General features: G+C 74.3%; 201 protein-coding genes and 5 tRNA genes (1 of these 206 running past the window's edge). 120 read left to right on the top strand and 86 right to left on the bottom strand.

All coding sequences use genetic code 11. The features are described 5' to 3' along the window. The 6 genes from rimO to pspM all read left to right on the top strand — a co-directional run. Positions 1-1,222: the 3' portion of a 30S ribosomal protein S12 methylthiotransferase RimO gene (rimO, locus tag VKK44_RS20820; RefSeq protein WP_343442847.1), read on the top strand. Its footprint begins 281 nt before the window's first position; only the last 1,222 of its 1,503 coding nucleotides appear in the window; the start codon falls outside the window, past its left edge; the stop codon is at positions 1,220-1,222. Between the two features lie 47 nt (positions 1,223-1,269). Beyond that, complete coding sequence (pgsA, locus tag VKK44_RS20815; protein ID WP_343447838.1) at positions 1,270-1,851, top strand: CDP-diacylglycerol--glycerol-3-phosphate 3-phosphatidyltransferase; 582 nt, start codon at positions 1,270-1,272, stop codon at positions 1,849-1,851. A 50-nt stretch (positions 1,852-1,901) separates the two neighbouring features. Then, complete coding sequence (locus tag VKK44_RS20810; RefSeq protein ID WP_343442846.1) at positions 1,902-2,450, top strand: CinA family protein; 549 nt, start codon at positions 1,902-1,904, stop codon at positions 2,448-2,450. Between the two features lie 205 nt (positions 2,451-2,655). Next, positions 2,656-3,096: a helix-turn-helix domain-containing protein gene (locus tag VKK44_RS20805; RefSeq protein ID WP_343442845.1), complete on the top strand. Its 441-nt coding sequence runs from the start codon at positions 2,656-2,658 to the stop codon at positions 3,094-3,096. Between the two features lie 126 nt (positions 3,097-3,222). Next, complete coding sequence (locus VKK44_RS20800) at positions 3,223-4,074, top strand: PspA/IM30 family protein (protein ID WP_343442844.1); 852 nt, start codon at positions 3,223-3,225, stop codon at positions 4,072-4,074. A 16-nt stretch (positions 4,075-4,090) separates the two neighbouring features. Next, on the top strand, positions 4,091-4,852 hold the full coding sequence (pspM, locus tag VKK44_RS20795) for a phage shock envelope stress response protein PspM (protein ID WP_343442843.1): 762 nt from the start codon (positions 4,091-4,093) through the stop codon (positions 4,850-4,852). 191 nt (positions 4,853-5,043) lie between these two features. Here pspM and VKK44_RS20790 read toward each other — a convergent pair whose 3' ends face one another. Together VKK44_RS20790 and VKK44_RS20785 are read right to left on the bottom strand one after the other, a co-directional pair. Next, entirely contained in the window at positions 5,044-8,676 is a 3,633-nt protein-coding gene (locus tag VKK44_RS20790) for a fibronectin type III domain-containing protein (protein WP_343442842.1), read from the bottom strand. A gap of 170 nt (positions 8,677-8,846) precedes the next feature. Further along, complete coding sequence (locus VKK44_RS20785) at positions 8,847-9,638, bottom strand: DNA-formamidopyrimidine glycosylase family protein (protein WP_343442841.1); 792 nt, start codon at positions 9,636-9,638, stop codon at positions 8,847-8,849. 107 nt (positions 9,639-9,745) lie between these two features. Between VKK44_RS20785 and VKK44_RS20780 the strand changes: the two genes are divergently transcribed. Beyond that, positions 9,746-10,966 (top strand): hypothetical protein, encoded by a 1,221-nt coding sequence (locus VKK44_RS20780; RefSeq protein ID WP_343442840.1) that lies wholly within the window; start codon positions 9,746-9,748, stop codon positions 10,964-10,966. Between the two features lie 90 nt (positions 10,967-11,056). Here the strand turns inward: VKK44_RS20780 and VKK44_RS20775 are convergent, their stop codons facing one another. Further along, positions 11,057-11,869 (bottom strand): SAM hydrolase/SAM-dependent halogenase family protein, encoded by an 813-nt coding sequence (locus tag VKK44_RS20775; protein ID WP_458351549.1) that lies wholly within the window; start codon positions 11,867-11,869, stop codon positions 11,057-11,059. A 158-nt stretch (positions 11,870-12,027) separates the two neighbouring features. Further along, positions 12,028-16,740, bottom strand: a complete 4,713-nt coding sequence (locus VKK44_RS20770; RefSeq protein WP_343442839.1) for an Lhr family helicase — start codon at positions 16,738-16,740, stop codon at positions 12,028-12,030. A gap of 177 nt (positions 16,741-16,917) precedes the next feature. Between VKK44_RS20770 and VKK44_RS20765 the strand changes: the two genes are divergently transcribed. From VKK44_RS20765 to VKK44_RS20720, 10 genes are all read left to right on the top strand, one after another. Then, entirely contained in the window at positions 16,918-17,271 is a 354-nt protein-coding gene (locus tag VKK44_RS20765) for a hypothetical protein (RefSeq protein WP_343442838.1), read from the top strand. Between the two features lie 213 nt (positions 17,272-17,484). After that, positions 17,485-20,316, top strand: coding sequence for a Na+/H+ antiporter subunit A (locus VKK44_RS20760; RefSeq protein ID WP_343442837.1), 2,832 nt, complete (start codon positions 17,485-17,487; stop codon positions 20,314-20,316). Continuing rightward, complete coding sequence (locus VKK44_RS20755; RefSeq protein WP_343442836.1) at positions 20,313-20,795, top strand: Na(+)/H(+) antiporter subunit C; 483 nt, start codon at positions 20,313-20,315, stop codon at positions 20,793-20,795. Before VKK44_RS20760 ends, VKK44_RS20755 begins: the two co-directional genes overlap by 4 nt. Before the next feature lie 42 nt (positions 20,796-20,837). Then, positions 20,838-22,343, top strand: coding sequence for a Na+/H+ antiporter subunit D (locus VKK44_RS20750; RefSeq protein WP_343442835.1), 1,506 nt, complete (start codon positions 20,838-20,840; stop codon positions 22,341-22,343). Continuing rightward, a complete protein-coding gene (locus tag VKK44_RS20745; protein ID WP_343442834.1) occupies positions 22,340-22,957 on the top strand; it encodes a Na+/H+ antiporter subunit E in 618 nt (205 codons plus the stop codon). Before VKK44_RS20750 ends, VKK44_RS20745 begins: the two co-directional genes overlap by 4 nt. Further along, on the top strand, positions 22,954-23,217 hold the full coding sequence (locus VKK44_RS20740) for a monovalent cation/H+ antiporter complex subunit F (RefSeq protein WP_343442832.1): 264 nt from the start codon (positions 22,954-22,956) through the stop codon (positions 23,215-23,217). The genes VKK44_RS20745 and VKK44_RS20740 overlap by 4 nt, the downstream gene beginning before the upstream one ends. A gap of 120 nt (positions 23,218-23,337) precedes the next feature. Next, positions 23,338-23,667: a monovalent cation/H(+) antiporter subunit G gene (gene mnhG / locus VKK44_RS20735; RefSeq protein ID WP_343442831.1), complete on the top strand. Its 330-nt coding sequence runs from the start codon at positions 23,338-23,340 to the stop codon at positions 23,665-23,667. A gap of 165 nt (positions 23,668-23,832) precedes the next feature. Further along, the gene (locus tag VKK44_RS20730) at positions 23,833-25,188 is read left to right on the top strand and encodes a hemolysin family protein (protein ID WP_343442830.1); all 1,356 of its coding nucleotides are present in this window, start codon (positions 23,833-23,835) and stop codon (positions 25,186-25,188) included. After that, positions 25,185-26,249: a hemolysin family protein gene (locus VKK44_RS20725; RefSeq protein ID WP_343442829.1), complete on the top strand. Its 1,065-nt coding sequence runs from the start codon at positions 25,185-25,187 to the stop codon at positions 26,247-26,249. Before VKK44_RS20730 ends, VKK44_RS20725 begins: the two co-directional genes overlap by 4 nt. A gap of 165 nt (positions 26,250-26,414) precedes the next feature. Beyond that, positions 26,415-27,344 (top strand): sporulation protein, encoded by a 930-nt coding sequence (locus tag VKK44_RS20720; protein WP_343447836.1) that lies wholly within the window; start codon positions 26,415-26,417, stop codon positions 27,342-27,344. A 14-nt stretch (positions 27,345-27,358) separates the two neighbouring features. On the opposite strand, the gene leuE is transcribed toward VKK44_RS20720, so the two are convergent. Then, positions 27,359-28,015: a leucine efflux protein LeuE gene (leuE, locus tag VKK44_RS20715; RefSeq protein WP_343442828.1), complete on the bottom strand. Its 657-nt coding sequence runs from the start codon at positions 28,013-28,015 to the stop codon at positions 27,359-27,361. Then, on the bottom strand, positions 28,012-29,259 hold the full coding sequence (locus VKK44_RS20710) for a bifunctional pyridoxamine 5'-phosphate oxidase family protein/GNAT family N-acetyltransferase (protein WP_343442827.1): 1,248 nt from the start codon (positions 29,257-29,259) through the stop codon (positions 28,012-28,014). The genes leuE and VKK44_RS20710 overlap by 4 nt, the downstream gene beginning before the upstream one ends. 37 nt (positions 29,260-29,296) lie before the next feature. Between VKK44_RS20710 and VKK44_RS20705 the strand changes: the two genes are divergently transcribed. Beyond that, the gene (locus VKK44_RS20705) at positions 29,297-30,634 is read left to right on the top strand and encodes an aminotransferase class I/II-fold pyridoxal phosphate-dependent enzyme (protein WP_343442826.1); all 1,338 of its coding nucleotides are present in this window, start codon (positions 29,297-29,299) and stop codon (positions 30,632-30,634) included. A gap of 84 nt (positions 30,635-30,718) precedes the next feature. Next, positions 30,719-31,417 carry a UdgX family uracil-DNA binding protein gene (locus tag VKK44_RS20700; RefSeq protein ID WP_343442825.1) on the top strand — a complete coding sequence of 233 codons (699 nt, stop codon included), beginning with the start codon at positions 30,719-30,721 and terminating at the stop codon, positions 31,415-31,417. A gap of 299 nt (positions 31,418-31,716) precedes the next feature. On the opposite strand, the gene VKK44_RS20695 is transcribed toward VKK44_RS20700, so the two are convergent. Next, positions 31,717-32,370: a 4a-hydroxytetrahydrobiopterin dehydratase gene (locus VKK44_RS20695; RefSeq protein ID WP_343442824.1), complete on the bottom strand. Its 654-nt coding sequence runs from the start codon at positions 32,368-32,370 to the stop codon at positions 31,717-31,719. A 140-nt stretch (positions 32,371-32,510) separates the two neighbouring features. Here VKK44_RS20695 and VKK44_RS20690 point away from each other — a divergent pair, with 140 nt between their 5' ends. The 7 genes from VKK44_RS20690 to rny all read left to right on the top strand — a co-directional run bounded on the left by VKK44_RS20690 (position 32,511) and on the right by rny (position 40,308). Beyond that, entirely contained in the window at positions 32,511-33,653 is a 1,143-nt protein-coding gene (locus tag VKK44_RS20690) for an acyl-CoA dehydrogenase family protein (RefSeq protein WP_343442823.1), read from the top strand. 5 nt (positions 33,654-33,658) lie between these two features. Next, a complete protein-coding gene (locus tag VKK44_RS20685; protein WP_343447835.1) occupies positions 33,659-34,981 on the top strand; it encodes an MFS transporter in 1,323 nt (440 codons plus the stop codon). 4 nt (positions 34,982-34,985) lie between these two features. Then, positions 34,986-35,186: a DUF3046 domain-containing protein gene (locus VKK44_RS20680; RefSeq protein ID WP_018785963.1), complete on the top strand. Its 201-nt coding sequence runs from the start codon at positions 34,986-34,988 to the stop codon at positions 35,184-35,186. Positions 35,187-35,371: 185 nt separating this feature from the next. Continuing rightward, on the top strand, positions 35,372-36,421 hold the full coding sequence (gene recA / locus VKK44_RS20675; RefSeq protein WP_107159085.1) for a recombinase RecA: 1,050 nt from the start codon (positions 35,372-35,374) through the stop codon (positions 36,419-36,421). Positions 36,422-36,431: 10 nt separating this feature from the next. After that, positions 36,432-37,124, top strand: a complete 693-nt coding sequence (locus VKK44_RS20670) for a regulatory protein RecX (RefSeq protein WP_343442822.1) — start codon at positions 36,432-36,434, stop codon at positions 37,122-37,124. A 71-nt stretch (positions 37,125-37,195) separates the two neighbouring features. Continuing rightward, on the top strand, positions 37,196-37,909 hold the full coding sequence (locus tag VKK44_RS20665) for a 3-keto-5-aminohexanoate cleavage protein (protein ID WP_343442820.1): 714 nt from the start codon (positions 37,196-37,198) through the stop codon (positions 37,907-37,909). Positions 37,910-38,541: 632 nt separating this feature from the next. Continuing rightward, positions 38,542-40,308, top strand: a complete 1,767-nt coding sequence (gene rny, locus VKK44_RS20660) for a ribonuclease Y (RefSeq protein ID WP_343442818.1) — start codon at positions 38,542-38,544, stop codon at positions 40,306-40,308. A gap of 75 nt (positions 40,309-40,383) precedes the next feature. Here the strand turns inward: rny and VKK44_RS20655 are convergent, their stop codons facing one another. From VKK44_RS20655 to VKK44_RS20640, 4 genes are all read right to left on the bottom strand, one after another. After that, positions 40,384-41,259, bottom strand: coding sequence for an amino acid ABC transporter permease (locus VKK44_RS20655; RefSeq protein ID WP_343442817.1), 876 nt, complete (start codon positions 41,257-41,259; stop codon positions 40,384-40,386). Further along, positions 41,259-41,933 (bottom strand): amino acid ABC transporter permease, encoded by a 675-nt coding sequence (locus tag VKK44_RS20650; protein ID WP_343442816.1) that lies wholly within the window; start codon positions 41,931-41,933, stop codon positions 41,259-41,261. Before VKK44_RS20650 ends, VKK44_RS20655 begins: the two co-directional genes overlap by 1 nt. 79 nt (positions 41,934-42,012) lie before the next feature. Beyond that, on the bottom strand, positions 42,013-42,879 hold the full coding sequence (locus VKK44_RS20645; RefSeq protein WP_343442815.1) for a glutamate ABC transporter substrate-binding protein: 867 nt from the start codon (positions 42,877-42,879) through the stop codon (positions 42,013-42,015). Positions 42,880-42,931: 52 nt separating this feature from the next. Beyond that, positions 42,932-43,678, bottom strand: a complete 747-nt coding sequence (locus tag VKK44_RS20640) for an amino acid ABC transporter ATP-binding protein (protein ID WP_343442814.1) — start codon at positions 43,676-43,678, stop codon at positions 42,932-42,934. 208 nt (positions 43,679-43,886) lie between these two features. On the opposite strand from VKK44_RS20640, the gene selD reads away from it, so the two are divergent. From selD to miaB, 3 genes are all read left to right on the top strand, one after another. Then, positions 43,887-44,876 carry a selenide, water dikinase SelD gene (selD, locus tag VKK44_RS20635; protein ID WP_343442813.1) on the top strand — a complete coding sequence of 330 codons (990 nt, stop codon included), beginning with the start codon at positions 43,887-43,889 and terminating at the stop codon, positions 44,874-44,876. A gap of 203 nt (positions 44,877-45,079) precedes the next feature. Continuing rightward, on the top strand, positions 45,080-45,559 hold the full coding sequence (locus VKK44_RS20630) for a hypothetical protein (protein WP_343442812.1): 480 nt from the start codon (positions 45,080-45,082) through the stop codon (positions 45,557-45,559). 140 nt (positions 45,560-45,699) lie between these two features. Next, entirely contained in the window at positions 45,700-47,199 is a 1,500-nt protein-coding gene (gene miaB / locus VKK44_RS20625; RefSeq protein WP_343442811.1) for a tRNA (N6-isopentenyl adenosine(37)-C2)-methylthiotransferase MiaB, read from the top strand. A 69-nt stretch (positions 47,200-47,268) separates the two neighbouring features. Here miaB and VKK44_RS20620 read toward each other — a convergent pair whose 3' ends face one another. Both VKK44_RS20620 and VKK44_RS20615 read right to left on the bottom strand, forming a co-directional pair. After that, positions 47,269-48,882 carry a cellulase family glycosylhydrolase gene (locus VKK44_RS20620; RefSeq protein WP_343442810.1) on the bottom strand — a complete coding sequence of 538 codons (1,614 nt, stop codon included), beginning with the start codon at positions 48,880-48,882 and terminating at the stop codon, positions 47,269-47,271. 341 nt (positions 48,883-49,223) lie between these two features. Next, complete coding sequence (locus VKK44_RS20615) at positions 49,224-50,432, bottom strand: DUF349 domain-containing protein (RefSeq protein WP_343442808.1); 1,209 nt, start codon at positions 50,430-50,432, stop codon at positions 49,224-49,226. A 201-nt stretch (positions 50,433-50,633) separates the two neighbouring features. Here VKK44_RS20615 and VKK44_RS20610 point away from each other — a divergent pair, with 201 nt between their 5' ends. From VKK44_RS20610 to dapF, 3 genes are read left to right on the top strand one after another with little or no spacing between them, the layout of a single operon-like run. Further along, positions 50,634-51,353, top strand: a complete 720-nt coding sequence (locus VKK44_RS20610) for a class III extradiol ring-cleavage dioxygenase family protein (protein WP_343442807.1) — start codon at positions 50,634-50,636, stop codon at positions 51,351-51,353. Continuing rightward, positions 51,350-52,255 (top strand): tRNA (adenosine(37)-N6)-dimethylallyltransferase MiaA, encoded by a 906-nt coding sequence (miaA, locus tag VKK44_RS20605; protein ID WP_343442805.1) that lies wholly within the window; start codon positions 51,350-51,352, stop codon positions 52,253-52,255. Before VKK44_RS20610 ends, miaA begins: the two co-directional genes overlap by 4 nt. 7 nt (positions 52,256-52,262) lie before the next feature. Further along, complete coding sequence (gene dapF / locus VKK44_RS20600; protein ID WP_343442804.1) at positions 52,263-53,108, top strand: diaminopimelate epimerase; 846 nt, start codon at positions 52,263-52,265, stop codon at positions 53,106-53,108. Between the two features lie 687 nt (positions 53,109-53,795). Here the strand turns inward: dapF and VKK44_RS20595 are convergent. Beyond that, complete coding sequence (locus VKK44_RS20595) at positions 53,796-55,268, bottom strand: NAD-dependent malic enzyme (protein ID WP_343442803.1); 1,473 nt, start codon at positions 55,266-55,268, stop codon at positions 53,796-53,798. Positions 55,269-55,468: 200 nt separating this feature from the next. Here VKK44_RS20595 and hflX point away from each other — a divergent pair, with 200 nt between their 5' ends. Both hflX and VKK44_RS20585 read left to right on the top strand, forming a co-directional pair. Continuing rightward, positions 55,469-56,932 carry a GTPase HflX gene (gene hflX / locus VKK44_RS20590; protein ID WP_343442802.1) on the top strand — a complete coding sequence of 488 codons (1,464 nt, stop codon included), beginning with the start codon at positions 55,469-55,471 and terminating at the stop codon, positions 56,930-56,932. Between the two features lie 49 nt (positions 56,933-56,981). Further along, positions 56,982-58,757 carry a hypothetical protein gene (locus VKK44_RS20585; protein ID WP_343442801.1) on the top strand — a complete coding sequence of 592 codons (1,776 nt, stop codon included), beginning with the start codon at positions 56,982-56,984 and terminating at the stop codon, positions 58,755-58,757. A gap of 57 nt (positions 58,758-58,814) precedes the next feature. Here VKK44_RS20585 and lexA read toward each other — a convergent pair whose 3' ends face one another. Further along, positions 58,815-59,597, bottom strand: a complete 783-nt coding sequence (lexA, locus tag VKK44_RS20580; RefSeq protein WP_343442800.1) for a transcriptional repressor LexA — start codon at positions 59,595-59,597, stop codon at positions 58,815-58,817. A 465-nt stretch (positions 59,598-60,062) separates the two neighbouring features. Here lexA and nrdR point away from each other — a divergent pair, with 465 nt between their 5' ends. From nrdR to VKK44_RS20565, 3 genes are all read left to right on the top strand, one after another. Continuing rightward, positions 60,063-60,563, top strand: coding sequence for a transcriptional regulator NrdR (gene nrdR / locus VKK44_RS20575; RefSeq protein WP_343442799.1), 501 nt, complete (start codon positions 60,063-60,065; stop codon positions 60,561-60,563). 34 nt (positions 60,564-60,597) lie between these two features. After that, positions 60,598-63,495, top strand: coding sequence for a vitamin B12-dependent ribonucleotide reductase (locus VKK44_RS20570; protein ID WP_343442798.1), 2,898 nt, complete (start codon positions 60,598-60,600; stop codon positions 63,493-63,495). Positions 63,496-63,696: 201 nt separating this feature from the next. Beyond that, positions 63,697-64,632 (top strand): DUF2332 domain-containing protein, encoded by a 936-nt coding sequence (locus VKK44_RS20565; protein WP_343442797.1) that lies wholly within the window; start codon positions 63,697-63,699, stop codon positions 64,630-64,632. Between the two features lie 15 nt (positions 64,633-64,647). Here VKK44_RS20565 and VKK44_RS20560 read toward each other — a convergent pair whose 3' ends face one another. After that, on the bottom strand, positions 64,648-65,181 hold the full coding sequence (locus tag VKK44_RS20560) for a hypothetical protein (protein ID WP_343442796.1): 534 nt from the start codon (positions 65,179-65,181) through the stop codon (positions 64,648-64,650). A gap of 167 nt (positions 65,182-65,348) precedes the next feature. Here VKK44_RS20560 and VKK44_RS20555 point away from each other — a divergent pair, with 167 nt between their 5' ends. From VKK44_RS20555 to VKK44_RS20535, 5 genes are all read left to right on the top strand, one after another. After that, a complete protein-coding gene (locus VKK44_RS20555; protein WP_343442795.1) occupies positions 65,349-66,791 on the top strand; it encodes an alpha/beta hydrolase in 1,443 nt (480 codons plus the stop codon). 132 nt (positions 66,792-66,923) lie between these two features. Next, positions 66,924-67,565: a class I SAM-dependent DNA methyltransferase gene (locus tag VKK44_RS20550; RefSeq protein WP_343442794.1), complete on the top strand. Its 642-nt coding sequence runs from the start codon at positions 66,924-66,926 to the stop codon at positions 67,563-67,565. A 35-nt stretch (positions 67,566-67,600) separates the two neighbouring features. Continuing rightward, complete coding sequence (locus tag VKK44_RS20545; RefSeq protein WP_343447834.1) at positions 67,601-68,539, top strand: asparaginase; 939 nt, start codon at positions 67,601-67,603, stop codon at positions 68,537-68,539. A 71-nt stretch (positions 68,540-68,610) separates the two neighbouring features. Further along, positions 68,611-68,844, top strand: a complete 234-nt coding sequence (locus VKK44_RS20540; RefSeq protein ID WP_343442793.1) for a DUF5522 domain-containing protein — start codon at positions 68,611-68,613, stop codon at positions 68,842-68,844. Positions 68,845-68,930: 86 nt separating this feature from the next. Beyond that, a complete protein-coding gene (locus VKK44_RS20535; RefSeq protein ID WP_343442792.1) occupies positions 68,931-69,482 on the top strand; it encodes a hypothetical protein in 552 nt (183 codons plus the stop codon). 13 nt (positions 69,483-69,495) lie between these two features. On the opposite strand, the gene VKK44_RS20530 is transcribed toward VKK44_RS20535, so the two are convergent. Continuing rightward, on the bottom strand, positions 69,496-70,152 hold the full coding sequence (locus tag VKK44_RS20530) for a metal-dependent transcriptional regulator (protein WP_343447833.1): 657 nt from the start codon (positions 70,150-70,152) through the stop codon (positions 69,496-69,498). 128 nt (positions 70,153-70,280) lie between these two features. Between VKK44_RS20530 and VKK44_RS20525 the strand changes: the two genes are divergently transcribed. Genes VKK44_RS20525 through VKK44_RS20515 form a run of 3 tightly spaced genes read left to right on the top strand, consistent with a single transcriptional unit; the run spans position 70,281 to position 74,948 of the window. Further along, the gene (locus VKK44_RS20525; protein ID WP_343442791.1) at positions 70,281-71,138 is read left to right on the top strand and encodes a sulfurtransferase; all 858 of its coding nucleotides are present in this window, start codon (positions 70,281-70,283) and stop codon (positions 71,136-71,138) included. Between the two features lie 47 nt (positions 71,139-71,185). After that, positions 71,186-72,367: an acetoin utilization protein AcuC gene (locus VKK44_RS20520; RefSeq protein ID WP_343442790.1), complete on the top strand. Its 1,182-nt coding sequence runs from the start codon at positions 71,186-71,188 to the stop codon at positions 72,365-72,367. A gap of 25 nt (positions 72,368-72,392) precedes the next feature. Continuing rightward, positions 72,393-74,948, top strand: coding sequence for a bifunctional acetate--CoA ligase family protein/GNAT family N-acetyltransferase (locus VKK44_RS20515; protein ID WP_343442789.1), 2,556 nt, complete (start codon positions 72,393-72,395; stop codon positions 74,946-74,948). Between the two features lie 61 nt (positions 74,949-75,009). Here the strand turns inward: VKK44_RS20515 and sigB are convergent, their stop codons facing one another. Continuing rightward, on the bottom strand, positions 75,010-75,996 hold the full coding sequence (gene sigB, locus VKK44_RS20510) for an RNA polymerase sigma factor SigB (protein WP_343442788.1): 987 nt from the start codon (positions 75,994-75,996) through the stop codon (positions 75,010-75,012). A gap of 221 nt (positions 75,997-76,217) precedes the next feature. Here sigB and VKK44_RS20505 point away from each other — a divergent pair, with 221 nt between their 5' ends. Continuing rightward, positions 76,218-77,006: a sporulation protein gene (locus tag VKK44_RS20505; RefSeq protein ID WP_343442787.1), complete on the top strand. Its 789-nt coding sequence runs from the start codon at positions 76,218-76,220 to the stop codon at positions 77,004-77,006. Here VKK44_RS20505 and dtd read toward each other — a convergent pair. Both dtd and VKK44_RS20495 read right to left on the bottom strand, forming a co-directional pair. Beyond that, positions 77,003-77,425 (bottom strand): D-aminoacyl-tRNA deacylase, encoded by a 423-nt coding sequence (gene dtd / locus VKK44_RS20500; RefSeq protein ID WP_343442786.1) that lies wholly within the window; start codon positions 77,423-77,425, stop codon positions 77,003-77,005. The genes VKK44_RS20505 and dtd overlap by 4 nt on opposite strands. Continuing rightward, positions 77,425-78,909, bottom strand: a complete 1,485-nt coding sequence (locus tag VKK44_RS20495) for a DUF7782 domain-containing protein (RefSeq protein ID WP_343442785.1) — start codon at positions 78,907-78,909, stop codon at positions 77,425-77,427. The genes dtd and VKK44_RS20495 overlap by 1 nt, the downstream gene beginning before the upstream one ends. Before the next feature lie 183 nt (positions 78,910-79,092). Between VKK44_RS20495 and VKK44_RS20490 the strand changes: the two genes are divergently transcribed. Together VKK44_RS20490 and VKK44_RS20485 are read left to right on the top strand one after the other, a co-directional pair. Next, complete coding sequence (locus VKK44_RS20490; RefSeq protein ID WP_343442784.1) at positions 79,093-80,313, top strand: S8 family peptidase; 1,221 nt, start codon at positions 79,093-79,095, stop codon at positions 80,311-80,313. A 110-nt stretch (positions 80,314-80,423) separates the two neighbouring features. Then, positions 80,424-80,999, top strand: coding sequence for an HhH-GPD-type base excision DNA repair protein (locus tag VKK44_RS20485; RefSeq protein WP_343442783.1), 576 nt, complete (start codon positions 80,424-80,426; stop codon positions 80,997-80,999). 14 nt (positions 81,000-81,013) lie between these two features. Here the strand turns inward: VKK44_RS20485 and VKK44_RS20480 are convergent, their stop codons facing one another. Continuing rightward, positions 81,014-81,325, bottom strand: a complete 312-nt coding sequence (locus VKK44_RS20480) for a hypothetical protein (RefSeq protein WP_343442782.1) — start codon at positions 81,323-81,325, stop codon at positions 81,014-81,016. Continuing rightward, positions 81,315-81,629, bottom strand: a complete 315-nt coding sequence (locus VKK44_RS20475; RefSeq protein ID WP_343442781.1) for a hypothetical protein — start codon at positions 81,627-81,629, stop codon at positions 81,315-81,317. The genes VKK44_RS20480 and VKK44_RS20475 overlap by 11 nt, the downstream gene beginning before the upstream one ends. A 95-nt stretch (positions 81,630-81,724) precedes the next feature. On the opposite strand from VKK44_RS20475, the gene VKK44_RS20470 reads away from it, so the two are divergent. Further along, complete coding sequence (locus tag VKK44_RS20470; RefSeq protein ID WP_343442780.1) at positions 81,725-82,084, top strand: DUF3099 domain-containing protein; 360 nt, start codon at positions 81,725-81,727, stop codon at positions 82,082-82,084. 98 nt (positions 82,085-82,182) lie between these two features. On the opposite strand, the gene VKK44_RS20465 is transcribed toward VKK44_RS20470, so the two are convergent. The 3 genes from VKK44_RS20465 to VKK44_RS20455 all read right to left on the bottom strand — a co-directional run bounded on the left by VKK44_RS20465 (position 82,183) and on the right by VKK44_RS20455 (position 85,746). Further along, positions 82,183-83,445: an ISL3 family transposase gene (locus VKK44_RS20465; protein ID WP_343442779.1), complete on the bottom strand. Its 1,263-nt coding sequence runs from the start codon at positions 83,443-83,445 to the stop codon at positions 82,183-82,185. Between the two features lie 244 nt (positions 83,446-83,689). Continuing rightward, complete coding sequence (locus VKK44_RS20460; protein WP_343447832.1) at positions 83,690-84,586, bottom strand: carbohydrate kinase family protein; 897 nt, start codon at positions 84,584-84,586, stop codon at positions 83,690-83,692. Between the two features lie 224 nt (positions 84,587-84,810). Beyond that, a complete protein-coding gene (locus VKK44_RS20455; RefSeq protein ID WP_343442778.1) occupies positions 84,811-85,746 on the bottom strand; it encodes a pseudouridine-5'-phosphate glycosidase in 936 nt (311 codons plus the stop codon). An 88-nt stretch (positions 85,747-85,834) separates the two neighbouring features. Between VKK44_RS20455 and VKK44_RS20450 the strand changes: the two genes are divergently transcribed. The 3 genes from VKK44_RS20450 (at position 85,835) to VKK44_RS20440 (ending at position 88,654) form a co-directional block, all read left to right on the top strand. Then, positions 85,835-86,053 carry a DUF3039 domain-containing protein gene (locus tag VKK44_RS20450; protein ID WP_107159174.1) on the top strand — a complete coding sequence of 73 codons (219 nt, stop codon included), beginning with the start codon at positions 85,835-85,837 and terminating at the stop codon, positions 86,051-86,053. Positions 86,054-86,093: 40 nt separating this feature from the next. After that, a complete protein-coding gene (locus tag VKK44_RS20445; protein ID WP_343442777.1) occupies positions 86,094-86,744 on the top strand; it encodes a trimeric intracellular cation channel family protein in 651 nt (216 codons plus the stop codon). 239 nt (positions 86,745-86,983) lie between these two features. Next, positions 86,984-88,654, top strand: a complete 1,671-nt coding sequence (locus tag VKK44_RS20440) for a DEAD/DEAH box helicase (protein WP_343447831.1) — start codon at positions 86,984-86,986, stop codon at positions 88,652-88,654. 90 nt (positions 88,655-88,744) lie between these two features. Here VKK44_RS20440 and VKK44_RS20435 read toward each other — a convergent pair whose 3' ends face one another. After that, positions 88,745-88,978 (bottom strand): DUF7455 domain-containing protein, encoded by a 234-nt coding sequence (locus tag VKK44_RS20435; RefSeq protein ID WP_091070720.1) that lies wholly within the window; start codon positions 88,976-88,978, stop codon positions 88,745-88,747. 247 nt (positions 88,979-89,225) lie between these two features. Beyond that, positions 89,226-90,827 carry an RNA polymerase sigma factor gene (locus tag VKK44_RS20430; protein ID WP_343442776.1) on the bottom strand — a complete coding sequence of 534 codons (1,602 nt, stop codon included), beginning with the start codon at positions 90,825-90,827 and terminating at the stop codon, positions 89,226-89,228. A 283-nt stretch (positions 90,828-91,110) separates the two neighbouring features. On the opposite strand from VKK44_RS20430, the gene VKK44_RS20425 reads away from it, so the two are divergent. Continuing rightward, the gene (locus VKK44_RS20425; RefSeq protein WP_343442775.1) at positions 91,111-91,932 is read left to right on the top strand and encodes an inositol monophosphatase family protein; all 822 of its coding nucleotides are present in this window, start codon (positions 91,111-91,113) and stop codon (positions 91,930-91,932) included. Positions 91,933-92,026: 94 nt separating this feature from the next. On the opposite strand, the gene VKK44_RS20420 is transcribed toward VKK44_RS20425, so the two are convergent. Continuing rightward, a complete protein-coding gene (locus VKK44_RS20420) occupies positions 92,027-92,542 on the bottom strand; it encodes a LytR C-terminal domain-containing protein (protein ID WP_343447830.1) in 516 nt (171 codons plus the stop codon). Between the two features lie 438 nt (positions 92,543-92,980). Here VKK44_RS20420 and VKK44_RS20415 point away from each other — a divergent pair, with 438 nt between their 5' ends. Both VKK44_RS20415 and VKK44_RS20410 read left to right on the top strand, forming a co-directional pair. Next, positions 92,981-93,277: a DUF4193 domain-containing protein gene (locus tag VKK44_RS20415; protein WP_013284790.1), complete on the top strand. Its 297-nt coding sequence runs from the start codon at positions 92,981-92,983 to the stop codon at positions 93,275-93,277. Between the two features lie 237 nt (positions 93,278-93,514). Next, positions 93,515-94,243 (top strand): hypothetical protein, encoded by a 729-nt coding sequence (locus VKK44_RS20410; protein WP_343447829.1) that lies wholly within the window; start codon positions 93,515-93,517, stop codon positions 94,241-94,243. An 18-nt stretch (positions 94,244-94,261) separates the two neighbouring features. Here VKK44_RS20410 and VKK44_RS20405 read toward each other — a convergent pair whose 3' ends face one another. Then, a complete protein-coding gene (locus VKK44_RS20405) occupies positions 94,262-94,753 on the bottom strand; it encodes a DUF3093 domain-containing protein (RefSeq protein ID WP_343442774.1) in 492 nt (163 codons plus the stop codon). A gap of 82 nt (positions 94,754-94,835) precedes the next feature. Between VKK44_RS20405 and dut the strand changes: the two genes are divergently transcribed. From dut to VKK44_RS20385, 4 genes are all read left to right on the top strand, one after another. Further along, positions 94,836-95,333, top strand: a complete 498-nt coding sequence (gene dut / locus VKK44_RS20400) for a dUTP diphosphatase (RefSeq protein WP_343442773.1) — start codon at positions 94,836-94,838, stop codon at positions 95,331-95,333. Positions 95,334-95,358: 25 nt separating this feature from the next. Further along, positions 95,359-96,003, top strand: a complete 645-nt coding sequence (locus tag VKK44_RS20395; protein WP_343442772.1) for a DUF3710 domain-containing protein — start codon at positions 95,359-95,361, stop codon at positions 96,001-96,003. 171 nt (positions 96,004-96,174) lie between these two features. Further along, positions 96,175-96,555 carry an OB-fold nucleic acid binding domain-containing protein gene (locus VKK44_RS20390; protein WP_343442771.1) on the top strand — a complete coding sequence of 127 codons (381 nt, stop codon included), beginning with the start codon at positions 96,175-96,177 and terminating at the stop codon, positions 96,553-96,555. After that, entirely contained in the window at positions 96,552-97,232 is a 681-nt protein-coding gene (locus tag VKK44_RS20385) for a DUF3159 domain-containing protein (RefSeq protein ID WP_343442770.1), read from the top strand. Before VKK44_RS20390 ends, VKK44_RS20385 begins: the two co-directional genes overlap by 4 nt. Before the next feature lie 6 nt (positions 97,233-97,238). Here the strand turns inward: VKK44_RS20385 and VKK44_RS20380 are convergent, their stop codons facing one another. Next, the gene (locus VKK44_RS20380) at positions 97,239-97,928 is read right to left on the bottom strand and encodes a potassium channel family protein (RefSeq protein ID WP_343442769.1); all 690 of its coding nucleotides are present in this window, start codon (positions 97,926-97,928) and stop codon (positions 97,239-97,241) included. 3 nt (positions 97,929-97,931) lie between these two features. Continuing rightward, entirely contained in the window at positions 97,932-98,597 is a 666-nt protein-coding gene (locus VKK44_RS20375; RefSeq protein WP_343442768.1) for a potassium channel family protein, read from the bottom strand. A gap of 157 nt (positions 98,598-98,754) precedes the next feature. Between VKK44_RS20375 and VKK44_RS20370 the strand changes: the two genes are divergently transcribed. The 4 genes from VKK44_RS20370 to dxs are packed head-to-tail and all read left to right on the top strand — an operon-like array spanning position 98,755 to position 105,269. Further along, on the top strand, positions 98,755-100,812 hold the full coding sequence (locus tag VKK44_RS20370; RefSeq protein WP_343442766.1) for an APC family permease: 2,058 nt from the start codon (positions 98,755-98,757) through the stop codon (positions 100,810-100,812). Positions 100,813-100,868: 56 nt separating this feature from the next. Next, positions 100,869-102,101: a class I SAM-dependent RNA methyltransferase gene (locus tag VKK44_RS20365; protein WP_343442765.1), complete on the top strand. Its 1,233-nt coding sequence runs from the start codon at positions 100,869-100,871 to the stop codon at positions 102,099-102,101. Positions 102,102-102,110: 9 nt separating this feature from the next. Then, positions 102,111-103,277: an anhydro-N-acetylmuramic acid kinase gene (locus tag VKK44_RS20360; RefSeq protein ID WP_343442763.1), complete on the top strand. Its 1,167-nt coding sequence runs from the start codon at positions 102,111-102,113 to the stop codon at positions 103,275-103,277. A 48-nt stretch (positions 103,278-103,325) separates the two neighbouring features. Further along, on the top strand, positions 103,326-105,269 hold the full coding sequence (dxs, locus tag VKK44_RS20355) for a 1-deoxy-D-xylulose-5-phosphate synthase (RefSeq protein ID WP_343442762.1): 1,944 nt from the start codon (positions 103,326-103,328) through the stop codon (positions 105,267-105,269). 301 nt (positions 105,270-105,570) lie between these two features. Here dxs and VKK44_RS20350 read toward each other — a convergent pair whose 3' ends face one another. Then, positions 105,571-106,764 carry a hypothetical protein gene (locus VKK44_RS20350; RefSeq protein ID WP_343442761.1) on the bottom strand — a complete coding sequence of 398 codons (1,194 nt, stop codon included), beginning with the start codon at positions 106,762-106,764 and terminating at the stop codon, positions 105,571-105,573. 156 nt (positions 106,765-106,920) lie between these two features. Between VKK44_RS20350 and VKK44_RS20345 the strand changes: the two genes are divergently transcribed. Together VKK44_RS20345 and VKK44_RS20340 are read left to right on the top strand one after the other, a co-directional pair. Then, complete coding sequence (locus VKK44_RS20345) at positions 106,921-108,825, top strand: hypothetical protein (protein WP_343442760.1); 1,905 nt, start codon at positions 106,921-106,923, stop codon at positions 108,823-108,825. Continuing rightward, positions 108,783-110,573 (top strand): hypothetical protein, encoded by a 1,791-nt coding sequence (locus VKK44_RS20340; RefSeq protein ID WP_343442759.1) that lies wholly within the window; start codon positions 108,783-108,785, stop codon positions 110,571-110,573. Before VKK44_RS20345 ends, VKK44_RS20340 begins: the two co-directional genes overlap by 43 nt. Positions 110,574-110,576: 3 nt before the next feature. Here VKK44_RS20340 and VKK44_RS20335 read toward each other — a convergent pair whose 3' ends face one another. Further along, complete coding sequence (locus tag VKK44_RS20335) at positions 110,577-112,478, bottom strand: hypothetical protein (RefSeq protein WP_458351681.1); 1,902 nt, start codon at positions 112,476-112,478, stop codon at positions 110,577-110,579. A gap of 91 nt (positions 112,479-112,569) precedes the next feature. Between VKK44_RS20335 and VKK44_RS20330 the strand changes: the two genes are divergently transcribed. Continuing rightward, complete coding sequence (locus tag VKK44_RS20330; protein ID WP_343442757.1) at positions 112,570-113,820, top strand: outer membrane protein assembly factor BamB family protein; 1,251 nt, start codon at positions 112,570-112,572, stop codon at positions 113,818-113,820. After that, positions 113,817-115,118, top strand: a complete 1,302-nt coding sequence (locus VKK44_RS20325; protein WP_343442756.1) for an outer membrane protein assembly factor BamB family protein — start codon at positions 113,817-113,819, stop codon at positions 115,116-115,118. The genes VKK44_RS20330 and VKK44_RS20325 overlap by 4 nt, the downstream gene beginning before the upstream one ends. On the opposite strand, the gene VKK44_RS20320 is transcribed toward VKK44_RS20325, so the two are convergent. After that, a complete protein-coding gene (locus VKK44_RS20320) occupies positions 115,119-116,315 on the bottom strand; it encodes a peptidase C39 family protein (RefSeq protein WP_343442755.1) in 1,197 nt (398 codons plus the stop codon). A 159-nt stretch (positions 116,316-116,474) separates the two neighbouring features. On the opposite strand from VKK44_RS20320, the gene VKK44_RS20315 reads away from it, so the two are divergent. The 4 genes from VKK44_RS20315 to VKK44_RS20300 all read left to right on the top strand — a co-directional run bounded on the left by VKK44_RS20315 (position 116,475) and on the right by VKK44_RS20300 (position 121,660). Next, the gene (locus VKK44_RS20315) at positions 116,475-117,140 is read left to right on the top strand and encodes a response regulator transcription factor (protein ID WP_343442754.1); all 666 of its coding nucleotides are present in this window, start codon (positions 116,475-116,477) and stop codon (positions 117,138-117,140) included. Then, entirely contained in the window at positions 117,137-118,294 is a 1,158-nt protein-coding gene (locus VKK44_RS20310; RefSeq protein ID WP_343442753.1) for a sensor histidine kinase, read from the top strand. Before VKK44_RS20315 ends, VKK44_RS20310 begins: the two co-directional genes overlap by 4 nt. Positions 118,295-118,498: 204 nt before the next feature. Beyond that, a complete protein-coding gene (locus VKK44_RS20305) occupies positions 118,499-121,039 on the top strand; it encodes a malectin domain-containing carbohydrate-binding protein (RefSeq protein WP_343442752.1) in 2,541 nt (846 codons plus the stop codon). A gap of 234 nt (positions 121,040-121,273) precedes the next feature. After that, entirely contained in the window at positions 121,274-121,660 is a 387-nt protein-coding gene (locus VKK44_RS20300; protein WP_343442751.1) for a VOC family protein, read from the top strand. A 56-nt stretch (positions 121,661-121,716) separates the two neighbouring features. On the opposite strand, the gene VKK44_RS20295 is transcribed toward VKK44_RS20300, so the two are convergent. From VKK44_RS20295 to VKK44_RS20280, 4 genes are all read right to left on the bottom strand, one after another. Then, complete coding sequence (locus VKK44_RS20295) at positions 121,717-122,463, bottom strand: hypothetical protein (RefSeq protein ID WP_343442750.1); 747 nt, start codon at positions 122,461-122,463, stop codon at positions 121,717-121,719. 185 nt (positions 122,464-122,648) lie between these two features. After that, positions 122,649-124,712 carry a 3-hydroxyacyl-CoA dehydrogenase NAD-binding domain-containing protein gene (locus VKK44_RS20290; protein WP_343442749.1) on the bottom strand — a complete coding sequence of 688 codons (2,064 nt, stop codon included), beginning with the start codon at positions 124,710-124,712 and terminating at the stop codon, positions 122,649-122,651. Then, positions 124,709-125,905 (bottom strand): thiolase family protein, encoded by a 1,197-nt coding sequence (locus VKK44_RS20285; protein WP_343442748.1) that lies wholly within the window; start codon positions 125,903-125,905, stop codon positions 124,709-124,711. The genes VKK44_RS20290 and VKK44_RS20285 overlap by 4 nt, the downstream gene beginning before the upstream one ends. Before the next feature lie 106 nt (positions 125,906-126,011). After that, positions 126,012-127,334: a ribonuclease D gene (locus VKK44_RS20280; protein WP_343442747.1), complete on the bottom strand. Its 1,323-nt coding sequence runs from the start codon at positions 127,332-127,334 to the stop codon at positions 126,012-126,014. Between the two features lie 719 nt (positions 127,335-128,053). Here VKK44_RS20280 and VKK44_RS20275 point away from each other — a divergent pair. Continuing rightward, positions 128,054-129,208, top strand: a complete 1,155-nt coding sequence (locus VKK44_RS20275) for a trypsin-like peptidase domain-containing protein (RefSeq protein WP_458351548.1) — start codon at positions 128,054-128,056, stop codon at positions 129,206-129,208. 100 nt (positions 129,209-129,308) lie between these two features. Next, positions 129,309-130,094: a hypothetical protein gene (locus VKK44_RS20270; RefSeq protein WP_343442746.1), complete on the top strand. Its 786-nt coding sequence runs from the start codon at positions 129,309-129,311 to the stop codon at positions 130,092-130,094. 97 nt (positions 130,095-130,191) lie between these two features. Here the strand turns inward: VKK44_RS20270 and VKK44_RS20265 are convergent, their stop codons facing one another. Beyond that, complete coding sequence (locus tag VKK44_RS20265; RefSeq protein ID WP_343442745.1) at positions 130,192-130,764, bottom strand: DUF3000 domain-containing protein; 573 nt, start codon at positions 130,762-130,764, stop codon at positions 130,192-130,194. Between the two features lie 160 nt (positions 130,765-130,924). On the opposite strand from VKK44_RS20265, the gene hemE reads away from it, so the two are divergent. The 3 genes from hemE to hemQ are packed head-to-tail and all read left to right on the top strand — an operon-like array spanning position 130,925 to position 134,132. Next, positions 130,925-132,016 carry a uroporphyrinogen decarboxylase gene (gene hemE / locus VKK44_RS20260; protein ID WP_343442744.1) on the top strand — a complete coding sequence of 364 codons (1,092 nt, stop codon included), beginning with the start codon at positions 130,925-130,927 and terminating at the stop codon, positions 132,014-132,016. 8 nt (positions 132,017-132,024) lie between these two features. After that, positions 132,025-133,434, top strand: a complete 1,410-nt coding sequence (gene hemG, locus VKK44_RS20255) for a protoporphyrinogen oxidase (protein WP_343442743.1) — start codon at positions 132,025-132,027, stop codon at positions 133,432-133,434. Then, entirely contained in the window at positions 133,431-134,132 is a 702-nt protein-coding gene (gene hemQ / locus VKK44_RS20250) for a hydrogen peroxide-dependent heme synthase (protein WP_343442742.1), read from the top strand. The genes hemG and hemQ overlap by 4 nt, the downstream gene beginning before the upstream one ends. A 69-nt stretch (positions 134,133-134,201) precedes the next feature. On the opposite strand, the gene VKK44_RS20245 is transcribed toward hemQ, so the two are convergent. The 4 genes from VKK44_RS20245 to VKK44_RS20230 form a co-directional block, all read right to left on the bottom strand. Then, positions 134,202-135,317 (bottom strand): lytic polysaccharide monooxygenase auxiliary activity family 9 protein, encoded by a 1,116-nt coding sequence (locus tag VKK44_RS20245; RefSeq protein ID WP_343442741.1) that lies wholly within the window; start codon positions 135,315-135,317, stop codon positions 134,202-134,204. 111 nt (positions 135,318-135,428) lie between these two features. Further along, positions 135,429-135,869, bottom strand: a complete 441-nt coding sequence (locus tag VKK44_RS20240) for a GNAT family N-acetyltransferase (protein ID WP_343442740.1) — start codon at positions 135,867-135,869, stop codon at positions 135,429-135,431. A gap of 174 nt (positions 135,870-136,043) precedes the next feature. Then, positions 136,044-136,277, bottom strand: a complete 234-nt coding sequence (locus VKK44_RS20235) for a hypothetical protein (protein WP_343442739.1) — start codon at positions 136,275-136,277, stop codon at positions 136,044-136,046. Positions 136,278-136,372: 95 nt separating this feature from the next. Then, positions 136,373-136,633 carry a Prokaryotic metallothionein gene (locus VKK44_RS20230; RefSeq protein WP_107159255.1) on the bottom strand — a complete coding sequence of 87 codons (261 nt, stop codon included), beginning with the start codon at positions 136,631-136,633 and terminating at the stop codon, positions 136,373-136,375. Positions 136,634-136,784: 151 nt separating this feature from the next. Here VKK44_RS20230 and VKK44_RS20225 point away from each other — a divergent pair, with 151 nt between their 5' ends. Continuing rightward, entirely contained in the window at positions 136,785-137,060 is a 276-nt protein-coding gene (locus VKK44_RS20225) for an isoamylase early set domain-containing protein (protein ID WP_343442738.1), read from the top strand. Between the two features lie 9 nt (positions 137,061-137,069). Here VKK44_RS20225 and msrB read toward each other — a convergent pair whose 3' ends face one another. After that, positions 137,070-137,480 (bottom strand): peptide-methionine (R)-S-oxide reductase MsrB, encoded by a 411-nt coding sequence (msrB, locus tag VKK44_RS20220; RefSeq protein WP_343442737.1) that lies wholly within the window; start codon positions 137,478-137,480, stop codon positions 137,070-137,072. A 47-nt stretch (positions 137,481-137,527) separates the two neighbouring features. On the opposite strand from msrB, the gene ligD reads away from it, so the two are divergent. The 5 genes from ligD (at position 137,528) to VKK44_RS20195 (ending at position 146,457) form a co-directional block, all read left to right on the top strand. Further along, the gene (gene ligD / locus VKK44_RS20215; protein ID WP_343442736.1) at positions 137,528-138,559 is read left to right on the top strand and encodes a non-homologous end-joining DNA ligase; all 1,032 of its coding nucleotides are present in this window, start codon (positions 137,528-137,530) and stop codon (positions 138,557-138,559) included. 242 nt (positions 138,560-138,801) lie between these two features. Then, positions 138,802-141,987: an FtsX-like permease family protein gene (locus VKK44_RS20210; RefSeq protein WP_343442735.1), complete on the top strand. Its 3,186-nt coding sequence runs from the start codon at positions 138,802-138,804 to the stop codon at positions 141,985-141,987. Beyond that, on the top strand, positions 141,984-144,710 hold the full coding sequence (locus tag VKK44_RS20205; protein WP_343442734.1) for an FtsX-like permease family protein: 2,727 nt from the start codon (positions 141,984-141,986) through the stop codon (positions 144,708-144,710). Before VKK44_RS20210 ends, VKK44_RS20205 begins: the two co-directional genes overlap by 4 nt. Next, on the top strand, positions 144,710-145,744 hold the full coding sequence (locus VKK44_RS20200; protein ID WP_343442733.1) for an ABC transporter ATP-binding protein: 1,035 nt from the start codon (positions 144,710-144,712) through the stop codon (positions 145,742-145,744). The genes VKK44_RS20205 and VKK44_RS20200 overlap by 1 nt, the downstream gene beginning before the upstream one ends. Further along, positions 145,744-146,457, top strand: a complete 714-nt coding sequence (locus tag VKK44_RS20195; RefSeq protein ID WP_343442732.1) for an ABC transporter ATP-binding protein — start codon at positions 145,744-145,746, stop codon at positions 146,455-146,457. The genes VKK44_RS20200 and VKK44_RS20195 overlap by 1 nt, the downstream gene beginning before the upstream one ends. 146 nt (positions 146,458-146,603) lie before the next feature. Here the strand turns inward: VKK44_RS20195 and VKK44_RS20190 are convergent, their stop codons facing one another. Continuing rightward, positions 146,604-147,056 (bottom strand): GNAT family N-acetyltransferase, encoded by a 453-nt coding sequence (locus tag VKK44_RS20190; RefSeq protein ID WP_343442731.1) that lies wholly within the window; start codon positions 147,054-147,056, stop codon positions 146,604-146,606. A 50-nt stretch (positions 147,057-147,106) separates the two neighbouring features. On the opposite strand from VKK44_RS20190, the gene VKK44_RS20185 reads away from it, so the two are divergent. Next, positions 147,107-147,589 (top strand): potassium channel family protein, encoded by a 483-nt coding sequence (locus tag VKK44_RS20185; protein ID WP_343442730.1) that lies wholly within the window; start codon positions 147,107-147,109, stop codon positions 147,587-147,589. 10 nt (positions 147,590-147,599) lie between these two features. Here VKK44_RS20185 and VKK44_RS20180 read toward each other — a convergent pair whose 3' ends face one another. Continuing rightward, complete coding sequence (locus VKK44_RS20180; RefSeq protein WP_343442729.1) at positions 147,600-148,748, bottom strand: helix-turn-helix domain-containing protein; 1,149 nt, start codon at positions 148,746-148,748, stop codon at positions 147,600-147,602. A 168-nt stretch (positions 148,749-148,916) separates the two neighbouring features. On the opposite strand from VKK44_RS20180, the gene VKK44_RS20175 reads away from it, so the two are divergent. Continuing rightward, positions 148,917-150,188 carry a YncE family protein gene (locus VKK44_RS20175; RefSeq protein WP_343442728.1) on the top strand — a complete coding sequence of 424 codons (1,272 nt, stop codon included), beginning with the start codon at positions 148,917-148,919 and terminating at the stop codon, positions 150,186-150,188. A gap of 15 nt (positions 150,189-150,203) precedes the next feature. Here the strand turns inward: VKK44_RS20175 and VKK44_RS20170 are convergent, their stop codons facing one another. Further along, complete coding sequence (locus VKK44_RS20170; protein WP_343442727.1) at positions 150,204-151,814, bottom strand: alpha/beta hydrolase; 1,611 nt, start codon at positions 151,812-151,814, stop codon at positions 150,204-150,206. A gap of 19 nt (positions 151,815-151,833) precedes the next feature. Beyond that, positions 151,834-152,946 carry an ATP-dependent DNA ligase gene (locus tag VKK44_RS20165; RefSeq protein ID WP_343442726.1) on the bottom strand — a complete coding sequence of 371 codons (1,113 nt, stop codon included), beginning with the start codon at positions 152,944-152,946 and terminating at the stop codon, positions 151,834-151,836. Positions 152,947-153,080: 134 nt separating this feature from the next. Between VKK44_RS20165 and VKK44_RS20160 the strand changes: the two genes are divergently transcribed. Next, entirely contained in the window at positions 153,081-153,293 is a 213-nt protein-coding gene (locus tag VKK44_RS20160) for a hypothetical protein (RefSeq protein WP_343442725.1), read from the top strand. A gap of 11 nt (positions 153,294-153,304) precedes the next feature. Here VKK44_RS20160 and VKK44_RS20155 read toward each other — a convergent pair whose 3' ends face one another. Continuing rightward, entirely contained in the window at positions 153,305-153,793 is a 489-nt protein-coding gene (locus tag VKK44_RS20155; protein WP_343442724.1) for a GNAT family N-acetyltransferase, read from the bottom strand. Between the two features lie 45 nt (positions 153,794-153,838). Between VKK44_RS20155 and VKK44_RS20150 the strand changes: the two genes are divergently transcribed. Continuing rightward, on the top strand, positions 153,839-154,363 hold the full coding sequence (locus VKK44_RS20150; protein WP_343442723.1) for a DUF1990 family protein: 525 nt from the start codon (positions 153,839-153,841) through the stop codon (positions 154,361-154,363). Here VKK44_RS20150 and VKK44_RS20145 read toward each other — a convergent pair. The 9 genes from VKK44_RS20145 to VKK44_RS20105 form a co-directional block, all read right to left on the bottom strand. Continuing rightward, complete coding sequence (locus VKK44_RS20145) at positions 154,357-155,271, bottom strand: DNA-3-methyladenine glycosylase family protein (RefSeq protein WP_343442722.1); 915 nt, start codon at positions 155,269-155,271, stop codon at positions 154,357-154,359. The two genes, VKK44_RS20150 and VKK44_RS20145, sit on opposite strands and share 7 nt — an antisense overlap. A 176-nt stretch (positions 155,272-155,447) precedes the next feature. Continuing rightward, positions 155,448-156,101 carry a COG4315 family predicted lipoprotein gene (locus VKK44_RS20140; protein WP_343442721.1) on the bottom strand — a complete coding sequence of 218 codons (654 nt, stop codon included), beginning with the start codon at positions 156,099-156,101 and terminating at the stop codon, positions 155,448-155,450. A 199-nt stretch (positions 156,102-156,300) separates the two neighbouring features. Then, positions 156,301-157,080 carry an anti-sigma factor family protein gene (locus VKK44_RS20135; protein ID WP_343442720.1) on the bottom strand — a complete coding sequence of 260 codons (780 nt, stop codon included), beginning with the start codon at positions 157,078-157,080 and terminating at the stop codon, positions 156,301-156,303. Then, positions 157,077-157,775, bottom strand: a complete 699-nt coding sequence (locus tag VKK44_RS20130; protein ID WP_343442719.1) for a sigma-70 family RNA polymerase sigma factor — start codon at positions 157,773-157,775, stop codon at positions 157,077-157,079. The genes VKK44_RS20135 and VKK44_RS20130 overlap by 4 nt, the downstream gene beginning before the upstream one ends. Before the next feature lie 82 nt (positions 157,776-157,857). Next, positions 157,858-158,715 carry a spermidine synthase gene (locus VKK44_RS20125; RefSeq protein ID WP_343442718.1) on the bottom strand — a complete coding sequence of 286 codons (858 nt, stop codon included), beginning with the start codon at positions 158,713-158,715 and terminating at the stop codon, positions 157,858-157,860. Then, complete coding sequence (locus tag VKK44_RS20120) at positions 158,715-159,689, bottom strand: hypothetical protein (protein WP_343442717.1); 975 nt, start codon at positions 159,687-159,689, stop codon at positions 158,715-158,717. Before VKK44_RS20120 ends, VKK44_RS20125 begins: the two co-directional genes overlap by 1 nt. A 134-nt stretch (positions 159,690-159,823) precedes the next feature. Next, a complete protein-coding gene (locus VKK44_RS20115; protein ID WP_343442716.1) occupies positions 159,824-162,298 on the bottom strand; it encodes an SMC family ATPase in 2,475 nt (824 codons plus the stop codon). Further along, positions 162,298-163,446 (bottom strand): exonuclease SbcCD subunit D, encoded by a 1,149-nt coding sequence (locus tag VKK44_RS20110; protein WP_343442715.1) that lies wholly within the window; start codon positions 163,444-163,446, stop codon positions 162,298-162,300. The genes VKK44_RS20115 and VKK44_RS20110 overlap by 1 nt, the downstream gene beginning before the upstream one ends. Before the next feature lie 13 nt (positions 163,447-163,459). Then, on the bottom strand, positions 163,460-165,208 hold the full coding sequence (locus tag VKK44_RS20105; protein ID WP_343442713.1) for an ATP-binding protein: 1,749 nt from the start codon (positions 165,206-165,208) through the stop codon (positions 163,460-163,462). A 209-nt stretch (positions 165,209-165,417) separates the two neighbouring features. Here VKK44_RS20105 and VKK44_RS20100 point away from each other — a divergent pair, with 209 nt between their 5' ends. Then, positions 165,418-167,049: a hypothetical protein gene (locus tag VKK44_RS20100; protein ID WP_343442711.1), complete on the top strand. Its 1,632-nt coding sequence runs from the start codon at positions 165,418-165,420 to the stop codon at positions 167,047-167,049. Here VKK44_RS20100 and VKK44_RS20095 read toward each other — a convergent pair whose 3' ends face one another. Beyond that, positions 167,050-167,451 carry a DUF7144 family membrane protein gene (locus tag VKK44_RS20095; RefSeq protein WP_343442709.1) on the bottom strand — a complete coding sequence of 134 codons (402 nt, stop codon included), beginning with the start codon at positions 167,449-167,451 and terminating at the stop codon, positions 167,050-167,052. A gap of 165 nt (positions 167,452-167,616) precedes the next feature. Further along, complete coding sequence (locus VKK44_RS20090) at positions 167,617-168,402, bottom strand: pyrimidine reductase family protein (RefSeq protein WP_343442708.1); 786 nt, start codon at positions 168,400-168,402, stop codon at positions 167,617-167,619. Positions 168,403-168,734: 332 nt separating this feature from the next. On the opposite strand from VKK44_RS20090, the gene VKK44_RS20085 reads away from it, so the two are divergent. The 5 genes from VKK44_RS20085 (at position 168,735) to VKK44_RS20065 (ending at position 174,618) form a co-directional block, all read left to right on the top strand. Further along, on the top strand, positions 168,735-170,051 hold the full coding sequence (locus VKK44_RS20085) for an ABC transporter substrate-binding protein (RefSeq protein ID WP_343442707.1): 1,317 nt from the start codon (positions 168,735-168,737) through the stop codon (positions 170,049-170,051). A 121-nt stretch (positions 170,052-170,172) separates the two neighbouring features. Continuing rightward, positions 170,173-171,150, top strand: a complete 978-nt coding sequence (locus VKK44_RS20080) for a carbohydrate ABC transporter permease (protein ID WP_343442706.1) — start codon at positions 170,173-170,175, stop codon at positions 171,148-171,150. A 10-nt stretch (positions 171,151-171,160) separates the two neighbouring features. Next, positions 171,161-172,057 carry a carbohydrate ABC transporter permease gene (locus VKK44_RS20075; RefSeq protein ID WP_343442705.1) on the top strand — a complete coding sequence of 299 codons (897 nt, stop codon included), beginning with the start codon at positions 171,161-171,163 and terminating at the stop codon, positions 172,055-172,057. Continuing rightward, positions 172,054-173,487, top strand: a complete 1,434-nt coding sequence (locus VKK44_RS20070; RefSeq protein WP_343442704.1) for a GH1 family beta-glucosidase — start codon at positions 172,054-172,056, stop codon at positions 173,485-173,487. Before VKK44_RS20075 ends, VKK44_RS20070 begins: the two co-directional genes overlap by 4 nt. An 84-nt stretch (positions 173,488-173,571) precedes the next feature. Continuing rightward, the gene (locus VKK44_RS20065) at positions 173,572-174,618 is read left to right on the top strand and encodes a LacI family DNA-binding transcriptional regulator (RefSeq protein ID WP_343442703.1); all 1,047 of its coding nucleotides are present in this window, start codon (positions 173,572-173,574) and stop codon (positions 174,616-174,618) included. Positions 174,619-174,759: 141 nt separating this feature from the next. Here the strand turns inward: VKK44_RS20065 and VKK44_RS20060 are convergent, their stop codons facing one another. Further along, entirely contained in the window at positions 174,760-175,971 is a 1,212-nt protein-coding gene (locus tag VKK44_RS20060; protein WP_343442702.1) for an acyl-CoA dehydrogenase family protein, read from the bottom strand. Beyond that, on the bottom strand, positions 175,971-177,044 hold the full coding sequence (locus tag VKK44_RS20055) for a phosphotransferase family protein (RefSeq protein ID WP_343442700.1): 1,074 nt from the start codon (positions 177,042-177,044) through the stop codon (positions 175,971-175,973). The genes VKK44_RS20060 and VKK44_RS20055 overlap by 1 nt, the downstream gene beginning before the upstream one ends. Before the next feature lie 148 nt (positions 177,045-177,192). Here VKK44_RS20055 and VKK44_RS20050 point away from each other — a divergent pair, with 148 nt between their 5' ends. After that, on the top strand, positions 177,193-177,897 hold the full coding sequence (locus tag VKK44_RS20050) for an ACT domain-containing protein (RefSeq protein ID WP_343442699.1): 705 nt from the start codon (positions 177,193-177,195) through the stop codon (positions 177,895-177,897). An 81-nt stretch (positions 177,898-177,978) separates the two neighbouring features. Next, on the top strand, positions 177,979-179,133 hold the full coding sequence (locus VKK44_RS20045) for a GNAT family N-acetyltransferase (RefSeq protein WP_343442698.1): 1,155 nt from the start codon (positions 177,979-177,981) through the stop codon (positions 179,131-179,133). 318 nt (positions 179,134-179,451) lie between these two features. Here VKK44_RS20045 and VKK44_RS20040 read toward each other — a convergent pair whose 3' ends face one another. Then, a complete protein-coding gene (locus VKK44_RS20040; protein WP_343442697.1) occupies positions 179,452-179,643 on the bottom strand; it encodes a DUF397 domain-containing protein in 192 nt (63 codons plus the stop codon). Then, the gene (locus VKK44_RS20035; RefSeq protein WP_343442696.1) at positions 179,634-180,401 is read right to left on the bottom strand and encodes a helix-turn-helix transcriptional regulator; all 768 of its coding nucleotides are present in this window, start codon (positions 180,399-180,401) and stop codon (positions 179,634-179,636) included. Before VKK44_RS20035 ends, VKK44_RS20040 begins: the two co-directional genes overlap by 10 nt. Before the next feature lie 342 nt (positions 180,402-180,743). Between VKK44_RS20035 and VKK44_RS20030 the strand changes: the two genes are divergently transcribed. Further along, positions 180,744-181,037 (top strand): hypothetical protein, encoded by a 294-nt coding sequence (locus VKK44_RS20030; RefSeq protein ID WP_343442695.1) that lies wholly within the window; start codon positions 180,744-180,746, stop codon positions 181,035-181,037. A gap of 390 nt (positions 181,038-181,427) precedes the next feature. Here the strand turns inward: VKK44_RS20030 and VKK44_RS20025 are convergent, their stop codons facing one another. Then, positions 181,428-182,993: an aldehyde dehydrogenase family protein gene (locus tag VKK44_RS20025; protein WP_343442694.1), complete on the bottom strand. Its 1,566-nt coding sequence runs from the start codon at positions 182,991-182,993 to the stop codon at positions 181,428-181,430. A 426-nt stretch (positions 182,994-183,419) separates the two neighbouring features. On the opposite strand from VKK44_RS20025, the gene VKK44_RS20020 reads away from it, so the two are divergent. Together VKK44_RS20020 and VKK44_RS20015 are read left to right on the top strand one after the other, a co-directional pair. Then, on the top strand, positions 183,420-186,305 hold the full coding sequence (locus VKK44_RS20020) for a glycoside hydrolase family 9 protein (protein ID WP_343442693.1): 2,886 nt from the start codon (positions 183,420-183,422) through the stop codon (positions 186,303-186,305). 210 nt (positions 186,306-186,515) lie between these two features. After that, positions 186,516-188,960, top strand: a complete 2,445-nt coding sequence (locus VKK44_RS20015; RefSeq protein ID WP_343442692.1) for a non-reducing end alpha-L-arabinofuranosidase family hydrolase — start codon at positions 186,516-186,518, stop codon at positions 188,958-188,960. Between the two features lie 74 nt (positions 188,961-189,034). Here VKK44_RS20015 and VKK44_RS20010 read toward each other — a convergent pair whose 3' ends face one another. From VKK44_RS20010 to bioB, 3 genes are all read right to left on the bottom strand, one after another. After that, complete coding sequence (locus VKK44_RS20010; protein WP_343442691.1) at positions 189,035-189,541, bottom strand: GNAT family N-acetyltransferase; 507 nt, start codon at positions 189,539-189,541, stop codon at positions 189,035-189,037. Between the two features lie 4 nt (positions 189,542-189,545). Continuing rightward, a complete protein-coding gene (gene bsaP / locus VKK44_RS31035) occupies positions 189,546-189,695 on the bottom strand; it encodes a biotin synthase auxiliary protein BsaP (protein ID WP_458351680.1) in 150 nt (49 codons plus the stop codon). 118 nt (positions 189,696-189,813) lie between these two features. Beyond that, positions 189,814-190,809, bottom strand: a complete 996-nt coding sequence (bioB, locus tag VKK44_RS20000) for a biotin synthase BioB (protein ID WP_343442690.1) — start codon at positions 190,807-190,809, stop codon at positions 189,814-189,816. Positions 190,810-190,965: 156 nt separating this feature from the next. On the opposite strand from bioB, the gene VKK44_RS19995 reads away from it, so the two are divergent. Genes VKK44_RS19995 through VKK44_RS19980 form a run of 4 tightly spaced genes read left to right on the top strand, consistent with a single transcriptional unit; the run spans position 190,966 to position 195,163 of the window. After that, a complete protein-coding gene (locus VKK44_RS19995) occupies positions 190,966-192,126 on the top strand; it encodes an 8-amino-7-oxononanoate synthase (protein WP_343442689.1) in 1,161 nt (386 codons plus the stop codon). After that, positions 192,123-192,851, top strand: a complete 729-nt coding sequence (gene bioD / locus VKK44_RS19990; RefSeq protein WP_343442688.1) for a dethiobiotin synthase — start codon at positions 192,123-192,125, stop codon at positions 192,849-192,851. The genes VKK44_RS19995 and bioD overlap by 4 nt, the downstream gene beginning before the upstream one ends. A gap of 45 nt (positions 192,852-192,896) precedes the next feature. After that, positions 192,897-194,489 (top strand): sensor histidine kinase, encoded by a 1,593-nt coding sequence (locus VKK44_RS19985; RefSeq protein ID WP_343442687.1) that lies wholly within the window; start codon positions 192,897-192,899, stop codon positions 194,487-194,489. Next, positions 194,486-195,163, top strand: a complete 678-nt coding sequence (locus VKK44_RS19980) for a response regulator transcription factor (protein WP_343442686.1) — start codon at positions 194,486-194,488, stop codon at positions 195,161-195,163. The genes VKK44_RS19985 and VKK44_RS19980 overlap by 4 nt, the downstream gene beginning before the upstream one ends. 25 nt (positions 195,164-195,188) lie before the next feature. Here the strand turns inward: VKK44_RS19980 and VKK44_RS19975 are convergent, their stop codons facing one another. From VKK44_RS19975 to VKK44_RS19965, 3 genes are all read right to left on the bottom strand, one after another. Further along, entirely contained in the window at positions 195,189-196,010 is an 822-nt protein-coding gene (locus VKK44_RS19975) for an ABC transporter permease (protein ID WP_343442685.1), read from the bottom strand. Continuing rightward, entirely contained in the window at positions 196,007-196,939 is a 933-nt protein-coding gene (locus VKK44_RS19970) for an ABC transporter ATP-binding protein (RefSeq protein ID WP_343442684.1), read from the bottom strand. Before VKK44_RS19970 ends, VKK44_RS19975 begins: the two co-directional genes overlap by 4 nt. Positions 196,940-197,067: 128 nt before the next feature. Beyond that, positions 197,068-197,739: a class I SAM-dependent methyltransferase gene (locus VKK44_RS19965; protein ID WP_343442683.1), complete on the bottom strand. Its 672-nt coding sequence runs from the start codon at positions 197,737-197,739 to the stop codon at positions 197,068-197,070. 177 nt (positions 197,740-197,916) lie between these two features. Between VKK44_RS19965 and VKK44_RS19960 the strand changes: the two genes are divergently transcribed. Then, positions 197,917-198,771, top strand: a complete 855-nt coding sequence (locus VKK44_RS19960; RefSeq protein WP_343442682.1) for a hypothetical protein — start codon at positions 197,917-197,919, stop codon at positions 198,769-198,771. Positions 198,772-198,777: 6 nt separating this feature from the next. On the opposite strand, the gene VKK44_RS19955 is transcribed toward VKK44_RS19960, so the two are convergent. Next, positions 198,778-200,139 carry a glycosyltransferase family 2 protein gene (locus tag VKK44_RS19955; RefSeq protein WP_343442681.1) on the bottom strand — a complete coding sequence of 454 codons (1,362 nt, stop codon included), beginning with the start codon at positions 200,137-200,139 and terminating at the stop codon, positions 198,778-198,780. A 282-nt stretch (positions 200,140-200,421) separates the two neighbouring features. Between VKK44_RS19955 and VKK44_RS19950 the strand changes: the two genes are divergently transcribed. Beyond that, on the top strand, positions 200,422-201,651 hold the full coding sequence (locus VKK44_RS19950) for an alkane 1-monooxygenase (protein WP_343442680.1): 1,230 nt from the start codon (positions 200,422-200,424) through the stop codon (positions 201,649-201,651). Here VKK44_RS19950 and VKK44_RS19945 read toward each other — a convergent pair. Further along, positions 201,572-202,174 (bottom strand): TetR/AcrR family transcriptional regulator, encoded by a 603-nt coding sequence (locus VKK44_RS19945; RefSeq protein WP_343442679.1) that lies wholly within the window; start codon positions 202,172-202,174, stop codon positions 201,572-201,574. The two genes, VKK44_RS19950 and VKK44_RS19945, sit on opposite strands and share 80 nt — an antisense overlap. Positions 202,175-202,447: 273 nt before the next feature. Here VKK44_RS19945 and VKK44_RS19940 point away from each other — a divergent pair. From VKK44_RS19940 to VKK44_RS19925, 4 genes are all read left to right on the top strand, one after another. Next, positions 202,448-202,520, top strand: a tRNA-Gly gene (locus VKK44_RS19940). A gap of 35 nt (positions 202,521-202,555) precedes the next feature. Further along, positions 202,556-202,626, top strand: a tRNA-Cys gene (locus VKK44_RS19935). Positions 202,627-202,639: 13 nt separating this feature from the next. Further along, a tRNA-Val gene (locus VKK44_RS19930) sits at positions 202,640-202,714 on the top strand. 86 nt (positions 202,715-202,800) lie between these two features. Next, complete coding sequence (locus VKK44_RS19925) at positions 202,801-203,619, top strand: isocitrate lyase/PEP mutase family protein (RefSeq protein ID WP_343442678.1); 819 nt, start codon at positions 202,801-202,803, stop codon at positions 203,617-203,619. Between the two features lie 93 nt (positions 203,620-203,712). On the opposite strand, the gene VKK44_RS19920 is transcribed toward VKK44_RS19925, so the two are convergent. Further along, the gene (locus VKK44_RS19920) at positions 203,713-203,955 is read right to left on the bottom strand and encodes a DUF6458 family protein (RefSeq protein WP_343442677.1); all 243 of its coding nucleotides are present in this window, start codon (positions 203,953-203,955) and stop codon (positions 203,713-203,715) included. A gap of 150 nt (positions 203,956-204,105) precedes the next feature. On the opposite strand from VKK44_RS19920, the gene VKK44_RS19915 reads away from it, so the two are divergent. From VKK44_RS19915 to VKK44_RS19905, 3 genes are all read left to right on the top strand, one after another. Then, positions 204,106-204,178: transfer RNA gene (locus tag VKK44_RS19915), tRNA-Gly, on the top strand. 14 nt (positions 204,179-204,192) lie between these two features. After that, positions 204,193-204,264: transfer RNA gene (locus tag VKK44_RS19910), tRNA-Val, on the top strand. 173 nt (positions 204,265-204,437) lie between these two features. Continuing rightward, on the top strand, positions 204,438-206,084 hold the full coding sequence (locus tag VKK44_RS19905; RefSeq protein WP_343442676.1) for a PKD domain-containing protein: 1,647 nt from the start codon (positions 204,438-204,440) through the stop codon (positions 206,082-206,084). A 60-nt stretch (positions 206,085-206,144) separates the two neighbouring features. Here VKK44_RS19905 and VKK44_RS19900 read toward each other — a convergent pair whose 3' ends face one another. Beyond that, positions 206,145-206,699, bottom strand: coding sequence for a hypothetical protein (locus VKK44_RS19900; RefSeq protein WP_343442675.1), 555 nt, complete (start codon positions 206,697-206,699; stop codon positions 206,145-206,147). A 423-nt stretch (positions 206,700-207,122) separates the two neighbouring features. Here VKK44_RS19900 and VKK44_RS19895 point away from each other — a divergent pair, with 423 nt between their 5' ends. Further along, positions 207,123-208,124 carry an NAD-dependent epimerase/dehydratase family protein gene (locus tag VKK44_RS19895; RefSeq protein ID WP_343442674.1) on the top strand — a complete coding sequence of 334 codons (1,002 nt, stop codon included), beginning with the start codon at positions 207,123-207,125 and terminating at the stop codon, positions 208,122-208,124. An 18-nt stretch (positions 208,125-208,142) separates the two neighbouring features. On the opposite strand, the gene VKK44_RS19890 is transcribed toward VKK44_RS19895, so the two are convergent. Next, on the bottom strand, positions 208,143-209,117 hold the full coding sequence (locus tag VKK44_RS19890; protein ID WP_343442673.1) for an Acg family FMN-binding oxidoreductase: 975 nt from the start codon (positions 209,115-209,117) through the stop codon (positions 208,143-208,145). A 176-nt stretch (positions 209,118-209,293) separates the two neighbouring features. On the opposite strand from VKK44_RS19890, the gene VKK44_RS19885 reads away from it, so the two are divergent. Next, positions 209,294-209,932 (top strand): response regulator, encoded by a 639-nt coding sequence (locus VKK44_RS19885; protein WP_181572435.1) that lies wholly within the window; start codon positions 209,294-209,296, stop codon positions 209,930-209,932. A gap of 12 nt (positions 209,933-209,944) precedes the next feature. Here VKK44_RS19885 and VKK44_RS19880 read toward each other — a convergent pair whose 3' ends face one another. Together VKK44_RS19880 and VKK44_RS19875 are read right to left on the bottom strand one after the other, a co-directional pair. Next, entirely contained in the window at positions 209,945-211,612 is a 1,668-nt protein-coding gene (locus VKK44_RS19880; protein WP_343447827.1) for a sensor histidine kinase, read from the bottom strand. A gap of 93 nt (positions 211,613-211,705) precedes the next feature. Beyond that, complete coding sequence (locus VKK44_RS19875) at positions 211,706-212,716, bottom strand: Acg family FMN-binding oxidoreductase (protein WP_343442672.1); 1,011 nt, start codon at positions 212,714-212,716, stop codon at positions 211,706-211,708. 170 nt (positions 212,717-212,886) lie between these two features. Between VKK44_RS19875 and VKK44_RS19870 the strand changes: the two genes are divergently transcribed. Next, positions 212,887-215,226, top strand: a complete 2,340-nt coding sequence (locus VKK44_RS19870) for a heavy metal translocating P-type ATPase (RefSeq protein WP_343442671.1) — start codon at positions 212,887-212,889, stop codon at positions 215,224-215,226. Positions 215,227-215,274: 48 nt separating this feature from the next. On the opposite strand, the gene VKK44_RS19865 is transcribed toward VKK44_RS19870, so the two are convergent. The 6 genes from VKK44_RS19865 to VKK44_RS19840 form a co-directional block, all read right to left on the bottom strand. Continuing rightward, positions 215,275-216,138, bottom strand: a complete 864-nt coding sequence (locus VKK44_RS19865; protein ID WP_343442670.1) for a universal stress protein — start codon at positions 216,136-216,138, stop codon at positions 215,275-215,277. Further along, entirely contained in the window at positions 216,135-218,537 is a 2,403-nt protein-coding gene (locus VKK44_RS19860) for a phosphoketolase family protein (RefSeq protein ID WP_343442668.1), read from the bottom strand. Before VKK44_RS19860 ends, VKK44_RS19865 begins: the two co-directional genes overlap by 4 nt. Before the next feature lie 128 nt (positions 218,538-218,665). Beyond that, positions 218,666-219,496 carry a universal stress protein gene (locus VKK44_RS19855; RefSeq protein WP_343442666.1) on the bottom strand — a complete coding sequence of 277 codons (831 nt, stop codon included), beginning with the start codon at positions 219,494-219,496 and terminating at the stop codon, positions 218,666-218,668. A gap of 66 nt (positions 219,497-219,562) precedes the next feature. Then, positions 219,563-220,387: an oxidoreductase gene (locus tag VKK44_RS19850; RefSeq protein WP_343442665.1), complete on the bottom strand. Its 825-nt coding sequence runs from the start codon at positions 220,385-220,387 to the stop codon at positions 219,563-219,565. Further along, positions 220,384-220,944, bottom strand: coding sequence for a TetR/AcrR family transcriptional regulator (locus tag VKK44_RS19845; RefSeq protein WP_343442663.1), 561 nt, complete (start codon positions 220,942-220,944; stop codon positions 220,384-220,386). Before VKK44_RS19845 ends, VKK44_RS19850 begins: the two co-directional genes overlap by 4 nt. A gap of 23 nt (positions 220,945-220,967) precedes the next feature. Beyond that, the gene (locus VKK44_RS19840) at positions 220,968-221,813 is read right to left on the bottom strand and encodes a PP2C family protein-serine/threonine phosphatase (RefSeq protein ID WP_343442661.1); all 846 of its coding nucleotides are present in this window, start codon (positions 221,811-221,813) and stop codon (positions 220,968-220,970) included. 102 nt (positions 221,814-221,915) lie between these two features. Between VKK44_RS19840 and VKK44_RS19835 the strand changes: the two genes are divergently transcribed. The 6 genes from VKK44_RS19835 (at position 221,916) to VKK44_RS19810 (ending at position 227,196) form a co-directional block, all read left to right on the top strand. Continuing rightward, a complete protein-coding gene (locus VKK44_RS19835; protein ID WP_030275209.1) occupies positions 221,916-222,152 on the top strand; it encodes an HTH domain-containing protein in 237 nt (78 codons plus the stop codon). Then, entirely contained in the window at positions 222,152-222,727 is a 576-nt protein-coding gene (locus tag VKK44_RS19830) for a Clp protease N-terminal domain-containing protein (protein WP_343442659.1), read from the top strand. The genes VKK44_RS19835 and VKK44_RS19830 overlap by 1 nt, the downstream gene beginning before the upstream one ends. Before the next feature lie 92 nt (positions 222,728-222,819). After that, positions 222,820-223,827, top strand: coding sequence for a diacylglycerol/lipid kinase family protein (locus VKK44_RS19825; RefSeq protein WP_343442657.1), 1,008 nt, complete (start codon positions 222,820-222,822; stop codon positions 223,825-223,827). Beyond that, entirely contained in the window at positions 223,820-224,821 is a 1,002-nt protein-coding gene (locus VKK44_RS19820; protein ID WP_343442655.1) for a YihY/virulence factor BrkB family protein, read from the top strand. Before VKK44_RS19825 ends, VKK44_RS19820 begins: the two co-directional genes overlap by 8 nt. A 76-nt stretch (positions 224,822-224,897) precedes the next feature. Beyond that, a complete protein-coding gene (locus tag VKK44_RS19815; RefSeq protein WP_343442653.1) occupies positions 224,898-226,388 on the top strand; it encodes a phosphatase PAP2 family protein in 1,491 nt (496 codons plus the stop codon). A gap of 4 nt (positions 226,389-226,392) precedes the next feature. After that, a complete protein-coding gene (locus VKK44_RS19810; RefSeq protein ID WP_343442651.1) occupies positions 226,393-227,196 on the top strand; it encodes an endonuclease/exonuclease/phosphatase family protein in 804 nt (267 codons plus the stop codon). Positions 227,197-227,305: 109 nt separating this feature from the next. Here VKK44_RS19810 and VKK44_RS19805 read toward each other — a convergent pair whose 3' ends face one another. Beyond that, positions 227,306-227,593, bottom strand: coding sequence for an alpha/beta fold hydrolase (locus tag VKK44_RS19805; protein ID WP_343442650.1), 288 nt, complete (start codon positions 227,591-227,593; stop codon positions 227,306-227,308). A 103-nt stretch (positions 227,594-227,696) separates the two neighbouring features. Then, the gene (locus VKK44_RS19800) at positions 227,697-228,659 is read right to left on the bottom strand and encodes a TIGR03557 family F420-dependent LLM class oxidoreductase (protein ID WP_281935123.1); all 963 of its coding nucleotides are present in this window, start codon (positions 228,657-228,659) and stop codon (positions 227,697-227,699) included. Between the two features lie 326 nt (positions 228,660-228,985). Between VKK44_RS19800 and VKK44_RS19795 the strand changes: the two genes are divergently transcribed. After that, on the top strand, positions 228,986-230,368 hold the full coding sequence (locus VKK44_RS19795) for a cellulase family glycosylhydrolase (protein ID WP_343442648.1): 1,383 nt from the start codon (positions 228,986-228,988) through the stop codon (positions 230,366-230,368). Positions 230,369-230,686: the final 318 nt, after the last annotated feature.

Raw genomic sequence — 230,686 nt, 5'->3', positions numbered from 1 at the left:
ACGTGAGCTGGCCGACAGTCTGCCCGAGGCGCAGGCGGTGCTCAGTTTCGACGACTACCCGGACATCGCCGCCCGGCTCGACGCCGTGGTGGCCGGCGAGGCGATCTCCGCGCACACCCCGCGCGACCGGCGCGAGCTGCTGCCGCTGACGCCGGTGAAGCGCCGCGAGGCGGCGGTGTCGCTGCCCGGGCACGGCACGCCGACCCGGGTCGCGCCGGAGACCGACGCGCACACCCCGGCGCACCTGCGGCAGGTGCTGCGGCACCGGCTCGACACCGGCCCGGTGGCCTCGCTGAAGCTGGCCAGCGGCTGCGACCGGCGCTGCGCGTTCTGTGCCATCCCGGCGTTCCGTGGGGCGTTCGTCTCGCGTACCCCGGACGAGCTGCTCGCCGAGGCCGAGTGGCTGGCCAAGACCGGCGTCCGGGAGCTGGTGCTGGTCAGCGAGAACTCGACGTCCTACGGCAAGGACCTGGGCGACCCGCGCGCGCTGGAGAAGCTGCTGCCGCAGCTCGCCGCGATCGACGGGATCGTGCGGGTGCGGGCCAGCTACCTCCAGCCGGCCGAGACCCGGCCCGGCCTGGTCGAGGTGATCGCCACCACGCCCGGCGTGGCGGCGTACTTCGACCTGTCGTTCCAGCACTCCAGCGAGCCGGTGCTGCGCCGGATGCGCCGGTTCGGCTCCACCGACCGGTTCCTGGAGCTGCTCGCCTCCGCCCGGGCGCTGGCGCCGGAGGCCGGTGCGCGGAGCAACTTCATCGTCGGCTTCCCCGGCGAGACGAAGCAGGACGTGGCCGAGCTGGTCCGGTTCCTGACCGAGGCGCGGCTGGACGCGATCGGCATGTTCGACTACAGCGACGAGGACGGCACCGAGGCCGCCGGGCTGCCCGGCAAGGTCTCCGCCGCCACCGTCAAGCGCCGGTACGACAAGCTCAGCGCGCTCGCCGACGAGCTGTGCTCCCAGCGGGCCGAGGAGCGGCTCGGCTCGACGCTGGAGGTGCTGGTGGACTCGATCGCCGACGGCGTGGTCGAGGGCCGGGCCGCCCACCAGGCGCCCGAGGTCGACGGGTCGACCACGCTCGTCGCGCCGGACGGCGGCGGGGTGGACCTGGCCGCGCTGCGCCCGGGTGACCTGGTGCGGGCCCGGGTGACGGCGACCGAGGGCGTCGACCTGATCGCCGTGCCGGATGAGATGATCTCGGCGGCGCCCGGCGCGGCACGGTGACGGCGGGCCCGGACGGAGCGGGGAAGCCACGTGGGGCGATGCCGGACATGACCGGGGCGGAGTCGACGGTGGCTGCCCCCGTGCCGCTGCTCAACGCGGCCAACCTGCTGACCGCGGCGCGGCTGGTGCTGGTGCCGGTCTTCGCGGTCACCGTGGTCGCGTCCGGGATGAGCCACGCCGGCTGGCGGACGGCGGCCTGTCTGATCTTCGTGGTGGCCTCGGCGACGGACCTGGTGGACGGCTGGATCGCCAGGCGGTTCGGGCTGGTCACGTCGCTGGGCAAGGTCGCCGACCCGATCGCCGACAAGGCGCTCACCGGCGCGGCGCTGGTGCTGCTCTCCTGGTACGACCGGCTGCCCTGGTGGGTGACCGTGGTGATCCTGGTCCGGGAGCTGGGCATCACCGCGCTGCGCTTCTGGGTGATCCGGCACGGGGTGATCGCGGCCAGCCGGGGCGGCAAGATCAAGACTGCGTTGCAGATCCTGGCCATCACCTGGTACCTCTGGCCGATGCCGGCGGCGCTGGCCCCGGTCGGCCCCTGGATCATGGGCGCCGCCGTGGTGGTCACCGTCGCCACCGGCTTCGACTACGTCGCCCAGGCGCTGCGGCTGCGTCGCCCCGGGCGTTGATCCGGGCAGCCGGCGAGTAAGCCGGCACGACGCGGGAAGAAGGGGCGGTCATGGGAGACACCGACGCGCGACACCAGCGGCCCGCCGGCAGTCCGGCGGCCTCCGTGGTGCACCGCCTGCACGAGTGCGGCCAGACGCTGGCCACTGTCGAGTCGCTGACCGGCGGGCTGCTCGCCGCCGCGATCGTGGAGATCGCCGGCGTCAGCTCGATCTACCGGGGCGGTCTCGTGGTCTACGCCACCGAGCTGAAGGCGGTGCTGGCCGGCGTGCCGGAGAACCTGCTGGCGGCGCGCGGGCCGGTCGACCCGGACGTGGCCGTCGCGCTCGCCGAGGGCGGGCGGCAGCGCTGCGGCGCGGACTGGGGGCTGGCCGCCACCGGTGTGGCCGGGCCGGAGCCGCAGGACGGCAAGCCGGTCGGCCTGGTCTACGTGGCGGTCGCCGGCCCGACCGGCAGCGACGTACGCCGGCTCGACCTCGACGGCGGCCGGGACCACATCCGCTCGGCCGCGGTGATCGAGGCGCTGCGCCTGCTCGCCGAGCACATTCCGGTCACCGACGACGCCGGGGTCGCCGACCCGGCGGGCGCCGGCCGGCGGTGAGCCGTCCCACCGTCGACGCGCCCGGCCGCGGGGTCGCCGGAACGGCGTTCTGCACAGGATTGGAGAGGCGGGGTGGGATGTCGTCGTGGCGGTCAACGGGTACGGTTGCGGGAAGGCTCCGGCGGGCGACGCCGGCGCCGGGGCGGCCCGCCGTCACCGGCGCGGCGCGGTCCGGCCGGACAGGTGTCCCGTCAGGGGAGGTGCGATGGTCCTGCTACGCCGGGTGATCGGTGACGCACTGCGGGCGCGCCGGCAGGGGCAGCACCGCACCCTCCGCGAGGTCTCGTCCGCTGCCAACGTCAGCCTCGGTTACCTCTCCGAGATCGAGCGCGGCCAGAAGGAGCCCTCCAGCGAGCTGCTGGCTGCCATCTGCGACGCGCTCGGCGCGCGCCTGTCCGAGCTGCTGCGCGAGGTGAGCGACACGGTCGCCCTGGCCGAGCAGATGCCCGGCGTGCTGGTGCCGGTGGGTGGCGAGTCGACGCCGGTGGCCCCGCCCGCCGTGCGCAAGGCCACCAACCGGGGTGTCCGGCAGGTCACCACCGACGGTGCGGTGGCTGTCCAGGTCCGGCAGGATTCGCCGCTCAAGGCGACGCTGCGCAGCACCCGCGTGCGCCCCGCCGAGCGGGACGTGGTCTGCGCCGCCTGACCGGCCGGTCCGCGCGATGGTCGCCGGTGGCGCGTGCGTCGTAGTGTTGATCAGGTCGTACGGGTGCCGGAGTGGTGTCCGACTGGAACGATGTAGGCGCGACACTACTGAGGGGACGAGGCGGAGATGGCGAACCCGTTCGTCAAGGGTTGGAAATACCTGATGGCGCTCTTCGGCGCGAAGATCGACGAGCACGCCGATCCGAAGGTGCAGATCCAGCAGGCGGTCGAGGAGGCCCAGCGGCAGCACCAGGCGCTGGTCCAGCAGGCGGCGGCGGTGATCGGCAACCAGCGCCAACTGGAGATGAAGCTGTCCCGGCAGATGACCGAGGTGGAGCAGCTCCAGGGCAACGCGCGGCAGGCGCTCGCGCTGGCCGACCAGGCCCGGGGCCGGGGCGACGAGGCCGAGGCCGGGCGCTACGAGCAGTCCGCCCAGTTGCTCGCCACCCAGCTCGTCTCCGGTGAGCAGGCGCTGGAGGACCTCAAGACGCTGCACGACCAGGCGCTCGGCGCGGCGGCACAGGCCCGCAAGGCGGTCGAGAACAACTCGATGATCCTCCAGCAGAAGCTCGCCGAGCGCACCAAGCTGCTCAGCCAGCTGGAGCAGGCCAAGATGCAGGAGAGCGTGGCCCGCTCGCTGGAGTCGATGTCGTCGCTCACTGCGCCGGCCAGCACCCCGTCCCTGGACGAGGTGCGGGACCGGATCGAGCGCCGCTACGCCACCGCCATGGGCCGGGCCGAGCTGGCCGGCAACTCGGTCGAGGGCCGGATGCTGGAGATCCAGAAGGCGACGCTCGACTCGGCCGGGTCGGCCAGACTGGAACAGATCCGGTCGAGCATGGCCGGCGAGCAGCTCGGCGGCCAGCAGCAGCGTCCCGCCGTGGGGCAGCCGGCCGACCCGGCCGCCGCCGCCCGGCTGGACGAGATCCGGGCCAGCATGAGCCGGGATCGCGGCGCCGGGGAGAGCACCACCGGCTGACGGACGAGGGAGAGCGATGGCGGACGAGCGGACGCGACACTTCCGGCAACTGGCCAAGCTGCGTCGTTCGGCGCGGCGGTGGAGCGTGCTGGCCGGTGGGCTCGGCGGCGCCGCCGCGGTGCTCACCCCGTACGCCGGCCTGGGCCTGCCGGACGCGGCCTGGGTCGGCGCCGCGGGCAGCGCGGTCGCGGTGGCCGCCTGGCGCTGGATCGACCACCGGGCGCTCGCGGCGGTGCCGGCCCCGCCGGCGCTCGACCCGGCCGAGGCCGCCGCCCGCTCCCGGGCCCGGCTGGTCGCCGCCGTCGAGCGGCTGCCCGTGGGTCCCGGCGTCCTCGCCGAGGTACGCCGGGTCCGGTCCCGGCTCGCGCTGCGCGGCACCTCCGCGGCCGAGCCGTGGGCCCGCCTGGACCGGGCCGCGCTCACCCTGGGCGGGCTGGCCGGCCGGCTGACCGGGCTGGCCGAGCCGGCGGTCCGGGAGGCCGCCGAGGCGGACCACTCCCTGCGTGAGCTGGCCGGGCGGGTGGCCGGCGTGGAACGCGCGCTGAAGCTCGCCCCGCGCGGGCCGCTCGCCGACGTGCACGCCACGCTCGTCGCCCAACTGGAGGACGGGGTGGCGGCCTACGAGCGGCTGGTGGTGGCCGCCGCCGGCTATGTCGCCGAGGACGCCCGCCCCGACACCCACCACCCGGCCGCCGCCCGCCTCACCGAGGCCACCGACCTCCTGCACGGCGTCGCCTCCGCCCTGGCCGAACTCCGCACCCCCCTCAGAACCCCCTAACCCCCCGCCCCCGCCCCCGCCCCTGCCGGATGATCAAGGAGTTCGCGTCCGCGAGAGGCGGAGTCGGCGACTCCAACTCCTTGATCACCGACCCGGGCCATGTGGCCCGCGCCCGGCGATCATGAGGTTGGCGGCGGTGTTGATCTCGGGTCGTGCCGTCAACTTCATGATCACGGGGCGGGGGTGGGGGGTCAGGTGGGGGTGGTGATCTGGATCGGGGGGGTCCAGGGGGAGACGCCGACGATGTTCGTCGCGCGGACCCGGTAGTAGTAGGTGACGCCGGGCGGCAGGGCGGTGTTGGTGAAGCCGCGGCCGGTGACGCGGAACGTCGCCGGTTCCCGGGTGAAGCCGGCGTCGGCGGCGCGTTCGACGACGAAGCCGGCGCCCGGCCCGACCGGCGTCGCCGCCGACCAGCTCAGCGTCACCGTGGTGGTGTCCGGGGCCGGCGCGCCGGCGGTGGCGGAGACCCCGGTGGGCGCGGCCGGCCGGGGCGGCGTGGTCACCGTCGCCACCGTCGACCAGGGTGACGCCGCGCCGAGGTACGTGGTGCGTACCCGGTAGTAGTACGTGGTGTCCGGGGCGACGGCCGGGTCCAGGTGGGCCTCACCCACGGTGATCGCCGTGGTGCCCGGCCCGCTGGTGAATGTCGGGTTGGTGGCCCGCTGCACGTCCACCCCGGTGGCGAAGGAGTGGTTCGCCCAGCGCAACGCCACCCGCAGCGGGGCGGCCGGCGGCACCGCAGCGGTCAGCCGGGACGGCGCGGTCAGCCGCACCGCGGCCGGCGCGTCGTTCGACCAGGTGGAGCAGCTCGCCGCGTTCTCGGCGCGGATCCGGTAGTGGTACGTGACGCCGGGGGTGACGGTCGCGTCCGTGTACCGGGTCGCGGTGGCGGCCACGGTGATCTCGGTGCGGCCGGTGGTGAAGGCGCTGTCGGTGGCGCGTTGCAGCCGATGACTGGTGGCCGGCGGGCGGCTGCCGTTGCCGGTCCAGGTGAGCGCGATGGCGGGCAGCGCGGTGGCCGAGCCGGGCACCGGCGTGGCGGTCAGGCCGGTGGGTGCCCGGGGCGTCACCCGCAGCACCAACGGCCGGCTCATGCCCTGGTCACGCAGGCCCGCCGAGCGCGTGTGCCAGCGGTACTCCCAACCCAGGTTGACCACCTGGTTGACCACCGTCGCGGGCCGGCCGTCGACCGGACTGACCGGGCCCGTGTCCAGCCGCGCGCCGGCCGGCCGGCTCGGATCGAGCAGCCGGACGCTGTCGCCGATCGTGAACGGCAGGCCGGGCGCGACCGGGCGCAACGCCACCACCACGTCCTCCCGCGGGTTGACCCGGACGGTGTCCTTCCAGCCCAGCTCGCCCTCCTCCGGCGGGCGGAGCGCGCCGTCCCAGCCGACCCGGTTGACCAACTGCACGTCGACGCCCTCGACGTGCACCGGATGGGTCCGGTCGGCGTCGCCGACGATCCGCCAGAGCTGGGTGCCGTCCGCCGGCGCGCCCACCGGCACGGTCGGGTCGGTCACGAACAGCTCCTCGGTGACCGGGTCGGCCGGGCCGAGCGGCAGCACGGTCGGGGCGAGCGGCCCGGCGAGCGGGTGGCCGACCCCGAGCCGTCCCACCGCCCGGCCGTGCCGGGGCTCGAACACCTGCCCGACCGACTTCACCGCCAGCGGCAGCGTGACCGGGCCGGACCCGCCGGCCGGGACGAACGTGACCGAGGAGGCGTGCGCCGGAACCAGCGTCGGGCCGGCGGTACGGGTGCCGAACGCCGGGTCGTACGCCGGCTGCGGCACGATCGGCGGCGACTGGCTCTGCGCGTACGCGCCGGGCAGCCGGGCGGCGAGCCGCCGCCTGTCGTAGCGGGGCGCCGGGCTGCCGACCACCCGGATCTGGAGCAGCGTGCGCGTGTTCGGGCCGTAGCCGGGGTGGGCCGGTGGCAGGCCGCCCACGCCGGTGCGGTCGGTGGCGCCGGTGTGGTGGTCGTAGCGCGGATCGAAGCGGGGCAGCGGGGCCGGGCAGTCGTTGTAGAGGATCAGCGTGCGGCCCGGCGGCACGGTGGAGAAGTCCACCACCACGTCGGCGCGTTCGCCGGGCGCGAGCAGCAGCGTGTGGCCGTCCACGTTGAGCACGGTCGGGTCCTGCCGGTCGTAGCGGTAGCCGACCGGCCGGTTCGCCAGCACCACCGGCGCCGGGAGCAGGCCGCCCTCGTTGCCGATCTGGATCAGCTCCGGCCCGGCCGCGGCCGGGTCGGGCACGCCGCCGTCGCGCCCGTCCACCGGCCAGTACGCCGGCCGCCCCGGCACGCGTACCGCCTCGACCATCGGCACCTCGCCGGCGCGCGGGTCGGCCGCGTCGCCGTCCGGCGTCCACATCGGCCCGTCCGAGGCGGCCCGGTAGAGCTGGAGGTTGAGCGCCCGGTCCGCGCAGGCGTTCAGGATCCGGAACCGGTACGCCCGCGGCTCGACCTCCAGGTACGGGTACGCGACGCCGTTTACCAGCGGCGTGTCCCCGTACGCCTCGGGGACCGCCGAGGGGTGCGGCACGCCCGGGACCAGCGGTGGCTCGTCGGGGTCGGCGACCGGGTCGTGGTGCGGGTTCGGCACCGGGGCGACCCAGGGACTCGCCCCGCCGTCCGGGTCGTGGGTCCACGGCCCGTAGTCCCAGCGGCCGGTCGGGTTGGTGCCGCTGATCCGGTACGGGTTCTGCCGGGGCTGGTAGACGTGCGGGTGCCAGAGGCTGCCCTTGGCGCCCCAGCGGTCCCGGTCCCAGGTCGGGTCCTGCGCGGCGAGCTGGGCGTCGTCGGGCACGAACGTCTTGTCCTCGATCACCAGCGGGAGCTGGTCGGCGGGCAGCACGCCGTCGTCGACGAGGCGTTCCTCGGCCGGGTCGGTGAGCAGGTAGAGCGCGATCTGCCCGGAGTAGACGGTGAGCCGGGACAGGCCGAGCGTGTTGTCGTGCAGCCACATCAGCCGGCCGCTCTGGTCGTTCGGGAAGTAGAGCGTGGTGGCGCCCGCGCCGGGCGCCGGCATGTCCGGCACCGGCGTCACCCCCACCCCGACCGGATACGGGGTGATCTCGCCGGCCGGGGTCACCCACTGCCACGGGTTGCCGGCGCTGATCCAGGCGGTCCGCGCCCCGGCCAGGTGCGGCACGGCCCGGTTCTGCGGGTACGGCGCGGGTCCGTCCAGCGGCCCGGTCCCGGCCCCGTCGACCGTCTCGTCGACCGGCAGGAACAGCTCGCCGGCGCGGCCGGTGGGGAGCTGGTTGATGAACTTGATCCGGACCGGCCGGCCGCGCCGGGCCATGATCATCGGCCCGAGGTGCCAGGGCCGGTCGGGCGGGCTCACCGTGTTGTGGCCGGCCGCGTCGGTGCCCAGGTTGAGCTGGCGGTAGCCGCGCAGCCGGGTGGCCGGCAGGTCCCGGTGCAGGCGCTGCGCGTACTCCTGGAGGCCGATCTCGTAGTAGTCGCAGCCCGGCCAGGTGATGGTGTCCGGCACCGCGACCGGCAGCCGGGCGCCGAGCCCGGCGGTGGGCGGCCGGCCGGGCAGCGGCAGCGGGTCGACGAACTTGCGCAGGCCGGTTCCGGGCACCGGCCGGCCGGCCGGGTCGAGTGTGGGCAGCGGGCTGCCGGCGGTGTTCGGCACCGGGCCGAACAGGCGCGGCACACCGCCCGGGTCCAGGCTGGCGTAGGCGGCTCCGGTCGGCGTGGCCGGGTCGGCGGGCTTCTCGTCGGCGGCGCGGGCGGTCGGGACGGTGGGCGCGGTCTCCTCGGCGACCGTGGCGGCCCGGTCCGGCCGGCCGGGCCGGAGTCTGCGGAACAGCACCATGGCTCTCCCCGGGATCGGGGCGCGCCGGCCGTCACCCCGGCGTGGCGGGCGTACGCGCTGCTGACGATCGGTGAGCGGTCCACCGCAGCATGCGACGCCGGACGGGCGGGAGGGAAGTACCCAATCGTCCGTATCTCGGGTGATCTTAGGCGGTTGGTGGAAGTTCCACGTCACGCCCGCTCCGGCTGGCAGACCGGGCACCAGTAGGTGACCCGATCGCCCAGTTCCTCCTTGCGGATCGCCGTGCCGCAGCGCCGGCACGGCTGGGCCCGGCGGCCGTAGACGTAACTGGTCCCACCCCGGCGCAGCACCCCGGTGGTGCTCTGCGTCCAGCGGCCCCGGTTCGCCGCCAGCAGGCGCTGGGCGAGCGCGACGGTGCCGGCCAGGTCGGGCACCGCGCGCACCGGCGTCCACGGCGACACCCCGCGCAGGAACAGCACCTCGCACTTGTAGAGGTTGCCCACGCCGGCCAGGTTGCGCTGGTCGAGCAGCGCCTCGCCGATGCTCTGCTCCGGGTGCGCGGCCAGCCGGCGGACCGCCTCGGCCGGGTCCCAGTCCGGGCCGAGCAGGTCCGGGCCGAGGTGGCCGACCAGCGACTCCTCCTCGGCGGTCGGGATCAGCGCCAGCTCGTGCAGGTGGTAGCCGACCGCGACCGCGCCGGGGGAGCGCAGCACCACCCGGATCAGGTGCGCCGGCCGGGCCGACCACCGCTCGCCCGGGGCGTACGCCCGCCACGCGCCGTCCATCCGCAGGTGCGAGTGCAGCGTCCGGTCCTCGCCGGCCGGGCCGGCGAGGCGCAGCAGCAGGTGCTTGCCGCGGCTGGCCGACTCGCGGACGGTCCAGCCGGTCAGGTCGGTGGTGGCGAGCTGCGGCACGCGGAGGTCCGACCCGGTGAGACGGGCCCCGGCCAACGCGCGGTGCAGGACGCGGGCGGTGTTCCAGACGGTGTCACCTTCGGGCACCCCTCCATTGTCGCCTACCGAAAGGAACTCGCATGTTTCGCTATTTGCACCTATATTCTCTTCCGGTGCGATAAGGGACAGGATCAGGGGGTTCTGAGGAGAATCCCATGGCCCGAGCCCGTCGTACCGTCGTCGCCCTGACCGTCCTGCTCACCGCCACCGCCGGCCTGCCCGCCGCCGCGTCGGCCGCGCCGGCCCGCGCCGCCGGCCCCGAACGCTGGTCCGCCGACCTCGCCGTCGCCGGTGGCGACGACGTCAACGTCACCTGGCGCGCCGGCCGCCTGCGGCTGGCCGACCCCCGCCCGGCCGCCCGCACCCGCCCCGCCGCCGCGTCCGGCCCGGTCGCCGAGGGCATCCTGCTCTCCGCGCCGCGCGCGCTGGACCGGCCCGCCACCCGGGTACGCGCCCGGCTCGCCGCCCGCACCGGCGACGGCGGCACCGCGGCGGCCCAGGTACGCGGCTGGCGGACCGGTGGCTGGACCGAGTGGCGCGACGCCACCGAGGCCGTCTTCGACCAGCCGGTCACCCGGGTCCAGGCACGCGTCGTGCTGACCACGCCGGGCGACGCCGCCGAGGCCACCGTGACCGACCTGACGCTCACCGCCGACCGGGTCACCACCACCGCGACCCAGTCCACCACCCCGCGCACCTACCGGGCGTACGCGACCCGGATCGGCCTGGTCGGCGGCGTCACCGCCAACGGGCACGTCGTCGGCGCCCGGGACCACTTCGCGGCGCTGCCCACCCGGCGCGGTCTCTCCCCCCGGGACACCGGCGACTACACCGTCAAGGTCTGCACCACCAGCGGCAGCCGCTGCGAGTACGCGCCGGTCTGGGACGTCGGCCCGTGGAACACCCGGGACGACTGGTGGAACCCGCCGACCGTCCGGGAGAACTGGCGCGACCTGCCGCAGGGCCGGCCCGAGGCGCAGGCCGCCTACGAGGACGGCTACCACGGCGGGCGGGACCAGTTCGGGCGCACCGTACGCAACCCGGCCGGGCTGGACCTGGCCGACGGCACGTTCTGGGACGGACTGCGGCTCACCGACAACGCGTGGGTGGACGTGACCCTGCTCTGGACCGGGGGCGGGGCGCGGGCGGTGGTTGGCTCCGGGCCGCTGATCCTGCGCACCGGGCCGGGCACGTCGTACCCGAGCCGGGGCCTGGCCGCCACCCACGCGCTGGTGCCGGTCCAGTGTTACCTGACCGGCCAGCGGATCGCCGGCACCTACCGCACCACGACCAGGTGGTACCGCCTGGTCGGCGGCACCTACGTCAGCTACGCGTACCTGTCCTCGGTCTACGGCGGCACCGTCCCCCGCTGCTGACCCCGCACTCCCCGGCGATCTTGCACTTGCGGCCCGTCCGGCGCGGCTTTCACGGCTTCTGTCCGGGCAGGAACTGCAAGATCGCGGGGGTCAGGGAGCGGTGACGGTGACCAGGTCGCCGGGGGAGAGGGTGAGGACGTCGGCGGCGCGACCGGTGTGCACGGCCACGGCCACCAGGCCGGCCGAGTCGACGTGGACGACCAGCCCGCCGGGCTCCGCGTCGCCGAACGTGCGGCCGTGCACGGCCGCGCGCCCGTTCACCAGCACCCGGGACGGCAGGCCGTCGAGCAGCGGGCCCGCCGCGGCGAGCTGGACATTGCCGAAGTGGTCGACGGTGAGCACCTCGGCGTCGAACCCGGCGGCCTCCACCCGGACGACCGGCTCCAGCAGCCGGACCAGGGTACCCGGGTCGACGGCCGGCCCGGCCCCGGCCGGCGGCGCGCCGAGCGCCAGCCGGGCGGCCACCGGCACGAACACGTCCCGCCCGTGGAAGGTGCGGGACACGGTTGGTGCCAGCCACGCCGGGTTGGTCAGCTCCACGGCGGCGGTCACCCCGCCGAGCGCCTCCGCCGCGGGCAGGAGCAGGCCGTTGTCCGGCCCGACCAACAACCCGCCGGGCGTGGCCAGCGCGATGCCGCGACGTTCGGTGCCGACCCCCGGATCGACCACCCCGACGTGCACCCCGACCGGCAGGTACGGCACCGTCTGCGCCAGCACCGCAGCGCCCCGGCGGACGTCGCCCGGCGGCACCAGGTGCGTCACGTCGATCACCCGGGCGGTCGGCGCGAGCCGCGCGAGCACCCCGTGGCAGGCCGCGACGAAACCGTCCGCCAGCCCGTAGTCCGTGGTCAGCGAGACGCACGGCCGGCGCGCCACCGGTGGGCAGTCCGGATGACTCGCCATCGGCTCCTCCTCGTCGTCTCCGGCCACCCTAGCGAGACGTCGCCCCGCCCTCCCGCCGTGGCCGTGCGGTGCCGCCCGGTACGCAACGGGAGCCGGCAGTGCCGCCGGCCGGTCCGTGCTGAGCCAGTCGTGCGGTGCCGGCCGGTCCGGGGGGCGGATCAGCCGCGCAGGCGCAGGCCGCGCGGGGTGGCCCGGAACCCGGCCGCGGTGAGCGCGTCGCGCAGCGGGGAGGAGTGCACCGCCTCGCCGTCGGCGCGCTCCACCGAGATCGCGCCGAGCGCGCCGGAGTGCACCACGTCCGCGAGCGCCTTGCCGGCCGTGCCCAACGTGTCGGTGTCGTCGGCGAACGACAGGATCGTCCGCCCGCCCCGCTCGACGTAGAGCACCAGCTCACCGCCGACCAGCACCACGAGCGCGCCCGCCTTGCGCCCGGCCCGGTGACCGGTGGCGGGTGCCGCCCCGTCACCCGAGTCGACGACCCGCTCCGGCCAGGGCAGCGCCGCGCCGTACGGATTCGCCGGATCGGTGGCGGCCAGCACTACGGTCGGGCCGCCCCGCTCCCGGCTGTCGTCGGCCAACGCGCGGATCCGGTCGACCGCGCCGGGCACCGCGAACTGGGCGGCGCCCAGGCCCTCGACGAAGTAGCCGCGCCGGGCCGCCCCGCGCTCCTCCAGCGCGGACAGCACCGGGTAGACCCCCGCGAACCCGCCGGTCACCTGCTCCGCCACCACCGCGCCCCGGGTCACCACGCCGTGTCGTTCCAGCAGCAGGTCGGCGAGGGCGGCGGCCCGACGGGTCGGGTCCAGGTCGCGTTCCGGCAGCCGGGACCAGCGACCGGCCATGGTGGGCGGGCCGCCCCGGCTGGGCAGCGCCACCCGACCCGGGCGACGGTAACGGGTGCGCGGCGCCGTCGGCCGGGACCGGTGCGCCCCGCCCGCGCCCAGCGCGGCACGCAGCGGGGCGAGCGTGTCGTTGGTGAGGTGACCGGCCCAGACCAGGTCCCACACGGCGGCCGACAGCGCGGCGTCGTCGATGGCACCGACCCGGTCGGAGAGCGAACGGAAGAACAGCGCCTGCCCGTCGCCGAGCGCGTCGAGCACGGACCCGTGCAGCGGGGTGAGCGTCAGTGCCTCGTCCGGCGGGGGCAGCAGCAGCGGCGCGACGTCGGCGTACGCCAGCGTCACCCACCCGTCGCCGCCGGAGATCGCCCCGGCGCCGGCCCAGACCAGCTCGCCGCTGGCGCACAGCTCGTCGAGCTGGGCCGGCGAGTAGTCCGCGACCCGGGCCGGCAGCACCAGACGCTCCAACGCGGACGCCGGCACGGTCGTGCCCTGCAACTGCTCGACGGCCGCGCCGACCGCCTCGATGCCCCGGGCCGACGAGCCGACCTGCTGCCAGCGGGGCAGGAACGCGGCCAGCGCCCGGGGCGGCACCGGCTCGATCTCCCGGCGCAGCGCCGCCAGGGAGCGGCGGCGCAGCAGGCGCAGCACCTCCGCGTCGCACCACTGCGTGCCCACGCTGTCCGGCGCGAACTCGCCGGAGACCACCCGACCGTTCGCCGCGAGCCGGCGCAGCGCCTGCTCGACCACGAACACCCCGAGCCCGAACCGGGCGGCGCAGGTGGCCGCCGCGAACGGGCCGTGGGTGCGCGCGTAGCGGGCGACCAGGTCACCGAGCGGGTCGGCCACCGGCGTGAGGTGGGCCTCGGCGACCCCCACCGGCAGCGCCACCCCGAGCGCGTCGCGCAGCCGGGCCGCGTCCTCGACGATCACCCAGCGGTCCTCGCCGGCGATCCGGACCCGCAGCACCCGGCGGGCCGCCGCCAGCTCCACCGGCCACGCCTCCGGCACCCCGCGCTCGGCCAGCTCGGCCGGGCTCAGGTCGCCGACCACCCGGAGCAGCTCGACCACGTCCTCGGCGTCGCGGGGCCGCCGCTGCTCGGTGCGCCAGCGCAACTGCCGCTCGGTCTCGGCGAGCACCGCCGGGTCGAGCAGCTCCCGCAGGTCGACCCGGCCGAGCAGCTCGCCGAGCAGCCCGGAGTCGAGCGCGAGCGCGGCGGCCCGCCGCTCGGCCAGCGGCGCGTCGCCCTCGTAGAGGAACGCGCCGACGTAGCCGAACAGCAGCGACCGGGCGAACGGGGACGGGCGTTCGGACTCCACCTCGACCAGGCGCACCCTGCGGGCGGCCAGGTCGCGCATCAGCCCGCCCAGGGCCGGCTGGTCGAAGACGTCCTGGAGGCATTCCCGGGCGGCCTCCAGGGTGACCGGGAAGTCGGCGTACTCGCGGGCCACGTCGAGCAGTTGGGCGGCGCGCTGACGTTGCGCCCAGAGCGGCTGCCGGCGGCGCGGGTCGCGGCGGGGCAGCAGCAACGACCGGGCCGCGCACTCGCGGAACCGGGCGGCGAACAGCGCCGACGTGCCGACCGACTCCTCGACGAGCTGGGCGATCTCGTCCGGCTCGAAGACCACCACGTCGGCGCCGGGCGGCTCCTCGGCGGTGTCCGGCAGCCGCACCACGATGCCGTCGTCGGAGGGCATGACCTGGGCGTCCACGCCGTAGCGTTCGGCCAGCCGGCGGCCGATGGCGAGCGCCCACGGGCCGTTGACGCGGGCCCCGAGCACCGAGTGCACGGCGAGCCGCCAGTCGCCCAGCTCGTCGCGGAACCGCTCGACCACCACCGTCCGGTCGTCGGGCAGCGACCGGGTGGCCGCCTTCTGCTCGCGCAGGTAGTTCATCAGGTTGCCGGCGGCCCAGTCGTCCAGCCCGCCGGCGCGCAGCGCCGCCACCGCGTCGGCGTCGGACTGCCGCAGCAGCGCGCGGACCCGGGCGCCGATCGCGCGGCCCAGCTCGACCGGCCGGCCGAGCTGGTCGCCCTTCCAGAACGGCATCCGGGCGGCCTGACCCGGCGCGGGGGAGACCAGCACCCGGTCGGGGGTGATCTCCTCGATGCGCCAGGAGGACGAGCCGAGCAGGAACACGTCGCCGACGCGGGACTCGTAGACCATCTCCTCGTCCAGCTCGCCGACCCGCGCGGCCCGCTCGGCCCCGGCCAGGAAGACGCCGAACAGCCCCCGGTCGGGAATGGTGCCGCCGCTGGTCACGGCGAGTCGCTGGGCGCCGGGCCGGCCGGTCAGCACGTCGGTGGCCCGGTCCCAGACCAGCCGGGGGCGCAGCTCGGCGAAGGCGGTGGACGGGTAGCGGCCGGAGAGCATGTCGAGCACCGCGTGCAGCGCCGAGTCGGGCAGCTCGGCGAAGGGCGCCGCGCGGCGGACCAGCACCGCCAGGTCGCCGAGCGGCCACGGCTCCAGCGCCACCATCGCGACGATCTGCTGGGCCAGCACGTCGAGCGGGTTGCGCGGGTAGTGCAGCTCCTCGATCGCACCCACTCCCATCCGCTCGGCGACCACCGTGCAGGAGAGCAGGTCGCCGCGGTGCTTGGGGAAGACCACGCCACGGGAGACGGCGCCGACCTGGTGCCCGGCCCGGCCCACCCGTTGCAGCCCGGCCGCGACGCTGGGCGGCGCCTCGATCTGCACCACCAGGTCGACCGCGCCCATGTCGATGCCCAGCTCCAGGCTGGAGGTGGCGACCACGGCGGGGAGCTGACCGGACTTGAGCGCCTCCTCGATGTGCTTGCGCTCCTCCCGGGAGACGCTGCCGTGGTGCGCCCGGGCGATCACCGGCGGCGCGCCGGTCGCGGCCCCGGACTGGGCCATCACCTCGGCCGGCTGCCGGGGCGCGCGCACCGGCCCGACCGGCCCGCCGAACGCGTCCGACCCGGACCGGGCCGTCGGGCCCGGTGCGTCGGCGGGGCCGCCGTCGCCGGCCGGCGGGCCGTCCGCGCCGGGCAGGAGATCGGATACGCGCACCGGCTCCCCGCCCCGGGCCACGCGGCTGCCCGCCGGGGCGGACGCCGCCTCCGTCTCCTCGGCGGCCAGCTCGTTGAGCCGGGCGCAGAGGCGTTCGGCGCCGCGCCGGGAGTTGGTGAAGACGATGGTGGACCGGTGCGCGCGGATCAACGCGAGCACCCGCTCCTCGACGGCCGGCCAGATCGAGGGCCGGCGCGGGCCGAGCCCGCCCAGCTCGTCCGCCGGGGGCTCCTGCTCGTCGAGGCGGGTCATGTCCTCCACCGGGACCTGGACGCTGACCTCGATGGTCTTGTCGGCCGGCGGTTGCACCACGTCGACCGGGCGGGCGCCGCCGAGGAAGCGGGCGCAGACGTCGATCGGGCGCACCGTGGCGGAGAGCCCGATCCGTTGGGCGGGCCGGTCGAGCAGCGCGTCGAGGCGTTCCAGGGAGAGGGCCAGGTGGGCGCCGCGCTTCGTGCCGGCCACCGCGTGCACCTCGTCGACGATCACCGTGTCGATCCCCCGCAGCGAGTCGCGGGCGGCGGAGGTGAGCAGCAGGAACAGCGACTCGGGCGTGGTGATGAGGACGTCCGGCGGGGTGCGGGCGAAAGCCCGCCGCTCGTCGGCCGGGGTGTCGCCGGTGCGCATGCCGACGGTGATGTCGGGCGGGGCGAGCGCGAGCCGGGTGGCGGCCTGACGGATGCCGATGAGCGGGGTCCGCAGGTTGCGCTCCACGTCGACGGCGAGCGCCTTGAGCGGGCTGACGTAGAGCACCCGGCACCGTCGCCGCGGGTCGGCCGGCGGTGGCTCCTTGCCCAGCCGGTCGAGCGACCAGAGGAACGCCGCGAGCGTCTTGCCGGAGCCGGTCGGGGCGACCACGAGCGCGTGGTGACCGGCGGCGATCGCGTGCCAGGCGCCCTCCTGGGCCGGCGTGGGCGCGGCGAACGCCGCGGTGAACCACTCCCGGGTCGCCGCGCCGAACTCCGCCAGCACCCCGTCCGCCGGGGTCACCTCGTCCGCCACGGCACCATCCTGCCGCGCCGGTACGACATCCGGCCCGTCGACGGGGTGGTTCTGTCCCGGGCGGACAATTGACGCGACGAATAAGCGATTTGTAGCGTTAAGTCTTACTTAACTGCTTGCTTGCGCCATGCAACATAAAGTAACTTCACTCGCAACGTGGCGCGGGTGGAGGCGTGGATGACCGTTGAGGAGCGAGGCTCTCGGCCCGGCACCGACGTGCTCATCCGCAAGGTCGACAGCAGGCTCGCCTCGCTCCGCGCCGGTCTGCACGGCCCGGAGCTGGAGCTGGCCGAGGAGCTGGCCGAGCGCCTGCGGGAGCTGGTCGTCGCCACCGCCCGTTCCAGCGCCGCCGACCGCGCGCTGGTCCGCGCCGCGGTGCACTACTTCGTCCTGCGCCGGGAGAGCCGCGACGCCCGGCTCCCGGTCCGCTCCCTCGCCGCCGCCCAGCGCGTGGTGGACCGGGCCGCCCGCCAGCTCAACCACCCGGCCCAGCCCGGCGACCCCCGCCGAAACCCGGCCCGCTTCCCCTGACCCCCCGCCCCGCCCCACCCCACCTCTCGCCGGCTGATCAAGGAGTTGGCGTCACCGGTCCGCGCCTCCATCGACGCGAACTCCTTGATCACCGCAAGCGGGGGCGGGGGGAGTGGGTTTCGGGGAAAACGGCGCGGCGGGTGGGGAAGTGGCGTGTGATCGGTCGTACCCGCAGCGTGCCCCCGCGCGCTGTCACCGCGACCGGGAGTGCGTGTGCTCGTCCTGCTGATCCTGCACCTGGTGGCGGCGCTGCTCGCCCCGCTGCTGGTCCGCAGGTGGGGACCGCGTGCCTGCCTGCTGCTGGCGCTCGGCCCGGCGGCGACGGCCGGCTGGGCGGTGGCGCACACCGGCGCGGTACGCCACGGCGGCGCGGTGGTCGAGACGTACCCCTGGATCGCGCAGCTGAAGCTCGACGTGGCGCTGCGGGTCACCACGCTGTCCTGGCTGATGATGCTGCTGGTCGGCGGCGTCGGCGCGCTGGTGCTTGTCTACTCCGCCCGCTACTTCCCGCCCGGCGCGGCGGGCCTGGCCCGGTTCGCCGCCGTGCTGGTCGCCTTCGCCGGCGCGATGCTGGGCCTCGTCGTCGCCGACAACCTGCTGCTGCTCTATGTCTTCTGGGAGCTGACCACCGTCTTCTCCTACCTGCTGATCGGGCACAGCACCGAACGCCGGGCCAGCCGGTGGGCCGCCGCCCAGGCGCTCACCGTCACCACGCTGGGCGGGCTGGCCATGCTGGTCGGGTTCCTGCTGCTCGGTCACCACGCCGGGAGCTACCGCTGGTCGGCGGTGGCCGCCGCGCCGCTGCCCGGCGGCGGATACCTGGCCACCGCCGTGCTGCTCGTCCTGGTGGGCGCGCTGGCCAAGTCCGCGGTGTTCCCGTTCAACGCCTGGCTGCCGGTGGCGATGGCGGCGCCGACGCCGGTCAGCGCGTACCTGCACGCGGCGGCGATGGTCAAGGCCGGCGTCTTCCTGATCGGGCTGCTCGGCCCGGCGCTCGCCCCGGCCGGGCCATGGCGGCCGGTCACCGTGGTCGCCGGGCTGGTCACGCTCGTCGGCGGCGGATGGGCGGCGCTGCGGCAGAGCGACCTGAAGCTGCTGCTGGCGTACGGGACGGTCAGCCAGCTCGGGCTGCTGGCGGTGGCGCTCGGGGCGGGCACCCCGGCCGCGGCCCTGGCCGGCGTCGCCCTGCTGGCGGCGCACGCGCTGTTCAAGGCCGCGCTCTTCCTCGTCGTCGGCATCCTCGACCACAGCGCCGGCAGCCGGGACCTGCGGGACCTGTCCGGCGTGGGACGGGCCGCGCCGTTGCTGGCCACCGTCGCCGTGCTGGCCGCCGCGTCGATGGCCGGCGTCCCGCCGCTGCTCGGCTTCGTGGCCAAGGAAGGGGTGCTCGCCGCGTTCACCGACCGGCCGTGGGTGCTGGTGGTGCTGGTCGCCGGCAGCGCGTTGACGGTGGGCTACAGCATCCGCTTCCTGTGGGGCGCGTTCGGCACCCGGCCCGGGGTTCCGGACACCGTGCTGGACCGGCCACCAGTGGTGATGCTCGTCCCGCCGGCGCTGCTGGCCGGGGCCGGGCTCGCCGCCGGCCTGGCCGCCGGCTGGGTGGGCGGCCTGTTCGAACCGTACGCCGAGCTGTTCGGCCCGGTGGAGGAGCACCTGGCGCTCTGGCACGGACCCAGCGTGGCGCTCGGCCTCTCCGCCCTGGTGCTGGCCGGCGGCGTGCTGCTGCACCTGGCCCGCGGCCCGCTCGCCCCCGCGCTGGCCCGGCTGCGCTCGCCGGTCTCCGGCAGCCAGGGGTACGAGTGGGTGATCCACCGGTTCGACCGGCTCGCCATCGAGGTCACCGGCGTCACCCAGCGGGGTTCGCTGCCGCAGTACCTCGGCACCGTGCTGCTCGTCCTGGTGTTCGTGCCGGGCGGGGCGATGGTGGCCACCGCGCCGTGGCGGGTCGAGCTGGCGACCTGGGACAACCCGACCCAGCTGGTGGTGTGCGTGGTGATCGCGGTCGCCGCGGTGCTCGCGGTGGGCGCGCGCCGCCGGCTCACCGCCATGCTGCTGGTCGGCGTGACCGGCTACGGCACCGCGATGATGTTCGTCCTCTACGGCGCGCCGGACCTGGCGCTCACCCAGTTCCTGGTGGAGACCGCCACCATCGCCGTCTTCGTACTGGTGCTGCGGCGGCTGCCGGAACGCTTCTCGGCCCGTCCGCTGCGCCGCAGCCGGTGGCTGCGGCGGGGCATCGGGGTCGCCGCCGGCCTGGTGATGGCCGGTCTGGCGCTGGCCGCGGCCGGTGCCCGCCGGGCGCCGTCGATCTCCGCGGCGTTCCCGGACCTCGCGGTCGCGCAGGGGTACGGCCGCAACGTGGTCAACGTGACGCTCGTGGACATCCGGGCGTGGGACACCATGGGTGAGATCTCGGTGCTCGTGGTGACCGCGACCGGGGTGGCCAGCCTGATCTTCGAGCGCTCCCGCACCGGGCCGCGCCCGCGCCGCCCCCGCCCGGAAGTGCCGCGCCCGGGGCGCACGGTCTGGCTGCGCGGCGGGCAGACGCTGCACGAGCGGCGGCGGTCGATCGTGTTCGAGGTGGTCACCCGGCTGATCTTCCACACCGTGCTGCTCTTCTCGCTGTTCCTGCTCTTCTCCGGGCACAACGCGCCCGGCGGCGGCTTCTCCGGCGGGCTGGTCGCCGGCCTCGCGTTGACGCTGCGCTACCTGGCCGGCGGGCGGTACGAGCTGGCCGAGGCCGCGCCGGTCGGCGCGGGCATGGTGCTCGGCGCGGGGCTGGCGGTCTCGGTCGGCAGCGGCGTGCTCGGCCTGCTGCTCACCGGCGAGGTGCTCCAGAGCGTGAAGGTGGACCTGTGGCTGCCGCTGCTCGGCCACCTCTACCTGGTCACGTCGCTCTTCTTCGACATCGGTGTCTACCTGGTGGTGGTCGGGCTGGTGCTGGACATCCTGCGCAGCCTGGGCGCCGAGGTGGACCGGCACATCGAGGCGGCCGGCGAGCCGGGCCGCGGCCTGGCGGTACGGCGTGAGGGGCCGGGCGCGTGACCGGGCCGACGCTGGTGCTGGTGCTGGCGGTCGGGGTGCTCGTCGCCACCGGCGTCACGCTGCTGCTGGAACGCAGCCTGACCCGGATCCTGCTCGGCGTCATCCTGCTCGGCAACGGGGTGAACCTGCTCATCCTGCTCGGCGGGCGGTCCGGTGCCGCCCCGCTGGTCGGTACCGCGCCGGTCGGCGACATGAGCGACGCCCTGCCGCAGGCCATGGTGCTCACCGCCGTGGTGATCACGTTCGGCTTGACCGCCTTCCTGCTCGCGGTCGCCTACCGGAGCTGGTACACCAGCGGCGACGACGAGGTGCAGGACGACCTGGAGGACCGGCAGACCGTCCGGCTCGCCGAACGCAACGAGGTGGCCACCGCGGACCTCGGCGGCGACGGCCCGGACCGCGACCCGGAACAGGTCGACCCGGAGCCGGCCCGCCGCCGGCTGCGCCGGGACGAGGGCTCGTATGAGCGCGAGGAGTGAGCCGGTCTTGCGAGCCCCGCGGTCGCGAAGGAAGGTGGCGCCGTGAGCGGGGTGGTGCCGCTGCCGGTGGTGGTGCCGTTGCTCGGCGCGGCGCTGACCCTGATGCTGACCGGGCGGCCCCGGTTGCAGCGCTCGATCAGCGTGTTCTGCCTGGCCGGTGTGCTGCTGGTCGCGGTGGTGCTGCTGGTCCGGGCGTACCGGTACGGGCCGGTGGTGGTGCGGGTCGGCGGCTGGCCGGCGCCGGTCGGCATCGTGCTGGTCGCCGACCAGTTGGCGGCGCTGATGGTGGTGGTCTCCTCGGCGGTCACGCTCTGCGTGCTGCTCTACTCGATCGGCCAGGGCCGGGCGGAGACCGGCGAGACCGCGCCGGTGAGCATCTACCACCCCACCTACCTGGTGCTCACCGCCGGCGTGACGAACGCCTTCCTGGCCGGGGACCTGTTCAACCTGTTCGTCGGTTTCGAGATCCTGTTGGCCGCGAGCTTCGTGCTGATCACGCTGGGCGGCACCGAGGCGCGGCTGCGTACCGGATCGACGTACGTGGTGGTCAGCATCCTGTCGTCGCTGCTCTTCCTGTCCGCCGTGGGGCTGGTGTACGCGGCCACCGGCACCCTGAACATGGCGCAGCTCGCCGGCCGGCTGGACGCGGTGCCGGCCGGCGTACGCCTGACCCTGGAGCTCACGCTGCTGCTGGCGTTCGGTATCAAGGCGGCGGTCTTCCCGGTGTCGGCCTGGCTGCCGGACAGCTACCCGACCGCGCCCGCGCCGGTCACCGCCGTCTTCGCCGGCCTGCTGACCAAGGTCGGCGTGTACGCGATCATCCGCACCGAGACGCTGCTCTTCCCGGGCGGTCGCGTCTCCGGCCTGCTGATGGTGGTGGCCGGCCTGACCATGGTGGTGGGCATCCTCGGCGCGGTGGCCCAGTCGGACATGAAGCGGCTCTTCTCCTTCACGCTGGTCAGCCACATCGGCTACATGATCTTCGGGGTGGCGCTGAGCAGCGTCGCCGGCCTGTCCGGGTCGATCTTCTACGTGGTGCACCACATCACCGTCCAGACCACGCTCTTCCTGGTCGCCGGCCTGGTCGAGGAGCGCGCCGGCAGCACCGACCTGCGCCGGCTGGGCGGGCTGGCCCGGGTCACCCCGGTGGTCGCGGTGCTCTTCTTCGTCCCGGCGATGAACCTGGCCGGCATCCCGCCGTTCTCCGGCTTCCTCGGCAAGCTCGGTCTGCTCCAGGCCGGCGTGGCGGCCGGCGGCGCGCTGCCCGCCGTGCTGGTCGGCGCCGGCACGCTGACCAGCCTGCTCACGCTCTACGTGGCGTCCCGGGTGTGGAACATCGCGTTCTGGCGGGCGCCGCGGCTGGCCACCACCACGCCCGTCGCTCGGCTGCCCGGCCTGATGGTCGGCGCGACCGCCGCGCTGGTCGCGCTCGGCGTGCTGCTCACGCTGGTGGCCGGGCCGCTGTTCCAGGTCACCTCGGACGCCGCCGCCGACCTGCGCCAACGCACCCCGTACGTGCGGGCCGTGCTGCCGCGGGACATGCCGTGACCGTCGACCCGCCCCCGGGCCGGGGCGACGCGCCGCCGGCCGGCGATCCGCCGACGGCGGGTCGCGGCGGGCGGCGACGCGACCAGGCCGTGGCGCTCGGCTGGCTGGTCGCCGCCTGGCTGCTGCTCTGGGGCGACGTGTCCTGGGGCAACCTGCTCACCGGCCTGGTGATCGGCGCGGCGGTGCTGTTCTTCTTCCCGCTGCCGCCGGTCACCTTCGGCGGGCGGCTGCGCCCGGGGCCGCTGCTGGTGCTCGCCGCCACGTTCGTCGCGGAGCTGGTCAGCGCCAGCGTGCACGTCGCCGCCGTCGCGTTGCGCCCCGGCTACCGGCCGCGCGGCGCGATCATCGCGGTGCCGCTGCGGGTCCGCACCGACCTCAACCTGGCGCTCACCGCCGAGGTGATCTCGCTGGTGCCGGGCACCCTGATCCTCGACATCGACCGCACGCGCGGTGTGCTCTACGTGCACGTGCTCGACGTGCGCGGCCCGGCGGACCTGACCGACAGCCGCGAGCGCGTGCTCGCCGTCGAGCGGCGCATCGTCCGCGCCGTCGGCTCCTCCCGCGAGGTACGCCGGCTCGATCCCGGACCCGTCGAACGGAGGAACCACCCGTGACCGTCCTGCTCGCCGTCGCGCTGACCGTGCTGCTCTCGGCCACCGCGCTGCTCGCCCTGGCCCGGATCTACCGCGGCCCGTCCCTGCTCGACCGCATCGTCGGCGCCGACCTGCTGCTCGCCGCCATGCTCGGCGCGGTGGGGGCGGAGGCGGCGGTGACCCGGCACGCCGCCACGCTGCCCGTGCTGGTGGTGCTCTCGCTGCTCGGTTTCGTGGGCTCGGTCTCCCTGGTCCGCTTCGCCGTCCGGGCCGAAGCGTGAGCGCGAGGAGTGAGCCGGGGTTGCGAGCCCCGCAGTCGCGAACGGAGGGCGGTTCAGCGTGAGCGCGAGGAGTGAGCCGGGGTTGCGAGCCCCGCAGTCGCGAACGGAAGGCGGTTCAGCGTGAGCGCGGTGGCGGACTGGGCCGGGGGGTTCCTGCTGCTGGGCGGCGCGCTGCTGAGCCTGGTCGCCGGCATCGGGCTGGTGCGCTTCCCGGACACGCTGGACCGGATGCACGCCGCCACGAAGCCGCAGGTGCTCGGCGTGCTGCTGTTGCTGGGCGGGCTGGCGCTGCGCCTGCGTACCGGCTCGGACCTCGGGATGCTGGCGCTGGTGGCGATCTTCCAGCTCTCCACCGCGCCGGTCGCCGCGCAGATGATCGGGCGGGCCGCCTACCGCTCCGGGCGGATCGACCGGTCGCTGCTCGACGTCGACGAGCTGGCCGGACGCTGAGAACCGGACGTGGGGGAGGCTTTTCGGCACCTTCAGCGAGCACCCAGCGGGCACCGATAAAATGGGCCGCATGATCGACTCTCCTGCCCCGGAGGGCAGCAGTAGCCGGCCGGGTCGTACCCGGCATCTTCCCTCCCCGACGACCCCGGGAGCCCTGAACCTCCCGTGCTGATCCTCGTCGGTCTCCTTCTCATCACCGTGCTCACCGCCGCCACCGGATACTTCGTGGCGCAGGAGTTCGGTTACGTCGCCGTGGACCGCGGCAAGCTCAAGCAACTCGCCGACGGTGGCGACCGCGCCGCCGCCCGCGCCCTGGAGGTGACCGGGCGGCTCTCCTTCATGCTCTCCGGCGCCCAGCTCGGCATCACCGTGACCGCCCTGCTCGTCGGTTACGTCGCCGAGCCGTACCTGGGCGCCGGCCTGGCCGACCTGCTCGGCGTGGCCGGGGTGTCCGGCGCGGTGTCGCTGCCGCTGTCGGTGGTGCTGGCCCTGGTCATCGCCACCGTCGTGCAGATGGTCCTGGGCGAGCTGGCCCCGAAGAACCTGGCCATCGCCCGGGCCGTGCCGCTGGCCCGGGCGCTGTCCCGGTCCACCCTGATCTACCTGCGGATCGCCGGTCCGCTGATCACGCTCTTCGACCGGGCGGCCGTGCGGCTGCTCCGCCGGGTCGGCATCGAGCCGATCGAGGAGCTGCCCAGCGGCGCCACCCCGGCCGACCTGGAACAGATCATCGCCGAGTCCCGCGAGGAGGGGCACCTCGACGCGGAGATGTCCGACCTGCTCGACCGGGGGCTCGACTTCCGGGGGCTGACCGCCGGCGAGGCCATGGTGCCCCGGGTCGACGTGCACACCGTCCGCGCCGACGAGCCGGTCAGCCGGATCGTCGAGATGCTCGACACCGGCCACTCCCGGTTCCCGGTGCGCGGCGCCGAGGGCGTCGACGACCTGATCGGGGTGGTCGGCATCGCCGACGTGCTGGGCGTGCCGCCGGCCGAGCGGGCGCGTACCCGGATCGACGCGGTGGCCGTACCCCCGTTGCTGGTGCCGGAGACGCTGCCGCTGCCGACGGTGCTGGACCGGCTCCGGTCCGGGCACCGGCAGCTCGCCTGCGTGGTCGACGAGTACGGCGGATTCGCCGGCGTGATCACGCTGGAGGATCTCGCCGAGGAACTGGTCGGGCCGATCCGCGACGAGGACGACCCGCCGGACCGCGCGCCGGCCCGGCAGGAGGACGGCTCCTGGGTGGTGCCGGCCCGCTGGCGGATCGACGAGGTCGCCGACAGCACCGGCATCGAACTGCCCGAGGCGCCGGAGTACGACACGCTCTCCGGTCTGGTGATGCGGGAGCTGGGTCGGGTGCCCGAGGTGGGTGACCGGCTGGAGATCGCGTCCGCCGGTGACGGCGACGAGCCGTCGACCGGGCACCGGGTGCTGGTGGAGGTGCTGGCCGTGGACCGGCACGTGGCCGACTCGGTCCGGCTCCGGACGACCGCCGGCGTGCGCGGGGAGGGTGCGGCATGAGCCCCGGTTTCGCGCTTCTCTTCTCCGTGGTGCTGCTGGCGCTCAACGGATTCTTCGTGGCGGCCGAGTTCGCGCTGGTCGCCGCCAAGCGGTACCGGCTGGAGCAGTCGGCGGCCGGCGGCGGCCGGGCGGCCCGGGCGGCGCTGGACGGCGTCCGGGAGCTGAGCCTGATGCTGGCCGGCGCGCAGCTCGGCATCACGCTGTGCACGCTGGGCCTCGGCGCGTTGGCCGAGCCGGCCATCGAGCATCTGCTCAGTCCGTTGCTGCACGCGGTCGGTCTGCCCGACGCGGCGAGCCACGTGGTGGCGCTGGTGTTCGCGCTGGGCCTGGTGACGTTCCTGCACCTGGTGGTCGGCGAGATGGCGCCGAAGTCGTGGGCGATCACCGACGCGGAGCGCTCGGCGATGCTGCTGGCGCTGCCGTTCCGGGCGTTCGCCCGGATCGCCCGCCCGGTGCTGTCGCTGCTGAACGGGCTGGCCAACGCGATGCTGCGGCTGGTCGGCGTGCAGCAGCAGGACCAGCTCGCCCAGGTGCACGGCCCGGACGAGCTGCGCATCCTGCTGGAGCAGTCCCGGGAGCACGGGCTGCTCGGCGCCGAGCAGCACCAGTTGCTGACCAGCATGCTGGAGTTGCAGGGCACCACGGTGGCGCAGGTGATGGAGCCGTTCGACAAGATCGTCACGGTCCGCCGGGACGACACCGCCGAACGGATCGAGCACGTGTCCCGGGACAGCGGCCGGTCCCGCCTCGCCGTGGTCGACAGCGGTGGCGAGGTCTGCGGCCTGGTCCACGTCCGGGAGGCGGTGCGCGCGGTGACCACCGGCCGGGCGGCGACCGCCGGGGAGCTGATGACGAACGCGTTCACGCTGCCGGCCGAGTCGTCGGTGTCCGAGGCGGTGGCGGCGATGCGGGGCCGGCAGGCCCAGCTCGCGCTGGTCCGCAACGGTGGCGGCCCGACCCGGCCGATCGGCTTCGTCGCGCTGGAGGACCTCCTGGAGGAGGTCATCGGCGAGTTCGACGACGAGACCGACCCGGTGCCGAGGGGCCGCCGCCTCCGCTGACCCTCCGCACCCCCACCCCCTTCCTGCGCGCCCTGTTTCCCGGAAAGTGGGCCTGTTCGAGCGTGAACAGGCCCACTTTCCGTGCATCTGCGGCGGGGAGAACGGGTGGGGGTGAGGGGTGGGCGCGGGCGGCATGGGCGGGTGGGGAACGGGAATGCCGGGGGCATGCGGCTGACCGGGGTGTCCCGGGAGTCCTTCTGGACCGGGCTCTCGGTGAGCACCACGTTGACCAATCCGAGCACCCGGCCGGGCCTGCGCCTGCCGGGGCGGGTGACGCTGGCCGCCGGGCGGGACGACGTTCCGGTCCGGCACCTCCGGCTGGGGCTGGTCGCGCAGGTCGAGCCGGAGGACCCGGGGTCACCGCGCCGGCTCGTGCAGTACCACAGGTGGTCGATCGCGGGCCGGTTCGTGGTGCCGGCCGGGCGGCGGCGGGCGGTCGACTTCGCCGTGCCGCTGCCCTGGGAGACGCCGGTGACGGTGTTCGGCGGGGTGCCGTTGATGACGCTGCGCACCGGGCTGCGGACCGAGGTGTCCGTCGACCCGGCCCTCGACCAGGGCGAGATGGTGCCGGTCCTGATCCACCCGCTGCCCACCCAGCAGCACCTGCTCGCCGCGTTGGACACGCTCGGCTTCGCGATGCGGCAGGCGGGGCTCCAGCAGGGCCGGTTGCCCGGGGTGGAGCAGACGCTGCCGTTCCAGCAGCGGCTCGGCTTCTGGGCCGCCCCGCTCTACGCCGGTCCGATGACCGAGCTGGAAGTGATCATGCTGACCAACCCGGCCGGCATGGAGGTGCTGTTCTGGCTGGACCGGCGGCTCTCCCTCGCCGGGGTGACGCACCAGAGCATCAGCCGGTTCCGGGTCTGGCACGCCGGGGCGGACCGGCGGGACTGGGTGAGCACCGTGGACGGCTGGCTGCGGCACGCCATCGAGCGGCACGCCGCAGCCGCCGCGCACGCCGACTGGTCGGCCACGATCCGGGAGTCGGCGCACGTCAGCCGCCATCCCGACCAGCCGGTCGCGCCCGGCTACGGCCTCGGCGGCACGGCCGGCGGCGCGGGCGTCGGTGGCGGTGGTGGCGGCGGCGACGGCACCTGAGCGCCACCCACGCCTCAGCCGGCGGCGAGCTTGAGACTGAAGCCGAGGAACAGCATCGCGATCGCGGTGGTGCCGGTCGCGGCGAGCCGCCGACGGTGCTGGAACTGGGCGGCCAGGAACGTGCCGGTGAAGATCAACGCGGTCAGGTAGAGCGCGCTGGTGACCTGTGCGATCAGCCCGAGCAGCAGGAACGACAGCGCCGGCCAGGCGTACCCGGGGTCGACGAACTGGATGAAGAACGAGACGAAGAAGAGGATCGCCTTCGGGTTGAGCAGGCTGACCGTCAGCGCCCGCCGGAACGGGTCGCGGGCCGGCTCCACCTCGTCGATCAGGCGCGGCGTGGCCGGGTCGTTGCGGTCACGCCAGCGCCGCCACGCGCCGCGCAGCATGGCCAGCCCCAACCATCCGAGGTACGCCGCGCCGGCGTACTTGATCACGAGGAAGAGTGGCGGGTACGCCCGGAGCAGCGAGGCCACCCCGGCGGCGGAGAGGACCATCAGCGCGGCGTCGCCGACGAACACCCCGGCGGCGGCCCGGTAACCGGTGGCCACCCCGCGCCGGGCGGCGGTGGCGAGCACGAAGAGCGAGTTCGGCCCGGGCAGCAGCACGATCGCCACGGTGCCCAGCACGTACGTTCCGATGTCGGTGATCCCCAGCATGCCGGACATCATGAACCGGCGGGTGCCGCCGACTGAAGTCGTTTCCGCAGCCTGAGCTGTGCGTTCGGCCACTCCTCGGCGATCATCGAGTAGAGCGCGGACTGCCGCCAGGTGCCGTCGGCCCGGCGCCGGTTGGATCGCAGCGTGCCCTCCCGCACCGCGCCGAGCCGCTCGATGGCCCGCTGGGACCGCTCGTTGAGCGTGCTGGTCTGCCAGGTGACCCGCACCGCGTCCAACTCCTCGAAGGCGCGGGTGAGCAGCAGCAGTTTCGCCTCGGTGTTGATCCCGGTGCGCCACCACGGCCGGCCGAGCTGGGTGTAGCCGATCTCCACGGTCCGCAGGTCGGCGTCGGGCTGGTAGTAGGAGGTGGTGCCGACGATCGCCCCGGTGGCCGCGCAGCGCTGCACCCACGGCGTCCGGACGCCACGGAACCCGGCGTCCAGGGCGGTGCGGATCAGCTCGGCGGTCCCGGCCACGTCGGTGGGGCGTGGACTGCCGACGTGCCGCCAGACCTCCTCGTCGTCGAGCGCGGCGTGCAGCTCCTCGGCGTGTGCGAGGTCCAGCGGTTCCAACACGACGTGCTCGCCGCGCAGCACCACCGGCTCCAGCCAGGGCGAGTGCGCCGGCCGCAGGTACGCCGGCACCGGCGCGGTGACGCCGACGTCCGGTTCGGGCCGCCCCGGCGTCAGTCGCAGCGGCAGCACCCCGGCCCAGTGCGGCAGGTCCGCGTCGGCGGGCTCGTCGTTGACGCCGCCGGTGCGCGTCCGCACCGACACCTCCCGCAGCGGCAGCGCCAGCACCGCGGTCTCGGCCAGCTCGCGCCGGTTCGGCGGCCGGCTCTCGGTGGACCGGCCGGTGGCCACCTTCTCCACCAGCGCGGTCAGCACGGCGGCCTTCTCCCGCTCGTCGGTGACCAGCCGGGCGGTGCCGTGCACGACCACGGACCGGTAGTTGGCGCTGTGGTGGAACTGGGAGCGGGCGTAGACCAGCCCGTCGAGGTGGGTGACCGCGACGCTGACCGGCAGCCCGTCCGCGCCCCGGGCGGCCAGCAGCGGCCGGCTGCCGGTGGAGCCGTGCAGGTAGAGCGTCTCGTCGACGCGGACGTGCAGGGTCGGCAGGACGCGTGGCTCGCCGTCCACGGTGAACGCCAGCGCGCAGTGGTAGGCCTCGTCGAGCAGCGCGTGGGCGGTGGCCCGGTCGTAGAGCATCCGGTCGCGGGTGCGGGCGGCGGTGGTGCGTTCGGTCCGGGGGTACATGCGATCTCCCGCTTTGTTCTAGTACAATCTCCGAACTGTGTCAGCACGTTATCAGATCAGCGGTGCCACGTCGGCGGCCATTTCGGCGAGCGTGGAGGCCGCCGTCCGCACCGGCGCGCTCGCCCCGGGCGACATGCTGCCCGCGGTCCGGGCGCTCGCCGGGGAGCTCGGCGTCAGCCCGGCCACCGTCGCCCGGGCGTACCAGGACCTGCGGCAGCGCGGCCTGGTCGTCACCGCCGGCCGGCACGGCACCCGGGTCCGGTCCCGCCCGCCGGTGGCCGCCCGCCGCGCGGCGCTGCTGCCGCCACCGCGCCCCGACGCCCGCGACCTCGCCGGCGGCCACCCCGACCGTCGGCTGCTGCCGCCGCTCGGGCCGCACCTGGCCGCGCTCGCCGCCGGATTCGGCGCCCCCACCGGGTACGCGGAGGCCGCCGTCCGGCCCGAACTGGCCGCCGCCGCCCGGGAGCGGTTCGCCGCCGACGGGGTGCCCGCCGACGAGCTGACCGTGACCGGCGGCGCGCTGGACGGCATCGAGCGGCTGCTCGCCGCCCACCTGCGCCCCGGCGACGCGGTCGCGGTGGAGGACCCGGGGTGGGCCAACCTGCTCGACCTGGTCGCCGCGCTCGGGCTGCGTACCGTCGGGGTGCCGGTGGACGACGAGGGCCCGACCGTGGCCGGGGTGCGGGCCGCGCTGACCGCCGGGGTCCGGGCGCTGGTGGTGACCAGCCGGGCCCAGAACCCGACCGGCGCGGCCGTGTCCGCCGACCGGGCCACGGCGCTGCGCACGCTGCTCGCCGGCCGGGCTGACCTGCTGCTGATCGAGGACGACCACGCCGCCGAGCTGGCCCGCGTACCCCTGCACCCGCTCGCCGGGGCGACCCCGGCGTGGGCCTTCGTCCGGTCGGTGAGCAAGCCCTACGGGCCCGACCTGCGGCTCGCCGTGCTGGCCGGCGACGAGGCCACGGTGGCCCGGGTGGCCGGCCGCGCGCAGGTCGGCGCCGGCTGGGTCTCCACCGTGCTGCAACGCCTGGTCCTGTCGCTCTGGCGCGATCCGGCCACCGCGGAGCTGGTGCGGCGCGCGGCGGACGGCTACGACCGGCGGCGGGACGGGCTGGTCGCCGCGCTCGCCGCGCGCGGGCTGGCCGCGCACGGGCGCACCGGGATCAACGTCTGGGTGCCGGTGCCGGACGAGACGGTCGCGGTCACCGGGCTGCGCGACGCCGGCTGGTCGGTGGCGCCCGGTGGCCTCTACCGGATCGCCGCCGCGCCCGCCGTCCGGATCACGGTCAGCACGCTCGACGAGACCGACCTGCCGGCACTCGCCGACGCGCTGGCCCGCGCCACCCAGCCGATGAAAGGCGGGGCCCTCTATTGACGCTCCGGTATAGGCCGGGCCCCCGCCCAACACGCGCCGGGGAGGTGTCGCGTGGCGGGCGGCGGACGGGGTAGAACAGTGCGCATGGTGGAGACCGAGGGGGCGCCCGGCGCGCAGGAGTTCATCCCGCCGGCGGCGGACACCATCGACGAGTTGCGCGCCGCGGCGGCCGGCTGCCGCGGCTGCGAGCTGTACCGGGACGCGTCGCAGACGGTCTTCGGCCGCGGCGACGAGAGCGCCCGGCTGGTGTTCGTCGGCGAGCAGCCGGGGGACGTGGAGGACCAGCAGGGCCTGCCGTTCGTCGGCCCGGCCGGCCGGCTGCTGCGCAGGGCCGTGGACGACGCCGGCCTCGATCCCGGCCAGATCTACCTGACCAACGCGGTGAAGCACTTCCGCTTCGAGCTGCGCGGCAAGCGGCGCATCCACCAGACTCCGGACCGGGTGCACATCACCGCCTGCCGGCCCTGGCTGGTCGCCGAGTTCGCCCGGCTGCGCCCGGAGATCGTGGTGGTGCTCGGCGCCACCGCCGCCAAGGCGCTGCTCGGCCCGACGTTCCGGGTGACGCGGCAACGCGGCGAACTGCTGCCCTGGCCGGCCGCCGCCCAGCACCCGGAGGACTTCGCACGGGTGCCGGTGGACCGGGCCGGCGCCGTCGCCGACGCGCCGGACACCCGGCTGCTCGCCACCATCCACCCGTCCGCCGTGCTGCGCGCCGACAACCAGGACATCGCGTACGAGGGCCTGGTCGCCGACCTCAAGGTGGCGGCCGGCGTGCTGCGCTGAGCCGGTCGCGGGAGGACACTGCCGGGTTGGCGCGCTGCCCGAGGGGCCGAGCGTCCGGGGAGACACATCGACAGGTGTGCGATATACCCGTGAGTCATAATTATGACGCAGAGGTATATCGCTTCAGGTGATCCCGTTGTCCCGCCCCGACACGCCGCACGCGCGAGCGCCCGAGGCCGTCCGGCTCGGAAGCCGGGTCAGCCGAACCGTGACCGGGCCGCGGCGGGCCGAGCCGCCGGTTCGGTGATCGTGGCGGACCACGTGGTCGACCTCGCCGGCGCCGGCGTCATGCCGGTTTCTCAGCGTCCCTGCCAGGTGCAGAGGCAGACCCGGTTGCCGTCCGGGTCGGCGAGCACCCAGAAGTGCGGCGCCTCCGCGTCGCTGACCAGCGTGCCGCCGGCCGCGAGCGCCGCCTCGATGCGCGACGCGACAGCGGCCGGGTCGACCCACACGTCCGGGTGCCAGCGCTGTCGGGGCTCCTCGCGGCCGGACGCCTGGAACCAGATCGTGGGCAGCGCGCCGGCCGGGTCGCGTACCTCGTCGGCGGCGTCGTCCGCGCCGTCCGGTCGTTCCCACGCGAGGACCGCCCGCCAGAACGGCGTGACGGCGGCGTGCTCCGGGCTGTCCAGCGCGAACTCCAGGCGGGACACCCCGGCCGGCGACGGGGACAGGCCGGCGTCGGCGGCGAGTGCCGAGATGGTCCGGGCCAGCCGCAGGTCCCGGCCGGTGACACCACCGACGTCGTGCGACCACAGCCGCACGTCCACGAAGGTGTAGCGCAGGTCCAGGTCGGGATGATGGTCCATCCGCTCGGCCGCCGCGCCGACCGCGGCCACCAGCGCCAGGCCGGCCGCGAAGTCGGGGGTACGGATGCGTGTGTGCAACGCGCCCAGCAGGTACGTCCACCCGTCCAGCCCGGCGTCGGCGATCTGTGCTCCGGTCAGCGTGGCCATCGGGTCATCCTGACGCGCGTCCCGCCGACCCGCCACCCTCCACACCGAATGATCCGGGGAGTCCGCGGGTGCCGGGAGCGCCGGCTGCGGGTGCGGCTCGCCCCTGTTGAGGGCGGGTGAGCGGTGCCAGACTGGCCGCCATGGAGCAGCATCTCTACCAGCCCGTGCACGACGAGTTCCGGGACCTGTGCCGTCGGTTCCTCGCCCGGGAGGCGGTGCCGCACCACGAGCGGTGGGAGGCCGAGGGCGTCGTCGACCGCGCGGTGTGGCGGGCCGCGGGCGCGGCCGGGCTGCTCGGCCCCGACGTGGACCCGGCGTACGGCGGCGGCGGGCAGCGCGACTTCCGGTTCAACGCGGTGCTCGACGAGGAGATCATCGCGGCCGGCTGCACCGGTCTGGGCTTCGGCCTGCACAACGACGTGGTGGCGCCGTACCTGACCGAGCTGACCACCGTCGAGCAGCGCGAGCGCTGGCTGCCGGGCTTCTGCTCGGGTGACCTGGTCACCGCGATCGCGATGAGCGAGCCGGGCGCGGGCAGCGACCTGGCCGGCATCCGCACCACCGCGGTCCGCGACGGTGATTCGCTGGTGCTCAACGGCCAGAAGACGTTCATCACCAACGGTGAGCTGGCCGACCTCGTGGTGGTGGTGGTCAAGACCGCGCCGGAGCAGGGCGCGCACGGGGTGAGCCTGGTGGTGGTGGAGCGTGACACGCCGGGCTTCGGTCGGGGGCGCCGGCTGGCCAAGGTCGGGCTGAAGGCCAACGACACCGCCGAGCTGTTCTTCGACGACTGCCGGGTGCCGGCGGAGAACCTGATCGGCGCCGAGAACCAGGGCTTCTACCACCTGATGGCCAACCTGCCCCGGGAGCGGCTGAGCATCGCGGTCGCCGCGGTGGCGGCCTGCGAGAAGCTGCTCGCGCTCACGCTGGAGTACGCCCGCTCGCGGGAGGCGTTCGGCCGCCCGATCGGCACGTTCCAGCACAACCGGTTCCTCCTCGCCGAACTGGACACCGAGGTCACCATCGCGCGGACGTTCGTGAACCACTGCGTCGCCGAACACGACGCGGGCCGGCTCTCGGTGACCGACGCGGCGAAGGCGAAGTGGTGGACCACCGAGTTGCAGACCCGGGTCGCCGACCGGTGCGTGCAACTGCACGGCGGGTACGGCTTCATGGCGGAGTACCCGGTGGCGAAGGCGTGGCTGGACAGCCGCGTGCAGACCATCTACGGCGGCACCACCGAGATCATGAAGGAGATCATCGGCCGGGGACTCGGCCTGTGAACGCCATGGCCACCGACCTGACCGCGCCGGTCCCGACCCGGCCCGACGTCGCCGCCATCCAGCGACGTACCCTCCGGCTGCTCTTCCTCACCCAGATCGTCGGCGGCCTCGGCGTGGCCATCGGCATCTCGGTCGGCGCGCTGCTCGCCGCCCGGATCGCCGGCACCGCCCTGGCCGGGCTGGCGCAGAGCGCCGGGGTGGTCGGCGCGGCGCTGCTCGCCGTACCGGTGACCCGGCTGATGGCGGCGCGCGGGCGGCGACCCGGCCTGGTCCTGGCCTACCTGGTCGGCGCGACCGGCGGCGCGCTTGTGGTGGCCGCCGCCGTGACCCGGCTGGTGCCGCTGCTCTTCGTCGGCATGCTGCTGTTCGGCGGCGGCACGGCGGCCAACCTCCAGGCGCGTTACACGGCGGTGGACCTGGCCGAGCCGGAGCGTCGGGGCCGGCAGCTCTCGCTGGTGGTCTGGGCCACCACCATCGGCTCGGTGACCGCGCCGAACCTCGCCGCGTTCGCCGACGACGCCACCCGGGGCTGGGGCGTGCCGACGCTGGCCGGGCCGTTCGTCTTCAGCGCCGTCGCGTTCACGCTGGCCGCCGCCGTCCTCTTCGCGTTGCTCCGCCCGGACCCGCTGCGCACCGCGCGCCGGCTGGCGGCGGCCGAACCGGCCGCCCACGCCGGCCCCGCCCGGACGGTCACCCGCCGCGGCGGCATGGTCTCCGCGTGGCGGACGGTACGCCGGCGGCCGGCCGCCCGCCTCGGCATCGCCGCGGTCGCGGTGGGGCACCTGGTGATGGTCGCGGTGATGTCGATGACACCGGTGCATCTCGGCGAGTGGCACTCCGACGCGGACGTGCTGCGGGTGGTCGGCATCGTGCTCAGCCTGCACATCGCCGGCATGTACGCGCTCTCGCCGGTGGTGGGCTGGCTGACCGACCGGCTGGGCCGTCGGCCGGTGATCCTCGGCGGCGTGGCGCTGCTGCTGGCCGCGTGCGCGGTGGCCGGCACCGCCGGGCACCACACCCCGCCGCTCTCGGTGGGGCTGGCGCTGCTCGGGCTGGGCTGGTCGGGCACCATGGTGGCGGGCTCGACGCTGCTGTCGGAGTCGGTGCCCGCCGCCGACCGGCCCGGTGTGCAGGGCCTGTCCGACCTGCTGATGGGGCTGGCCGGGGCGGGTGCGGCGGCGGTGAGCGGGTTCGTCCTGCGGGCCGTGGGGTACCCGACGCTCACCCTGCTGGCGGCGATCGCGGTGGTGCCGCTGGTGGCACTGGCGTTGCGGCGTCCGGCGGCGGACGCCGGTTCCGGCACGGACGGACACGACGAGGAGGACTGAACACGTGCGGCTTACCGACTTCTGGACGCGTCTGGAGGAGGCGTTCGGGCCGGGCTACGCGGCGAGCATCGCCAGCGACCAGGTGCTGTCGCAGCTCGGCGGGCGGACCGTCGAGCAGGCGCTCGCGGCCGGTGAGGAAACGCACGTGGTGTGGCGCGCGGTGGTCGCCGCGTATCCCGACCGCGTGCCCGCACGACTACGCTGAGCAGCCTTTTCGTTGGTTCCGCGTGTCGCTTGTCCAGTCGTACACCTGTTCGGCTATTGTCCACAGCGGGGTGCTCGTCCACAGCTCACGGCCCGTCGGCTGGTTTTCTGTCGGACCCAGCGCCTAGCGTGTCCCGCGTGACGCGAAGCTCAGGAAAGACGCCGGCGAAGGCAGGGGTGGCAACGATGGCGGCAGGTCCTGACCGGGAGAAGGCGCTAGACCTTGCTCTCGCTCAGATCGACAAGCAGTTCGGCAAGGGTTCGGTGATGCGGCTGGGGGAGCGGCCCGTCGTGCAGACGGCGGTCATCCCCACCAGTTCCATCGCGCTTGACGTGGCGCTCGGCGTGGGCGGTCTGCCCCGCGGCCGGGTCGTCGAGATCTACGGTCCGGAGTCCAGCGGCAAGACCACGGTCGCCCTGCACGCGGTGGCCAACGCCCAGCGGGCCGGCGGCATCGCCGCGTTCATCGACGCCGAGCACGCGCTCGACCCGGAGTACGCGAAGGCGCTCGGCGTCGACACCGACGCCCTGCTGGTCTCCCAGCCGGACACCGGTGAGCAGGCGCTGGAGATCACCGACATGCTGGTCCGCTCCGGCGCGATCGACATCATCGTGATCGACTCGGTGGCGGCCCTGGTGCCGCGCGCCGAGATCGAGGGCGAGATGGGCGACAGCCACGTCGGCCTCCAGGCCCGGTTGATGAGCCAGGCGCTCCGGAAGATCACCGGCATCCTCAACAACACCGGCACCACCGCGATCTTCATCAACCAGCTCCGCGAGAAGATCGGCGTGATGTTCGGCAGCCCGGAGACCACCACCGGTGGTCGGGCGCTGAAGTTCTACGCCTCGGTCCGGCTCGACGTGCGCCGCATCGAGAGCCTCAAGGACGGCACCGACGTGGTCGGCAACCGCACCCGGGTCAAGGTCGTGAAGAACAAGGTGGCCGCGCCGTTCAAGCAGGCCGAGTTCGACATCATGTACGGCAAGGGCATCTCCCGTGAGGGCTCCCTGATCGACGTCGGCGTGGAGCAGGCGATCATCCGCAAGTCCGGCGCCTGGTACACCTACGACGGTGACCAGCTCGGCCAGGGCAAGGAGAAGGCCCGCGAGTTCCTTCGCGAGAACCCGGACGTGGCGGCCGAGATCGAGAAGAAGATCCTGGAGAAGCTCGGCGTCGGCACCGGTGGTGCGGGCGACGCCGCCGGCGGCCCGGAGTTGCCGCCGGTCGACTTCTGATCCGCTGACCGTGGCAGGACGACGCGCCCGTACGGGGCGGGGCTGGGATGCCGGCCCACCCCGTACGGGTGACGCCACCGGCGCGCCCCAGCCCCGCCGTGGCCGCCGTGGTCGCGCGGCGGAGCCCGATCCGGGGGAGGCTCCGGCTCCGCCGCGCGACGAGGCCGAGCGGGCCCGGGAGATCTGCCTGCGGCAGCTCGCCACCCGACCGCGCACCCGGGCCGAGCTGGCGGGCGTGCTCGCCCGGCGCGGCATCTCCGAGGAGATCGCCGAGCAGGTCCTCGACCGCTACGACGAGGTCGGCATCGTCGACGATGCGGCGTTCGCCCAGGCCTGGGTGAGCAGCCGGCACACCGGCCGTGGGCTGGCCCGCCGGGCGCTCGCCAACGAACTGCGCCGGAAGGGCGTCGACGATGAGCTGGCCGGCGTGGCGCTGGACGGGATCGACGAGGAGGCCGAGGCGGAGACCGCCCGGGCCCTGGTGGACCGGAAGCTGCGCACCACCCGCGGCGAGCCCGATGCGGTGTTCCGGCGGCTGGTCGGCATGCTGGCGCGCAAGGGCTACCCGGCCGGCGTGGCGATCCGTGCGGTGAAGGACGCGTTGGCCGCGCAGAGCGCCGAGGCGGCGGAGTTCGCCGAGCACATCGACGCCGACGCCCTGGCCGACGCGGAGCACGACCTCGACGCCCGCCGGCACGACTGAGCGTCCGGGCCGGCATGCGACGGGTTCCGGCCCGGCGGCGTCGCGGGCTCGTGGGGAAGGGGTGCACACCGGTGCTGAAGGCATGCCTGAACGGTGGGCGGCGACGGGACGAGCATCCCGCCGTACCGCTCACCCCGGCCGAGTTGGCCGCCGACGCCGCCCGCTGCGCGGCTGCCGGGGTGGCCGCGGTGCATGTGCACCCGCGCGACGACAGCGGCGTCGAGTCCCTCGACCCGGCGGTGATCGCCGCGGCGGTCGACGCCGTCCGGGCCGCCTGCCCCGGCCTGCCGGTCGGGGTCAGCACCGGCGCCTGGATCGTGCCCGACCCGGCCGAACGGGTGGCCGCCGTGCGCGCCTGGTCGGTGCTGCCCGACTTCGCCTCGGTCAACGCCCACGAACCGGGCGCGGCGGCGGTCGCGGCGGCCCTGCACGAGCGCGGCGTGATGGTCGAGGCCGGCCTCTGGACGGTGGCGGCGGTCGACGCCTGGCGTCGCTGGTCGGCACCGACCGGTCGGGTCCTCGTCGAGTGCATGGCCGAACCGGCGGAGGCGGCGCTCGCCGACGCGGTGGCGATCCTCGACGCGCTGCCCGCCGGGTGCCCGCCGGTGCTGCTGCACGGCGAGGGTCCCGCCACCTGGCCGGTGTTCGCCGAGGCGGTCCGCCGGCGCCTGCACACCCGCATCGGCCTGGAGGACACGCTGCTGCTCCCGGACGGCACCGTCGCGCCGGACAACACCGCCCTGGTCGCCGCCGCCCGCAGCCGTGCCCCGGGGGACGGGGTGTGAGCAGGCGGTAAAGGTCACGGTAGGATGACGGGCGGCGAGGTTTGTCCAGCCCTGTCCGGCATATTCTCAGCGCTCCGTGACGGCCTAACTTCTCTCCGTCCGGGTGGTTTGATCATGACTCCTTGACCGAACGGGCCCTCGCGACCTAGCCTCGCCATACAGGCTCACTTTGCCCGACCAGCGCAGGCTAAGCGCACAACATAGATCGCGTAACAGAACAGCATCACTTTGGCCAGCTTCACCGGCCCTTGACGGCAGCTCCGGACCCGGTCCGGAGCGTCCGACAACTGCAACCGGCCGCTGGCGGTGCCCCTGGAGGGCGCCGCCGACGGAAAGCTGCCCACAGCCAGCCGCTCCGGTCGGGCGTCCAGAGTCGCAGGCGCGTGCCGGTCGGCGCGTGTCCTGCGGCGCCGACGTTCAGGGGAGGCGGCCATGGCGCGGCGGCACAGGTTCACCGGCGGTCTGCCACACGGTCCCGGCCGCTCCTCGCCGGGTGGACCATCCGGGCCGACCGACGGGCTCCGACCGGGTCACCGGACGACGCGGGCGGACGGCCCACGACCGGTCGACGCGAACCGGACCGGTCGGACGACGCGCGTCGGCGCGGGAGCACACCGGTGCGGAGCGGCGCGATGAGCGGTTTCGACGTCGTCCTCCTCGTGGTGGTGCTGCTGCTGGTCGTGGTGGTGGTCGGCGCCGTGCTGTTCGGCGTGCGGACGATCCAGCGGCTCAGCCTGGCCCCGCCGCCGGAGGACCCGGCCTTCATCGCGGAGAAGGACCGGCAGGAACAGTCTCTGGCCGCGTTGCGCACCGCCGCCGACGAGGTCAACAGCACCATCGATGTGGCGAAGTCGGCCGCCTCCGCGGCCCGCGCCGAGGCCGCCGCCGCCAAGGCCGAGGCGAAGGCCGCCCGCGCGGAGGCGCGACGGGTGCTCGACGACGCCCGCGCCGAGGCCGACACCGTGCTGGAGCGGGCGCACAAGCAGGCCGAGGCGGACGCCGAGCAACTGCGCACCACCGCGCGGCGCAGCGGCGAGCGGGAGGTCGCGGTGCTCGCCGCCACCACCCGCGAACAGGCCGCCGAGGTGGAGCGGCGGGCGGCCCGGATGGACGAGCGGGAGCGGCTGCACACCGAGGAGGTGGAGCGGCTCGCCGAGCGGGAGCGGCAACTCACCGCCGCCAACGCCGCGCTCGCCGCCCGGGAGGCCGCGCTGACCGAGCGCGAGCGGGCGCTGACCGAGGTGGAGGAGCAGCGCCGCCGCGAGTTGGAGCGGGTGGCCGGGCTGACCGCTGACGCGGCGCGGGCCGAGCTGGTCGAGTCGATCGAGGGGCAGGCCAAGCGGGAGGCCGCGCTGCTGGTCCGGGAGATCGAGTCGGACGCGCGGGGCACCGCCGAGCAGCGCGCCCGGCACATCGTGGTGGACGCCATCCAGCGGGTGGCCAGCGAGCAGACCGCGGAGAGCGTGGTGAGCGTGCTGCACCTGCCCGGCGACGAGATGAAGGGTCGGATCATCGGCCGGGAGGGGCGCAACATCCGCGCCTTCGAGTCGGTCACCGGCGTCAACCTGATCATCGACGACACGCCCGAGGCGGTGCTGCTCTCCTGCTTCGACCCGGTCCGCCGGGAGGTCGGCCGGCTGACGCTGGAGAAGCTGGTGCTGGACGGGCGGATCCATCCGCACCGGATCGAGGAGGTCTACGACCTGGCCCGCCACGAGGTGGAGGAGCTGTGCCACCGGGCCGCCGAGGACGCCCTGGTCGAGGTGGGCATCACCGAGATCCACCCGGAGCTGGTCACCCTGCTGGGCCGGCTGCGTTACCGGACGTCGTACGGGCAGAACGTGCTCAAGCACCTGGTGGAGACCGCGCACATCGCCGGCACCATGGCCGCCGAGCTGCGCCTGGACGTGCCGACCATCAAGCGCTGCGCGTTCCTGCACGACATCGGCAAGGCGCTCACCCACGAGGTGGAGGGCAGCCACGCCATCATCGGCGCGGACCTGGCCCGCAAGTACGGCGAGGCGGAGGACGTGGTGCACGCCATCGAGGCGCACCACAACGAGGTGCCGCCGCAGACCATCGAGGCGGTGCTCACCCAGGCGTCGGACGCCTGCTCGGGCGGGCGGCCCGGGGCCCGGCGGGAGAGCCTGGAGGCGTACGTCAAGCGGCTGGAGCGGATCGAGGAGATCGCGGCCGGCAAGCTCGGCGTGGAGAAGGTCTTCGCCATGCAGGCGGGCCGGGAGATCCGGGTGATGGTCAAGCCGGACGACGTGGACGACATCGGCGCGGCGGTGCTGGCCCGCGACGTGGCCAAGCAGATCGAGGAGGAGCTGACCTATCCGGGGCAGATCCGGGTGACAGTGGTGCGCGAGTCCCGGGTCACCGAGATCGCCCGCTGACGGACGTGTGGGGATGGTGGCCGGTGCCGGCCGCCATCCCCACGCTGTTTCCGGTGCCGGTGGACACCGCCGCCGTCAGCCCTGCGGCTCGGCCACCGTGGTGTCGTCCCGCGGTGCCGCGGCCTGCTTCGGGACCCGGAATCCGCGTCGCCGGGTACGCCGGTCCAACCAGTTCGCGAAGGTGGTCAACATCGAGTTGATGGCGATGTAGATGACACCCACCACGATCGCCGCGGCGACGACGTTCCCGCGGTTCGCGGACAGGTCGTTGACGCCCCGCTGGAGCAGCTCGGGGAAGGCCACGATGTAGCCGAGCGCGGTGTCCTTGAGCAGCACCACGAGTTGGCTGACGATGACGGGCAGCATGGCCCGGGCCGCCTGCGGCACCAGGATCAACTGCATCACCTGGCTCTTGCGCATGCCGACGGCGTAGGCCGCCTCGGCCTGGCCGGCCGGGATGGAGCGGATGCCGGCGCGGAACGCCTCGGCGAGCACCGAACCGTTGTAGAGCGTGAGGCCGACGACCACGGCCCAGAAGGCCGACACCGGGGCCTGGATCAGGAACGGCACACCGTAGAAGATGAAGAAGATCATGATGAGCAGCGGGACGGCGCGGAAGAACTCCACGACCGCGCCGGCCGGAACCCGGACCCACCAGTGGTCGGAGAGCCGGCCGACCGCGAACAGGACGCCGAAGGCCAGCGACAGCACCATGCCGGTGGCGGCGGCGAGCAGGGTCTGCCGCAGACCGGGCCAGATGAACTGGGTCCAGGTGGACGCCTCGGTGAAGGGCTTCCAGAGGTTGCCCTCCCACTGCCCGGCCTGGTCGAACTTGGCGTAGACCCACCACAGCAGCGCGGCCAGGCCGACGCCGAAGACGACGCTGAGCACCAGGTTGCGGACGCGGGCCCGGGGCCCGGGGTGGTCGTAGAGGACGGAGCTGGTGCTCATCAGCGCTTCACCGCCAGTCGGTTGGCCAACCAGCCGAAGAAGTAGCCGGTGGGGACGAGGATCGCGGCGAAGGTGCCGGCGAACACCAGGAAGATCGGGATCACGGCGTCGCCGTTGTCGTTGATGAGCTGCTTCATCACGCTGGACGCCTCGATCAGGCCGATGGTGCCGACGATCGTGGCGTTCTTGCACAGCGCGATGAGCACGCTGCCCAGCGGGGCGACCACGGCCCGCCCGGCCTGCGGCAGGATCACGATCCGCAGGGTCTGGAAGAAGGTCAGGCCGATCGCGCGGGCGGCCTCCGCCTGGCCGGCCGGGACGGTGTTGACGCCGGACCGGACCGCCTCGCAGACGAACGCGGCGGTGTAGACCGACAGGCCGACGACCCCGAGCCAGAAGTTGTTCAGGTCCAGGTCGTCGGAGAGGCCCACGCCCAGCGTCGAGTAGAGGCCGAAGTAGCAGAAGAAGATGATCAGCGTCAGCGGTGTGTTGCGGAAGATGTTGACCCAGGCCGCGCCGAAGCCCCGCAGCACCGGCACGGGGGAGACTCGGAAGGCGGCGAGGAGCACACCGAGCACCAGCGCGAGCACCGCCGACGCGCCGGTCAGCTTGAGGATCCAGAGAAAACCCGACAGGTACGCGTCGAGGTTGGTCGGATCAGCGAATACGTGCATGCGTCGACTCCCGGGGCACGTCGTCGGCGTCGTGACAGCCCAGGGCCGGCACCCCGCGGGGTGCCGGCCCTGGAACAGGTCAGACGCTGCCGCAGTTGGTCAGCTTCGTGGTGTCCAGTTCGGGTGCGGCCTTGCCGCTCTTGCCCAGGGTGGCGTCCCAGGCGGCCTTGTACGTGCCGTCGGAGGCGGCGGTCTTGAGGATCTCGTTGATCTTCTCGCAGCCGTCCTTGTCGTCCTTCTTCAGGCCGATGCCGTAGGGCTCGGTGGAGAAGGTCTTGCCGACGACCTTGAACTTGCCGGCGTACTGGGACTGCGCGGCGTAGCCGGCGAGGATGATGTCGTCGGTGGTCACCGCGTCGACCTGGCCGCCCTCAAGCGCGGTGATGCACTTGGAGTACGCGTCGAACTGCTGGAGCTTGGCCTTCGGGTAGTCGGTCTGGATCCGCTTGGCCGGGGTGGAGCCCTGCGCCGAGCAGACCTTCTTGCCGTCCAGACCCTCGGGGCCGGTGATCGTGGAGTCGGCCTTGACCAGCAGGTCCTGGCCGGCGATGAAGTACGGCCCGGCGAAGTTGATCTTCTGCTTGCGCTCGTCGTTGATGGTGTAGGTGGCCACCACCAGGTCGACGGTGCCCTGCTGGATGAAGGGCTCGCGGTTGGCCGAGACGGTGGTCTTCCACTCGATGTTGTTCGCGTCCACGCCGAGGCCCTTGGCCACGATCTTGGCGATCTCGATGTCGAAGCCCTCGTACTGGCTGCCGGTCTGGATGCCGAGGCCCGGCTGGTCGGCCTTCACGCCGATGACCAGCTTCTTCTGGCTCTGGGCCTTGCCGATGACGCCCTTGGCCCCGCCGCTGCCGGAACCGCTGTCCCCGTCGCCGCCGCAGGCGCTCATGCCGAGCGCCAAGGTCGCCGCCGCGGCTACCGCCGCCACGCGCTTCATACGCATACTCATCTCCTTCTTCGACGGAGCCGCCGGGGACGACTCCACTACGGGACGCTCAGTGCGTGAGGATCTTGGAGAGGAAGTCCTTGGCCCGCTCGCTGCGCGGGTTCGCGAAGAACTCGCTCGGCGGCGCGTCCTCGACCAACTTGCCGTCGGCCATGAAGATGACCCGGTTGGCCGCGTGCCGGGCGAAGCCCATCTCGTGCGTGACCACCACCATGGTCATGCCGTCGCGCGCCAGCGAGGTCATCACGTCGAGCACCTCGCCGACCATCTCCGGGTCGAGCGCGCTGGTCGGCTCGTCGAAGAGCATGGCCTTGGGCTGCATGGCCAGCGCGCGGGCGATCGCCGCCCGCTGCTGCTGACCGCCGGAGAGCTGGGCCGGGTACTTGTCCGCCTGGTTGGCGATGCCGACGCGGTCGAGCAGCGCCAGGCCGCGCTCGCGGGCGGCGGCCGGCTTCTCCTTGCGGACCTTGACCGGCCCGAGCGTGACGTTCTCCAGGATGCTCTTGTGCGCGAAGAGGTTGAACGACTGGAACACCATGCCGACCTCGCTGCGCAGCTTGGCCAGGGGCTTGCCCTCGGCCGGCAGCGGCTGCCCGTCGAACGTGATGGTGCCGTCGTCGATCGGCTCCAGCCGGTTGATGGCGCGGCACAGCGTCGACTTGCCGGAGCCGGACGGGCCGATCACCACGACCACCTCGCCCCGGCCGACGGAGAGGGACACGTCGTCGAGCACGTGCAGCGGCCCGAACCACTTGTTGACCCCGTCGAGCACGATCAGCGGGTCGCCCGTCGTCACGATCGTCCACCGTCCCTGTCGTCCGTGCCGGAACAGAGGGTCGGTCGACCCCCGGTTGGGCAACTGTAGGCGGGGTGACGTGGCGGAACGCAACTCAGTTGGTCACGGAGCGGTAACACCGGTCACCGGTGTGCCGGCGGGTCCGAATTCCGTCACCGGCCGGGGCGTCCGAGTGGCGACGCGGTCGTGTCGCGGAGATCATGAACCGGTGACCGACACGTTCCGGCTGACCGACCACGCCCGCGGCGGCGGCTGCGCCTGCAAGATCCCGCCCGGCGAGCTGGAGGCGATGGTCGCCGGGCTGGGCCCGAGCGGCGGCGTCGCCGAGCTGCTGGTCGGCCTGGAGAACGGCGACGACGCCGCGGTGGTCCGGCTGGACGAGCGCACCGGCCTGGTGACCACCGCCGACTTCTTCACCCCGGTGGTCGACGACGCGTACGACTGGGGCCGCATCGCCGCCGCGAACGCGCTCTCCGACGTGTACGCCATGGGCGGCACGCCGCTGGTCGCGCTCAACCTGCTGTGCTGGCCGCGTGAGGTGCTGCCGCTGGAACTGGCCCGGGAGGTGCTGCGCGGCGGGCAGGACGTGGCCCGCGAGGCGGGCTGTCACCTGGCCGGCGGGCACAGCGTGGACGACGACGGCCCGAAGTACGGCCTGGCGGTCACCGGGGTGGTCCGCCCGGACGAGCTGATCACGTTGGACGCCGGGCGGGCCGGGCTGCCGCTGTCGCTGACCAAGCCGCTCGGCGTCGGCGTGCTCAACACCCGGCACAAGCAGACCGGGGAGCGGTTCGCGGAGGCGGTCGACTCGATGGCCCGGCTCAACCGGGACGCCGCCCGCGCCGCGGTGGCCGCCGGCATCCGCTGCGGCACCGACGTGACCGGCTTCGGGCTGCTCGGGCACGCCTCGAAGCTGGCCCGCGCCAGCCGGCTCACGGTCGTGATCGACACCGCCGCGGTGCCCTACCTGCCGGGCGCGCGGGAGGCGCTGCGTGACGGGTACGTCAGCGGTGGCACCCGACGCAACCTGGAGTGGGTGACGCCGTGGACCGACGCCGGCGGCGCCGACGAGTCCGAGCGGCTGCTGCTGGCCGACGCGCAGACGTCGGGCGGCCTGCTGGTGGCCGGCGAGGTGCCGGGCGGCACGGTGGTCGGCGAGCTGCTGCCCGCCTCCGACCACCTGATCCGGCTCCGCTGACCGGCGTGGCAGCGATGCGGAGGCGGCACGATACCCGATAACCTGTCATCTTCCCGCTACTCAGGGCAATGGTGCCCACGGGAAATTTTGCCCGGAATGGTCACAGACCGGTAACTTGCCCCCGGTCGAGGTCAAATGCCCCCCACCATCGTCAGTAAGGCCCGATCCGGAGGCCGGTGGGACGAGCGCAGCGAGGAGGCGGCATGACCGAGCTGTGGAACTGGAGAATCGACGGCGGCGCGCCGGTGGAGGTCTACCCGGCGTTGGCCGAGGCGCTCGGCCGGGTGGTGATGCCGCTCGCCGTCGCCGACCCGGTCCGGCTCCCCGCGTACGCGGTGGTCTGCGACGTGTGGGAGGCGCCCGGCGCGTACGGCACCATGGTCGACTGCTACGGCGTGCCCGAGCGCCTGCCCGAGCTGCCCGCCGTCGCGGCGCTGGCCCGGGTGCTCGGCCGCAACTGCCTGATGCGCGACGACACGCTCGACGCCGGCCGGCACCTGCTGGTCGCCCCGGACGGCACGATCCGCCCGGTGCACTTCGACGTGGTCGAGACCGACGACGGCGAGGTGCTCAGCGACCAGCGCCTCTGCACGCTGGCCGACCCCGGCTGCCGGGGCTGGTCGCAGTGCCACCGCTCCCGGTGGGCCCCGGACTCGGTCGGGCCCGCGCTGGCCGCCGCCTGACACCCCCACCCCCGGCGCGGCCTCGGGCACGGAAACGGTGGCCTTCGCGACCCGCGAGACCACTGTTTCCGTGACACAGCGCCCGCCGGGCGGGGCGCGGGAGCGGGACGGTCCGGGCGCCCGGATACGCTGTCCGGGTCATGACTACCGCAGCCGCGGGCAGCCCGCGCACCTACCAGGTGCGCACGTACGGCTGCCAGATGAACGTGCACGACTCCGAGCGCATCTCCGGCCTGCTCGAAGACGCCGGCTACGTGCGCGCCGCCGAGTCCGTCGAGCAGCCCGACGTGGTGGTGTTCAACACCTGCGCGGTCCGGGAGAACGCCGACAACCGGCTCTACGGCAACCTCGGCCACCTGCGCCCGGTCAAGACGAAACACCCCGGGATGCAGATCGCGGTCGGCGGCTGCCTGGCCCAGAAGGACCGCGGCGAGATCGTCCGCAAGGCGCCCTGGGTGGACGTGGTCTTCGGCACGCACAACATCGGCTCGCTGCCGGCGCTGCTGGACCGGGCCCGGCACAACGCGGCAGCCGAGGTGGAGATCCTCGAGTCGCTGGAGGTCTTTCCGTCCACGCTGCCGACCCGGCGCGAGTCGACGTACGCGGGCTGGGTCTCCATCTCCGTCGGCTGCAACAACACCTGCACGTTCTGCATCGTGCCGGCGCTGCGCGGCAAGGAGAAGGACCGCCGTCCCGGCGACGTGCTCTCCGAGGTCCGGGCGCTCGTCGACGAGGGCGTGCTGGAGGTGACGCTGCTCGGGCAGAACGTCAACTCCTACGGCGTCGAGTTCGGCGACCGGTACGCGTTCGGCAAGCTGCTGCGCGCCTGCGGCGACATCGACGGGCTGGAGCGGGTCCGGTTCACCAGCCCGCACCCGAAGGACTTCACCGACGACGTGATCGCGGCGATGGCCGAGACGCCGAACGTCTGCCACTCGCTGCACATGCCGTTGCAGTCCGGCTCCGACGACGTGCTCAAGGCGATGCGCCGCTCGTACCGGTCGGAGCGCTACCTGGGGATCATCGAGAAGGTCCGGGCGGCGATGCCGGACGCGGCGATCACCACGGACATCATCGTCGGCTTCCCCGGCGAGACCGAGGCGGACTTCTCCCGCACGCTCGACGTGGTCCGGGAGGCCCGGTTCTCCTCGGCGTTCACGTTCCAGTACTCCAAGCGCCCCGGCACCCCGGCCGCCACCATGGCCGACCAGCTCCCCAAGCAGGTCGTGCAGGAGCGGTACGAGCGGCTGATCGCCTGCGTCGAGGAGATCACCTGGGCGGAGAACAAGAAGCTGGTCGGCGAGACGGTCGAGGTGCTGGTCGCGGTCGGCGAGGGGCGCAAGGACGAGCGCACCGGCCGGATGTCCGGCCGGGCCCGCGACGGCCGGCTCGTGCACTTCGCGACCGGCGAGCTGGCCGGGCAGATCCGTCCCGGCGACATCGTGCACACCGCCGTCACGTACGCGGCCCCGCACCACCTCAACGCCGACGGGGTGCCGCTGTCGCACCGGCGCACCCGGGCCGGGGACGCGGCCGAGGCGGGACGCGCCCCGCGTACCCCCGGGGTGCTGCTCGGGCTGCCGACGGTCGGCGCGCCGGCCGCGGCGCCCGCCCCCACCGGCGGCTGCGCCGCCCACTGACCACCCACCCGCTCGTGAGCAGGGCCCCCTCTTAACACCGGGTGTTAAGAGGGGGCCCTCCTTACGCCATCAGCAGGCGGTGCCGTTGAGCTTGACGCTGCCCGGCGTCGCGGCGGTGCCGTTGGCGGTGAAGCCGACGGTGACCGACGCGCCCGGGGCCAGCGACGACGCCCAGCCCGGCGCGGCGGCCGTGACCGTGGTGCCGGACTGCGTGACGGTGGCGTTCCAGCCGCTGGCCAGCGTCACCCCGGACGGCCACGTCCAGGTGGCCGACCACGGGTTCACCGCGGCGGTGCCGGTGTTCTTGACGGTCAGCTCACCCTGGAAACCGCCGGCCCAGGCGTTGACCTGCTTGTAGCTGGCGGTGCAGCCGCCGCTCGGTGCCGGCGTGGTCGGCGTCGGTGAGGTGTTCGGGGTGCCGGTGGGGGACGGGCTGGTGGTGCCGCCACCCGTCGGCGGGATCAGGTACGGCTGGAGGATGGCCTGCTTGGCCTGGTTGACGGTGGTCCAGTCGTCGTTGGCGATGCCGCCGGTGTCACCCGAGTTCGGGTTCCACGACCAGTAGGTGAACGACATCCCGTTGACGCCGGTGCCGGTGTACGCCATCAGGTTCTCCAGCCAGACCTTGTCCTTCGGGTCCTGGAGCGTGGTGCCGAACTCGCCCATCATGATCGGCGCGATGTTCTGCTTGTAGAGGTAACCCCAGTACTTGTCCCAGATCGCCGGCATGTTCGCCGGGTAGCTCGGGTCGTCGAACCAGGCCTGCCGGTAGACCGAGGTGGCGTACTCGTGCGGCGAGTAGACCAGCCGGTTCGCCACACTCAGCCGCACCGGGAACTGCCCGGCCTTGGACAGGTTGCCGCCCCACCAGCCGCAGTCCTCGTCGTTGCTGGGGTCGTTGTCCCAGACGTTCGACAGGCCGCCGCTCGGGCAGCTCACCCCCTCCACGAAGATCAGCCAGTTGGGCTGCACGCCGAGGATCGCGTTGCCGGCCCGCTCGGCGGCGAGCCGCCAGTCCCGGGCGGTGTCGCCGCAGCCCCAGCACGCGCCGGTGGCGGCCGGGTTGGTGCCCTCGGCGTGCGGCTCGTTGTGCAGGTCCGCGCCGATCACCGTGGGGTTGTTCGCGTACCGCTGGGCCATCGTCTTCCAGTCGGCGATCCAGGTCGCCTCGGAGACGCCCGAGGTGTACCAGAGCGGCGACTGCCCGGCCGAGGTCGGCCGGTGCCGGTCCAGGATGACCCGCATCCCCTTGCTGCCCGCGTAGTCGATGACCTTGTCCAGGATCTGCAGCGGGGAGAGCCCGATCAGGTCCGGGTTGACGAAGTCGTTGATCCCGGTCGCGGTCGCGCCCGGCTTGATGGAGTCGTTCGAGAACGGGATGCGCAGCGTGTTGTAGCCCAGCCGGGCCATGGTGTCGAGCTGGCCGCGCCACGGGTTGCTCGACCACAGGCCGTGGAACGTCTTGTTGTCGGTCTCCATGCCGAACCAGTTGATGCCGGTGAGCCGGACGGTCGCGCCCGTGCTGTCGACGATCTTGTTGCCGTTGGTGTGCAGGTAACCGGTGCCGGTGCCGCCGGCCGCGGCGACGGCCGGGGTGGTGCTGACGGTCGCGGCGACGAGGATGCCGGCCGCGGCGGTGGCGAGCGCCGTCAGGGCGCCGCCGAGGGCGGTGCGTCGGTGCATGGGAGCTCCACTTCGGATGCCCGCGCCGCTCGGGCGCCGCGGGCGGCAGGACCAGGAGGCCCGACCCGCTCGTCATCGAGTACGCGGACAGCGTCCGCCGGGCCGGTCACGTGGACGGCCATCCGCGGGGGAACACCGGCGCTCCTCGACGGCACGATCACCCGTCGACGCCCTGCGCCGGCGTCACAACCTGACTCCGCCGCCCATTCTGATCAGCCCACCTCGATGCGTCAACACACCACCGCACCCCGCCCCCCTTTCCACGCTGATTCACGGAAAGAGTGCCTATCCCGTGTGGAATAGGCACTCTTTCCGTGAATGTGCGCGCGGGGGAGGAAGGGTCAGCCGGCCTGCTCGGCGAGCTGGAGGAACTGGCGCTTTGACGCGAGCGCCTGCTCGGCCTCCTTGACGCGGCGGGTGTCGCCGGCCGCCTGGGCCCGGGCCAGCCGCTCCTCGGCCTCGGCGACCTGGGCGCGCATCTGCGCCAGCAGCGGGTTGTCCTCCTTGGAGGTCCGCCGCCATGCCGAGTCCATCACCTCGCGGACCTTCTCGTCCACCGCCCGCAGCCGGCGCTCCAGGCCGGCAGCCGCCTCGCGGGGCACCCGGCCGGCCTCGTGCCACTGCGCCTGGATCTCCCGCAGCTTCGCCTGGGCGCCCTTCGGGTCGCCGTCGACGTCGAGCGCCTCGGCCTCGACCAGCAGCGCCTGCTTGCGCTCCAGGTTGCCCCGCTGCTCGTTGTCCCGCGCCGAGAAGACCTCGCTGCGGCGGGTGAAGAACTCGTCCTGCGCGGCCCGGAACCGTTCCCAGAGCTTCTGCTCGGCCTCCTTGGCGGCGCGCGGGGCGGCCTTCCACTGGGCCATCAGGTCCTTGAGCTGACCGGCGGTGACGCCCCAGTCGGTGGACTCCTTGAGCTTCTCGGCCTCGGCGACCAGCTCCTCCTTGACCGTCTGCGCCTGCTTGCGCTGCTGGTCCAGGGAGGCGAAGTGGGCGCCCCGGCGCCGGGTGAAGCCGTCCCGCGCGGCGGCGAACCGCTTCCACAGCTCACCGTCGGTCTTCTTGTCGACGCCGCGGATCGTCTTCCACTCGTCGAGGATCTCCTTGAGCCGGTCGCCGGCGGTCTTCCAGCCGGTCGACTCGGCGGCCAGCTTCTCGGCCTCCTCGACCAGGGCGGTCTTGCGGGTCAGCGCCTCGCCCCGGGCGGCCTCCCGGGCCGCCTTGGCCTCGCCGGCCTTCTCCTCGGCGACCGAGGCCAGCTTGTCCAGCCGGGCGGCCAGGGCGTCGATGTCCCCGACCACGTGCGCCTCGGGAAGTGACGCGCGGATCCGGCGGATCGTGGTCAGCGAGTGGCCGGCGTCGGCCGCGCCCGAGTTGAGCCGGGCCTCGGTCAGGTCCACCTCGGTCACCAGGTCGGCGAAGCGCCGGGCGAAGTGGGCGAGCCCTTCTTCCGGGGCCCCCGCCTGCCAGGATCCGACCACCCGCTCGCCTTCGGCGGTCTTGACGTAGACGGTGCCGTCCTCGTCCACCCGTCCGAAGGCAGTCCAGTCGCTCATGTGCCCATCCTCGTTCTCCCGGCGCCGAGGGAACAGCCCTCGGTCGCCGCCACGGCGCAGCAAACTTTCTCCCGGCATTGTCACAGGTCCGCCCCCGTCCGTGTCGAGCGCCTGTCGTCGACCGTGACCATACGGTGTCGTACGCCCTCGATGACCGGATCGGCGCGGGGACGCACCGGGGCGTCCCGCTAGGTTGGAGTCGTGCCCCTGGTCGCCGCCGCCGTCTGCCCCCATCCGCCGCTGATCGTGCCCGAGCTGGCCGGCGCCGCCGCGCCCGAGCTGGACGACCTGCGTGCCGCCGCCGACACGGCGGTCGCCCGGCTGCTCGCCGCCGGGCCCGAGGCGATCGTGCTGGTCGGCGGAGGGCCGGGGACCGTCCGGTTCAACGCCGCCGACTCGGGCTCCCTGCGCGGCTTCGGGCTCGACCGGTCGGTGCGGCTGTGGAAGATCTCCTGCTCCGGCGGCGAGGTTCTGCCGTTGAGCCTGACCATCGGCGCCTGGCTGCTGAACCGCTCCGGCACCGAGCTGCCCAGACTGGCCCGGTCGGTGGCGCACGACGCGGCACCGGCCGAGTGCGCGGCGTTCGGCGCGAGCCTGATCGACGACGACGATCCGCGGGTCGCGTTGCTGGTCCTCGGCGACGGGTCCGCCTGCCGGGGCGTCAAGGCGCCGGGGTACGACGACCCGCGCGCGCAGGCGTACGACGAATCGGTCGCCTCGGCCCTGGCCGGCGCGGACGCCGACGCCCTGCGCGGCCTGGACCCGGTGCTCTCCGCCGAGCTGCGGGTCGCCGGGCGGGCGCCCTGGCAGGCGCTGGCCGGCGCGGTCGCCGCGGCGGGCGGCGACTGGCACGGCGAGCTGAGCTACCACCGGGCGCCCTACGGCGTTGCCTACTTCGTGGCGAACTGGGAGCGGTCATGACGGTGGTGGCGGTGGTCGGGCCGACCGCGGCCGGCAAGTCGGCGCTGAGCATCGCGTTGGCGCACGCGCTCGACGGCGAGGTGGTCAACGCCGACTCGATGCAGCTCTACCGGGGCATGGACGTCGGCACCGCCAAGCTGACCCCGGCGGAGCGGGAGGGCGTGCCGCACCACCTGCTGGACATCTGGCCGGTGACCGAGCCGGCCAGCGTCGCCGAGTACCAGAAGCTGGCCCGCGCGGCGGTCGACGACATCCTCGCCCGGGGGCGGGTGCCGCTGCTGGTCGGCGGCTCCGGGCTCTACGTGCGGGCGGTGCTGGAGCAGTTCGAGTTCCCCGGCACCGACCCGGCGCTGCGGGAGCGGCTGGAGGCGGAGCTGGCCGAGGTCGGCCCCGCCCCGCTGCACGCCCGGCTGGCCGGGGCCGACCCGCAGGCCGCCGCCGGCATCCTGCCCACCAACGGCCGGCGGATCGTCCGGGCGCTGGAGGTGATCGAGCTGACCGGTGCGCCGTTCACCGCGTCGCTGCCCGCGCCGACGCCCTACTACCCGTCCGTGCAGCTCGGCGTCGACCTGGACACCGCCCGGCTGGACGAACGGATCGCGCTGCGGGTGGACCGGATGTGGGCCGACGGCCTGGTGGACGAGGTGCGCGCGCTGGTCGGCGCCGGGCTGCCCGAGGGGCGCACGGCCAGTCGGGCGCTCGGCTACCAGCAGGTGCTGCGCTTCCTGGCCGGGGAGCTGACCGAGACGCAGGCGTACGAGGAGACGATCCGGGCGACCCGGCGCTTCGTCCGACGGCAGCGCTCGTGGTTCCGGCGCGACCCGCGCGTGCACTGGCTCGACTCGGCCGCCCCGGACGTCGTCGACACGGCGCTGCGGGTGACCGCCGGGCATCGGGGATGATGGGACCGTGGAGTTCACCAAGGGTCACGGCACCGGCAACGACTTCGTCATCCTGCCCGACCCGGACGGCGCGCTCGACCTGACGCCCGGCCTGGTCGCCGCGCTCTGCGACCGGCGGCGCGGGCTGGGCGGCGACGGCGTGCTGCGCGTGGTGCGCGCCGCGAAGCACCCCGACGGCGCCGCGCTGGCCGGCGAGGCCGAGTGGTTCATGGACTACTGGAACTCCGACGGCTCGTTCGCCGAGATGTGCGGCAACGGTGCCCGGGTGTTCGTGCGTTATCTGCTGGAGCGGTCACTTGTCGCCCCGTCGGGCGGGACGCTGCCGATCGCCACCCGGGCCGGTCTGGTCCGGGCGCGCGTCGAGGGCGCGGACGTGGCGGTCGAGATGCGCCGCCCCCGCCTGCACGACGCGGCCACCGCCACGCTGGGCGGGCTGACCCTGACCGGCGCGGCGGTGGACGTCGGCAACCCGCACCTGGTGTGCGCGCTGCCCGCCGCGCTGGAGCTGGCCGCCCTCGACCTCACCCGCGGTCCCGAGGTCGACCCCGCGGCGTTCCCGGCCGGGGTCAACGTCGAGTTCACCACGCCCGGCGAGCCGGTCGACGGCACCGACGGGCACGTGCTGATGCGGGTCCACGAGCGAGGTTCCGGCGAGACGCTCTCCTGCGGCACCGGCGCGTGTGCGGTGGCGGCGGTGGCGTTGCACGACGCCGGCCGGGAGACCGGCGTCGTCGCGGTGGACGTCCCGGGCGGCCGGCTCACGGTCACCGTGACCGCCGACTCGTGCTGGCTGTCCGGCCCCGCCGTCCTGATCGCCACCGGCACCCTGACCCGCGCTGTCTTGCGGGCTTGACCCGCGCTGTCTTGCGGCCCTGACGCGCGCCGCCCTGTGGCCCTGACCCGCCGCGCCCTGTGGCCTTGACCCGCGCTGTCTTGCGGCCTTGACTCGCGCTGCCCTGTGGCCTTGACCCGCGCCGCCCTGTGGCCCTGACCCGCCGCGCCCTGTGGCCCTCTCCGGCTCTGCGCCGCCCTGATCCGCCCTGACCCCGCCGCGCTTCGCGCTCTCGCGGACGTGCCACCTTCCACCCGCGTCTTCGGCCGCCACCGGCGTCCGGGTGGCGTTGCCTCGCGATGGGTGTCGGGCCGTGACGTCGCGTGACGGCCCGGGGAGACGGATGCCTCCCGGAGCGATATACCGCCTGGTCATATTTATGACTCAGCGGTATATCGCTCCACCGTCACCACCTTTGCCGGCCGCGACACGCCGTTAGGGGAGCGGCGCGGAGGGCGTGGTGGTCAGGGTGGCTCGGGCTGTGTCGCGCCGGTGGGGGAGCGGCGCGGAGGGCGTGGTGGTCAGGGTGGCTCGGGCTGTGTCGCGCCGGTGGGGGAGCGGCGGCGGAGGGCGTGGTGGTCAGGGTGGCTCGGGCTGTGTCGCGCCGGTGGGGGAGCGGCGGCGGAGGGCGTGGTGGTCAGGGTGGCTCGGGCTGTGTCGCGCCGGTGGGGGAGCGGCGGCGGAGGGGCGGTGGGCGGGGCGGCGCCGTCAGGGGGTGGCGCTGGCGTTGGCGGCGATCTCGGGAAGGTCGGCCGGGCCCGGGTCGGCGGCCGGCGGCGGCGTGACGGCCGGGTTCTGCGCGGCGGCGCGCACCGCGGCGGCCACCGCCGGGGCGACCCGCGAGTCGAAGACGCTCGGCACGATCACGGTGGGGTTGATCTTGTCTTCGCCGACCACGTCGGCGATGGCCCGAGCCGCCGCGATCGCCATCTCCTCGGTGAACTCCTCGGCGTGCGCGTCGAGCATGCCGCGGAACACGCCCGGGAAGGCGAGCACGTTGTTGATCTGGTTCGGCTGGTCCGAGCGGCCGGTGGCGACCACGGCGGCGTACTTGCGCGCCTCCCGCGGGTCCACCTCCGGGTCCGGGTTGGCCAGCGCGAAGACGATCGCGTCCTTCGCCATCGCGGCGACGTCCTCGCCGGTGAGCAGGTTGGGCGCGCTCACCCCGATGAACACGTCCGCGCCGCGTACCGCACCGGCCAGGTCACCGGTGTAGTTCTCCCGGTTGGTGTTCTCGGCCAGCCACTGCCAGGCCGGGTTCAGGTCGGGCAGCCCGCGGTGCAGCGCGCCCTGCCGGTCGTACGCGATGATGTCGCCGACGCCCTGACGCAGCAGCAGCTTCATGATCGCGGTGCCGGCCGCGCCCGCGCCGGAGACCACGACCCGGACGTCGGCGAGCTGCTTGCCCACCACGCGCAGCGCGTTGGTGAGCGCGGCCAGCACGCAGATCGCGGTGCCGTGCTGGTCGTCGTGGAAGACCGGGATGTCCAGCGCCTCGCGCAGCCGGGCCTCGATCTCGAAGCAGCGCGGCGCGGCGATGTCCTCCAGGTTGATCCCGCCGTACGCCGGCGCGATCGCCTTGACGATCGACACGATCTCGTCGGTGTCCTGGGTGTCCAGCACCACCGGCCAGGCGTCCACCCCGCCGAAGCGCTTGAACAGCGCGGCCTTGCCCTCCATCACCGGCAGCGACGCGGCCGGCCCGAGGTTGCCCAGGCCGAGCACGGCCGAGCCGTCGCTGACCACGGCGACCGTGTTGCGCTTGATGGTGAGCCGGCGGGCGTCGGCCGGGTTCTCCGCGATCGCCATGCAGACCCGGGCCACCCCCGGGGTGTACGCGCGGGACAACTCGTCGCGGGTGCGCAGCGCGACCTTCGGCGTCACCTCGATCTTGCCGCCGAGGTGCAGCAGGAACGTCCGGTCGGAAACCTTGCGCACGTCCACCCCGTCGAGCGCGGTGAGCGCGTCGACGACCTGGTCGGCGTGTCCGGCGTCGGCGGTGTCGCAGGTGAGGTCGACGATCACGTTGGTCGGGTCGGAGTCGACCACGTCCAGCGCGGTGACGATGGCGCCGGCCTCGCCCGCCGCGGTGGTCAGCCGGCCGATGGAGGTGGCGTCGGCGGGTACCGCGATCCGGATCGTGATCGAGAATCCGGCACTCGGCAGTCGGGTGATGGCCACGAGAAAACAACTCCTCCGTCGACGCTGAGCGGCTCGACTGGCATTTCTACCCGCACACCCAGGTCGGTCGGCATCCGGCCCCACTACCGGTGGGTAGCGCCACGGGCATAACGCGGGTGCGCCCGGCGTTGACACGTGTCAGGATTGCTGTCACGCGCCGAAAATACTCGGCGAGGCACATAACGGACAGGAGACGCGGTTTGCGCGAGCAGGAGACCTTCCATCCCTACGAGGACGACGAGCTCGACACCACCACCGGTGAGTACGAGCTGTCGGAGCGGCAGGCGCTGCGGCGGGTCCCTGGCCTCTCCACCGAACTCACCGACATCACTGAGGTCGAGTACCGCCAGCTCCGGCTGGAGCGGGTCGTCCTGGTGGGGGTCTGGACCGAGGGAAACCAGTCCGACGCGGAGAACAGCCTCACCGAGCTGGCGGCGCTGGCCGAGACGGCCGGCTCGCAGGTGCTCGAAGGGCTGATCCAGCGCCGTAACCGACCGGACCCGGCGACGTACATCGGTCGGGGCAAGGTCGACGACCTGGGCGCGGTGGTGCTCGCCACCGGCGCCGACACGGTGATCTGCGACGGTGAGCTGTCCCCGTCGCAGCTCCGCAACCTGGAGCAGCGCACCAAGGTCAAGGTGGTCGACCGCACCGCCCTGATCCTCGACATCTTCGCCCAGCATGCCAAGAGCAAGGAGGGCAAGGCGCAGGTCGAGCTGGCCCAGCTCGAATACCTGCTGCCGCGCCTGCGCGGTTGGGGTGAGACGCTCTCCCGGCAGACCGGTGGTAGCGGTCGCGGCGGTGGCGCCGGCGGCGGCGTGGGCCTGCGTGGTCCCGGTGAGACCAAGCTGGAGACCGACCGACGCCGGATCCGGCACCGCATCGCGCGGCTGCGCCGCGAGATCAAGGGCATGACCACGGTACGCCAGACGAAGCGCGCCCGGCGCTCCCGCAACGCGGTGCCCGCGGTGGCCATCGCCGGCTACACCAACGCCGGCAAGTCCAGCCTGCTCAACCGCCTCACCGGGGCGGGCGTGCTGGTGGAGAACGCGCTGTTCGCCACGCTGGACCCGACCACCCGCCGGGCCACCACCTCCGACGGGCGGCTCTACACGCTCTCCGACACGGTGGGGTTCGTCCGGCACCTGCCGCACCAGATCGTCGAGGCGTTCCGCTCGACGCTGGAGGAGGTCGGCGACGCCGACCTGGTGGTGCACGTGGTCGACGGCACCCACCCGGATCCGGAGGAGCAGGTCCGGGCGGTCCGTGAGGTGCTCGCCGAGGTGGGCGCCGACCGGCTGCCCGAGCTGCTGGTGGTCAACAAGACCGACGCCACCGACGAGGAGACGATGCTGCGGCTCAAGCGGCTCTGGCCGGAGGCGGTCTTCGTCTCCGCGCACAGCGGGCGCGGGGTCGACGAGCTGCGTGAGGCGGTCGAGCGGCGGCTGCCCCGGCCGGCCGTCGAGGTCCGCGCGGTGCTCCCGTACGACCGGGGTGACCTGGTGGCCCGGGTGCACCGCCAGGGTGAGGTGCTCAGCACCGCGCACCTGCCCGAGGGCACGCTGTTGCACGTGCGGGTGGGCCAGGCGCTCGCCGCGGAGCTGGCGCCGTACCGCGCGGGTGACCGGCTCACCAACGACGATCGGGTGGGCGCCGGACGGTGACCGTCCGGCGTCACCCGCCCGAAACCCGGCTCGTGCGACACTGAGCGCCATGCGGCACGTTGTCTCCTCGGTCACGCTCGCGCTCGGCCTGGTCGGCGCGGTCGTGGCGCCGGCCGGGCCGGCCCCGGCGGCCCCCGCCGCGGCCCCGGTGCTGGCCGCGGCTCCCAAGAAGAAGTGCACGGTCGCCGACGACCGGCTCCGCGAGCTGTCCGGCCTGGTCGCCACCGGCAACGGTTACGTCGTCATCAACGACGGCTCCGACGACCCGACCCGCAAGCGCGTCTTCTACCTGGACGCCAAGTGCAAGGTCGACAAAGAGGTCCGATACTCCGGTGACGGCCCGCTCGACACCGAGGACCTGGCGCTCGGGCCGGACCGCAAGACGCTCTGGATCGCCGACACCGGCGACAACATCGAGAAGAAGACCCGGCGGGAGCGGGTCGCGGTCTGGACGATGCCGCTGTCCGGGTCGAAGGAACCGGTGCTGCACCGGCTCGCCTACCCGGCCAAGGAGCCGCACGACGCCGAGGCGCTGCTGGTCGGCGACGACAACCTGCCGCTGGTGATCACGAAGGAGCTCTCCGGCAAGTCGGAGATCTTCACCCCGACCGCGAAGCTGAGGGCCGGCGGTGACACCGAGCCGATCCCGATGAAGAAGGTCGGCGAGGTCACGCTGCCGAAGACCAACACCGAGAACAAGCTCGGCTCGCCGGGGCGGGCGCTGGTCACCGGCGCGGCCCGCTCGCCGGACGGCGCGAAGGTCGTGCTGCGCACGTACGCCGACGCGTTCGAGTTCGACGTGGCCGGCGGCGACATCCTCAAGGCGCTGACCAGCGGCAAGCCCCGGGTCACGCCGTTGGCCGACCCGTTCGGCGAGGCGATCTCCTACAGCGTCGACGGCAAGTCGTTCGTCACCGTCTCCGACGGCGGCTCGCTCGATCCGACCGACCCGATCGACGTCCTCGGCTACGTGCCGGCCACCACCGGCGTGGAGGCGTTGCCCAACGGCGGCAAGGTCGAGACCCGGGCGGCTGCCCAGAAGTCCTGGCTGGAAGGGCTGTCGCTCGACGAGATCACGTACCTGATCGCCGCCGTCGGGGTGCTCGGTGCGCTGCTGGTCGGCGCCGGCGTCTTCGGCATCCTGCGGGCCCGGCGCAGGCCGGCGCCCGTCGCGCCGGCCGACGAGTCCGAGCGCAGCGGCGAGTTCCCGGTGGACGGCGGCTTCCCGCCCGGTAACCGGCCGGACGCACCGCCCCGCGGCGGGGTCTACGGCGGTGCCCAGGGCGGTGGCGTCTACGGCGGCGCCGCGGGTGGCGAGCGCCCGGCCGGCGGGGTGTACGGCGGCGGCCGGCCCGCGAGCGGCGCCGTGTACGGCGGCGGTGCCCAGGGCGGCGGTCGCGCCCAGGGCGGCGGTGCTCCGCCGGGCGGTGGCCGTGGCCAGGGCGGCGTTCCGCCGGGTGGCGGCGGTCCGCCGGGCGGTGCCCGTCCGGCGGGCGGCGGCGGTCGGCCGGGCGGTGGTCGTCCCCAGGGCGGTGGCGTCTACGGCGGTAACGGTGCGGGCGGTGGCGGCGAGCGGGGCGGTTCGGGCGGCGTCTACGGCGGCGGCCAGGGCGGCGCGCGGCCGGGCGGCCGGGGTGGCGCTCCGGGTGGCGCGGGTCACCGTGGGCAGCCCGGCGGTGGCCGGCGGGGTGACGGCGGTCGGGCCGAGCCGCCGCGGCGCGATCCCCGGGATCCGCGCGGCGGTCGCCGCGACGACGGCTACGGCGAGCGCGGTCAGTACGGGCCGGTCCCCGGTGGCCGGGAGCCCCGGGGCGACCGCTACTGAGCACGACGCGAACGGAGGGGGTGACCGTTAGCGGTCACCCCCTCCGTCGTTCGTCGGTCAGATCCGGCGCAGCACCGCCACCACGCGGCCCATGATGGTGGCGTCGTCGCCGGGGATCGGGTCGAATGCCGGGTTCTGCGGCATCAGCCAGACGTGCCCGTCGCGGCGCCGGTAGGTCTTCACGGTCGCCTCGCCGTCGAGCATGGCCGCCACGATGTCGCCCACCTCGGCGTTGGGCTGCTGCCGCACGACCACCCAGTCGCCGTCGCAGATCGCCGCGTCGAGCATCGAGTCGCCCTTGACCTGGAGCATGAAGACCTCGCCCTCACCGACCAGCTCGCGGGGCAGCGGGAAGATGTCCTCCACGGCCTGCTCGGCGAGGATCGGCCCACCGGCGGCGATCCGGCCCAGCATCGGCACGTACGCCGGGGCGGGGCGCTGCGCGCGGCTGACCTCGTCGTCGACGTCGCTCGGGGCCCGGACGTCGACCGCGCGCGGCCGGTTCGGGTCACGGCGCAGGAAGCCCTTCTTCTCCAGCTCCTTGAGCTGGTAGGCGACGCTGGACGGGGAGACCAGGCCGACCGCCTCGCCGATCTCGCGGACGCTCGGCGGGTAGCCGTGGCGCTCGACCCAGGTGCGGATGAACTCCAGGATCCGGCGCTGCCGGGCGGTGAGGTCGACCGTGGCCGGGTCGGGGAAGGCGCTGACCACCGGTGTGACCGGACGCACGGCGGGCTGGGCGGCCCGGCTGCGCGCGGCGCGGGGTCGGCGGGTCGCCGGCGGCCCCGCCCCGTCGATCGGTTGCGGGTTCTTCTGCCGGCTGGCCCGGTCCTCGGTCACGTCCGTCCTCCCTGGTCGGCGCTGGGTGCCTCGTCGGCTCGTGGTGCGTGTGGTCCGACCGTATAGGTGAGATCGGCCATTTTCAAACATCTGTACGACCTGCTGTCGGCGTGTCGCGCCGAAATCCTGGATTTCCGAACGCTTGTTCTGATAAATGGTACGCCGCACTCGAACGGGTGTTCCATCCCGACGCCCCGTGACCGGGGGCGTCGGGTCGCCGTTGGGTTCCTCGACGGGTGACGCGCCGGACACGCCGGCCAACTTGACCTCGCTGGGGGGACGGCATACGGTCAACCCCTAGATGTAGTAGTCACATGGGCGTAAGTTGCCTACAGGTTGGGTTTCCACTACCGAACGCACTCCCGCACCGCACATCCGGCGACGGTCATCCACGATGACTCCGCCGGGTCGACGCGTGCCCGGGAGTCGGTAGGTGTGCCCGTGGTCGATGAAGGAGGTCGGGCGATGCGGTGTCCGTACTGCCGGCACGCCGACTCCCGGGTGGTCGACTCGCGGGAGGCCGACGACGGCCAGCTCATCCGGCGGCGGCGGTCCTGCCCGGAGTGCGGCAAGCGGTTCACCACCGTCGAGGAGGCGGTGCTCGCGGTGGTCAAGCGCAGCGGGGTGACCGAGCCGTTCAGCCGCACCAAGATCATCGGTGGGGTGCGCAAGGCGTGCCAGGGCCGGCCGGTCGACGACGACTCGATCGCGCTGCTGGCACAGAAGGTCGAGGAGACCGTACGCGCCAAGGGGGCGGCGGAGATCCCCAGCCACGACGTGGGCCTGGCCATCCTCGGCCCGCTGCGTGACCTCGACGAGGTGGCCTACCTGCGGTTCGCCAGCGTCTACCGGTCGTTCGACTCGCTCGCCGACTTCGAGCACGAGATCGAGACGCTGCGGGCCGCCGCGCGCGCCCGGGGGGGCGCCGGCACGCCGACGGCCGATGCCGCCGGCGCGATCAACTGACATCTCCGATTTCTGACAGGTTCGACCAGGCGCGGTGGGTCACCGCGCCGACGAGGGGGGCGAGGGCGTGACGACCAGCAAGTCACGGAACAAGGCCGGGGCGGGGCTGAAGATCGAGCGCGTCTGGACGACCGAGGGGGTGCATCCCTACGACGAGGTCGCCTGGGAGCGCCGCGACGTCGTGATGACGAACTGGCGGGACGGCTCGATCAACTTCGAGCAGCGCGGGGTGGAGTTCCCCGAGTCCTGGTCGGTCAACGCGGCCAACATCGTGACCACCAAGTACTTCCGGGGCGCGGTGGGGACCCCGGAGCGGGAGTGGTCGCTCAAGCAGTTGATCGACCGGGTGGTCGACACCTACCGCACGGCGGGCGAGGAGTACGGCTACTTCGCCGCCCCGGCCGACGCCGAGGTGTTCGCGCACGAGCTGACCTGGATGCTGCTGCACCAGGTGTTCAGCTTCAACTCGCCGGTGTGGTTCAACGTCGGCACGCCGTCGCCGCAGCAGGTGAGCGCCTGCTTCATCCTGGCGGTCGACGACTCGATGGACTCGATCCTGGACTGGTACAAGGAGGAGGGGCGGATCTTCCAGGGCGGTTCGGGCGCCGGGGTCAACCTCTCCCGCATCCGTTCCTCGAAGGAACTGCTCTCCTCCGGCGGCACCGCCTCCGGTCCGGTCAGCTTCATGCGCGGCGCGGACGCCTCCGCCGGCACCATCAAGTCCGGTGGCGCCACCCGGCGGGCCGCGAAGATGGTCATCCTCGACGTCGACCACCCGGACATCGAGGAGTTCGTGGCGACCAAGGCGCGCGAGGAGGACAAGATCCGCGCGCTGCGGGACGCCGGGTTCGACATGGACCTGGGCGGCGCGGACATCGTCAGCGTGCAGTACCAGAACGCCAACAACTCGGTCCGCGTCTCCGACGAGTTCATGACCGCGGTGGAGAACGGCGGCGGCTTCGACCTGCGCGGCCGGCTCGACGGGCAGACCATCGAGACGATCGACGCCAAGAAGCTGTTCCACACCATCTCCCAGGCCGCCTGGGAGTGCGCCGACCCGGGCCTCCAGTACGACGACACCATCAACGACTGGCACACCTGCCCGGAGACCGGGCGGATCACCGCGTCGAACCCGTGTTCGGAGTACCTCCACCTGGACAACTCCTCGTGCAACCTGGCGTCGCTGAACCTGATGAAGTTCCTCCGCGCCGACGGCGGCTTCGAGGTGGAGAAGTTCGTCAGGTCGGTCGAGTTCGTCATCACCGCGATGGACATCTCGATCTGCTTCGCCGACTTCCCGACCGAGAAGATCGGTGAGACCACCCGCGCCTACCGGCAGCTCGGCATCGGGTACGCCAACCTGGGCGCCCTGCTGATGGCCACCGGCCTGCCGTACGACTCGGAGCAGGGGCGGGAGGTGTCCGCGGCGATCACCTCGCTGATGACCGGCACCGCCTACCGCCGCTCCGCCGAGCTGGCCGGCATCGTCGGCCCGTACGACGGCTACGCCCGCAACGCCGAGCCGCACAAGCGGGTCATGCGCAAGCACGCCGCGGCCAACGACAGCATCCGGCCGACCGGCACCGTGGGCACCGCCGTGCAGCGCGAGGCGACCAAGCAGTGGACGCTGGGCAACAAGCTCGGCGACCGGTTCGGTTGGCGCAACTCGCAGGCCAGCGTGCTCGCCCCGACCGGCACCATCGGCCTGATGATGGACTGCGACACCACCGGCGTGGAGCCGGACCTGGCGCTGGTCAAGTTCAAGAAGCTGGTCGGCGGCGGCTCGATGCAGATCGTCAACCAGACCGTCCCGCGCGCCCTGCGCAGCCTCGGCTACCCCGAGGAGCAGGTCGAGGCGATCGTCGAGCACATCGCCGACCACGGGCACGTGGTGGACGCCCCCGGCCTGAAGCCGGAGCACTACCCGGTCTTCGACTGCGCCATGGGCGAGCGCTCCATCGCGCCGATGGGCCACGTGCGGATGATGGCGGCGGTCCAGCCGTTCATCTCCGGCGCCATCTCCAAGACGGTCAACATGCCGGAGCAGGCGACCGTCGCGGACGTCGAGAAGATCTACTTCGAGGGCTGGAAGCTGGGCCTCAAGGCGTTGGCGATCTACCGGGACAACTGCAAGGTGGGTCAGCCGCTGTCGGTCGCCAAGCCGAACAAGGGCGCCGCCGAGACGCCGGCCCCGGCGGCCGAGGTCGAGAAGGTCGTGGAGAAGGTCGTCGAGTACCGCCCGGTGCGCAAGCGGCTGCCGAAGAAGCGCCCGTCGCAGACGGTCTCGTTCTCGGTCGGCGGCGCGGAGGGCTACCTCACCGCCTCGTCCTACCCGGACGACGGCCTCGGCGAGGTCTTCCTCAAGATGTCGAAGCAGGGCTCGACCCTGGCCGGCGTGATGGACGCCTTCTCGGTGGCCATCTCCATCGGTCTCCAGTACGGCGTCCCGTTGGAGACGTACGTCAGCAAGTTCACCAACATGCGCTTCGAGCCGGCCGGCATGACCGACGACCCGGACGTGCGGATGGCCGCCTCGGTGATGGACTACATCTTCCGTCGCCTGGCACTGGACTTCCTGCCGTACGACCGCCGCGCGGAACTGGGCATCTTCACCGCCAAGGAGCGGGCCGCCCAGCTCCGGGCCGAGGCGGAGGCGGAGGCGAGCGGTGCGGACCTCACCGCGATGGCCTCCTCCGCCCCGGTCGAGGCGCCCGAGCCGAAGTCCGGCCCGGTGGCCCAGCCGGCGCAGGAGATGGCCGACGTCGCCGCCGCCAAGCCCGCGCCGACGGTGGGCTCCAGCACCGAACTGCTGGAGGCCGTGATCGGCAAGGCCGCGGACGCGCCGCTCTGCTTCACCTGCGGCACCAAGATGCGTCCGGCCGGTAGCTGCTACGTCTGCGAGGGCTGCGGCTCCACCAGCGGTTGCAGCTGAGGTTCCCCGTTTCGCGAGCGCGGCAGGGCCTGCCCTGCCGCGCTCGCGGCGTTCGTGCTCCGCGTCGAGGAGCACCGGGGTCGATCGACGGCCCTGTCGAGCTGAGGGCGGGAACGACTCGGACGCCCGGGTGTGCGACCCCGCCCGAGGGTGTGCACGGTCACAGACCCGGGTCGGGCGGCGAGCTGCGATGCTCGGGGGATGAGTACCGCCGACACCTACCGGGCGTTCGCCGACCGCGAGGCGCGCGGCGTGTCCCCGGCGTACGAGCGGTTGTCGCGGGCGGTGGCACGCGACCCGGAGCTGCTCGCGTCGCTCGACACGCTGCCGCCGGCGAAGCGCCAGCCGAACCTGCTCTTCGGCGTGGTCCGGTTGCGCGGCGGCCCGGTCGACGACCCGGCGGCGTTCCGCGCGCACGTGCTGGCGCACTGGCCGGAGATCGCGGCGCAGATGCGGGTCCGGGCCACGCAGACCAACGAGGCCGGCCGCTGCGCGGTGCTGCTGCCGGTGCTCGCCGCGTTGCCGCAGCCGTTGGCGCTGCTGGAGGTGGGCGCCTCCGCCGGCCTGTGCCTCTACCCGGACCGGTACGCCTACCGCTACGGCGACCGGCTGGTCGGCGACGGCGGGCCGGTGCTCGACTGCACGCTCACCGGCGTCATCCCGCCGGACCGGCGACCGGAGGTGGTGTGGCGGGCCGGGCTGGACGTGCACCCGCTCGACGTCACGGACCCGGCGGACCTGGCCTGGCTGGACGCGCTGATCTGGCCGGAGCACACGCACCGCCGGGAGCGGCTGCGCGCCGCGGCGGCGGTCGCGGCGACCGAGCCGCCGCTGCTGCTGCGCGGCGACCTGGTCGACGACCTGCCGGCGCTGGCGGCGCGCGCCCCGGCCGGCGCGACGCTCGTGGTCTTCCACAGTTCGGTGCTCTACCAGGTGCCGCCGGCCCGGCGGGCGGCCTTCACCGAGTTGGTCCGGACGCTGCCGGGGCACTGGCTCGCCAACGAGGACCCGGCCGTGCTGCCGCAGGTGGGAATCCCCGACCCGCCGGGTGGCGGGTTCCACAACGTGCTCGCGCTCGACGGTCGCCCGCTCGCCTGGACCCGGGGCCACGGGCAGGCGGCCACCTGGTTCGGCTGAGGCCGAGGCGACCCGTCAGTTCGGCAGCGCGTCGACCGCGGCGGCGAGCACCCCGCGCAGGTCGGCCTCCGCGCCGGCCGGCAGGGTCCGGGGCTCGACCACCTGGTACGCGACGCGCACCTGGTAGTGGTCGCCCCGCCAGGCCCAGCCGTCGAACCGGGTCTCACCGCCGTCCCAGGGGTGCACCGCCACGCAGGAGGTGTCACCGGGTCCGGTACCGGTCGGGTCGGCGGCGATCCGGGCGCAGCGGTCCCGTCGCCACCGGTCGTCGTACATGCCCTCGGCGTCGACGGCCACCGTGACGACGAGGTCGCCACGCATCGAGGTGCCGCTGGTCAGGTCGACCGCGCACTCCCGCGAGCCGCTGCGTTCGCCGAGGTTCGCCGAAGCGCTGGGCTGCGCGCCGGGCGCGAGTCGGGTCAGCAGGTCGGCCGGGAGCAGCGCGCAGGGGTCGCGGAGCTCGTCCGGCGCCGCTGTCTCGTCGGCGGCGCAGCCGGCGGTGGCCAGGAGTGCACCGGTGACCACGAGCATGGCGGCCGATTTCGTCATCTGTCCTCCTTGGACGGTCGCGGGGGACCGTAGCAGCGACGCGCCACCCCCGGGTCCGGTGCCGGGGCCCGTCCCGCCCCGCGGTCACCCCTACCTCTCGTGGCGACGGGAACACGCGGCGTTGCCGCGGTGACTACCGTGGACGGTCCCGACGGAGGGAGATCGTCATGCGCCTTCGGGTCCTCCTCGCGGCTGCGTCGCCGCTGCTCTGGGGCGTGTTCGCCGGCTGGTGGACCCCGCGCGGCCCCGGCACGGTCGGCACGGCGCTCGTCTCCGTCGGGGTGAGCCTCGCCGTCGGGCTGGCCGCCGGCGCGCTCAGCCGGTCCCGCTGGGCCATGCTCGCCGCGCCGGTGTTCTTCGCGCTCGCCGTCGAGCTGACCCGGCTGCGCCTGCGCGGGCCCACCGTCGACCGGCCCCACCTCACCGGCCTCGGTGTCGCCGCACTGCTCGCCGGCCGGGGCGTGCACGGGCTCCTCACGCTGCTGCCGCTGCTGGTGGGCTCCGCCTACGGCGCCGGCCTGGCCCGCCGCCTCGCCGCCTCGACGCCGCGCCGGCCGGTGCCCCGCTGGCTGGGCCGGGTGGGCGTCGGCCTGCTCGCCGCGCTGCTCGCGCTGGTCACCGTCGGCGCGGCGGTGCCGGGCCGCACCGACCCGGTCCCCGGCGGGATCGCCCGGTTCGACACCGTCGACTCCGCCGGCCGCGAGTTGGGCCTGCTGATCCGGGGTACGGACCGGAGCGCCCCGGTGCTGCTGGTGGTGCCCGGCCCGCCCGGCGGCTCCGAGGTCGGCGCGGTCCGTCGACACCTGTCCGCCCTGGAGCGGCGTTTCGTGGTCGCGGTCTGGGACCGGGCCGGCGGCCCGCGTTCCTGGTCGGCGTTCCGCGCTCCGGCCGACTGGCGGCTCGACGACGAGGTCGACGACCTGGTCGCGGTGGCCCGCCACCTGCGACAGCGCTTCGGCCGGGACCGCATCCACCTGGTCGCCCACTCCGGCGGCACCACCGCGGGTCTGCTCGCCGTGCAACGGCACCCCGAGCTGTTCGCCAGCTACGTCGGCGTGGGCCAGGTGGTCAGCCTGCGCGAGGCCGACCGTAGCCAGTACGCCGACACCGTCGCCTGGGCCCGTCGCACCGGCCGCACGGCGCTCGCCGACCGGATGACCGCGCAGGGCCCACCGCCCTACCGCGACATCTGGGCGTACGAGCCGTTGCTGACCAACGAGGCCGGGGCGTTCCCGGTCGACCGGGCCGGCGCCGGCGAGGACGAGACCGGCGCGGTCGGCAACCTGGGCGTGCCGGAATACAGCCCGCTGGAGAAGGCGCACCTGTTCGGTTTCCTCGACGGCTGGGACGTGCTCTATCCCCGGCTCCAGGACCTCGACTTCCGGCGTGCCGTCCGGCGACTCGCGGTCCCGGCGTACTTCGTCGACGGCGCGCAGGAGGTGCCGGGCCGGCTGCGCCTGTTCGACGAGTGGTACGCGCAGCTCCAGGCCCCCCGCAAGGACCACCTGGTGATCCCGCGCGCCGGCCACCGCTCGCTGTTCGAGCGGCCCGACGAGTTCACCGCCTGGCTGGAGCGCCTTCGGACACCCGGTGGCCTGCCCGGCAACTAGCCCACCCCCATCCCCCACCGCCGCGCTTTCACGGAAAGCGTGGCCATCCGGGCCCGAATGACCACGCTTTCCGTGAAAGCGGGCATGGGCCGGGTGGGTGGGTGGGGTGGCGGCAGGGCTAGGGTCGCGGGCGTGGCCGAACCGCGCTGGCTGACCGAGATCCGTGCCGCCTACGACACCGTCGCCGTCGACTACGCGAGGCTGCTGCCCGAGGTGGTGGAGCCGCCGCTGGACCGGGCGCTGCTGACCGCGTTCACCGAGACGGTCGGGCCGGGCCGACCGGTGCTGGAGGTCGGCTGTGGCACCGGCCGGGTGACCGCCCACCTGGGCCGCCTCGGGCTCGACATCGCCGGCGTCGACCTGTCCCCGGGCATGGTGGCGGTGGCCCGCCGCACCCATCCGGAGCTGCGCTTCGACGTCGGCTCGATGACGGAGCTGACCGCTCCGGACGCGTCGCTGGCCGGGCTGGTCGCCTGGTACTCGATCATCCACCTGCCGCCGGAGTTGCTGCCCGACGTGTTCGCCGGCTTCCACCGGGTGCTCGCTCCCGGCGGGCACCTGCTGCTCGCGGTGAAGGCCGGCGACCGGCTCGACCGGCGGGAGCAGGCATACGGCCACCCGGTCCGCCTCGACGTGCACTGGTTGTCGCCGGAGCGGCTGGCCGCCCAGCTCGGCGCCGCCGGGCTGCCCGTGCGGGCCACCCTGGTCCGCGAACCGGTCGGCGCCGAGCGCCAGCCGCAGGCATTCCTGCTCGCCCAGCGGGCCGGCCGGTGAGCATCGCGCTGTTCACCCTCGGCGGGACCATCGCGATGGCCGGTGCCGGCGACGGGGGAGTGGTCACCCGGCTCACCGGCGCCGACCTCACCGCCACCGTACCCGGGCTCGCCGACGTCCCGCTCGACGTGCGCGACGTCGAGGCGGTGCCCAGCGCCGCGCTCGCGTACCGGCAGATCCTCGACCTGGTGGACGCGGCGGCCGAAGCGGTCGACGGCGGGGCGACCGGCGTGGTGGTCACCCAGGGCACCGACACGCTGGAGGAGACCGCGTTCCTGGCCGACCTGGTCTGGTCGCGCGCCGCGCCGCTGGTGTTCACCGGCGCGATGCGCAACCCGACGCTGGCCGGCCCGGACGGGCCGGCGAACCTGCTCGCGGCGGCCCGGGTCGCGGCTGCGCCGGCCGCGCGGGACCTCGGCGTGCTGGTCGCGATGAACGACGAGATCCACGCCGCGCGGTTCGTGCGCAAGACCCACAGCACCAGTACGGGCACGTTCGTCTCGCCCAACGCCGGGCCGCTCGGGCACGTGATCGAGGGGCGGGTACGGGTGCTCACCCGGCCGCCTCGGCTCGTGCCGCTGCCGGCGGTGGACCGCGACCGGCTGGCCGCCACCCGGGTGGCGCTGCACCCGGTCACGCTCGACGACGACGTGGCGCTGCTCGACGCGGTCGCCGCCGGCCGGGACGGGTTGGTGGTGGCCGGGTTCGGGGTGGGGCACGTGCCGCCGGCGTTCGCCCCGGCGCTGGGCGCGCTGGCCGGGCGGATGCCGGTGGTGCTGACGTCGCGCACCGGCGCCGGGTCGGTGCTGCGGGACACCTACGGCGCGGTCGGCTCGGAGCGGGACCTGCGGCGGCGCGGGCTGGTCGACGGCGGGTTGCTCGACCCGTACAAGGCGAAGGTGCTGCTGCGGCTGCTGCTCGCCGCCGGGGCCGACCGTGCGGCGGTCGCGGAGGCGTTCGCGCTGCACGGCTGAGAGGTGTGTTTGAGAAGGGGCCCCACCTATGCGGAGAACGTCAAGAAGGGGCCCCTCCTTACACTCCAGCGGTGAGTGACGAGCTGGCGGACCGGCCGTTGACCGAGCCGCACCCGTCGCGGCTGGCGCCGGGGCATCCCGGGCGGGAGCGGATCCTCGCGGCGCACGCCGCCGCGCTGGCCGCCGGGGAGGCCGGCTACCTCGACCCGGAGACCGGGCTCTTCGTGCTCAGCGCCGGGTTCCTGGCCCGGCGCGGGACGTGCTGCGGGCGAGGGTGCCGGCACTGTCCGTACGTGGCCGATTAGGGCCTTCCGTCCCTGTCGTCCGCGCCGTACGGTGTCCGACGGAACTCCGGCGGGCCGGCCCCGCCGCCGACCGCGGAGGTCTTCCCGTGCGTGCCCGTAGTACCTGGCTGGCCGTCTCGGCCGTCCTGCTCGCCGCCGGCTGCGCCGACGACAGGTCCCCGGTGGCCGTGCCGGCGGCCCCGCCGCCCGTGACCGAGGTCGCCGCCGCCTCGTCCGGCGGGGCGTGCCGGCTGCTCGACTTCGCGGTGATCGCCGCGCACACCGGCGGCACGTTCGACGTGGCCGCCGCCACCGACCAGGGCGACACGCACACGTGCGTGGTCCGCGCCCAGGGCGCGGTGCTGCCGGAACTGACGCTCGCGGTGACCGACACGTCGATCGACGCGGCGACGTTCGCCGCCGACGTGCAGCCGGGCGGGGCGACGAAGGTCACCAAGCTCGGCAAGATCGCCTACCGGCGGACGCTGCCGAAGACCGCGAACGCCGGCCCGGTCGCCGAGGTGGGCTGGCTGGCCGCCGAGGACCGCCTCGCCAGCCTGCGCTGGACCAGCCCCGAGGGCACCGCCCCGGCGGAGGTGGCGCAGGCGACCGGCAAGCTGGTCGCGCTGGCCAAGGTGATCGACACCCGGCAGTTGTGAGCCGGCCGGCCCGTCAGCGGGCCGCGACGAAGACGCGGGAGGCCACCTCGCGGGGCAGCCGCACCCGGTCGCCGGAGCGGTCGATGGAGACGCCGTCGCGCTCCTGCGCCACGGTGACGGTGGCGCCCGGGTCGACGCCCGCCGCGTGCAACTGCCGGAGCACGTCCGCGTCGGTCTGCACGCTCTCGCAGATCCGCCGCACCACCACCGAGCCGGACAGGCCGGGGAAGGCCAGGTTCCGCTCGCTCTCGACGGTCTCGGTCGGCGGCTGGCCCGGGTCGCCCAGCTCCTCCAGCCCCGGGATCGGGTTGCCGTACGGCGACCGGGTCGGGCGGTTGAGCAGGTCGTAGACCCGCTTCTCGACCGCGTCGCTCATCACGTGCTCCCAGCGGCAGGCCTCCTCGTGGGCCTCCTCGTAGGGCATCCCGATCACGTTGACCAGCAGCAGCTCGGCCAGCCGGTGCTTGCGCATCACCGAGACCGCGGTGTTGCGGCCCAGCGCGGTGAGGGTCAGGTGCCGGTCGCCCTCGACGGTGAGCAGACCGTCGCGCTCCATCCGGGCGACGGTCTGGCTGACGGTCGGGCCGCTCTGCCGGAGCCGCTCGGCGATGCGGGCGCGCAGCGGCGGCACACCCTCCTCCTCCAACTCGAGGATGGTGCGCAGGTACATCTCGGTCGTGTCAACCAGGTCGTGCTTCACGTCAGCGGCCTCCCGGCGTCCGATGCTACCCGTAACCACCGACGCTCCACCGCAGGCGAAGCGGGAGGTCGATGGCGGGATGGTGTTGACTGGGTCGCATGTCCGGAACCGCAGAGCTGTTGGTCGAGCCGGACCGGCTCGCCGCCGAACTCGACCGCGCCGACCCGCCCGTCCTGCTCGACGTCCGCTGGCGGCTGGTCGGTCCGCCCGGCCGCGACGACCACGCCGCCGGCCACCTGCCCGGTGCCGTCTTCGTCGACCTGGACACCGAGCTGTGCGGGCCGCCGGGCGCCGCCGGTCGGCACCCGCTGCCCGACCCCGCCGCGTTGCAGGCCGCGCTGCGGGCCGCCGGCGTCCGCGCCGGTCACCCGGTGGTGGTGTACGACGGCGGCGACGGCATGTCCGCCGCCCGGGCCTGGTGGACGCTGCGCTGGGCGGGGCACCGCGCGGTCCGGGTGCTGCACGGCGGCTTCCCGGCCTGGGTCGCCGCCGGCCTGCCGGTGGACACCGCGACGCCCACCCCGGCGCCCGGCGACGTGACGGTCACCCCGGGCGGGCTGCCGGTGCTCGACGCCGGGCAGGCCGCCCGGCTCGCCGCCGCCGACGACGCGGTGCTGCTCGACGTGCGGGCCGCCCCGCGCTACCGGGGCGAGACCGAGCCGGTCGACCCGGTCGCCGGGCACGTGCCGGGCGCGGTCAACCTGCCCGCCCCGGAGTACGCCACCCGGGGCCGGTTCCCGGCCGCCGAGGCGCTGCGCGCCCGGTTCGCCGCGGCCGGGGTGACCGGGGACACGCCGGTCGGGGCGTACTGCGGCTCGGGAGTGACCGCCGCGCAGACGGTGCTGGCGCTGCACCTGGCCGGCCGACCGGACGCGGCGCTGTACGTCGGCTCCTGGAGCGAGTGGGTGGCCGACCCGGCCCGTCCGGTGGCGACCGGCGGCCCGTCGGGCCGGTGAGCGCGCGGCTGGTGGGCGCATCCGCGCCCGCATGCGACGATGGCCGCATGGCCGACGACACGGTGGTGCTGTGGGACTCCGCCCTCCTCGCCTACGACATGGGGGATCATCCCCTCGACCCGGTCCGCGTCGAGCTGACCATGGCGCTCGCCCGCGAGCTGGGTGTGCTCGACCGGCCCGGCGTGCGCCTGGTCAGGCCCGAGCCGGCCGACGACGCGCTGCTCACCCGGGTGCACGATCCGGCCTACCTGGACGCGGTCCGGGCCGCGCCGCGCGACCCGCTCTTCGCCGGCTTCGGGCTCGGCACCTCGGACAATCCGGTCTTCGACGGGATGCACGAGTCCAGCGCGCTGATCGTCGGCGCCACCGTGGCCGCCGCCGAGGCGGTCTGGCGGGGCGAGGCGCGGCGCGCGGTGAACGTGGCCGGCGGCCTGCACCACGCCATGCCGGCCCGGGCCGCCGGCTTCTGCGTCTACAACGATCCGGCGGTGGCCATCGCCCGCCTGCTCGACCTGGGCGCGGAACGGATCGCGTACGTCGACGTGGACGTGCACCACGGCGACGGGGTGCAGGAGGTCTTCTACCGGGACCCGCGGGTGCTCACGGTCAGCCTGCACGAGACCCCGCTGGCGCTCTTCCCCGGCACCGGTTTCCCGGACGAGACCGGCGGGCCCGGCGCGGAGGGCAGCGCGGTCAACGTGCCGCTGCCGCCGGGGGTCGGCGACGCCGGCTGGCAGCGGGCGTTCCACGCGGTGGTGCCGTCGGTGCTGCGCGCGTTCCGGCCCCAGGTGCTCATCACCCAGTGCGGCGCGGACGGGCACCGCAGCGACCCGCTGGCCGACCTGCACCTGTCCGTGGACGGGCAGCGGGCCACCTACCGGGCGTTGCGGGCGCTCGCCGACGAGCTGTGCGACGGCCGCTGGGTGGCCACCGGCGGCGGCGGGTACGCGCTGGTCGAGGTGGTGCCCCGGGCCTGGACGCACCTGCTCGCGGTGGCCACCGGCGAGCCGCTGGACCCGGCGACGCTCACCCCGCCGGGCTGGCGGGAGCTGGCCGCGCGCCGACGGCCCGGCCACGACGTCCCGCTGCGGATGACCGACGACGTCGACCCGGAGTTCCAGCCCTGGCAGCCCAGCGGCGAGCCGAACGCGGTGGACCGGGCGGTCGCGGCCACCCGCAAGGCCGTCTTCCCGCTGCTCGGGCTCGACCCGCACGACCCCCGCGACTGAGCCGGCGGTGGGCGAGGACCGACCGGTGAGCACCGTCGAGCAACCGGTGGACGTGCTGCTCAGCGACGGCACGACCGTCCAGCTGCGGCAGATCCGCCCGGACGACGCGGCGGCGATCGTGGCGATGCACGCCCGCTTCTCCGAGCGCACCCGCTACCTGCGGTACTTCTCGCCGTACCCGCGCATCCCGGAGCGGGACCTGAAGCGGTTCGTCACGGTGGACCACCGCGACCGGGAGGCGTTCGTGGTGCTGGCCGGCGAGCGGATCGTGGCCGTCGGCCGGTACGAGCGGCTCGGTCCCGCCTCGCCCGAGGCCGAGGTGGCGTTCGTGGTGGAGGACGCCTACCAGGGCCGGGGCATCGGCTCGGTGCTGCTGGAGCACCTCGCGGACGCGGCCGGCCGGCACGGCATCGCGCACTTCGTCGCCGAGGTGCTGCCGGCGAACGGGACGATGCTGCGGGTCTTCGCCGACTTCGGTTACCAGGTCCAGCGCCAGTACGCCGACGGCGTGGTGCACCTGAGCTTCCCGATCGCCGCCACCGAGGCGACGCTCGCGGTGCAGCGCGGCCGGGAGCACCGCACCGAGGCGCGGTCCATCGCCCGGCTGCTCGCCCCGCGCGGCATCGCCGTCTACGGCGCCAGCACCACCGGCCAGGGCGTCGGCGCGGCGCTGCTCGGGCACCTGCGCGACGGCGGGTTCACCGGTTCGATCGTGCCGGTGCACCCGAGCGCGGCGACCGTGGCCGGGTTGCCGGCGTACCCGTCGGCGGCCGACGCGGGCCTCGACGTCGACCTGGCCGTGGTGGTGGTCCCGCCGGACGCGGTGCACGACGTGGTGCGGGATGCCGCCCACGCGGGAGCGCACGGGCTGGTGGTGATCTCGGCCGGGTTCGCCGAGGCCGGCCCGGCCGGCGCGGCGGCGCAGCGGGCCCTGGTACGGGCCGCGCACCTGGCCGGCATGCGGGTAATCGGCCCGAACTGTCTCGGCGTCGCCAACACCGACCCGGCGGTACGGCTCAACGCCACGCTCGCCCCGGTGCTGCCGGCGCCGGGCCGGGTGGGCGTGTTCAGCCAGTCCGGCGCGTTCGGGGTGGCGCTGCTGGCCGAGGCGTCCCGGCGCGGGCTGGGGCTGTCCAGTTTCGTCTCGGCCGGCAACCGGGCCGACGTGTCCGGCAACGACCTGTTGCAGTACTGGCAGGACGATCCGGGCACCGACGTGATCACGCTCTACCTGGAGACGTTCGGCAACCCCCGCAAGTTCGCCCGGCTGGCCCGGCACATCGGCCGGAGCAAGCCGGTGGTGGCGCTGGCGTCGTTGGCCCGGCCGCCGGGGGTGGGCGAGGCGCCGGCGCTGGACGCCGTCGCGGTGAGCGCGCTGTTCGCGCAGTCCGGGGTGCTGCGGGTGGACACGGTCGCCGAGCTGCTCGACGTGGGCGTGCTGTTGGCGCACCAGCCGTTGCCGGCCGGTCGGCGGGTCGCCGTGGTCGGCAACTCGTCGGCACTGAGCGGGCTGGCCGCGACCGCGTGCGCCGCCCAGGGGCTGCTCGTCGTCGACGGGTACCCGCACGACGTCGGGCCGACCGGCGGCGCGGTCGCGTACGCCGCCGCGCTGGCCGCCGCCGCGGCGGACGAACGGGTGGACGCCCTGGTGGCGGTGTTCGCGCCGCCGCTGCCCGGTCAGCTCACCGACCCGGAGGTGGACTTCGTGGCGGCGCTGCCGGACGCGCGGGCCACCGGCAAGCCGGTGGTGGCGACGTCCCTGGCCGGGCGGGTGCCGACCGGCGTGCCGGCGTACCCGAGCGTGGAGGAGGCGGTGCGGGCGCTGGCCCGGGTCACCCGGTACGCGGACTGGCTGCGCCGGCCGCCGGGCGTGCTGCCCGAGCTGACCCGGGTCGACCGGGCGGCCGGGCAGGCCGCGCTGGGCCCGGACGGGGCCGATCCGGCGGCGCTGCTGCGCGCGTACGGGATCGACGTGGTGGCGTCCGGGCCGGCCCGTTCGGCGGAGGAGGCGGTGGCGGCGGGGGAGCGGCTCGGCTGGCCGGTGTCGCTGAAGGCCGCCGCCCCGGGGCTGCGCCACCGTCTCGACCTGGGCGCGGTCCGGCTCGACCTGGCCGACGCCGGGGCGGTGCGTCGCGCGTACGCCGAGATGGCTCCGGTGTTCGGCGCGGAGATGCTGGTGCAGCCGATGGTGGCGCCGGGCGTGGCGTGCGTGGTGGAGCTGGTGGAGGATCCGGCGTTCGGGCCGGTGGTCGGGTTCGGGCTGGGCGGGGTGGCGACCGAGCTGCTCGGTGACCGGGCCTGGCGGGCGGTGCCGCTGACCGACCGGGACGCGGCCGAGCTGGTCGACGAGCCGCGCGCCGCGCCGCTGCTGCACGGGCACCGGGGCGCCGCCCCGGTGGACCGGGCGGCCCTGGTCGACCTGCTGCTGCGGGTCGGCCGGCTGGCCGACGAGCAGCCGCGGGTGCGTTCGCTCACGCTCAACCCGGTGCTGGCCCGCCCGGACGGCATCTCGGTGCTGCACGCCACCGTCGGCACCGGCGCGGAGGCCGCGCGCCCCGACACCGGCCCGCGCCGGTTGTAGGGCGGCCCCACACGCGACAGGCCCCGGCGAACCGCCGGGGCCGGTCGGTGCAGAGCGTCGGTCAGCAGGCGTACGCCTCCAGCCGGTTCGCCCGCTCCGGGTCGCGCAGCTTGAGCAGCGTCACCTTCTCGATCTGCCGGATCCGCTCCCGGGACAGCCCGAACTCGCGGCCCACCTCGTCCAGGGTGCGCTGCCGACCGTCGTCCAGGCCGAAGCGCAGCCGGATCACCGCCTGCTCCCGCTGGGAGAGGGTGGCCAGCACGATCCGTACCTCGTTGCGCAGTTCGCCGTTGGCGGCGGCGTCGCCCGGCTCGGTGCGCGGGTCGACGGCGGCGACGAAGTCACCGAGCGCGCTCTCGCCGTCCTCGCCGACGGCCTGGTCCAGGCTGACCGGCTCCCGGTCGAAGGAGATCAGCTCGATCACCTGGTACTCGGGGATCTCCAGCGCGGTGGCGACCTCGGCGACGGTGGGCTCGCGGCCCAGCGTCACCGACAGCTCCCGACGGACCCGGACCATCCGGTTGACCTGCTCGACCATGTGCACCGGGATGCGGATGGTGCGGGCCTGGTCGGCCATGGCGCGGGTGATGGCCTGGCGGATCCACCAGGTGGCGTACGTGGAGAACTTGAAGCCCTTGGTGTAGTCGAACTTCTCGACGGCGCGGATGAGGCCGAGGTTGCCCTCCTGGATCAGGTCGAGGAAGGCCATGCCGCGCCCGGTGTAGCGCTTGGCGATGCTCACCACCAGCCGCAGGTTCGCCTCCAGCAGGTGGTCCTTGGCGGCGCGTCCCTCGGCCGCGACCAGCGCCAGGTCCGCGCGCAGCTCGTCGGAGACCGGCGTGCAGGTGGCGAGCTTCTCCTCGGCGAAGAGGCCGGCCTCGATCCGCCTGCTCAGCTCGACCTCCTGCGCCGCGGTGAGCAGCTTGGTGCGGCCGATGCCGTTCAGGTACGCCCGGACCAGGTCGGTGGAGACGCCGCGGTCGTCGGTGGCGTCCAGGTCCGTGAGGGTGACGTCCATGTCCTGGTGCTCGATCATCTGCTGGGTCATCTCTGTCTCTCCCCGTGTCCTACGTGCCGTACCGGCCCGTGCCGCCGGCGCGGTGGGGGCCGGTGACAAACAGCTTCGCAATCGGGGCGTGAGACGGGAGTGAGGCGATCGGGGACCCGACACGAATCCGGGGGAACCCGGCTGTGGCTTGTCCCGCCCGGTTACCGTGCCAGCGAACCGGCCGGCAGGGCCGGGGACGAACCGGCGATCGGAGAACTCAGGTGGTCTTCAAGCGGCTCATGCAGGCGATGGGGGTGGGCGGGCCGTCGGTGCAGACGGTGCTGGCCAACCCGAACTGCCGCCCCGGCGGTCAGCTGGAGGGCCGGATCCAGGTGGTCGGCGGCGAGCACCCGGTGGACGTGAGCTGGATCTCGCTCGGCCTGCTCACCCGCGTGGAGGTGGAGAGCGGCGACTCGGAGTACAACACCAACCAGGAGTTCGGCCGGGTCCAGATGACCGGCGCGTTCCGGCTGGACCCGGGGCAGCGCCACGACGTGCCGTTCCGCTTCCAGGTGCCCTGGGAGACGCCGCTCACCGACCTGTACGGCCAGCACCTGCACGGCATGACCATGGGGCTGCGGACCGAGCTGGAGGTGGCCCGCGCGGTGGACTCCGGTGACCTGGACGCGGTCGCGGTGCACCCGCTGCCGGCCCAGGAGCGGCTGCTGGAGGCGCTGCTGCGGCTGGGCTTCCGGTTCGCCCGCGCCGACGTCGAGCGGGGCCACATCTACGGCGTACACCAGCAGTTGCCGTTCTACCAGGAGATCGAGTTCTATCCGGCGCCGCAGTACGCCGGCGCGATGAACCAGCTCGAGGTCACCTTCGTCACCGACCCGCGGCAGATGCAGGTGGTGTTGGAGATGGACAAGCGGGGCGGCCTGTTCACCGAGGGCCGCGACGCGTTCGGCCGGTTCACTGTCGACCACGCCACGGCGGACCGCACCGACTGGGCCGCCCAGCTCGACGGCTGGCTCCGCCAGTCGTTGTCCCGGCGCGGCCTGTTCTTCTAGAGGTCCAACAGGAGCGTGCGGGGGCCGACGTTGACGCTCTCCACCCGCATGTGGGTGCGGAACCGGCCGGTCTGCACCGTCGCGCCGCGGGCGCGCAGCTCCTCGACCACGGCCTCGACCAGCGGCTCGGCGACGTCCGCCGGGGCGGCGGCGGTCCAGCTCGGCCGCCGGCCCTTGCGGGCGTCGCCGTAGAGCGTGAACTGGCTGACCACGAGCAGCGGCGCCCCGGTGTCCGCGGCGCTGCGCTCGTCGTCCAGGATGCGCAGTTCGTGCAGCTTGCGGGCCATGGTGGCGGCCACCTGCGGGGTGTCGGCGTGGGTGACGCCGACCAGCACCAGCAGCCCGTCGGCGATCTCGCCCACCACCGCGTCGTCGACCGTGACGCAGGCCCGGGCGACGGTCTGCACCAGCGCCCGCATCAGTCCGTCACCGGCTCGACGAGGCCGCGCTCGACCAGGTGCGCCACGATCGGGCCGGCCGCCTCGGCCAGCTCGTCCGGGGCCACGTCGTGCGCGGCGGCGAGCAGGGCGAGCTGGTCGCGCAGCGGCAGTCGGCCGTCCGCGCCGCCGACCAGGGCGAGCACCAGCGGGTCGATCTCCTCGGACCAGCGCAGCCCGCGCGGCGCGGCGAGGACCTGCCGGTCCACCGCCCAGCCGTCGTCGCCCATGGTGGCCTCCTGGCGGAGCTGGAGCCCGTCGGCGGCGCGGTAGCGGGCAGCGAGCAGACCGTCGGTGTCCCGGGCGCGCAGCCAGTCCTGCCGGTCGAACCAGTCGGCGATCCGGTCGCCGAGCGGTGGTTCGACCCGCTGGCGCAGGTCCTCGACCCGGACGATCGGCTGCTCGTGGCCGGCCCGGCGCAGCGACACGATGCCGAAGCCGATCGCCTCCACCTTGTGCGCGTCGAACCAGTCCAGCCACGCTTCCATCCGCTGCGGGTCGGCGCTCTCCCCGACGTCGGTGAGCCAGAGGTTGACGTACGCCATCGGGTCGGCGACCTCGCGCTGGATGACCCAGGCGTCCAGCCCGGTGCCGGCGAACCAGCCGGTGACCCGGTCGGCCCAGTCCTCGCCGGTGACGTGCACCCAGTTCGCCAGGTACTGCATGGTGCCGCCGTCGGTGAGCAGGTGCGGCGCGGCGGCGGCCAACTCGGCGCCGATCGCGTCGCCGACCCGCCCGGAGTCGCGGTAGACGTGCGTGGTGGTGCCCGGGCCGACCACGAACGGCGGGTTGCTGACCACCAGGTCGAAGCGGCGTCCGGCGACCGGGGCGACCAGGTCGCCGCGGAGCAGTTCCCAGTCCTGGCCGTTGAGCGCGGCGGTGGTGGCGGCGAAGCGCAGCGCCCGCTCCGAGACGTCGGTGGCGGTGACCCGGCGGGCGTGGGTGCCCAGGTGCAGTGCCTGCACGCCGGAGCCGGTGCCGAGGTCCAGCGCGGTCTCCACCGGGCGGCGTACGGCGGCGCTGATCAGCGTCTGGGTGGCCCCGCCGATGCCGAGCACGTGCTCGGCGTGCAACGGCCGGCCGGGTCGGGCGCTGGCCGGCACGTCGGCGAGCACCCACCAGTCGTCGGCGTACGGCTCCAGGTCGACGCCGGCGCGCAGGCCGTCGCCGTGCCGTTCGACGAGGCCGCCGGCGAGCGCCTCGTCCACCGTCAGTGGCGCCAGCGCGGCGGCCACCACCGGCTCCGGCTCGGTGCGGTCGCAGATGAACACCCGGATCAGGGTGCCCAGGCGGTCGCGGTCCTCGGTGGCGCGCAGCGCGGCCCGGAAGTCGTTGCGGGCCACCCCACCGGTGGCCTGCGAGCCGAGCCGCCCGGCGATCCCGTTGGCGGTGAAGTCGGCCGACGTCAGCGCGGTGCGCAGCGCGTCGACCCCGGCGGGGGAGAGCAGCATCTCGTGACGGTCCACGTGGTCATCCTGCCTCGCCCACCGCCCCGGTGTGGCGGGCACCCGCCGGCTGCGGCGTGCGGAAGGTATTACCCGGCAACTATCTCTTTCATGAACATCGATGTGTGGTTAGCATTCCCCCCAACATCCGTCGATGGGCGGTCCGCCGGCCACGAACCGGCCCGCCCGGTAGGGAGCCAGACGATGCCCGACGTGTCCGCCCCCCGGCGTCGCGTGCTGCGCGCGCTCGCTGTCACGGCCGCCGCCGCGGCCCTCACCGCCGCCGCCTCCACCCCGGCCCTCGCCGCGCCGACCGGTCAGATCCGGTTCGCCGGCGCCGCCGACGCCGTCAGCGGCAGCTACCTGGTCGTGCTCAAGGGCGACGCGGTCGGCGCCGCGAACAGCCGCACCGCGCGTACCGCCGTGCCGGACCGGGCCGCCGGCCTGGCGAAGCGCTACGGCGGCAGCGTCGGCGCGGTGTGGAGCGCCGCCCTCACCGGCTACAGCGCGAAGATGAGCACCGGGCAGGCGCGTCGGCTGGCCGCCGACCCGGCCGTCGCCTACGTCGAGCAGGACCGCCGGGTGACCGCCCAGGGCACCCAGACCGGCGCCACCTGGGGGCTGGACCGGATCGACCAGCGCAACCTGCCGCTGAACGGCACCTACACCTACCCGAACACCGCCAGCAACGTGCGCGCTTACATCATCGACACCGGCATCCGGACCACGCACAGCCAGTTCGGCGGTCGGGCCACCTGGGGCACCAACACGGTGGACAGCAACAACACCGACTGCAACGGCCACGGGACGCATGTCGCCGGCACGGTCGGCGGCAGCACGTACGGCGTGGCCAAGGACGTCCGTCTGATCGCGGTCAAGGTGCTCAACTGCTCCGGCAGCGGCACCACCGCGGGCGTGGTCAACGGCGTCAACTGGGTCACCTCGAACGCGGTCAAGCCGGCGGTGGCCAACATGAGCCTCGGCGGCGGCGTCAGCACCACGCTGGACAACGCGGTGGCCAACTCGATCAGCTCGGGCATCACGTACGCGCTCGCGGCCGGCAACTCCAACGCCAACGCCTGCAACTCCTCGCCGGCCCGGGTCGCCTCGGCGATCACGGTGGGCTCCACCACCAGCACCGACGCCCGCTCGTCCTTCTCCAACTACGGCACCTGCGTGGACATCTTCGCCCCGGGCTCGTCCATCACGTCGTCCTGGAACAGCAGCGACAGCGCGACCAACACGATCAGCGGCACCTCGATGGCGTCGCCGCACGTGGCCGGCGCGGCGGCGCTGGTGCTGTCGGCGAACCCGTCCTACACCCCGGCGCAGGTGGCCAGCTACCTGACCAGCAACGCCACCACCGGCAAGGTGACCAGCCCCGGCACGGGCTCGCCGAACCGGCTGCTCTTCGTCGTCAACTGACGCTCGTCGTGCGGTCGCGGCCCGGTGGACCCGAGTGGGGTCCACCGGGCCGCGTCGTGCTGTCGGGGAGTCGGCGGCGGAACCGGCGGCCGGGGCGGCAAGATGGGGGCATGACGCTCTCCCTGCCCATCGACCCGCACGCCAACGAGTTGCTGGCGCGTGACCCGCTGGCGCTGCTGCTCGGCATGGTGCTGGACCAGCAGGTGCCGATGGAGAAGGCGTTCTCCTCGCCGTACGTGCTGGCGCAGCGGCTCGGCCACGAGCCGGACGCCCGGGAGCTGGCCGGGTACGACCCGGACGCGCTGGTGGAGCTGTTCGCCCGGCCGCCGGCGCTGCACCGGTTCCCCAAGGCGATGGCCGCCCGGGTGCAGGAGGTCTGCCGCGCGCTGGTCGAGCGCTACGACGGCGACCCGGCGCGGCTCTGGTCCGAGGCCGCCGACGGTGCGGAGCTGCTGCGCCGGGTCGGTGAGCTGCCCGGCTTCGGCCGGCAGAAGGCGCAGATCTTCGTGGCGCTGCTCGGCAAGCGGTTCGGCGTCGCCCCGGCGGGCTGGCGCGAGGCGGCCGGCGCCTACGGCGACGCGGAGGCGTACCGGTCGGTCGCGGACGTGACCGATCCGGAGTCGCTGGGCCGGGTGCGCGAGTTCAAGCAGCGGATGAAGGCGGAGGCGAAGGCCGCGAAGGGCTGACGCGGCGCCGCCGGTCAGGCGGCGGTCGGGCGGGACAGCGAGGCCAGCGCGCGGCGGACGTCGGCGAGCGAGACCGTGGCCGAGTCGTCCAGGTCGGCCAGGCCCGCCTCGATCCACTGCCGCATCAGCGTGGTCACCCCGATGCCGCGGGCGTCGGCGGCGGCCCGGACCCGTTCGTACGTCTCCAGCGGCAGGCGGACCGACCGGCTGACCATCGGCACGTCGGTGTCGGGGGTGGGCAGTTGCGCCGGCGACGTCTCGTCGATCAGGTCGGCGAACGCGTCGCCGCCGGTGTGGAACCGCTTGGTCGCCTCGTCACGGTGCATGGTGACCGCCTCCTCCTCGTCGGCGTGCCCTCCGGACCGCCTCGTCGTAGCGCTTGGCCTCGACGTCGCTCAGCTCGCGGGCGGAGAGGATGTCCCAGTCGTTGTCGGTGCCGTCGGCCTCGGCCAGCAGCACGGCGAGACGCCGGCCGCGGTGGTCGGTGGCGTAGACCACCATCACGTCGTCGCCCAGGTGCCGGATGACCCGGCGGTTGCTGTGCAGTGCCTCCCAGACTTCCCCGGGTGTGACGTCGTAGACCCGCAGGTTCGCCAGCGCCTCGTCGGTGAAGCTGAACCGGTTGGCCACGGGCGCAGCGTACCACGGTCGTAACACGTCGCCGGATTGTCGCCGATCACCTGCCCCGAGTGACAGGATGGGTCGTATCCCCTCGTAGGAGGTCCGTGGTGAAGCGTCAGGCCTACCAGCCGATCCTGATCACCGACGCCCGGCGCAGCCAGGACGACCAGCTCACCAGTCGGCAGAAGCGTTACGTGCTGATGATGGGCATCCGGGTCGCCTGCATCGTCGCGGGCGCGATCCTGGTCGGCGCCAAGGCCCCGCTGCTCTGGTTGTGGTTGCCGCTGTGCGCGTTCGGCATGGTGCTCATCCCGTGGCTGGCGGTGCTGTTGGCGAACGACCGCCCGCCCAAGGAGGAGCACCGGCTGGCCAACCGTTTCCAGCCCCGGGGCCGCGACGAGACGCCGCCGATGGCGCTCTCCGCCGAGGAACGCCCGCACAAGGTCATCGACGCCGAGCCCTGAGCGGTCGGACCACTCTCCGTGACGCCGGACCGGAGCGGTCCCCGAAAAACCGATATACCCCTCAGTCATAAATATGGATTTTGTGCTGGATGTGTGGGTCATCGGTTGGGGAGTTGGGGGCGGTGGCCGCCGAGGCTGAGTAGGGCTAGGGCGATGAGGGCGTGGGGTGAGTGGAAGCCGAAGGCCATCCGGGTGATGAGGCGGATCTTGGCATTGACGGATTCGATGCGGCCGTTGGACAGGCCGTGTTCGAGCGAGGCGATGATGGCGTCGCGGTGGCGGACCACGCGGCGTTGCAGGTCGACGAAGATGTCGATGCGGCTGCGGCGGGCCCAGCCGATCCATTGGTCGAGGGCTTGGACCGCTGTGGTGGGGCTGGTTTTGGCCAGGGTGAACACGTAGCGCAGGCCTTCTTTGAGGGCCCAGGCTCGGTGTAGGCGGGGGTGGTTCTTGGCGATCCAGTCGAGGGTGGCCCGTTGTGCGCCGGTGAGGTTGTCCGGGTTCTTCCACAACGCCCAGCGGGTGTTCTTCACCAGCCGCGCTTCGCCGACGGCGACACCGCGACGGCCTGTTCCCCGACCGGCGGCGGCGTTCCATACCTGCCGGCGGACTCGGTCCACGGCGTCGCTGGCCCAGGCCACGACGTGGAACGGGTCGGCGCAGCGCACCGCGTTCGGGCAACGACGGCGCACCACGGTGGTGATCCAGTCCGCGCCGTCAGCCGACACGTGGGTGATCGCGGCTGCCCGCTCGGGTCCGAGCAGGTCGAAGAACTCGTGCAACGTAGCCGCGCTCTTGCCCGCAGCGGCCCACACCAGCCGGCCGGTGTCGTGATCCACCACCACGCTCAGATACCGGTGGCCTTTCTTGTAGCTGACCTCGTCGATACCGATACGACGTAACCCGTCGAGGCGATCCACCGCTGCGCCGCTATCAGCCCACACCCGCGCGATGATCGCACCCACCGTGCGCCAACTGATCCGCATCAACCGCGACACCACCGACTTCGCCGCGTGCACCGCCAACCACGCCACCGCCTGATCGAACGCCCGGGTATGCCCCGCCCCATGCCTGGCCCACGGCACCGCCGCGACCACCACCCCATGCACCCGACACGACACCCGCGGCGCATCGGCCTCGATCACCGCCCGCACCACCCCCAGATCCAACGCCCGCCACCGCCGACGCACCCCCGCGTCATAACCAGGACACCGCCGCCGGCAAAACGGACACCGCCGCCGAGCACCCCGAGCCACCCGCACCCGAGCCACCACCACCTGCTCGACCGCATCGAACTCGACACCCTCCACCACCGCCTGCTCGACCCCGAACAACCGAGCCCATACCCTTACCGAACGCACGCCGTTGCCCCGCCCACTCAGTTCTGACCTTCGACAAGCCAGAACCTAGGCAGGACAACGGCGTGCGCCATCAACGACGCGCCCAACCACCCACAAACACGTCACAAGACCCATAAATATGACCAAGGGGTATATCCGTCACCAGGCCCACCCCGCCCCGAGCGCGACACGCCGCATTCGGCCGGTCATCGCCCAGCCCGACCGCGCGCCGGCCAGTGCCGCCCGCCCGCCGCCGCCCGCCGGTTCAGGCGCCCGGACGGGCGCCGACAGTGGTCACGGCCAGGGCACCGAGGTCGCCGGCCCGGGCCAGCGCCGCGCGGGGGTCGGCCCCGGCCAGCCAGGCGGTGAGCAGGCCGGCCGCGAACGCGTCCCCGGCGCCGGTGACGTCCACCACGGCCACCCCGGGTGCCGGGGCCGTCTCCACCCGGCCGCCGCGCTCCACCCAGACCGCCCCGGCCGCGCCGCGCTTCACCACCACCCGGTGCGCCACCGCGGTCAGCGCCCGCGCCTGCGCCGCCGGGTCCAGGCCACCGGCCAGCACGGTCGCCTCGTCCGTGTTGACCAGCAGCAGGTCGACGTCGCGTACCCAGGTCAGGAACGACCCGCCGACGCGCCGCAGCGGCGCCGCGGAGGCCGCGTCGACGCTGACGGTCAGCCCGCGCTCGCGGGCGGCGGCCAACGCGCGCAGGCCCGCGCCGCGCGACCCGACGTCCAACAGGGTGTACGCGGACAGGTGCAGGTGCCCGGCGTCGGGCGCCGCCGCGACGGCGGCGTCGACGTGCCGCGCGGTCAGCCGCAGGTTCGCGCCGCGCTGGCTGACCATGGTGCGCTCCCCGGCGTGGGTGAGCACGATCACCGTGCCGGTCGGGTAGCCCTCGTGCCGCTCCACCGCACAGTCCACCCCGGTCCGGGTCAGCTCGGCGACCCGGTCCCGGCCGGTCTCGTCGTCGCCGACGGCGGCCACCAGCGTCACGGCGGCGCCCTGGCCGGCGAGCCAGGCCGCGGTGTTGGCCGCCTGCCCGCCGCCGCTGAACCGGATCCCGGCCGCGGTGTCCGAGCCGGTCGCGAGCGGGCCGGACAGCATCGCGACCACGTCCGTGATCACGTCGCCGACCACGACGATGCGGGGTGCCCCGCTCATGCCGTGCCAGCCGGGCATGCCCGCACGGCCCTCGCTGCGCTCGGTGCGTTCGCTCATGCCGTGCCAGCCGGGCATGCCCGCACGGCCCTCGCTGCGCTCGGTGCGTTCGCTCATGCCGTGCCAGCCGGGCATGCCCGCACGGCCCTCGCTGCGCTCGGTGCGTTCGCTCATGCCGCGCTGGCTGGGCATGCGCTCACGGCCCTCGCTGCGCTCGGTGCGTTCGCTCATGCCGGATCGGCGGCGGACCGGGCCGCCGCGGCGACCGCGATGCGCGCCGCCAGGTCGGCGTTACGCAGGATGATCCGGACGTTCACCGCCAGGCTGGCCCCCTCGGTGGCGGCGTGGAAGTGGGCCAGCAGGAACGGGGTCACCGCCTTGCCGGTGATCCCTTCCCGGGCCAGCGCGGCCAGCCCGTCGGCGAGCGTGCGGTCGTGCAGCGCCGGGTCGAGCTGCTCGTCGGCCGGCAGCGGGTTGGCCACGATCAGCCCGCCCTGGTGCAGGCCGTGCGCGGCGCGGGCGGCCAGCACGTCGGCCACCCGCTGCGGCGAGTCCACCGACCAGTCCAGGTCGAAGCCGGCGTCGGTGAGGTAGAAGCCGGGGAACCGGCGGGTGCGGTAGCCGACCACGCTCACCCCCAGCGTCTCCAGCCGTTCCAGCGTGGCGCCCACGTCCAGGATCGACTTGACGCCGGCGCAGACCACCGCGATCGGGGTGCGGGCCAGCGTGACCAGGTCCGCGGACTCGTCGAACGTCTGCGCCGCCTCCCGGTGCACCCCGCCCAGCCCGCCGGTGGCGAACACGCCGATCCCGGCCGCCGCCGCCACCGCGCTGGTGGCCGCCACGGTGGTGGCGCCGTCCGCGCCGGCCGCCGCCGCCGGCGCCAGGTCGCGGACCGAGAGCTTGCTCACGCCGTCGACGGTGGCGAGCCGGGTGAGCTGGGCGTCGTCCAGCCCGACCCGCAGCTCGCCGGCAACCATGCCGATGGTGGCCGGGACCGCGCCCGCGTCGCGGACCGCCTGCTCGATCTGCCGCGCCACGCGCAGGTTGTCCGGCCGGGGGAGGCCGTGCGAGACGATGGTGCTCTCCAGCGCCACGACGGGACGCCCGGCGCGCAGGGCGTCGGCCACCTCACCACCGAGACTGATGCGAAAGTTGGTCACTTCCGTTACGGTACGGGCCGCCCGCCGGAGGGGCTGTGGTGGACCCGACCCGGCCGGCCTGCGAAACTGGGAAGCCGGAGGTGGGGACGTGAGCACTGAGATTCTCGAACGCCCGGAGCAGAAGGAGGCCGACACCGGCCCCGAGATGTTCCACTACGTGCGCAAGGACAAGATCGCCGAGAGCGCGGTCATGGGCACGTACGTCATCGCGCTGTGCGGGGAGACCTTCCCGGTGACCAAGGCCGCCAAGCCCGGTTCACCGGTCTGCCCGAAGTGCAAGGAGATCTACGAGTCCTGGGGCGAGTGATCGCGGGCGGCTCCGCCGCCCGCCCACGTAGCCTGCGCCGGTGACCACCTCCACCGCCCTGCTCCTCGCCGACCTCACCGGCGTGGCGGTCTTCGCCGCCTCCGGCGCCTCCGCCGCGGTCGCCAAACGGCTCGACCTGTTCGGGGTGGTCTTCGTCGGCGTGGTCGCCGCCCTCGGCGGCGGCATCTTCCGCGACCTGGTCATCGACGAGGTGCCCCCGCTGGCGTTCGCCGACTGGCGGTACGCGGTCACCGCGGCCGTCACCGCCGCCGCCGTGTTCCGGCTGCACCCGCAGCTCGCCCGACTGCGCACCACCGTGCTGGTGCTGGACGCCGCCGGGCTGGCCCTGTTCACCGTCACCGGCACGCTCAAGGCGCTCGACGCACACGTGCCGGCCGTCGGCGCCTGCATGATCGGCATGCTCACCGCGATCGGCGGCGGGCTGGGCCGGGACCTGCTCACCGGCGAGATCCCGGTGGTGCTGCGCCGGGAGATCTACGCGGTGGCCGCGCTCGCCGGCTCGATCGCGGTGACGGTGCTGTCGACGTACGGGCAGGCCACCACCGGGCCGCTGACCGGTGCCGCGGTCTTCGTCTTCGGGCTGCGGCTGATCTCGCTGCGCCGGCGCTGGTCCGCCCCGGTGCCGACGATGCGCCAGCCCCGTACCGGCACCCGGGGACCACTGCGCTGAGCCGACCCGCCGGGGTGGGCGGATGTGACCAGCGTGGCGTCGGGTGGGGCGGAACGGCCCCGCTGGTTATGCTGAGCCGGCCTTCGCGGCACGGATGCGCGAGGGCGTTTTCATGGGCGGCGGCCCCCGTGGCCCCGGTCGGGCCCGTCGCCGTCCGCGGCGGAGAGGAGCTACCCGTGCCACCGCGGTTGCCGGCGCTCGACACGTTCCCACCCCTGCGTGCCTGGCAACGCAAGGCGATGGTGGAGTACCTTCGCCGCCGGGCCGAGGACTTCACCGCGGTCGCCACCCCCGGCGCCGGAAAGACCACCTTCGCCCTGCGGATCGCCGCCGAGCTGCTCGCCGACGGCACCGTCGAGGCGGTCACCGTGGTCGCGCCGACCGAGCACCTGAAGACCCAGTGGGCGCAGGCCGCGGCCCGGGTCGGCATCCAGCTCGACGCCGCGTTCCGCAACGCCGACCTGCACTCCGCCGCCGACTTCCACGGTGCGGTGGTCACGTACGCCCAGGTCGGCATGGCGCCGCAGGTGCACCGGCGGCGCACCATGACCCGGCGGACGCTTGTCATCCTCGACGAGATCCACCACGCCGGCGACGCCCGCACCTGGGGCGACGGCGTCAAGGCGGCGTTCGAGCCCGCGGTACGCCGGCTGATGCTCACCGGCACGCCGTTCCGCTCCGACGACAACCCGATCCCGTTCGTCAGCTACGAGCGCGGCGGGGACGGGCTGCTGCGCTCCCGCGCCGACTCGGTCTACGGCTACGCCGACGCGCTACGCGACGGCGTGGTCCGGCCGGTGTTGTTCCTGGCCTACTCCGGGGAGACCCGGTGGCGCACCAACGCCGGCGACGAGCTGGCCGCCCGGCTGGGCGAGCCGATGACGCAGGACCTGGTCGCGCAGGCGTGGCGGACCGCGCTGGACCCGGCCGGTGACTGGATGCCGCAGGTGCTGCGCGCCGCCGACGCCCGGCTGAGCGTGCTGCGGGCCAACGGCATGCCCGACGCGGGCGGCCTGGTCATCGCCAGCGACCAGCAGGTGGCCCGCGCGTACGCCAAGCTGCTGGAGCAGGTGACCGGCGAGAAGGCCGCCGTGGTGCTCTCCGACGACCAGGGCGCGTCCGCGCGGATCGCGACGTTCGCGGTCTCCGAGCAGCGCTGGCTGGTGGCGGTGCGGATGGTGTCCGAGGGCGTGGACATCCCCCGGCTGGCCGTCGGGGTCTACGCGACCAGCGCCAGCACCGCGCTCTACTTCGCGCAGGCGATCGGCCGGTTCGTCCGGGCCCGCCGTCCGGGCGAGACCGCCTCGGTCTTCCTGCCCAGCGTGCCGCACCTGCTCGGGCTGGCCAGCGAGATGGAGATCGAGCGGGACCACGTGCTCGGCAAGCCCAAGGATCGGGAGGGCTTCGACGACGACCTGCTGGAGCGCGCCCAGCGCGACGACGGGGCCAGCGGCGAGCTGGAGAAGCGGTTCGCCGCGCTCTCCGCCACCGCCGAACTGGATCAGGTGATCTTCGACGGCGCGTCGTTCGGCACCGCCGCCCAGGCCGGCACGCCGGAGGAGGAGGAATACCTCGGCCTCCCCGGGTTGCTCACCGCCGACCAGGTCTCGCTGCTGCTGACCAAGCGGCAGGCCGACCAGCTCGCCGCGCAGAAGCGCCGGGCGGCCCAGCGGGCCGCTGAGCCGGCCGTGGCGGCCCCGGCGGCGGCGCCCCCACCGATGAGTGCGGCCCAGCGTCGCGTGGCCCTACGGCGGCAACTGAACGCCCTGGTGGCCGCCCGGCACCACCGCACCGGACAGCCGCACGGCAAGATCCACGCCGAGCTGCGCCGGCTCTGCGGCGGCCCGCCCAGCGCCCAGGCGACCATCGAGCAGCTCGAGGAGCGCATCGCCACCGTGCAGACGCTCTGAGGAGCGCCCACCCGACGCGAAAAACCGACCGGAGACGCCCGTCTGGGCGTCTCCGGTCGGTTATGTCGAGTTACGGATTGTCTGTCGGACTCAGTTCGCCATGAGATCGGTGCCGCGCCAACTGAACTCCGGGTCCGTCGCGTACCGCACGGTGATCTTCACGAGATCCTCCGCGTACTTGTTCGCGTGGTGCCCACAGAACACCAGCTCGCTCCCACCCGAGAGGGTGATCCGGAGCTTGCCGGCAGCATTACAGCGGTCGCACCGTTCATCGGCGGCCGGGGGGCTCACCGTCTCGGGCGGCGGCGTGAGGGTCGGGGTCATCGCCTTCCTCCTCTGGTCGTCACCGATGAACACACTCGTCGGTCGTTGCTCACCTATCCTGCAACACCCATCTCGGGCGCTGCCTTCCCTGTGTGCCCGCGGGGGACCGAGGTCACACCTGGCGTGGAAGACAGTGTGCCGTGCACCAAGGGTGCCACGTCAACGATCACAAACAGGCAACCGACCGATCAACGATCGGTGTTCTACGGTTGGTGATCAAACCGACACGACTGGTTGACGTGTGCGGTCAGTCCAGGTAGTCGCGGAGCACCTGGGAACGCGAGGGGTGCCGCAACTTGGACATCGTCTTGGACTCGATCTGCCGGATGCGTTCCCGGGTCACGCCGTACACCTGGCCGATCTCGTCCAGGGTGCGCGGCTGGCCGTCGGTGAGGCCGAAGCGCAGGCGTACCACGCCCGCCTCACGCTCGGACAACGTCTGGAGGACCTGCTGGAGCTGGTCCTGAAGCAGGGAGAACGATACCGCGTCGACCGCCACGACGGCCTCGGAGTCCTCGATGAAGTCGCCGAGCTGGCTGTCGCCCTCGTCGCCGATGGTCTGGTCGAGCGAGATGGGCTCCCGGGCGTACTGCTGGATCTCCAGCACCTTCTCCGGTGTGATGTCCATCTCCTTCGCCAGCTCCTCCGGGGTGGGCTCGCGGCCCAGGTCCTGGAGCAGCTCGCGCTGGATCCGGCCGAGCTTGTTGATCACCTCGACCATGTGCACCGGGATGCGGATGGTGCGGGCCTGGTCGGCCATGGCGCGGGTGATGGCCTGGCGGATCCACCAGGTGGCGTACGTGGAGAACTTGTAGCCCTTGGTGTAGTCGAACTTCTCGACGGCGCGGATGAGGCCGAGGTTGCCCTCCTGGATCAGGTCGAGGAAGGCCATGCCGCGCCCGGTGTAGCGCTTGGCCAGCGAGACCACCAGTCGGAGGTTCGCCTCCAGCAGGTGGTTCTTGGCCCGCTCGCCGTCCCGGGAGATCCACATCAGGTCGCGCTGGAGATCGCGGACCAGCTTCTCCTCGCCCTCGTCGGCGGCGCGCAGCCGCTCGGCGGCGTAGAGGCCGGCCTCGATCCGCTTCGCGAGCTCGACCTCCTGCTCGGCGTTGAGCAGCGGCACCTTGCCGATCTGCTTGAGGTAGGCCCGGACCGAGTCGGCGGAGGCGGTCAGCTCGGCGTCCCGGCGCGCCTGCTTGAGCGCCTCGGACTCCTCGTCGTCCCACTCGAAGTCGTTGTCGGTGGCGGAGTTCGCGGCGTCGGCCTCGGCGGCCTGGGCCAGCTCGGCCGGCTCCTCGACCACCACGTCCTCGATCTCGGCGGCCAGCTCCTCCGGGTCGACCTCGCCCTCGGCGCCCTCGCCGGCCTTCGCCGGCTTCGCCGCGGCCGTCTTGGCGGCCACGGTGGCCTTGGTGGCCCGGGTCGCCTTCGTGGCCTTGGCCGGGACGGCGGCCTTGCCGGCCACCTCGGCGGTGGTGCCGGTGGCCTTGCGGGCGGTCGCCTTCCGTGGCGCCGGAGCGGGGGACTCCTCGGCGGCGGGCGCCTGCTTGGGGGCGGGCGCGACCGCCTTCTTGGTGGTCTTGGCGGTGGTGGCCCGGGAGGCCGGAGTGGCGGACCGGGCCGCGGCGACCCGGCGACGGGTGCTGGCGGAGCCGTCCACCACGACCGTCACGCCCGCCTCGGAGAGCGCGCGGAGGATCTTCTTGGCCTGGGCCGGCGTCACCTCAGCGGACTCGACGGTGCGCGCGAGCTGGGCCGACGTGAGCTGACCGCCGGCGCTCTGCGCGTGGGCGATCAGGGTGTCGGTGAGCGAGCGAACGTCGGCGCCGGTCTGGCGGGGTTCTGTCACGAATGACCTTCCGGAGGCGAAGAGCGAGCACGGCCGGGTCGTCCGGCGCAGCACGGGGCCGTGCCGGGCGAGTCGTTGAGGGACCCCCGTGTCCCGGTCCGTCCGGTCGTTGGCGGTCCGTGGCGCGTGGGCAGGGTGAATTGTAACGCCGTCTGCCGCGATCATCCTGCGCAGCACGGCGTACCGGCGGTCCGGGACCGCCGATTGGGCGCAGATGTGGACTTTGTAAGGATGATACTCACGCGCGGCCAGGCCGGTCCGGTCGTGCGGGAAGGGGACGGACATGATCGCCTCGGCGCCCACACCGCGGGAATTGCTCACCATCGCCGTCGAGGTGGCCCGGGACGCCGCGGCCACCGCCCACCGGATGCGTGCCGAGGGCGTCTCGGTGGCGGCGACCAAGAGCACCGCGACCGACGTGGTCACCGCCGCCGACCGCGCGGTGGAGCGGCAGGTGCTGGCCGCGTTGCGGGCCCGGCGGCCCGGCGACGCGGTGCTGGGCGAGGAGTACGGCGTGGACGAGACCGGCCCGGCCGCGGGGGACGGGGTGCGCTGGATCGTCGATCCGATCGACGGCACCGTCAACTACCTCTACGGGCTGCCCTACTGTGCCGTCTCGCTCGCCGCCGAGGTGGCCGGCGAGGTCGTCGCCGGGGTGGTGCGCAACGTGTTCACCGGCGAGGAGTGGACCGCGACCGCGGGCGGCGGCGCCTGGCGGGACGGCCGGCGGCTGCGCTGCTCCGCCGAGGCCGACCTCGGGCAGGCGCTGGTCGCCACCGGTTTCGGGTACGCCGCCGCCCGCCGCGCGCACCAGGCGCGGGTGGTCGCCGAGCTGATCCCGCACGTGCGCGACCTCCGCCGGATGGGCGCGGCTGCGCTCGACCTCTGCCTGGCCGCCGAGGGACGGGTGGACGCCTACTTCGAGAAGGGGCTGGCCGCCTGGGACCTCGCCGCGGGCGGGCTGGTCGCCCGGGAGGCGGGGCTGCTGGTGACCGGGTTGTCCGGCCGACCCGCCGGACCGGACCTGGTGCTCGCCGCGCCGCCGGCGCTGCACGGCCCGCTGCACACCCGGCTCGCCGACCTGGACGCCGACGGCGGCCCCTGACCGGTCACCCGTCCGACGGGTACGCGACGAGGGCGGCCTCCCGGACCGCGGAGACCGCCCTGCGTCGTCGTCGGGCCGGCGGACCGGCCCGCGGTCACTTCTCGGCCGGCATCGGGCACGTCTCGGGCGGCGCCTCGGGAGCGCCCAGGTCGCCCAGCGACTGGTTCACCTCGGTGGTGGTGGCCAACTGCTGGAACCCGTTGCCGAGGACCACGTCGACGGTGTCGTCCTTGCGGTCCGGCTGGAAGACCCGTTCGGCGTTGTTGAGGAAGTAGGCCCGCAGCAGGTGGGCCGAGCCGACGCCCTTGGGGCCGAAGCGCAGCACCGCCACGCCGTCGACCTCCTTCGACTCGTTGCCGACCTTCTTGACCTGGAACTTACGGTTGCGGAAGTCGTCCGCCACGCCGCCGGCCCGGCCGGACTCGTCGGTGGCGTTGTAGACGTTGATCTTCACGTCTTTCTGCTCACGCAGTCGCAGGTCGACCAGCGGCCAACCGTCTGGGCAGTCGGCGGCGGTGCCGGCCGAGCCCTGACTGTCGCGGACCACGGCGACGACCACGAAGACCAGGGCGATGACCGCCAGCAGTCCGACGACAACGAGTGCCCGCACTCGCGCAAAACTCATCCTGGGCGCTCCCCGGACAGTGATTGGGTGGCGGCGGCCGCCGCGGTCGGGCCGCGTCTGTCGGCCGTCGAAGTACGCCGCTGAGGTTAACCCTTGTCCGGCTCCCGCGTGGAAACAGTCCGACATGCTGGCGCGCCACTGGGGGAACGGGTAGGACTACCCCTATCTTCGTGTCGCCTGAGTCACATTGGGAACAACTTCGGGCGCAGGGGCGTACATCTCTCCCGCGAGGGCGGTATACATGCCTCGCCCAAAGGGGGGGTAAGGTTCCGCGCTCGCCGGAGGGTTCCGCTCCGGCGAACCCGGCCCACCGGTCGTCGGGTCGGGTGCCCGACACAGTTGGTGGCCGGCCAGGGGAACCGAAACGGCGTCGTCCGGCGTTACAACCGGCAGCGACCATATCGATATTGGAGAGTGAAACCGATGGCCACCGACTACGACGCCCCGCGTCGCGACGAGGTCGACCTCGGCGAGGACAGCCTCGAGGAGCTCAAGGCCCGGCGGGTCGACTCACAGTCGGGTGCTGTGGACGTCGACGAGGCCGAAGTGGCCGAGAGCTTCGAGCTGCCCGGCGCCGACCTGGCCGACGAGGAGCTCACGGTCAAGGTGCTCCCGATGCAGCAGGACGAGTTCCGCTGCGCCCGCTGCTTCCTGGTCCACCACCGCAGCCAGCTGGCGGTCGAGCGCAACGGCGACCTGATCTGCCGCGAGTGCGTCTGATCCCGAGCCGGGACACCGGCGGCGGCCTCCTCGCCGGGGCCGCCGCTGTTCGAGCCGCCGTGCGCCGGTGGCCGGAAGCTGCTTGACTCGTACGGGCGGCTGCCACGCCGCGCGGAGCAGGAGGGCGGACGGGTGAGCGAGCGCAGCGAGCGGGACGGCGGGACCGACCGGACGCCAGTCCCGGAGACGGGACCGACACCCGCCGCCCCGGGCCCGGCCGGCGGGACCGGCGAGGAGCTGGGCGCCACGGTCGCCGCCCTGACCGCCGACGACATCGCCCCGGCCCGCCGCCGGCAACTGCTGGTCCGGCTGGTCGGCCAGGCGCGGGCGCGCGGCCTCACCGACCTGTTCAAGCCCAGGGCGGCGCTGCGCTGGATGACGGACACCGTCGCCGAGGTCGCGCCGCACGTGCCGATCCGTGACCTCGCCACGCTGCGGCGGCACTTCCCCGGCCTGGACGACGACGCGCTCGCCGACCGGCTGGTCCGCAACGCGTCCCGGGCCACCGCCGGGGTCGGCGCGGCCGGCGGCGGGGTCGCCGCGGTCGAGTGGGCGGTCACGCCCACCCTGCTCTCCGCCCCGGTCCTGCTGGCCGCCGAGACGGTCGCCGTGGTGGCGATCGAGTTGAAGCTCATCGGGGAGCTGCACGAACTCCACCGGATGCCGCTGCCCACCGGCGGCACCGCGCGTGCCGTGGCGCTGGTGCAGTCCTGGGCCGGCCAGCGGGGGATCAACCCGATGATGCCCGGCGTCGGGGTGAGCGCCGTGCTGGGCACCGCCGCGCGCCGGGAGCTGCGGGACAGCCTGCTGCGTCGCTTCGGCCGCAACCTCACCACGCTCGGGCCGTTCCTGACCGGCGCCGCGGTGGCCGGCTACCTCAACCGGCGGGCCACCCGCGCGCTCGGCGAGCAGCTCCGCAAGGACCTCCGGCACACGTCGCGCGGCCTGCCCCACAAGCGGGGCTGACGGCCGGGCGGGAGGCGGTCAGGCGGCGTCGCGGGCGGCCAGCAGCGCGGTCGCCAGCTCCACCGGGTGCCGGGTGCTGACCACCCAGAACGGGGTGGGGTCCGCCGGGTCGTCCAGCACCACCTGGACGGCGCCGCCGATCCAGGGACGCTGCACCACGAACGCGAGCGGATCGGCGCCGACGCCGAGCACCTCGCGCCGGCCGGCCGCGTCCAGCGGCACCGCGTCCGCGACGTGGCGCACCGGGAGGTGGGCGTCGTCGACCCGCAGCTCGCCGTCGCGGACCTCGACCCGGATGCGGCCCAGCCACCACAGGGCGGCCACCGTGCCGGGGAGCAGCAGCACGAACGGCAGCCAGGCCCGGAACCCGATCGCGCCCAGCCACAGCTCGGCGGCGAGCAGCCCGGCCACGGCCAGCCCGGCGGGCCAGGCCCACCAGGGCAGCCCCAGGCGCTCCGCGTACGGCGCGGGGGTTTCCGTCGGGGCGGCCGGGGATGACGACTGACGCACACTGCGAGGGTACGGCGCGCGGCGGGCCGGCCAACCGGCAGGATGGCAGGGCACCCCGAGGACCGGACGGAAGAGGCTGACCGTGACAGATGTCGTACCCGTGCCCGTGCGGCAGCTCGACCCGGAGCTGCCGCTGCCGGCGTACGCCCATCCCGGCGACGCCGGCGCGGACCTGGTGGCCGCCGCGGACGTGGAGCTGCCGCCCGGTGGGCGGGCGTTGGTGCCCACCGGCGTGGCCGTGGCGCTGCCGGAGGGGTACGTCGGGCTGGTCCACCCCCGGTCGGGGCTGGCCGCCAGGCTCGGCGTGACGGTGCTCAACGCGCCCGGTACGGTCGACGCCGGCTACCGGGGTGAGATCCTGGTCAACCTGATCAACCATGATCGGGACACGCCGGCGCGGATCAGCCGGGGCGACCGGATCGCGCAGCTGGTGGTCCAGCGGGTCGCCCGGGCCGAGTTCCGGCCGGTGGCCGAGCTGCCCGGGTCCCGGCGCGGGACCGGCGGGCACGGGTCCACCGGCGGGCACGCCGGGCTGGTTCCGGCTCCGGGCGGCGGGCAGAGCGAAGAGGTGGCAGGGTGAGTGCGAACAGCGGAGGGTGGGCGCAGTGATCTTCTCCCGGAAGCGGGCCGACGAGGCGCGGCACGGGCGTGACAACGGGGTCCTCGACGCCGAGGAGACCCCGGCGGCGCCGGCTCGCGGCCCCTACGACGTCAGCGAGGCGCCCGACGCGCCCCGGCTCGACCTGGGCAGCCTCCAGATCCCGGCGGTGCCGGACGTGGAGGTGCGGGTGCAGGCCGACCCGCAGGGCGTGATCCAGCAGGTGGTGCTGGTGCACGGGCAGAACGCGTTGCAGCTCGGCGTGTTCGCCGCACCCCGCTCGGAGGGCATCTGGGACGAGGTGCGCGAGGAGATCCGCACCTCGCTGCTGAACGACGGCGCCGCCGCCCAGGAGGTCGAGGGAGAGCGCGGCACCGAGCTGCGGGCCCAGGTCCGCACCCCGGACGGCGTGACCGACCTGCGGTTCATCGGCGTCGACGGGCCGCGCTGGATGGTGCGGGGCGTCTTCCAGGGCCAGGCGGCCACCGACCCGGCCGCCGCCGGCCCGCTCGCGGCCTGCCTGGACGGCCTGGTGGTGGACCGCGGCCAGGAGGCCAAGCCGGTCCGCGAGCCGCTGCCGCTGCGGCTGCCCCGCGAGGTCGCCGAGCAGCAGGCCGCCGAGCAGCAGGCCGCCGGCCCGCAGGAGGTCTGAGCCACACCGTGCCGGGCCCGGTCCGGTCGGCCCCGAGCCGACCGGACCGGGCCCGCCGCGTGTGCGCATCCGGCGTGCCGCCGGTCCCGCCGTCGGGCCGGACCGGCGTACGCTGGCGGGACGGTTCCGCCACCCGCGGGACCCCGGCGCGGAGAGGGTGACGCGGAGGTCATGACGACCGACCAGGGCCGGGTGTCGCTGCGGCGGCTGCTGCAACGGTTCACCGCGAGCGAGGCCGAGATCGAGGCGCAGGAGCTGCGCCGGGAGAGCGCCGAGTCCGGCGGCACCCCCACCCACCAGTGCAACCGCGGCCAGGTCGTCGCGGTGGCCGGGCGGCTGCGCACCGTGGTCTACACGCCGCGCACCAACCTGCCCACGCTGGAGGCCGACCTCTACGACGGCAACGACGTGGTCACGCTGGTCTGGCTGGGCCGGCGGCACATCGCCGGGATCGAGCCGGGCCGGCACCTCACCGCCCGCGGCCGGGTGGCCGTGCGGGACGACCGCAAGGTGATCTACAACCCGTACTACGAGCTGGAGCCGCCGAAGTGACGACCGGACAGCAGCGCACCCCGTCGGGCCTCGACCCGCAGGACGAGGAGCGGCTGCCCAGCATCGCCGAGCAGATGGCCGACCAGCTCGGCGGCTGGCGCGGCCTGGTCGAGTCGAGCATCCCGGTGGTGGTCTTCGTGATCGCCAACGTGGTGGGCGAGCTGCGCCCCGCCGTGATCGCCTCGGTCGCGGTGGCGCTGCTGATCGCCGTGCTCCGGCTGGTCCAGCGCCGGCCGGTGCGGCACGCGGTCAACGGGCTGTTCGGCGTCGGCATCGGCGCGGCCATCGCCTGGCGGACCGGCAACGAGCGCGACTTCTACCTGCCCGGCATCCTCTACGGCATCGGCTACGGCCTGGCGCTGCTGCTCTCCGCCGCGATCCGGCAGCCGCTGGTCGGCTGGATCTGGTCGGTGCTGGTCGCCAAGGGCCGCTCCGAGTGGCGCGACGACCCCAAGCTGGTGCGCACGTTCACCCAGCTCACCGTGCTCTGGGGCGTGGTGTGGCTGGCCAAGGTCGGCGTGCAGGCCGGGCTCTACCTGGCCCACCAGGACACCGCGCTCGGCGTGGCCCGGCTCGCCCTGGGCTACCCGCCGTACGCGCTGCTGCTGCTGATCACGGTCTGGGTGGTGCGCCGGGTCACCCGGGAGGGCGCCGCGACCCCGCTGCCGGGGGCCTGAGCCCGCTCAGGAGCGCTCGCGGTACCGCTCGGTGCTCTCCGGGCCGAGGATCACCGCGCGCACCTCGTCCTCCACCTCGGCGGTGCACACGAACACCAGCTCGTCGCCGGCCTCGATCGGGTCGTCCGGGGTGGGCACCAGCACCCGCTTGCCGCGCAGGATCGCCACCAGCGCCGCGTCCCGGGGAATCGGCACCGCGTGGATCGGCTGCCCCACGTAGGGCGCGGTCGGCGGCAGGGTGATCTCCACCAGGTTCGCCTCGCCCTGCCGGAACGTCATCAGCCGGACCAGGTCGCCGACGGTCACCGCCTCCTCGACCAGCGCGGCCATCACCCGTGGCTTGCTGACCGCGACGTCCACGCCCCACTGCTCGGTGAACAGCCACTCGTTCTCCGCCCGGTTGACCCGGGCCACCACCCGGGGCACCGCGAACTCGGTCTTGGCCAGCAGCGAGACCACCAGGTTGACCTTGTCGTCGCCGGTGGCCGCGACCACCACGTCGCAGCCGGCCACGTCGGCCTCCTCCAGGCTGGCCAGCTCGCACGCGTCGGCCAGCACCCAGTCGGCGGTCGGCACCCGGTCGGGCCGCAGCATCTTGGGCTGCCGCTCGATCAGCATCACCTGATGGCCGTTGTCGATCAGCTCCTGGGCGATCGAGCGGCCCACGTTGCCGGCGCCGGCGATGGCGATCCGCATGACTCAGTGCCCCCCTTCCGGCGGCGCCGCCGCCACCGAGGCGACCGAGGCGACGATGTCGTCGGTCACCAGCATGAAGACCTGGTCGCCCTCCTGCACCACGGAGGAGGCGGTGGGCAGCGTGCCGATCCCGAAGCGGGTCAGGTAGGCCACCCGGGCGCCGGCGGACTCCTCGAGCTGGCGCAGCGGCCGGCCGATCCAGTCCTTGTGCACCGGCACCTCGACGATCGACACGGTGCTGGTCAGGTCGCGGAAGATCTCCACGTTCCCCTCGGGCACCAGGTGGCGCAGCATCCGGTCGGCGGTCCACCGGACGGTCGCCACGGTCGGGATGCCGAGGCGCTCGTAGACCTGGGCGCGACGCTGGTCGTAGATCCGGGCCGCCACCCGGGACACGCCGAACGTCTCCCGGGCCAGCCGGGCCGAGATGATGTTGGAGTTGTCGCCGCTGGAGACCGCGGCGAACGCGTCGGCCCGCTCGATGCCGGCCTCGCGCAGCACCTCGCCGTCGAAGCCGGCGCCGGTGACCGTGATGCCGGCGAAGTCGGGGCCGAGCCGGCGGAACGCGTCCGCGTCCTGGTCGATCACCGCCACCGAGTGCCCCCGGGACTCCAGGCTGTGCGCCAGGGTCGACCCGACCCGGCCGCAACCCATGATCACGACATGCACGGTGTCCGCTCCTCCCACGGTGCCGCCCGCCGACCCGTCGTCTGCGAGCCTGCCACGTCCCCGCCCCCGGCGGGGCACCGACGGTACCGCGCGGGCGCGCGCGGCGGTGATCAGCCACCCCACCGTCCCGCGCCGGGGGGCCGTACGCTTGTCGGTTGTGGCCAGCCCCACCTCGCTGCTGAAGCGACTCCTCCTCGGTCGACCGTTCCGGTCCGACCGCCTCCAGCACACCCTGCTACCGAAGCGCATCGCCCTGCCGGTCTTCGCCTCCGACGCGCTCTCCAGCGTGGCGTACGCGCCGGACGAGATCCTGCTGACGCTCTCCATCGCCGGCGCGTCCGCGTTCATCTTCTCGCCGTGGATCGCGCTCGCCGTCGTCGTGGTGATGCTCACCGTGGTGGCCAGCTACCGGCAGAACGTGCACGCCTACCCGTCCGGCGGCGGCGACTACGAGGTGGCCACCGTCAACCTGGGCCCGCGGGCCGGGCTCGCGGTGGCCAGCGCGCTGCTTGTCGACTACGTGCTGACGGTCGCGGTGTCGGTCTCCTCCGGAGTGGCGAACCTCGGCTCGGTGGTGCCGTTCGTGGCCACCCACAAGGTGCTCATCGCGGTCAGCGCGGTGGTCCTGCTCACCGCGATCAACCTGCGCGGGTTGCGCGAGTCGGGCACCGCGTTCGCCATCCCCACCTACGGCTTCGTCATCGTCATCGTCGGCATGTTGCTGACCGGGTTCGTGCGGATCTTCGTGCTCGGCGACGACCTGCGCGCGCCCAGCGCCGGCCTGGAGATCCGCGCCGAACACAGCGTCACCGGGTTCGCGCTGATCTTCCTGCTGCTGCGCACGTTCTCCTCCGGCTGCGCGGCGCTCACCGGCGTGGAGGCGATCTCCAACGGCGTCCCGGCGTTCAAGTCGCCCAAGTCGAAGAACGCGGCGACCACGCTGCTGCTGCTCGGCGGCATCGCGGTCGCCATGCTGGTCGGCATCATCGCGCTGGCCCGCCGGACCGGCCTCCAGTACGTCGAGAGCCCCAGCCAGATCGTCTCCGGCCCCGACGGGTACGTGCAGAAGACGGTCACCACCCAGCTCGGCGAAACCGTGTTCGGCGGCGGGTCGGTGCTGCTCTACGTCGTCGCCGGGATGACCGCGCTGATCCTGTTCCTGGCCGCGAACACCGCGTTCAACGGCTTCCCGGTGCTCGGCTCGATCCTGGCGCAGGACCGCTACCTGCCGCGTCAACTGCACACCCGGGGCGACCGGCTGGCGTTCTCCAACGGCATCGTCTTCCTGGCCGTCTCCGCGGTGGTGCTGATCGTCGGCTTCCAGGCCGAGGTGACCCGGCTCATCCAGCTCTACATCGTCGGCGTGTTCGTCTCGTTCACGCTGTCCCAGCTCGGCATGATCCGGCACTGGAACCGGCACCTGCGCAACGAGCGCGACCCGGAGGCCCGGCGGCGGATGGTCCGCTCCCGGGCCATCAACGCGTTCGGCATGGCCATGACCGGCGTGGTGCTGGTCATCGTGCTGGTCACCAAGTTCCTGCTCGGCGCGTGGATCGCGATCGTCGCGATGGCCGTGATGTACGTGGTCATGCTCGGCATCCGCCGCCACTACGACCGGATCGCCGCGGAGCTGGAGCCGACCGAGCAGCGGGCCGTGCTGCCGGCCCGCAACCACGCCATCGTGCTGGTCAGCAAGCTGCACCAGCCCACGTTGCGGGCCGTCGCGTACGCCCGGGCCACCCGGCCGGACACGCTCACCGCGGTGACCGTCAACGTGGACGAGAAGGACACCCGAGCCCTCCAGGCCGACTGGGAACGGCGGGAGCTGCCGGTGCCGCTGACCGTGATCGACTCCCCGTACCGGGAGATCACCCGGCCGATCCTCAACTTCGTCGCCTCGGTCCGCCGCGAGTCGCCCCGCGACGTGGTCACCGTCTTCATCCCGGAGTACGTGGTGGGGCGCTGGTGGGAGAACCTGCTGCACAACCAGAGCGCGCTGCGGCTCAAGGGCCGGCTGCTGTTCGAGCCGGGCGTGATGGTGACCAGCGTGCCCTGGCAGCTCGCGTCCACCGCCAGCAAGAACCTGGACCGCCTGGACGCCACGCTCAGTCGCGGCCCGGCGCGTGGCCCCCGGGTCGCGCCGCAGAGCACCCTGCCGCCGCCCGTGCCGCCGGTCGGCACCACGCCCTCCGGTGAGCAGGAGGGCCGGCCGTGAGCGCGGGGAGTGAGCCGGTCCTGCGAGCCCCGCAGTCGCGAACGAAGGGTGATGCCGTGGACGCGCCGGAACGCCCCGGGCTGGCGGAGGCCGAGCGGGTCGAGCTGACCGTGGACGCGGTCGCCCCGGGCGGGCACTGCGTGGCCCGGGCCGGCGGCCAGGTGGTCTTCGTCCGGCACGCGCTGCCCGGCGAACGGGTGGTCGCCGAGGTGACCGAGCTGCACCGGGGCTTCGCCCGCGCCGACGCGGTGGAGATCCTCGACGCCTCGCCGGACCGGGTCACCCCGCCCTGCCCGTACGCCCGGCCGGGCGCGTGCGGCGGCTGCGACCTCCAGCACGTCGCCCCGGCCGCCCAGCTCGACTGGAAGGTCGCCGTGGTGCGCGAGCAGCTCACCCGGCTGGGCCGGCTCACCGACGCGCAGACCGACGCGCTCGGCGTCCGGGTCGAGGCGCTGCCCGGCGGGCCGCTGGGCTGGCGCTCCCGGGTCCGCTACGCGGTCGACGCCGCCGGCCGGGCCGGGCTGCTCAAGCACCGCTCGCACGAGGTGGTGCCGATCGACCGCTGCCGGATCGCCCACCCGGCGATCCGGGAGCTGCCGGTGCTCCCGTCCACCGGGGCGCGCTGGCCGGACGCGGACGCGGTGGAGACGGTCGCCAGCACCGGCGGGGACGTCGCCGTGCTCGCGTACGCCGACGGGGTCGCCACCGCCGTGAGCGGGCCGGAGCGGGTCCGGGAGACGGCGGCCGGGCGGTCCTTCACGCTGTCCGCGTCCGGTTTCTGGCAGGTGCACCCGGCCGCGGCGGACGCCCTGGTCGGCGCCGTGCTCGACCTGCTCGACCCGCGACCCGGCGAGACCGCCTGGGACCTGTACGGCGGGGCCGGGCTGTTCGCCGCCGCGCTCGCCGGCCGGGTCGACGGCGCCCGGGTGACGGTTGTCGAGTCCGCGCCGGACGGGGTGGCCGCGGCCCGGACGAACCTGGCCGACCTGACCGCCGTGGAGGTGGTCGCGGCCCGGGTGGAGACCGCGCTGGCCCGCCGCCGGATCACCGGCCCGGTCGACCTGGTGGTGCTCGACCCGCCGCGCTCCGGCGCGGGTGCGGCGGTGGTGGCCGGCGTGGTGGCCGCCGACCCGCGGGCGGTGGCGTACGTGGCCTGTGACCCGGCCGCCTTCGCCCGGGACGTGCGCACGTTCGCCGAGGCGGGCTGGCGGCTGGCCGCGCTGCGCGGCTTCGACCTGTTCCCGATGACCCAGCACGTCGAGCTGGTCGGCTTGTTCCAACGTGGTTAGCCTGGCCCGATGAAGATCGTCGGGCTGATGTCGGGCACGTCCTACGACGGCGTGGACGTGGTGGCGGGCGAGTTCACGCTCGACGGGGACACGCTGCGGCTACGGCCGCTCGGGCACCGCGAGCTGGCGTACCCGGACGACCTGCGGGCGCGGATCGAGGCGCTGCTGCCGCCGGCCGCCACCACGGTCGAGGCGGTCTGCCGGCTCGACAACCGGCTCGGCGAGGTGTTCGCCGAAGCCGCCGCCGTCGGCGTGGAGCTGGCCGGGGGCGCCGTCGACGCGGTGGTGTCCCACGGGCAGACCGTCTTCCACTGGGTCGAGGCCGGCCGGGTGCGCGGCACGCTCCAGCTCGGCGCGCCGGCCCGGGTGGCCGCGCGGGTCGGCGTACCGGTGCTGCACGACCTGCGCTCGGCGGACGTGGCGGCCGGCGGGCAGGGTGCGCCGCTGGTCCCGGCGTTCGACGCGCTGCTGCTCGACCCGGCCGTCGGTGCGGCCCCGCGGGCCGCGCTCAACCTCGGCGGGATCGCGAACCTCACCGTGGTCGCGCCCGGTGCGCCGGTCCTCGGGTACGACGTGGGCCCCGCCAACGCGCTGCTGGACGCCGCCGCCCGGCGCTTCCTGGGCCGTCCCTGCGACGTCGACGGGGCGCGGGCCGCGGCCGGCCGGGTGCACGGGGCGCTGCTGGCCCGGCTGCTCGCCGAGCCGTACTACGCCGCGCCGCCGCCCAAGTCGACGGGCAAGGAGCTGTTCCACGGCGGCTACCTGGACGCCGCGCTGGCCGCGCTCGGCGAGCCGGTGGCCGCCGACGACGTGCTGGCCACGCTCACCGAGCTGACCGCCCGCACGGTCGCGGACGCCTGCGACCGGCACCGGGTCACCGAGGTGGTGGCCGCCGGCGGGGGAGTGCGTAATCCCACACTCCGGGCGCGGCTGGCCGCGCTCGGCGTCGGCCGCTGGCGGCTGCGGACCACCGACGAGCTGGGCGTCCCGGCGCAGGCCAAGGAGGCGTACGCGTTCGCGCTGCTGGGCTGGTTGAGCTGGCACGGGCTGCCCGGCGCGGTGCCGTCGGTGACCGGCGCGTCCCGGGCCGCGGTGCTCGGCTCCTGGACCCCGGCCGGGCCGGCGTTCGGGGCGCCGACCCCGGCGCCGCCGCGTCGGCTGACGGTGTCGTCCTGAGCCACGGCTCGGCTGCGGACTGTGCCACGGCCGATAGACTCTCCGGTCATGAGTGTTGAAGAGGGCACGGCCAACCACGGTCGGCTGCTGGGCGCCGTCCGTGGCCCGCAGGACGTGAAGCGGATGACCGCCGAGCAGCTGGACATCCTCGGCGCCGAGATCCGTGACTTTCTGATCGCCAAGGTCTCCCGCACCGGCGGGCACATCGGCCCCAACCTCGGCGTCGTCGAGCTGACGCTGGCCATGCACCGGGTGTTCGACTCCCCGCGCGACCGGCTCCTCTTCGACACCGGGCACCAGGCGTACGTACACAAGATCCTCACCGGCCGGCAGGAGGGCTTCGACAAGCTCCGCCAGCGCGGTGGCCTCTCCGGCTACCCCAGCCAGGCGGAGAGCGAGCACGACCTGATCGAGAACTCGCACGCCTCCACCGCCCTGTCGTACGCCGACGGGCTGGCCAAGGCGTACGCGCTGCGCGGTGAGAAGCGGTCCGTGGTGGCCGTGGTGGGCGACGGCGCGCTCACCGGCGGCATGTGCTGGGAGGCGCTCAACAACATCGCCACCGCCGGCAACCCGCTGATCATCGTGGTCAACGACAACGGCCGGTCCTACTCGCCGACCATCGGCGGCCTCGCCGACCACCTGTCGTCGCTGCGGCTCAACCCCGGCTACGAGAAGGTGCTCGACACCGTCAAGGACGCGCTCGGCAACACCCCGTTCGTCGGCAAGCCGATGTACGAGGTGCTGCACGCGGTCAAGAAGGGCATCAAGGACGCGGTCGCCCCGCAGGCCATGTTCGAGGACCTCGGCATCAAGTACGTCGGCCCGGTCGACGGCCACGACGTGCCGGCGGTCGAGGCGGCGCTGCGCGCGGCGAAGAACTTCGGCGGTCCGGTGATCGTGCACGCGGTCACCCGTAAGGGCTACGGCTACCGTCCCGCCGAGGACGACGAGGCCGACTGCCTGCACGGCCCCGGCGCGTTCGACGCGGAGACCGGTCAGCTCGTCGCCGCGCCGTCGGTGAAGTGGACCCACGTGTTCGCCAACGAGCTGGTGACGATCGCCGACGAGCGCCCCGACGTGGTCGGCATCACCGCCGCCATGGCGGAGCCCACCGGCATCGCCACGCTGGCCCGCAAGTACCCGGAGCGGGTCTACGACGTGGGCATCGCCGAGCAGCACGCCGCCACGTCCGCCGCCGGCCTGGCGATGGGTGGCCTGCACCCGGTGGTCGCGGTCTACGCCACGTTCCTCAACCGCGCGTTCGACCAGGTCCTGCTGGACGTGGCGATGCACAAGCTGCCGGTCACGTTCGTGCTGGACCGGGCCGGCATCACCGGCCCGGACGGGCCCAGCCACTACGGCATCTGGGACATGTCGGTCTTCGGCGTGGTGCCCGGCCTGCGCATCGCCGCGCCCCGCGACTCGGCCACGCTGCGCGAGGAGCTGCGCGAGGCGATCGCCGTCGACGACGGCCCGACCATCCTGCGCTTCCCGACCGGCACCGTCGCCGCCGACCTCCCGGCCGTGCGCCGGGTCGGCCCGGTCGACGTGCTGGCCGAGTCGGCGCGTACCGACGTGCTGCTGGTCGCGGTCGGCTCGTTCGCCGGCCTCGGCATGGAGGTCGCGTCCCGGGTCGCCGAGCAGGGCTACGGCGTCACCGTGGTCGACCCGCGCTGGGTCCGCCCGGTTCCGGCCGAGCTGGTCGAGCTGGCCGCCGCGCACCGCCTCGTGGTCACCGTCGAGGACGGCGTCCGGGTCGGCGGCGTCGGCTCCGCGCTGGCCCAGGCGATGCGGGACGCCGACGTCCGCGTGCCGGTGCGCGACCTCGGCGTACCGGCCGACTGGCACCCGCACGGCACCCGCGCGCAGATCCTGTCCGACCTGGGGCTGACCGCGCAGGACGTGGCGCGCGACGTCACCGGTTGGATCTCCGGCCTGGACGCCGCGCCGGTCGAGCCGGCCACCGACGGGGCCGCCGCGCAGAACTGATCCCGGTCCCGGTGTCCGGGCGGTCCCGCTGTCGCGGGGCCGCCCGGACCCTGTTCCGGGATCCCTCGCGCGTTCGGCGTCCCCTACCTGCCCATGCCCCTGACCACCCCTGACCCACCCCCGACGCCCCCCGACGCCCGCGTTCCCTCCTTCGGCGTGATCAAGGAGTTTGCGTCGGAATCGATCTCCGCGGCGACGCGAACTCCTTGATCATCCGCATGCTGTCGCCCGGCCGGCGCACAGATCGTCGCGCCGAACCCTGGTGCGGTGCGTTGATCAAGGAGTTGGGGGCGGACGGGGGTCAGCGGGGGGAGGAGAGGGAGCGGTACCAGGTCTTCTCGGTGCCGGCCAGGCTGAACGTCTGCTTGGCGTCGGTCTGCTCGACCACCACCAGGCCCGGGCGGTCGACCAGGCGGGTGGTGCCGGGCGGCGCGGCGAACGAGGCGTCCCGGGTGCGCCAGGTGAGCACCGCGAGCGGCTGGCCGGGCACCGGCAGGGGGTACGCCTGGAGCGTGGTGGACCGGTCGGCGGGCGAGACGACCGGCGTACCGCCGTCGGCCGGGCGGTAGAGCACCGCGGTCATCGTCCCGCTCGGACTCTCCCAGCTGAGCTGCTCCAGGTCGCCCGGCTCCCCGCCGCCGAGCGCGACCTCGCCCAGCGAGCGCGTCGCGATCTTCGCCATCGGCCAGGACTCGGGCGTGGAGCGGGGCGCCTCGCGGTCGCCGAGGCGGCGCGGGACGCTGCCGAACGGGCCCCGCTCCGCGGCCAGCGCGCAGGTGTCCAGGCCGGTCAGCGCGCGCCTGCCGGCGCCGGTCTCGTCGCGTACCAGCGGGTAGCGGGGCGCTTCGGTGGCCGTACCCAGGTCGAGGACGCGGTCCGCGGCCCGGCCGCGCGGCAGCGACGGCGTGGGCCGCAGCGTCGCGGTCAGCTCGACGGCCCGGCAGGGCGGCACCGCGACCGGCTCGGTGACGCCGTCGGTGCCGGGCACCGTCCGGCCGTCCGGGCCGAGCAGGCGCTCGACCCGGGCGGAGGTGAGGTAGCGACGCCCGGTGGGCTGCCGCACCGGGAGCACGTCGGCGTAGACCAGGTAGCCGGGCTCGGTGTACTCGGTGGCGTGCGCCACCCGCCACCGCTGCCCGTCCCGGTCCAGTTGCAGCAACCAGGAGGCGGACTCGCCGGGCACGTCGGCGGCGACCAGGGCCAGCGGGACGCCGGCCACCTCGCCGGAGAAGAGGATGCCGGAGGAGGGCAGGTGGGCCCGGTCGTCGACCGGCGAGCGCCAGTCACGCACCGCAGCGGTGATCGCGGCGGTGGTGGCGGCGTCCCGGGCCAGGCTGCCGCGTGGCGGCCAGACCGCGAGCGTGCCGTCCAGGCTGTCGTAGCCGACCCGCAGGTCCGCCGGCTGGCGCTCGGTCACCGGCCCGCAACCGGCTGTGGCCAGCGCCAACGCTGCCAGCGCGGCGCCCGTCACCGCGTTTCGGCGGGCTGAAAGCACCCTGATCCCCTCGCCGGTCGTCGGTCGGAAGCCCACATGGTACGAGACGTCCCGTCGCCCGGCCGCGCCCGGCTCACCCTTTCGGCCCACTGAACGTCGCGGAACGTGACGTGCGATTCGTGGCTCAATATCCGGCTCCGGTAGACTCCGCCGACTGTGACGCCAGCCGAGACCCGCGGCGCCTCGACGCCGGCCGCCGCCGCCCCGACGGGCTCCCGATCCGTCACCCTCGACCCCCCACCGCCGCTCACCCGGACCGAGCCGCCGGCCACACCCACCACCGAGGACGCCGCGCCGGCCGCCCGCCGCCGGTGGCGGTGGCGGTGGACGCGCCGCCGCATCGACCTGGTCGTGTACGCCGGTTTCCTGCTCGCCGCGATCTGGGTCACCAGCGGCATCTGGGCCGACCCGGCCGGTCGGGTGGCCGCGCTCTACAGCAGCGACCCGGCCCAGGTGCAGTTCTTCCTCGCCCACTCGGTGCGGGTGGTGCTGCACGGCGAGTTCCCGTTCTTCACCGAGCAGTTCAACTACCCCGACGGGGTCAACCTGATGGCGAACACCGCCATCCTGGCGCTCGGCATCCCGATGGTGCCGGTGACCCTCCTGTTCGGACCGGCGGTCTCCTTCGTCACGCTGGTCACGCTCGGCCTGGCCGGCACCGCCGCCGCCTGGTACCGGGTGCTCTCCCGGCACCTGGTCCGGCACCGGCCGGCCGCCGCGGTCGGCGCCTGGTTCTGCGGGTTCTCACCGGCGATGCTGTCGCACGCCAACTGGCACCCGAACATCATCAGCCAGTTCCTGCTGCCGTTCATCGTCTGGCGGGTGCTGGTGCTGACCCGCTCCGTCCGGCCGGTCCGCGACGGCGCGCTGCTCGCCCTGCTGGTCGTGGTGCAGGCGTTCATCAACGAGGAGATCCTGCTCTTCACCGCGCTGGCGCTCGGGGTGTTCCTGCTCGCCGTGCTGGCGCAGCAGCGGGACCGGTGGGCCACCGCGTGGCGACCGCTCGGCACCGGCCTGGCGGTCTGCGCGGTGCTGGCCGGCGCGCTGCTGGCGTACCCGCTGTGGGTGCAGTTCGCCGGTCCGATGGCGTACCACGGGCTCAGCGACGCGGTACGCGACTACGGCAACGACATCGCCGCGTTCGTGGCCCCCGGCTCGCCCACGTTCGGCGGCAACGAGCGGGCCAACGTCAACCTGGCCCCGAACTACTCGGAGGAGAACGCGTTCTTCGGCTGGAGCCTGGCACTGCTGGCCGTCGGCATCGTCGTCTGGCTGCGGCGGGACGTGATGGTCCGGGCGCTGGCCGCGACCGGGCTGTTCTTCGCGGTGCTCTCGCTCGGCGAGCGGATCTCCTGGTGGGACCGGGACCTGGTGACCGGCCCGTGGGAGCTGCTGGTGCGGCTGCCGCTGCTGGACGCCGTGGTGCCGACCCGGTTCGGCCTGATCACCAGCGTGACGGTGGCGATCCTGCTGGCGTACGCGGTGCGCAGCGCCTGGGTGCTGCGCGGTGTGGAGCGGCGGACCGCCCGCACGCTGACCGCCGCCGGCCTGGTCTTCGCGTTGCTGCCGATCGCGCCGATGCCGCTGCGGGTCACCACCCGCCCGCCGGTGCCGGAGTTCATCACCGCCGACCGCTGGCGGCAGTACGTCGGACCGGACCAGACACTGGTCTCCGTGCCGGTGCCGGCGATGGGCAACACCGACCCGATGCGCTGGGCGGCCAGCACCGACCTGGCGTTCAAGATCCCCGGCGGCTACTTCCTCGCGCCGCGCAACGGCGTCACCGGCGACCCGGGCCGCTTCGGCGGCCGGCGCAGCGGCATCGGCGAGATGCTGGCGGACGTGGCGTCCACCGGGCGTACGCCGAAGCTCGACGACCGGCAGCGTCGTCGCTTCCTGGACGAGCTGCGGCACTGGAACGCGGCCGTGGTGGTGCTGCCGCTCGACGAGCAGAACGCCGAGCCGCTGCGGCGCACCGTGGAGCAGTTGGTCGGGCCGGCCCGGCAGGAGCTGGACGTGTGGGTGTGGGACGTCCGGACACTGACCGACCGGTCCGCCTGAGTCCCGCGGCCCGCCCCGCCCCCGCGCCCCGGCGACGGTGGCGGCCCCGGCCGGTCGACGCGCTCGTGGTGGCCGGCTACCTCGCCCTGGCCGTGCTGCTCACCGCCGACCAGTGGCGTCGTCCGGAGCGGCTGTTCCACCAGGCCGGCGACCAGATGCTGTTCGAGTGGATGCTGGCCCGGGCCGCCCGCGCGGTGACCGGCGGCGAGAACCCGCTGCACAGCCCCGCGCTGAACGCCCCGGACGGGGTGAACCTGATGGCCAACACCTCGGTGCTCGGGCTGGGCGTGCCGCTCACCCCGGTCACCGTGGCGTTCGGCGCCCAGGCGGCGTTCCTGGTCGCGGTGGCGCTCAGCCTCGCCGGCACCGCCACCGCCTGGTACGCGCTGCTGGCCCGCCGGCTGGTCCGCTCCCGGGTCGCCGCCGCGGTGGGCGGCCTGGTCTGCGGGTTCGCCCCCGGCATGGTGGCGCAGGCCGGGGCGCACCTGCACATGGCCGCCCAGTTCCTGGTCCCGGTGATCCTCGCGTTGGTGTTCCGGCCGGCCACCGACCGGGTCCGGCGCGACGGCGTGCTGCTCGGGCTCGTGGTCGCGTACCAGGTCTTCCTCGGCGAGGAGGTGCTGGTCTTCCTGGCGCTGGCCGCCGGCGTGCTGGCCGGGGCGTACGCGCTGGCCGACCGGGACACCGCGCGCCGGCTGGCGCCCGTGGTGGCGCGCCGGCTGGGCCTCGGCGCGCTGGTCGCCGGCGTGCTGCTGGCGTACCCGCTGTGGTTCCAGTTCCTCGGCCCCGGCCACTACACCGGGATGCCGTTCCACACCCGCGGCTACCGGCTGGACCTGGCCTCGTTCACCGCCACCGCCCGGCAGACCGTGGGCGGGGACGGCCACCGGGCCGGACTGCTGTCGCCGAACCCGACCGAACAGAACTCGTTCTTCGGCCCGTTCCTGCCGCCGCTGGCGCTGCTGGTGGTGGTGCGGCTGTGGCACCGGCCGCTGGTGCGCGCGCTCGCCGCGTGCGGCCTGCTGTTCGCGTTGCTGTCGCTCGGCACCACAGTGGTGGTGAACCGGTACGACACCGGGCTGCCCGGCCCGTACCGGCTGCTCGCCGGCGTGCCGCTGCTGGACCTGGTGGTGCCGGCGCGGTTCGCGCTGGTCTGCGTGCCGGTGCTGGGGGTGCTGCTGGCGCTGGCGGTGGACCGGGTCCGGGGCGCCACCGCACGCGGGCGGGCGCTGTGGGCCGTCGCGGTCGCCGCCGCGCTGCTGCCGCTCGTCCCGACCCCGATCCGCACCGTGCCGGTCACGCCGGTGCCGGCCGTGGTGACCGGCGGCGGCTGGCGGGCGTACGTCCCGCCGGGCCGGACGCTGGTGCCGGTGCCGCCGGTCACCGGCGCGGCGGTCAGCCCGGCCATGTTCTGGTCGGCGCGCGCCGGGCTGGCCTTCGACGCGCCGGGTGGCTACTTCATCGGGCCACGCTCGGCCGCCGACCCGGCCGCCCGGTGGGGCGCGCCGGACCGGCCGACGTCGCTGCTGCTGCGCCGGGCCGCCGAGACGGGCCAGGTGCCGCCGGTGGGCGACGCGGAACGCCGGCAGGCGGTGGCGGACCTGCGGCACTGGCGGGCGGCGGCGCTGGTGCAGGCCGACTCGTCACCCGGCGACCCGGTACGCGTCACCGTGGACGCCCTGGTCGGCCCCGGGCGGGACGTGCCCGGCGGGTACCTGTGGGACGTCCGCCCGCTGCTCGGTGGCTGACCCTCACACCCGGTCGCGCACGTCCCACAGCCACACGTCGTCCACCCGCTGGGCGGGGCCGAGCAGCGCGGTCATCAGGTCACGCAGCACCGCCTCGCGCGGACCGGCGCCGAGCACCACCACCGACGCCCGCCAGAACCGCAGGTCCTCGACGGCCTGCCGGCGGTTCTCCGCGGTGATCTCGGGCAGTTCGTCGCGGTCCATGGTGGCGTAGATCAGCGTGCTGGTCGGACGGTTCGGGGCGCCGAACACGCCCTCGCCCAGCTCATTCGGGCCGATGAAGTAGCCGCCCGGGATCGGGAACTCCTGCCCGGTCAGCGCGCTCCAGCGCAGCGTCGGCAGCCCGTGCACGTTGCTCGGGATCGGCACCGGCACCAGCGTCCGGCCGGCCGGCACGTAGGGCCGCCAGCCGCCGGCGGTGATGAAGTGCGGCGGCGGGTCCATCCGCTGCGCCGGCAGCGGACGCGGGACCAGCGGCAGCAGGGCGGCCACGATCGCGGCGTACCCGACCAGGCGCAGTGCCCGCGGCCGGCCGGTCGCGGGCCGGGCCGCGGCCCGGTCGGTGTCGTCGGCTCCGGCGTCGGTCGGGTCGGCGTCGTGGTCGCCCGAGCGGGGCGCGGGCACCGGGGCGTTCCCGGGCCGGCCGACGCGGGCCGACGCGTCCCAGGCCAGGGCGAGCAGCACGCCCACGGCGGCCACCACCACCAGGCTCAACCGGGTCGGCATCATCATCTCGACCAGCGGCAGGTCGTCCGGCACGTACGCCCACGGGCCGGCCACGCTCGTCTCCGCGCCGTCGAAGCGCACCACGGGGCCGATCGAGGCGATCGTGAAGAGCACCACCAGCACGGCCAGGATCCGGGCCGGCACCGACCGGCGCACCAGCAGCACCAGCGCGGCCAGCGCGACAAGCACCAGCGGCCAGCCGAACCAGGTGTTCTGCTCGGTCAACCCGATGGTCTTCTCCACCGCCTCGTCCCCGGCGACGGTGTCCCGGGCGAACGTGACGAAGGCCATCAGGTCCTCGCCCCAGTTGTGGAAGACGCCGCCCTGCAACCCCCGGTAGGACTGCGGGCCGTTGAACTGGAACCAGATCGGGTACGCGGTGAGCAGTAGCGCCAGCCCGCCGCCGACGGAGATCGCGGCCAGGAACGACAGGGCCCGGGCCCGCGTCTCGCGTGGCCGCTGCACCGCGTACGCCGCCACGACGACCAGGCAGGCCAGCGCCGTGAGCAGCAGCATCTCCTCGTTGATGAAGATCTGGTACGCCACCAGCAGCCCGAGCGCCACCCCGTTGCGCCGCCAGCGTCCCGGCTCGCCGAGCCGGAGCACCCGGGCCACGATCAGCGGGAGCAGGAAGTTCGACACGAAGTTCGGCTGCCCGTTGGCGTGGTGGACGATGCCCGGGGCGAAGCCGAGGAACGCGCCGCCGACGAACGCCGCCCCCCGCGAGCGGACCAGGTGCCGCGACAGCGTCCAGTACGCCGTGGCGGCGGTCGCCGACAGCGCCGCGCCCAGGTAGAGCGCGTACATCACCTGCGGGCCGAGCAGCATGGTCAGCGGCGCGAGCGGCAGCGTCACCCCGAGCAGCGAGGTGTTCGCCATCATGTTCACCCCGTCCGGCGCGTTCTGCCGGGCGGTGAACAGGGGGTTCTCCAGGTGCCGCACCGAGTACGCGCCGTGCGCGAACAGCCACTCGAACCAGCTGTGGTCGGTGGGCAGGTGCGAGGACACCCGGTGCTGCACGTCGCCCCAGTAGTTGAGGCAGACGAGAACGCCGAGTAGCGCATAGGCTCCGATGGCCAGCGCGTCGGCGCGTGCCGGTCGGCGACGGGGCCGTCGTGGCGGATCCGCCGCGACGGCGTCCACCTCGACGGATGAGGAGTTCAGCGAGGGGTCCACCACCGGCACGGCCACGACGGGCCATCGTACAGGCGGTCCGGCGTCGGTCCGGTCACGGCCGGGCGGCGGTACGGCGGCGCGGGAAGGGATGGTCGTGACCGTCATCGATCTGGGTGAACTGGGCGACGACGTGGTGCCCGACACCGCGCCCCGCCCGCCGCGTGCGGTCGGTCGCCCGTTCCGCGTGGTGGTGGCGCTGCTGGTGGCGCTGGTCACGCTCGCCGCCGCCGCGCCTCCGGCCCGGTCCGTGGTGGGCACGATTCCCGGCGGCACCGGCGCGACCGCGTTCCTCGCCGACGACCGGGTGTACGTGGTGCCACGGACCGCCCCGGGGCCGGGCCGGGAGGTGGTGGCGTACCGCGAGGGGCGGCAGCGGTGGCGTGGCCGGGTGGACGGCGTCGGTGACGTGGTCGGGGTGTGGGAGCAGGGCGGTCGGGTGCTGGCCGTCGGGCCGGCCGGCGACGGCGACCGGTGGGCGACGGTGGCGTTCGACGCCGGCACCGGCGCGCTGCGCTGGCGGCAGGCGGGCGTGGCGTTCCCGGCCGGCGACGGGCTGCTGCTGCGACCGGTGGGCGGCCCGGACGCGCAGCCGGTCCGGCGACTGTCGGTGGCCGACGGGCGCACGCTCTGGACCGTGCCCACCACCGGGCGGGACGTGCAGTTCAGCTACGGACCGTCCGGGGTGGACCGGATCCTGCTGCTGCCGGCGGCCGGCGAGACGGAGGTGTGGGACGCGGCGACCGGTGCCCGGCTGGCCGCCCGGGACCTGCACCCGACGGCGTCGCCCGGTGCGCGCGCCACGCAGGGCGTCGGCGGGCTGTTGCTGGAGACCCGGTTGGCGGGCGGCGTCGTCACCGCGTACGAGCTGGACACGCTGCGCCCGCGCTGGACCGCCGACCTGCCGCTTGTCGGTTACCTGGAACGGTGCGGCGCGCTGCTCTGCGCCGGCCGGCCGAACGGCGGGATGTGGGCGCTGGACCCGGCCACCGGCGTGGTGCGCTGGGCCAGCGACCTGTGGTCGAGCGTGCTCCGGGCCGACGGTGGTCGCCTGCTGGTCAGCGTCGGCCGCGACGGCGGCGAGGGCCTGTCGGTGCTGGACGGGACGGACGGGCGGCTGATCGCCGAGGTCGGCGACTGGAACGTGCTCCCGCAGGGCGAAAGCGGTGATCGGCTGTTCCTGACCCGGCCGCTGGGCGGCGGCCGGATGCTCCTCGCCGAGCCGGACCTGTCCGGCGGCCCACCCGTGGTGCGGGACGTGGTGACCGGCACCGACTGCACCGCCGGCCGGGTGCTGTTGGTCTGCCGGGAGCGGAACGGCGACTTCGCGGTGCGGCGGCTGCCGTGAGCCCGGTCATCGAGCTGGGCGAGCTGCGGCACGCCGACGACGGCGACGAGCCGCTGCCCGCGCCGCCGCGGCGTCCGCCGGGCCGGACCGCCCGCGCGGTGGCGCTCGGCGTCCTGCTGCTGCTCACGCTGGCCGGCGCGGCGGCGCCGACCCGGCCGCCGACACCGGTCCGGGTGCCCGCCCCGCCGGGTGCCCTCTTCGTGGTGCTGGCGGGCCGGCTGATGGTGGCGGACGGTCCGAGCGCGCTCAACCAGGGCGGGCGGGTGGTGACCGGCTACCGGCTCGCCGGTGGCGCGCCGGCGTGGCGGTTCGCGCTGCCCGCCGGGGACCACGTGCTGGGGCTGACCGGCGCGGCCGGCGGCCTGCTGGTGTCGAGCAGCCCGACCGGGGTCGGCGACGCGCGCGCCACGCTGCTCGACCCGGCGACCGGCGCGGTGCGCTGGCGGCAGGCCGGTTACCCGGTCCCGACCGCGTCCGGCGGGGTGTTGTTCGAGAATCCGCGCCCGGGTGGCACGGGCCGCGTGCTCGCCGTCGACCCGGCCTCCGGCGCGGCGCGCTGGTCGCTGGCGGTGCCCCCGCAGGGGGTGGCGTACCGGCGGGACGACCGGGGGGTCACCCAGCTCGTGCTGGTCGAGTCGGACGGCCGGGTCGCCGTGCACGACGCGGATTCGGGCGCGCGGGTGCGCGCCGGCCGGGTGTCGTCCGCGCCGGACGGCGTCGCCTACCGGTACGCGCAGGTCGTCGCCGGTCTGTTGCTCGTCGAGGGCGCCTCCGACGAGGTCACCGCGTACGGGCTGGACCGGCTGGACCGGCGCTGGAGCGTGCCGGTGGACCCGCGCGCCGGGTCCTGGTTCACCGACTGCGCCGGGATGGTCTGCCTGCGGGACCAGGTCGGCGACGCGCAGGCGCTCGACCCCGCCACCGGCCGTCCGGCGTGGACCGACGAGCGGTGGGTGGGGTTCGGCCCGGTCGGCGGCCGGCTGATCGCCGCCGAGGCGGGGGACGGGCCGGAACTGGAGCTGACCGTGCTCGAACCGGCGACCGGCCGGGTGCTCGGGCGGCTGGGACGCTGGCGGGTCAGCGGCCGGGACGACGGGTCCGGCCGGCTGCTCGGGCTGCTCGGGCTCCGGCACCTCACCGGCGACCGGACGCTCGTCGGCGAGCTGGACGTGGCGGCCGGCGAGGCGCGGCCCCGGGCGGTCCTGCCCGGCTCCTGGGCCGAGTGCGCGGATGCGGGCGGGGCGCTGGTGTGCCTGCGCCCGGCCGGTGGGCTGGCGGTGTGGCCGGCGGGTCGGTGATCACCAGTTGGCCTGGGCGGGCGGCGGGGGCAGCGGCACCGACTCCGGCCGCAGCACGTACGCGATTCCGCCGCTGCCGGCCTGCCAGGCCGCCTCGAACGGCGCGCGTGGCACGGTCCGGCGGACCCGCTCGTCGTCCGGCGCGTACGGGTCGTTCAGCACCGGGTCGCCGGCGGCGGTGAAGCCGGCCAGCACGATCAGGTGTCCCCGGGTGTCGTAGTCCAACCCGGGGACCTGCCCGCGGGTGAACGCCGCCGAGACGATCAGCGGGATGCCGGCGGCCACGAACCGTTCCGCCTCGGCCAGGCAACGCAGCCGGGTGACGAACGCGTCCACCCCGTGCGTCGCCGCGTACGCGGTGTTGAACGGCCAGTTCCCGGCCCCGGCGTACGCGTGGTCGTAGCAGTGCCGCGCGGCGTGCACCACCGCCGGGCGGGGGCCGGGCGGGTCGACCCAGGCGTAGCGGTCCGGGGTGGGGCCGGCGCCCCAGAAGTCGAGCACCATCGACACGCAGGTGGGGCTGCACCAGGAGTCGCCGCCGCCACCCCAGCGGGTCTCCCCGCCGGCGTGCAGCCGCTGCGCGTAGCGCGGCACGTCCAGCACCCGCCCCCACGCCCGGCCCGGTGCGCCGTCGCCGTCGCCGACCGCGCCGTCGTCGCCGTCGCCGGCGTGCGCGGGGCCGCTGGCGACCACCCCGACCGTGCGCAGCACCGGCCCGGCCGGCGCGTCGGACCGGCGCAGCAGCGTCACCCGGACCTGCCAGCCGGTCACCGTCGCCCCGGTCACCCGGAGCGTGTCCGCGTCGACCCGGGCCCGGTCGTCGGACTGCCCGGGCACCGAGGCGCGGCGTACCGTGCCGTCGTCGGCCGCCCAGCGGCCCAGCTCGTACCAGTCGGTGGTGGCGGCGTCACCGTCCCAGCCGCGCACCTCCACCCGCAGCCAGCAGCCGGGCGGCGTGTCGGCGGTCCAGGACGGCACCAGTTCGGCGGCGGCGAAGCCGACCGGCGCGACCGGCGAGGTCCAGCTCCCGGCCGTGGTGCCGGGGCGCGGACCGGTATGCGCCGGTCGACCGGCCGCCGCGTCGAGCGTCAGCCCGGCCGGGCCGGCGGAGAGTCCGTCGACGCGGCCCAGGTCCCGGTCCGCCGGAAAGCGGAAACGGCGGTACGCGACGTCCCGGCCGGGGGCGGCGGTGGTCATCGGGGGCTCCGCTCGGCTCGGCCCGGGCCGACGGCCGGGGCGGTGGGCGATCGTTGCCGGCGAGCATCGCGTACCCGAAGGTTTTCTGCAACGGCGGGCCGTGCCGGCCGGTTGGCGTCGCGCACTAGGTTGTGGGAGGTCACGAGGCGGGAGGCCGGAATGCGGGTACTGGTGGTCGAGGACGAGCGCAACCTCGCCGACGCGATCGCACGCGGGCTGCGCAAGCGCGGGATGGCGGTGGACGTCGCGTACGACGGCGACGCCGGGCACGAGGCGGCGTTCGTCACCCGCTACGACGTGGTGATCCTGGACCGGGACCTGCCCGGCGTGCACGGCGACCGGATCTGCGCCGACCTGGCCGCGTCCGGCGCGCTGACCCGGGTGCTCATGCTGACCGCGAGCGGGACCGTCGCCGACCGGGTCGAGGGGTTGCAGCTCGGCGCCGACGACTACCTGGCGAAGCCGTTCGCCTTCGACGAACTGGTCGCCCGGGTGCAGGCGTTGGGCCGGCGGGCCACCCCGGCCGCACCGCCGGTGCTGGCGGTGGCCGACCTGGAACTCGACCCGGCCCGCCGGGTGGTGACCCGGGGCGGCGTGCCGCTCGACCTGACCAACAAGGAGTTCGGCGTGCTCGCCGAGCTGCTCCGGGCCCGCGGCGCGGTGGTGTCCAGCGAGGAGCTGCTGGAACGGGTCTGGGACGCCAACACCGACCCGTTCACCACCATCGTCCGGGTCACCGTGATGACGCTGCGCAAGAAGCTCGGCGACCCACCGCTGATCGACACCGTGGTCGGCGCGGGCTACCGGATCGAGCGCTCGCGATGATCGGGGGAACGGTCCGGCCGACGCTGCGGCTGCGGCTCACGCTGCTCAACGGCGTGCTCCTGGTCGGCGCCGGGGCGATCCTGGTGCTGCTGGCCTGGCTGCTGGTCCGCGACGCGCTGCGCCCCACCGACGAGCTGCTGCCCGGCACCACCGTGGTGCTCACCGACGGCCGCACGCTCGACGCCGGGCAGTGGCAGCGGCAACTGGTCGACGCCGCGTCCCGGGAGCTGCTGTTCAAGGGCCTGCTGGCGCTGCTGGCGATCAGCGTCGTCGGGGTGGCCGGGGCGTACCTGGTGGCCGGCCGCGCGCTGCGCCCGCTGCACCAGGTCACCGCCACCGCCCGCCGGCTCGGCGAGACCACACTCGACGAACGGATCGGCTGGTCCGGCGCGGACGACGAGGTGGCCGAGCTGGCCGAGACGTTCGACGCCATGCTGGACCGGATCACCGCCGCGTTCGAGGCGCAGAAGCGGTTCGTCGCGAACGCCTCGCACGAGCTGCGGACACCGCTGGCGGTGATGCGTACCGAGATCGACGTGACGCTCAGCGACGACGACGCCGACCTGGCCGAGTACCGGCGGATGGCCGGCGTGGTGCGGGAAGCGTCCGAACGGGCCAACGGCCTGGTGGACGCGCTGCTGGTGCTGGCCCGCAGCGAGGCGCAGACCGGCCGGCGGTTGGCCCGCCGCGCCGAGTGCGACCTCGCCGTGGGCACCGCCAACGCGCTCTCCGCGGTGGCCCGCGAGGTGGAGCGGATCGGGCTGAAGGTGCACACCTCGCTGCGCCCCGCGCCGGTGGTCGGTGACCCGGGGCTGCTCGACCGGTTGGCCGGCAACCTGGTGGAGAACGCGGTCCGCTACAACCACCTGCACGGCCGGATGTGGGTGCGTACCGGCACCGACGGGCAGCGGTCCTGGCTGGTGGTGGGGAACACCGGCTTCGAGGTCGCCCCGGCCGAGGTGCCCGGCCTGTTCGAGCCGTTCCGGCGCGGCGGGCAGGAACGCACCGGGGCGCGCGGCTCCGGCCTCGGCCTGTCCATCGTCCGGGCGGTCTGCGACGCGCACGGCGGCACCGTGAAGGCGGTCCCGCAGCCCGGCGGCGGCCTGGAGGTGACCGTCACGCTTCCGTCGGCCGACCCGCCGTCGGCCACCTGACCGCCGATCCGCGTCCGCCCGGCCGGCCACCCGTCCCCACCTGTTCGTGCGGTCGGGCCCGCTGTCCCGCCCGCCCGTGGCGGGTGGTCGGGCGTGGCGGCGCGGTGGTCGGTCAGAAAGCCGGCCCGGCGCTGGACGACGCCGCGAGCGTGGCTCAGGGTGAGCGGTGCGACACGCCTCACCGCCTGACCTACGGAGCTGCCCGTGACCCACCCCTCGGCCTCGCGCCGCCGCGCCCTCGCGGCCCTCGCCGCCGTCGCGTTGACCGCGGCCGGCCTGGCCCCGGCCGCCCCCGCCGGCGCCGCGCCCGACCACACCACCGTGGTCAAGGCCGTCCCCGCCACCGCCTCGCCGAACATCCAGGACGGCACCGTCGACGCGATCCACGACGCCGGCACGAAGATCATCGTGGCCGGCTCGTTCACCCGGGTGCAGAACCGCGGGGTCACCGTCGACATCACCCGCAACTACCTGCTCGCCTTCGACAAGGCCACCGGTGTCGTCGACACCGCGTTCGCGCCGTCGGTCGACAACGAGGTGTACGCGGTCGTCGCCGGCCCGACCGCCGGCACGGTCTTCGTCGCCGGCAAGTTCAACACCGTCAACGGGGTGACCCGGCGCAAGGTGGCGCTGCTCGACGTCGCCACCGGCGCGCTGGTCACCAGCTTCGCTCCGCCGGCGTTCAACGGGCTGGTCAACGACATCGCGCTGGCCGGCAACCGGCTGCTGGTCGGCGGCATCTTCACCACCGCCGGCAACCCCAACCCGCGCGGCGGGCTGGCCTCGCTCAACGCCACCACCGGCGCGGTGGACAGCTACCTGACCACCGCGCTGACCGAGCACCACAACTACGACGGGGTCAGCGGCTCCAACGCCGGCGTCGGGGTGGAGAAGATGGCGCTCTCCCCGGACGGCACGAGGCTCGTGGTGATCGGCAACTTCAAGAAGGCCGACGGGGTGCTGCACGACCAGATCGTCCAGCTCGACCTGGGCGCCACCGCCGCCACCGTGGCCGCCTGGAACACCAGCCGCTACACGCCGCGCTGCGCGTGGTGGGCGTTCGACTCGTACATGCGGGACGTCGCGTACGCGCCGGACAGCAGCTACTTCGTGGTGGTCACCACCGGCGCGCCGAACGGCGGCACGCTCTGCGACGCCGCGGCCCGCTTCGAGGCCGGCACGACCGCCACCGACGCGCAGCCCACCTGGATCGACTACACCGGCGGCGACACGTTCCTCTCGGTCGCGGTCAGCGAGCAGGCCGTCTACGTGGGCGGCCACTTCCGCTGGCTGAACAACAGCGCCGGCGGCGACAACGCCCGGGCCGGCGCGGTCGGCCGGCCCAGCATCGCCGCGCTCGACCCGCGTACCGGCCTGCCGCTGTCCTGGAACCCGGGCCGCCACCCGCGCGGCATCGGGGCCTCCGAGATGCTCGTCACCCCGAGCGGGCTGTGGGTCGGCGGCGACACCTCGTGGATCGGCAACTTCCAGTACCGCCGGGAGCGGATCGCGTTCTTCCCGCTGGCCGGCGGCACGGCCCCGCACCCGACCACCGAGCCCACCCTGCCCGGCGCCGTCTACCAGGCCGGCGTGCCGAAGCCCACCAACGTGCTGTACCGGGTCAACGCCGGCGGGCCGCTGGTCGTCGCCACCGACGACGGGCCGGACTGGGCCGCCGACGACAGCGGCAACCCCAGCCCGTACCACAACAGCGGCAGCTCCGCCGCCGGCTTCGCCGCGGTGGGCGCGCTGGACGCGACCGTGCCGGCCGGCACGCCGGCCGCCCTCTACAGCGACGAACGGTACGACCCGGCCGGCGCGCCGGAGATGACCTGGCAGTTCCCGGTGCCCACCGGGACCGAGGTGCGGGTCCGGCTCTACCTGGCCAACCGGTACGACGGCACCGCCGCCGCCGGCTCCCGCGTCTTCGACGTGGCGCTGGAGGGCGCCACCGTCCTCGACGACCTCGACCTGTCCGCCGCCGTCGGGCACAACGTGGGCACCATGCGCGAGTTCATCGTGGTCAGCGACGGCACCGTCGACCTGGAGTTCCGTCACGTGGTGGAGAACCCGCTGGTCGACGGCATCGAGATCGTGAAGACCGGCGCACCGCCGGCCGGCACCGGCGACGAGGTGCAGGCCCGCTCGTACGACGGGACGACCACGGTCGGCGCGCCGAGCCCGGTGGCGAACCCGGACGGCACCGCCTGGTCCACCGCGCGGGGCGCGTTCTGGGTCGGCGGCACGCTCTTCTACGGGATGGACGGCGCGCTGTGGCGGCGCACGTTCGACGGGACCACGTTCGGCGCCCCGGCGCTTGTCGACCCCTACCACGACGCCTACTGGGACACGGTGGAGACCGACTCCGGTCCGGCCGGCCAGACGTACGCCGGGGTGACCACCGGCTTCTACGCCGAGATCCCCAACGTGACCGGCATGTTCCACTCCGGTGGTCGGCTCTACTACACGCTCGCCGGGCAGAGCGGCCTGTTCTGGCGCTGGTTCACCCCGGACAGCGGTGCGGTCGGCGCGGACCGGTTCACGGTGGCCGGCTCGGGCGGGCTCGCCGACGCGGGCGCGGTGTTCGTGGCCGGCGGCACGCTCTACAAGGTCAACCGGGCCACCGGTGACCTGTCGGCCACCGACTGGCTCAACGGCGCGCCCGGTGCCACGTTCACGGTGCGCAGCGGCCCGGCGGTCGACGGCGTCGACTGGCGGGCGAAGGCGGTGTTCCCCGGCCCGTGAGCGGGTAACGAGGGGCCCCTTCCTGACCGCTCCGGTAGAGGAGGGGCCCCTTGTCGACACCCACTGTCGACAAGGGCCCCTCCTTGCCAGGGGGCGGCGACGGTGGCACGATCATGGCGTCAGCCGAGAGGCGGAAGGGGGTGTGGTGATGTCAATGTCGAACCGTCCCGCGCCCCGCATGTCCCGCTGACCGTCGCACTCCGGCGGGGCGCATCCCGCATCGGAGGAAACCCCGTGACTGCACGGATCCACTGTGTGACCGTCGAATCCGACGACCCGTACGCCCTGGCCGGATGGTGGGGCCGCGTGCTCGACCGCGAGCGGCACGACGACGACCACCCGGGCGACCCGGAGGCCGTCCTCGTCGCACCCGACGGGCACGGCCCCGACCTGCTCTTCGTCGAGGTGGGCGAGCGCCACGGCAAGGGCGCGTTCCACCTCGACCTCCAGCCGGCCGAGGGCACCCGGGACACCGAGGTCGTCCGGCTGCGCGCACTCGGCGCGACGTTCGTCGCCGACCGGCGTCGGCCGGACGGCACCGGCTGGGTGGTGCTCGCCGACCCGGAGGGCAACGAGTTCTGTGTCTGCCGCTCGGCGGCGGAACGCGCCGCGTCGGCCTGACCCGGAAACGGCGCCGGGCCCCCGCCGACGGCGGGGGCCCGGCGCTCCGACCGGTGTCAGTCCTGCTTCTCGATCTCACCGCGCAGGGTGACGAACTCCGACTGGAACTCGGCCGCGGTCTTGAAGTAGACGACCACCATGCCGAGGCTGCCCTTGTCGGACCAGACGCAGACGGCCACCGGGACCTCCTGCGCCTTGCCGTCGCCGCACTTGGCGTCGCCACCGAGCGGGCCGGCGTCCACCGTCTTGAACTCCTTGGTGCCCAACTGCGGGGTGACCGCCGTGATGGCGTCCGCCATCTCCTTCTTCGGGTCGGCGATGACGCCGGAGACGGCGACGATCATGACCAGGTCCTTCTTGGCCGGGTCGCCGTAGAACGCGCCCGCCGTGCTGGTCGCGTTCGGCACGTCCTTGCCGAGCTCGGACTTCATCTGGAGCGCGGTCGACTGGAGCTGCGGCTCGGTCGCCTTCGGCCGGCCGCCCAGCGTGGTCGGCTCGACGACCCGGGTCTTGGTGGCGGTGACGACGTCCTTGACGTCGTCACCGGCGGCGAGCCAGAAGGCGACGCCGCCGCCGACGCAGAGCACCAGCACCACGGCCAGCACGATCAGCAGGATCTTGCCGACCCCGAACTTCTTCTTCGGCGGGACCGGGGCGCCGAACTGGTCACCGCCGTACTGCTGCTGCGGGGCCGGCGGGTAGTCGCCGCCGTACTGCGGCTGCTGCGGCGGCTGGTAGCCACCCGGCTGCGCGGAGGGGGAGGGGTTGTGGCCGGGGTAGGGATTGGACGGCGGCTGGGACATGAAGGCAGCTCCTGTGAAGATTCTGGACGCGTGATCGTAGCCAGAGCCGCCGACACCCCGCTGTCCGGCCAAGGGCGGTGTGACGAAACCGGAACCGTCCCGTGACCGGTCCCGGAACGCCGATCGCGGTGGCCGCACCGTCCGGAACGGACGGCGCGACCACCGCGATCGATGGCGTGGACCGGTCAGCGCAGGCTGGCCACACCGCGTGGCAGGAACCGCCGGCCGGTCACCCGCTCCGAGGTGCCGGTCCGGTCCAGGTACGGCGTGACGCCGCCCAGGTGGAAGGGCCAGCCGGCGCCGAGGATCATGCACAGGTCGATGTCCTGCGCCTCGGCGACGACACCCTCGTCGAGCATCAGCCCGATCTCCTCGGCCAGTGCGTCGAGCGCGTTCTGCCGGACCTGCTCGGCGGTGAGCGGCTGGTCGCCGACCACGAGCAGCTTGGCGACGTCCTCGTTGACCTGGTCGTCGACCACGATCGGCTGGCCCGAGTCGGCGATCCGCTTGAGGTTCTCGCTGACCGCGTACCGCTCCGGGAACGCGGCGTGCAGCGTGCCGCCCACGTGGTACGCCACCGCCGGCCCGACGAGCTGGAGCAGCGCGAGCGGGCGCATCGGCAGGCCCAGCGGGTCCAGCGCGCTGTCCGCGACGTCCAGCGGGGTGCCGGCGTCGACGGCGGCGAAGACGGTGCCGAGGAAGCGGGTCAGCAGCCGGTTCACCACGAACGCCGGGGCGTCCTTCACCAGCACCGACGACTTCTTGAGCTGCTTGCCGACCGCGAACGCGGTGGCCAGCGTGGCGTCGTCGGTGCGCTCGCCGCGGACGATCTCCAGCAGCGGCAGCACCGCCACCGGGTTGAAGAAGTGGAAGCCGACGACCCGCTCCGGGTGCTCGAGGTCGGCCGCCATCTCGGTGATCGACAGCGAGCTGGTGTTGGTGGCGAGCACCGCCTCCGGCGCGACGATCTTCTCCAGCTCGGCCCAGACCTGCTTCTTGACGCCCAGGTCCTCGAACACGGCCTCGATGACGAAGTCGGCGTCGGCGAACACGGACTTGTCGACCGAGCCGGACACCAGGCCGTACAGCTTGGCGGCGGTGCCCTTGTCCATCCGGCCCTTGCTCACGGCCTTCTCGATCTGGGTGTGCACGTAGGCCACGCCCTGGTCCACCCGGGACTGATCAAGGTCGGTCAGCACCACCGGCACCTGGAGCCGGCGGGCGAACAGCAGCGCGAGCTGGCTGGCCATCAGGCCGGCGCCGACGATGCCCACCTTGGTCACCGGCCGGGCCAGGCCCTTGTCCGGTGCGCCGGCCGGGCGCTTGGCCCGCCGCTGCACCAGGTCGAACGCGTACAGGCCGCTGCGCAGCTCCTCGGAGAAGACCAGGTCGGCGAGCGCCTCGTCCTCCGCGGCGGTGCCGGTGGCGAAGTCCGCGTCCTTCGCGGTCTCCAGCAGGTCCAACGCCTTGTACGCGGCCGGGACCGCGCCGTGCAGCCGCTGGTCGAGGGTCTGCCGGGCGAAGTAGAGCACGCCCGCCCACATGTCCTTGTCGACCTCGGGGCGGGTCACGGTGACCTCGCCCCGGACCACGCCGGCGGCCCACTCCAGCGACCGCTCCAGGAAGTCGGCGGGCTCCAGCAGCACGTCCGCGATGCCCATCTCGGCCGCCTGCTTCGGCTTGAGCATCCGGTTCTGCATCAGCGGGTTCTGCAGGATCACCTGGGTCGCGGCCGGGATGCCGATCAGGTTCGGCAGCAGCTGGGTGCCGCCCCAGCCGGGCACCAGGCCGAGCGAGACCTCGGGCAGCGCCAGGGCCGCCGCGCCGGCCGACAGCGTCCGGTAGTGGCAGTGCAGCGCAAGCTCCAGGCCACCGCCCATGGCCGCGCCGTTGACGAACGCGAACGTCGGGACGTCGCTGTCCTTGAGCCGGGCGAAGACCCGGTGGCCGAGCCGGCCGACCTCCAGCGCCTGCTCGCGGTTCTCCAGCTGGGGCAGGCTGGTGATGTCCGCGCCCACGCAGAAGATGTACGGCTTGCCGGTGACCGCGACGAACGCCGGGTCCGCCGCCAGGGCGGCGGTGATCGCCTCGTCCAGGCTGGTCAGGCCGCCCGGGCCGAAACTGTTCGGCTTGGTGTGGTCGAAGCCGTTGTCCAGGGTGATCAGGGCGGCCGGCCGGTCCAGCCCCGGTACGGCCACCTGACGCAGCAGCGCCTTGGTGACGACCTCGTTCGGTGCCGCGAGACTCACTTGTCGTCACCCTTCCAGTTCGGGTTCTCCCAGATCACGGTGCCGCCCATGCCGATGCCGATGCACATGGCGGTGACGCCGTAGCGGACCTCGGGGTGCTCGGCGAACTGCCGGGCGAGCTGGGTCATCAGCCGCACGCCGGAGGACGCGAGCGGGTGCCCGATGGCGATGGCACCGCCCCAGGCGTTGACCCGCGGGTCGTCGTCGGCGATGCCGAAGTGGTCGAGGAAGGCGAGCACCTGCACCGCGAACGCCTCGTTCAGCTCGAACAGGCCGATGTCGTCGATGCTCAGGCCGGCGATGCGCAGCGCCTTCTCGGTGGAGGGGATCGGGCCGACGCCCATCACCTCGGGCTCGACGCCCACGAAGCCGTACGACACCAGCCGCATGCCGACCGGCAGGCCCAGCTCACGGGCGGTCTCCTCGGCGACCAGCAGCGCGGCGGTGGCGCCGTCGTTCAGGCCGGCCGCGTTGCCCGCGGTGACCTTGCCGTGCGGGCGGAACGGGGTCTTCAGGCCGGCCAGCTTCGCAAGCGAGGTGTCCCGCGGCGCCTCGTCCACGGTCGCCAGGCCCCAGCCGCCGTCGCCGTCGCGGATGGCCACCGGCACCAGGTCGCCCTGGAGCTTGCCGTTGGCGTACGCCTTGGCGGTCTTCTGCTGCGAGGCGAGCGCGAACGCGTCGGTGCGCTCCTTGGTGATGTGCGGGACCCGGTCGTGGAGGTTCTCCGCGGTGGCGCCCATCACCAGGGCGGACGGGTCGACCAGCTTCTCCGCGACGATCCGCGGGTTGGGGTCGACGCCCTCGCCCATCGGGTGGCGGCCCATGTGCTCCACGCCGCCGGCGATGGCCACGTCGTACGCGCCCACGGCGATGCCGGAGGCCACGGTGGTGACGGCGGTCATCGCGCCGGCGCACATCCGGTCGATGGCGAAGCCGGGCACGGTCTTGGGCAGGCCGGACAGCAGGGCGGCGGTGCGGCCGATGGTCAGGCCCTGGTCGCCGATCTGGGTGGTGGCGGCGATCGCCACCTCCTCCACCTTCTCCGGCGGGAGCTGCGGGTTGCGGCGCATCAGCTCACGGATGCAGCGGATCACCAGGTCGTCGGCGCGGGTGTTGGCGTACATCCCACCCGCCTTGCCGAACGGCGTTCGGACGCCGTCGACGAAGACGACATCTCGGACTTCACGGGGCACTTGGAGCCTCCCTCGGCACTGGCCATTTCTCCGGATGCTACTCGCCAGTAACCAGCGGCGTCACCACCCCCCGTGTGGCCCACCTCACAACCCGCGTCGGGTCGGCTCAGGACGCCGGGGTGCGCAACGCCTCGGTGAGCGCCGGCAGGAGCAGGCCGAGTTGCCACTCGCGGGCACCCAGCGTGCGCAGGGTCTCCGCCACCGTGTCGTCGGTGACCTCCTCCGGCGGCTGCCAGGCCAACCGGCGGATCGAGTCCGGCGCGATCAGGTTCTCCGCCGGCAGCCGGTGCGCCGACGCGGTGCCGACCACCACCTCGCGGCAGCGGGCCAACCGGCCCGCCGCGACCGGGTCGCGCTCCGCCCACCGGTGCGGCGGCGGCGGGCCCTCCACCGTCGGACTCACCGGCAACGCGTCGTCCGGCAGTTGGCGTGCGTCGTCCAACGCCGCCAACCAGGTACGCGCCAGCCGGCGCACCGAGCGACCACCGAACCCGGGCAGGGTCAGCAGCGTCTTCTCGTCCTTCGGGTCCAGCTCGGCCGCCGCCACGATGGCCGAGTCGGGCAGCACCCGCCCCGGCGCGGCGTCCCGACGGGCGGCGATCTGGTCCCGCGCGTACCAGAGGGAACGCACCCGGGCCTGGGCGCGGGCGCCGCGGACCCGGTGGATGCCGGACGTGCGTCGCCACGGCTCGGCGCGGACCCGGGGCGGGCGGGCGCCGTTGCGCACCAGCGCGGCGAACTCCTCCGCCGCCCAGCCGGACTTGCCCTGCTGGTCGAGTTCGGCGTCGAGCGCGTCGCGCAGGTCGACAAGCAGCTCCACGTCCAGGGCCGCGTACGTCAGCCAGGACTCCGGCAGCGGCCGGCTGGACCAGTCGGCGGCGGAGTGGTGCTTTTCCAGGCTGAAGCCGAGCAGCTGTTCGGTCAGCGCGGCCAGGCCGACCCGCTCGAAACCAGCCAGCCGGGCGGCCAGTTCGGTGTCGAACAGCCGGCGCGGGCGCAGCCCCAACTCGGCCAGGCAGGCGAGATCCTGGCTCGCCGCGTGCAGCACCCACTCCGCCTCGGCGATCGCCGCGTCGAGCGTGGACAGGTCGGGCAGCGGCAGCGGATCGATCAACGTGGTGCCGGCGCCGGCCCGGCGTAGCTGCACCAGGTAGGCCCGCTGGCTGTAGCGGTAGCCGGAGGCGCGCTCGGCGTCCAGGGCCACCGGGCCGGTGCCGGCCGCGAAGCGGGTCACGACCGCGTCGAGCTCACGTGGGGTGGCCACCGGCGCGGGGGTGCCGTCGCGCGGGGCGGTCAGCGGGACGGCTGCGCTCGCGTCGGTCTCGGTCCCCGCGCCCGCCGGCTCCGGCACGGCCGTCGACGGATGCGGAGACACCTCTCCCGTACGGCTTTCGGCGGCCCGACGGCGCAGGGGTGGTTCGTCGGTCACCTGACAACCCTAGTGGGCCGGACGATCCGGTGCGCGCAGCCGGTCCGGTGCGTGTCGACGAGATGTCCGCCAGGTGTCCGGAACGGGCCGGGTTGCGCGGGGGTGAGAGGGTCGGACAACGGGGAAGACAAACCCCGTTCCCGCCGGTACGGTCCATCGAGCCGTGAGCGGCGCGGGGGCGGCCGGGTGACGGTCGGGGCGTCGGCGGAGCCGGCGGGGGAGGACAGGCGATCATGGCAGGCGGGTACGACACCGGCGACGGTGTCCCGGGGCAGGGTGGCGACGGAACCCCCGGCCGGCCGGGGCCACTGCCGCCGCGCATCGCTCCACCCGGCCGGGCGGCCCCGTTCCCCGGTGCGCCCACCGAATCCGACTGGTCCCGGGGCGCTGCCGCGCCCGACCCAGCCTGGGGCGCTGCCGCGCCCGACCCAGCCTGGGGCGCCGCCGCGCCCGACCCAGCCTGGGGCGCTGCCGCGCCCGACCCGGCCCGGGGTGGCGGGGCCGGCCATGTCGGCCGACCGCCGTCCGGCGCGGGTCACCCGTCGTCGACGGCCGGTCCGACCCACCCGGCGTACGGCGCCGCCCCGGTGGCGGCCTCGGCGGGTCCTGTCGCGACGTACCCGACCCGCGGCGACGCCGCCGGGCCGCCGTTCGGCGGGGCGCACGCGGCGCCACCGGTGCCGGTCCAGCCGAACTCCGGTACTGCCCAGCCGCCGTCCGTGAGCCCGGCGTACCCGCCGTCCGCCGGCTCGGCCCAGCCGGCACCGCCGGGCGCCCCGGCGACGTATCCCGGTCAGCCGGTGTCCGCGCCGGCCTGGCCGGGCCAGCCCACGGCGGGCCCGGCGTACCCGTCCCGACCCGCCCCGGGCCCGTCGTCCGCCGGTCAGCCGGTGTCCGGCCCGGCGTATCCCGGGCAGCCGACGTCGGGTCCGGCCTATCCCGGGCAGCCGACGTCGGGTCCGGCGTATCCGGGTCAGCCGACGTCGGGCCCGGCGTATCCGGGGCAGCCGACGCCGGGGTCGGCCTATCCGGTCGGCGGGTCCGGGCCGGCCGGGTTCGGCGCACCGCCGCTCGCCGGTGGCCCCGGCCCGTCCCGCCGCCGGGGCCGGACGGCGGTGGTGGCGCTCGTGCTGGCCGGTGTGCTGGCCGTGGTCACCGGCGTGCAGGCGTACCAGATCCACCGGCTCGACGACCGACTTGCCGCCGCCGACCGGCGGACGGCCGAGGCGCAGGGCGCGGACGCCCGCCGGTTCGACGGGCTGGAGCAGCGCGCCGGGAGCCTGGAGAAGCAGGCCGGCGCCGCGTTCAATCCCGAGGCGGTGGCCAGCGCGGTGCTGCCCAGCGTGTTCCGGGTCCGGGCCGGCCAGTTCACCGGTACGGCGTTCGCGGTCGGCAAGGCGCCGGCCGGCGGTGGCACCACGCTGCTCACCAACTTCCACGTGGTGGAGTCGGTCTTCGCCGCCGGCGAGCGCAAGGTGTTCCTGGAACGCACCGACCAGCGGTTCGAGGCGACCATCGTCGACACCGACAAGGACAAGGACCTGGCGCGGTTGCGCACCACCGCGACGTTCGGCGGCCTGGTCGCGGCCCGGACGCCGGTGAAGTCCGGCCAGCAGATCGTGGTGGTCGGCGCCCCACTCGGCCTCCAGGACAGCGTCACCACCGGTGTGGTGAGCGCGTTCCGCAAGGACGAGGGAGGCTCCGGTCCGGTGATCCAGTTCGACGCGCCGATCAATCCCGGCAACTCCGGCGGTCCGGTGATCAACGGGTCGAAGGAGGTCGTCGGCATCGCCACGGCCAAGGCCCGCGACGCCGAGGGCATCGGGCTGGCGGTGCCGATCAAGACCGCCTGCGACCGCTTCAAACTCTGCTGAGTCGCGGCCACCGCGCCGTGCGGGTGTGGCCCCGACCACGCCCCCTCGACCCCGGCCCTCCGGGCCACCCCGCGGGGACCAGTACATCTGGAGGAACGACATGTCCCAGCCACCGACCGGAGCGGAGGGGTACCCGCCCCAGCCGCCGGGCGGCACGGTCTACGGCAACCAGTACGGGAGCCAGCCCTCGCCCCCGCCGTACGGCCCGCCGCAGCCCGACCCCACCCGGCCGCAGCCGCCCGTGCCCGGGCAGTACGCGCCGGAGCCGGCCGGGCACGGCCCGGGCGGGTACGGTTCCGGCGGCCCCGGTCCGGGCGCGTACCCGCCGGGCGCCGCCCCCGTCCCCGCTCCGACGCAGCCGATGTCGGCGCCGCCGGTCTCCGGACCCGGTTACGGTCCGCAGCCGATGTCCGGTCCGCCCGGTGCCGCGCCTGCGTACGGCCCGGCCGGTTACGGCATGCCGGCGGGTACGCCGACCGGCGGTGGCCGGGGCCGGAGCACGCTGATCCTCGCCCTCGTCGCCGGGTTGCTCCTCGTCCTCGGCGGCGTGATGACCGGCCTCTACGTCACCACCAACGGCAAGCTGACCAGCGCCGAGCGGCAGGTCAGCCAGCGCGACGGCACCATCTCGGCGAACCAGCGGGAGATCGAGAAGCTCAAGGGTGAGGTCAAGGCGGTCCAGGAACGGCTGGCCGACACCGAGCAGGACCTGACCGGCACCAAGAACGACCGGGACGAGCAGGCCCGGCAGAAGAAGGTCATCGCGAACTGCCTGAACAAGCTGACCACCGCCATCACCGCGGCGTCACGGGGTGACAAGGCGGGCTTCGAGGCGGCCAACAAGGGCCTCGACAAGATCTGCGACGAGGCCGAGAACTACCTCTGAGCCCCACCCTCCTGATCGATCATGAAGTTGGCGGCGCTGCGGATCTCCACGGCGACCGCCAACTTTATGATCAACAGGGCTGGGGGAGGGGCGGGGATCAGGCGGCGCCGGCGGCGCGGCGGGTGGGCAGCGCGGTGACGCCCGGTGGGGGCAGGCCGGCCGTCGAGGCCAGCAGCGTGCACCAGCCGAGCAGGTGCGGGCCCAGGTCGGCGCGCAGCGGCGTCCAGGAGGCGCGGATCTCGATGTCGCCGGCGGCGGGCGGCCCGGCCAGCTCACCGAAGCGGGTGGAGAGCGTCTGGGTGACCGTGCCGCCGATCGCCCGGTGCCCGGCGCCCTGCGCGTCCAGCGCGTCGGTCAGCCAGGTCCAGCCCACGCCGGGCAGCAGCGGGTCGCTGGCCAGGTCGACCTCCAGCTCGGCGGTGACGTACGTGACCAGGCGCAGCGTGCCCTGCCAGGCGTCGTGCCCGGCCGGGTCGTGCAGCAGGATCAGCCGGCCACTGGCGATCTCGTCGTCGTCGCGCATGACCGCTGCGGAGAGGGCGAACGCGTACGGGGCCAGCCGCTGCGGAGCGCCCACCTCCTCCAGCAGGATCTCCGGCCGGGGTGTGGCCGACCGCAGCCCCGCGACCGCGCGAGCGAACGTTTCCGGGAGCGCGATCGGGGGGGCCATGCCGGCAGCCTATGCCGCCTGCGCCGCTCGGCGGGTGACGCCGCGCCGGGCGCGTCGCGGGTGCGACGTGCCGCGCCGGGCCGGACGCGTCGGACGAGGCTCGTCACACATGCGGGCGGCGGGCGTGGGGGTCGACGGCGGACGTGGCACGATTGCCGCGATGACCACCGACACCACGGGCACTGCCGCCCGAGACGGAGAACCCCGCCGCGGCGGGCCGGCCGACTCGCCGTTCGTGCGCGCCTGCCGGCGCGAGCCGGTCCCGCACACCCCGGTCTGGTTCATGCGCCAGGCCGGCCGGTCCCTGCCGGAGTACCGCGAGATCCGGGCCAGCGTGCCGATGCTGGAGTCGTGCCGCCGCCCCGAGCTGGTCACCGAGATCACCCTCCAGCCGGTCCGTCGGCACGGGGTGGACGCGGCGATCCTGTTCAGCGACATCGTGGTGCCGGTGGCCGCGGCCGGGATCGACCTGGACATCGTGCCCGGAACCGGGCCGGTGGTGGCCGAGCCGGTGCGCACCGCCGCCGACGTGGAGCGGATCGCCCCGATCGGCCGCGACGAGGTGTCCTACGTGGACGAGGCGGTCCGGCTGCTCGTCGCCGAGCTGGGCGACACCCCGCTGATCGGCTTCGCCGGCGCGCCGTTCACGCTGGCCAGCTACCTGGTCGAGGGCGGTCCGTCGCGGACCCACGCGAAGACCAAGGCGCTGATGTACGGCGACCCCGACCTGTGGCACGCGCTCTGCGCGCGGCTGGCCGAGGTGACGCTGTCGTTCCTGCGGGTGCAGATCGAGGCGGGCGTCTCCGCGGTGCAGCTCTTCGACTCGTGGGCCGGTGCGCTCTCCGAGGCCGACTACCGCCGCTTCGTGCTGCCCCACTCGGCGTCCGTGCTCGGTGGGTTGGCGAGCGTCGGCGTGCCGCGCATCCACTTCGGGGTCGGCACCGGCGAGCTGCTCACCGCGATGGGCGAGGCCGGCGCCGACGTGGTCGGCGTCGACTGGCGTACGCCGCTGGACGTCGCCACCGGCCGGATCGGCCCGGACAAGGCGGTGCAGGGCAACCTCGACCCGGCCGTGCTGCTCGCGCCCTGGCCGGTGGTCGAGGCCGAGGTGCGGCGCATCGTCGAGCAGGGCCGCGCCGCGCCCGGCCACGTGTTCAACCTCGGTCACGGCGTCCTGCCGGAGACCGACCCCGACGTGCTGACCCGGGTGGTCGCGCTGGTGCACGAGCTGTCCGCGCGACCGGCCCGCTAGGGGGAGCCGTGGCGCGGCCGTGGCGGGTGGCGATCGTCGGTGGCGGGATCACCGGGCTGGCCGCCGCCGTCCGGTTGCGCGACCGTGCCCCCGCCGGCACCGAGATCACCGTGTACGAGCAGTCCGGCCGGCTCGGCGGCAAGCTGCGCACCGGTGAGCTGGCCGGCGGGCCGGTCGAGTTCGGGGCCGAGTCGTTCCTGATGCGCGACCCGGCCGGCGGGGAGTCGGCCGCGGTGACCCTCGCGCGCCGCCTCGACCTGGCCGCGCAGCTCGTGCACCCGACCGTCGGGCAGGCCGCCCTGCTTGTCGACGGCGGGCTGCGCCCGGTGCCGGGCGGCACGCTCGTCGGCGTACCCGGGGATCTGGCGAAGGTGGCGGCGGTGGCGCGGCCGGCGGCGGACGCCGACCGGGACGCGGGCCGCCCGCTGCTGGCCCCCGGCGAGGACCTCGCGGTCGGCCGGCTGGTCCGGGAGCGGCTCGGCGACGCCGTGGTGGACCGGCTGGTCGACCCGATGCTCGGCGGCGTGTACGCCGGCCGCGCCGACGACCTCTCCCTGGTCACCACCATGCCGGCGCTGGCCCGCGCGGCCCGTCGGGAGCACACACTCGTCGGTGCGGTACGCGCCGCGCAGGCCGCCGCGCCGCGCGCGCCCGGCGCACCGGTCTTCGGCACCCTGGCCGGCGGGCTGAGCACGCTCGTCGAGGCGGCGGCGCGGGCCAGCGGGGCGACGATCCGCCGGGACGCGGCGGTGCGGGAACTGCGCCGCGCGCCGGACGGCTGGCGGCTCACCGTCGGCCCCACCCGGGAGCCGGAGTTCGTCGAGGCCGACGCGGTGCTGCTCGCGGTGCCGGCCCGGCCGGCGGCCCGGCTGCTGGCCGGCGAGGCGCCCGAGGTGGCGGGCCCGGTCGGCGCGCTCGACTACGCCAGCGTCGCGCTGGTCACGCTCGCGCTGCCCGCGCCGGAGCTGCCGGAGCTGTCCGGGTTCCTGGTGCCGGCCGGCGAGGGCCTGCTGATCAAGGCGGCCACGTTCTTCACCACCAAGTGGGGGCACCTGCGCCGGCCCGACGGGTCGGCGCTGGTCCGCGCCTCGGTCGGCCGGTACGGCGACGAGACGTCGCTCCAGCTCACCGACGACGACCTGGCCGCCACCGTGCGCCGGGAGCTGTCGGCGGCGCTGGGCACCACGCTGCCCGACCCGGTGGCCCGGCACGTGCAGCGGTGGGGCGGCGCGCTGCCGCAGTACCCGCCGGGGCACACCGGCCGGGTGGCCGGGGCACGGGCGGCGCTGCGCGCCGCGCACCCGACGCTGGCGCTGGCCGGGGCGGCCTACGACGGGGTCGGCATTCCGGTCTGCGTCCGCTCCGGCGAGACGGCGGCCGAAGAGATCATCACGGCACTGGGAGGATCGGCGACATGACCGAGCAGACCAACGCGGCCCGGCTGCGGGAGCTGAACGAGACCATCCGCTACACCATGTGGTCGGTGTACCGGGCGTCGAGCCCGCTGCCGTCGCTGCGGGAGAACGTCGTCGACGAGGTCGAGTCGCTCTTCGCGGAGCTGGCCGGCAAGGACGTGACCATCCGGGGCACGTACGACGTGGCCGGGCTGCGCGCCGACGCCGACCTGATGATCTGGTGGCACTCGTCGTCGAGCGACGCGCTCCAGGACGCGTACCTGCGGTTCCGCCGCACCACGCTGGGTCGGGCGCTCACCCCGGTCTGGTCGCAGATGGCGCTGCACCGGCCGGCGGAGTTCAACCGCAGCCACATCCCGGCGTTCCTGGCCGACGAAGAGCCGCGCGCCTACCTCTGCGTCTACCCGTTCGTCCGCTCGTACGAGTGGTACCTGCTGCCCGAGGGGGAGCGGCGGGAGCTGCTGGCCGAGCACGGGAAGATGGCCCGCGGCTATCCGGACGTACGGGCCAACACGGTCGCCTCGTTCGCGCTCGGCGACTACGAGTGGATGCTGGCGTTCGAGGCCGACGAGCTGCACCGCATCGTCGACCTGATGCGCGACCTGCGGGCGTCCCGGGCCCGGCGGCACGTCCGTGAGGAGATCCCGTTCTACACCGGCCGCCGCCGTTCCATCGCCGACATCGTCACCTGCCTGGTGTGAAAGGCGGGCCCCCTGTCAACAACTGTTGTTGACAGGGGGCCCCGCCTTACCCGCGGCGGGGCGGGTGGGTCAGGCGGTCGTGGTGCAGGAGAGGATCCCGGGCACCGGGTTGGTTCCGCTCGCCGAGCCGGTGAAGCCGAACGAGGTGCTGGCCCCGGCCGCGAGCGCGCCGTTGTAGGCCACGTTGCGTGCGGTGACGAGCGTTCCGCTCGTGGTGACCGTGGCGTTCCACGCCGAGGTGACCTGTTGGCCGTTCTGGTAGTTCCAGCTCACCGACCAGCCGCGGATCGGTGAACCGCTGCCGTTGGTGACCTTCACCTCGGCCTGGAAGCCGCCGCCCCACTGACCGGTGATCTGGTAGGTCGCGGTGCAGCCCCCGGCCGGGTTCGGCGTCGACGGCGGGGTGGACGTCGGGGTCGGGTTGGCGGTCGGCGACGTGGTCGGGGACGCCGTGGGCGAGGTGGTGGGGGACGCGGTCGGCGACGGGCCGCCGCCACCGAAGTCGACGTCGCTGCACAGGTAGTAGGACTGGTCCAGGTGGCTGGCCTGCCAGATGGTGTAGACGATGTGCCGGCCGGTGCGGCCCGGCGCGTTCGCCGGCACCTGGATCGACACGCCTGTCGACTCGGGCGTCCACTGGCTGGCCGGGGTGTTGCCGATCTGGCCGACCTGCTCCAGGTCACTCCAGCGCAGCGGCGTGGTCAGCGCGTTGAAGCCCTGCTTGGTCACGTACACCCGGATGTAGTCGGCGCCGTGGCTGGCCTGGTCGTACAGCTTGATCCGGAAGTTGTTGGAGATCGGCGTGGTCTTCCAGGCGCCGACCGTGTCGAGCGCGTTGTAACGGCCGCTGGAGGTGCGCCCGCCGCTGCACAGCTGGCCGTCCGGGATGGCGCCCTGGTGGTTGCCGGCGACGCCCTCGCGGAACAGGCCGTTCCAGTTCCACATGGCGGCCGGGTCGGCCTGCCAGGCCTGCCAGCACATCGGGTCCTGGGTGGCCATCGCCGGGTTCTGGAAGTCGCTGCCCCAGCGCTGCCAGCAGCCGTAGTTGCGCGAGGCCGGGTCGACCACGGACCCGTGCGCCGAGGCCGGGCCGGAGAACGCGGTGGTGAGCAGCGCCGCGACGACCGCGCAGACGCCGAGGATCGCCGCGCCGAGCGGTATGCGGCGACGGTACGGAGTGGACATGGGAAGCCTCCGGGGTGGGGTGTCGGTGCACGACGCCCGGACTGTCGGGAGTTGCCCTCTCCCGCGTGGCGGCTCCGCCCGCACGCTGCCACAGAAAGCGACAGGCGTCAATTAGTTTGGATTCCGGCGCATCGGCGTGTGCGGGATGCCGTCCTCGACGTAGCCGGGCCCGCTCACCGTGAAGCCGTGTCCGGCGTAGAAGGCCACCAGGTGCGTCTGCGCCTCCAGCACGCACGGTCGGTCGCCCACCGCGGCCAGCGCCTCGGTCAGCAGCGCGCCGGCCAGGCCCGCGCCGCGGGCCGCCGGCGCCACCGCCACCCTGCCGATCCGTGCCACGCCGTCGGGGTCGGCCAGGATCCGCAGGTACGCCACGACGGCCCCGTCGCGGGTCAGCCAGAGATGGCGCGTGCCGGGCTCGACGTCCCGACCGTCCAGCTCCGGGTACGCGCAGGCCTGCTCCACGACGAACACGTCGACGCGCAGCCGGAGCAGGTCGTGGAAGGTGCGGGCGTCCAGCTCGGCGAAGCCGGCCAGGTGGAACTCGACGGACATCCCGCCAGGTTAGCGGCGACGTTCCGGCACGACCGGCCGGGCCGGGCGTGGGTGTGGTGCGTCCGGGTCGGGCGGTCAGCGCGACGCCGCGCGCAGGCCGGCGCCGGTGGCGACGGCGGCCCGGTCGAACCAGGTCGCGGTGGCGGCGGCCGAGCGGGTCCACACCCCCACGCACTAGGTCACCCGGCCCCGGTGCAGACAGCCGTAGCGGTGCGGGAATCGGGTGCCGTCCGGCAGCGTCATGGTGGCGGCGACCACGCGGCCCGGCACGCCCGCCCCGGCCGGCAGGTCGACGGCGGTGTGGCCGACGGTCACCTGCCCGTCCTCCTCGTCGCGGTCACACGCCTGGAGCACCTCGAAGATGCGGCGTACGGCGTCGGCGGCCACCGCCGCGTCCGGGTAGACCACGGTCTCCTGGGCCAGCTCGACGAACTCCGCCGCCGGAGCGCGGCCGTTCCCGGGGGCCTGACTCGCCGACGCGGCACCCGGCTCGTGCCCTCCGCTCAGGCCGGCCGGGCGCCGACCGCGTCGCGGATCTCGGCGCCCTGGTCGCCCTCGACCGCGCGGGCGCAGTGGGCGCAGCAGAAGAAGCGACCGGAGACCTCGACGCCGTGCCCGACGATCTTGATCTGGCAGTGTTCGCAGATCGGTGCCATCTTGTGCACCGCGCACTCGAAGCAGTCGAACGTGTGCCGGGCCCCGTCGACCGTGCGCACCTCGAACGCCATCCAGTAGTCGTTGCCGCAGACCTCACAGGCAGCCATGAAAAACCCCCCGAAAACGGACCTTTGTCCCAGGGTCGGGCAGCCGACGCGCTGGAGTGACCGGAACCGGCGAACCGGTGCGGTCCGACGGCGTGTCGCCCCCGGCGTGTCGGGCGTTGACCCGGGTGGACGCCGAGAATCGGGAGGAATCGTGATCAAGCGCAGCAAGCTCTTCGGCAACCAGACCCGGGTGACGTTCTCGCTGCCCCGCACCGCGCCGGCCGGCACGGTCAGCGTGGTCGGCTGCTTCAACGGGTGGGAGCCCGGCCGGCACGAGCTGGTGCCGCGCCGGGACGGCACCCGGACCGTGACCGTACGGCTCGGCCCGGGTGAGTACCGCTTCCGCTACCTCGCCACCGGCGGCGTGTGGCTGGACGACGAGAGCGCCGACCAGGTCGACGAGGCCGGCAGCCTGCTGCGCCTGTAGGGCCGCGCGTCAGCCGTCGCTCGGCTCCAGCCGCACCGAGATCGAGTTGACGCAGTGCCGGGTGTCCTTCGGGGTGAAGCCCTCACCCTCGAAGACGTGCCCCAGGTGGCTGTCGCACCGCGCGCAGCGGATCTCCACCCGGCGCATGCCGAGCGTGTTGTCCGGGATCTCCTTGACCGCGCCGGGAATGGCGTCGTCGAAGCTGGGCCAGCCGCAGTGCGAGTCGAACTTGTCGTCGCTGCGGAACAACTCGGCCCCGCAGGCCCGGCAGTGGTAGACGCCGGGGGTCTTGGTGTCGACGTACTCACCGGTCCAGGGCGCCTCGGTGCCGGCCTCGCGGAGCACCCGGAACTCCGCCGGGCTCAACCGGACCCGCCACTCGTCCTCGGTGCGGGGCAGTTCATTGTCGGAAAGACTCACCGCTCCACGGTACGTCGACTGTCGGTGGCATCGCATATGGTCGCCTGATGGCGGGCAGCAGAAGCGCGGTCGAGGAGATCGAGGTCGCCGGCCGGGCCGTGCGGCTGAGCAGCCCGGATCGGGTGATCTTCCCGCAGCGCGGCTTCACCAAGGCGGACGTCTTCCACTACTACCTGGCGGTGGGTGAGGGGATCACCCGGGCCCTGCGGGACCGGCCCACCACCCTGCAACGCTTCCCCCAGGGCATCGAGGGGGAGATGTTCTTCCAGAAGCGGGTGCCCGCCCGCGGCGTACCCCCGTGGATCCGCACCGCGGAGATCAGTTTCCCCAGCGGCCGGACGGCCCAGGAGCTGTGCCCGGCCGACCTGGCCCACGTGGCCTGGGCGGCGCAGATGGGCACCGTGGTCTTCCATCCCTGGCCGGTGCGCGCCGCCGACACCGACCGCCCGGACGAGCTGCGCATCGACCTCGACCCGCAGCCCGGCACCGACTTCACCGACGCGGTGACCGCCGCCGGCGAGCTGCGCGGGCTGCTGGACGAGCTGGGCGTGCCGGGTTGGCCGAAGACCTCCGGCGGTCGGGGTGTACACGTCTACCTGCGCATCCAGCCGCGCTGGACGTTCGTCGAGGTGCGCCGGGCGACCATCGCGCTGGCCCGGGAGCTGGAACGACGCCGACCCGAGCTGGTCACCACCGCCTGGTGGAAGGAGGAGCGGGGGCAGCGGGTCTTCGTCGACTTCAACCAGATGGCGCGGGACCGCACCATCGCCTGCGCCTGGTCGCTGCGGGCCAACGGGCGGGCCACCGTCTCCACCCCGGTCGAGTGGGACGAGCTGCCCGAGGTCGACCCGGACGACTTCCACCTGGGCACGGTGCCGGCCCGGTTCGCCGAACGGGGCGACCCGCACGCCGCCATCGACGACGCGCCGTGGGACATCACGCCGCTGCTGGAGTGGGCCGAGCGGGACGCCGCCGACGGTCTCGGTGACCTGCCCTACCCGCCGGAATACCCGAAGATGCCCGGCGAGCCGAAACGCGTCCAGCCCTCCAAGGACCGCGACCGCCCGAAACCCTCCTGACCACCCCGTCCGTCCCCCCAACAGCCCCTCCCCGGCAGGCCTGACGCCCCGGCGCGCGCCCCCGCGCCCGTGATCAAGGGGTTGGTGTCTCCGACGATCTCCGCGGCGACGCAACCCCCTTGATCAACGCGGCGGGCATCCGGGGTGGGTGGGGTAACGATCATGTAACGGGCGCGAACCTTTTCGTGGGGGTGGCGGGTCTTCCTGGTCATCGGCTCACCCGGGCCAGGAGAGGACGTCGGATGAAGCTGGTGTGGAGGCGGGCGGTCGAGGCCCGAGGGCTGCTGCTCGCCGCCGCGGTCGCGGCTCTCGTCGCGGTCGGGCTGGTCACCGGGCTCTCCGACTACAACCGGCGGGCGGTCGAGGCGGGTGCCCGCGCGGTGCTCGACGCCGCCCCGGCGGAGGAGCGCAGCCTGCTGGTCAGCGGCTCCGGTGGCGCCGACGCGACCGCGTTCGCCGAGCGGGACCGGGCGGTCCGGGCGCAGTTCGCCGCCGGCCTGGGCGGGGCCCCGGTCCGCGTCGTCGGCGCCCGCTACGGCACCGGGCGGGAGCTGACCGGTGACGTGGGCGCCGCCCGCACCGACGACGATCCGATGTTCGCCAACCTCGCCACGCTGGACGACCTGCCGGCGCGCGCCGAGCTGACCGCCGGGACGTGGCCCACGCCCGGCGCCACCCCGTTGCAGGTGACCGTGCCGGAGAAGGTGGCCGCGCGGCTCGGCCTGGTGGTCGGGGAGCGGGTGCCGCTGTTCGACCGGGCAGCGGAACGTGCCGGCGCGGTGACTGTCGTCGGCACGTGGCGGCCCCGCGACGCGGCCGACGCGTACTGGCGGCTCGCCCCGGGCGTCGGCGACAGTCAGGGCGACGCGGCGAGCACCTCGTACGGGCCGTTCGCGCTGGACCCGGCGGACTTCGCGCGTACCTTCCCGGGCTCGGTCTCGGCGGCCTGGCTGGCCGCCCCGGACCTGACCGGCGTCGAACCGGGCCGGTTGTCCGCCGTCACCGCCGCGCTGGCCGGCGTCACCGGGCGGCTGCCCGACGCCACCGGCCTGGGTTCCTCCACGCAGCAGGTCAGCCACCTGGACCGGCTGGTGGACCGGCTCGGCCGGGCCGACCTGGTGGGCCGGTCCGCCCTGCTCACCCCGCTGCTGCTGATCGTGGTGCTCGGCGGGTACGCGCTGGTGCTGGTCGCCGCGCTGCTCAACGAGGACCGGCGGGCACAGACCGCGCTGCTGCGGGCCCGGGGCGCCGCGCGTGGCCAGCTCGCCGGGCTCGCCGTACGCGAGGCGACGCTGGTGGTGGCGCCGGCCGTGCTGCTGGCCCCGGCGCTGACCGGGCCGGCGGTCCGGCACCTCGGCGCGGGCCTGGGGCTGGCCGACGGCGGCGCGGCCCGGGTCTGGCTGGTGGCGCTCGCCGCCGCGGTCGGTTGCCTGCTCGCCATGGTGCTGCCGGCGCTGCGCCGGGCCGGCACCTACGTCGCCGACATGGCGGCCCGCTCCCGGCCGAGTCGGGGCGCGGCCGTGCAACGCGCCAGCGTCGACCTGGCCCTGGTGGCGCTGGCCGTGCTCGCCTGGACCCAGCTACGGCAGTACTCCTCGCCGCTGGCCGGCGCGAACGGCGGCCTCGGCATCGACCCGCTGCTCGCCGCCGCGCCCACCCTCGGCGTGCTGGCCGGCGCCGTGATCGCGCTGCGGCTGCTGCCGCCGACCACCCGGCTCGCGGAACGCCTCGTCGACCGGCGGCCGTGGAACGCGACCATGTTCGGCATGTGGCAGGCGGGCCGCCGCCCGCACGCCGGGCCGGTGCTGCTGCTCGCGCTCGCCGTCGGCGGCAGCACGCTGGCCTGGTCGCTGGTGGCCTCCTGGGAGCGGTCGCAGCGGGACCAGGCCTGGCACACGGTCGGCACCGACCTGCGGTTGACCGAACGCGACGGTGCCGCCCCCGACGAACGGGCCGGCGCGCTGGCCGTCGCCCCCGGGCTGGACCGGGTGCTGCCGGCCTGGCGGGACGACATCCGGGTCGGCCGGGAGGCCCGCCCGGCCACCGCGGTCGCGCTGGACGCCGTCGCCGCGCACGGGATGGTCCGGCTCGACGACGCCGACGGCGGGGCGTCCACCACCGCGCTGCTGGACCGGTTGGCCGGTGGGCGGGGCGAACCGCCGGGGACCGCCCTGCCCGCCGGGGCGCGGACGCTGGCCGGGACCGTCCGTACCCCGGTCGACACCGCCTACACGCCGCCGTCGGTGGCGGTGTCCGCGCTGTTCGCCACCGACGCGGGCGCGGCCTGGCGGCTGCGGCTGGTCGAGGCGGACGGCGACGGGCGGCCGGTGCGCTTCTCGATCACGCTGCCCGACACCGGTGGCGTGCCGCTGCGGCTGGTCGGGTTCGAGGCCGACGGCGGCGACGTGGTCGGCAGCTCCTACCGGCTGCTGGTGGACGGACTGCGGCTCACCGACGCCGGGGGCGGCGCGCTGCCGCTGCCGCTCACCGGAGCCTGGCGGGTGGTCGATCCGGCGACCGGGCCGCAGGGCCCCGCGCAGGCCACCGCGACCACTCTGGACGGGACCCGGAGCTTCCGCGTGCCCGAAGGACTGCTGGAGTACGCGGGCACCCCGCCGTCCCGCTTCGCGGTGGTGCCCCGGGCGGACGACCGGCCGGTGCCGGTGCTGATCACCCCGGGCGTGGCGAGCGCGTTGAGCGTGGGCACCGGCGACTCCCTCACGCTGTCGCTGGCCGAGGTGACGCTGGACGTCACAGTGGTCGGGCAGGTCGCCGCGGTCCCCGGCACCGACGGCGACGGGGTGCTCCTCGACCTGCCCGCCGCCGCCAACCAGGTGCTCCAGCAGCGCGGCGGCGTACGGTCGGTGGCCGAGTGGTGGCTGCGGACCGGGCCGGGCGGCCACAGCGCCGCCGCGCGGGCGCTCGCCGGAGCCGACGGCACCGTCCTGCACGACCGGCGACAGGTGGCCCAGGAAGCCGCCCGGGACCCGTACTGGCGGGGCGCCCGCACCGGGCTGCTCGCCGCCGCGCTCGGGTCCGTGCTGCTGGCCCTGGTCGGCCTGGCCGTGGACGGGTGGGCCACCACCCGACGCCGGCTCACCGAGTTCGCCGTGTTCACCACGCTCGGCGCGACCAGCCGACTGCTGGCCCGCGCGTACCTCGCCGAGCAGACGTTCCTGGCCGCGATCGGGGTCGGCGTCGGGCTGCTGGTCGGGGCCGTGGTGGCGGCGACCATGGTGCCGCTGGTGATCCTCACCCCGGCGGCCGGCCGGCCGGTGCCCGAGGCGGTCTTCACCGTGCCCTGGTCGCCGGTCGGGCTGACCGCCGCCGGGCTGCTGCTGGCCGCGCTCGCCTTCGCCGCCGTCGTCACCACCGGCATCCGCCAGCGGATCGCCGCCGTGCAGCTCCGGATCGGGGGAGAACAATGAGGCTGCCGGGCGCCGCCGGCCGGGTCCGGGCGTACGCGGGGCAGTTCCTGCTGCTCGCCGTGCTGACCGTGGTGACCGCGCTGCTGATCACCGGAGTGCCGCGGGTCGCCGACCGGCTCACCGGCCAGGGCCTGACCGAGTACCTGGCCGGGCAGCCGGTGGCCCTGCGGGACGTCACGTACACCACCGCGCCGACCACGTTCCCGCCGACCCTCCAGCCGGTGGTCGCCGGGCAGGCGGGCCAGCTCGCGGCGATCGAGGAGCGGATGCCCGACGTGGTGCGCGAGGTCGTCGGGGACCGCTGGTACGTCGCGGACACCGTGCCGGGCCGGCTGCGCGGCTCGACGCTGCGCGGCGACAAGGGGCTGATCGACCTCGTCCTGCGCACCGGCAACGGCCTGCGCGAGGCCGCCACGCTGACCGGCGGTCGATGGCCGGAGCGTGGCGTCACGGCGGCCGGCGCGATCGAGGTGGCGCTCGCGGAGGCGGTGGCCACCGGACTGGGCGTCGCGCCCGGCGACCGCTTCCGCCTGTCGCTGCTCGACCCGAACGGCGACCCGCTGGCGTCCCGCCCGGTCGAACTGGTCGGCGTGTGGCGGCCGAACGACCCGGGCAACGGGGTCTGGGACGCGCTGCCGTCGATGCTGCGGCTCACCCCGCCCGAGGGCGACGGCGACCCGTTCGTGGCGGTCGCCTACACGGCCGACGCCGGGGTGGACGCCGCCGCCGCGGTCGGGTGGCCGGTGAGTTTCGGCTGGCGCTACCGGATCGCCCCGGACCGGCTCGTCCCCGGCCGGCTCGACGCGTTGATCGCCGGCGTCGACGGGCTGGAGCGGACCCGTCCCGCCTCGGTCACGCTGACCCAGGGCGTGGACGTTCCGCTGCGCCGCTTCGCCGCCGCGCTCGCCGCCGCCCGTACGCTGCTGGCGGTCATCGCCGCCGGGCTGCTCGCCACGCTGGCCGGGCTCTCCCTGCTGGCCGCCCGGCTCGCCGCGCGCCGTCGCCGTGCCGAGTTCCACCTGATCCGGGCGCGCGGTGCCTCGACCGGCGCCGTGCTGCGTCGCGGTCTGGCCGAGTCCGTCCTGGTGCTGCCGGCGGCGGCCGGGACCGGCTGGCTGCTCGGCGGCCTGCTGCCGGGCGTCGGCGCGTCGGCGCGGTGGGTGCTGCTCGCCGCGCTGCTGGCCACCCTGCTGCCGCCGTTGGCGGCGCTGGCGGTCGGCCGTCGGGGCGCCGGCCGCGCCGACCTCGGTGGCCGGTCACCGACGCTGCGGCTCACCGTCGAGGTGGTCGTGCTCGGGGTCGCCGTGCTCGGGGCGTTCCTGCTGCGCCGGCGTGGGCTCACCCCGGGTTCGGTGGACCCGCTGCTGGTTTCCGTGCCGGTGCTGCTGGCGGTGGCCGCGGCGTTGCTGGCGCTGCGCGCGTACCCGTGGCCGTTGCGGCTGCTCAGCCGCGTGACGGCCCGGGCGCGCGGCAGCGTCGCGTTCCTCGGCACCGCCCGCGCCGGCCGGGCGGCCAGCACCGGACCGCTTGTCGTGGTGGTGCTGGCGGTCGCCACCGCCGCGTTCTGCGGAGTGGTGGCCACCGGCATCGAGGCCGGTCGGGACACCGCCGCCGCCCACGCCGTCCCCGGCGACCTGCTGGTCGACGGCGAACGGTTCGCGCCGGACACCGCCGGAGAACTGGCCGCGCTGCCCGGCGTCCGCGCGGTGGCCCCGCTGCTCACCGTCCGGGCCGAGCGACCGTACGCCGACCGGGCCGGCCGGCCGACCCCGATCCGGGAGCTGCGGGTGCTGCTGGTCGACGGCGACCGCTTCGCCGAGGTGGCCCGACGCGCCGGTGTGCCGGTGAGCGTGCCCGGACCACTGCTCGGAGGCGGCGACGGCAGCGCTCCGCTGCCGGCGCTGGTGTCCCCGACGGTCGCCGCGGAGCTGGCCGAGGCCGGGCTCGCGGACGCCGGGGGACGCCGTCCCGCCTGGCTGGACGTGCAGGGCAACCGGTTGCCGCTGCGCGTCGCCGCCACCACCGTCGACGGGTTCGCGCTCGTCGACCGCGAGGTGACCCGGTTCGTGGTGCTGCCCTGGCCGGCCCTGCCGGCGGACGCCCCGCACCCGCTCGCCCCCACCGGCTTCGTGCTGGCCGGGCCCGGAGCCGACCCGGCCGAGGTGAACCGGGTGGCGACCGAGGGGCAGCGCCGCTACCTACGGATCGGGACGGTGGAGAGCGGGGACAAGGCCCGCGCGCCGCAGGTGACCAGCCGCGCCGCCGTCCGCGCCGAGCTGGGCGGCAGCGGCGTGAACGGGCTGCTGGTGTTCGGGTTCGTGCTCGGGGCCGGGGGCGGCGCGGTGCTGGGCCTGCTCGGGCTCGCGTTCGCGGTGCTCGCCGGCGCCCGGTCCCGGGGGCAGGTGCTGTCCCGGCTGCGCACCATGGGCCTGTCCCGGCGGCAGTGGCGCGGGCTGCTGCTGGTGGAGCTGACGCCGCTGGTGCTGGTGTCGGTGCTCACCGGCGCGGTGGTCGGCGCGCTGCTGCCGCTGCTGCTCACCCCGGTGCTCGGGCTGCCCGCGTTCACCGGCGGGGTGACCGTGCGTCCGGCGTTCGAACCCGGCCTGGTGGCCGGGGTGTCCGCCCTGGCCCTGCTGGCCCTCGGCTTCGCGATCACCGTGGAGGCCGTGAACAACCGCCGGATGCGCCTCGGTGAGGTGCTGCGGCTCGGAGAGGAGAGCTGATGACCGCGACCGCTTCCGGCTCGGCGGGTCTGACGCCGCGCCACGACCCCGGACCGCCGACGTCCGCCGTGCCGGACCTGGCCGCCCTGCAACGCCGCGCCGCGGAGCGCGCCGCCGAACGGGCGGGTGGCCGGGACCGGCTGCGCGGGCACATCGTCTGCGACGGGCTGGTGCGCATCTTCAAGACCGAGGGCGTCGAGGTGGTCGCGCTCCAGGGCCTCGACCTGGTCATCGACCGCGGCGAGCTGGTCGCGATCGTGGGCGCCTCCGGCTCCGGCAAGTCCACCCTGCTCAACATCCTGTCCGGGTTGGACACCCCGACCGCCGGCATCGCCCGGGTCGCCGAGTACGACCTGCTCGCCCTGTCGCACCGGAAGCGGCTGGCGTACCGGCGGGAGATGGTCGGCTTCGTCTGGCAGCAGACCGGCCGCAACCTGCTGCCGTACCTGACCGCGCTGGAGAACGTGGAGCTGCCGATGCGGCTGGCCCGGCGGCCCGGTGGCCGGCGGGACCGGCGGGAGCGGGCCCGCCGGCTGCTCGACCTGGTCGGTGTCGGCTACTGCGCGGACCGCCGGCCGGGCCAGATGAGCGGTGGCGAGCAGCAGCGGTGCGCGGTGGCCGTGGCGGTGGCCAACGACCCGGAGATCCTCTTCGCCGACGAGCCGACCGGCGAGCTGGACGAGGCGACCGGCGCGGAGGTCTTTGCCGCGCTGCGCACCATCAACGCCGAGCTGGGGGTGACCATCGTGGTGGTCACCCACGACCACGCCGTGTCCGGCCAGGTCCGCCGGACCGTCGCCATCCGCGACGGCCGGACCGCCTCCGAGGTACGCCGGACCGCGCGGGTCACCGCCGACGGCGGCACCGAGCTGGTCAGCGAGGAGTACGCGGTGCTCGACCGGACCGGCCGGATGCAGTTGCCGGCGCCGTTCGTGGAGGCGCTGGCCCTGCGCGACCGGGTCCGGCTCGACCTGGAACCCGACCATGTCGAGGTCCGCCCCGGCGACCGGGCGCACACCGAGGGGAACGAGTGATGACCGACCAGGCTGTGGTGCCACCGGCGACGCCGGTCGAGGACGTGGTCCGGGTCGAGGGGGTGAGCCGCACCTTCGGTCGGGGGGAGCACGCCGTGCACGCCGTACGGGACGTCTCCCTCACCGCCGGGCGGGGCGAGCTGGTCGCCGTGCGCGGCCGGTCCGGGGCCGGCAAGACCACGCTGCTGAACCTGATCGGTGGCCTGGACCGGCCGGACGCCGGCCGGATCGAGGTGGCCGGGCACGACGTGACGTCGGCGGGGGAGCGGGAACTGCTGGCGCTGCGCCGGGGCACCGTCGGTTTCGTCTTCCAGACGTTCGGCCTGGTGCCGATCCTGTCCGCGGCGGAGAACGTCGGGGTGCCGCTGCGGCTGGCCAAGGTGCCGGCGGCGGAGCGGGAGCAGCGGGTGGCGGTGCTGCTGGAACTGGTCGGGCTGGGCGCGCACGCGGCGCAGCGCCCGTACGAGCTGTCCGGCGGCCAGCAGCAGCGGGTGGCGGTGGCCCGGGCGTTGGCGAACGAGCCGGACCTGCTCATCGCCGACGAGCCGACCGGTCAGCTCGACTCCGAGACCGGCCGCTCGATCATGGACCTGCTCCGTGCCGTGGTGCACGCCCGGGGCATGACCGCGCTGGTAGCCACGCACGATCCGGCGCTGATCGAGCTGGCCGACCGGACGCTGGTGCTGCGCGACGGCCGCCTGGTCACCGACTGACCCCACCTTCGCCGACGCCCTCGCCCCCTGTCGCGCGCCAGATTCACGGAAAGCGTGGTCATTCGGGCCCGAATGGCCACGCTTTCCGTGAATCAGGGCGCGAAGGTGCCGGGGGTGGTGTGGGGTGGGGTGGGAGCCGGGACCCCCTAGAGGGCCAGCTTCATCCCCTCGTGGCTGGCCACGAAGCCCAGGTCGCGGTAGAAGCGATGGGCGTCGGCGCGCCGCTTGTCGGTGGTGAGCTGCACCAGCGCGCAGCCCCGCTCCCGGGCCCGGTCGATCGCCCAGCGCATCATCGTCCGGCCCAGCCCTCGACCGCGCCGGTCGGCGCGGACCCGCACCGACTCGATCAGGGACCGCTCCGCGCCGTGCCGGCCCAACCCCGGGATGTACGTGATCTGGAGGCAGCCGACCAGTTCACCGCCGTCCTCGGCGACGATCAGGTGGTTGCGCGGGTCGGCGTCCAGGTCGGCGAACGCCCGCTCGTACGCCTCGTCGACCTCGGGCAGGTCGCGGGTGCGGCCCAGCACGTCGTCGGCGAGCAGGGCCAGTACGGCGGGCAGGTCGGCCCGGACCGCCTCCCGGAAGATCACGTCGGTCACCCGGTCAGCCTGGCACAGCGACGGTGGCGGTGGGCGGGCAGCATGACGCCATGGAACTTCTGCTGCTGCCGTTCCGCTGGATCTACCGGGGGCTGGTCTGGTTCGCCAACTCCCCCCGCACGCTGATCACCTCGTACCTGCTGATGATCGTGGTGGCCGGCGTGCTCTACAGCCACGCCGAACACAAGGGCGCGGCGGACTCGGTCTGGTGGGCGGTGGTGACCGCCTCCACGGTCGGGTACGGCGACATCTCCCCGACCACGTTCGCCGGCCGGGTCCTCGCCGCGCTGCTCATCTCCACCATGGTGCTGCTGGTGATCCCACTGATCACCGCGCACTTCGCCAGCCGCCTGATCGTCGACGACGACGCCTTCGAACACGCCGAGCAGGAGGAGTTGAAGTCCGACGTCCGGCGGCTGCGGGCGCTGGTCGAGGAGATGGCCGCCCGGCAGGGTGTGGTGCTGCCCGAGCCGGTCCGCCCGGCGCCCGTGGCGACGTCCGGCGACCGCCGGGGCCGGCGTCGCCGCCGGTGAGGCCGGCCGCTCAGCAACCGTCCAGCCAGCTCCGCAGCGCCCACCACCAGTGCACGGTCTCCGGCACCGTGCACCGGGCGCCCTCCTCGACCGGCGGCCCGCCGGTCACCTCCCGGAGCCGGCGCAGCCGGTACCGCACCGTGTTCGGGTGCACGTGCAACGCCGCCGCGGTCTGGTCCAGACGTTGGCCGTGATCCAGCCAGGCGAGCGCCGTGCCGGCCAGCTCCCGGTGGAAGTCGTCGGCCGGGTCGAGCGCGCCGAGCAACGCGCCGCGCAGCAGCTCGGCCAGCGCCGGCTGGGCGGCCAGCGCGGTTTCCCCGGCCAGGTCGGTCACCCGACGCAGGCCGCGCAGCCGGCGGCGCGTCGCGGTGCGCAGCGCCGCCAGGCAGAGCGCGTACATGGTCGGGGCCCGCGCCAGCGGTTGCGCGGGCGCCACCAGCGCCAGCAGGCCGGCCGGGGCGGCGCCGGGCAGCCGGGGGAGCAGGCCGGCCAGCCGGTCCTCGACGGTGCCGACCAGGCCGCCGTGCCGGGTGAGCTGCCGGTGCAGGGCGTACGACCGCACCGGGTCGGGATGCGGGGCGACCAGGCAGTGGTAGTGCCCGTCCGGCCGTAGCCCGAACCGGGCCAGCTCGGCCGGGGCCGCGCCGGCGGGGCCGTCGAGCAGCAGCCGGCGCAGCAGTCGCGCCCGGACCGTCGCGCCGGTGCCGGCCAGCTCCCGCTCGGCGGCGCGGTGCCCGTCCACCACCGCCCGCTCCACCGCGGCGGCGTACCGGCCGATGACGAGCAGCCCCTCCAACAGCACCTGGTCCGGGATGCCGGCGGCCCGGCCGTGCCGGACCACCAGCTCCACCGCCCGGTCCCGGCCGGCCTGGACGCCGCGTAGCAGGCCGGCGACGGAGATGCCCTGCGCCGCCCGGTCGGCGCCCAGCCGGCGGGCCTCGGTGAAGTCCCGCCCGGCCGGATCCTCGTGCCGCTCCAGCGCGCCGAGCCCGCTGGTCAGCAGCAGGACCACCTGCCGGCGCACCTCGCCGGCCGGCAGGCGGGCCACCTCCGGGGAGTCCGCGCGGGCGGCCCGCGCCACCTCCTCCACGGCGGCTGCGTCGCCGGCCAGGTCGCGCAGCAGCGCGCCGAACGTGGGCCCGTCTCCGGTCCGGGTCATCGGTGCCCGCTTCCCGTTGTCGTCGCGGCACAACCGGCGCGGTCGGGCGTTGGCGTCCGGTTCCTAGCCGCCGTGGCCGGCCGGTTGCTCTCCTGGTTGTTACCGCAAGGTAACACCGATCGGGCCACCGAGGAACGTCGATGTCCCACCGGCTGTCAGGAGGCGTCCATGACCCCCGTCCCACCCCGCCCGTCCCGATCCCGCCGCCGCGCCGGACCCGCCGTGCTGGCCGCGCTCGCGCTCGCCCTGCCGACCCCGCTGGCCGTGGCGCCCGCGCCCGCCGCCGCGGCCGTCGCGCTCCAGGAGGTGATGTTCGTCGGCAACAACTGGGACGGCACCGCCGACGTCATCCGCTCCCGCGGCGACTACGCCAAGCTCGGCCGGATCGACGTGATCCCGGACCGGGACGCGCGGCTGCGCGAGATCTACCTCAACCCGATCAAGCTGGCCTACTTCCTCGGCATCCGGCAGGGCCCGGGGGAGGGGCACGACCAGTTCGTCGACGACATGTACACCACGCCGGACGGCACCGCGCTCGTCGCGTCCCGGCCCAGCTTCGCCGACGTGGTCTCGATCGACCTGGCCACCGGCGCGGTCCGCTGGCGGTTCCCGGTCTCCGGCTACCGCGCCGACCACATGGCCGTGTCGCCCGACGGCACCCGGGTCGCGGTCTCCGCGTCCACCTCGAACACGGTGCACGTGCTGGACATCCGCACCGGTCGGCAGCTCGGCTCGTTCGGCACCGGCGACAAGCCGCACGAGAACATCTTCACCCGCGACAATCGACTGTGGAACATGTCCATCGGCGAGGTCAACACCGACCTGGACGCGCCCTGGCTCGACTGGACCAAGGGCGACCGCCGGATCACCGTCGCCGACGCCACCACGTACCAGGTGGTCAAGGTGATCGACATGCGGGAGCGGCTGGACGCCGCCGGCCGCCGCGACCTCTCCGACGCGGTCCGCCCGGCGGTGTTCACCCCGGACGGCGGCACGCTCTACTTCCAGGTGTCCTTCTTCAACGGCCTGGTCGAGTACGACGTGGCCACCGACCGGATCACCCGGGTCGCCACGCTGCCGAAGAACCCGGCCACCAGCGAGGACCGCACCACCTGGGTGAACGACTCCCGGCACCACGGGCTGTCGGTCAGCCCGGACGGCTCGCGGCTCTGCGTCGCCGGCACCATGGACGACTACGCGACGGTGGTGGACCGGGCCACGCTGCGCGAGGGGACGCTGGTGCCGGCCAGCAAGCCGTACTGGGCCACGGTCAGCGGGGACGGCCGGGACTGCGTGATCTCCGAATCCGGCGCGGACCAGGTCACCGCCATCAACTTCGCCACCGGGCAGAAGGTGGCAAGTGTCCCGGTCGGCGACCATCCGCAGCGGGTCCGCGTCGGGCACCTGCCGGTCGACTGGACACCCCCGGCCGCCGGCTGACCGGCCGCCGCACCGTCACCGGGCGGGGCAGCGCAGCCCCTCCCGGGGGACGGTGAGCGAGATCAGGTACGCGTTGACAGCCGCGTTCACGCACGCGGTCTGCGGGTACGCGGTGTGCCCCTCACCCTCCCAGGTGAGCACCCGACCGACGCCCAGCATCGAGGCCAGCGCCCCGGTCTGCTCGTAGGGCGTGGCCGGGTCGCCGGTGGTGCCGACCACCAGGATCGGCGGCGCGCCGACGGCCCGCCCGGTCGGGTACGGGTCCCGCGCGCCCGGCCACTCCACGCAGCCGAGCATCCCCACCGCCAACGCCGGGCCGAACAGCGGATATTTCTGCCGCCACTGCGCCTGCAACGACCGGACCTGCTCCCGGGTCGGCTTCTCGGTCTCGTCGGCGCAGTTCACCGCCAGGTTGGCGTCGAACAGGTTGGAGTAGCGCCCGTCGTCCTCACGGCCGGCGTACGCGTCGGCGAGCTTGAACACCCCCGCCGGGTCCCCGCCCTGGAGGTCGTCGATCGCCCGGGCCAGCTCCTGCCAGCCCTGCTCGGTGTAGAGCGACGAGATCACCGCGTAGAAGACCCAACCGGCGGTGGCCTCCCGGCCGTCCGCGCCGCGGACCGGGGAGCCGTTGGCCTTGTCGATCGCGGCGGTGACCGCGCCGCGGGCGTCCGGCGCGATCGGGCAGCGGCCGGCGTTCGCCGCGCACCACGCGGAGAAGTTGTCGAACGCCCGCTCGAAGCCCTTGGCCTGGCTCTCCGAGCCGGCGACGAGCTGCTGCCGCGGGTCGACCGCGCCGTCGAGCACCAGCGCGCGCACCCGCTGCGGGTAGAGCTGGGCGTAGGTCGCGCCGAGCAGCGTGCCGTAGGAGTAGCCCAGGTAGCTCAACTTCTCGTCGCTGACCGCCGCGCGCACCGCGTCCATGTCCCGCGCGGCCTGCTCGGTGCCGTAGAGCGGGAGCTGGTCGCCGTACTTCGCGCCGCACCGCGCGCCGATGCGCCGGTTGAGGTCGACGAAGCCGTCGAACGACGCCTGGCTCTCCGGGTCGGGGTCGTAGCCGAAGCTGGCGTCCAGGTCGGCGTCCGGGATGCACCTGACCGGGCTGGACCGGGCCACCCCGCGCGGGTCGAAGCCGACGATGTCGAACCGGTCGGTGACCGCCGTCGGCAGCCCGCCGAACGTCGGGCCGAAGGAGAGGTAGACGGCGGTGTCCACGCCGGAGGCCCCGGGGCCGCCCGGGTTGACCACCAGCGACCCGATCCGGTCGCGCTGCTTGGTGGAACGGGCCCGGATCAGCGCGATCTCGAACGTCTCGCCGGTGCCCGGCCCGGCGGTCGCGCCGGTGGCCGCCCCGGCGCCCCAGTTGCGGGGCACCGCGATCCGGGTGCACTCGTAGCGCATGTCGGGCGCGCCCCGGCCGACCAGCTCGCCCGGCACCTCGGGGCAGGCCCGCCAGGTGGGCGCGCTGCCCGGCGGGGCCGCCTCGACCGCGCCCCCGCTCTCGGCGCGCGGCGCGAACGCCGGCAGCGTGCAACCGGCGGTGAGCACCACCGCCGCGACGAACGCGGCCAGCGCGGGCCGGACCCGGCGGGGCCGGTCGGTCAGACGGGTCACGTGGGCGCCTTCCATGATCGGGTCGACCGCCAGGCTACGCCCGGCCGCGGGTGTCGCTCACCGTCGCCGCCGGGTCGCCGCGCAGCACCTCGTCGACGTCGTAGCGGATCGGCCGGTCGAGCTGGTCGTAGCCGCACGAGCGGGGGTCCCGGTCGGGACGCCAGCGGAGGAACCGGGCGGTGTGCCGCAGCCGGTCGCCCTCCATCGCGTCGTAGGCGACCTCGACCACCAGCTCGGGGCGCAACGGCTCCCACTCCAGGTTCTTGCCGCCGGTCCACCGGCTCACCCCACCCGGGATGCGCTGGCCCCGCTCGTGGTCACCGTGCGCCCACGGGTGCTCGTCGCCGACCTCGCGGTAGGGCTCCAGCTCGTCGAGCAGCTCCTTGCGCCGGGCCATGGTGAACGAGGAGCTGACGCCGATGTGGTGCAGCATCCCGTCGTCGTCGTAGAGCCCCAGCAGCAGCGAGCCGACCACCGGGCCGGACTTGTGCCAGCGGAAACCGGCCACCACCGCGTCCGCGGTGCGGGCGTGCTTGACCTTGAACATCAGCCGCTTGCCCGGCTCGTAGGGCAGGTCGGCCGGCTTGACGATGAGGCCGTCCAGGCCGGCGCCCTCGAACACCTCGAACCAGCGCCGGGCGGTCGCCGGGTCGGTGGTCACCTGCGTCACGTGCACCGGCGGCCGGACCCCGGCCAGGGCCCGCTCCAACCGCTCCCGGCGCTGCGGGTAGGGCTGGTCGGTGAGCAACTCGTCGTCGAGCGCCAGCAGGTCGAACGCGACGAAGTCGGCGGGTGTGGTCTCAGCCAGCAGCGTCACCCGGGACTTGGCCGGATGGATCCGCTGGGCCAGCAGCTCGAAGTCGAGCCGCGGCTGCCCGTCGGGACCGTCCCGGCGGATCACGATCAACTCGCCGTCGATCGCGCACCGGGGCGGGAGCTGGCGGCGTGCCTGCTCGACCACCTCGGGGAAGTAGCGTGTCATCGACTTGCCGCCGCGACTGGCCAGCTCGACCTCGTCGCCGTCGCGGAACACGATGCAGCGGAAGCCGTCCCACTTCGGCTCGTAGGTCAGGCCGGGATCGGTCGGTAGCTCGGCCACGCTCTTGGCGAGCATCGGCTCGACCGGCGGGTTGATCGGCAGGTCCACGGCGACCAGTCAACCAGACCCCACCGACACCCGTGAGCCATCTCACCGCCGGCTCGGGGCGGCGTGTCCCGCCCCGAGCCCTTCGTCACCCGCGACCGGATGGCGAAACCGCAGGTCAGAGCTACCGTCGCGGCGTGCCGGAGTGGAGCTGCGGATGCTGCGGTCGCTGGCGGGTCAGCGTGGAACTGGTCCGTGGGCGGTACCGCTACCGCCTCGTGCACCGCTACCCGGCGGAGCACGGCGGCGGCGCGAACGTCGTCGGCGAGGTGGGCTCCGTGGCCGAGCTGGAACTGCTGCTCCGGCGGTACGCCCCGGTCGGCCTGGCCGACCTCCGCGAGGCCGCCTGAGACGGACCGGCTCAGCCGCCGCCGCGAGCGGGGTCGACCTTCTCCAGCACCGCCAACCGGTTGCCGTTCTCGTCCGGCCGGTGCGCCACCACCCGGTAGCCGCGCCGGGCGTACAGGCTGAGGTTGTCCGCGCTCTCCGCGCCGGTGAACAACGCGAACCGGGCCACCCGGCCGGCGCAGGCGTGCTCCACCGCGGTCAGCAGCCGCCCACCGATGCCGCGTCCCTGCTGGTCCGGGGCGACCGCGAGCCGACCGACGTGGGCGGTGTCGCCGTCGAGCCGGGCCCGCACCGAGCCGACCAGGCGGGTCCCGCGCCGGGCGGCGAGCACCACGACCGGGCCGGCCAGCGCCGCCCGGACCTCGTCCAACGTCTCGGTCAGCGGGGGCAGGAACACGTCCCGGTAGCGCTGCGCCTCCACCAGGTACGCGGCACGCTGCACGGTGAGGATCTCGCCGGCGTCCGCGACGACGGCGGGGGCGATGGTCACGTCGTCGGTCACCGGGTCAGCTCACCACATCCGCCCCGGGCGGTCGTACCCTGGCGGGTGTCCCCGCGCGAGGAGGTGGCCGACGTGCCCGAGCTGACGTACCCCGAGGTGGGCGCGACCCGCGACGGTGGCCGACCGGCCGGTTACCACCACCTGCGCCACCGGGTCCGGCTGCCGGACGGCGCGTTCCCGACAGCGGCGGACGCGGTGCTCGGCTGGCGGCTGCACCGCGCCGCCGGGGTGGTGATGCGCGCCGACGCGCCGCGCGCCGCGCCCGGAGTGCGGGTCACGCCGGGGCTGGGCGTCGGCCCGGCGCGGATCTGGGGGCCGACCGAGGTGGTCTGGGTGGTGGACGAGCCGGACCGGGCCGGCTTCGGCTACGGCACGCTGCCCGGGCACCCGGAGATCGGCGAGGAGGCGTTCCTGGTCACCCGCGGACCCGACGGGACCTGGTTCGAGGTGACCGCGTTCAGTCGGCCGGCGCACTGGTACGTGCGCGCCGCCGGGCCGGTCACCCGGGGCTTCCAGCTCGGGTACGCGTGGTGGCTGGGGCGGACGCTGCGCCGGCTCACCGCTCAGTAGCGGGCGAAGGAACGGATCGGGGCGCGCGGGCCGTACTTCGGCGCCTGCACGCCGGCGGCCTCCAGCAGCACGCAGACCCGCCCCCGGTGGCCCCGGAACGGCTCCAGCAGCGCCAGCATCCGGGCGTCGTCGCCGCGCGGCTCCCCGGCCAGCGCCCAGGCCACCGTGTTCGGCACGTGGTAGTCGCCGACGCTCACCGCGTCCGGGTCCCCGTACGCGATCCGGACCACCTCGGCGACGGTCCACGGCCCGATGCCGGGGATCGCGGTGAGCCGGCGGGTCGCCTCCGCCGCGTCCGCGCAGCGTTCCAGCCGGTCCGCGACGGCGGCGGCGCGACGCAGCGTGTCGGCCCGCCGCTGCTCCACGCCGAACGGGTGGAACACCCAGTACGGCGTGGCCGCCACCGCGTCCGGCGTCGGCGGCAGCAGCAGCGGTTGCAGCGGGCCCGGCGCCGGCTCGCGGAAGTGCCGCACGGTCGCCGCGTACGCCCGGTAGGCCTCCGTGCCGGTGACCTTCTGCTCGAAGACGGCCCGCAGCAAGCGGGGGAACACCTGGCCGGTGGCCGGCATCCGCAGCCCGTGGTGCTGGTGGGCCAGCCGGGCCACCAGCGGGTGCGCGGCGGCCAGCGCGGGGAAACCGGTCAGGTCGTCGGCCAGCCCGGCCACCCGGTCGGCGCGGTCGACCACCCACGCCGCGCCCGGGCCGTACCCCTCGGCGGCCAGTTCGCCGGCCTCGGGGCGCAGCGCCAGCGTGGCCGGACCGTCCGGGGTGCGGGTCGCCCACCAGAAGCTGCCGGCGGCGATCCGCGCGCACGGGTCGTACGGGCTGAAGGTCAACGCCCGCACCGAGGCGGCCAGCCGGTAGCCGGCCGGGGGGCGCAGCGTGCGGCGGGCGGCGGGCGAGGTCACCCCGCCACTCTGCCACGCGGGCCCGCCGTGACGGCGGACACCGCCGCGCACCCGAGGGTGCGCGGCGGTGTCGGTGCCGGGAGGCGGGTCGATGCCGGTACGCCCCGCCTCCCGGGTCCGCGACGGTGACCGGCCGCGCCCTCCCCGGCGGCGGCCGGTCACCGTGTCCGGTGCGGTCAGTACGAGTAGTCCGAGCCGCCCGAGTCGCCCGAACCGCCGGACGCCGGCGGGGCGACCGCCTTCGGGGTGCCGGTCGGCAGGCAGGTCAGGTTCTTCTTGCCGTTCGGGTCGACGACGAACCAGGTGCCGCCGACGCCCTGGCCCTTCCACTGGCCGGGCTTCTTGTCACCGATGTAGCGGTAGACCGGCCAGTCCCCGATCGTGATCTGCCGGGTGCCGTCCTGGCGGGTGACGGTGCCGACCTTGTCGTCGGAGACGCCCTGGAGCTGCGGGTTGCCGTCGGTCAGCGCCGGCGGCCAGACCTCGGCGCACTTGTCCACGCAGTTGGACTGCGCCGGGTTCGACGAGTCCTTGTCGAACCGGTACAGCACCCAGCCGTCCTGGTCGGTGACGACCTTGCCCATCCGGGGCAGCTTCTTGCCGACCAGTTCGTCGGTGAGTTTCACGTCCGACGGGGGCGCCTGGTCGACGGCGGGCGCCTCCGGGGAGGCCGACGCCTCCGGCTCGGCCGCCGCGGTGGGCTCGGCCGCGGCGACGGCGACCGGCTCCGCCGCGCCCGAGTTCGCCCCGTTGTAGCCCGCGGGGGCGCAGGCCGTAAGTGCGACCATCGCGCTCGCGACGATGACGGTCGTCCGCATGTGGTGTGCCACGTGCCCTCCTCGTTCTTGGCAGTTCGCCCGGTAGTACGGGCGGCAGCGCTGTCAAGGTTGAAGTCGAAAGGGTGGGCCATTTCACAGTGGACGGATTGAACCGATCCGGTCCGTGGCGCGTGCGCCACCACGACGGTCCGGGCACGACACGACGGCGCCGGGCGGCCACGCCCCCCCGGGGCCCCGTCGACGCGGTGGATCAGAGGTCGGAGACGGTCACCAGCGGGCTCGCCACGCCGTTGACGTCCACGGACTGCACCTGGACCTTCTCGATGTCGCCGAGCGGGGCCGAGGTCGACGCGGTCAGCTCCAGCCCGAGCGGGTTCTGGTTGGTGCCGTAGCCGCCACCCGGCACCGACCAGGTGCCGACCACCTCGCTGGTGGCGTTCTTGCGCACCACCAGCAGCCGGCACGTGCGCGGCCCGGGCAGCCGGCTGAGCTGCACGGCGATCTGGGTGCCGTACTCCTTCTCCGCCAGCCACATCGTGGTCTTCACGCCGGTGCCCGGATCGGTGGCGTTGTGCTGGTCGCCCTCCTGCTCGTTGCCGCCGACGTCCGGGTCGTTCGGGTCGTCCGGCCGACCGCTCGGCGCGGCGGTCGGCACGCTCTGCGTCGGCTCGGCCCGCGGCACCGGCGGCGCGTCGTCGCCGAGAAAACCGGCCGCGACGCCGCTCAGGCCGCCGAACACCACCACGGCCGCCGCGGTGGCCAGCAACTGCCGGACCCGGGTACGCCGCCGGTCCCGCCGCACCGCCACCAGCGTCCGGTCCAGCAGCGCCGGGTCGGTGTGGGTCTGCTCCAACGCGGCCATCGCCTCGCCGTCGATGCCGGAGAGCAACCCCACCACCGGGACCATCGTCTCCAGCTCCGCCGCGCACGCCCAGCAGGTGGCCAGGTGCTCCTCGAACCGCTCCGCGTCCTGTGCGTCCAGCACACCGAGCGCGTACGCGGCGACGTCCATGTGGTCGGCCCGGCTCATTCCGTCACCCCCCTCTCCTGCAGAGCCGTGCGCAGCGCGCGCAGCGCGTAGTAGACCCGGGACTTCGCGGTGCCCAGCGGCAGGCCCAGCTCCTCCGCCGCCTCCGGCACCGTACGACCCCGGAAGTACGTCGCCACCAGGATCTCCCGGTGCGACTGGCTGAGCGTACGCAGCGCGTCCGCCACGGTCATCGTGCGCAGCACCCGGTCGGTGCTGTCCGACTCGGCGAACGCGGTCAGGTCCCGGTCGTACGTCTCCGCCGGGCGGGACTGTTCGCTGCGGTGCTCGTCGATGGCGATCCGCCGGGCCACCGTGACCAGCCAGGGACGCAGCGAGCCCTGGCCCTGCACGCCGAGGCGGTGCGCGTTGCGCCAGGCCCGCAGCAGCGTCTCCTGCACGATGTCCTCGGCGCGCTGCCGGTCCCCGCCGGTCAGCCGCATCACGAACATCAGCAGCGGGCCGGCGTGCTCCGCGTAGAGCAGGCGGATCAACTGGTCGGAGTGGCTGGCCTCGGCGGAGGTCGCCTGGTGGCGTCCGGGGGCGGGTCGAGGCGGCACCGGGTCATTCTGGCGATCGGCGGGGTGCGCGTCGACCCCCCGGCCCGAGCGCGACGCGCGGGAGTGTGGCTGCGCCCGGGCGAACATCCACTCGGGCCTCGCCACCTCGCCGTGCCAGCCGGCCGCCACCGCATGCATGCAGACCTCCGGTGTCCAATGACGTCAGCCGGCCCCCCACGGGCATGGCCGCCCGGTGATACGCAGCGATCCGCCGATCGGATCAACGTTTGACGGAAAAGATTCCCGGCGGTGGCGGGGTGGAGTCCACCGCGTCCGCGTCGGAGACCACCGGGACGCCGCCGGCGAAGCGGTCCAGCTCGTCGCCGGCCACCACCCGGCCCGGGAACCAGTCGCCGGCCGCGCGCCGGGACAGCTCCGGCATCGGCGGCTCCACCCGGGACGCCACCAGCACCAGGTTGCCGTACCGCCGGCCGCGCAGCACCGCCGCGTCGCCCACCAAACAGGCCCGGGGCAGCACGGTACGCACGGTGGCGACCTGCCCACGGACGTGCCGCAGCGGCGGGCCGTCGGCGACGTTCGCCAGGTAGTGACCGTCCGGCGCCAGCACCCGGGCCACCTCGGCGGCGAACTCCACCGAGGTCAGGTGGGCCGGGGTGCGGGCGCCGGCGAAGACGTCCGCGACGATCACGTCGTACCCGCCGTCCCGGCTGGACGACAGCGTGGCGCGGGCGTCGGCCACCCGCACCCGCAACCGGGGATCGGACGGCCAGGGCAGCTCCCGCCGGACCAGCTCCACCAGCGCGCCGTCCACCTCGGACACCCGCTGCGTCGAACCGGGCCGGGTGGCCTGCACGTACCGGGGCAGCGTCAGCGCACCGCCGCCCAGGTGCAGCACCCGCAGCGGCACGCCGGCGGGCGCGACCAGGTCGATCGCGGCGGCCAGCCGCCGGACGTACTCGAACTCCAGATGCGTCGCGTCGGTCAGGTCCACATGCGACTGCGGCGCGCCGTCCAGCAGCAGCGTCCACGAGCCGGGGCGGTCCCGGTCCGGCACCAGCTCGGCCCGCCCGGTGTCGACGTCCGCCACCACCCGGTCGGTGTCCCGTCGCCGGCCCATCAGCGCCGCATCCCCCGCGCCGCCGAGGTGAGCACCCGGTGCAGCAGCCGCGCGTCGCCGAGCATCCCGCGCAGCTTGCGCTCCAGCCCGGCGATCGGCACCAGGTTCTGCGGGGCCCGCGGGTCCTTGTACGGGGTGGACGCGAACCGGGGCAGCGTGACCAGGGACAGGTCCGCCAGCGCGACCGCCTCCGGCACGGTCAGCTCGGCCGAGCACTCCATCCGCACGATGCCCGCCCAGGGCGCACCGGCGGCCACCGGCAGGCGCACGTACCACGACCAGCCGCCCCACGCCGTGCCCAGCCGGAACACCGGGCAGCGCTGACCCGGCGCCAGCCCGGTCACCACCGCGGTCAGCCGGGCGTCGAGATACTGGCTGTGCTGCGTCTTGATGTAACCCAGGGTGCGTGGGAGGTTCCGGCGGCTGCGCAGCGGACCGTCCACCACCAGCAGGTCGCCGTCGGCGCGGACCGCGTCCGAGACGGCCACCTCCAGCGCGGTCAGCGGGCCCTGCACCGCGGCCGGCAGCTTGCTCAGCTCGCCGGTGCCGCCGACCCGGTGCACCGGATAGCGGATCGTGCCGGCCACCACGTCCTGCGCCGACGGGCTGGCGGTGAACAACCCCCGACCCACCCGGGAGCCGGCCAGCTCGGCCGCGCCGCGGTCCAGGTCGCAGCGGACCACCCCGGCCGCGTAGGAGGCGGCGATGCCGGGGAACGAGCCGCCGTCCTCCTCGGCCGTCCAGACGCTGGCGTCGATCCGGCGTACGCCGTCGACGAGCAGCACCACGTCCGGCGCCCGCACCCCCGGACGGGGATCGATCGCCCGCCAGTCGGTGACCGGCAGCTCGACGTCGGCCTCCACCTGGGCGCTGCTCGGCGTCGCCGGCCCGGCCCCACCCGCCGCCTCGAACGACGCCCCGTACGCCGGGTCCCACGAGTCGACGAAGAACCGGGGCTGTCCCGGCCGCGTCACGCGGCGCTCCTCGCGCTCATCGGGCTGGCCTTCCGTTCGCGACTGCGGGGCTCCGCTGCGCTGCGCTCCTCGCGCTCATCGGGCTGGCCTTCCGTTCGCGACTGCGGGGCTCCGCTGCGCTGCGCTCCTCGCGCTCACAGGCCGGTCCGTTCGACGCGGGCCGTGCGGGCGTCCTTGCGGACCTCGAAGCGGACCGGGATGCGCTCGGCCAGCGCCGGCACGTGGGTGACCACGCCGACCATCCGGTCGCCCCGGGCGGCCAAACTCTCCAGCGTGGCGGCGACCGTGTCCAACGTGGCCGCGTCGAGCGTGCCGAAGCCCTCGTCCAGCACGATCGACTCCAGGCTGGCCGCGCTCGTCGACATGCCGGCCAACTGCTCCGACAGCGCCAGCGCCAGCGCCAGCGACGCCTGGAACGTCTCCCCGCCGGACAGCGTCCGCACCCCGCGCCGCAGCCCGGCGTCGTGGTGGTCGACCACGAAGAACTCGCCCTTGTCGTGCACCAGGTCGTACTGCCCGCCGGACAGCTCCCGCAGGATCCGCGACGCGCCGTCGACCAGCAGGTCCAGCGCCTCGGTGAGCAGCCAGCGCTCGAAGTTGTTGGCCCGCAGGTGGCTCGCGAGCGCGCGTGCCACCCGCGCCTGCCGCTCGTGGCCGGCCCGCTGCTCCCGCAGCTCGACCGCCTGCTCGCGGCGCTCGGTGAGCCGGCGCAGCTCCGCCTCGGCCCGCTCCACCGCCACCGCGGCGTCGCGCAGCGGATCGTCCGGCGCGTCCAGCCCGGCGGCGGCGAACAACGCGCCGAGCCGGTCGGACACCTCGGCCGCCGCCCGCTGGGCCGCGTCCACCGACCCGGCCAGCCCGCCCCGGTCGGCCCGCCGCCGGTCGGCCTGCTCGCCCGCCCAGCCGGCCAGCGCCGCCCAGGCCACGGCCACGTCGTCCCGGTCGGCGGCCGGCGGGCCGAACCGGGCCAGCCCGTCCCGCACCGCGTCGAAGTCGCGCCACGCCCGGCGCAGCCGGTCCTGCGCGCCGTCGAGCGTGCCCCGGGCCCGCCGGGCGGCCTCCCGGCCGGCCCGGACCGCGCCACCCGCCTCGTCCAACGCGGCCCGGAGCCGGGCGTGCTCGGCCAGCGACCCGCGCAGCGCCTCCGGCGCGGCGGCGTCGGTGAGCTGCCCGTCCAGCTCGGCCAGCCGCGCGGCGAGCCCGTCCTGCTCGGCCCGGACCCGCAGCAGCGCCCGGTCCAGGTCACGGGCGGCGGCGTCGCGCTCGGTCACCACCCGCTTCGCGGCCTCGCTGGCCGACCGCGCCGCCTTGCCGGCCGCGATCGCCCGGCTCACCGCCGAACCCTTCGGCACCGCCGGCACGGCGACCACCACCTGCTCGCACACCGGGCAGGGCGCGCCGTCGACCAGGTGCGCCCGCAGCGCCACCGCCTGGTCGGCCGCCTTGGCCTCCTCGTGCGCCCGGAACGCCGCCTCCAGCTCGACCTCGGCCCGCTCGGCGGCGGCCCGCGCCGCGTGCAGCGCCGCGACCGCCGCGTCGTGCTCGGCGCGCGCCGCGTCGACCGCCGCGCGGACCGTCGCCGCCTCGCCGGTCAACCGCTCCCGGTCGGCGTACGCCCGCAGCAGCAGGCGCAGCGCGCTCTCGTCGCCGGCCGCCGCCAGCTCGCCGCGCAGCTTCTCCTCGCGCTCCTCGGCCAGCCCGACCGCCGCGGTCGCCTCGTCGACGGCCACCCGGGCCGCGGCCACCGCGCGGGCCAGCTCGGCGGTGCCGTCCGGCGGCCGGACCCCGGCCAGCACGCCCAGCTCGGCGTCGAGCGCGGCCAGCGCCGCGGCCCGCTCACCGGCCGTGGCCCGGGCCCGCTCCAGCTCCGGTACGGCCGCCGCGACCGCCCCGGCCAGCTCCCGCACCGCCTCGACCCGGCCCCGGGCGTCGGCCAGCCGCGCGTCGTCCACGTCGGCGAGCCCGCCGAGCACCTTGTCGACCGTCTCCAGCTTCGCCTCGGCCTGCCCGGCGCGCTCGACCGCCTTCTTCTGCACGCCCTCGTAGACGCCCAGCCCGAGCAGGTTCACCAGGATCTGCTGGCGGGTGGCCGGCTTCGCGTGCAGGAAGTCGGCGAACTGCCCCTGCGGCAGCACCACGCAGGAGGTGAACTGCTCGTACGGCAGCCCGACCGCGTCCAGCACCGCCTGCTCCATCTCGGCCGGCGTGCCGGCCACCACGTCGCCCAGGTCCTCCGGGCTGAGCCCGGTGTCGAGCTTGGTGACGTCGAACCCGGGCGGCATGAGCTGGAGCCCGGCGTTTGCCGTCTTCACCGTGCCCCGACCGTCGCGGCGGACCACCCGGGTGGCGACGTAGCGGTCGCCGGCGGACTCGAAGACCAGCCGGACCCGCGCCTCGGTGGCGGACGGCGCCAGCGCGTTCGCCAGCCCCCGCGCGCCGCCCCAGCGCGGCACCGTGCCGTAGAGCGCGAAGCAGATCGCGTCGAGCACCGTCGACTTGCCCGAGCCGGTCGGCCCGACCAGCGCGAAGAAGTCGGCGTCGGTGAAGTCGACGGTGGTCTCCTCGCGGAACACGGTGAAACCGGCCATGTCCAGCCGCATCGGCCGCATCAGTGCTCCACCTCCTCGAGCAGCTCGTCGAAGAGTTCCCGCACGCCGTCGTCGGCATGCCCGCGGCTGCCCAGGTAGTCGGCGAACAGCTCGCGCGGCGAGCGGCCGGCCCGCTGCGCGGTGCGGGTGCCGCTGCCCGGCGCCGGCATCAGCTCCGGGTCGATCCTGATCTCCAGCGCCCGCGGGAGCAGCTCCTGGACCTCCTCGCGCAGCCCGGCCCGGGGTTGCTCCCGGACGAAGACCCGCAGCCAGCCGTCCGGCGGCTCGATCTCGGCGAGCTGCGCGAGGGTGCCCCGCACCGTGCGCAGCGGCACCGCCCCGGGCACCGGCACCTCCCGGACCCGGGCGGCGGTGGTGGCGGTGACCTCCACGATCGTCACCGAGCCGACGTTTTCCTGCTCGCCGAAGTCGACCGCGAGCGGGCTGCCGCTGTAGCGGATCGGGCAGGGGCCGATCACGCGCTGGGAGCGGTGCAGGTGACCCAGCGCCACGTAGTGCGCGTTGCCGGGGAAGACGGTCGCCGGCACCGCGTAGCCGAGCACGGTGTGCGCGTCCCGCTCGCCACCGCCGGTGCTCGCCCCGACCACGGTGAGGTGCGCGGTGACCAGGTGCACCCGGTCCGGCTCGGTGAAGCCCTCGGCCAGCTTGTCGAGCACCCGGCCGAGATGGTCGGCGTAGGTCTGGTTGGCCTCGGCCGGGGTGAGCGCGTACATCTCCACCGCGCGGACCGCGTAGCGCTGGGACAGGAACGGCAGCGCGGCGACCTGCCACCGCTCGCCGTCGCGGGTCACCCCGTCGACCACGTGCTCGGCCGGGTTCTCCCGCACGCTGCCGCGCAGCGTGATGCCGGCGGCGTCGGCCCACGGGCGCAGCGCGTCGAGCGCCGCGCCGTTGTCGTGGTTGCCGCCGATCGCCAGCACGTCGGCGCCGGTGCGGCGCAGCGCGGTCAGCGCGCGGGTCACCAGCCGGGTCGCCTCCGGCGTGGGCGCGGCGGTGTCGTAGAGGTCACCGGCGACGATCACCAGGTCGGGCCGCTCGTCGCGGGCGATGTCGATCACCTGGGCGAGGACCTGCGTGTGCTCCTCGGCCCGGGACTGCCCCTTGAGGACCTTGCCGACGTGCCAGTCGGAGGTGTGCAGGATCTTCATGGTGGGTCGCCGCCTAGAACGGGATGTCGTCGTCGGAGGTGCCGGAGCCGACCACCGCGAACGGGTCGGCGGCCTGCGTGATCGACCGTAGCGTCTCCGACGGGGCGCGGCCCGCCTCGGAGACCCGGGTGGCCCACGCCGGGAACGGGAACTCCAGGCAGAGCGGCACCGGGATGTCGGGCTGGTTGACGAACATGGTGCCGGGCTTGGCCAGCAGCGCCCGCTGGCGCTGGGCGGGCGGCAGGAAGCCGTACTCCGGGCGGGACGCCTCGGCCGGGTCGAGCCGGCCGACCACCCGGATCGCCGAGTTGGTGACGATCCGCCGTTCCACCTCGCTCGCGGTCTGTTGCGCGCCGACCAGGATCACCCCCAGCGAGCGGCCCCGCTCGGCGATGTCGAGCAGCACCTCCTTGATCGGGGAGGAGCCCTCGCGGGGCGCGTACTTGTTCAACTCGTCGAGCACGACGAAGAGCAACGGCTTGGCGGTGCCGGCCTTCTCCTTGCGCTCGAACTCGCTCTTGAGCGTCACGCCGACCACGAAGCGCTGCGCGCGGTCCGGCAGGTTGTGCAGGTCGACCACCGTGACCTGGGCGCTCTCCGCGGTGTTGATCGAGTGCGGGCGGCGGGTGGCCAGGTCACCGCGGATCAGCCGGCCCAGGTCCTTCTTGCTGCCGATGAGCCGGCGGGCGAACGCGTTGACCGTGCCCAGGCCGACCGCGCTGCCGGCCCACTCGCCCCGGGTCTCGTCGTCGTTGAGCTGCTCGACCACGTGGTCGACCAGGTCGGCGTAGGAGCCGAGGCGGACCCCGTCGATGCTCACCCCGCCGTCGGCGGGCTGGGCGTATCGGGCCAGGTGGGCGGCGACCGAGTGGACCACCATGGTGTATTGCTGGCGCTCGTCGTCGGCGTCGGCGAAGACGTAGGGCAGGAGCCGGTCGGCGCAGAACTCGCTCAGCGTCCAGTAGAAGCTGTCCACGCCGGTGAGCCGGCTGCTCACGTCCGGCGTGCCGGAGGAGTCGCCGACCCGGGGCGGGGCGTAGACCCGCACGTCGGGGAACGCGCCGGCGTCGAGACCGAGCTTCGCGTACGCCGCGCGGGTCGGGTCGTCGAGCCGGGTGTTCGGGTGGTCGAGGAAGAGCAGGTCCTCGCCCTTCACGTTGAAGATCAGCGCCTTGGCGTTGACCGCGTCGCCGCCGAGCACGCCGGAGCGGAACACCGAGTAGAGCAGGAAGGTGGCGAAGCTGGTCTTGGTGGCCACCCCGGAGATGCCGGAGATGGAGATGTGCGCGCCGCGGGTGCCGTCGAGGAAGTCGGCGTTGAGGTAGACCGGGACGCCGTCGCGGCCCATCCCCATCGGGATCCGCCGCTCCATCCGGTCGAAGTGCAGCGCCCGGGCCCGGGCGTCGCCCTCGGCCCGGTGCACCACCGCGCCCGGGGTGGGCGGGACGTAGAACTCCGGGTCGACCCGGGTGGTGGTGATCTCGGCGGCCTCCTGCACCTGCGCCGGCAGCGTGCCGTCGGCGATGGCGAAGACGTCGGAGTCGAACTGCGCCCCCTCGTGCCGGGCGCGCACCTGGGTCACCACGCCGGCGATGGTCACCGGCTCCCGGTCGGGCAGCTCGCGTCGGGTCACCACCACGTCGTCGAGTTGCAGGTAGCTCCCCGGGGCGACGGCCGTCCAGAAGGTGAGCGGGGTGGCGTCGGCGGTGCCGAGCACCCGGCCGACCCCCTCGCCGGGGCCGTCGAGCTGGTCGTCGGTCATCGGCGGTCTCCGGTCGGCTGGTCGTCGGATTGGCGGCGCACGTCCTGCATCCTGCCCGAGGGATGCGACAGGTTGCCACGCGACGCGTCGGACGCCACGCCGGCCGGTCGCCGGGCGGATCCGGGCGAACACCGTACGTGCGTTTTCGCGCCCGACGCGCCTCCGACACGACATCCTGCAAGGAGGCCGGGAGAGCGGGGGAGAGGCACGTGGCGTCGACACGGGACCGGCTGGTCGGCCTGTTCGCGCTCGCCGCGACCCTGCCGGCGGTCGAGGAGGCGGTGCTGGTCGGGGTGCGGTTCCACGCCGCACGAGGGCTCGCGCCGCAGGTCACCTCCGTCTGGCCGTACGACTCCTACCACGACCTGCGGTGGCTGCTGGTCTACCACGACTCGTGGGGCAGTTTCGGGCTCGGCCTGCTCGCGCTGATCGTGCTCCGCGGGCTGTTCTCCGCGCTGCTCACCTGGCTGGCCTGGCCGGACGCGGCGCCCCGGCCGTCGCGTCGCAGGCTGCTGCGGCGCAACCTGACGGTCGCCGTGGTGGCGGTGGTGGCGATCTCGCCGTGGGCCGCGCTCTCCGTCGCCTTCTCCACGGTGGCGCTGTCCTGGTACCTGTTCGCCTCGCTCGCCCCGCTGCTGGTCACCGCGCCGTTCCTGGCCCGGGCCGGGGTGGTGGACCGCTGGTGGCGCGGGCTGCCGACGATCGAGCTGTTCGGCTGGTCGACGCTCAACTTCGCGATGCTCACCCTGGCCGGCGCGCTGATCTCCAGCGTCCCCGGCTGGTGGCCGGTGCCGGTCGCCGCGCTCGCCGGGGTGGCGAACGGGGCGCTCTGGCTGCGGGTCGTCGACGCCGCGGTGCGGCCGGCCCGGGTCCACCTGCCCCGGGTCCCGGCCGCGCCGATCGTGATCGCGCTGGCCGTGGTCGGCGCGGTCTGGGCCGAGTCGTTCATCGGGATCGCGACCGGCGGGCCGGGGTCGTGGCGCCCGCCGATTCTGTCCCAGCGGCTGCCGGACGGGGTGCCCGAGGCGGTGATCGTGCTGGACGGGCACGACTCGCGCTGGGACGGCGAGCCGGCCGCCGACCCCCGGGTCGAGCGGTACTCCTACCGGGGACTGGACGCCTCGGGGCGTCCGCTGCCGTACCTGCCGGAGGCCACCCACCAGTCGCTGGACACCAGCGCGGTGGTGCTGGCGGCGCACGTGCGGGCGCTGCACCGGCGTACCGGCCGGCCGATCGCGTTGGTCGGGCAGAGCGAGGGCGCGATGGTGGTCCGTACCTTCCTGGACAAGCTGCCGCGCGGGCCGGTGACCGCGGCGGTGCTGTTCAGTCCGCTGGTGCGGCCCGGTCGCGCCTACTACCCCCCACCGGGGTACGAGGGCTGGGGCGTGGCCACCGGCTGGCAGCTACGGGGACTGTTCTGGCTGGCCAACCTGCCCCGTTCGGTGAAGGACAAACCGGACGAGCCCTTCGTGCGGTCGATCCTGGTGAACGCGCCGTTCTACCGCAACCGCACGCTCTGCCCGGTGCCGGGCGTCCGGGTGATCGCGTTCCTGCCCACGGTGGCCGCCGCCGAGGCGCCGCCAGGCGAGTACAGCCATGTGCCGGTCTACCAGTTGCCCGCGTTCCACGGCGGCCTGATCGGCGACCGGGCCGTCCAGGACGAGGTGACCCGGTTCCTGGCGGGCGAGCCGATCCACCAGCCGCGCCGCGAGTACGACCTGCTCCAGCGCATCGGCTCGGCCTGGCAGGCGCCGTCGCTGCTGCTGACGCGGAACCCGCTCTGGTCGGCTACCCGGGAGGGTGACCCGGCCCGCTACGGTCGGGTCTGTCAGCCGCGGTGATCAGCCGGCCCGCGTCGCCCGGCGGTGGCGCAGCAGCAGCCGCAGCGCGGTGCCGTCGAGCGCGACCACGAGGACGGCCCGCAGCGGCGCGTACGGCAGGAGCAGCAGGTCGATCACGACCGCGGGCAGCACGCAGCAGTACGCCACCGGCACCGCCCACCGTCGGCCGGTGAGCAGCGCCAGCCCGGCGACGGTGACCGCGGCCCCGACCGCGAGGTGCGCCCACGCCCAACCGCCGAGGTCGACCCGGTAGACCCCGTCGGCGGTGGCCACGGCGAACCGTGCGTGCCCGGTGTGCGCCCAGGCCGACACCGCGTCCACCAGCCCGGCGGCGGTGAGCAGCCCGGCGGCGAGCAGCGGCCGGCGGGCCGGCCTCGCCCCGACCAGCTCCGTCACGCCCATCCTCCCAGGCTAGGGCCCTCCCCTCCCCCCACCCCGCCGTTCCGCCACCCCACTCTTCCCGTCACCCGCGCCCTGCGCGCTGTCGCACGGAAAGCGTGCCTGTCCCGGGCGAGATGACGACTCTTTCCGTGCGTCTGCGCGGACTCGGCGCGACCGAGGGCGCGGTCAGGTGGCGGGGGTGGCTCCGGCGGGCGGCGGGTCGGCCGCGTCGCGGGTGTAGCGCAGCATCAGCACCCCGTCGGCGGCGGCCAGCACGTGCCGCAGCGTCAGGTGGCGCGCGGCGCTGCCGGCCCCGGCGGTGATCCGGCCGGGGCCGCCGCCGGCGAGCAGCGGCGCCACGGTCAGGCACAGCTCGTCGACCAGGTCGGCCGCGGTGAGCGCGCCGAACAGGTGCGGGCCCCCCTCGCAGAGCACCTGGCCCAGCCCGCGGCGGCGCAGCTCGGCCAGCCCGGCGGGCAGGTCGACGTGGTCGGCGCCGCAGCGGATCAGGTCGGCGACCTCGGTGAGCCCGGCCGGCGGTTCGGCGTCGGAGCGGGTGAGCACCAGCGGCCGGACCGGGGCGTCGGCGAAGCAGGCCTGGGTCGGGTCGAGGTCGAGCGAGCCGGAGACCACCACCAGCGTCGGGAACTCGGCGAGGCCGTGCTCCCGGCGCCAGGCCCGGCGGTCGGCGCTCAGTCGGACCGCGCGGTAGCCCTCGTGCCGCAGCGTGCCGGCGGCGACCAGCAGGCCGTCGCAGAGCATCCGCAGCAGCCCGAACACGCGCTTGTCCGGCTCGCCGGAGAGCCCGGCGGAGTAGTCGTCCAGGGTGACCGCGCCGTCCGCGCTGGCGACGAAGTTCACCCGCAGGTGCGGCTGCGGCGCCCGGCCGTAGAGCGCGGTGAGCTGCGGGTCGGTCAGTGGACCGGACGCGGGTGCCGGCCAGCTCCGTTCGATCGGGGTGCCGGCACTCATTCGCCGGCCGGACCGGTGACCGGCGGGGTGGGCCCGGGGGCGCGGTGCTGGCAGTCGCACCACGTCCGGCCACGGCAGTCGCGGTGCCGCCGCTCCCGGCAGGCTCGGCAGATCATGCTGGCAGCCTATGCCGCGCGGGACCGGCCGAGCGCACGCGGTAACGAAATGGGAACGCTCCCAGTGGCCTATTGACACCCCTGTTACCTGCCGGCAATCTCATGGGAGCGCTCCCGCGAGTGGCGTGGATCTCTTTCCTGCCCGCTCCGGCCCGGCGCTGAACGCACCCCCCACCACAGAGATATCTCGCCTCACCACCGAAAGAGGGGTCCCGGATGAGCGTCCCAATTCGCCGCCGACAGCTCGCGGCCATCGCGCTCGCGTCCGTCGCGGTGCTCGCCACCGCCACCGCCTGTAGCGACGACTCGTCGTCCGACGGCGGCAGCAGCGACGGCCCGGTCACCCTGGTCGTCGACGTCTTCGGCGACCAGGGCTTCGGCTACGAAGACCTGTACAAGCAGTACGAAGCCGAGCACACCAACGTCAAGATCCAGGAGCGCGGCAAGGGCCTCGGTCTCGGTGACTACAACACCCGCCTGACCCAGCAGATCACCGCCGGCTCCGGCGCCGGTGACGTGGTGGCCCTCGAAGAGGGCACGATCGTCCAGTTCTACGCGCAGGCCGACAAGTTCGTGAACCTGGCCGACCACGGCGCGAACGACCTCAAGGGCAACTTCCTGCCGTGGAAGTGGGAGCAGGGCACCACCCCCGACGGCAAGGTGCTGGGCCTCGGCACCGACGTCGGCTCGATGGCGCTGTGCTACCGCACCGACCTGTTCAAGGCCGCCGGCCTGCCCACCGACCGCGAGCAGGTCGGCGCGCTCTGGCCCACCTGGGACCAGTTCATCGCCACCGGCCAGAAGTTCGCCGCCGCCGACAAGAAGCACAAGTTCGTCGACTCGGCGACCAACTTCTACAACGTGGTGCTGATGCAGATCGCGGGCCAGGGCACCGGCTACACGTACTACGACAAGAGCAACAAGCTGGTCATCGACCAGAACCCGGACGTGCAGGCCGCGTACCAGCTCACCACCAAGATGATCTCCGCCGGGCTGTCGAACAACCTGCAGTCCTTCTCCAACGAGTGGAACGCCGGTTTCAAGAACGGCACCTTCGCCACCATCGCCTGCCCGGCGTGGATGACCGGTGTGATCAAGGGCCAGGCCGGTGACGCGGCGGCCGGCAAGTGGGACATCGCCAAGGCCCCCGGCGCGGGCGGCAACTGGGGCGGCTCCTTCCTCGGCGTGCCGAAGTCGAGCAAGCACCAGAAGGAGGCCGCGGAGCTGGCCAAGTTCCTGACCAGCGCCAAGGGCCAGATCGGCGCGTACAAGGCGGTCGGCAACCTGCCGTCGAACCCGCAGGCGCTCACCGACCCGGCCGTGGCCGACTCGACCAACGACTACTTCAGCAAGGCCCCGGTCGGCAAGATCTTCGCCGCCGGCGCCACCGACCTGAAGCCGGTCTACCTCGGCCCGAAGAACAACGCGGTCCGCACCGCCGTGGAGAACACGCTGCGCGCCGTGGAGCAGGGCAAGTCCGCCGACGAGCAGTGGCAGGCGGCTTTGAAGAACGGTGCGGCCGCCGGTAAGTGATCCGACTGAGCCGCTCGCGGGTGGCGTCGGCAGCCCTGTGCTGCCGGCGCCACCCGCGGTGCCCGCAGAGCCCGGCGCCGCCCGTGAGGCGGGCGACGCCGGCCGAGGAGAAGGACTCCTGATGAGCCTCGACCTGCACGCCACGGCGCCGCCCGAGCCCCGCCCGCCGCGCGCCCGCACCTCGCACCGCCGCGCCAGCTCGGCCACCAAGCTGGACCTGAAGTACTCGCCCTACCTGTACGTCCTGCCCTTCTTCCTGCTCTTCGCCGTGTTCAGCGCGTACCCGATCGTGTACACGGTCTGGATCGCGTTGACCGACCGGTCCCCACTCAACGCGACGATCTCCTTCGTCGGGCTGGACAACTTCGTCGAACTGCTCACCGACGACCCGCAGTTCTGGAACGCGGTGGTGAACACGTTCGGCATGTTCGTGCTCTCCACCGTGCCCCAGCTGATGCTGGCGCTGATGCTGGCCAACGCGCTGAACCGGCGGCTGCGCGCGCAGACCTTCTTCCGGATGGCCATCGCGATGCCGATCATCACCTCGACCGCGGTGGTCGCGCTGATCTTCTCGATGATCTACGCCAAGGACTTCGGCCTGGTCAACTGGCTGCTCGACGCCGTCGGCCTGGACCCGATCGACTGGCGGGCGAACCGCTTCGCCTCCTGGTTCGCCATCTCCACCATGGTCGACTGGCGCTGGGTCGGCTACAACGCGCTGATCTACCTGGCCGCGATGCAGTCGATCAGCAAGGACATGTACGAGGCCGCCGCGCTCGACGGCGCGTCCCGGCGGCGTCAGTTCTGGTCGATCACGGTCCCGCAGCTGCGTCCCACGATCATCTTCACGCTGATCATCTCCACCATCGGCGGGCTCCAGCTCTTCACCGAGCCGCTGCTGTTCACCAGCGGGTCGGGCGGCCTCTCCGGCGGCTCCGAGGGCCAGTTCCAGACCATCACGATGTACCTGCTCGACGTGATGAACCAGCGCTTCCGGTGGGGTTACGCCGGGGCGGTCGCGCTCGTGCTCTTCGTGCTCATCGCACTGATGTCGACGATCAACTACCTGTTGGCCCGACGCATCAGCTCCGACAAGTGAAGGTGACGAGATGACGACCACCACACTCCGTCCGCCCACCCGGCCGACCGCGCCGGCCAAGGCCACCCACCAGGCCGAGCGGCTCTGGAAGGCCAGCCCGCTCACCTGGTTCGGGCTGGTCCTCGGCGTGATCCTGTCGCTGTTCCCGTTCTACTGGATGATCGTGATCGCCTCGCGGACCAACGACGCGGCCAACTCCTGGCCGCCGCCGTTCCTGCCCGGTGGCAAGCTCGGCGAGAACATCGAGCGGGTGCTGGCCAACGGCGACGCCAACGTCGTCAAGGGGCTGATGAACTCGTTCCTGGTCTCCGGGACGATCACCATCGCCACGGTGTTCTTCGGCTCGCTGGCCGGCTTCGCGTTCGCCAAGCTCCGCTTCCGGGGCAAGAACGCGCTGCTGCTGATCATCCTCGCCTCGATGATGGTGCCGATCCAGCTCGGCGTGCTCCCGCTCTACATCCTGATGGCGAAGCTCGACTGGCTGAACACCATGCCGTCGGTGACCGTGCCGTTCCTCATCGGCGGCTTCGGGATCTTCATGATGCGCCAGTACGCCGAACAGGCGGTCCCGAACGAGCTGATCGAGGCCGCCCGGGTGGACGGCTGCTCGACCTGGAAGGTGTACTGGCACGTGGTGATGCCCGCGCTGCGTCCCGCCGCCGCGGTGCTCGGTCTGCTGACGTTCATGGAGCAGTGGAACCAGTTCTTCTGGCCGTTCGTGGTGCTGGCCGACCCGTCCAACCCCACCGTCCAGATCTCGCTGCGCAGCCTCAACACCGCCTACTTCGCCGACAACTCGCAGATCTTCGCGGGTACGTTGATCGCGACCCTGCCCCTGTTCGTCGTGTTCGTTCTGTTCGGCCGCCAGATCATCGGCGGCATCATGGAAGGCGCCGTCAAGTCGTGAGCAACCCAGCCAGCCCGCCCGCCGTCGGCGTCCTCGACGAGGGCCCGGCCGTGACCTTCCCGCCCGGCTTCCTCTGGGGCGCGGCGACCGCCGCGTACCAGATCGAGGGCGCCGCGGCGGAGGGTGGCCGTACGCCGTCGATCTGGGACACCTTCAGCCACACCGAGGGTCGGACGGTGGCCGGGCACACCGGCGACGTGGCCTGTGACCACTACCACCGGATGTCGGACGACGTGCGGCTGATGGCCGACCTGGGGCTGCGGTCCTACCGTTTCTCCGTCTCCTGGCCCCGGGTGCAGCCCGGTGGTGCCGGCGCGGTCAACCAGGAGGGGATGGACTTCTACCGCCGCCTGGTCGACGAGCTGCTCGGTCACGGCATCGAGCCCTGGGTGACGCTCTACCACTGGGACCTGCCCCAGCCGCTGGAGGACGCCGGCGGCTGGCCGGCCCGGGACACCGCCGGCCGGTTCGCCGAATACTCGCAGCTGGTCGCCGACGCGCTCGGCGACCGGGTGAAGTACTTCACCACGCTGAACGAGCCGTGGTGCTCGGCGTTCCTCGGCTACGGCTCCGGTGTGCACGCGCCGGGCCGGTCGAACGGCGCGGACGCGGTCCGGGCCGGGCACCACCTGATGCTCGGGCACGGCCTGGCGGTGCAGGCGGTGCGGGCGTCCCGCCCGGAGGCGGAGCTCGGCATCACGGTGAACCTCTACCCGGTCACCCCGGCCACCGGGTCGGCGGCGGACGTCGACGCGGCCCGTCGCATCGACGCGCTGGCCAACCGCTTCTTCCTGGACCCGGTGCTGCGCGGCGCGTACCCGGCCGACCTGGTCGCCGACCTGCGCGGCGTCACCGACCTCGGGCACGTCCGCGACGGCGACCTCGCCACCATCTCCACGCCGCTGGACATGGTCGGGGTCAACTACTACAGCCGGCACGTGGTCGCCGCCCCGGTCGAGGGCGGGGAGCCGGAGCCCTACTGGCGGGCGCCGTCCTGCTGGCCGGGCAGCGAGGACGTCCGGTTCGTCACCCGGGGCGTGCCGGTCACGGACATGGACTGGGAGATCGACGCCCCGGGCCTCACCGAGACGCTGGAGCGGGTCCACCGGGAGTACACCGACCTGCCGCTCTACGTCACCGAGAACGGCTCGGCGTTCGTCGACACGCTGGCCGACGGCCGGGTCGACGACCCGGACCGGCTGGCCTACTTCGCCGCGCACCTGCGCGCGTCGCACGCCGCGATCGAGGCCGGGGTGCCGCTGAAGGGCTACTTCGCCTGGTCGCTCATGGACAACTTCGAGTGGGCCTGGGGCTACACGAAGCGGTTCGGCATGGTCTATGTCGACTACGACAGCCAGGCCCGGATCGCGAAGTCCAGCGCCAGGTGGTACGCCGACGTGATCCGACGTAACGGCCTGGCCGCACAATAAGCTGGGCCAGCCAGTAACGGGTGGCCCGGCGCCGGAGCCTCAACCGGTGCCGGGCCCACCCGACCGTCGGAGGAGCACAAGACGATGACAACGCAGCGCACCCGCTCGCTCGGGCGCCCGACCCTCGACGCGGTCGCGGCCCGCGCCGGCGTCGGGCGCGGCACGGTCTCCCGCGTGGTCAACGGCTCGCCGCAGGTCAGTCCGGAGGCCCGCGCGGCCGTCCAGCAGGCCATCGCCGAGCTGGGGTACGTGCCGAACCGGGCCGCCCGGGCGCTGGTCACCCAGCGGACCGACTCGGTGGCCCTGGTGGTCTCCGAGTCGGGGGAGCGGGTCTTCACCGAGCCGTTCTTCGCGGCGATCGTCCGGGGCGTCAGCTCCGGGTTGGTGGAGACGCCGATGCAGCTCTGGCTGGCGATGGTGCAGTCGCCGATCGAGCGGGAGCGGGTCGAGCACCACCTGACCAACCAGCACGTGGACGGCGTGCTCCTGCTCTCGCTGCACGACTCGGACCCGCTGCCGACGCTGCTGGAGGAGCGCGGCCTGCCCGCGGTGCTCGGTGGCCGGCCCGCCCGGATGCTGCACCCCAACGCCCAGCCCTCGTGGTTCGTCGACGTGGACAACGTCGGCGGCGCCCGGCAGGCGGTGGAGCACCTGTTCGCCCGGGGGCGGCGGCGGGTCGCCACCATCGCCGGCCCGCAGGACATGGGCGCCGGCCTGGCCCGGCTCTCCGGCTACCGGGAGGCGGTGCGCGCCGCCGGGGGCATGGTCGAGAACGGCCTGATCGCGTACGGGGACTTCAGCGAGGGCAGCGGCACCGCCGCCATGCGTCGGCTGCTGGATTCCTGCCCGGATCTGGACGCCGTCTTCGTCGCCTCCGACCTGATGGCCTTCGGCGCGTTGCGCGCGCTGCGGGAGGCGGGTCGCCGGGTGCCCGAGGACGTGGCGGTGATCGGCTTCGACGACGCCCCGATCGCCCGCCAGGCCGAGCCGCCGCTGACCACGGTGTTCCAGCCGGTGGAGGAGATGGGCCGGCAGATGGCCCGCCTCTTGGTCTCCCGCATCCGCGGCGACGACGTCCCCTCCCCCCATGTCCTCCTGAACACCGAGCTGATCCACCGCGCCTCCGCCTGACGCGCCCCCAGGTCCGCGCCCCCCGATCCGCGCCCGATCCGCGCTGATTCACGGAAAGAGTGGTCATCCCACGCGGAATGACCACTCTTTCCGTGAATCAGCGGCAGCGGGGCGAGGGTGGGGGAGGGGGAGGGGTACGGGTCAGGACCAGCGGCGGAGTTCGCGTCGGGCCAGGGACGCGCGGTGGACCTCGTCCGGGCCGTCGGCGAGGCGCAACGTGCGGGCCTGGGCCCAGAGCGCCGCGAGCGGGGTGTCCTGGCTGACGCCGGCCCCACCGTACGCCTGGATCGCCTTGTCGATCACCCACTCGGCCATCGCCGGGGTGGCGATCTTGATGGCCTGGATCTCGGTGTGTGCGCCCTTGTTGCCGACGGTGTCCATCAGCCAGGCGGTCTTGAGCACCAGCAGCCGGGCCTGCTCGATCCGGACCCGGGACTCGGCGATCCACTCCCGCACCACGCCCTGCTCGGCGAGCGGGCGGCCGAACGCCACCCGGTCCAGCGCGCGGCGGCAGAGCAGCTCCAGCGCCCGTTCGGCCATGCCGACCAGCCGCATGCAGTGGTGGATCCGGCCCGGACCGAGCCGCGCCTGGGCGATGGCGAACCCGGAGCCCTCGGCGCCGACCAGATTCTCCACCGGCACCCGGACGTCGACGAAGTCGATCTCGGCGTGCCCGCCGTGCGGGGCGTCGCTGTAGCCGAAGACGGTCATCCCCCGGCGTACCGTCACGCCCGGCGTGTCCCGGGGGACCAGGATCATGCTCTGCTGGCGGTGCCGGTCGGCGTCCGGGTCGGTCTTGCCCATCACGATGAAGATCTCGCAGCGCGGGTCCATCGCCCCGGACGACCACCACTTGCGGCCGTCGACCACGTAGTGGTCGCCGTCGCGGGTGATCCGGGTGGCGATGTTCGTCGCGTCGGAGGAGGCGACCTCCGGCTCGGTCATGCAGAACGCGGAACGGATCGTGCCGTCCAGCAGCGGCGCGAGCCAGCGCTCCCGTTGCGCGTCGGAGCCGAACTCGGCCAGCAGCTCCATGTTGCCGGTGTCCGGCGCGGCGCAGTTGAGCGCCTCCGGGGCCAGGTGCGGACTGCGCCCGGTCAGCTCGGCCAGCGGCGCGTACTGGAGGTTGGTCAGGCCGGCGCCGTAGCGCGCGTCCGGCAGGAACAGGTTCCACAGCCCCCGGGCCCGGGCCTCGGCCTTCAACTCGTCCATCACCGGCGGCCGGGCCCACGGGTCGCCGGCGGCGGTCACCTGCTCGTGGTGCACCGGCTCGGCCGGGAGGACGCACTCGGTGAGGAACGCCTCCAGCCGTTGCCGCAGCTCGACCGTGCGGTCGTCGTACGCGAACTCCATCACTTCTCCCTCACCGTGTGCAGACCGTGCGCGACCAGTGGCGCCACCATCTCACCGATCCGGTCGAAGCCCTCGCCCAGCGTCTGCCCGAGGGTGTGGCGGTAGTGGATGCCCTCGCAGATCACCGCCAGCTTGAAACAACCGAGCGCCACGTGCCAGTGCAGCGGCCCGACGTCGACGTCGCTGCGGCCGGCGTAGCGGTCGATCAGCTCGGCGCCGGTGGGGAAGCCGGCCCGGGGACCGATCCCGTCGGCCACCGGGTTGCCCTCGGCGTGGTCGCTGTCGCCCAGCACGTCCCAGTAGGTCAGCAGCAGGCCGAGGTCGGCGAGTGGATCGCCCAGCGTGGCCATCTCCCAGTCGAGCACCGCCCGCACCGTCGCCGGGTCGACGGTGGCGAGCAGGTTGTCCAGCCGGTAGTCACCGTGCACGATCCGGCCGGCGTTCGCGCCCTCCGGCACGCTGCCGGCCAGCGCGTCGCGCAGCTCGTCGATGCCGGGCAGCGGGCGGCTGCGGGAGCGGTCGAGCTGGCCGGCCCAGCGCCGGACCTGCCGGGCCAGGTAGCCGTCGGGGCGGCCGAAGTCGGCCAGCCCCACCTCGGCCGGCTCCACCCGGTGCAGCGTGGCGAGCGTGTCCATCATCGCCATGGCGAGGTCACGCCGCTGGCCGGCGGTCAGCGCGTCGGTCTGCTCACGCCGCCGGTAGACGTCGCCGTCGACGTGGGCCATCAGGTAGAACGGCGCGCCGATGACGCTCTCGTCGGTGCAGAGCAGCAGCGCCTCCGGGACCGGCACGCCGGTCGGGGCCAGCGCCGAGATCACCCGGTGCTCGCGCGCCATGTCGTGCGCGGTGGCCAGCACGTGCCCGAGCGGGGGCCGGCGCAGCACCACCTCGCGGTCACCGGCGCGCAGCAGGTAGGTCAGGTTGGACTTGCCGCCGGCGATCAGCCGCGCGGACAGCCGCCCGGCCAGGTCGGGCCGGTGGGCGGCCAGGTGGGCGGCGAGCCGGTCCAGGTCGAGCCCGCGCGGGGCCGGACCGGTCGGGGGCCGGGCGGCGTCGACGGCCGGATCGGTCATCCGGATAGTCGACGGCAGCTCAGCTTTGTTGTCAAGGTCGGATTTTCCCGGCGGGACATGCCGCGGCAACGGGGACGAAACGGCCGACCGGCAGGCTGGTCCAGCCTGCCGGTCATCGCGCCGGCCCGCCGAGCGGAGGGGATCAGACATGCTGCTGAGAGTTCGGGTGACCCTGCCCGACCGACCGGGCACGCTCGGCCAGGTGGCCCGGACACTCGGTGTCTCCGGTGCGGACATCGTCCAGGTGGTGGTCCTGGAGCGGCTCGGCGGACGGGCGGTCGACGACTTCACGGTGGTCTGGCCGGGCGCGGCGCGGGTGGAACGGCTGCTCGCCGGGCTGGCCGCGATCCCCGGCGTCCGGGTGGACGGGGTGTGGCGGGCGATCGGCACGCCGACCACCACGGGTCAGGACGCGGAGCTGCTGGCCCAGGTGGCGGCGAACCCGACCGACGGCGTGGCCACGCTCGTCGACGCCGTGCCCGGGCTGCTCGCCGCGGACTGGGCGGTGGCCGCGGTCGTGCCGCTGGACTGGGCCTCGCGTCCCGGTGGGGCCGGCACGGCGACGGTCGGGCACGCGAGCTGGCGTACCCCGACGCCGCCCCGGTTGCCCGAGGTGACCCCGCTGCGGGCCCGCGCGTTGACCAGCCCCGAGGGGCACCACTACGCGGTGGCGCCGTTCGGCCGGGCCGGGCTGGTGCTGGTGGTCTCCCGTGACCACGGCGAGCCGCTCTCGGCGGCGGCGTTCCACGCCACCGAGGTGGACCGGCTCGCCCAGCTCGTCCGCGCCAGCGCGGTGATCCTCGGCGACCGGCTGGACCTGGTGGGCGCGCCGCCGGTGACCACCATCACCTGACCCGGTGGCGGGGTGTCACCCCGGGGCAACGGGCCCGCAACAGGCGACCGGCATGGTCGGTGGTGAGGAAGGGAGACGACGATGGCGCTGTGGCGGATCCGAGCCACCGTGGACGACCGGCCGGGTTACCTGTCGGTGCTCACGGCGAGCCTCGCGTTGCGCGGGGTCAACATCCTCACCGTGCAGGTGCACACCACCGAGGTCGGCGCCGTCGACGACTTCCTGGTCGACGCGCCCGAGCAGGTCACCGAGGCCGACCTGCGGGCCGCGGTCGAGCGGGGCCGGGGGCGGGACTGCTGGGTGGCGCGCAGCGAGGCGCGCGGGCTGGCCGACGAGCCGACCCGGGTGCTCGGCCTGGCCGGTCGGCTGCTCCGCGATCCGGAGGGTGCCGGCGCGGCGCTGCGGACGCTGCTGGGCGCCGACGTGGTGACCTGGCGTCCGACGTCCACCGCTGCGCCGGGCGGCGTGGGCGGCACCACGATGCTGCTCGTCGACCCGGCGGGCGGCGCCTACGAGATGCGCCGCCGGGAGCCGAGCTTCACCCCGGCCGAGTACGCCCGGGCGCAGGCGCTGGTCGAGCTGGCGGCGACGCTGGACCGCCGGGACAGCCACCGGGTCACGCTGGTGCTGCCCGACGGCGGCGAGGTGTCGGTGCGGCCGGCCACCGCCGACGACGTGCCGGCCGTACGCGAGCTGCACGCCGCCTGTTCGGAGCGGAGCCGGCAGCGGCGTTACCTGAGCGGGGCGGCGCACCCGTCGCCGGCCCGGCTGCGGCGGCTGCTCGAACCGGCGCGGGGGGTGACCCTGCTCGCCACGGCGGGCTCCGGCGGGGCGGCGGAGCCGGTCGTGGCGATGGCCAACCTGCTCGGCGAGGGCGACGAGGCCGAGGCGGCGCTGCTGGTCCGGGACGACTGGCAGCGGCGGGGCCTCGGCTCGGCGCTGCTGCGTCGCCTGCTCGGTCACGCCGGCCGGGCCGGTTGCGCCGCGGTGCTGCTGCACGTGCAGGCCGAGAACACGCCGATGCTGCGGACGCTGCGCCGGCTGGACCGGCCGGCGACGCTGGAGCGTGACGGCTGCGTGCTGACCGCGACCGTGCCGCTGGCTCCCGTTCCGGCGTCCCCGGCCGGCCGTGGCGCGGGGCCGGCGCTGCCGACGCAGGTTGGCTGTGGCACGGCGACGGCCCTGCCGGCGCAGGCCGGCCACGGCTTGCCGAGCCAGCGGTCGGGTCCGATCTGATCTGACGGCCGTCCGGCCAGGCCCTCGGGCGAGCCGCAACGGCGCGGCACGTCGCGGGACCGGGCGGAGGGGCCGCAACCGGCGCCTCTCGGCGCCACCCTGACCGACCTCCGATGCGGGGGACGGTGACACGGCGGGGCCCCCGATGCGGGGGCCCCGTTCGTGTCCCTGGGCGGCAGGTAGATGGCCGCTACCTGCCTGCCGACAAGATGCCAACAACGCGCCGCCAGCCCCGGCGGATGCCGACGCTCGCCGACGCCTGACACGGCCGAGCGCCCCGGACCGCACGGGTCCGGGGCGCTCTCGGGGCCGTTTCGGTCAGCCGCGCTCGGCAACCTGGGCGACGAACACCTGCCAGGACTCCGGTGCGAAGACCAGCGCCGGCCCAGCAGGATCTTTGGAGTCCCGCACGCCGACGACGCCAGGAAGGTTGTCGGCGACCTCGACGCAGGCCCCGCCGTTACCGCTGCTGCGGCTGCTCTTGCGCCAGTGCGCGCCGGTCATGTCCATGTCTCTGCCACTTCCGTGATGAGGTCAACTGACTGCCAGTGCGAGAGGGCTTCGCCGCGGACGGCCTCCCACGCTGCCAGTATCGCCGCCACCTCGTCCGGCGCGCTAACCACTTGACCCTGTAGTTGGTTGTCGAGGTAGCCGGCGATTCGGTGGTCCGGGCAGGTAGCGAGCACGAAGGGCCCGTTCAGTCCGGCGTACGCACCGACCGACGAAGGCACCACGTGAACACGAATATGCGGCTCGGCGCACGCCTCGGCGAGCACTAAGAGTTGTTCCCGCATGGTCGCTCGGCCGCCGACCGGCCGCCGTAGAACGGCTTCGTCAACGACAGCCGTAAACAGCGGAGGATCATCACGCCGAAGGATGCCCTGCCGGGCAAGGCGGGCGGCAAGATGCCGCTCAACGTCCGCACGCGGGATCAGGCCCGCCCCGCCGAGCACGGCACGCGCGTACGCCTCGGTCTGAAGAAGACCGGGCAGCACTAAGGACTCATACCAGCGAAGTGACTGCGCTTCCCGCTCGATCTCCTGCCAGGGGCGGAACCATACCGGCTCGCGGCGTCTCGAAGTGTCCGGCCAGATGTCCGACACTGCGCGCCCGAGAGCGTCAGCGGCCGTAGCCCGGTGGGCGGGGTGCGGAATGCGATCCTCGGTCAGCCACCGCCCGACAGTCTTCGGATCTACTCCGACCTGGGAGGCAAGCGACTCGATCGTCTGGCCGGTCTGTCTCAACGCGGCGCGAAGCGCATCGTTCATCGCAACCTCCCGGCGATGTCCAAGATGTCTAGTCACCATATTTCTACGCGGTGTCAGTGTCCAGATACTCAATGCAAGGTGCTCTTTAGACGGCGCGGCCGGCAGGGACCACCCGAAACCCGGCGACCGTGTCAGTCAGGGGACCGCCTCGGCCGGCAGGCGTCAGCGCGGGGCGTCCTCTTCCATTTCCACGCGAGAGGAGGGCGTGTCCGTGCCCGAGGAGAAGCCGACCCCCAACCCGCAGTCGAGCCCGCCGCCGGTCCGGCCGAACCGCGTTCCGTCGTCGCGCTGGCTGTCGTCGCCGGCCGCGACGACGCTCTTTCCGCGACCGGGCGACGACCGGTGACCGCGCCGCGCCGCCGCCGGCCGGAGGTGCCCGCGCTGCGTGCTGGCGACGTCCTGCACCTGACCGGGGAGGCGTCGCCGCAGTTCGCCCGGCCGATCAGGGTACGGCTGATCCGGGTGCTGGACTGGACGACGTACGACGGTTGGTTGTGGGCCGATGTCTACCAGCTCGGCCCGGACGGCAACGCGACCGCCCGCCGGTCCCTGTTTTTGCGGCGGAGCGGGGTGCGCGTGCTGACCCCACCGCCGCCGGTGTCGCAGCGCCGCCCGCGCGTCGGCGCTCTCGTGTGATGGCCCGCCGCCCCGGCCCCGCCGACCACGCCCCGTCGCGGCCCACCTGGCGCTGCCGCGCCTGCGGGGTGGCCTGGCCGTGCTCGACGGCGAAACTGAACCTCCTCGCGCGCTACCGCGAGCGGAAGGCCGAGCTGCGGGCCTACCTCCTGACCCTGCACGAGACCGCAGCCGAGGAACTGGCCGAGCTGGACAGTGGCCGGCGCCCGGCGGACCTAAAAGACCGTTTCACCGCCTGGGCCGAGCCTCGCGGCTGGCCCTCCCGACCGACCCGCCCCGGTGTGCGCTTCTCATCCCCCGAGGAGCCCGGGGCGGGTCTCTGTCCACAGGCTCAGGACGCTTCCTCGGCCGCGATCTCGGCGAGGCGCTGGGCCCTGGGGTGCGGCGGGATCAGGTGGCCGGGTAGCTGCTGTAGTCCGGAAAGTTGCCGTAGAGCCGGCCGTCGCCGCCCACGGTGACGGCCTGCACCAGCAGGTCGCCGCCGACGAAGGCGCCCTTCCAGGACGCGCCCCGGCCGCCGAACGGCTCGTCCCGGTCGCCCCGTGAGCGGGGCTTGTTGATGCCCACCTTGAACGCCTGGAGGTCCACCGCCAGCTTGCCGGCCAGCTCCTCGTCGTCGCAGGCCAGCGACGCGACCAGCGCGCCGTTGGAGGCGTTCATGGCGGCCAGCAGCTCGTCGGTGGTGTCCACCACCACGATGGTGTCCACCGGGCCGAACGGCTCGGCGTGCATCAGGCGGGACCGGCCGGGCGGGGCGAGCAGCACGGCCGGGGCGACGTACGCGGAGGTGTCCTGACCGTCGAGGAACGGCGCGCCGTCGAGCTTGCCCCGGTGCAGCGGCACGGCGCCGCCACGGACCGCCTCGTCCACCTTGCGCCGCAGCTCGTCGGCCTTGGTGGCGCTGATCAGCGGCCCGAAGTCCAGCTCGGGCAGCGGGTCACCGGCCTGCCACGTCTCGTCCACCGCGAGGGGATGGCCGAACCGGATCGAGCGGACCACCGGCAGGTACATGTCGAGGAACTCGTCGACCAGGTCCCGCTGCACCACGAACCGGGGGTACGCGGTGCAGCGCTGCTTGCCGTACTCGAAGCCCTTGCGCAGGTGGGCGGCGAGCGTGTCCCACTGGGAGAAGTTCCAGACGCCCCAGGCGTTGAGGCCCTCCTGCTCGATGAAGTGCCGCTTGTCGGAGTCGAGCAGCGCGGCGGCCACCTTGCCGCCGTTGGAGCGCCCGCCGACGAACGCCACCGCGCCGATCTCCGGCGCGCGGACCAGCACCTCGGACAGTTCCTCACCGCTGCCGGAGAGCAGCGTGGCGGGCAGCCCGGCGCGGCGCATCAACGCGTGCGCGACGGTGAGGCAGACCGCGCCGCCCTGCGACGGCGTCTTGGCGATCACCGCGTTGCCGGCCAGCAGTTGCACCAGCTCGGCGTGCACCAGCACGCTCATCGGGTAGTTCCAGGAGGCGATGTTGCTGACCGGGCCGGGCAGCGGCTCGCGGCCGTCGGCGAGCATCCGCTCGATCTCGCCCACGTACCAGCGCACGCCGTCGAGCGCGCGGTCCACGTCGGCGCAGGCGAGCCGCCACGGCTTGCCGATCTCCCAGACCAGCAGCAGGGCGAGCAGGTCCCGGTGGGCGGTGAGCGCGTCGAGCGCGTCGGTGACCCGGGCGGTCCGCTCGGCGAGCGGGGTCCGGGCCCACTCCCGGTGCGCCGCGGCGGCGTGGGCGACCGCGGCGCGTGCCGTTTCGGCGTCCAGCCGGGCCAGGTCGATCAGCACGGTGTTGTCGACCGGGGTGCGGACCGGGGTGGGCGTGCCGAGCGCCCGCCACTGGCCCTCGACGAGGTTGTGCAGCGTGGTGGTGCCGTCGGGGGCGGTGCCGAACGCCTCGGGTGTGGCGGCGACCGCCCGCGCGAGTGTGTCGGACCAGGAGGTGCCGTCGGCGAGTCTGAGAGCCATCGCGATCTCCTCAGGGTTGTCCGGGGGAGCGGCGGCACCGATGGCACCGCTGGGTGTGGCGACTGTCCCGTGCCCGTCGCGGGGCGGGCAACAGTACGTTCGTATGCCAGGATGCGAAACCCGCGCGGCAACCGCATTCGCCTTCTTGCTGACCCTTCCGCATCGCGTCTGAGCTGGGGGAACGGGGAGAAGAAGTTTATCAATATCGATGAAGTGACATTTCCCCGAGGCGTCGCCGCAGCGATCCGGCCGGCGGTGGTCGGGCTTCCCAAGGAGTGGCACGCGCATTACATTGTCAACCATCCATGGGAGCGCTCCCGCGCCTCCACGGTCCACCCCACCACCACCGCCGCCGCACGGCGGCCGACCGGCACCCTCTTGCCGCCGCGTCGCGCCGCCGTGCGGCACCCTCCACAGGAGTTCGCCATGCCCCGACCGACCCCGCCGCCGCGCGGTCGCCCGTCCCGCCGGCTGCTCGCCGCCGGCGCCGTGCTGGTGGCCGCGCTGGCCACCGCCGTACCGCTCCCGGCCGCCGCCGCGCCGGCCGCCGCGTCCGCCCCGGCCGCGCAGGCCGCGCCCGCGTACAACTACGCCGAGGCGTTGCAGAAGTCGCTGTTCTTCTACGAGGCGCAGCAGTCCGGCCGCAAGCCGTCCTGGAACCGCGTCTCCTGGCGGGGCGACTCGGCGCTCACCGACGGCGCCGACGTCGGCGTCGACCTGACCGGTGGCTGGTACGACGCGGGCGACCACGTGAAGTTCGGCTTCCCGATGGCGTTCAGCACCACCATGCTGGCCTGGGGCGCGGTCGAGTACCGGGACGGTTACGTCGCCTCCGGCCAGCTCAGCTATCTGCTCAACAACCTGCGCTTCGTCAACGACTACTTCGTCAAGGCGCACCCCGCGCCGAACGTCCTCTACGGCCAGGTCGGCAAGGGCGACGACGACCACAAGTGGTGGGGCCCGGCCGAGGTGCTGCCGATGGCGCGGCCCGCGTACAAGATCGATGCGAGCTGTGGCGGCGCGGACCTGGCCGGGGAGACGGCGGCGGCGATGGCCGCCTCGTCGATGGTGTTCCGCCCCACCGACGCCGCCTACGCGGACAAGCTGCTCGGTCACGCCAAGCAGCTCTACACGTTCGCCGACACGGTGCGGAAGTCGTACAGCGAGTGCATCACCGACGCGGCGTCGTTCTACAAGTCCTGGAGCGGCTACCAGGACGAGCTGGTCTGGGGCGCGACCTGGCTGTACCGCGCCACCGGCGACGCGGCCTACCTGGCCAAGGCGGAGAGCGAGTACGACAAGCTCGGCACCGAGCCGCAGTCCACCACCCGGTCCTACAAGTGGACGCTGGCCTGGGACAACAAGCAGTTCGGCGCGTACGTGCTGCTGGCCAACCTGACCGGCAAGCAGAAGTACGTCGACGACGCGAACCGGTGGCTGGACTACTGGACCGTGGGCGTCAACGGGCAGCGGGTGCCGTACTCGCCCGGCGGGATGGCGGTGCTCGACTCCTGGGGCGCGCTGCGCTACGCCGCCAACACCGCGTTCGCCGCGCTTGTCTACAGCGACAAGACCACGGACACCACGCGTAAGGCGCGCTACCACGACTTCGCGGTCCGGCAGGTCAACTACGCGCTCGGCGACAACCCGCGCAACTCCAGCTACCTGATCGGGTTCGGCAACAACTCCCCGAAGAACCCGCACCACCGCACCGCGCACGGTTCCTGGTGGGACAGCCAGACCGTGCCGGTCGAGACCCGGCACGTGCTCTACGGCGCGCTGGTCGGTGGCCCGTCGTCAGCCAACGACGCGTACACCGACAGCCGCTCCGACTACGTGATGAACGAGGTGGCCACCGACTACAACGCCGGCTTCACCTCCGCGCTGGCCCGGCTGACCGGCGAGTACGGCGGCAGCCCGCGCGCCGGCTTCCCGACCGCCGAGACGCCCGACATGGACGAGCTGACCGTGGAGACCACGGTGATGCAGGCCGAACCGCGGGCCACCGGGCTCAAGGCGATCATCTACAACAAGTCGGCGTTCCCGGCCCGCGCGCTGACCACCGGTAAGTTCCGGTACTACTTCCGGCCCGACGGCACCGGCCCGGTGACCGTCACGCCCGGCTACACCCAGGGCTGCCCGTCGCCGTCCACCGCCAAGCAGTTCAGCGGCGACATCTGGTACGTCGAGGTCGACTGCACCGGCTACACCATCGCGCCGGCCGGGCAGTCGCAGCACCGGATGGAGGTGCAGTTCAAGATCGGCGTGCCGGAGGGCGGCACCTGGGACCCGACGAACGACCCGTCGTACCAGGCCACCGCCGGGCCGAACCGCAAGGTGCCGCTCTACTCCGGCGGCGTGCGGGTGTGGGGCGACGAGCCCGGCCCGGCCACTCCGGACACCACCGCGCCGAGCGTGCCCGGCACCCCGGTCGCCTCCGCCGTCACGGCCACCGGACTCACCCTGACCTGGCCCGCCGCCACCGACACCGGCGGCAGCGGCCTGGCCGGCTACGAGGTGACCCAGGCGCAGACCGGCAGTGACGCGCTGGTGCTGCGCCAGGCCACCACGAACACGCTCGCGGTGACCGGGTTGACGCCGGAGCGGACGTACCAGTTCACCGTGCGCGCGGTCGACGGCGCCGGCAACCGGTCGGCGGCCTCGGCGGCGCTGGCCGTCACCACGCCGGCCGCCCCGGCGCCGGACACCACGCCGCCCACCGCGCCCGGCACGCCCACCGCGTCGGCGGTCGGCCCGACCGGACTCACCCTGACCTGGGGTCCGGCCACCGACGCGGTCGGGGTCACCGGGTACCGCGTCTACCGGGGCGGGACCGTGCTGGTCGGCTCCACCACCGGCACCACGCTGGCGGTGACCGGGCTGACCGCCTCCACCGCGTACACGTTCACCGTGGTCGCGGTGGACGCGGCCGGCAACGTCTCGCCGGCCTCGCCCGGCGTCACGGTCACCACCACGGCCCCGCCGGCCGGCGGTGGCTGCGCGGTGACCTGGACGGCGAACACCTGGGACACCGGGTTCACCGCGAACGTCACCGTCACCAACACCGGCACCAGCGCGATCAACGGCTGGACGCTCGCGTTCACGTTCCCGAGCACCGGGCAGAAGGTCGGGCAGGGCTGGTCGGCGAACGTCACCCAGACCGGCACCGCGGTGACCGCCTCGAACCTGGCCTACAACGGGACGCTGGCGGCGGGGGCGTCGACGAGCTTCGGCTTCAACGGCACGCACACCGGCACGAACCCGAGGCCGACGGGCTTCACCCTCAACGGGGCGGCCTGCGCCGTCTCCTGACCGTCGCCCGCGGCGGGCGTGGTCGGTCACCGGATGCGCGTGACCGGCCACGCCGGGCATCGAGCGGGAAATTAACTTCCGAAACTTTTCCGAAACTTGTTGTCCGGACGAACGGTCGGTGAAAGCATCGATGTTGTTAAATCCCTCAACAGAGACGTCCGGTCGTCCCCGCCCAGGCGGCTCGGGTGTTGGCCAGTAAGGAGGCCAAAGGTGACAATGAGCCCCTCCGTTCATCATGGCGGGACCTGGCGGCGGCGATCGCCCGCCGTCAGAGCGCTGCTCGCCGGCGCGGTCAGCGTCGTGACAGTGGCCGCGGTCGCGGTGATGATGCCGTCGGCGGACGCCGCGGCGAGCACGCTGGGCGCGGCTGCCGCGCAGTCGGGCCGCTACTTCGGCACGGCGATCGCGGCCGGCCGGCTCGGTGACTCGACCTACAGCACGATCGCGGCGCGTGAGTTCAACATGATCACGGCCGAGAACGAGATGAAGCCGGACGCCACCGAGCCCCAGCGGGGTCAGTTCAACTTCAACTCCGGTGACCAGATCTACAACTGGGCCACCCAGCGTGGCCTGAAGGTGCGCGGTCACACGCTGGCCTGGCACGCCCAGCAGCCCGGCTGGATGCAGAGCCTCAGCGGCAGCAGCCTCCGACAGGCGATGATCGACCACATCAACGGTGTGATGGCCCACTACAAGGGCAAGCTCGCCGCGTGGGACGTGGTGAACGAGGCGTTCAACGAGGACGGCAGCCGCCGCAACTCCAACCTCCAGGGCACCGGCAACGACTGGATCGAGGTGGCGTTCCGCACCGCGCGGGCGGCCGACCCGTCGGTCAAGCTCTGCTACAACGACTACAACATCGAGAACTGGTCGTACGGCAAGACGCAGGGCGTCTACCGGATGATCCAGGACTTCAAGTCCCGGGGCGTGCCGATCGACTGCGTCGGTCTCCAGACCCACTTCACCGGCGGCAGCTCGCTGCCGAGCAACTTCCAGACCACGCTGTCCAGCTTCGCCGCCCTCGGCGTCGACGTGGCGCTGACCGAGGCCGACGTCACCAACGCCTCCACCAGCCAGTACGCCGGGCTGACCCAGGCCTGCGTGAACGTGCCGCGGTGCATCGGCATCACCGTGTGGGGCGTGCGCGACAGCGACTCGTGGCGCTCCAACGAGAGCCCGCTGCTGTTCGACGGCGGCGGCAACAAGAAGGCCGCGTACACCTCCGTGCTCAACGCGCTCAACGCGGCGGCCCCGACCACCTCGCCGACCGTGACGCCGACCTCCGGGCCGACCACCCCGCCGCCGTCCGGCGGCAGCGGCCGGATCGTCGGCGTGCAGTCGGGCCGGTGCGTCGACGTGCCCAACGCCACCCAGACCAACGGCACCCGGGTCCAGCTCTACGACTGCAACGGCCAGTCGAACCAGCAGTGGACCTACACCAGCAACAAGCAGCTCATGGTGTACGGCAGCAAGTGCCTCGACGCGAACGGCGCGGGCACCGCGAACGGCACCGGCATCATCATCTGGGACTGCAACGGCCAGTCCAACCAGCAGTGGAACCTCAACGCCAACGGCACCATCAGCGGCGTGCAGTCCGGCCGCTGCCTGGACGTCTGGGGCACCGCCAACGGCCAGCAGATCCAGCTCTACGACTGCCACGGCCAGACCAACCAGCAGTGGCGGACCGAGTTCGGCACCACCACGCCGCCGCCGACCACCCCGCCGGCGACCACGCCGCCCCCGACCGGCTGCACGCTTCCGTCGACCTACCGCTGGTCGTCGACCGGCGCGCTGACGAACCCGGCGAACGGCTGGGTCTCGGTCAAGGACTTCACCAACGTGGTCTACAACGGCAAGCACCTGGTCTACGCGTCGAACGTCAACAGCAGCGGACAGTACGGCTCGATGAACTTCAGCCTGTTCACGAACTGGTCCGACATGGCCTCGGCCAGCCAGACCGGGATGAGCCAGGGCACCGTGGCGCCCACGCTGCTGTACTTCGCCCCCAAGAACATCTGGGTGCTGGCGTACCAGTGGGGACCGACCTCGTTCAGCTACAAGACGTCGAGCGACCCGACCAACGCCAACGGCTGGTCCGCGGCACAGACGCTCTCCACCGCCAGCCTCCCCGACGCCCCGTACGGCGTCATCGACCAGACGCTCATCGGCGACGACCAGAACATGTACCTCTTCTTCGCCGGGGACAACGGCAAGATCTACCGGTCGAGCATGCCGCTCGGGAACTTCCCGGGCAGCTTCGGCTCGACCTACACGACGATCATGACCGACTCGACCAACAACCTGTTCGAGGCGGTCGAGGTCTACAAGGTGCAGGGCCAGAACCAGTACCTGATGATCGTCGAGGCGATCGGGAGCCAGGGGCGCTACTTCCGCTCCTTCACCTCGAACAGCCTGAGCGGTTCGTGGACCCCGCAGGCCGCCACCGAGAGCAACCCGTTCGCCGGCAAGGCCAACAGCGGCGCGACGTGGACCAACGACATCAGCCACGGTGACCTGGTCCGCACCAACCCCGACCAGACCAAGACCATCGACGCCTGCAACCTCCAGTTCCTGTACCAGGGCAAGAACCCCAGCGCGGGCGGCGACTACAACCTGCTGCCGTGGCGGCCGGGTGTGCTGACGCTGCAACGCTGACGGATCGCTGACCACCGGGGCGGGGGCCCCCCCCCCGGGGGGGGGGGACGCCCGTCGGTGGTGGCGCCGCCGGCTCAGTCGGCCAGGTCGTCGGCGAGCAGGTCCATCAGGAGGGCGTCGTGCCAGCGCCCGTCCGGGCCGCGCTCGTAACGCCGCATGATGCCCACCGGGCGGAAGCCCACCTTCGCGTACGCCCGGATCGCGGCCGTGTTCGCCGCCGCCGGGTCGATGGTGAAGCGGTGGTGACCGTACTCCTCGGCCAGGTGCCGGGCCAGCGTGCGGATCGCGTCGCCGCCCAGCCCGGCGCCGCGTACCTCGGGGTCGAGAAAGACGTCCAGGCTGGCGTGGCGGTAGTCGGGATCGGTCTCGGCGTACCACTGGATCGCGCCGACCAGCCGGCCCTCGTGCTCGATCGCGAAGACGGCCAGCGCGTCGTCGGCCAGGTCGGCGCGGACCGCCCCGGCCAGGTCGTCGCCGCCCCGCCACCAGCGGCGCACCTCGGGGGTGGCACGGATCGCGGCCAGCGCGGCCACGTCGGCGTCCGTCGCCGGCCGCAGCGTCACCGCCTGCCCCCGCAGCATCGCCTCAGCCCCGCCGCTCGCCGTGCTCGACACAGACCGCCGACCACCCGGCCGGCACGACCTGCACCTTCATCCGCCGGCGGCAGGACACGCACCAGCGCGGCGGCTCCCACGCCCGCGCCGCCGCGCACGCCGGGTGCGGGCCGGCGGCCACCGACTCACCGCACCTGTCGCACCAGCGCGGCGTCGCGCCGGCATCGTCGGCCGTGCCGGCGCGGACGGCCGCGTCGGCGGTCGGCGCGTCGGGTCGGACCAGCTTCGTCACCGTCGCCTCACAGGGTCGCCGAGAGCGCCTTCACCGGCATCTTCAGGTCGGTCAGGAGTTGCAGGTCGTCGGTGGCCGGCCGACCCAGCGTGGTCAGGTAGTTGCCGACGATGACCGCGTTGATGCCGCCGAGCAGGCCGTCCCGGGTGCCGAGGTCCCCCAGGGTGAGCTCGCGACCGCCCGCGTACCGGAGGATGGTGCGCGGCATGGCCAGCCGGAACGCGGCGATGGCCCGCAGCGCGTCCTTGCCCTCGACCACCGGCCGGTCACCCAGCGGCGTGCCGGGGCGCGGGTTGAGGAAGTTCAGCGGCACCTCGTGCGGGTCCAACTCGGCGAGCTGCGCGGCGAACTCGGCCCGCTGCTCCACCGTCTCGCCGAGCCCGAGAATGCCGCCGCAGCAGACCTCCATGCCGGACTCGCGGACCATCCGCAGCGTCTCCCAGCGCTCCTCCCAGGAGTGCGTGGTGACCACGTTCGGGAAGTAGGAGCGGCAGGTCTCCAGGTTGTGGTTGTAGCGGTGCACGCCCATCGCGGCCAGCTCGTCGACCTGCTCCTGGGTGAGCATGCCGAGCGAGGCGGCGACCTGGATGTCGACCTCGGCCCGGATGGCGGCCACGCCCGCGCGCATCTGCGTCATCAGCCGGGCGTCCGGACCGCGGACGGCGGCCACGATGCAGAACTCGGTGGCCCCGGTCGCGGCGGTCTGCTTCGCGGCCTCGACCAGCGCCGGGATGTCCAGCCAGACCGAGCGGACCGGCGAGGTGAACAGGCCGGACTGGGAGCAGAAGTGGCAGTCCTCCGGGCAGCCGCCGGTCTTCAGCGAGACGATGCCCTCGACCTCGACCTCCGGGCCGCACCACCGCATCCGGACCTCGTGGGCGAGTTGGAGCGCGGCCGGCAGGTGCTCGTCGGGCAGGTTCAGCACGGCGAGGATGCCGGCCTCGTCGAGGCCGACGCCGTTCTCCAGCACCCGGGTCCGGGCCTGGTCGAGGATCTCTGGCATGGCTCGTAACCTAACAGGCCGCCGGAAGCGCGGGAAACCGTCGTGAGCGGCCCGGCGAGCCGGGACCGCGCCACGCCGGGGCCGCTCGCCCGGGTGGTAACTTCGCCCGGCGGAAGCGCCCGGCGGGGCGAGCGGTCGGCGGGAGGGGACGGTGCGGTGGCGGACTGGCTGGCGGCTCTCGACCGCAGCGCCGAACAGCGGGCCGAGGCGGGCCTGACCCGCACGCTGCGGCCACGCGCGGCCGACGACGACGTCGTCGACCTGGCCGGAAACGACTACCTCGGCCTGGCCACCCACCCGGAGGTCACCGCCGCCGCCGCGACGGCCCTGTCCCGGTACGGGCTGGGCGCCACCGGGTCGCGCCTGGTGCGCGGCTCCACCGACCTGCACCACGCGCTCGAGGACGACCTGGCCGGCTGGCTCGGCGTCGACCGGGCGCTGGTCTTCTCCTCCGGCTACCTGGCCAACCTCGCCGCCGTCCGGGGTCTGGCGCAGCCGCGTACGCTGCTCGTCTCCGACGCGCACAACCACGCCTCGCTGATCGACGGCTGCCGGATCTCCCGCGCCGAGACGCTGGTGACGCCGCACCGGGACGTGGCCGCGGTGGCCGCCGCGCTGGCCGCCGCGCCGGGCCGGCCGGCCGTGGTGGTGACCGAGTCGGTCTTCTCCGTGGACGGCGACGTGGCGCCGCTCGCGGAGCTGCACGCGGTGGCCCGCCGGCACGGCGCGCTGCTGCTCGTCGACGACGCGCACGCGCTGGGCGTCACCGGCCCGGCCGGTGCCGGCGGGGTGGCCGCGGCCGGGCTGGCCGGCGCGCCCGACGTGGTGGTGACCGCGACCCTGTCCAAGGCGCTCGGTGGGGCCGGCGGCGTGGTCGCCGGGCCGGCGGAGTTCGTCCGCCACCTGGTGGAGACCGGCCGCACGTTCATCTTCGACACCGCCCCGCCACCGGCGGTGGTGGCCGGGGTGCGTGCCGCGGTGCGGCTGGCCCGCGACGGCGACGCGCTCCGCGCCGAGCTGGCCGACCGGGTCGCGCTGGCGGTACGCCGGCTGGGCGCGGCGGGGCTGTCCGTCTCCGCCCCCGACGCGGCGGTGGTCTCGGTGACCGCGCCCGGGCCGGAGGCGGCGACCGCCTGGGCGGCGGCCTGCCGCGACCGGGGCGTGGCGGTCGGCTGCTTCCGTCCGCCCTCCACGCCGGACAGCCGCTCCCGGCTGCGCCTGACCATCGGCGCCGGGGTGGACCGGGCGGACTTCGAACGGGCCCTGGACGTGATCGTGGCGTGCGCCCCGCAGTCGCGCACGGAGGAGGGCTCATGACCGACGGCTGGACCGGCGCGGTGCTGGTGACCGGCACCGACACCGGGATCGGCAAGACCGTGGTGACCGCGGCCGTCGCCGCCGCCGCGCAGGCCGCCGGGCTGCGGGTGGCGGTGGTCAAGCCCGGCCAGACCGGCACCGCCACCGGCGAGCCCGGCGACGTCGACTCGGTGACCCGGCTGGCCGCCCCGCTCACCGGCCGGACGCTGGCCAGCTACCCGGACCCGCTCGCCCCGCTCGCCGCGGCCCGGGTCGCCGAGCTGCCGCCGCTGGAGCTGTACAACGCGGTCGACGCGGTCCGCGAGGAGGCCGACAAGCACGACCTGGTGCTGATCGAGGGGGCCGGCGGGCTGCTCGTGCCGATGGGGTTGCGGCCGTCCGGCGAGCCCTGGACGGTGGCCGACCTGGCGGTGTCGCTGGGTGCGCCGGCGGTGGTGGTGGCGCGGGCCGGGCTGGGCACGCTCAACCACACCGCGCTGACGCTGGAGGCGTTGGAACGGCGGGCCGTGCCGGCCGGCGTGGTGATCGGCGCCTGGCCGACCGAGCCGGAGCTGGTGCACTGGCTGAACCTGTCCGAGCTGGTGCCGAACCTGCTCGGCGCGGTGCCGGCCGGCGCCGGCGGGATGGACCCGGGCGTGTTCCGCCGGTCCGCGCCGGGTTGGCTCACCCCGGCGCTCTACGGCGTGCTCGACGACTGGCGGGCGTGGGCCGAGGAGAGCGGCTGAGTACCTGACTTTCGTCGGTGCCCGGCCCGGTCCGGGGTGGGTAGCGTGACCGCCGTGCACCCGCGTCCGTCGTCCCCGACACCCCGTAGCCGGGCCGGTGACCTGCTGCTGTGGGCCGCGCTCGCGACGCCGGTGACGGCCGCCCGGCTCAGCCCGCCCTGGCGGCCGCACGACGTGCCGCTGCTGGCCGGCGTGCTGGCGCTGCTCGCGGTGTCGGTCGCGGTGTGCCGCCGGTGGCCACTCGTGGCGGTGCTGGCGGTGGTGGCCGGTTCGCTCGTCGACGGCAACGTGGTGTTCGCCATCCCGGTCTTCGGCTACCTGGCCGGGCTGCGCAGCGTCCGGGCCGCCCCGGCGGCGGCCGTGTTCGCCGCCATCGCGGTGACCGGCACCGGGCTCAACCTGGGGCTGCTCGACACCGAGCCGGCCGTCTGGTTCCAGCTCGCCTCGGTGCTGCTCTTCGCCGGCGTTTTTCCGTGGCTGCTGGGTCGACTGCGGCGGCAGCACCGGGCGCTCGCCGCGGCCGGGCGGCGGCACGCCGAGGCGGAGCGGCGCGGCGTGGTGGAGCGGGTACGCCTGCGCGAGCGGGCCCGGATCGCCCAGGACATGCACGACTCGCTCGGGCACGACCTGAGCCTCATCGCGTTGCGGGCCGGCGCGTTGGAGCTGGCGTCCGAGCTGTCCCCGGTCCACCGCAAGGCGGCCGGGGAACTGCGGACCAGCGTCACCGTCGCCATCGAGCGGCTGCACGAGGTGATCGGCGTGCTGCGCGAGGAGCCCACCCGGCGACCGCCGGGGGAGACGGTCGCCGACCTGGTCGACGGCGCCCGCGACGCCGGCATGGCGGTCGACCTGCGCCTGCGGGACGCGGGCGTCGGGGACGGCGGTGCGGCGGGCGCCGGTCTGCCACCGCTGGTCGCGCACGCCGTGCACCGGGTGGTCCGGGAGGCGCTGACGAACGCCGCCCGCTACGCCCCGGCGGCCCCGGTCACGGTCACGGTGGAGCGCGCCGTCGACGCGGTCACCGTCGCGGTGGTCAACCCGCCGCCCCCGACCGGCCCGCTGCCCGGCCCGGCGTCGCACGGCTCGGGGCTGCTGGCGCTGCGCGAGCGGGTACGCCTCGCCGGCGGCGCCGTGGACGCCGGCCCCCGCGACGGCGGTTGGGCGGTCACGGCCCGTCTTCCGCTGACCGGCGTTCCCGACGGCACCGCGACGGACGACCACCCGCCGGCCGGCGGTGCGGACGCCGGTCCGGCGCCGGCCGACGGCTCCGGCGGTCCGCGTCGGGGCGACCGGGCCGGTGAGGCGGCGCGGCGGCTGCGGGAGGCCCGGCGGCGGGTCCGGCGCAGCCTGCTCGTCGCGTTCGGCGCGCCGGCCGGGCTGGCCCTGGCGCTCGCGCTCGTCTACTACCCGCTCGCCACCGCCGGCGCGGTGCTGGACCGGCCCGGCTACGACCGGCTGCGGCTGGGCGAGCAGCGGGACACGCTCGGGCTGCCCCGACGGCAGGCTGACCCGCCCGCGACCGGCGCCGCCCCGGGCTGCGAGTTCTACACCGACGGCAACTTCCCGTTCGCGCAGCCGACCTGGCGGCTGTGTTTCGTCGACGGACGGCTGGTCAGCAAGGAGCGGATCGCATCATGACCGACGACCACGGGCGCCCGGTGCGGGTGGTGCTCGCCGACGACGAGGCGATGGTCCGCGCCGGGGTCCGGGCGATCCTGGCCGCCGACCCGGGCATCGAGGTGGTCGGCGAGGCCGGTGACGGCCACGTCGCCGTCGAGCTGGTGCGCGCGTACCGGCCCCGGGTGGCGTTGCTGGACATCCGGATGCCCCGCTGCGACGGGCTGAGCGCGGCGGCGCAGATCCGCCGCCTGGTGCCGGGGACCGCCGCGGTCATGCTCACCACGTTCGGCGACGACGACCTGATCGCCCGCGCGCTCGGCCACGGCGCCGCCGGTTTCCTGCTCAAGTCCGGTGATCCCCGGGAACTGCTGGCCGGGGTGCGCGCGGTGGCCGACGGCGGGGCGTACCTGTCGCCGCGGGTGGCCCGGCGGGTGATCGAGCTGAGCGGTGGCCGCCTCGCCCGCGGCCCGTACGCGCGGGACCGGCTGGCCGGGCTGACCGACCGGGAGCGGGAGGTGCTCGCGCTGGTCGGGGCGGGGCTGTCCAACGCCGAGATCGCCCGCCGGCTGCACCTGGTCGAGGGCACCGTGAAGAGCTACCTGAACAGCGTCTTCACCCGACTGGACGTGCGCAACCGGGTGCAGGCGGCGATCCTCGCGTACGAGGCGGGGCTGGTTCCGCCCACCGGCTGACCAGCCCCGCCCCTGCCGGCCGGGGTCAGGCGTCGCGCCGGGCCAGCGCCCAGCGGCCGAGCGCCAGCGCGGCGGCGGCCCAGCCGACGAGCAGCAGCAGCCCGACGACCGCCGGGTACGGCTCGGTGTCGCCGGCCAGGAAGTGGCCGCCGGCCACCCCGGGGAACGCGTCGGCGATCCGGGTGAGCGCCGTGATGTCCGGCTCCTGCAACGACAGCGGCACGATGTAGAGCAGCGCGAGGAGCACGGTCAGCGTCAGCACCGGGCCGCGCAGCGCCGCGGCGAGCCCGAGCGCCAGCACGCTCACCAGCGCCAGGTACGCGGCGCAGGCGACCACGTCGGCCACGGTGCCGCCCAGCGGCGCGCGGCCCCACCCGCCCAGCACCGGCCGGGCCACCGCCGCGCCGACGCCGCCGAGCAGCAGCCCGACGCCGAACGTCACCGCGCCGACCACCAGCGCCTTGGCCGCCAGCACCCGGCCGCGGGACGGGGTGCAGCGCAGCGTGGTGCGGATGGTGCCGGTGGCGAACTCGCTGGTGATCGCGAACAGGCCGAGCGCGAGCACGACGAACTGGGTCAGCTCCAGCGAGCCGGCCACCACGTCGCCGACCGGCAGCACGCCCGGGTCCACGGTCGGGTCGTCGTCGGTGTTCGCGTTCACCACGTAGATGGCGAGTTGGGCGGCGGTGGCCGCCATGGTGACGAGCGCCGCGACCAGCGTCCACCAGGTGGAGCGGACCGACCAGAGCTTGGTCCACTCGGCGGCCACCGCGCCGGCGAGCGGGTGGCCGGCCGGAGCGGGCCGGGACACCGGCCGAGTCGGGTCGAGCGTGGGCAGCGCGGTCATCGGGTCCCGCCTCCGGTCGGGCCGGCGACGTACTCGACGCTGCCGGCGGTCAGTTCCAGGAACGCCTCCTCCAGGGAGGGCGCGACGGGTGTCAGCTCGTGCAGCCGCACCCCCAGCTCGTACGCCAGGTCGCCGACCCGGCCGGCGGTGCTGCCGGCCACGGCGAGGCCGCCGTGCTCGGCGGTGACGGTCGCGCCCTCGGCGGCCAGTCGGTCGCCGAGCGCGGCGAGCGCGGCCGGTTCCGGCCCGCGTACCCGGATCGAGGCGGCGGGCCGGGTGGCGATCAGCTCGGCCAGCGGCGCGTCGGCGACCAGCCGGCCCCGGCCGAGCACCACCACCCGGTCGGCGGTCTGCTGCATCTCGTTCATCAGGTGGCTGGAGATCAGCACGGTGCGGCCCTCGTCGGCGAGCCGGCGGGTGAACCCGCGGATCCACCGCACCCCGTCCGGGTCGAGGCCGTTGACCGGTTCGTCGAGCAGCAGCACCGGCGGGTCACCGAGCAGCGCGCCGGCGATGCCGAGCCGCTGTCCCATCCCCAGCGACAACGCCCGGCCCGGCTTGCCGGCGGCCCGGGCGTCCAGGCCGACCAGGTCGAGCACCTCGGCGACCCGTCGGGCCGGTACGCCGTTGCTGCGCGCCATCGCCCGCAGGTGCGCCACGCCGGCGCGGGCCGGGTGCACGCCGGTGGCGTCGAGCAGCGCGCCGACCTCGTACAGCGGGTGCCGAAGTGTGCGGTACGCGCGCCCGTTGACCAGGGCCGTCCCGGCGGTGGGCCGGTCCAGGCCGAGCACCATCCGCATGGTGGTGGACTTGCCGGCGCCGTTCGGGCCGAGGAACCCGGTCACCTGGCCGGGGCGGATCTCGACGGTCAGGTCGTCGACGGCGGTCACCCCGCCGAACCGTTTCGTCAACCCACGAAGTGTGATCATGCGCTGACGCTAGGCGGCGGCCGGGGCGTCCCACCGCCATCGAACGGCACCCACCCACCCTGACTTTGGTAAGGCGGGGCCCCTTCTTGACGCCTTCGGTCTAGCCGGGGCCCCTTTCCACGCCCCGGCTAGGCGCGGCGGGCGCCGGGCGGGCTCGGGTCCAGTTCCCACACCCGGGTGTGCTTCACCCGGACGCTCTCCAGCGCCTCCGGCACCGGCACCTCGTACCCGGCCAGTTCGTGGAAGCGCTCGCGGGGCAGGAACGCCCGGTCCGGGTCGCCCACCAGCACCCGCGCGCCGGACCGGGCGGCCCGGAGCAGGAAGCGCAGCATCCGTCGGGCCATCGCCTCGCTGTAGAACACGTCGCCGGCCAGCACCACCTCGGCGTCCCCGGCGTCGGCGTCGAGCACGTCGCCGAGTTCGGCGTCGACGCGTACCCCGTTGGCCTCGGCGTTGAGCGCGACGGCCGCGACGGCCCGCTCGTCCACCTCGACCGCCCGGACGGTGGCCGCGCCGGCCCGGGCGGCGGCGATCGCGACCAGGCCGGAGCCGGCGGCGAGGTCGAGCACCCGGCGGCCGGCGACCAGCTCCGGGTGGTCGGTCACGTACCGGGCGAGTGCCTGCCCGCCGGCCCAGGCGAAGGCCCAGAACGGCGGCGGCTGGCTGCTGCGGAACTCACCCTCGGTCAGCTCCCAGAGGCCGATCGGTTCGTCGGCCTGGTGCAGCCGCACCTCGGGGACGAACGCGACCGGGGCGAGACGGGCGTGCAGCCGGACGAAGGCGGCGGACAGCTCGGACACCGGGAGATTGTGTCGCACGGCCGATCCCGGGCGTGTCGGCGGGCGGTCGTGACCGGTTCACCACGGTCGGTGAAACCACCGGTCGATGTTGACGTTGGGTGCGAACACGCCCGTCTACCGGCCGGCCGGGGCCGCTCCTAGCGTTGCCGGTGGACACGACCGAGGCGAGGAGGCGTGGTGGGCGGGTGGCGGCACGCGCTGCGGATCGGGCTGGTGCTGACCTGCCTGGCGGGTTCCGGGTATGCCGGGGCCGCGCCGGCGCGGGCGGCGGCGGCCTTCTCCACGGAGCTGAGCGGCCTGCCGGACGAGTTCACCGGCGGCGACCGGGTGGAGACGCTCTCCGCGGTGGTGTCCCGCTCCGACCGGGGTGCCCGCTCCGACTGCGTCAAGGTGCGCTGGTCGATGCTGCTCCAGGTGCAGGGCCTGCGGCTGGACCAGGTCAAGGTGGACCGGGTGGAGGAGACCGGCTCGTTCCCGTTGGAGATCCGCACCGACGGGGACACCGCGCGGTTGACCGACCGGGAGCTGGACCCGGGCGTGCTCTGCCCGGGGCGCACCGTGACCGCCCGCTACCGGGTGGCGTTCGCCGAGGACGTGGGGCGCGGCCGGGTGAGCATCGCCGCCGAGGCGTACGACCCGCAGTTGCGGCTGCTGGCCCGGCGGACCGCCTCGCGTCAGGTGGTGGGCGAGGCGGCCGAGCCGACGCCGGAGCCGACGCCGACCAGCGCCGAGCCGACCGACCCGCCCGGTGAGGAGCCGCCCGCCGAGGAGCCGGCGGCGGACGCGTCCACCGGGGCGACGGTGGTCGAGCCGCCGCTGCCGGGCGCGGCCGGGCGGCCGGTCGCCGAGACCGGCGGCTTCGGTGTGGTGCAGGCCGCCTTCGGGCTCGGTGGGCTGCTGCTCTTCCTCGGGGCCGGGCTGTTGCTGCGGATGCGGCGCCTGCTCCGCCCCGCCGGAGAGCCGACCGGTGAGCCGGCCGGGGGCCCGGCGCCGTCGTTCGCACGACGACGGACCCCGCGACGGTGGCGGTGACCGGCCTCAGCCGGCGGCTGCGGCCTGCGCGTACGCGGGCGCGCCGCCGGCGGCCCGGGGCGGGCGCAGCGACAGCACCGCGCCGAGGCCCGGCACCTCCTGCCGGTCGACGGTGAACTCGGCCGCCAGTGACCGGTGCAGGTACGCCAGCGACTCCGGGTCGACGGCGCACATCTCCGGCGCGCTGTCCCCGGTGGCGACCAGGTGCACCTCGCCGGCCAGCAGCAGCGACGCGTTGACGAACTGGCACAGCTCCGGCCAGAGCAGGTAGCGCCAGAAGTCCACGCTGACCACCGCGTCGAGGCTGCCCGGCGCCAGCGGCGGGGCGAGTCCGATCAGGTGGAAGTTGGACGGCCCGACCGGGGCGGTGTGGTCGAACGTCAACGCCTCCGGGGGCAGCCCGGCGTCGGCGCTGCCGCTGCCCACCCAGAGCACCCGGGGGCCGGGCAGCCGGTCGGCGAGCCGGGTCACGGCCGGGCCGATGGCGCACGTCGGCTGCGTGACGGACGCGCGGATCAGGGAGCGGTAGAACAGGATCCGCTTGACCGCCTCCGGGCCCACGATGACGCTGAGGAACTCCCACTCCAGGCAGGGGTAGAGCGCCATGATCGACCGGGTGTTGGCCATCATCTCGGCCCAGTTGCGGCCCATGTTGCGGTGGTGCGGCAGGTGGATCACGCGGGCGTCGTCGTCGTACCCGAAGCTCGCCCCGGCCTGGTCGACCCGGTAGAACAGCTCGATGTCCTCCATGCCGTAGCTGAGCGCGAACTCCTCGCGGAAGCCGCCGACCCGGTCGAACAGCTCGCGGGACAGCGAGATGTTGTGCGTGTAGGCGACGGTCCAGCCGATCTCCAGCCAGTCCCGGCGCTCGTCGGGCACGCCGTCGGGGGGGAAGCGCATGTCGCCGGCGTACGGCGAGAGGCGGGGGATCGCCGCCGGCTCGTCGCGCAGCACGGCGGGCAGGTGGGCCAGGCCGATGTCGTCCCGGCGGCCGATCAGCACCGGGGCGGCGCCGGGCGTGCGGTGGTGGGCCAGGTGCCGGTCCAGCAGGTCGGGCATCGACCAGGAGTCGGCGTCGAGGAAGACGATCAGGGGCGCGGCGGCGTGCCGTACCCCTTCGTTGCGGACGCCGGATCGGCCACGGCGCTCGGCCAGCTCGACCAGCCGCAGGCGCAGGCCGGCGCCGGCGGCCAGCGCCTGCGGGTAGCCGTCGGCTGATCCGCCGTCGCGCACCACGACGACTTCGAAGCGGTCCGGTGACAGCGTCTGGCGGGCCAGCGCCCGCAGGGTCAGTTCCAGGCAGTGCGGGTCCTGGTAGGTCGGCATCACCACGGTCAGCTCGGGGGAGCCGGGGGGCTGCGACGACATGCGTGATCTCCGTTCGTCGGTCCGCGGCGGACGTGCGCCACCGGGGCCACCGGGCGCGGCGGGTTCGTTGCGGACCGCCGACGCGGGCGTGCGGGAGGGGACCGGCCAGGGGGTGGCGGCCGGAAAATGCCGTGAGGATGATTCACGATAACCAAGCGCATAGGTGACAGTCACTGAAAGCAGGGGTTGGTAGGGGTGGCTCGCTTTACAAAAACTTTTCTCTTGTAAAACCCGCCGGTGACTGACACAGTCGGATCAGGAGCAACCGATCGGAGTCCGACGATGCGTACCGACACCGTTCCGTGGCGGGACCCCCGCAAGCCGCTCTGGCCGCTCGCGCTGCTCGTGCCGGTGCTGCCGTTCCTGGCGTGGGGGCTCTGGCACACCACCGGCTCCGGCTGGGCCTGGTGGCTCACCCCGGCGGTGGTGTTCGGCGCCATCCCGGCGGTCGACCTGCTGATCGGCGACGACCGGGCGAACCCGCCCGAGGCGGCGGTGCCGGCGTTGCAGGCCGACGGCTACTACCGCTGGCTCACCTACCTCTGGCTGCCCGCCCAGTACGCGGCCCTGGTGCTGTGCTGCGCGGTGTGGGCCGGCGGCCGGCTCTCCTGGGCGGTCGCCGCCGGCCTGGTCGCCACCGTCGGGGTGGTCGACGGCATCGCCATCAACACCGCCCACGAGTTGGGGCACAAGCGGGAGAAGGCGGAACGCCGGCTGTCGAAGATCGCGCTGGCGCCGACCGGGTACGGGCACTTCCACGTCGAGCACAACCGGGGCCACCACACACGCGTCGCCACGCCCGAGGATCCGGCCAGCTCGCGCCTCGGCGAGACGTTCTGGGCATTCTGGCCGCGTACCGTCGCCGGCAGCCTGCGCTCGGCCTGGCGGTTGGAGGCCGGCCGCTTGCGGCTGCGCGGGCGCAGCCCGTGGACCTGGCGCAACGAGGTGCTCAACGCCTGGGCGATGACCGTGCTGCTCTACGCGTTGCTGGCGGTGGTGTTCGGCCCCGGCGTGCTGGTGTTCCTCGTGCTCCAGGCGGTGGTCGGCTTCTCCCTGCTGGAGGCCGTCAACTACCTGGAGCACTACGGTCTGGCCCGGCAGCGCACCGCCGCCGGTCGCTACGAGAAGGTCGATCCGCGGCACAGCTGGAACAGCGACCGCGTCGTCACCAACGTCTTCCTGTTCCAGCTCCAGCGGCACAGCGACCACCACGCCAATCCGCTGCGCCGCTACCAGGTGCTGCGCAGCTTCGACGCCTCCCCGCAACTGCCGGCCGGCTACGCCACCATGGTGGTCGCCGCGCTGCTGCCGCCGGTCTGGCGCCGCGTGATGGACCACCGGGTGCTGGCCCACTACCGGGGCGACCTGTCCGCCGCGAACGTCCATCCACCGGCCCGCGCCCGGCTGGCCCGCGCGGTGGCCGCCGGCGCGCTCAGTCCAGCTGGCCGGGTTCCAGGCTCAGCTCGCGGGCGGCGACCAGGCGGATCCACTCGGCGATCTGTCGGCGGGTGATCACCCGTTCGTGCACCGAGAGCTGCACCGCCAGGCCGTCCATCACGGCGCTGATCCGCCAGGCCGCGCCGGCCGGGTCGGGGCAGGTGAACGTGCCGTCGGCGACCCCGTCGGTGATCACCGTCGCCAGGTCCTGCCGCCACCGCAGGTCGAGGCGGCGGGAGAGCTTCTCCAGCTCCGGCGTACGCAGCGACTCGGACCAGCCGTCGATCCAGATCGACCAGGAGGCGGCCCGGCCGGTCGGCGCGTAGAGGCGGAGCATCCGCCGCAGCTTCGCCAGCGGCGGCGCGGCGGAGCGGAGCACCCCGTCCAGGCGGGCCAGGTCCTGCTCGACCGCGTACGCGAACGCCTGCGCGAGCAACCGGTCCTTGGTGGCGAAGTGGTAGAAGACCAGCGCCTGGCTGACCCCGGCGGCTTCCGCCACGTCGGCGGTGCGCGTGTTGGCGAGCCCTCGTTCCGCGATCACCTCGCAGGCCGTACGCAGCAGCGCGTCCAGGCGGATCTCGGCGGCTCGTCTCGTCACGCCGTTACGGTAGCCCATCCGAATGACCACGAGGAGTTACCGGACCGGCCGGTCGGCGATGGGACAGTCGGATGCCGGACACTCGGCCGGTGGTCAGGATCCGCAGGTGGACGTGCCTGTGATCCACCCGCTCGGCCTGCCACCCAGGCTCCTAGGATGCCCACCGGAGATCGCGCACCGCTCACCCGGACGCGCCGGAGAGGCAATCCGATTTGGCAACGTTCCCTCGCTCGGCTAAAGTTCTCATCCGTCACCGGGAAACGCCGGGGGCGTGCGGACGTAGCGCAGCTGGTAGCGCATCACCTTGCCAAGGTGAGGGTCGCGGGTTCGAATCCCGTCGTCCGCTCGGAGAATGCCGCCACGCAGTTCGGGGGCAACCTCGGTGGAGTGGCCGAGAGGCGAGGCAACGGCCTGCAAAGCCGTGTACACGGGTTCAAATCCCGTCTCCACCTCGGCAGTTGACGAGGGCGATTGGCGCAGTGGGAGCGCGCTTCCTTGACACGGAAGAGGTCACTGGTTCAAACCCAGTATCGCCCACCATCGGAAAGGCCGTGTCGATCATTCGACACGGCCTTTCTCGTCGTTCACGGGCCCCGGGAACGCCCCGGTTGGCCGAGACTGGCCGGGTGAACGAACAGCAGACCCGAGCCCAGCAATTCCGCACCCTGCACGTGCCCGGCGAGCCGTTGGTCCTGGTCAACGCCTGGGACGCGGCGAGCGCCCGGATCATGGCCGCGGCCGGCGCCCGCGCGGTCGCCACCACCAGCGCCGGCGTGGCGTGGAGCCGGGGCGCGCCGGACGGTGACGCGCTCACCCGCGAGGCCGCCGTCGACGTGATCCACCGGATCGCCGCCGCGGTGCGCCTGCCGGTCACCGCCGACATCGAATCCGGCTACGGCGACACCCCCGACGAGGTGGCCCGGACGGTGACCGCGGTGCTCGCGGCCGGCGCGGTCGGCGTGAACATCGAGGACGCCCGGTACGACGCGGGCCCGCCGCTGCGCCCGGTCGACGAGCAGTGCGCCCGCCTGGCCGCGGCCCGCGCCGCCGCCGACCGCGCCGACGTCCCGCTGTACGTCAACGCGCGGGTCGACACGTTCCTGCGTGGCGCCGGCGGCGTACCGGAGACGGCGGCCCGGGCCGAGGCCTACCTGGCCGCCGGCGCGGACGGCGTCTTCGTGCCGGGGACGGTCGATCCGGAGACCATCGCGGCACTGGTGGCGGCGATCCCCGCCCCGCTGAACGTGCTGGTCAGGCCGGGCGCGCCGACGGTGACCGAGTTGGCGCGGCTCGGGGTGGCCCGGATCAGCCTCGGGTCGACGGTCTTCGGGGCGGCGTACGCGGTGGCCCGGCGGGCGGCGACGGAGGCGCTCGACGCCGGGACGTACGAGGCGCTGGCCGGCGGACTCGACCACGGCACGCTCAACGCGCTGATGCGGGACTGACCCGGGAACGCGGACGGGGACGCCCAGCGGCGCCCCCGTCCGGGCTCGGCCGGGGACCGATCAGCTCCGTCGGCCCCCGGGTGTGCGGTCGGATCACATCGGCGGGGCGACGTCCCGGCGCTCCTCGACCCGGCGGTACTCCACCGGCTGGTCGACGGTGGTGACCACCTGACGGCGACGGCCCCAGACCAGCGTGGTCATGATCAGGCCGAGCACGCCGGCCGCCATCAGGATCCAACCGACGACGTCGAGGTCGACGCCACCGACGCTGGCGTTCAGCGCGAACGTGAGGATCGCGCCGACCGCGATCAGGAAGATGCTCGTACCGATACCCACGACAGCCTCCTTCAGGGGGATGATTGTGCTGTCGCGTGGGTCAGTACCCCGGCGGCGAGCAGCGCAACCGCGGTTCCCCGGGGGGCTGCCGCAGGGCGATCTTGGCGTCGGGTAGAGTTCCTCTCGTCGCCGACGCGAGCCGGCGACGACGCGGACGTAGCGCAGCTGGTAGCGCATCACCTTGCCAAGGTGAGGGTCGCGGGTTCGAATCCCGTCGTCCGCTCGCGAACTGCCCCGGGGCGATTGGCGCAGTGGGAGCGCGCTTCCTTGACACGGAAGAGGTCACTGGTTCAAACCCAGTATCGCCCACCGAAGATCACCCTTCTGCCGCCGGACGACCGGCGGGCATCCCCCACCGGCGGCCGGCACCGGCCACACCGGTCACCATCCGGCCCGAGGGCCGGTAAAGATCCACCGTGCGGGTTATGGGCCGCCGGCCCGACGCGTGTCAGGGTGAGCCCGATACGCAGGGAGGCGGTCACATGCCGAGGATCGGGCAGGGACGATGGCGGCGCACGGCCGCCCGGCTGGGCGTGGCAGTGGTCGTCGCGGCGGCCGGGGTGACGGTGGGCGGCGCGCCCGCACAGGCCACCGCGACCCGGACCGTGGCGTTCTGGAGCATGGACGAGCCGGCGTCGTCGACCGTCCTGACGGACAGCAGTGGCAGCGGTCGGCACGGCGCGGTCGGTGGCGAGGTGGTCACCGGCGCGCTCTACGCCGGGGCCACCGGGCACCGGTTCGCCACCCACCTGCCCACCGACCAGGAGTACGTGCCCGGCCACGTGGACCTGGTGCCGCACAGCACCGACCTCAACCCGGACGCCGGGGACTTCTCGGTGACCATCCGCTACCGCACGACGTACTCGTTCGGCAACATCCTCCAGAAGGGACAGGGGAACACCGCCGGCGGCTACTGGAAGTTCGAGGCGCCGGGCGGCAAGCCGAAGTGCCTGTTCCGCGGCGGCGACGGCGCCTCGCGCACCGGTTACACCGACGTGCCGATCGCCGACGGCCAGTGGCACACCGTCACGTGCAACCGCACCGCCGCGTACGTGGAGATGTACGTCGACGGGGTACGGACCAGCCGGCTGTCCGGGCCGACCGGCACCATCGCCAACTCGTGGCAGCTCTCCGTCGGCGGCAAGAGCCAGTGCGACGGTACGAAGGTGACCTGCGACTACTTCGCCGGTGACATCGACTACGTGAAGATCCTCAAGGGCTCCGGCGGGCCGGCCAACCAGGCGCCGGTGGCCCACCTGGCGCCGTCCTGCGCCGGGCTGGTGTGCACGTTCTCCGGCGCCGGTTCCACCGACGCGGACGGCGCGATCCAGGACCACCGGTGGAACTTCGGCGACGGATCCGACGTCGACACCGTCTCCGTGCCGACCACCTCGCACACGTACGCCGCGGCCGGCACCTACCCGGTCACGCTGACCGTCACCGACGACCGGGGCGCCACCGGCACCACGACCGTCGACGTCACCGTCGCGCCGGTGCCGGAACGGATCGCGTTCGTCGGGCAGGCCACCGCCAACGCCAACTGGACCAGCCACACCGTGACCGTCCCGTCCGGCGTGCAGCCCGGCGACACGCTGCTGCTCCTGCTCGGCCAGAACACCCACACCGGCACCGGAGAGCCGACCGGGGTGACCGGCTGGACGCGCCTCGACCGGTTCGACGGCGGCTACGCCACCACCACCGCCTGGTGGAAGACCGCGACCGCCGGGGACGCGGGCACGGCGGTGCGGGTGGCGCTGGACAGCCAGGCGAAGGCCAACCTGGTGGTGGCCGCGTACCGGGGGGTCGCGCCGGGCGCGCCGGTCTTCGCCCGGGCCACCGATCCGGCCAGCACCGCCACGCGGATCACCCCGTTCGCGCCGGTGACCGCCGCGCAGAGCTGGGCCGTGTCGTACTGGCTGCACGGTGACGCCGCCTCCACCGCGCTCACCCCGCCGGCCGGCGTCGCGGTCCGCAGCAACAGTTCGCAGACCGGGGGCGGCCGGGTGACCGGCCTGCTGGCGGACTCGGCGAGCAGCGTCCCGGTGGGCAGCTACGGCGGGCTGGCCGCGACGGGCGCGGCGGCGAGCACGACCACCACCACGTGGACGTTCGTCCTACCCCCGGCCTGACCCCGTTTCCGGTACGCGCTGAAGGCCGGCACCCGCTTGGGGGTGCCGGCCTTCGCGTTCTTAGCTGTTCCAGTACTTGGCGACCAGGTCGGTGGCCTGCTTCTCCCACTGCGCGTACGCATCCGGGTAGGCCGACACCTGCACGGTCTGGGCGGCCTTGGTCAACGGCATGTCCTGCCAACCGTCGACCTGCTTCAGGCCCTTCAGGAACGCAAGCGTCGAGTACTCGGGATCGGTGATCTGCTCGGCCGTGCCCCAACCACTGGACGGACGCTGCTGGAACAGCCCCAGCGAGTCGTGGTCATTACGGTCGCCGAGATGGCCCAGGTTCTCCAACTTCGACTCCTGCAAGCTCGTCGCGATCGAGATGACCGCCGCCCGCTCCGGCAACCCGGCCTTCTTCGTCGCCGCGATGATCGCCTTCACGTTGACGGTCTGCTCGTCGTCCAGACCGATCGTCGACTGCTCACCCTGCACCGCGGCAACCGCGACCGGCTTACCAGCCGTGGCGGCGTGGGCGGTGTCGGCGTGCGCGGCGATCGGACCGGCGAACACACCACCGGTAAACGCCAGACCAGCAATACCCAGAACGCTCTTACGCAGAATCGTGTTCACGAGGGGGCTCCATTCGGGGGTCGACACACCCGCACCGGGGGGCACGGGTGGGCGAGCACCGTCAGGCACTCAAGAAAGTTCACGGGGGATCCGGCTGCTCACGGGGCAGGGCCTCTACGCGGCGCCGGAAGACTGTCCAACGACCGGGGGCCCACCATCATTCCCGGCGGGGGGTCGGCGGGTGCGCGGGGGCGCTCGCCTTCCTCGGCCGTGCACCGGGATACAACGCCGCGACCCCCCGACCCATTCCACCGCCGGGGTGCCACCCACCACCCCGAAACCGGACACCCCACCCACCCGGCACACCCGGTGCGACACCACCGATGCCACAAACCGGGGGGTGGGTGGGGTTCTGCTGTGGGGAGATCCGCTCAGGGTGAACGGGGGCATGCGGTGCCGGCCGCCGGGGGCAGGGTGGGACGTATGCGACTGCTGATGCTGGGTGGTACGGGTTTCGTGGGTGGGGCGGTGGTGGCCGAGGCGGTACGCCGCGGCTGGGCGGTGACCGTCTTCAACCGTGGCGTGCACGGCGAGGTGCCGGCCGGCGTACACCGGTTGCGGGGTGACCGCACCGCGCCGGACGGGCTGGCCGCGCTCGCCGGTGGCGAGTGGGACATGGTGGTGGACACCTGGGACGGCGCGCCCCGGGCCGTGCGGGACGCGGCGCGGGTCCTGACCGGCGCGGTGCCGCACTACGTCTACGTCTCCAGCGGCTCGGTGTACGCGCCGACGGCCGGGCCGGGCACCGGGGAGGAGGCGCCGACCGTCGCGGCCGAACCGGACGCCGACGACGGCGACTACCCGAGCAACAAGGCCGGCGCGGAGCGGGCCGCCGTGCAGGTGTTCGGCGGCCGGGCGTTGCTGGTGCGGGCCGGGCTGATCCTCGGGCCGGGGGAGGACATCGGGCGGCTGCCGTGGTGGCTGCACCGGGTGGCCCGGGGCGGGGACGTGCTGGCCCCCGGGCCACGGGATCTGCCGGTGCAGTACGTGGACGTCCGCGACCTGGCGGGTTGGCTGCTGGACCGGGGTGCCGAGGGCGTCGGCGGGGCGTACAACGTGGTGAGTCGGAGCGGGCACACGACGATGGGTGAGCTGCTCGACGCGGTGGTGGCGGCGACCGGCTCGGACGCGACGCTGCGCTGGACGGCGCCGGCGCCGATCCTCGCCGCCGGGGTGGAGCCGTGGAACGACCTGCCGATCTGGATCCCGCGCGGGCACGAGTACCGCTGGTTGCAGGAGCGCGACGTCGAGCGCGCGTACGCGGCGGGTCTGGTCTGCCGGCCGGTCGCCGAGACGGTCGCGGACACCTGGCGGTGGCTGCGGGAGGTGGGTCGGGTGCCGGCGCGGGCGGGCCGACCGGCGCGCGCCCCGGTGGGCCTGGCCCCGGAGCGGGAGGCGGCGCTGCTGGCCAGCCTGCCGGCCTGACCGGCCGGGGCGGGGACGTCAGGGCCGCGTGACCGGCAGGTCGAGCACCTCGTCGACCGGGCGGCGCGGGGTGGCGCGGCCCGGTTGGCCGTACCCGATCCGCATCACCATCTGCGGCGTGCCGAACCGGCCCAGGGACAGCCGCAGCGCCTCCCGCGCCGCCGGCACCTCGATCGGCTGGGAGAGCATCGACACGGCGAGCCCGGCGTCGGTGGCGGTGAGCAGCACCCGTTGCAGGGCCTGCCCGGCGGCGACCTGGTCGGTGCCGGTGTTGCCGGGGGTGCCGAGCACGGCGACCAGCGGCTCGGGTTCGAAGTCCCGGCCGGGTGCGCGGTTGCGCCCGCCGAAGCCACGCTGCGGCAGCAGGTCCTGCGGTTCGCTCTGCGGGCCCCCGGCGCCGGTGGGCACGCCGTCCGGGGCCGGCTCGGAGCGCATCCACGCCACCCGTTCGGCCACGTACGCCGGCTCGCGTTCCAGCACCCGGTGGGCGCTGCGGGCGACCTCGGCGAACGCGTTGACCGCGCTGGTGCCGATGACCAGTTCCAGCCAGCACTGTTCGGCGCGGGCCGCCTCGCCGAGCCGCCAGCGGGCGTCGGCCGGCACCGGGTCCGGCCAGAACGGCGCCCGGTTGCTGAACCGGCGGCCGACCGCCCCGTACAGGCTCTGCTCGGTCGGGGTGGGTGGGCGCGGCGTCTGGGGCAGCAGTCGGGCCACCACGTCCGGTTCGGCCGGGTACGGGCGCAGCCGGACCGTCGCCGGGGTGCCCGCCACGGCCAGCGCGAGCCGCAGGTTGAACAGCGCCGCCCCGCACGCGATCCGCGCGCCCCAGCCGGTCGGGTCGGTGGCCGGCAGCCCGCGCAGCGGGTCGAGGGCGACCTCGATGCCGCCGTCGTGCAGTCGGAACCGCCACGGCTGGGTGTTGTGCAGCGACGGCGCGCGTACCGCGTCGGCGACCGCGGCCCGCAGTTGCCCGACGGTGTATCCGGTCGTCATGGTCGTGCTCCCTCCGTACGGCGTCGGGCTTCCGGTTTCTACGGTGCGTCACCGGGATGCGCCCTGAGCAGGGCCGGAGGTCCCACCTGGGCGGGTCCGACCGGCCCGGGGCGGCGCGGCAACGACGGGACCTTCGACCCGTGCGGGGGGTGGGGGGCAGCGGGTAGAAAGGACGGATGATCCGGGTGTTTCTGCTCGACGACCACGAGGTCGTCCGTCGTGGCCTGGCCGACCTGCTGACCAGCAGCGGCGACATCGAGGTGGTCGGCGAGTCCGGCCTGGCCCAGGAGGCAACGCGGCGGATTCCCGCGCTCCGCCCCGACGTGGCGATCCTCGACGCCCGGCTGCCCGACGGCAACGGCATCGACGTGTGCCGGGACGTCCGCGCCGTGGACTCGTCGATCAAGGGGTTGATCCTCACCTCGTACGAGGACGACGAGGCGCTCTTCGCGGCGATCATGGCAGGTGCGGCCGGCTACGTGCTGAAGCAGATCCGCGGCACCGACCTGGTGGACGCGGTCCGCCGGGTCGCGGCCGGGCAGTCGCTGCTCGACCCGGCGATCACCACCCGGGTGCTGGAGCGCATCCGCAGCGGGGTGGAGCAGCCGCGGGAGCTGAAGTCGCTCACCGAGCAGGAGCGGCGGATCCTGGAGTACGTCGCCGAGGGGCTCACCAACCGTGAGATCGCCGGCAAGATGTTCCTGGCGGAGAAGACGGTGAAGAACTACGTCTCCAGCGTGCTGGCGAAGCTGGGCCTGGAGCGGCGCACCCAGGCGGCGGTGCTGGCCACCCGGCTGCTCGGCAAGACCCACTGACCGCCGACCGGGTCAGTCGAGCGGGACGCCCCAGCGCAGCTCCGTGCCGTGCGGCTCGACCCGGCGCAGCGTGAACCCGCCGCCGAGCCGTTCGGCCCGCTCGCGCAGGTTGACCAGGCCGCTGCGGGCCGCCGACGGGTCGCAGCCGATCCCGTCGTCGGTGACCGTGACGTCGACCCGGCCGGCGTCCACCGCGACCCGCACCGACACCCGGTCGGCGTGGGCGTGGCGTACCGCGTTGGACAGCGCCTCGCGCAGCACGGCGACCAGCTCGGGGCGCAGCTCGTCCGGGACGGCGCTGTCGATCGGGCCGACCAGTTCCAGGTCGGGCCGGTGCCCCAGCGTCTCGGCGGCCACCTCGATCGCCTCGCGGATCTCGGTGCGCAGCGCCGCGCTCATCGGGGTGCGCAGCTCGAAGATGGTGCGGCGGATGTCGCGGATGGTGGCGTCCAGGTCGTCGACCGCCTGGTTGATCCGCTTGGCCACCTCGGGCCGGGCGTTCATCGCCCCGCTCTGGAGTTGCAGGCCGGTGGCGAAGAGCCGCTGGATCACCACGTCGTGCAGGTCGCGGGCGATCCGTTCGCGGTCCTCCAGGACCACCAGCAGTTCCCGTTCCTCCTGGCCGCGTGCCCGTTCCATGGCCAGCGCGGCCTGCCCGGCGAAGCTGGCCAGCAACGCGAGGTCGTCGTCGCCGGCCGGGCCGTGGTCGGGCCGGTGCGCGATCACCAGCACGCCGTGCAGCGTGTCGGCGGCGGCGAGCGGGGACACCACCGCCGGGCCGGCGACCACCGGCTGGGGCCAGGGCGCCGCCGCGGCCAGGTCGTCGACCTGCTCGTGCCGGCGTTCGGTGACCGAGCCGGCGAAGCTGGTCTCGGCGGCCGGCAGCACGGCGCCGACCAGCTCCCGGGCGATCGGGTCCGCGCCGTCGACCACCTCGACGGTGAACTGCGCCTCGTCCTCGTCGTAGAGCAGCACCAGGGCCAGCTCCGCCTCGGCGACCTCACGGGCGCGGCGGGCGACCAGCGACAGCGCGTCGGTGCGGCGCACCTCGCCCAGCAGCACGGAGGTGATCTCCGCGGCGGCAGCGAGCCAGCGCTCCCGCCGGTGCGCCAGCGCGTAGAGCCGGGCGTTCTCGATCGCCACGCCGGCGGCGGCGGCGAGCGCGGCCACGATCTCCTCGTCGTCCTCGGTGAACTCGGCGGCGCCCTGCTTCTCGGCCAGGTAGAGGTTGCCCCACACCTGGTCCCGGATGCGCACCGGCACGCCGAGGAAGCTGTGCATGGGCGGGTGGTGGGGCGGGAAGCCGTACGACCGGGGGTGCCGGGTGATGTCGGGCATGCGCAGCGGTTTCGGCTGGTCGATGAGCAGGCCGAGCACCCCGCGCCCGTGCGGCAGCTCGCCGATGCGCGCGTGCAGCTCGGCGTCGATGCCGTGGACGATGAAGTCGTGCAGCATCCGGTCCGGGCCGATCACCCCGAGCGCGCCGTAGCGGGCGCCGGCCAGCTCGCACGCCGACCGCACGATCCGCTGCAAGGTGCTGCGCAGGTCCAGGTCGGAGCCGATGCCGACCACCGCGTCGAGCAGCGCGCGCAGCCGTTCCCGGCTGGTGACCACCTCGCCGACCCGGTCGAGCATCTCCTGGAGCAGCTCGTCGAGGCGGACCCGGGACAGCGGGGTCAACCCGAGCGACGGCGTGACGGGCTCGTGCCGGGGGTTCGGTGCGGCTGCCACCGGGCGATGCTATCGCCCCGGTGGCAGCCGCCGACGAGCCCGTCAGGACGGCTGGTCGCGGACCGCCGACGTGTCGACGGTCTGTGCGGCGTCCAGCCGCGGGGTGTGCGGCGGGCCGGCGTGCTCCGGGTCGGCCACGCCGAGCCGCATGCTCAGGTAGGGGTGGCCCAGGCCGGCCAGTGTCTGCCGGAGCACCTCGCGGGTGCCGTCGACCTCGACCACGCCGGAGAGCGGCACCAGGGACACCCCGTGCCGGGTGGCTTCGAGCCAGGCGGCGGAGAGCGCCTCACCGGCGCGCAGCCAGCTCAGCGGCTCGTCCTCGGCGCCCCAGAGGATGGCGTAGACGGCGGCCTTGTCGTGGCCGGGGCCGATCGGCAGCGAGCCGGGGGCGCCGAAGTCGCGGCCCGGCACGGTGGTCTGCGCCGCCTGGTCGGGCAGCACCTCCGGCGGCAGGCCGGTGCCGGTGCCGGCCCGGTTGGTCCAGTACGCCAGCTCCTCGCGCAGTTCCGGGCTGTCCGCCTCGACGGCGGCGGCGTGCTGGGCGGCGCCGGCCAGCTCGATCTTCTGCATGTCGTCGAGGAGTTGCAGGTTGACGCCCTCCCGGGTGGCGGCCCGGTCGATGTCGCCGAGCACGGCGGTGGGGATCTGCTCGTCGCTGACCGGCCGCCGGTCGGTGTGCCGCACCCGCATGCACTGCACCAGGCGCATGGCGTCCGGGTCGGCGCCGGTGTGGCGCAGCCCGGTGATCCGGGCCATCAGGTCGGGCTGGTGCGGGTCGGGCAGGCGTTCCACCACCGGGGTCCAGCCCTCGGCGGCCAGCGCCACCCGGGCGTGGTGCAGCGCGGCGCCGCAGCTCACCACCAGCAGCCGGCCCTCCGGGTCCATGGCGCTGAGGTGCCGTTCCCGGACCACCCGCAGCTCCAGCGCGTCGGGCAGCACCGTCCAGTGCCAGGGCTGGGTGTTGTGCACCGACGGGGCGTGGCCGGCCGTTCCGGCGGCCTCCGCGAGCGCGGTGGTCAGCGGGCGATCGGTAGCCGGCGTCTCGTGGCTCATCGTCACGACCTTTCCTGTCTCTCCCCATCGTGCCCCACGCCCGGGACGCCCGGGTGGGGTTGCCGCTCCATCCTCGGGCATGCCCGCACCCGGCCGCACGGGGCCTTCGGCCCTCCGGATTACCCGCGTTCGCCCTACCTGCCCCGCTTCGGCACTGAGACGATCCGCACGTGGGGACGGAACCGCGCGAATGCGTACCCGAACGGCCGGCCCGCGCCCGGCGGGCCGGGACGGCCGAGTGGGCCGCGCTGGCGCTGCTCACGGTGGCCGTGCTGGCCGGCGCGGCGTTGTGGTTCGCGGGGGCGCGGGGCGTGGCCGGTCTGGTCTGGGCCGCGGTCACCGTGGTGGCCCTGGCTCCGGCCGCCTGGACGATGCTGCGCCAGTTGTGGCGTCGGCAGTTCGGGGTGGACGTCATCGCGGTGCTGGCGCTGCTCGGCGCGTTGCTGGTGCGGGAGTACCTGGCCGGCGCCGTGATCGCGGTGATGGTCGCCACCGGGCGGGCGTTGGAGGAGTACGCCCGGCGCCGGGCCACCCGCGACCTGCGGGCGCTGCTGGAGCGCGCGCCCCGGCAGGCACGGCGGCGCACCGCGGACGGCGGGATCGAGGTGGTGCCGCTGGACCGGGTCGTCGCCGGCGACCGGCTGGTGGTCGGCCCCGGTGACGTGGTGCCGGTGGACGGCACGGTCGAGGAGGCGGCCACGCTCGACGAGTCGGTGGTGACCGGCGAGTCCCGGCTGGTCGGGCGCGCCGTCGGCGAGCGGGTGGCCAGCGGCGTGGTCAACGCCGGTGCCGGCTTCGGGCTGCGGGCCGACCGCAACGCGGCGGAGAGCACCTACGCCGGCATCGTCAGGCTGGCCGGGGAGGCCACCGCGCGCAAGGCTCCGATGGTGCGGCTGGCCGACCGGTACGCCGCCGCGTTCGTGCCGTTCACGCTGCTGCTGGCCGGGCTGGCGTGGCTGTTCTCGGGCGAGTTCGTGCGGGCGGTGGCGGTGCTGGTGGTGGCCACCCCGTGTCCGTTGCTGCTGGCCACCCCGATCGCGGTGGTCTCCGGGCTGTCCCGGGTGGCCCGCCGGGGCGTGCTGGTGCGTGACGGCGGGTCGCTGGAGCAGCTCGGCCGCGCCCGTACCCTGCTGCTGGACAAGACCGGCACGCTCACCGCCGGCCGGCCCCGGGCCGCGGAGACCGTGGTCGCGCCGGGCGGCGACCGGGACGAGGTGCTGCGGCTCGCCGCGTCCGTCGAGCAGCTCTCACCGCACGTGCTGGCCGCCGCGCTGGTTCGGCAGGCCCGCGAGCGGGGGGTGCGGCTGGCCGAGCCGACCGGCGTGACCGAGGAGCCGGGGCGTGGCGTGGCCGGCCGGGTCGACGGCCGGACGATCCGGGTCGGCCAGCTCGACGGTGAGCCGCCGTCGTGGGCGGACCGGGTCCGGGAGCGGGCCGAGCGGTCCGGCCGGTCCACGGTCTGGGTCAGCGACGAGCACGGGCCGCTGGGCGCGATCCTGCTGGAGGACCCGGTCCGCCCGGACGCCCGGCGCACCGTGCGTCGGCTGCGCGAGGCGGGCCTGACCCGGCTGGTCATGGTGACCGGCGACCGTCCGCGTACGGCCCGGCAGGTCGCCCAGGTGGTCGGCGTGGACGACGTGATCGCGCGTTGCGCGCCGGCGGAGAAGGCCGATCGGGTACGCGCGGAGTCGGCGCGGGCGGTGACCGTGATGGTCGGCGACGGCGTCAACGACGCCCCGGCGCTGGCCGAGGCGCACGTCGGGGTGGCGATGGGCGCTACCGGGGCGACCGCCTCCGCCGACGTGGCCGACGCGGTGCTCACCGTGGACCGGCTGGACCGGCTCGCCGACGCCGTCGAGATCGCCCGGTACGCCCGCCGCATCGCGGTGCAGAGCGCCACCGTCGGGATGGGCCTGGCGGTTCTGGCGATGCTGGTGGCCGCCGCCGGTCGGCTGCCCCCGGTCGCCGGCGCGTTCCTCCAGGAGGGCATCGACGTGGTGGTGATCCTCAACGCGCTGCGGGCCCTGGGTGGCGGCCTGCGGCAGCGGCAGGTGCCCCCGCACACCCGGGAGCTGCTCGACCGGTACGAGCGCGAGCACGGCGGCGTCCGGGACGTGCTGGCCCGGCTGCGGGACACCGCCGACCTGGTGGCGACCCGTCCGGACGACCCGGGGTGCGTACCGGCGTTGCGGGACGTGCACCGGCGCCTGGTCGACGAGGTGCTGCCGCACGACGCGGCCGAGGAACGGCAGCTCTATCCGGCGCTGGCCGGCCCGCTCGGCAGCGACGAGGCGACCTCGACGATGAGCCGGGCGCACGTGGAGATCGTCCGGCTGGTGGAGCGGGTCGGTGGGCACCTGGCGGCGCTGGACGGCCGGCTGCCCGCCGATGAGGTGCCCGACCTGCTGGCCGCGCTCTACGGCCTGGACGCGGTGCTGCGGCTGCACCTGGCCCAGGAGGAGGAGGACTTCTTCTCCCTCAACCCCGCCGAGGGTGCCTCGGGGCGTTAACACGGGCCCCCTCCTCTGCCGGAGGCGTTAAAAGGGGGCACCCCTCCTTCATTCCCGGACCACCGCGACGGGGCAGTGCGCGTGCTGGATGAGCTGCTGGCTGACCGAGCCGAGCAGCATGCCGCGCAGTCCGCCCCGGCCCCGGCTGCCGACCACCACGAGCTGCGCCGGCCGGCTCGCCTCCACCAGCAGCGACGCGGCGCTGCCGGGGACCGCCACGATCTCCACCGGCACGTCGGGGAAGGTCTCCCGCCACGGGGCCAGCTCCGCCTCGACAGCGGCCCGCTCGCTCGCCGCGGTCTCCTCCGGGTCGAAGTCCGGCGGCATCCACCGGCCACCCGGCGGCTCCCAGACCCGCAGCACCCGCACCGGCACGTCCCGCTGGGCGGCCCGCTCCACGGCGAACCCGAGCGCCCGCAGCGCCGAGGGGGAGCCGTCCGAGCCGACCACCACCGGCCCGGACGTGGCCGCCTGGCCGTCGCGGACCACCACCACCGGGCAGTGGGCGTGCGCGGTGACGGAGACCGCCGTGGAGCCGGCGAGCAGGCCGCCGAAGCCGCCGTGCCCCCGGCTGCCGAGCACCAGCAGGCCCGCCTCGGCGGAGCGTTCCTGGAGCACCAGCGCGGGCGGGCCGTCGAACACCTCGCCGTGCACCGTGAGGCCGGGCCGCTCGGCGGCGGCGTCCACCGCCGCCTTGCGGACCAGTTCCTCGACCTGCCGGCGGGCGTTGTCGTCCGGCCAGATCCCCGGGGCCACCCCGGGACCGATCCAGCCGGCCACGGTCAACCACTCGAAGACGTACGCCAGTCGCACCGGCCGACCCGAGCGGCCCGCCTCGTCCAGCGCCCAGTCCAGGGCCACCGACGCGTCGGTCGAGCCGTCGTAGCCGACCAGGATCTCGTCGTTGCTCATGCGTCACCCTTCACGGCCGGGTCGGTTTCGCGGATCCAGCGCCACTCGGCGACCCGGGGGTCGTCCTCGCCGTGTTCGCGGGTGTAGTCGCGGCAGGTCTGCCGGGTGTCCACCATCTCCTGGCGCAGGTGCGCGGCGCGCGAGCGCAGCCCCGGCACCCGGTCGATGGTGTCGATGACCAGGTGGAAGCGGTCCAGGTCGTTGAGCATCACCATGTCGAACGGCGTGGTGGTGGTGCCCTCCTCCTTGTAGCCGCGCACGTGCAGGTTCTCGTGGTTGGCCCGGCGGTAGGTGAGCCGGTGGATCAGCCACGGGTAGCCGTGGTAGGCGAAGATGACCGGCTTGTCGCGGGTGAAGATGGTGTCGAACTCGTTGTCCGGCAGGCCGTGCGGGTGCTCCGAGGGCGGTTGCAGGCGCATCAGGTCGACCACGTTGACCACCCGCACCTTCAGGTCGGGCAGGTGCCGGCGCAGCAGGTCGGCCGCCGCGAGCGTCTCCAGCGTCGGCACGTCGCCGGCGCAGGCGAGCACCACGTCCGGCTCGGTGCCCTCGTCGGTGCTGGCCCAGTCCCAGATGCCCAGGCCGCGGCGGCAGTGCTGGATCGCCTCGTCCATGGTCAGCCAGTTCGGCGCCGGCTGCTTGCCGGCCACCACCACGTTGATGTAGTGCCGGCTGCGCAGGCAGTGGTCCATGGTGGAGAGCAGCGTGTTGGCGTCCGGCGGCAGGTAGACGCGGACCACCTCGGCCTTCTTGTTGACCACGTGGTCGATGAAGCCCGGGTCCTGGTGCGAGAAGCCGTTGTGGTCCTGCCGCCAGACGTGGCTGGAGAGCAGGTAGTTCAACGAGGCGATCGGCTCCCGCCAGGGGATGTGCCGGGTCACCTTGAGCCACTTGGCGTGCTGGTTGACCATCGAGTCGACGATGTGGATGAACGCCTCGTAGCTGGTGAAGATGCCGTGCCGGCCGGTCAGCAGGTAGCCCTCCAGCCAGCCCTCGCAGAGGTGCTCGGAGAGCACCTCCATCACCCGGCCGTCGGGGGAGAGGTGGTCGTCGCCGGGCTGCCGGCGGCCGACGAACGCCCGGTCGGTGACCTCGAACGCCGCGCCGAGCCGGTTCGAGGCGACCTCGTCCGGGCCGAACAGGCGGAACGTCTGCGGGTTGCGGGCGATCACGTCGCGGACCCAGGGGCCGAGCGTGCCGGCCGCACCGGCCACCGTGCCGCCGGGCTCCTCGACGTCGACCCCGTAGTCGCGGAAGTCCGGCAGCTCCAGGTTGCGCAGCAGCCGGCCGCCGTTGGCCACCGGGTTGGCGCTCATCCGCCGGTCGCCGGTGGGCGGCAGCGTGGCCAGCTCGGCGACCGGGCCGCCGGTGGCGTCGAACAGCTCCTCCGGCCGGTAGCTGCGCAGCCAGCGCTCCAGCTCGGCCAGGTGCGCCGGGTTGTCGCGCACCTCCGCGACCGGCACCTGGTGGGCGCGGAACGTGCCCTCGACCTGCTTGCCGTCCACCTCCGCCGGACCGGTCCAGCCCTTCGGTGTCCGCAGCACGATCATCGGCCAGCGGGGGCGCTCGACCTCCCCGCCGGAGCGGGCCCGGCGCTGGATCTCGGCGATCTCGTCGACCGCCCGGTCGAGCGTCGCGGCGAGCACCTGGTGCACGGTCGCCGGGTCGTCGCCCTCGACCAGGTACGGCTGGTAGCCGTAGCCACGCATCAGGTCCCGCAGGTCCTCGGCGGGGATCCGGTCCAGCACGGTCGGGTTGGCGATCTTGTAGCCGTTGAGGTGCAGGATCGGCAGCACCGCGCCGTCGCGAGCCGGGTTGAGGAACACGTTGGACAGCCAGCTCCCGGCCAGCGGGCCGGTCTCCGCCTCGCCGTCACCGATCACGCAGGCGACCAGCAGGTCCGGATTGTCGAACGCGGCACCGTACGCGTGGCTCAGCGCGTACCCCAGCTCGCCGCCCTCGTGGATCGAACCCGGCACCTCCGGCGCCACGTGGCTGGGGATGCCGCCGGGGAACGAGAACTGGCGGAACAGCCGCTGCATGCCGACCTCGTCGCGCGGGATGTGGTGGTACAGCTCGCTGTAGGTGCCCTCCAGCCAGGTGTTGGCGACCAGCGCCGGGCCGCCGTGACCGGGGCCGGTGACGAAGATGGCGGACAGGTCCCGGTCGACGATGACGCGGTTGAGGTGCGCGTAGAGCAGGTTGAGGCCGGGGCTGGTGCCCCAGTGGCCCAGCAGGCGGGGCTTGACGTGCTCGGGCCGGAGCGGCTCGCGGAGCAGCGGGTTGTCGAGCAGGTAGATCTGCCCGACGGTCAGGTAGTTCGCGGCCCGCCAGTAGGCGTCCAGCCGGCGCAGCTCGTCGTCGGTCAGGGGGCTGTGCAGGTCCAGCGCGGTGTCCATGCTGCGTTAGCCTCTCGTGGCTCGGGGTCGGCTGCCACCCGGGGAGGAGACGTCCGTCCCCGGCGCGTCCACTCTCGCGCCCGGACGGGGGTGCCGGTCAGGGCCGGAGGTCCCGGGTCCGGTGGGCGTCATGCCCCCTCCCGGGCGCCCGGGTCGAGCCCCCGGACGACGATCAGCGGGGTCGGCGAGTGGTAGAGCAGAGCCTGGCTGACCTCGCCCAGGCTGGACCGCACCGGCCCGTCGCCGCGTGCGCCGACCACCGCGAGCTGCGCCGACCGGGAGCGGTCGAGCAGGACGTCCGCGGGCTCGCCGCGCACGGTCCGGCAGTCGGCGGTCACCCGGGGATGCCGGACGGCGTGCGCGTTGACCGCCGCTTCCAGCAGGCCGTCGTCGGCGTCGCGGCGCTCCGGTTCGACCACCCGGACGGCGAGCAGCCGGGCGCCCCGGCGTTCGGCGCAGTCGAAGGCGTACCCGAGCGTGTGGTGGGCGCCCGGCGAGCCGTCGTAGCCGACGAGCAGCGGCCCGGGCGGGGCCGGCTCGGACCGGCCGACCAGGACGGGACAGCCGGCGCGGGCGGCCAGCTCGACGGCGGGCCCGTCGGCCGGTACGCAGGCCGGGCAGGTGGAGATGCCGCCGTCACCGAGCGCCACCAGGAACGCGGTGCCGGCGGCCCGCAGCAGCGCCTCGACCGGTGAGCCCTCGACGATCTCGTCGCTGACCGGCACCTCCGGCGCGGCGTCGGCGGCGAGCTGGCCGGCCCGTTCCAGCAGCCGTTCGGCGTCGATGCGGGTGCCGCCGGCCGGGGCGGGGCCGCCGGTGGCGGCCCAGTTGAAGGCGTGCAGCAGGTGCAGCGGCCGATCGTGGGCGGCGGCCTCGACGGCGGCCGTGCGGACCACCGTCAGGGCCTCCGCCGACCGGCCGACGCCGACCACCACCGCGCCGTGGCTGGGTGCGGCCATTCCGGCTCACCTCCCGACCGCGCTCTTCACCCACGGTAGTCGGGCGGCCGGGCCGGCCGGACCGGGTCAGCGGAACTGGAGGCGGTTGACCGCGTCGAAGAGCCGGGCGCCGAACAGCCGGCGGGTGTGCACCATCGCCCACGCGGCGGCGGTGACCAGGTAGCGGGTGCGGGGGCGGCGGGCCACCACGGCCCGCTCGATCACCCGGGCCACCGCGTCCGGTCCGGCGGCGAGCACCGGGTTCCGGTAGGACTTCGCCATCGCCGCGTCCACCGCGGCCACCATCGACCGGTACGGCCCGGACGGCGCGGTGCCGCCGCCGAGCGAGGACGCGGCCACCGCGCCGAAGCCGGTGCGGATCAGGCCCGGCTCGATGACCGCCACGTCCACCCCGAACGGCCGCGCCTCCTGGCGCAGCGCGTCCGAGATCGCCTCCACCGCGTACTTGCTGGCGTGGTAGTAGCCGCCGCCGGGGAAGACCAGCCGGCCGCCCATCGAGCTGACGTTGACGATCCGGCCCCGGCCGGCACGGCGCATGCCGGGCAGCACGAGCTGGGTGAGCCGGGCGAGCCCGAAGACGTTGGTCTCGAACTGGGCGCGCACCCGGTCCATCGGGGCCTCCTCGATCGGGCCGTACTCGCCGTAGCCGGCGTTGTTGACCAGCACGTCGACCTGGCCGTGCGCGGCCTCCACGGCGGCCACGGCGGCGCGCATGGACGCCTCGTCGGTCACGTCGAGGGGGAGCAGCCGGGCGCCGGTGTCGGCCAGGTCGGCGATCGCGTCGACCTGGCGTGCGGTGGCGTACACGGTGAGGTCGGGGCGGCGGGCGAGCCGCGCGACGGTGGCCCGGCCGATGCCGGAGGAGGTGCCGGTGATGAGGACGGCGGTCATGCGTGGTCTCCCTGAGGGGGCAGGCCGGCGACGAGCAGCGCGACGCCGTCGCGCAGCCGCTGCCGGGGCAGGTCGGGGTCGGTGAGGTCGGCCTCCAGGCCGCGGGTGAGCGCGACGAGCACGTCGGCCACCGCGCGGGCCCGGGGCCCGGCGGCGTCCGCCAGCGTGTCGGCCACCAGGTCGGTCAGTTCGGCGGTGTACGCCTCGACGAGGTCGCCGGTGAGCTTCCCGCTGGCGTCGAGCAGCTCGGTGGCGTGCGGGCTGTCCCGGTGCAGCGTGAGCGTGAGCTCCAGCTTGGCGGCGAGCACGTCGTGCAGCCGGTCGGTCAGCGCGCCGGGGGTGGCGGCGACCCGTCGGGCCCGGTCGAGCGAGTCGGCGAAGAGCCGCTCGGCCAGCCGCCGGTAGGCGTCGTCCTTGTTGCGCACGTACTGGTAGACCGCCGGCCGGGACATGCCGGCGGCGGCGGCGATGTCGTCCATGGTGGTGCGCCGCATGCCGTGCCGGGTGAAGCACGCGTACGCGGCGGTCAGGATCGTCTCCAACCGGTCGTTCGACATGCTGACAAGTCTTGCACAGAATGTCAGGACGTCAAGTGTCCCCGGTCACGCCGTGGCGCGGGCGCGCTCAGCGGGGGGAGCGGCAGGGCGGGGTGGACGCGCAGCACGACGGCGGTGGCGTTGTCCTCGCCGCCGGCCTCCAGGCTGGCGTCGAGCAGCGCCCGGACGGTGCGTGCCGGGTCCCGGCGGGCGGCCAGCAGATCCCGCAGCCGGTGGTAGCCGAGCTGGTCGCTCACCCCGTCGGTGCAGAGCAGCCAGGTGTCCCCGCGACGCAGCCGGGTGGCGAGCAGGTCCGGTTCCGGCTGGTCCGGGTGGCCGACGTAGCGCAGCAACTGGTAGCGCGCCCGCGCCGCCTCCGGGGAACCGGCCGGCCACCAGCCGTGCAGCAGCCCGAGCCAGGCCATGGTGTGGTCGGCCGTGACCAGCTCCAGCAGCCCGTCGCGCAGCCGGTACGCCCGGGAGTCGCCGAGGTGCACCAGCCATCCCCGGTCGCCGTCCGGCTCGACCACCAGCGCGGTGAGCGTGCACCCGGTCAGTCCGGTGCGGGTGGCGCCGGCCCGGCGTACCCGGCGTTGGGTCTCGGCGGCGGCGGCGTGCAGCCCGGCGGCGTCGACGGCCGGCCACGCGGCGCGGACCCGCCCGACGAAGGTCTGCGTCGCGGTCGTGCCGGCGACCCGGCTGCCCTCGCCCTCGCCCATGCCGTCGCAGACCACGGCCAGCGGCAGCTCCTCGTCGACGTGCAGCACGTCGTAGTTCGCCGGGTAGCGGTGCCCGAGCACGCTGCCGCCGGCGACCTCCAGCGTGAGCCGGCCGGCGGTCAGCCGGCGGGCGGCCTCGACCGGCCGGTCCGGTGGACGGCGGCGGAACATCAGCGGACCGTAGCACCGCCGCAGCCCGCGAACGGGCAGGTCACGGCGTGTCTCGTGTCAACCGGGGTTGACGAATCCACGCTGTCAACCTACATTGACAGCATGAGTCAGGCGACGGAACTCGCGGCGGCAGCCGGCAGCACCGACCCGAAGGTCGGCCTGCGCGCCGTGCTCGCCCTGCGCCGGCTGCTCGAACGGCTCGAGGTGATCCAGGTGGACAACGCCCGTCGACAGGGCTGGTCCTGGCAGGAGATCGCCGACGCGCTCGAGGTCAGCCGACAGGCGGTCCACAAGAAACACGCCGGGCGACCGGCGGTGCGCGAGAGCTGGGAGGCGTGATGTTCGAACGATTCACCGACCGGGCCCGTGCCGTGGTGCACCATGCGGTCACCGAGGCCCGGGCGGAGGGCCGGCGCCCGGTCGGCACCGAGCACCTGCTGCTCGGCGTGCTGGCCGACGGCGACAACCTGGCGGTCCGGCTGCTCGCCGCCGGCGGCGTCGAGGCCGACGGCCTGCGCGCGGCGGTGGCCCGCCACACCGCGCAGGGCGTCGACGGGCTCGGCGCGGCGGACGCGGCGGCGCTGCGCGAGATCGGCATCGACCTGGCCGCCATCGTGGCCCGGATCGAGGAGTCGTTCGGCCCGGACGCGCTCCGCGAGGCGGCGCCCCGGCCGCGCCGGTGGTGGCGCCGCCGGCCCGACCTGGGCACGTTCTCGCCACGGGCCAAGAAGGTGCTGGAGCTGTCGCTGCGAGAGGCGCTCCGGCTGCGCCACCGGCACATCGGCACCGAGCACATCCTGCTCGGCCTGCTCCGCGAGGGCGACGGCCTGGCCGCGCAGGTGCTCACCGAGGCCGGCGTCGACGTCGACGACCTGCGGCGGCGGGTCGACGCGGCGCTGCGCGAGACGGCCTGACACCCCCGCCGGAATCCAAACCTGATTGCGGTCCTCGCAACGACCCCGCCCGCCGGGTCGCCGCCGCGACCGGCGTCCTGCACACTGGCGCCGTGGACGGTGCAGACGACAAGCTTCCGGTGACCGCGGAGAACCGGACCCCGCGCTCGGCCGTGGTGGTGAACCCGGTCAAGGTGGCCGACCTCGACGAGTTCCGGCAGACCGTGGACGGCGCGCTCGCCGCGGCCGGCTGGCCGGCCCCGACCTGGCACGAGACCACGGTCGAGGACCCGGGTCGCGGCCAGGCGGAGGAGGCGGTCAAGGCCGGCGCCGAGGTGATCTTCGCCTGCGGCGGCGACGGCACCGTGATGGCCTGCGTCACCGCGCTGGCCGGCACCGACGTGGCGCTGGCCGTGCTGCCCCAGGGCACCGGCAACCTGCTCGCCGCCAACCTCGGCCTCTCCGGCGATCTGGCCGCCGGGCTGGAGGTCGCCGTCGAGCGCGGGATGCGCCGGCTCGACGTCGGCGTGGTCGACGACCAGTGCTTCGCGGTGATGGCCGGGATGGGCTTCGACGCCCAGATGCTCGACTCCACCTCCGAGACCACCAAGAAGCGGATCGGCTGGCCGGCCTACCTGGTCGGCGCCGCCCGCCACCTGCGGGACCGGCCGATGCGGGTCTCGGTCCGCATCGACGGTCGGCCCCCGCTGCGCCGCCGCGCCCGCTCGGTCCTGGTGGCCAACGTCGGCCGCCTCCAGGGCGGGGTGCGGCTGCTCACCGACGCCGAGCCGGACGACGGCTGGCTCGACGTGGCGGTGCTGACCCCGCGCACGCTCGGCCACTGGGTCGCCATGGGCTGGGCGCTGGTCCGCCGCCGCGGCAGCGTGCCCCGGATGGAGGTGTTCCGGGCCCGCACCGTCGAGATCGCCAGCAACCGGGCCCAGCCCCGGCAGCTCGACGGTGACCTGATCGAGCCGGGCCGTTCGCTCACCGCCACCATCCGGCCCGAGTCGCTCTGGCTCTGCGTGCCGCGCCCGGCGGACCACCCCGACCTGGCGGAGGACGCCGAGGCAGCCGCCGAGCGCGGCGAGCGCCTGATCGACGAGGCGCGCCGTGAGTAGCACCAAGCTCGTCCCCGAGACCCGGTTGATGACCTCCGACGAGCTGTCCGCCGACGACGCCTGGCGCACCCTTCGCCGGCACGGCGGCTGGTCCCTGCTGCGGGACGCGTTCATCCGGTTCCGCTACGGCGACGGCTTCAGCCACTCCCGGGCGCTGGCGTTGCAGCTCTGCCTCGCCGTGGTGCCGTTCCTGATCGCGCTCACCGGCCTGATCACCGACCTCGGCGCGGACGAGGGCGGCAAGGTCGTCGCCGACACGGTGTTGGCGATCACCCCGGGTCAGAGCGAGACGGTGGTGCAGGAGCTGCTGTCCGACACCGACCGCACCGAGGACGCCGGCGAGCTGGCGCTGACCCTCGGCCTGATCACCGGGCTGGTCGCGCTGACCACCACGATGGCGCAGATCGAGCGCGGCGCGAACCGGATCTACGGCGTCGAGCGGGACCGCCCGGCGTTCGCCAAGTACGTCCGCGCCGCCGTCCTCGCGGTGGTCGCCGGCGTGCCCGCGCTGACCGGGTTCCTGATCCTGGTCGGCGGCGGCGCGCTGGGCGACTCGGTGCGCCGGCACTACGAGTGGGGCGACGCCGCCACCGTCGTCTGGGACGTGATCCGCTGGCCGCTCAGCCTCGGCCTGACCGTGCTCGCCGTGGCGGTGCTGTTCCGGCACGCGCCCCGGCGCAAGCAACCCGGCCTGTCCTGGCTCTTCTTCGGCGCCGGCATCGCCATCGCGCTGTGGTGGCTGGCCAGCCTGCTGCTCGCCGCGTACGTCAAGTACAGCGGCGGGTTCGGCCAGACCTACGGCGCGTTGACCGGCATGATGGCGCTGCTGCTCTGGGCCAACCTCACCGGGATGGCGCTCTTCGGCGGACTGGCCTTCGCCGCCCAGTTGGAGGCCATGCGGATCGGGGTGGAGGAGCCGGCCCAGCCGGACCTGTGGGAGCCGGAGGCGCAGCGCGAGGAGCTGTTCGACACCGGGGAGATGACCGCGCTCTGACGCCGCGCCGACCCGGCGTGTGAGAGCCACGCCGATCGGGTACAGCGCGCCTCGCAGAAGAAAAGGGAGGTGCGGTGTGACAGCGGTCAAGGAAGCCGGGCGCCGGCCGCTCGGCCACTTCGCCGAGCGGAGCCTGGTCGGGCTGCTCGCGGTGGCCGGCGCGGGCGTCGCATTCGGCGTGCTGCTCATGCTCGTCCGGTTCCGCTGGAGCCCGTTGCAACACGCCGACCACGAGGCGGCCGAGTGGTTCAACAGCCTCGTGGCACCGCACAAGCCGCTGGTCGCCGTGCTCCAGGCGATCACCGACCTGGGCGGTCGCCCGGTGCTGATCTGGCTGATCACCATCGCCGTGGTGGGCCTGCTGATCCGCCGCCAGTCCCGGCTCGCGGTCTACCTGATCGTCACCGGCGTGGGCGGGCTGATCCTCGATCCGTCGCTCAAGGCGCTGGTGGGGCGGCTGCGCCCGGTGGTGGACGTGCCGATCGCCAGCGCCCCCGGCAACAGCTTCCCCAGCGGCCACGCGCTCGGCTCGTTCGTCGCGTACGGCGCGCTGCTGCTGGTGTTCCTGCCGGCCATGGCGCCGCGCTGGCGCAAGCCGGCCATCGCCGTCGCCGCCGTGCTGGTCCTCCTGGTCGGGCTGACCCGGATCGCGTTGGGCGTGCACTTCGTGTCGGACGTGCTCGGCGGTTGGCTGCTCGGCGCGGCCTGGCTGGGCGTCACCGCGTACGCGTTCCGGCTCTGGCGGCGCGAGCGCGGCCGGCCGGTGCCGCCGCTGAGCGAGGGCCTGGAGCCCGAGGCGGGCCGGGAGATCTCTCCCGCCCCGGCCGAGGAGAAGGTGCTGGAGCACCCCCGCTCCGCGGTGGCCGAGCTGCTGGTCGGCTGGGTGATCGTCTTCGGCGTGCTGTACGCCTTCGGCATGTACGTCAGCTACCACGCCAAGGGCACGTTCTTCGACACGCTCGACACCGAGGTCCCACGCTGGTTCGCCGCCCGGCACACCGACGCGCTCACGGACCTGAGCTGGTGGTGGAGCAAGTTCGGCGACACCCACGCCATCCTGCTGGTCTCGCTGGTGTTCTGCCCGATCGTGCTGGCCGTGTGGCGGCGCTGGCGACCGGTCCTGTTCGTGGTGCTGGCCATGTTCGGCGAGCTGAGCCTGTTCCTGGCCAGCGCCCGCGTGGTGGAGCGGCCCCGACCGCCGGTGGAGAACCTGGACGGCCAGATGCCCACCTCGTCGTTCCCGTCCGGGCACATCGCGGCGACCATCTGCCTCTGGGCCGCCATGGCGATCATCGTGTTTCCCCGCACCGACCGCTGGTGGCGGTGGCTGTTCGTGGCGATGGCCGTGATCATGCCGGTCGGCGTGGCGACCTCCCGGATGTACCGGGGCATGCACCACCCGACCGACTTCATGGGCGCGATCCTGCTCGGCGCGCTCTGGCTGTCGCTGCTCTGGTGGGTGATCCGGCCCAACGCCGACGTCGCGCAGGGCAACCAGCCGGCGATCGGGTCCGAGCAGGTGGACGAGTTGGACGACGAGCTGGCCAAGGCCGGCCGGCCGGACTGACCCGATGCTTCGGGTGATGACCTGGAACATCCGCACCGGCGGTCGGGACCGTGACGGCACCGACCGCCGGGACCGGATCGTCTCGGTCGTCGCCGCGCAGCGTCCGGACGTGCTGGCCCTCCAGGAGCTGCGCGGCCTGGACCGCACACTGGGCGGGCTGGCGGAGCGGACGGGTCTGGTGCCGTACGTCGCCCGGTCCTGCTTCGGCCAGCCGGTGGCGGTGCTGGTCCGCCCGCCGCTGCGGGTGCTGTCCTCCGGGCGGGTCCGCCGGCCGTTCCACCACGCCGCCGCCCGGGTGCGGGTGGCCACCGGGGCGGGACCGCTGACCGTGTTCAGCACCCACCTGAACCCGTGGTCGGGCGGGCGGCGCCGGTGGGAGGCGGGCTGGCTGGCGGCGGCCGTGCGACGCACCGGGGGAGAGCTGGCCCTGCTCGCCGGGGACCTGAACACGCTGGAGCCGGCCGTCGACCACACCGCCCGCCTGGCCGGGCTCGCCGCGGCGTACCGGCGTCGGCACCTGCGCCGCGACGGCCGTACCGTGGACACCCGCGCGGTGGCCCGGCTGCTCGACGGCGGCCTGGTCGATCTCTGGCCGCGCGCCGGCGGCGACGGGCCGGGCGGGCTGACGGTGCCGACCGGCCACGGTGGCGCGGAGTTCGCCGGGATGCGGCTGGACTACCTGCTCGCCACGCCGGCCCTGGCCGACCGGGTCCGCAGCGTCCGGGTGGTCCGCGACGGCGACGCCGACACCGCCTCCGACCACTACCCCGTCCTGGCCGAGCTGGACCTCGCGCCCCGGCACGGCTGAATTCGGCCTGGGCGGGCGGGGCAGGCGAGGTCGCGTCGCGGCCGGGTTCAGAGGATCAGGTTGATCAGCACGGTCAGCACCACCGAGGCCACGATCGAGAACAGGATCATCAGGAGGCAGCCGAGCCCGCCGCCAGCGGGCCGGATCTCGGTGTTTCCGATACGCATGACGTCAGCTCCTCGTCGTCCGGGGTGAGCAGGTCGCGGATCGCCCGGGCGACCGGGCCGGGCGCGGTGGTGACCACGTTGTGCGCCGCGCCGGGCACGGTCACCGCGTGACCGTCGGTCAGCAGCCGGGCGGCCTCGGCCCGCCAGCCGGCCGGCGCGACCGGGTCCCGGGCGCCGGCCAGCACCAGCGTCGGACGCGCGTCGCGCACGTCGCGGAGCAGGACCGGCACCTGTCACGGCGCCTCCGCAGCGTGTCGACCAGCCACCGGCCGATCTGGCCGCGCCGGGAACGGCCGGCCGGGGCGCGGCGCAGCTCCGCCGGCCCGAAACCCGTCACAGCTCGCGCAGCCGGGGCAGCAGCTCCTCCTGGGCCCAGTCCAGGAACATCGGCTGCCGGTCGCCGCCGACCTGGACCAGCGCCACGTGGGTGAAGCCGGCGTCGACGAACTTCTTGAACGCCTCGACGTGCCGCTCGACGTCCGGGCCGCAGGAGATGCCCTCGGCCACGTCCTCCTCGCGGACGAACTGGGTGGCCGCGTCGAACGCGTCCGGGTTGGGCAGGTCCGCGTTGACCTTCCAGCCCATGCCGAACCAGCGGAACTGGTCGTGCACGATCTTGCGGCACTCGTCCTCGTCCGGGCCGTAGCAGATGGCCACCTGGCCGTAGCGGGGGCGGCCCGCGCCGCCGGCCTCCTCGTACATGTCGACGAGGTGGGACAGCGGATCGGTGGCGATCATGGCGTCCGCGTACTCGGCGGCGAGCGTGGCGGACTGTCGGCCGGACGCCGCCACCGCCATCGGCACCGGCCGCTCGGGCCGGTCCCAGACGTACGCGTCGGGCACGTCGAAGTGGTTGCCGGAGAACGTCAGCGTCTCGCCGTTGAGCAGGGGCCGGATGATCTGGAGCGCCTCCTCGAACATCTCGTGCCGCTGCTGCACGTGCGGCCAGCCACCCACCACGTGCTCGTTGAGGTTCTCCCCGGCGCCGAGGCCGAGCGTGAACCGCCCGTCCGAGAGCACCCCGATGGTGCTGGCCTTCTGCGCCACCACGGCCGGGTGGTAGCGGCGGATCGGACAGGTGACGAACGACAGCAGCTCGGGCCGGGTGGTGGCGTGGGCGACCGCGCCGAGCACCGACCAGGCGTAGGGCGAGTGGCCCTGCGACTCCAGCCACGGGTAGTAGTGGTCGGACATGACCAGGTGGTCGAAACCGGCGGCTTCGGCGCGCACCGCGTGGTCGACCAACTCCTTCGGTCCGGCCTGCTCGCACATCAGGGTGTAGCCGACGTTCACCATGGCGCCTCTCCTCCCGGGTGGATCGTCCCGGGATACCCCGCCGGGCGCGGGTCAACCCTGGTGTCCGCTTCTCCGGCCGGATCTCTTGACGGGCCGTCGGATGCTGCCTACAGTCCGGCTTAACCGGTTCAGGCCGGGGAGGCGCACCATCCTGTGGTGGGGATGACCGCCCCTGTGGCGGCCCGTGATGACGCGGGCCGTCACGGGACTTAACCGGTTGCCTTCGACAGTCCATCGGCCTACGCTGATGCCGGCGTCCGGGACCGTCATCACCATCACCGCACCCCCACACGGGCACGGGGGAGATCTCCCTTCAGAGGACAGCCATGAAGAAAATGCTCTCCGCCGCGGGCGTCGCCCTGCTGACGGCGCTCACCGCCGTCTTCGCCTTCGGGCAGCCGGCGCAGGCCGCGACCGGGTTCTCCGTCTCGAACGGTCGGCTCTACGACGCCAACGGCACCGAGTTCGTGATGCGCGGCGTCAACCACGCGCACACCTGGTACCCGCAGCAGACCAGCTCGTTCGCCAACATCAAGGCGCTCGGCGCCAACACGGTCCGGGTGGTGCTGGCCAGCGGCGACCGCTGGACCACGAACAGCGCCGCCGACGTGGCCAACGTGATCTCGCTGTGCAAGGCCAACCGGCTCATCTGCGTGCTGGAGGTGCACGACACCACCGGCTACGGTGAGGACGGCGCCGCCACCACGCTGGCCAAGGCGACCGACTACTGGCTGAGCATCGCCGACGTGCTCAAGGGCCAGGAGAAGTACGTCATCGTCAACATCGGCAACGAGCCGTTCGGCAACCAGGGCTACAGCGCCTGGACCACCGACACCTCGAACGCGATCAAGCGGCTGCGCGCTGGCGGCCTCACCCACACGATCATGGTGGACGCGCCGAACTGGGGCCAGGACTGGTCGTTCACCATGCGCGACAACGCCGGCACCGTCTTCAACGCCGACCCGCAGCGCAACACCGTCTTCTCCATCCACATGTACGGCGTGTTCGACACCGCCGCGGAGATCAGCGACTACCTGGGCCGGTTCCGCACCGCCGGGCTGCCCATCGTGGTCGGTGAGTTCGGCTTCAACCACTCCGACGGCAACCCCGACGAGGACGCCATCATGTCCTACGCCCAGACCAACCGGATCGGCTACCTGGGCTGGTCGTGGAGCGGCAACGGCGGCGGCGTGGAATACCTGGACATGACCACCGGCTTCAACCCGGCCCAGCTCACCAGTTGGGGTCAGCGCATCTTCAACGGCGCCAACGGCATCGCCGCCACCTCCCGCGAGGCCTCGGTCTACTCCGGCAGCTCGCCGAGCCCGACCACCAGCCCGACCCCGACGACGAGCCCCAGCCCGACCACCAGCCCCACCCCGACCACGCCGCCGACCAGCACGCCGCCGCCGGCCGGTGGCTGCACCGCCACCCTCACCGTCGTCAACTCGTGGCAGGGCGGCTTCCAGGGCGACGTCAAGGTGACCGCCGGTTCCGCCGCGATCACCGGCTGGACGGCGAAGTGGACGTTCGCCAACGGCCAGACCGTCAGCCAGGCGTGGAACGCCACGGTCAGCGGCAGCGGGTCGGCCTGGACCGCCCGCAACGTCGACTACAACGGCCGGCTCGGCGCCGGCGCCAGCACCACGTTCGGCTTCATCGGCAACGGCAGCGCCGCCACGCCGGCGGTGACCTGCACCGCGAGCTGACCGACCGCGCATCGGGTGGCCGGGTCCGCACGGACCCGGCCACCCTTCTTCTGGCCGCTCGGCAGGGTGCGTGGGCCTACGAGGTTGAGGGCGTGAACGGGTCACCCACGGTGACTCGTCTGCGCCATCAGGTTTGTAGGCACCGTCCGGCCTGGTACGAGAGCGGGCGACGACAAAGAGTCAGGGGGCTGCGGACGTACGCGGGGCGGCGCGCACCCACTTCCTCCGACAGCACCACTCCACCTCCGCGACCCCACCACCCACCACCCGCAGCCCGGCCACCCCCTGACCGCGTGATCAAGGGGTTCGCGTCACCAG

The sequence above is a fragment of the Micromonospora sp. DSM 45708 genome (assembly GCF_039566955.1).
In the GTDB taxonomy this organism is placed as follows: domain Bacteria; phylum Actinomycetota; class Actinomycetes; order Mycobacteriales; family Micromonosporaceae; genus Micromonospora.
The sequence above is the reverse complement of the archived record's forward strand: the minus strand, read 5'-3'. Positions and strand labels throughout refer to the sequence as shown.

Bases quoted from the DNA above. Each gene is read 5' to 3' on its own strand.
- pgsA (WP_343447838.1), top strand. From the start codon at position 1,270: ATGACCGGGGCGGAGTCGACGGTGGCTGCCCCCGTGCCGCTGCTCAAC.
- VKK44_RS20810 (WP_343442846.1), top strand. From the start codon at position 1,902: ATGGGAGACACCGACGCGCGACACCAGCGGCCCGCCGGCAGTCCGGCG.
- VKK44_RS20805 (WP_343442845.1), top strand. From the start codon at position 2,656: ATGGTCCTGCTACGCCGGGTGATCGGTGACGCACTGCGGGCGCGCCGG.
- VKK44_RS20800 (WP_343442844.1), top strand. From the start codon at position 3,223: ATGGCGAACCCGTTCGTCAAGGGTTGGAAATACCTGATGGCGCTCTTC.
- pspM (WP_343442843.1), top strand. From the start codon at position 4,091: ATGGCGGACGAGCGGACGCGACACTTCCGGCAACTGGCCAAGCTGCGT.
- VKK44_RS20790 (WP_343442842.1), bottom strand. From the start codon at position 8,676: ATGGTGCTGTTCCGCAGACTCCGGCCCGGCCGGCCGGACCGGGCCGCC.
- VKK44_RS20780 (WP_343442840.1), top strand. From the start codon at position 9,746: ATGGCCCGAGCCCGTCGTACCGTCGTCGCCCTGACCGTCCTGCTCACC.
- VKK44_RS20775 (WP_458351549.1), bottom strand. From the start codon at position 11,869: ATGGCGAGTCATCCGGACTGCCCACCGGTGGCGCGCCGGCCGTGCGTC.
- VKK44_RS20765 (WP_343442838.1), top strand. From the start codon at position 16,918: ATGACCGTTGAGGAGCGAGGCTCTCGGCCCGGCACCGACGTGCTCATC.
- VKK44_RS20725 (WP_343442829.1), top strand. From the start codon at position 25,185: ATGAGCCCCGGTTTCGCGCTTCTCTTCTCCGTGGTGCTGCTGGCGCTC.
- VKK44_RS20720 (WP_343447836.1), top strand. From the start codon at position 26,415: ATGCGGCTGACCGGGGTGTCCCGGGAGTCCTTCTGGACCGGGCTCTCG.
- leuE (WP_343442828.1), bottom strand. From the start codon at position 28,015: ATGATGTCCGGCATGCTGGGGATCACCGACATCGGAACGTACGTGCTG.
- VKK44_RS20710 (WP_343442827.1), bottom strand. From the start codon at position 29,259: ATGTACCCCCGGACCGAACGCACCACCGCCGCCCGCACCCGCGACCGG.
- VKK44_RS20700 (WP_343442825.1), top strand. From the start codon at position 30,719: ATGGTGGAGACCGAGGGGGCGCCCGGCGCGCAGGAGTTCATCCCGCCG.
- VKK44_RS20695 (WP_343442824.1), bottom strand. From the start codon at position 32,370: ATGGCCACGCTGACCGGAGCACAGATCGCCGACGCCGGGCTGGACGGG.
- VKK44_RS20690 (WP_343442823.1), top strand. From the start codon at position 32,511: ATGGAGCAGCATCTCTACCAGCCCGTGCACGACGAGTTCCGGGACCTG.
- VKK44_RS20685 (WP_343447835.1), top strand. From the start codon at position 33,659: ATGGCCACCGACCTGACCGCGCCGGTCCCGACCCGGCCCGACGTCGCC.
- recA (WP_107159085.1), top strand. From the start codon at position 35,372: ATGGCGGCAGGTCCTGACCGGGAGAAGGCGCTAGACCTTGCTCTCGCT.
- rny (WP_343442818.1), top strand. From the start codon at position 38,542: ATGAGCGGTTTCGACGTCGTCCTCCTCGTGGTGGTGCTGCTGCTGGTC.
- VKK44_RS20655 (WP_343442817.1), bottom strand. From the start codon at position 41,259: ATGAGCACCAGCTCCGTCCTCTACGACCACCCCGGGCCCCGGGCCCGC.
- VKK44_RS20650 (WP_343442816.1), bottom strand. From the start codon at position 41,933: ATGCACGTATTCGCTGATCCGACCAACCTCGACGCGTACCTGTCGGGT.
- VKK44_RS20645 (WP_343442815.1), bottom strand. From the start codon at position 42,879: ATGCGTATGAAGCGCGTGGCGGCGGTAGCCGCGGCGGCGACCTTGGCG.
- VKK44_RS20630 (WP_343442812.1), top strand. From the start codon at position 45,080: ATGACCGAGCTGTGGAACTGGAGAATCGACGGCGGCGCGCCGGTGGAG.
- miaB (WP_343442811.1), top strand. From the start codon at position 45,700: ATGACTACCGCAGCCGCGGGCAGCCCGCGCACCTACCAGGTGCGCACG.
- VKK44_RS20620 (WP_343442810.1), bottom strand. From the start codon at position 48,882: ATGCACCGACGCACCGCCCTCGGCGGCGCCCTGACGGCGCTCGCCACC.
- VKK44_RS20615 (WP_343442808.1), bottom strand. From the start codon at position 50,432: ATGAGCGACTGGACTGCCTTCGGACGGGTGGACGAGGACGGCACCGTC.
- miaA (WP_343442805.1), top strand. From the start codon at position 51,350: ATGACGGTGGTGGCGGTGGTCGGGCCGACCGCGGCCGGCAAGTCGGCG.
- VKK44_RS20585 (WP_343442801.1), top strand. From the start codon at position 56,982: ATGCGGCACGTTGTCTCCTCGGTCACGCTCGCGCTCGGCCTGGTCGGC.
- nrdR (WP_343442799.1), top strand. From the start codon at position 60,063: ATGCGGTGTCCGTACTGCCGGCACGCCGACTCCCGGGTGGTCGACTCG.
- VKK44_RS20565 (WP_343442797.1), top strand. From the start codon at position 63,697: ATGAGTACCGCCGACACCTACCGGGCGTTCGCCGACCGCGAGGCGCGC.
- VKK44_RS20560 (WP_343442796.1), bottom strand. From the start codon at position 65,181: ATGACGAAATCGGCCGCCATGCTCGTGGTCACCGGTGCACTCCTGGCC.
- VKK44_RS20555 (WP_343442795.1), top strand. From the start codon at position 65,349: ATGCGCCTTCGGGTCCTCCTCGCGGCTGCGTCGCCGCTGCTCTGGGGC.
- VKK44_RS20545 (WP_343447834.1), top strand. From the start codon at position 67,601: ATGGCCGGTGCCGGCGACGGGGGAGTGGTCACCCGGCTCACCGGCGCC.
- VKK44_RS20530 (WP_343447833.1), bottom strand. From the start codon at position 70,152: ATGTACCTGCGCACCATCCTCGAGTTGGAGGAGGAGGGTGTGCCGCCG.
- VKK44_RS20525 (WP_343442791.1), top strand. From the start codon at position 70,281: ATGTCCGGAACCGCAGAGCTGTTGGTCGAGCCGGACCGGCTCGCCGCC.
- VKK44_RS20520 (WP_343442790.1), top strand. From the start codon at position 71,186: ATGGCCGACGACACGGTGGTGCTGTGGGACTCCGCCCTCCTCGCCTAC.
- sigB (WP_343442788.1), bottom strand. From the start codon at position 75,996: ATGACCCAGCAGATGATCGAGCACCAGGACATGGACGTCACCCTCACG.
- dtd (WP_343442786.1), bottom strand. From the start codon at position 77,425: ATGCGGGCGCTGGTGCAGACCGTCGCCCGGGCCTGCGTCACGGTCGAC.
- VKK44_RS20490 (WP_343442784.1), top strand. From the start codon at position 79,093: ATGCCCGACGTGTCCGCCCCCCGGCGTCGCGTGCTGCGCGCGCTCGCT.
- VKK44_RS20485 (WP_343442783.1), top strand. From the start codon at position 80,424: ATGACGCTCTCCCTGCCCATCGACCCGCACGCCAACGAGTTGCTGGCG.
- VKK44_RS20480 (WP_343442782.1), bottom strand. From the start codon at position 81,325: ATGCACCGTGACGAGGCGACCAAGCGGTTCCACACCGGCGGCGACGCG.
- VKK44_RS20460 (WP_343447832.1), bottom strand. From the start codon at position 84,586: ATGAGCGGGGCACCCCGCATCGTCGTGGTCGGCGACGTGATCACGGAC.
- VKK44_RS20440 (WP_343447831.1), top strand. From the start codon at position 86,984: ATGGTGGAGTACCTTCGCCGCCGGGCCGAGGACTTCACCGCGGTCGCC.
- VKK44_RS20435 (WP_091070720.1), bottom strand. From the start codon at position 88,978: ATGACCCCGACCCTCACGCCGCCGCCCGAGACGGTGAGCCCCCCGGCC.
- VKK44_RS20425 (WP_343442775.1), top strand. From the start codon at position 91,111: ATGATCGCCTCGGCGCCCACACCGCGGGAATTGCTCACCATCGCCGTC.
- VKK44_RS20415 (WP_013284790.1), top strand. From the start codon at position 92,981: ATGGCCACCGACTACGACGCCCCGCGTCGCGACGAGGTCGACCTCGGC.
- VKK44_RS20390 (WP_343442771.1), top strand. From the start codon at position 96,175: ATGACGACCGACCAGGGCCGGGTGTCGCTGCGGCGGCTGCTGCAACGG.
- VKK44_RS20380 (WP_343442769.1), bottom strand. From the start codon at position 97,928: ATGCGGATCGCCATCGCCGGCGCCGGCAACGTGGGCCGCTCGATCGCC.
- VKK44_RS20360 (WP_343442763.1), top strand. From the start codon at position 102,111: ATGAAGATCGTCGGGCTGATGTCGGGCACGTCCTACGACGGCGTGGAC.
- dxs (WP_343442762.1), top strand. From the start codon at position 103,326: ATGAGTGTTGAAGAGGGCACGGCCAACCACGGTCGGCTGCTGGGCGCC.
- VKK44_RS20320 (WP_343442755.1), bottom strand. From the start codon at position 116,315: ATGACCACCGCCGCCCCCGGCCGGGACGTCGCGTACCGCCGTTTCCGC.
- VKK44_RS20315 (WP_343442754.1), top strand. From the start codon at position 116,475: ATGCGGGTACTGGTGGTCGAGGACGAGCGCAACCTCGCCGACGCGATC.
- VKK44_RS20310 (WP_343442753.1), top strand. From the start codon at position 117,137: ATGATCGGGGGAACGGTCCGGCCGACGCTGCGGCTGCGGCTCACGCTG.
- VKK44_RS20295 (WP_343442750.1), bottom strand. From the start codon at position 122,463: ATGTCCCAGCCGCCGTCCAATCCCTACCCCGGCCACAACCCCTCCCCC.
- VKK44_RS20270 (WP_343442746.1), top strand. From the start codon at position 129,309: ATGTCCCAGCCACCGACCGGAGCGGAGGGGTACCCGCCCCAGCCGCCG.
- VKK44_RS20265 (WP_343442745.1), bottom strand. From the start codon at position 130,764: ATGGCCCCCCCGATCGCGCTCCCGGAAACGTTCGCTCGCGCGGTCGCG.
- hemE (WP_343442744.1), top strand. From the start codon at position 130,925: ATGACCACCGACACCACGGGCACTGCCGCCCGAGACGGAGAACCCCGC.
- hemQ (WP_343442742.1), top strand. From the start codon at position 133,431: ATGACCGAGCAGACCAACGCGGCCCGGCTGCGGGAGCTGAACGAGACC.
- VKK44_RS20245 (WP_343442741.1), bottom strand. From the start codon at position 135,317: ATGTCCACTCCGTACCGTCGCCGCATACCGCTCGGCGCGGCGATCCTC.
- VKK44_RS20240 (WP_343442740.1), bottom strand. From the start codon at position 135,869: ATGTCCGTCGAGTTCCACCTGGCCGGCTTCGCCGAGCTGGACGCCCGC.
- VKK44_RS20230 (WP_107159255.1), bottom strand. From the start codon at position 136,633: ATGGCTGCCTGTGAGGTCTGCGGCAACGACTACTGGATGGCGTTCGAG.
- ligD (WP_343442736.1), top strand. From the start codon at position 137,528: ATGGCGGGCAGCAGAAGCGCGGTCGAGGAGATCGAGGTCGCCGGCCGG.
- VKK44_RS20210 (WP_343442735.1), top strand. From the start codon at position 138,802: ATGAAGCTGGTGTGGAGGCGGGCGGTCGAGGCCCGAGGGCTGCTGCTC.
- VKK44_RS20205 (WP_343442734.1), top strand. From the start codon at position 141,984: ATGAGGCTGCCGGGCGCCGCCGGCCGGGTCCGGGCGTACGCGGGGCAG.
- VKK44_RS20200 (WP_343442733.1), top strand. From the start codon at position 144,710: ATGACCGCGACCGCTTCCGGCTCGGCGGGTCTGACGCCGCGCCACGAC.
- VKK44_RS20195 (WP_343442732.1), top strand. From the start codon at position 145,744: ATGACCGACCAGGCTGTGGTGCCACCGGCGACGCCGGTCGAGGACGTG.
- VKK44_RS20185 (WP_343442730.1), top strand. From the start codon at position 147,107: ATGGAACTTCTGCTGCTGCCGTTCCGCTGGATCTACCGGGGGCTGGTC.
- VKK44_RS20180 (WP_343442729.1), bottom strand. From the start codon at position 148,748: ATGACCCGGACCGGAGACGGGCCCACGTTCGGCGCGCTGCTGCGCGAC.
- VKK44_RS20175 (WP_343442728.1), top strand. From the start codon at position 148,917: ATGACCCCCGTCCCACCCCGCCCGTCCCGATCCCGCCGCCGCGCCGGA.
- VKK44_RS20170 (WP_343442727.1), bottom strand. From the start codon at position 151,814: ATGGAAGGCGCCCACGTGACCCGTCTGACCGACCGGCCCCGCCGGGTC.
- VKK44_RS20135 (WP_343442720.1), bottom strand. From the start codon at position 157,080: ATGAGCCGGGCCGACCACATGGACGTCGCCGCGTACGCGCTCGGTGTG.
- VKK44_RS20130 (WP_343442719.1), bottom strand. From the start codon at position 157,775: ATGCATGCGGTGGCGGCCGGCTGGCACGGCGAGGTGGCGAGGCCCGAG.
- VKK44_RS20125 (WP_343442718.1), bottom strand. From the start codon at position 158,715: ATGGGCCGGCGACGGGACACCGACCGGGTGGTGGCGGACGTCGACACC.
- VKK44_RS20115 (WP_343442716.1), bottom strand. From the start codon at position 162,298: ATGCGGCCGATGCGGCTGGACATGGCCGGTTTCACCGTGTTCCGCGAG.
- VKK44_RS20110 (WP_343442715.1), bottom strand. From the start codon at position 163,446: ATGAAGATCCTGCACACCTCCGACTGGCACGTCGGCAAGGTCCTCAAG.
- VKK44_RS20105 (WP_343442713.1), bottom strand. From the start codon at position 165,208: ATGACCGACGACCAGCTCGACGGCCCCGGCGAGGGGGTCGGCCGGGTG.
- VKK44_RS20095 (WP_343442709.1), bottom strand. From the start codon at position 167,451: ATGGGCGTGACGGAGCTGGTCGGGGCGAGGCCGGCCCGCCGGCCGCTG.
- VKK44_RS20090 (WP_343442708.1), bottom strand. From the start codon at position 168,402: ATGAGTGCCGGCACCCCGATCGAACGGAGCTGGCCGGCACCCGCGTCC.
- VKK44_RS20085 (WP_343442707.1), top strand. From the start codon at position 168,735: ATGAGCGTCCCAATTCGCCGCCGACAGCTCGCGGCCATCGCGCTCGCG.
- VKK44_RS20080 (WP_343442706.1), top strand. From the start codon at position 170,173: ATGAGCCTCGACCTGCACGCCACGGCGCCGCCCGAGCCCCGCCCGCCG.
- VKK44_RS20075 (WP_343442705.1), top strand. From the start codon at position 171,161: ATGACGACCACCACACTCCGTCCGCCCACCCGGCCGACCGCGCCGGCC.
- VKK44_RS20065 (WP_343442703.1), top strand. From the start codon at position 173,572: ATGACAACGCAGCGCACCCGCTCGCTCGGGCGCCCGACCCTCGACGCG.
- VKK44_RS20060 (WP_343442702.1), bottom strand. From the start codon at position 175,971: ATGGAGTTCGCGTACGACGACCGCACGGTCGAGCTGCGGCAACGGCTG.
- VKK44_RS20055 (WP_343442700.1), bottom strand. From the start codon at position 177,044: ATGACCGATCCGGCCGTCGACGCCGCCCGGCCCCCGACCGGTCCGGCC.
- VKK44_RS20050 (WP_343442699.1), top strand. From the start codon at position 177,193: ATGCTGCTGAGAGTTCGGGTGACCCTGCCCGACCGACCGGGCACGCTC.
- VKK44_RS20045 (WP_343442698.1), top strand. From the start codon at position 177,979: ATGGCGCTGTGGCGGATCCGAGCCACCGTGGACGACCGGCCGGGTTAC.
- VKK44_RS20040 (WP_343442697.1), bottom strand. From the start codon at position 179,643: ATGGACATGACCGGCGCGCACTGGCGCAAGAGCAGCCGCAGCAGCGGT.
- VKK44_RS20035 (WP_343442696.1), bottom strand. From the start codon at position 180,401: ATGAACGATGCGCTTCGCGCCGCGTTGAGACAGACCGGCCAGACGATC.
- VKK44_RS20025 (WP_343442694.1), bottom strand. From the start codon at position 182,993: ATGGCTCTCAGACTCGCCGACGGCACCTCCTGGTCCGACACACTCGCG.
- VKK44_RS20020 (WP_343442693.1), top strand. From the start codon at position 183,420: ATGCCCCGACCGACCCCGCCGCCGCGCGGTCGCCCGTCCCGCCGGCTG.
- VKK44_RS20010 (WP_343442691.1), bottom strand. From the start codon at position 189,541: ATGCTGCGGGGGCAGGCGGTGACGCTGCGGCCGGCGACGGACGCCGAC.
- bioB (WP_343442690.1), bottom strand. From the start codon at position 190,809: ATGCCAGAGATCCTCGACCAGGCCCGGACCCGGGTGCTGGAGAACGGC.
- bioD (WP_343442688.1), top strand. From the start codon at position 192,123: ATGACCGACGGCTGGACCGGCGCGGTGCTGGTGACCGGCACCGACACC.
- VKK44_RS19980 (WP_343442686.1), top strand. From the start codon at position 194,486: ATGACCGACGACCACGGGCGCCCGGTGCGGGTGGTGCTCGCCGACGAC.
- VKK44_RS19975 (WP_343442685.1), bottom strand. From the start codon at position 196,010: ATGACCGCGCTGCCCACGCTCGACCCGACTCGGCCGGTGTCCCGGCCC.
- VKK44_RS19970 (WP_343442684.1), bottom strand. From the start codon at position 196,939: ATGATCACACTTCGTGGGTTGACGAAACGGTTCGGCGGGGTGACCGCC.
- VKK44_RS19955 (WP_343442681.1), bottom strand. From the start codon at position 200,139: ATGTCGTCGCAGCCCCCCGGCTCCCCCGAGCTGACCGTGGTGATGCCG.
- VKK44_RS19950 (WP_343442680.1), top strand. From the start codon at position 200,422: ATGCGTACCGACACCGTTCCGTGGCGGGACCCCCGCAAGCCGCTCTGG.
- VKK44_RS19905 (WP_343442676.1), top strand. From the start codon at position 204,438: ATGCCGAGGATCGGGCAGGGACGATGGCGGCGCACGGCCGCCCGGCTG.
- VKK44_RS19895 (WP_343442674.1), top strand. From the start codon at position 207,123: ATGCGACTGCTGATGCTGGGTGGTACGGGTTTCGTGGGTGGGGCGGTG.
- VKK44_RS19890 (WP_343442673.1), bottom strand. From the start codon at position 209,117: ATGACGACCGGATACACCGTCGGGCAACTGCGGGCCGCGGTCGCCGAC.
- VKK44_RS19885 (WP_181572435.1), top strand. From the start codon at position 209,294: ATGATCCGGGTGTTTCTGCTCGACGACCACGAGGTCGTCCGTCGTGGC.
- VKK44_RS19875 (WP_343442672.1), bottom strand. From the start codon at position 212,716: ATGAGCCACGAGACGCCGGCTACCGATCGCCCGCTGACCACCGCGCTC.
- VKK44_RS19865 (WP_343442670.1), bottom strand. From the start codon at position 216,138: ATGAGCAACGACGAGATCCTGGTCGGCTACGACGGCTCGACCGACGCG.
- VKK44_RS19860 (WP_343442668.1), bottom strand. From the start codon at position 218,537: ATGGACACCGCGCTGGACCTGCACAGCCCCCTGACCGACGACGAGCTG.
- VKK44_RS19855 (WP_343442666.1), bottom strand. From the start codon at position 219,496: ATGGCCGCACCCAGCCACGGCGCGGTGGTGGTCGGCGTCGGCCGGTCG.
- VKK44_RS19850 (WP_343442665.1), bottom strand. From the start codon at position 220,387: ATGACCGCCGTCCTCATCACCGGCACCTCCTCCGGCATCGGCCGGGCC.
- VKK44_RS19845 (WP_343442663.1), bottom strand. From the start codon at position 220,944: ATGTCGAACGACCGGTTGGAGACGATCCTGACCGCCGCGTACGCGTGC.
- VKK44_RS19840 (WP_343442661.1), bottom strand. From the start codon at position 221,813: ATGTTCCGCCGCCGTCCACCGGACCGGCCGGTCGAGGCCGCCCGCCGG.
- VKK44_RS19835 (WP_030275209.1), top strand. From the start codon at position 221,916: ATGAGTCAGGCGACGGAACTCGCGGCGGCAGCCGGCAGCACCGACCCG.
- VKK44_RS19830 (WP_343442659.1), top strand. From the start codon at position 222,152: ATGTTCGAACGATTCACCGACCGGGCCCGTGCCGTGGTGCACCATGCG.
- VKK44_RS19810 (WP_343442651.1), top strand. From the start codon at position 226,393: ATGCTTCGGGTGATGACCTGGAACATCCGCACCGGCGGTCGGGACCGT.
- VKK44_RS19800 (WP_281935123.1), bottom strand. From the start codon at position 228,659: ATGGTGAACGTCGGCTACACCCTGATGTGCGAGCAGGCCGGACCGAAG.
- VKK44_RS19795 (WP_343442648.1), top strand. From the start codon at position 228,986: ATGAAGAAAATGCTCTCCGCCGCGGGCGTCGCCCTGCTGACGGCGCTC.